Genomic DNA, 190,959 nt, shown 5'->3' with positions numbered 1-190,959 from the left:
GCAATCTGAGTAGGCAGGATAAGGTGTTGGATGGGCATTTATGGGTGATGTCTGCACAGGCCCCCAGCACCATGGATGCTCACAGTCATGATGATAGTCCTGATCAGATACTACAGTAGGAGAAGCATATTCTGCTAAGGAGGTATTTATAGGTGCATTCCCCAAAGGTTGAGGAGACCCAATCCCCGGATACCACGAGTTCGGCATTGCATTTATTTGTGGGCTATAATCAAATGTCGGCTGTTGTATCGACCACTCGGAATTCACCATCGGCTCCGATTTTGTGCAGCCGCAAAATTTTTCAGCTACAGGTTGCTTCACAACAGTTGTAGGAAGCTGTGGCTTAGATGCAATCGGTTGGGTAACTATAGGTTGCATTTGAGGTGGAGCAGGTGGAGTAACTATGGGCTGCATTTGAGGTGGAGCAGGTGGAGTAACTATGGGCTGCATTTGAGGTGGAGCAGGATTTACGGGTGCCATAGGAACTTCAGGCAGTTTTAATTCAGGAAGCTTAGGAGGATTCACTGTTTCTTTTGGTTGTGTCATCTCTTCTTTAGGGCTAGGCATATTCTCCTGCTTAGGCTGCGTCAACTCCGCCTTGGGCTGGGTAAGTTCTTGCTTGGTTGGGGATTCAGGTTTAGGCTGTGTCATCTCTTCTTTGACTGCGGTATTTTTTTTATTCTCAGTAAAATCAGACGCCTCTTCTTTGTAGTGTGGAATATTAACTGTTTCTCCAACCAGAAGTGCGTTCGGGTTTTTAAGCTGGGAATTGGCATCAATAATTAGCTTAAGCGGTACATTCCACGCCTTGGACAACTTCCACAATGAATCTCCTTGCTTAACCTTGTGTTGATATACCGTTGACGGCTGTGTTTCCATCGTAACAGGGTCTGTTGGAATTTTAATTTTCTCGCCGATGCTCAACTGATTAGGGTCTGCCAATTGGGGATTGGCGGCAATAACTTTCTCCAGCGTCACATTATACTTCTGTGCCAGCAAGTACAGAGTGTCACCTTTTTTGACGATGTGTATTTTCACAGGTCACAAACCTCCTAGACTTTCGTTCGGGCGGGATAAACGCCCGGCTTCTGTTATTACATCCTATGCACCTCCCGGGCGAATGACCCCATACAAACAAAAAAATCCTCTCAACCGAATACTCTCACGAGCATTCAGCTAAAAGGATTCGGTTTTATTTTAGTCCTGCCACACTTTGTAGCCATCCTTATCCACGATCTTCCGGAACTCAGCCAGGAGCTCCAAAGTCACTGGGCCAGCAACACCGGAGCCGATCGTACGACCATCCACTTCATAAGCTGCAATAACTTCTGCCGCAGTTCCTGTAAAAAACACCTCGTCCGCAACATATACATCATGCAGTGTAAAAGGTTGTTCCTTAAGGGGGTATCCAAGCTTAGTACACAAATCGATAATAGCATTACGAGTAATCCCTTCAAGCGCTCCCAAATAGCAAGGAGGTGTATATAACACTCCATTTTTGACAATGAAAATGTTGTCCGCAGAGCCTTCTGTCACATACCCTTGGGAATTGAGCATAATAGCCTCACCTACACCAGCATAGTTAGACTGGATCTTCACGAGGATATTGTTGAGATAGTTCAATGATTTAATCTTCGGATTCAAAGCATCTGGGATGTTGCGACGCTGAGAGACAGAAATTGTCTTCAGGCCAGTCAAGTAAGCTTCTTCCGGGTAAATGGCGAGCTGTTCCACGATAATGATGACACTCGCCTTCGCACAACGAAGAGGATCTAAACCTAGATTTCCTGCACCTCGGGATACAATCAGACGGATATATCCGTTACGCATTTCGTTAAGACGAATCGTTTCAGCCATTGCTTCCAACATCTCATCAGGAGACAACGGAATGTTTAACTGAATGGATTTCGCAGAATCATACAGACGCTCCAAGTGCTCCTTACATTTAAAAATATTCCCGTTATAGATACGAATGCCCTCAAATATACCGTCTCCGTACAAGAATCCATGATCATATACGGAAACCTTTGCGTTTTCCTTAGTCACATGCTGCCCATCCAGATAGATCCATTGTTCTGCCATTAAAACCACACCTCCGATTAATGTTCCTTTAAAATAGGTTCGATCGCTGCTTCAACATACTTGTAACTTGGATAAGAGCCAAGAATACGTACATGGCATCCCAAAGCCTCAATCTCTGCAAAGGCTGCCGGAAGCAGAACGGAATGCAGAGATTCCAAAACTTCAATGTAAAAATAATAATTCCCCAATTGCTTTTTGGTCGGACGCGATTCAATACGGGACAGATTTAACCTGCGCCATGCAAATGCGGATAAAACCTGATGCAGCGCTCCCGGGAAATCCTGCGGTGGCGTGACCAAAATACTGGTTCGCTGACCTTCAGGTGTACCCGGGAGACTTATAGGTTGATGGCCGATCAAGACAAAGCGGGTAAAGTTGTTATCGTGATCCGTTACTTTGCTGGCCAAAATATCCAATCCGTGTTTGGCAGCCGCGAGCTTGGTTCCGAGAGCGGTCCAGCCTTTACCGGGGTTATGTTTAACAATTTCGACGGCTTCTGCCGTACTTCCTGCACCCTCCAGCTCGGCCTGAGGAGCGGAAGCCTGTATGAATTCTTTACACTGGGGAAGCGCTACAGGATGAGACATAATTTTGACCACTTTGCTCAAATCCAGCTTGTCCAAATCCTTCGTAAACTCACTACGATGTCCAATAAGATTTTGAATTGAAGGATATACCCATTCCGCCTGCATTTGAATGTCTACTTCATGTACAAGCCAGTCCATATGCAAACTTACAGAGCCATCAATCGTATTTTCAATGGGAATTACACTATAGTCTGCCTGTCCCTTGTCTACTGCCTGAAATACGTCCGCAATATGCTTGTAAAACAGTAATTCATGGGGCGTATCTCCTAACAAATACTTAATCGCTTCATGAGAAACGGTCCCCTCAGGAAGAAGTGCAATTCGTTTCATATCGTAAGTTCCCCTTTAATCATATCCATAAAAGGGAGTGTATTCCCTTCTGTATATACTTTAACTCCTTCACTCTCAGGGCGCAATTTTAAAACAGAAGCAGTGATCCCCTCTTTGTTCATGGTATCCGTTAAATACTGCTCCAGCTCCGCTTTCCGATTCACCCGTTGATCCGTCAATGCCAGCAGCGTCGGTCCAGCCCCACTGAGAGCCACACCCAAGGCACCATAATGGTGCGCATCCTGCAGGATCTCTGTCATACCCGGCACAAGCGCCGCACGGTAAGGCTGATGAAGCTGATCACGCATCGCTTCGGCAATTAAATCGGTTCTTCCCGACGCCAATGCTGCTACTAGCATGGAAGCATGACTTATATTATATACGGCATCCTTCAATGATACATGCGCGGGTAGAACCTCTCTGGCTTTCGACGTGGATAGCTGAAAATCTGGAATAACTACCATAACCTCCAGATTAGCATCCGGTTCAAGTCGTAAATGCCTAGCATTCTCGCCATCCCACATCGCTGTAATAATACCACCAAACAGGGAAGCTCCAACATTATCCGGATGTTTTTCAATGGCGCTTGCCATATCGAACAGTTTGGAATCCGGCAGAGGTGAGCCAATCAACGTATTGGCAGCGACCAAGGCGCCCACAATGGCAGAAGCACTACTGCCCAAACCACGAGTAAGTGGAATATCCGAGTACATCGAAATATCGAGCTCAGGAACAGATACACCTGCTTCCCGAAAAACCATTTGTGCTACCTTGAAAATCAGATTAGTTTTATCTTGGGGAACACCATTCATTTCATTTCCGTATAAATGAAAAGCCGTCTGTTCGGCCTCCTTCATTTCAATCCATGCATATAAGGACAATGCCATGCCCAATGTATCAAAGCCGGGACCCAAGTTGGCCGTACTCGCAGGCACACGCACTCTTGCTGTTTTTAAAACGGTCATACAGACAATTCCTCCTGCTTTTATTGACTATCCCTCTACTCGATATACGCTCTTGATGCGACGGATGACGTCCAAAGTTTCAAAATGCTCCAAAACCTTTTTCATACTCGCTTTACTGGCTAAATGAGTCACGATAATAATTTCAGCATCGGGGTTAACCTCATTCGGTTGCTGCACAACAGATGCCAGACTGACATCAAATTCAGCAAATACTTGCGTAATCCGTGCCAACACCCCTGCTTTATCATCCACATGCAGAAGCACGAAGTTTTTGAAATACACATCTTCATCGTTACTAATTTTTTTGGGATTGTAAGGAACGATGGCTTTAAGCCCATTGACACCAAGTTTGAGATTTTTCACTACAGCTACTAAATCGGCTACAACCGATGTTGCCGTCGGCATTTCACCTGCACCCGCACCATAAAACATGGTTTCACCCACTGCTTCACCATGCACATACACCGCATTGAATACCCCGTTCACCGAAGCCAATGGATGCTGCTTGCGTACCATAGTCGGCTGAACGTTAATCGTAAATTCATCACCTTGGCGCTCTGCAATCCCGAGCAATTTCATTTCATATCCTAGTTTTTTAGCAAAAGCAATATCTTCACTGGTTACCTTTGAAATGCCGCTGACACTTACATCCTTGAGCTCTACATTAGAGCGGAAACCAAGCGTGCCGAGAATTGCCATTTTACGAGCTGCATCCAGTCCTTCCACGTCTGAGGTCGGATCCGATTCAGCATACCCAAGCTCCTGCGCTTCCTTGAGAACTTCCTCGTACGAGGCCCCTTCCTGACTCATTTTTGTTAAAATAAAGTTTGTCGTACCGTTCACAATCCCCATAATGCGGGTAATGCGATCGGAGGAGAAGCCTTCAATTAATGTACGAATGATCGGGATACCACCTGCTACACTAGCTTCATAAAAAATATCACACTGCTTTTCCTGCGCCTTTGCTAATACTTCAGAACCGTGCAAAGCCATTAAGTCCTTATTTGCTGTTACGATGTGTTTCCCCCGCTCCAGCGCTTCAAGAATGTACTCCTTCGTCTGATCAACGCCGCCCATGACTTCAATAATTACATCAATTTCAGGGTCCCGAATAACTTCCCATGGGTCCTCAGTAAGCTTGGCTGTCTCCACTTCAATGGAACGATATTTTTCTATGTTTTTTACAGCTATTTTTTCAATGATGATCGGTGAACCGACTTGTCTGCTCAAGTCTTCCTGATTGCCTTCTACGATTCGAACGACTCCCGTTCCAACCGTCCCCAAACCTAACAATCCTACTTTGACCGGTTTCATCCATTCCCCTCCCGCGAACTTATGTCTAATGAACTGAATTGCCTTAACCTTGCCCAATCAGGCGAACACGTTTAACTCCAGAAATATCTTCCAAGCCCTCCAGTAGAACACCCAACTCTTCACTGAGTCTGGACATTTCTACGGAGATGACTACGTTGGCTCTGCCTTGCAGTGGAATACTTTGCTGGATCGTCAGCACATTGCCTCCGAAATCAGCCACTCTGCCAAGCACCCTGGACAACATTCCGGATTGATGCTCTAAATCAATAGAGATATTGACAATTCGCTCACGCTCCAGCTGGTTAACCAAATGTATGCCATCCTTATATTTATAAAAGGCGCTTCGGCTTAGCCCAACTTGCTCCACGGCATCATGCACGGTTTTAACATCTCCTGAAGCCAGCAGCAGTTTTACCTGTATGGTCTTAACAATTGCTTCAGGCAAAATATCTTCCCGTACCAAGTAATAGCGCTCTTTCAAGAACGTCCTCTCCTCAAAGACTTATGTTTTTGTATAGAGGACATTATAACGAAACTCTTGAAAATCAGCAAGCAAACAATGCAAAAAACGGCTACTGCCTTCTATAGAGTTTCCTATAGTACAGTAACCGTTCAGGTTTTAGAACTTTATTTGAAATTTAGTAGTAGCTGCTGCCTTCAACAAATTCGAACTCGAAATCAGCAATGCGTACAGATGTACCATCTTTGGCGCCACGCTTGCGTAACTCAGCATCCACACCCATATGGCGTAACGTTCTTGCTAATTTCAAAATGGCATCATGCGAGTTCAACTGCATGCGCTTCATCATGCGCTCAATTTTAGGACTCTGCACCACGAATGTATCGTTTTCACGTACAATTGTAAAGCCATCGTCTTCTGCTGTATCCAGCTTAAATACCTTACGTTCATTGACTTCTGCTACTTCCTCAACAACCGGCTCATCCGGTATTTGATCCAGCAAATCAGCAGCCCGGTAGAGCAGTTCCTTCACACCTTGACGTGTCAGTGAGGAAATAGGCATGATTTCAAGATCAGGACGTATAGAAGCAATCTGCTCTTTGAAGTGAGTCAGGTTTTCTTCCGCCTCCGGCATATCCATTTTATTGGCCGCCACAATTTGTGGACGCTCAGCCAATGTTGCATTATATTGCTTCAATTCGTCGTTAATTTTAGTCCAATCTTCAAACGGATCACGTCCTTCGGAGCCCGCCATATCCACGACATGGATAATAATACGCGTCCGCTCAATGTGCCGCAGAAATTCATGTCCCAGCCCAATACCTTCATGAGCTCCTTCAATCAAACCAGGCAAATCCGCCATCACAAAGTTACGATGATCACCCACATCCACAACGCCCAAATTCGGAGTAATCGTTGTAAAGTGGTATGCCCCAATTTTCGGTTTTGCGGAAGATACAACCGACAACAAGGTAGACTTCCCTACACTAGGGAACCCGACCAAACCTACGTCAGCCATTACTTTTAACTCAAGCGTGATATAACGTTCTTGTCCCTCTGCGCCGTTCTCAGCCAACTCAGGCGCTGGATTATTCGGTGTAGCAAAACGGATGTTCCCGCGTCCTCCGCGTCCTCCTTTAGCTACGACGACTTGTTGACCATGACGTGTCATATCTGCTACTACTTCACCAGTATCATCATCTATGATGACCGTTCCCGGTGGTATACGTACGATCATGTGCTCCGCATTGGCTCCGTGTTGGCTTTTGTTACGACCTTTCACTCCACGTTGGGCTTTAAAATGACGTTGGTACCGAAAATCCATCAAGGTACGCAAACCCTCATCTACACGGAAAATTACGTCTCCACCGTTCCCTCCGTCACCACCACCTGGGCCACCTTCAGGAACGTATTTCTCACGGCGAAACGCAATTAATCCGTCCCCACCGTCACCGCCTTTAACAAAAATCTTCGCTTTATCTACAAACATGGTTACACCTTCCTTATGTCTGGCACTGCATCCGAATTTGAAACATTTCGCCCGTAGGGAGCTTCTCTGTTCGAATGCGTTCACTTCCGAGTACGGATCTGACCCGCTTTAGGATATTCAAATCCGCAGGTATGTCACTTCCTTCAAAACGGACGATAACATCATTCTGATCCATACCGAAAAAAAGTGTCAATCTGCGCACTTCTCCCCAGGACGACCGGCCCCCGCCATATTGATACGCACGCACCGTTTCTATGACGGCCGAGGCAAGCGACTCGCCGTCTTCGGGAGACATGACAGCGTCTAACTTTAACTGTTCCTCAACCTGTACCGACAACTGTAAATTACCGGCGTTCACGCGAAAAGACTGCAAATAAAACACCAGTGAGGGAATACCCAACTTAGATATTTTACTGTCTTCCGCCACGCGCCCTTTTATTGTTTCCACATAAGCAACAGATTTATCATGCTTATTCATACGAATATATCCATAAAGCACCTGCAAGTCATTCATCCAGTCATGCCGATGATGGTTAAGCATTGAAATCGCTGTACGCTCAAAAGAACGCAAAGCAGCTTTCCGCTCATACTCAACCTGTCTTTGCGTATACCACATACCAAAGCATGCAGCAACTACAGACCATACTGCTAATAAGATAATCGTTAATACTTCAGGATAGAGCAGTGAAAAAACCAAAGGAATCAGAATGGAACCCAACGCCAGATAAGGCGCTCTTATCCGCTGGAACATGGCTTCTCTCCGTTCTGCGAAATTAAATGGATTATTAAAGAACCTTAATCCAGTATAGCACAGACTAACTTTCCAGTTCATTACCATCATGCAAAAAAGCCTCCGACAAAAGTGCCGGAGGCTTTTCAGCGTGTCTAAGCCGCTATTAAGCTTCTACAGTAGCTGCTACTGGAGCAACGTCGATCGGGTAGATGCTCACCTTTTTGCGATCACGGCCCCAACGTTCGAACTTCACAACGCCGTCCACTTTCGCGAACAGAGTGTCGTCCTTACCGATGCCCACGTTCGTGCCCGGGTGAATTTTCGTTCCGCGTTGACGAACCAGGATGCTACCGCCGGTAACTGCTTGACCGTCAGCACGTTTCACTCCAAGACGTTTCGATCTACTGTCACGTCCGTTTTTTGTGGAACCTACACCTTTTTTCGATGCGAATAATTGAAGATCCAATGTCAATTTCAACATGATGTCTACCTCCTTCTTTGATTATTTTCTATTTGAATATACTTACCGTATGATTCAGCAATACTTGTCAGCATAATCACCATGGACTCCAGCAACAGTTGAACCTGTGCGTTCGCATCATGATAACTTTCAGGAGAAAGATACGCGCTTAAAAAGCCGTTTTCCATTTCCGTTTCCATCTCAACGTCCGTAAGAGCTCCAATCGAATTGACAGTTCCTACCGTTACTGCTGAAACGCCAGCACATACGATATCCTCGCCAGATTTAGCGAAATTCGCATGCCCTTTAACGGAAAACCCCTGTATGCTGCCATCCTCCAGTCGTGTAATACGCACGATAATCACTTATCGCACCCTCTTACGCTTGGATTTTTTCAATCGTCACTTTCGTGTACGGTTGACGATGACCTTGCTTCACATGGTAGTTCTTTTTAGGTTTGTATTTGTATACGATGACCTTTTGACCTTGACCATGCTTCTCAACTTTAGCTGTTACAGAAGCTCCAGAAAGAAGCGGTGTACCTGCTGTCAAGCCATTGTCGCCGGACACTGCCAGAACACGATCGAACGTTACAGTTTCACCATCATTAGCTTCCAACTTCTCGATGAACAATACGTCGCCCTCTTGAACTTTGTATTGCTTACCACCTGTTTCGATAATTGCGTACATTTGCTTGCACCTCCTTATGTCTCAGACTCGCCTAATAGCAGGTGACAGATTCCCTTAGGATACTGTACTTCAGTACCTGATTGGAGCGGTTACAGCATGTGCAGCCAATCTTACGCATCACACATACTAAATGATTGTAGCACAAGCTTTGTACACATTCAACCTTTAGTTTTAAAATGATTTTTGGTTTCGCACCGCTCTACACGAGCGTCTTTTCCTCACGCACTTTTTTACGGGTCATTTCCAGCAAACCTAACCGCGTCCAACCGACAACATAAGATTTGGTCCGATCCTTCTTCAATCTTGCTTCCAGCACAGAGGATACTTCCCGACGATTCTCCTCTTGTTCCATGTCAATAAAATCAATGATGATGATACCACCAATATCACGCACACGTACCAGGCGGGCAATCTCTTCGGCTGCTTCAATGTTAGTCTGGGTCACCGTCTCTTCCAGATTACTGCCTCCCGTAAACTTCCCCGTATTCACATCAATGACGGTTAATGCCTCCGTATGATCAATGACAATATAACCGCCGCCCTGCAACCATACCTTTCGCGCAAAATCGCGTTCCAGCTGCTCATGAATGCCATAAGCTTTAAAAATTGTTTCTTCTGCACCACGAAATATACTTACATGAGCTTTCGCAGGACCAATCTGTTGCAGCATTATTTCTGCGTCCTTTGCTTGCTCTTCACTGTCAATAACCAGTTCATCCTGTTCAGGTGTAAACACATCCCTAATCAATCGCTGAACGATACTTAAATCCCGATGTAATTCGCACGGAGCCGAGTGTTCACCAGCTTTACGCTGAATAGCCGCCCACTGCTTACGCAGTTGATTTAAATCATTTTCAATCGCCTCTATACTCATGTCTTCCGAAACGGTACGGATTATGAGTCCTTCCTCACTTGTGCGTAGCTGCTCTCCCATTGCTTTCAAACGGGTACGTTCGCCCTCACGTTCGATCTTCTTGGATACGGCCACATAATCAGCACGGGGCATATATACGATCCAGCGACCCGGAAGTGAAAAATGAGTGGTGACCCTGGCTCCCTTGCTACCAACAGCCTCTTTTAATACCTGCACTACAATTTCCTGCCCCACCTTTAACACTTCTGAAATGGATGGCTTTACCTCCGGCTGCTTGTCCAAATGAGCATGAAGTACGTCATCTACATACAAAAAGGCATTCTTTCGCTGTCCAATGTCAACAAAGGCGGCTTGCATACCTGGTAGCACATTGACCACCCTCGCTTTGAAAAAAGAACCTAGAATTCCCCGTTTTCGCGGTAGTTCAGCCGCATATTCAACCAATCGTCCCTCTTCCAACAGCGCCATTTGGGTCATCTGCTGCTGGCATTGTACAATCATTTGCTTCATGGTTTTTCAACCTCTCTGGATACAGCCTCTTCCTTAACTCATAAAACATTATTTGGGCTTGGGTTCTCCACCATCTGGCGGGCGTGTCGCAAAATAAGAGCGAATAAGACGTTGCTCCGGCAGTACGGCTACAATCCGTCCCTGTTCATTCATAACATAAACCATATGATACCGATCTCTTCTGAAAAGACGCAAAATAGGCTCCAAATGTTTCACTGGCAGGGATACAATAGGTAAGGCAATACTCCCCTTAGCTACTTCGCGGTAAAAAAGCTCGTCCCTCCCCAGCAAAAACCGTATAAAACGGTAAGGGATATTCCGATAATCCACAATATTAGAATAAAGCAAAAAAATCCCTACCGCCAGCAGATTTAAATGCATAGGTCCATTTTGCCTTAACAATGGTGAAATACCATACATACAAAATAGCAGACTCGTTACGATACTGGCTCTAAAAGTCCACACTAATGTGCGGTGATAAGAACAAGATAAGCTAATCAATGACTGTAATATTTTTCCACCATCCAGTGGTAAAATGGGCAGCAAATTAAACAGTGCAATAACTGCATTCCCCTGAATTATATAATTTACATAATCATACTCCAGCCCACTCACATTTCTGAACCACAAAAGGATGATGATCATGATTCCGTTTTGCAGGGGCCCCGCTAGCGCAATGACAATCTCCTTCCACGCATTGAGCTTCCCCTGATCCTCAATGACCGCCACTCCTCCAAAGGGTAACATCTGTATGGAAAGCACCCGCGCGCCCAACAACGAAGCAGCTGTCGCATGACCTAGCTCATGAATAAACACCAATGTAAATAAAGTTATGATCTCGATAAAATGTCCAGTTAATATAGAGGTCAGCATAACCAATACAAACAGTGGATGTAATGATAAGGTCACCCCTCGGACATTAATCAAGGGCTACCACTTCCGACGGGTCAATGTATTGATCCCCTCTCTGAACTGCCAAAAACAAAGTTGCCGCCTCGCTGCCACTGTGACTTGCTGGCAGTACACCGATCTCATCTCCCTCCTGAACCCAGTCGTTCACTTTTAAGGTAGAGCGGGAAAGCCTTCCGTAAGTTGCTGTGATACCGCCAGTGTGTCGAACTGTAACCGAAATCCCGCTTTTGGGATGATTTAATATGTCTAATACTCGTCCTGCATCTATACTTTTAACAGCGATTGCCCCGTTGTCGGTAACATTCGGCGTAATTTCTACTCCTTTAAGGCTCAGTACAAAAGGCTGTGTTATGTTGCCTTCGATCGGTGGAGATCCCTTTCGACTTGCATCAACCTTGTGCGTTTCATGCTCCTCGCCAAAAATCGGCAAAAAGGAAGGAGCTCCGTCAAAATAAGTTTCATACCATTGTCCGACGGCTGCAAAATCCATATCCTTATTCAAGGCATCCGCAATAAACATTCTCAAATTCACTGCATAGGGAATATCCCAACGAAACATTCCCCATACCATTCCAAATAACACCGTTGCTATGACTGATCTTCGCCAAAAGGAAGTCCAAAAAGACGGACCACGATTCGTCCCAAAAGATTGCTGCCAGCGTTGCCGCTCATTTTTCCACTCAGTTTCTGGGTCTCTGGGCGAGTTGGCACTGACTATAGGCATCGACTTCATATCTTTATCCCCGTGCCTGTTCTGATATATGCCAGAGGGATACGTCTCCGCTTTGCTTCCCGCGATTAGCTGCTGTATACGTTCTTCTCTGCGCTGCTTGATTCCGGAATTTTTATTCATCCTGTTCAGCCCCCTCAGCGAGGTATGTTTGATACATCTTATGAGGACGGGCTTCAACTTATGTTGTCTGGTTCGGGAATACGCACCTAAAAATCAAAAAAAACCGGCGCTAGCGCACCGGTTATGTTTTGTATTTATGATATTTATGTAGTGACCCTAAATTTTGAGAAACTGTATTATGGAAATTTAAAAAACAAACCAAAAACACTTAAATAAGATTACTACTTATTTAAGTGTCTAGTATTACAAATGAATACTACTACAGCTCCTACCTTAGAACCAATGGAAAATCACGTAGGAAGTGTGGAAGCAATTTACCAGCCATAACTTCCTGTTTTCCTCATCCACCCATACCAAAAAACTTCTTAAAGCGTGTCATCACGCTTTTCTTCTGGTCTAGTTGCATGAGGGGCACTGTATCGCCCAAAATCCGTCTCGCAATGTTACGGTAAGCAATCGCGGCCTGTGAATCTGGATTCATAACGGTAGGCTCCCCTGTATTAGCTGCTTTAATTACCATTTCATCATCCGGCACAATCCCAATAAGGTCTATGCTAAGCACTTGTAAAATCCCGTCAATATCCAGCATATCTCCGGATTTAACCATGCTATTGCGAATGCGGTTAACCACCAACTTGGGTGATATCACATGTGAGCTTTCCAGTAAACCAATTACCCGGTCTGCATCGCGTACGGCTGCATTTTCCGGAGTGGTCACAACAATGGCCTGATCCGCTCCGGCAATGGCATTTTTAAAGCCTTGTTCAATACCCGCAGGGCAGTCGATCAATATATATTCAAAATCCTTTTTAAGCTCCAAAATAATATCCTTAACCTGCTCCGGCGTAACAGCACTCTTGTCCTTGGTTTGAGCGGCTGGCAGCATATACAGCTCCTCAAAACGCTTGTCCTTAACCAGTGCCTGATTTAAACGGCAACGACCTTCCGCTACATCAACAAGGTCGTAAATAATCCGGTTTTCCAGACCCATCACAACGTCTAGATTACGCAAACCGATATCCGTATCCACCAAACATACCTTTTTGCCGAGCAGTGCAAGCGCTGTTCCTATATTGGCTGACGTCGTCGTTTTGCCGACGCCGCCTTTTCCTGAAGTGACGACGATAGCCTCTCCCATGTGCTACACCCCTTTGAACACGTTAAAATCGCGGCCCAGACGCACAATATTGCTCATTTTATCTATTTGCATAGCGCCATCCTTGAGATACGCAAATTCCATACCGGATTCACGTGTCTCCCATTCGTCTGGTGGACGGCTGATCATTTCGGAAATTCGCAGCTGTGTCGGTGCAAAATAGGAAGCCGCAATAATCGCTTCACTATTTCCCTCCATCCCTGCATGCGCCATGCCTCGCAAAGCGCCGAGGACATAAATATCACCAGTACATGTTATAATTCCACCCGGGTTTACATCTCCCAAAAAGAGTAGGTTCCCATTGTGATGAAGCACTTGACCAGAACGGATAATCCCTGTCACCGTGTGAATAGGGGGCTTTCCCTGCACTTCCACAGGCAGTCCAGGTGATTCTACAGACCTGATGAGCAGATTCCCCTTCTGCTTCAAAATCTCCAGAATACTTTCCTTCTGTTCCTCTGTCACTTCTCGGCTTCCCAGCTTAATATCCACATGAATGATCGGGCCTGTTAAAATATTTTGATGACTGTGCTCCAGCTTAAAACGCAGCTCACCCAGCAAATCTTCAAACTCGCATTGATCGTCCAGCAGGAATACCAGGCCATCTTTGATGCCTTTAATCGTGACATGATTCGATTTCACCGCCATTAGCCTGTCCCTCCTATCTCAATCATTTCGTCCCCGGGACGTCAAATCCCTGCTAACCCGGACAAAATGTGTGTAAAAAGACCTAGACAGCCTCTTCCTTTTTCACACGGGTACCCAAACGCTGCAATTGCTTGCGAACTGGGACATAAATGATGAGGGCGAACAGAAAATGGATAAATAAATCAGGAATCATATACTGAGCAAGTGCCCAATTGAAAGTCTGATGATTCAGCTGGAACAGCTGATCAATAGCAAATAGCATAGAATCCAGCAGGAAACTACCAATCAACACGGCTGCCATCATAATGGGCATCTGCGCACGTCGAGCTGTAAAAACAAGCCCCAATAAGTATGCAGACAACCCCATTGCAAAAGAATAAGGTCCAATGATAAACCCGTAGAACACTACATCATGAATAAGTCCAAAAACAATACCTAGCACCAATGCTGTATGACGGCTGTAATACACAGACACAAACAAGATCACGACATACACAAAATTCGGAACCATTCTTGAATGCCAACTATCCGGAAGAAGCCATGGAAGAATCGTCCCTTCAGCTATAAACAGTACAAACAGCAGCAGTATTAGAACCTGACCGCGCATCTTCATTATTCCGGTACCTCAGGAGTGTAGAGGATGAGCAATTCTTTCCAATCCACAAAGCTGGCTGCCGGTTTAATAATCGCTGTCCGTGTTTTGCCAAACTCTCCAACCTGAATCTTCTCTACCGTTCCAATCATTAGGTTTTTGCGGAATTTCCCGCCTGCGCCAGACGTAATAATCTGATCACCCTTTGCGATTGGATCTTTTTCCTCAATGCGAGTCATTTGAAATCTGTTCGTACCCGGATCATAGCTTTCAATCATACCAAACGATTGATTTTCCTTGCCCAAGACTGTCGCTGCAATGGCATAAGAATTCGGATTTTTAGGATCCAATGTAGTCAACAGTGTAACGGTGGACGTAAAATTCCCCGTTTGACTAATGACTCCTACAAATCCTTCAAGCGAACTGACTTCCTGACCAACCTTCGCTCCGTCCTTCTCACCAATATCGATCACAAGCGTTTTGGAATCATTGCTGACACTGTTCACTTGAGCAACACGATAATCATAATTATTCTTCGCCTTTTGCGTTTGGGTGAACTTCAGTTCATTCTGCAGTCTGGCATTTGTTTCAACATAATTATGGGTCTGAATCTGGTCACGAGTCAGCTTTGCTACAGCAATTTTTAACCGTTCATTTTCTTCGTAGATGCTGCGCATATTTCCGATATCTTCAAAGAAGCCCGCTATTGCTGAAGCGGGCCTGTAAAAGATACCTTGCACAAAGCCAATTGAATCTCTGGCGAACTTCTCGGGCCAGGTTAAGGAATTTCTCTGTCCAAGTGTAATCCCCATAAGGGCAATAAACAGAACGATTCCGATCAATAGAACAAATAGTCTTTTATTGCCAAACAGCTTAAACAGTTCCTACACCCCCGATTCAACGTTTGGAACGGACGGCAGAACTGCTGCGCGATTTGAACAAATGAATATTTTCCAGCGCTCTGCCTGTACCGATTGCCACACAATCCAGAGGATTTTCCGCTACGATCACCGGCATTCCGGTTTCACCTGCCAACAGCTTGTCCAGATTACGCAGAAGTGCTCCACCACCAGTAAGTACGATTCCTCTATCCATGATGTCCGCTGCCAACTCGGGAGGGCATTTTTCCAGTGTTACTTTGACCGCATCCACGATTGCATTGACTGTATCCGATAACGCTTCGCTAATTTCATCAGAAGTAATCGTAATCGTCTTCGGCAAACCTGTTACCAGATCACGTCCGCGGATTTCTGAGGTTTCCACTTGCTCTAATGGCATAGCTGAACCAACTTCCATTTTCAGTTGCTCTGAAGTCCGTTCACCAATCATCAGATTGTATTGGCGCTTCACGTATTGGATGATGGACTCGTCCATTTCATCGCCAGCCACACGCACGGAGCGGCTTGTTACAATCCCGCCCAGGGAAATGACTGCCACTTCGGTTGTACCTCCACCGATATCGACAACCATACTGCCTGTAGGCTCCCATACAGGAAGATCAGCGCCAATTGCTGCTGCAAACGGCTCCTCTATCGTATATGCCTCTCTTGCGCCTGCTTGCTTCGTCGCATCTTCAACAGCACGCTGCTCCACCGCAGTAATGCCTGAAGGCACACAAACCATCACGTTCGGATGGCGCGGAAACAAAGAGCGTTGTGCTTGCGCCTGACGGATAAAATATTTGATCATCGTTGCTGTCGTATCAAAATCAGCAATGACACCGTCCTTCATCGGACGAATCGCACGGATATTTCCCGGTGTGCGACCGATCATTTTTTTCGCAGATTCACCAACAGCCTCAATGGTTTTTGTATCTGTACGCAAAGCGACTACAGATGGTTCACGAACCACAATTCCTTTACCTCTTACGTATACAAGCGTGTTTGCCGTCCCCAAGTCTATTCCCAAATCTTTTGTAAAGCCACCCAGCATGATGTAATCTCCTTTTCTCTTCCCTGAAATCTGTTATCCATGTATAAACGGTTTATTCAGGCCGGATTATCCGGTCGTGTTTAAATGTTTGATTTAAATATTATATTATATTAGACCTTGTTCCTTCAAACTTACAAAGGTCCCGTCCCCGATCACAATATGATCAAGCACGTCGATACCCACGATGTTGCCCGCTTCCATCAGGCGGCGAGTCAACTGGACATCCTCCGGGCTTGGCTTCGGATCACCGCTCGGATGGTTATGAGCGCAAATGATTGAAGCACTGCTGCATTTGATTGCTGCCCGAAATACTTCACGAGGATGCACGATGGCAGAATTCAGGCTACCCATAGATAGTGTTTCCTGAGCAATGACATGATTTTTAGTGTTAAGGAACAAGCATACAAAATGCTCTTTCTGCAAATAACGAAGCTGCTCAAACAGCAGATCTGCCACATCCCGCGGGCAACTAATCACCGGGGTCTCCAAATGGCGAGACAATGCTAATCGACGCCCCAGTTCGATACCCGCTTTTAGCTGTATCGCTTTAGCATCCCCAATGCCCTTAATCTGGGTCAACTCGCTCAAGCTCATATCCACCAGTTGACGCAAATTTCCTGCCTGCTGCAAAATACGCTGCGCTAAATGCACCGAAGACTCATTTTGCGTTCCTGTACGCAGCAATATTGCCAGCAACTCCGCGTTGCTTAAGGCATCCGCCCCATATGTCATCATGCGCTCTCTTGGTCGTTCTTCATGGGGGAGGTCGCGAAGCATCAGTATTGGCGACTCCAGCATATGTTTATCCCCTTTATGGACGCAACACATTCACTCCAAAATCGGACAGCATGTCCGACAGCAAGGAAAGCGGCAATCCTACGACGTTAAAATAACAACCCTGAATAGATTCCACCAGCGTAGCACCCATGCCTTGAATGCCATACGCTCCTGCTTTATCAGACGGTTCACCAGTATTCACGTATGCCACAATTTGCTCTTGACTCAGAGGCTTCATTGTAACCTTCGTTTGGCGATGTCTGACAAGCATTTCGCCGGTTCCGGTATGTATGCAGGCTACCCCGGTGTACACACGGTGTGTCCTTCCCTGCAATGCAGTCAGCATGCGAACCGCGTCCGCATGGTCGGCAGGCTTGCCCAATACCGAACCATCCAGCACGACAATGGTATCACTGCCAATCACCAGTCCGGCTTCCTTCGACTGAGCGGCAGTGTTCACGACCGCTTCGGCTTTGCGTGCCGCAAGGGTCTCCACGATTTGCTGAGGCGTCCAGCTCTCAGGCGTGCTCTCATCCGCATGACTTGGCACCACCTCAAAGGGGAATCTCAAAAATGCGAGCAATTCCTTCCTTCTTGGTGAAGTCGATGCCAGAATAATGCGGGGCGTAATTTTCCCGTCCATAAGGGAAGCTCCTTTTCATCAGTTAGAGCCTGCGGTACAGCCAGAACGCGGCAATGATGCCGATCAGACTAAGCAGGCTCAATTCAAAATTTATCGTTATGTTGTAGCTGATAATATCCAGGTCCGCTCTCGGCGACCAAGATATCCTAGTGGGGTGGGTCAGAAAGGAAAGGAACTTGATCGATTGAAGGGCTTTGGCAATCCATGCACCCAAGAGCCAACCGAGCAACAAAAACAGTATAAGCATTCCTACATTTTTTTTCATCCTGATCTTCCCTCGCCATTTTTTGACACCTTCATTATTATACGGTGATTTGTACTGCAATACAAACAGAAATCCGGCATGGGGAACTATTTCCAGTTCCTTGCCGGAAAATATGGTTAGCTTATTGTTTTATGAATTGGATAAATTCCCTCTCACGCAAAACATATTCCATCATGGAGGATTGAATCTCCCAAATGTGTTCCTTGGCTGTGTTCTTGTTATATTCCCCAATTGCAGAGATCGCACTGTTCATCGCCTTTTCAAGTGAGGTTGCGGAGACAGCCGCTTCCTTCGAAAGCCCAGTGGGAAGTGCAGTGATATTTTGTGTCCACTGCTGATGCAGGTCGTTCAGCTCCTTCATGTCGGAGGCTGGCACCGTATTCGGACCTCCTTCTCCGAGCAAGGTTGAGGAAAGTCCGCTCAACTTACCCACCAATGAACTGCTTAACTGAAAAAAGCTAGTGAGTTTATCACCTTCGCCTCCGTAAGCTGCTTTTTCGAATCCAGGCAATTCAAGCTCACGAACATACAAATCGACTCCTTGTGTTTTCAACTGATTGCTGAGCAACTTGGCTTGCTCCCTATCCGGCGATATTCCTGCATATACCCGGTTTTGGTCCTCGGTATCCCCTCCTGCTGCAATGCCTGCCTTCAACAGTTCTTCTTTTGCTTGTAAGGCCCGTTCTGGAGTGCTGAAAACCCCATATTGCAGCAAATAGTAGGTTTGTGGAGGTACCTGAGCCTCTATGACAGTGACAGGGACAGAATTCTCTTTTGCAGATATTGCATCCACACCAACAGATTCTTTAAAGACCGGTACAGCCTCCTCTACTGAAGGATCTGATCCCGGGACCATGCCTCCTCCGTTAAACAGTAACAACATAATATATCCAAACATGCCTCCAGTCACCAGCGCGCTGGCTACAGAGCCAACCAGTTTCCATCTTGAAGGGTGGGGCGGACGCTTTCTGTACTCTTGGACAGAATGATAAGCTTCCTCATCCTCTTCCAGGCTATCTGGTAGAACTTCCGCATCTGACCAGGAAGCCGCCGAACGACCAAAGGGGTCCTCCCATCCCTCTTGTACTCTTAATGTTGGAGCAAAACGCCGACTTGAAATGCGTTTGTTCAGATCCTCAGGCTCGTTGATCTCTGATTCTTGCGTAGCTACAGTATTTTTCTTCATTCCTCTGTTCCGTTCCGTTCCTTTATGCGAGTTATCAGTTTCACGCTGTTCGTTCGTAATCGACTCGTTTTTGTACGGAAGCACCTGTAGCTTATCCTCCCGGCTTGTCTCCGGCAACTGTTGGTCGAACCGGAATGTCATCTTGGTCTTGTTCATGGATGCACTCCCTCCTTGTCCCATACTTCCTCATAGTCTGTTGTATGAGTCAAGCTAAGAATATATACCCCAGCATTACAAAAAAAGGGTATCCCGAAACACAGTCGTGTTCGGAATACCCTCGAATAAATGTAATTCATTGGCGTAACGGCTCATTTTTATACGTATTACACTTGTTGTCCGCGAAGATGGCGCGCTAACGCGTCACCTGCTTTCCAGATATCTCCCGCTCCCATCGTCAGCACAAGATCACCCGGCTGTAAGCGATCTTTCAACTCCTCGATCACAGCTTCTTTGGTCGGCAAATAGATTGCATTCGCATTGCTGTTTTGGACGATTAAATCCACGAGCTTGGAAGAATGCACGCCTTCAATCTGTTTTTCTCCCGCTGGTGAATAAATATCGGTAATGATGACTTCACTAGCCTCGCTAAACGCGCGGCTAAACGCATCGAGCAGGAAAAAGGTGCGGCTATAGCGTTGCGGCTGGAATACAGCAATAATACGCTTGCCAGTCGCTCTCGCTGCGCTAATCGTAGCCTCAATCTCTGTTGGGTGATGCGCATAGTCATCAATAATCAGTATGTCATTGCTTTCACCTAGTACTTGAAAACGACGCTTCGCTCCGTGAAATTCTACAATAGTAGCAGCGATTTGATCGAATGGAATCCCTGCTTCCAAACAGGATATCACAGTAGCCATCGCATTATACATGTTATGTTTACCCGGCACTGATAGTTCGATCGTTCCGAGTGCTATTCCTTTACGGCTCATAGTGAAGCTTAATCGACGGTCACCTAATTGGATATCTGTCGCCATATAATCCGCTTCATGCTCCACTCCATAAGTAATGACCCGAGTCTGGAGCTGAGGCAACATTTCCCGGATGTTCTGATCATCTGCGCATACAATAGCCGCCCCATCCGGTCGAATTTGACTCAAAAACTGTACATAGGCACTTTTCAGACGATTAAAGTCGCCATCGTAATTTTCCAAATGATCCGCTTCAATATTGGTTACAATGCCTTGCCAAGGATGATATTGCAGGAAAGAACCATCACTCTCATCCGCCTCAGCAACGACAAACTCGCTTTTACCTGCTTTGGCATTCGTCCCCAAATTCGTGATTTCGCCGCCAATAATATACGTTGGATCAACGTTACATCTTTCCATAACCAGAGCGATCATGGAAGAGGTTGTCGTTTTACCGTGCGCACCCGCAACAGCTATTCCCTTACGTTCGTTAAGCAAGCGAGCCAGCATTTGCGAACGATGCAGAGTTGGAATATTCAATTCCTCCGCTGCCACCCGCTCCACATTGTCACGTGACAATGCTGTTGAATAGACGACGATATCCGCGCCTGCAATATGCTCAGGTGTGTGTCCAATATATATTTTTGCGCCTTTTGCCGCCAGTTTTTCTGTCAGCTCCTGTGATGCCACATCTGAGCCAGTCACGGTATAACCCATCTCCAGCATGACCCGAGCAATCGCGCTCATCCCGTAGCCGCCGATACCGATAAAATGAACATGTTCCGAAGTAATCAACAAATTTCACCAACCTTTTTCCGAATCGGTTTGATACATAAGGGTAGCCCGTACATCCGCAATAAGGTACAGCGTGCCGGACACCACCCCCAGATCTTCCGCTTCCGTATGTGACTGAAGCAGGCCAAGAGCCTTTTTCCAGTCACCTTCTACAATTATTTTTAAATCCGTTTTGGCATAAGACGGCCGCAGCTTCTCCACGAGATGAGCCAATTCAGCGGCATTCATTTTGCGGCGAAAATCGGGCTCGGTCAGGATAAGCGTATCCACTAGTGGCAGTATATGCTGCAAGTATGCTTCATGATGCTTGTTTGACAGCATCCCCATCATTAAAACCAATTTTTTGTACGAATACACTTGAGGAAGACTCTTGGCCAGCGTCTGTGCTCCTTCTGGATTATGAGCTCCATCAAGGACAATCCTCGGCGAGGCACTGACTTGTTCGAGACGCCCTGCCCAGGCAGTTTGCCTAAAGCCCTCCAGCAGTTCTGCATCATCCAACACAAAAGCCATATACTGACGTAGGACCTCAAGTGCCATCATAGCTCCTGCCGCATTAGAACATTGATGCTCGCCTAACAACGTGATGTCAATTTCCATATGTCGGAAGGGCCCCGCGAATGAAAAGGTCTGAGCTGTTTCATCCCCATTTAGCCGTTCATACGTAAACTGTTCTCCTGCCAGGTACAAGGTAGCTCCTTGCTTTGCCGCCGTTTCACGTATGACCTGAATAGCCTCGGGTTGGGAAACACAGCTGACGACAGGTACACCCGGTTTGATGATACCAGCCTTTTCCCTTGCAATCTGTTCGAGCGTATCTCCCAAAATATCCGTATGATCATAGCCGACATTCGTAATAACCGAGACGATTGGACTCACGATATTAGTTACATCCATCCTTCCCCCGAGACCTGTCTCCCATACCACAACATCTGGGAAAGATACCGTAGCATAGTATAAAATAGCCAACGCTGTCGATACCTCAAACATCGTAGGTGATCCCAATTCACTATCTGCGATTTCTTTCACCAACGGATACAAGCGATTGGCAAGCAAAATCAGCGTTTCATCAGGAATATCGGTCCCATTGAATTGAAAACGGTTCGTAAATCGGGTGATGTACGGAGATGTAAAAGTTCCGACATCGTACCCACATTTCAGTAGCACAGAGGTCAGAAAGGCACAAGTCGAGCCTTTACCGTTGGTTCCCGCAACATGCACAAACTTCAGATGTCGTTGCGGATCACCCAACTTACTCATTAGCTGTTCAATTCGTTCCAATCCGGGTCTGATGCCAAACGGAATCAAGCCGTTAATCCATTCCACTGCTTCATCATAGCTTTGTAAAGGAGCCGTATCTCCGCCCCTGATCGTATCTGACATCCTCTTCACCTTCAGGTCATTTTATTGTGAGTGAAATTATCCCTTGAGTTCTTCAATACGTGCGATAACTTTAGCGCGCTTATCTGAGTAATCGGCTTGCTTGGCCTTTTCTTCCTCGATGACTTTAGCTGGTGCTTTCGCCACAAAGCCTTGGTTAGATAACTTTTTCTCCACGCGCTCCACTTCACTGTTCAAATGCTGAAGTTCTTTTTCCAGTCTGCTAATTTCCTGGGCAATATCAAGCAGTCCGGCCAGCGGCAGGTATAGCTCTGCGCCGCTAACTATAGATGTCATCGCTTTATCTGGAACGGTGAATTCTAATCCTGCGTCGAATTCAGACGTATTACAGAATCTACGTACATATTCCCCATTGCGGTTAATGATATCGAGAACGGCTTGATCGCCGGGTTTTATGAGTAATTCAATTTTCTTACTCATCGGCACGTTGACTTCAGCGCGGATATTGCGTACAGCGCGAATTACGTCGATCAGCAAATTCATTTCAGCGACTGCATCCTTATCCTCAAAAGCCGGATCATAAACAGGCCAAGCGGCCAGTGTAATCGTTTCTCCCTCATGCGGGAGATGCTGCCATATTTCCTCAGAGATAAACGGCATGAACGGATGAATCATGCGCAGCGTCCGATCCAATACATATGCAAGTACGGATTGCGTTTTCTTTTTCGCCTCTGCATTGTCGCCATATAGGGAAAGCTTCGCAAACTCAATGTACCAGTCGCACAAATCATCCCAAATAAAGTTATACAGAAGGCGGCCTGTCTCGCCAAATTCATAAGCATCTATTAGACGCGTGATGTCGCGTGAAGTTTCGTTTAGACGATGCAGGATCCAACGATCAGCGGTGCTCAAGTCACCAGTAATGTCTATATCTGCCGAAGTGACGCCTTCCAGATTCATCAGCGCAAAGCGTGACGCATTCCAGATTTTATTGGCAAAGTTACGGGCCTGCTCTACCCGCTCCCAGCGGAAACGAAGGTCTTGCCCAGGCGTGCTACTGGTGGAAATCATATAACGCATGGCATCGGTACCATATTGGTCAATCACGTCGAGCGGATCAACACCGTTGCCGAGGGATTTGGACATTTTTCTACCGTCCGCATCACGAACCAACCCGTGCATAAGTACGTCCTTGAACGGAATCTCTTCCGTAAACTCCAGCGCGGTAAAAATCATACGCGATACCCAGAAATAAATAATGTCATAGCCTGTAACCAAGACATTAGTCGGATAGTAGCGTTTGAGGTCCTCTGTCTGCTCAGGCCAGCCCAGTGTCGAAAACGGCCACAAAGCCGAGCTGAACCAAGTATCCAGCACATCCTCATCCTGTTTTAGCTTTCTGCCAGCGTACTCAGGCAAAGTTGTAGGGTCCTCCGCCGATACAATAACTTCTCCGGTTTCCTCATCGTACCAAGCCGGAATACGGTGTCCCCACCATAATTGACGGGAAATACACCAGTCACGCACATTTTCAATCCAATGCAGATAAGTACGTTCAAAGCGATCCGGTACAAAGTTTACCCCGTTGCCAGCCTTCTGCACTTCAATCGCTTTAGCTGCCAGAGGTTTCATTTCCACAAACCATTGTGTGGACAGATAAGGTTCTACAACTACACCTGTACGCTCACTGTGGCCTACTTGGTGTACGTGCTCTTCAATACGAATCAGTACGCCCTGCTCTTTCAGATCAGCGACGATTTGCTTACGGCAATCGCTACGATCAAGGCCCTGATATTTGCCTGCTTCGGCATTCATCGTTCCCGTTTCATCCATCACCGTAATTTGTGGCAGCTGGTGACGTTGTCCCATTTCAAAGTCATTCGGGTCGTGAGCCGGTGTAATTTTAACCGCGCCGCTACCGAAATCTTTATCAACGTAGTCATCCGCAATGACCGGAATTTCCCGTCCGATGATTGGGAGCACAAGCGTTTTGCCAATCATTTGCTTGTAGCGTTCATCTTCCGGGTGTACAGCTACTGCTGTATCGCCCAGCATCGTTTCAGGACGTGTAGTAGCTACCGTAATAAATCCGCTACCGTCTTTCAGTGGATATTGCAGGTGATACAGATTTCCGTTCACCTCTTTGTATTCCACCTCAATGTCCGATAATGCAGTACGTGCAGCGGGGTCCCAGTTAATGATGCGTTTACCGCGATAAATCAGACCCTTCTTGTACAGTGTAACGAATACCTCGCGTACCGCTTGGGACAGTCCCTCATCCAACGTAAAACGCTCACGAGAATAATCGAGAGAGAAACCCATTTTTTCCCATTGATTGTGGATGTTATCCAGATAAAGTTCCTTCCACTCCCACACTTTCTCCAAAAACTTCTCGCGGCCCAAATCATAACGTGTCAGGCCTTCTTCACGCAGCTTTTGTTCTACCTTTGTTTGGGTAGCAATACCCGCATGGTCTGCCCCTGGCAGCCACAAGGCATCATAACCCTGCATCCGCTTGGCGCGAATAATAATATCCTGCAAAGTAAAGTCAAGAGCATGTCCAATATGCAACATACCTGTAACATTCGGTGGTGGAATAACGATTGTAAAAGGCTCTGCCTCTGGATGTTGCCCGGCGCGGAAATAGCCCTTTTCCATCCACGTTTTGTACCATTTTTGTTCTGCTGATTTTGGATCGTACGTTGTTGGCATTTCCAAGGTTGTCTTGTTGTCTTGTTCTGACATATCAGGATACCTCCATGATTTTTCAATTGGCAAATAAAAAAAGCCCTTCATCCTCAAAGGACGAAAGGCTGTTCTCTCGCGGTACCACCTTTGTTTCACCCCTAGTGTATGTATCCACTGATCCATTACACATGGTGTGACACTTTATGCAGATAACGGTTGCGGACCGGCCTTATTCTACCGTGAACCTCTTATCTTCCGTAGGAATTAAATGAGGAACCGTTCAAACAGGCGACTCCCGGGTGACTTCGGCCAGTAGCTTCCTGCGGAACCTCACAGCGCTGCAATTCCACTCTCTGAAGGGCTTGCTGCCTACTCTTCCCGATCTCAGTCTTTCAATAACTATACCACATCATACATTTCCCATTGACTATAGTCAACACCCGCTGTGCATTTTTCAGCAACCGGATCAAGGGATGTACAATACCTGTCCTTCTTCCACATGATGCTCCGCCAATCTGTTATACAGTTGAAGCTCACGTGTGCTGAGCTGATAACGGTCAGCTATGGTTTCCAGTGTATCCTCGCGCTGTACAATGCATAAGCGCACCTTGCGAAAAGGTGTTTCATCTTGTGTATGAAAAAAAAGGTTCTTCCACTTGGCATTCTCCCGCTCTTCTTCGGCTTTCTGGTCCTGATCCTGCGGCTCCTGCTCCAATTGCTGCTGGTATTCGGCTTCCTTCACCGAACGGCTGGATTGGAGCAATGATGAGTAGACAACCGGGTCTGGCTCGTCTGCCCCTTCATCCTTTTTACTGTTAAGCGCCACACGCATCTCTGGCTTATCCTCAGTAAAGGTGTCATGGGCCTCGTGGTTCACCTGTTCTGACGCTTCAGGCCTGAAGTCGAAGTTATCTACTTGACTCTCCTCCAACTGTGGCTCCAAATAGACCTCGGACTCCGTGGCAGGATGCGGTTCATTCAACAAAGGGTCATATACTATATTGGGAGATGCGGAAGATACTTTAGGTTCATTCCCCCCTGTCCATGCTTCCTCTTGCTGAAATCCCCACACTTCCGGAGACCCATGCTCATGCTTGACCTCTGGAGAGCTGTCTTCAACTGCTTTACCCGTCCAAGGCTCATAGAATCGGTTAGGATCTACTGCCGACTCATAAGCTTGCTGTTCCGACGATGCCTTCTGTTCTCCTTGGCCCTCAGACAGCTGTTCCCATGAAACGGACTCCTGTTGTGCTGGCACTCTGTAGGAGGTTTCAGGGTCTGTAACGTAATCGGAGGTCGAGTCATTGGTAGAATAGGCCTCTGCATGGCGATGCTCCCCATCGGCGGTATGGGATTGAACCGGATGCTCAGGTGCATGCACTACGGTGAATTCCTCATCCAGCCAGACCGCCGTCTCCTCCGCGTGCGAGCTTTCCACGCCATGCAAAGAAAGAACACCTGTAATGTTTAGACTACGTAAAGAGAGCAGGTCCACATCAAAATTTTCAATCTCGACAGAGATATCTTCCAATCTCCCTACGCGGTTTAGCGGAATGGTAATTTCCACAGGGATCAAATGATGAAGCTCGCTCGTAATCTGTTCAGGTGTGCGGTACACGCCCTCCAGCAGCAAATGCCCTCGCAAAGCGGCATGGTCGCCGTGGGTTACAACCTGAATGCGTGGCAGAAGCTCAATTTCCTCCAACTCAGCAATCCCGGCAGCTTCCTCCGTCAAATGAATGCGTTCATAAATATCAAAACGCAAGCCTTGCGGCTGATCATTCTGTTGTTTGTTCAAGGATGGCATCCTCCTTTGGGCAGTCTCCGCACATCCTCTGACTTCTGGTCAGGCGCACGGAAACTCCATATTGCAAACCGTTTCTAGGTTCAAGTATATGCGCCAAAATAGAAGGCATGCCATCTTTTATAGCTGTTTGTGCAGCTTTTGAAAATCATCCGGCCAAGCATCCTCCACCGTAATTGTTTCGCCACTCAGCGGATGACAGAAGGTAAGACGCTCTCCGTGCAGCGCCTGCCTGCCAAAATCAGTAGCCCGACCCCCGTATAATACATCCCCAAGCAACGGGTAGCCAGCATGACTAAGATGTACGCGAATCTGGTGCGTCCGGCCTGTCTCCAGCGTCAGATATACGAGACTCACTGCACTTGAACCGCTTCCCCATACTTCCCCAAGTTCAATATGGGTAACCGCCTTCTGCCCAGTCGGAGATACACGGCGGCGCTGCTTATGATGCCTGTCCTTGCCAATCGGCCAATCCAACGTTCGCAGCGATGGAGGTACTTTCCCTCGTACCAAAGCTACATACCTGCGGCCGATATCCTTAGCTCTCATTTGCTTGTCCAGCTTAAGCAACGCAAATTCATTTTTGGCATATAGCACTGGGCCCGTCGTATCCACATCCAGGCGATGTACATGCCGTACCGCCGCATGTATGCCATTCATCTCATAGTAGGATGCGACAGCATGATCCAACGTCAGCGGACCATCCTGCACAGCGCCGTCCGGATGTACTGCCATACCTGCTGGTTTATGCACTACCAGGCAAAAATCATCTTCATACAGTACCTTCAAATCATACCAACGAGGGGTGATGCCAAGGTTCATTACAGGAAAAAGGGCCAGCCGCAGCCGGTCCCCTGTAAGTTCAATCTCTTTTTCATGACGCAGTCTGCGCCACAGCTTTTCCGGTAATTCCAAACGATTCAGCAACCACTGATCTACAGCATCAGCGCTGTTTTTTTCCCCGTCTGTGACTTCCCGTCCTGGCGTGACTTCCAGCCACGGTCCTCTTCTTTTCCAGCCACCTTGCCAGCTCATAGACGTTTGAGCGCGCGATAGTTCGCCTCAATGGTAGCATCAATATCCTCTACCGTATGCACGCCCGACACAAACATACCCTCAAATTGAGATGGTGCCACACTAACTCCCTCATCCACCATTTCAGTAAAGTAACGGCGGAAGTGGTCCTGATTACTCGTTTTAGCTGTGTCAAAATTGACAACCTTTTCTTCTGTAAAAAATGGACAAACCATAGAACCCACGCGATTGATCGTGACAGGGATACCCAGCTCGCTCGCATTACGTTCGAATCCGGCTTGAAGCCTTGCTGCCCGCTCTTCCAGACGATCGTATACTTCTGGCGTCAGCAATTTAAGTGTCGAATAACCTGCTGCCATAGCCAGCGGATTTCCGCTAAGCGTACCCGCTTGATATATTGGTCCCGATGGAGCAATCTGCTCCAGAATATCGCGACGTCCGCCGTAAGCACCTACAGGGAGTCCACCACCAATCACTTTACCCAGACAGGTAAGATCCGGCGTCACACCAAAGCGACCTTGAGCCGAATGAAGTCCAACCCGGAATCCAGTCATTACTTCATCAAAAATCAGCAGACTTCCGTACTGCTGGGTTACCTCACGCAAACCTTCCAAAAATCCAGGCTGTGGCGGTACAACGCCCATATTGCCTGCTACTGGCTCGACAATAATTGCGGCAATCTCTTCGCCAAATTTCTCAAAAGCTAGCTTCACCGAAGCCAAATCATTATAAGGGACGGTGATTGTATGGGTAGCCACGACTTCAGGTACACCCGGACTATCGGGCAAGCCTAAGGTCGCAACACCAGAGCCTGCTTTAATCAGCAAGCTGTCCGCATGACCGTGATATGATCCCTCAAATTTAAGAATTTTACTACGGCTCGTAAATCCGCGTGCGAGTCGAATCGCACTCATAGTCGCCTCAGTTCCGGAGTTAACCATACGTACAATATCCATGGAAGGAACACGTTCACAAACGAGCTTGGCCATTTCAGTTTCTGCCAACGTTGGTGCGCCGAAGCTGGTTCCTTTTACAACAGCAGCCTGTAAAGCTTTAACCACTTCGGGATGTGCATGCCCCATAATAAGCGGTCCCCATGAACATACATAGTCTAAATAGGATTGACCATCAATATCATATACGCGCGATCCTTCGCCATGGTCGATATATACAGGTGTAATCCCAACAGATTTAAAAGCCCGTACCGGGCTGTTTACGCCACCCGGAATGTATTGTTTTGCCTCATCGAAGGCTACTTTGGAGTTCGTATCCTTGCGCACTGTTCGTTGTTCATCGATCAATCTGACCACTCCTATCTTCTGAAAATAGACTTATTGCTTCAACCATCTTGCCGCATCCTTGGCCGAATAGGTAATAATCATATCTGCACCCGCACGCTTCATGCTTGTCAAAATCTCTAGCACCATTGCTTTTTCATCAATCCAGCCTTGAAGAGCTGCTGCCTTGACCATGGCATATTCACCACTAACGTTGTAAGCCACCATAGGCAGATCAAATTGATCCTTAATCGTGCGCATCACGTCCAGGTAAGAAAGAGAAGGCTTCACCATCAGCATATCCGCACCCTCCAGCACATCAGATTCCGCTTCTCGCAATGCTTCACGTGCATTAGCAGGATCCATCTGATAGGATTTACGGTCACCAAACTGCGGTGCAGAATCAGCAGCTTCCCGGAAAGGACCATAAAAAGCAGACGCATATTTGACGGAATACGACATAATCGGAATATGTGAAAAGCCTTCTAGATCCAGCCCCTGCCGAATCGCCTGTACAAAACCGTCCATCATATTAGATGGCGCGATAATATCCGCACCAGCTCTGGCCTGAGAAACGGCTGTACGTACCAGCACCTCCAGAGATTCATCATTCAATACTTCACCGCATACCTCACCATCATGCTCATGCATGTGTACCATACCGCAGTGTCCATGGTCCGTAAACTCACACAAACAAGTATCAGCCACAACCAGCAGTTCGGGATAACGAGACTTGATCAAACGAGTTGCTTCCTGAACAATACCATCGTCCACAAAAGCCGAAGTCCCTACACTGTCTTTTGTTTCCGGTATGCCAAACAGGAGCACGGCGGGAATGCCAAGCTCACTAATCTCTTTCAGTTCTTCCTCCAGCCGATCCAGAGAAAAACGGTATACACCTGGCATAGAGCTAATTTCCTGTTTCACTCCAGTGCCAAATGTTACGTAAATCGGTTGGATAAAATCAGCGGGATTCAATACCGTCTCACGCACCATACTGCGGATTGCAGCTGACTGGCGCAAACGACGATGTCTAGTAAAAGGAACACTCATGAATACAAACCTCCATTTTTTATACATTCATTAGCAAAAACAAAAAATTATAATGTCATAAGAGTACTTGATCGTTTCCAGTCACATAACGATTGAATCAGACTTTCAATGGTTGCCTTCTCTGACATAAAACTCACAGTCAAACCGGCTTGGGTAGCTGTCTCACCGGTCAAAGGACCGATCACAGCAATCGTAACTCCCTCCAGCAGCGACAACGGATCATGGATCCCCATTTGTCTGAGCGCTTCCAGAAAAAAGGTGACGGTTGAGGAACTCGTAAACGTAATCGCGTGAATGGCACGTTCCTCAAGCAGCTTGAGGAGCTCGTCATCCTGTGTGTTGGCTGCCAGCACCGTTTGATACAAATCAGCCTCGGTCACATGAAGGCCCATCTCCCTCAGCTTTTCTGGCAGCCACGACCGAGCTAGATCACCCCTTGGGAGAAATACATTCTGCCCTGCCTGCAAATCCTGCTCAAACCCTTCGAGCAAGCCCTCTGCCTGAAAAGGGCCTTCGATCTGTTCTGCTGCAATTCCGTGCGTCCGAAGCGCGGCTGCTGTAGCCGGTCCGACTGCGGCAATACGCGCTTTGAACAACGCGCGTACGTCTTTGCCCTGTTCCTTTAAGTGCGTGAAAAAGTATTCCACTCCATTAACGCTGGTAAAAAACACCCAATCATATTCAGGCAGTCGTGCAAATGCCTCTTTAATTTCCTGTTTGGTTGGCTCGTCCGAAGGGGCGACAGTCTGAATAACTGGAAATTCATAAGGCTCGCCACCAAGCTCTTCAATCCGGTGAACCAGACTGCTGGCCTGCGCACGCGCGCGAGTAACTAAAATCCGCTTGCCAAACAAAGGCATGTCCTCAGCCCATTTTAACTGTTCACGTTGATTGACCACTTCTCCGACAACGATGACGGCGGGAGGCTGAAAATTCGCGGCCTTCACCTTAGCTTCAATATCCGCCAGCGTACCCACCAGCGTATCCTGCTCGGCACGGGTCCCCCAACGGATCAAGGCAACAGGAGTATCTGACGGCTTGCCGTGTTTTATGAGCTGTTCACTGATATAGCCGATCTTTGCTACACCCATCATAAAGATCAGTGTGCCCGTTGCGTTCGTCACTTTATCCCAATGAATACTTTTGTCGAGTTTATCCGGACTTTCATGACCTGTAATGATAGAAAGCGATGAGGCCATATCTCGGTGTGTGACTGGAATGCCCGCATAGGCGGGCACACTGATCGCTGATGTGATGCCGGGTATAATTTCATAGGAAATACCGTGTTTACGCAATAGCCCGGCTTCCTCGCCGACTCGTCCAAATATAGTGGGGTCTCCCCCTTTAAGACGAACAACTGTTTTGCCCTCCAAGGCCAAATCCACCAGCAGCTGATTAATTTCCTCTTGCTTCATGGTGTGACGATCTGGCAACTTGCCGACATATATTTTTTGGGCACCTGGCTTCATCAGTCCCAAGAGGCGTGGGCTTGCCAGTCTGTCGTACACAATGACATCGCCCAATTGAATGCATTCCCAACCCTTGACCGTAATTAATCTTGCGTCTCCGGGTCCTGCACCTACCAAATATACTTTTCCTGCCATGCTATCATCCCCTCACCTGCGCCAGAATCTGTTCCGCTCCTTTGGCTATCAAACTGGCCGCCACCGCTTCTCCCAGCTTTTGCGGATCATTTCCCTGGAGCGTTTCCTTCAAAATAACCTCGCCATCTGGCGATCCTACCATGCCCGTGAGGCTGATTTCTTGACCAGCCCAGACCGCATGAGCCCCGATCGGCACTTGACATCCCCCATTTAACACGCCCAGAAAGGTTCGTTCTGCCGCAACGGTAGCTGAGGTATCCCGGTCGTTGTAAAGGCGCAGCAAGGCCAATAGCTCTTCGTCGCTCGCACGACATTCAATACCCAGCGCTCCCTGCCCAACAGCCGGCAAACAGTCTTCTTCCGGTATATAGGACGTAATTCGCTCTTTCCAGCCCATCCGATGCAAGCCTGCTGCCGCCAAAATGATAGCGTCAAAACCTTCCGTCTCCAGCTTTTTCAGACGGGAATCAATATTACCACGCACAGGCTCCAATTGTAGATCAGGTCGCATGGACTTGATTTGACTGGCTCTGCGCAGGCTGCTCGTGCCCACCTTTGCCCCTTGAGGCAAATCCTCCAGGCTCTTGGCGCCCAATGTGATCAGGCAATCACGTGGATCCTCACGGCGCGGCACAGCGCCGTTGACAAGCCCTTCCGGTAATTCGGAAGGCATATCCTTCATACTATGTACTGCCATATCAATCTCACCAGCCAGCATGGCCTGTTCAATTTCTTTGACAAAAAGCCCTTTGCCACCCACTTTGGACAAGGTTACATCCAATATTCGATCACCCTTGGTCAGGATTTTCTTCACGACAAATTGCAAATCCATTCCATGCTCCGCGCACAGCGCGTTCAAATCTTCAATGACATGCCCGGTCTGAGTTAACGCCAGCGCACTCTGTCTGCTGCCTACCACAATTGTTCGCATGTTATTCCTCCTGATTTTGCGCAATCCATAGGTCTATTTCTTTTTCGGTCCAAGCCATAAATTCATGACGGCGTATTTGATCCAAAATACCGCTACTCGCCAAGCGCCTCAGTAGTTTGGTCCTTTGCTGTGGGGAACTTATCTTACGTTTGATGATCTGTCGCATATCGTGCATGAAATCCAGATATGGCTCGTATTCGCTACCAAACAACGTATCCAAAGCTGATGTAATATCAGCGGTCACAGCAGGGCCAGCCCCTTCTGTGGAAATACTAATCGTCAATCTTCCTCGTCGAATGATACCCGGCGTTATAAAGTCTCCATCTTCCGATCGATCCGCCACATTTACCAGTATACCCCTTTGTCTGGCCTCATGCGCAACCTCATAATTCACTTCTCTCTGGTTCGTCGCCGCATATACAAGAAAGGCTCCCTGGAGGTCACCCTCGCGATATACGCGATTTACCCAGTGGAGCTGCTTGTGATCCGCCAGAACCTGTAAATCCGGCGTTATATTCGGGCTAATGACGGTAATGAATGCCCCACTTTCCATCATCCCCTTTACCTTTCGTTCCGCAATCCTACCGCCACCTACAACACAACAGATCCTATTCTTACAATTCAACGAAATCGGGACAAAATGCTGCAAAAGGCTTTTCACTCTCCCGTCCACTGATGAAATACAGACCAGGAATTCAGCAAAAAATTAAGAATCAATAGCGTGTAGCCCACCAATGCCCACTTTGCCATCACAAGCCCTGAACGCTGATTCAATCTTTTGCTCACTAAAAATACAATATACACGCACAAGGCAATCGCTGTCATCAGCACCTTGGTATCAAGCAAGAGACGCCAGCGTTCCTCAGCAATAATAGAAATAACGGCAACTACAATAGAGACTCCCAGCAAAGGAGTACCAATCAACAGCGCCATATGCGTATACCGATCCATCATTTCCAGACTCGGCAGGCGTCTGATCGTGTCATTCCATTTCTTTACTTTCAATTTACGATGCAAAAACAGATATAACCCCGAAAATACAGCCGCTACCGTCATTGCTACAAAACCAAGATTAGCCAGCGCAATATGAATCAGGAGCAGCCCATGCACTGTATGCCAATTTCCAAGCGGGTTGTCGAGAGGCTTCATCCATATATTGTTGAGCACTAGCACTGCAAAACTAATAATATTAAGCAGCAATACCGCAAATTCGGATCGCTGATAACGTGTCAGAATCAAAGAAATCAGTACCAAAATAACTGAGAACAGAAATAGAAAATCATAGGTCACGAAAATAGGAAGATGCCCTTCATTCCAGGTTCTTATCCCCATATAAGCAAGCTGGAGCACCAGAACGACAACAAGAAGCCCTGTACCTGTCCGTTTAGCATTCGCATTGCGACGAATCCCATCCGAGAATACAAACAGAAGGCTCAGGGCAAAAACATAAATCATTGAATCATATATAAGCATGCCTGAAGCCACGTCTGTTCACCCACCTTTACAGGCTGGCCGGCGCAAACGACGCTGGCAAAGCCTGAGCCTGAACGGTCTTTTCATGAACACCGGCTTCCGGTTTCATTAACGCAGATGCATCGCTTTTATCTACTTTCTGAGCGGCGTCATCCAAACGATCCTCCAGAGCAAAAATGTGGCTAAACATGTCTAGGGCCTCATTTCCCTGCTTTTGGACAGCCAGTTCCTTTACCCGATTGATCGGATCATGCATCATCTGATTCAGCATACTCTTCGTCAAGCGGCTAATCACTTTGCGTTGCCGTTCATCCAGCTCGGGAAGCTTATTGAACAAGCTTTCCAACGTATCCTGATGTACAGACTCCGCTTTTTCCTGTAATGCACGAATCACCGGACGCACTCCCATCGTTTTCAACCATTGATAAAACTCGCTAAGCTCATCTTCGATCATATGCTCGATTTTTGTAGCTTCGGTACGGCGCATTTCCAAATTGCTCTCCACGATCCCTTCCAGATCATCAATATCGTACAGGAAAACATTCTGTAATTCACCAATAGCCGGGTCGAGATCACGCGGAACCGCAATATCAATCATAAACAAAGGACGGGACTGTCGACGTTTCATACTTGCTTCAACCCGAGTCCGATCCAGAATATAACCCTGGGCACCTGTCGAGCTAATAACAATATCCACATCCGCCAACCGATTCATGCCTTCCTCCATCGTAACCGGCGTTCCATGAAACTTGGAGGCAAGGTCTTCCGCACGGGACAAGGTTCGGTTTGCTACAATAACCTCGGCTGCTCCGCCGCTGTACAAATGCTTAACAGTAAGCTCGCTCATTTTACCAGCACCGAGAATCAGTACCTTTTTATCGGTAAACATCCCGAAAATCCGTTTGCCCAGCTCAACTGCTGCATAGCTGACAGATACGGCACTTTCTCCAATAGACGTCTCCGAATGGGCACGCTTGCCCAATGTGACGGCCTGCTTAAACAACATATTAAACCACGTTGCCGTAATTTTCTGGGATTGAGCCTGAAGAAAAGCGTTCTTTACCTGTCCCAAAATTTGTGTTTCTCCGATTACCATAGAATCAAGACCACAAGTCACACGGAACAAATGCCGAATCGCCTGCTCGTCCTCATATATATATAAATGTTGTGTAAATTGGTCACGCGGAATGCCAAACCATTGCTCCATAAAACTGCGTATAAAATAACCGCACATGTGAAGGCGGTCCACCACAACATATATTTCAGTCCGATTGCAGGTTGCGACAACTACGCCTTCCAACACACTTTTGGTAAGTTTGAGTTGTTCCAGCGCTTTTGGCAAATCTTGTTCTGCAAATGTAAAACGCTCTCTGACTTCCACAGGCGCCGTACGATAATTCAACCCAACAACGACGATGTGCATTGCAAATTCACCTGCCTAAACTGTAATAAGAATAACCACTGTTATCATAAACTATGTTAATTATATCACAGAAGTCCGAATCTCCTCCGGCTGTTTTATGAATTGTTTATGAAAATTGGATGGCTTTCATGAACATCTAGCACGTTCTGTATGATTTGATTTAGTGTAAACCACTTTTAAAACAAATAACCATGGAAATGTTCCATGGTTATAATATAGGACGCACAAATGGCTCCATAAAGAACGATTTACACTAACTCGGCCAGCTTGCACTCCGGTGATTCCACCTGAAGTTCTCCCAAGCCGCGAATCAGCTTCTTCGCATATGTTTTTTTCGGTTTTAGAACGGATACCAGGTAATCAATAGCCAGCTGCGGATCGACAGTCTCACCACAAGTATAACAATCAATAGCGGCAAATCCTCTCTCAGGATACGTATGAATAGAGAGATGACTCTCCGACAACAGTACAAGCACGGTAGCTCCCTGTGGTTCGAATTGCTTGGATTGAACGGACATCACCGTTGCTCCGCAAGCTTCAGCTGCTTCAACTAATTGAGCCTCCAAAAACTGCGCATCATTCAGCAATTCAAACTCAACACCCCAAGTATCTACGGCAACGTGTCTTCCGAAAGTTGAGTACTCCAATTCCATCTTTCGGTTCCCCCTTCCTAGGAATAAAATGTTTGAAAAAATTTCATCCGCTAGGACCTACGTCATTCACTTCCCGAGGGAATAACCTCTCGCAACATTCAATGTCCTGAGTGAATCCTGGTTCCTATATTCATTTTCAACGAGATTAAAAATAACATCTATGTGCAGCAAATGCAATCATTTTTTTGGAATAAAAAAGCCCCTTTCGGTAAAGAAAGGGACTACACTGCATAACGATTCATTCCATATATTCATGCCTTATTAAGCTTCCAGTGCAAATAATTTCGAGCAACTCATTCGAAGCTTGTGGTCAATCTGTTCCAACTCCGAGAAAGTGCGCGCCAAATTCCGCTGGTCAAGCAACGAATTAATGAGATGATATACGTCTGATATTTCATTTTCGACGTTCTGATGCTGAAAAAGCTGTTGCAGTTCCTGTACCGTATTTTTATATTCAAATACCAGCTTAGAGCCTGCGGCATTCTTCTCCATAATTTTACGAACCGTACCTTCATTATAAAAATACACCATAGTGAATCCTTGATACATTCGGTAAACGATGCCTTCACCCTTAAAACGAACAAAAAGTTTGCGTATAAATAGGGTTAGTTGCGGATGAATTAAGCGGCAAGTCAATTCACACACTAATGCTCCCTCTTTGGCTTCAAAAAACAAATGAACTTCCTCACCCGCACTATGCTCCAGAACGATTTCCTGACTTCCGTTATCCAGAACTTTAATGTGGTAATGCACCTGCGGATCATCCACTGCCCGCAAAAATTCGTCCATTTGAGTTTCCGACAAGGTCAATGTGGTTTTAACATACTCTGTGGCTAACCGCTGAGCCATACCAATCTCCTCAATTCTTTCCTGAACCTATAAGTTTAAGCTTTATGCTTTATTATACATCAGACCTACAGTGCTTTTCTTGCACATCAATCATAAATTTCCGCCATACATCGAAAAAAACAGAAAATAATGAGGTTGAGACTGCATTATCCTCCATATACACTCACTTTTCTGCTTAAAGTCCACGAGTTCCTTTAGTTATTATATATTATTCCTACCGTTTTAGTAAGTTTATTTTCCCGAAGCCCGAATCATGAAAAAAGGACGCCCTTAAGGACGTCCCTAGCCTTACAATTCCGCCTGCTCTTCGTCGTCATTCTCTATATAGCTGGAGATGACAGACCACAGCTCTTCCTTGCCCATACCTTCTTCGGATGAAAAGGGGATAAACAATCCCCCGGGAAGTATTCCGAGTTCCTGCTTGATTACTTTATAATGCTTTTCTCGTCGCGTTTTAGGGATCTTATCTGCCTTCGTGCCTACAACACATACGGGAAGCCCATTATGACGCAGCCAATCATACATCATGATATCATCCTTGGAGGGCGGATGGCGTAAATCTACCATTTGAAGCACCAGTTTGAGTGGCTCACGCTCCAGCAAATAAGACTCAATCATCTGCCCCCAAGCCTTGCGGGACGTTTTGGATACTTTGGCGTAACCGTAACCGGGAAAATCGACAAAATAGAGATCATCATTAATCCGGTAATAATTGAGTTGCTGGGTTTTACCTGGCGTAGAACTGGTACGCGCCAAATTTTTACGGTTAATCAACCGATTAATCAGTGAAGACTTTCCTACATTGGAGCGCCCCGCCAGAGCAATCTCTGGCAAAGCGTCCACAGGAAACTGATCGGGACCAACCGCACTTATTATAAATTCTGCTTTTGTTACTTTCATTGTGTCCTTAATTCCTCTCTAATGTACCCTTGCCTGCTCAACCAAAGCATGCTTTAGCACCTGATCCATATGGGCAACGGGGACAAATTCAACATCCTGCCGGATACTGTCGGGAATATCCTTCAAATCCCGTTCATTATCTTTGGGAAGCAGAATTTTTTTGTAGCCTGCCCGGTGGGCAGCCAGCGACTTCTCTTTCAAACCACCAATTGGCAATACACGACCGCGCAGAGTAATTTCGCCCGTCATAGCCACATCTTTGGATACATGACGGTTGGTCAAAGCTGAAATTAATGCGGTAGCAATAGTAATTCCCGCAGATGGGCCATCCTTCGGAATCGCACCCTCAGGAATATGAATGTGGATATCATTTTTCTCATAAAAGTCCAGTTCAATGCCCAGATCAACTGCTTTCGAACGAGTGTAGCTGAATGCCGCCTGTGCAGATTCCTTCATAACGTCTCCCAGTTTACCCGTAAGAATCAGTTTACCGCTACCAGGTACGACCGTCACTTCAATCATCAGTGTTTCACCACCGACCTCTGTCCATGCCAAGCCTGTAACCGTACCGATCTGATCCTCCAGTTCTGCAACACCGTAACGGAATTTAGCGATACCCAGATAATCCTTCAGATTATCCGGTGTGATTTGGATCGGGCCTTCGCCACCAGATACAACTGACTTCGCCGCCTTGCGGCACAGAGAAGCCATTTGCTGCTCAAGATTCCGTACACCGGATTCACGGGTATATTCACGAATGACACGCAGTAGCGTATCCTCCCCGATAACCAGTTGTTCCTCGTTCAAGCCATGCTCTCTCTTCTGCTTGGGCAACAAATACCGATTGGCGATTTCCAGCTTCTCCAGTTCGGTGTAGCCAGGAATATATAATGTCTCCATGCGGTCCATTAGCGGACGCGGGATGTTGTGTGCAGCATTGGCTGTCGTTACAAACATCACATTGGACAGATCAAACGGTAGCTCGACAAAATGGTCACTGAACGTATTGTTTTGTTCAGGATCAAGCACTTCGAGCAATGCTGCCGATGGATCCCCTCGAAAATCGGAAGCCATTTTATCAATCTCATCCAGCAAAAATACCGGATTAGACGTTCCTGCGGTCTTCATCCCTTGAATGATTCGCCCCGGCATCGCGCCAACATAAGTCCGGCGGTGACCACGGATTTCCGCTTCATCCCGCACACCTCCGAGAGAGATGCGGACAAATTCCCGACCCATGGATTTGGCAATCGAACGAGCCAACGAGGTCTTGCCGACCCCTGGCGGACCTACAAGACACAGAATCGGTCCCTTAATGGTCTTCACCAGCTTACGTACAGCCAAATACTCCAATACACGCTCCTTGGGTTTATCCAGTCCGTAGTGGTCGTTATTGAGTACCTCTTCAGCTTTGACGATATCCAGATCATCATCGGTAAACTTGTTCCATGGCAAGCTTAACAACCAATCAACATAATTACGGATGACGCCACCCTCGGCAGAGCTTGCTGGCATTTTTTCCAGACGGTCGATTTCCTTTTCAACCTTCTCCTTCACCGGAACAGGCAACTCCAGTTCACTTAGCTGGTTGCGTAGTTCTTCAACTTCTCCTGCGCGACCTTCCTTCTCACCAAGTTCCTTCTGAATTGCCTTCATTTGTTCACGCAGATAATACTCCTTCTGCGTCTTTTCCATCTGCTTCTTCACACGCTGGTTGATTTTACGTTCCAGCTCCAGTACTTCACGCTCATTGTTCAAAATATCCAGAAGCTTCTCCAGACGCTGAGTAACGTCGATCGTCTCCAGTATATCCTGCTTTTCCTTAATTTTGAGCGTCAGGTGACTTGTGATCACGTCTGCAAGCCGTCCTGGCTCCTCAATATCGGATACCGCAGCGAGAGTCTCTGGTGTTACCTTTTTGGACAAGTTGATATAATGCTCGAACTGAGTTAATACAGTGCGCATAAGCGCATCCGTCTCAGGCTGTACGTTTTCTGCCTCGTGCAGCTCCTTCGCCATTACCTCGTAATATTCTTCATTGTCCGTATATTGAATAATCTCGGCGCGTTCCAGCCCTTCCACCAATACTCGAATGGTTCCATTAGGAAGCTTGAGCATCTGACGTACCTTGGCTACCGTGCCGACTCGAAAGATGTCCTCTTGTGTGGGTTCTTCAATATTTACTTCTGATTGAGAACACAGGAGAATCAAATTGTCTTCAACCATCGCTTTTTCCAAAGCCTTGACCGATTTTTCCCGGCCCACATCGAGATGCAGAACCATGCTCGGGTAGACCAGAAGCCCTCTTAAAGGCAGCAAAGGAAAACGACGACCTTTTGTCTTGGTGGGTCCCATCGCTTTCGCACCTCCAGTGATTCTCAGGTTCCGGATTTTACAATCCTCACGTTGCTATCTTTCATATTTTATCAAATGTTTTATGAAAAAACCAATGAAAGGGTGGTTTATCAGCAAGATCCTGTATCTGATATCGTCCCGTTATGCGTTCCATCAGCCTGTAACAAGGAAGATTGGGATGGGCGAAAAGTCTCAATTGGCGCATGTACAGGCAAATCCGACGTCATCTCTTCCCCAAACACATGTCGGAACACTTCTGTAACCGACTGTACGGGGATGACTTTTAGACCCTCAATGCTGTCAAAAAGAGCTTGCCAGTTATCCTGCGGAATGATCACTTTTTTGGCTCCCGCCTGAAAAGCGGCTTCAACTTTGGCTAATACACCACCAATCGGTTTGACACGACCATGGATGCTAACTTCGCCGGTCATAGCAATTTCATGATCCACCGGAATTCCCCGCATCGCGGAAGCAATAGCTGTTGCCATCGCAATTCCTGCGGACGGGCCATCTACCGGCGTACCCCCGGGGAAATTGATATGCAGGTCGTAATTCGACGGAGCCAATCCGAGCGTACGCAAAACGGTCAGAACATTTTCCACAGAACCTTTAGCCATGCTCTTACGGCGCAGTGTGCGGGACCCACCTCCGATTTCTTCCTCATCCACGACTCCTGTAATATTATAGTTTCCCTTTCCCTCAGGAACCGGAACCGCGGTAACTTCAATTTCCAGCAGCATTCCCATGTTCGGACCGTATACAGCTAAACCATTAACAAATCCGATTTGCGGCAAGCCCGGTATTTTTCGGTCAGGACGAGGCTGAATTTGACTGCTGCCCGCTACCCATTCCACGTCGGAAGCATTGAGACGTTCCCTTTTCTCGGTAAGTGCCAAACCAGCAGCAAGCTGGATCATATTGACCGCCTCCCGACCGTTCGTTGCGTAACGCTGTACAACTTCTACCGCCTCAGGACAAGGACCAAAGCCTAGCTTGTGGACAGCGTCCTCAGCAATACGGGCAATCTCCTGTGGCTGCAAGGCACGGAAATAAATTTCCATGCACCGGGAGCGAATCGCAGGTGGCAGTTCATGCGGCGAACGGGTAGTTGCACCTACCAAACGAAAATCCGCTGGCAAACCGTTTTGGAATATATCGTGGATATAAGCAGGAGTATGCGAATCTTCCGAGTTGTAATATGCACTTTCCAAAAATACCTTGCGATCCTCCAGCACTTTCAACAGTTTATTCATCTGCGTTGGATGCAGCTCACCAATCTCATCAATGAACAGCATACCCCCATGTGCCTTCGTTACAGCTCCAGGCTTAGGCTGCGGTATACCCGCCACCCCCATCGCTCCTGCCCCTTGATAGATTGGATCATGTACTGAACCTATCAGCGGGTCCGCAATACCGCGCTCGTCAAAGCGGGCCGTCGTAGCATCGATCTCCGTGAATTTGGCATCTCCCTTGAACGGGGAGGACAGATTCTTCTTAGCCTCTTCAAGCACTACGCGTGCAGCAGCCGTCTTCCCTACACCCGGCGGGCCATAAATAATGACATGCTGCGGATTCGCACTACATAACGCAGCCTTGAGCGCGCGCAATCCATCCTTCTGACCCACGATATCCTGTAATGTGGCAGGACGTGTGCGTTCAGCCAATGGTTTAGTAAGTGAAATTGAACGCAATTTGCGTAGCTTATCTAATTCCTTCCGGGATTCTCGATCCACCGCACTACGGTTCGTTTTCTGGCTCCGCAGGAGGTTCCAGAAATACAGACCAATAACAATCCCGAAAAACATTTGCACCAATAACAAAATCATAGTCAAGTCCATCGTATTTCCTCCGTTTCTCATCTCAGCAATTTGAAAAATGCCGCTCTATGAAAAACAGTATTTCCTTTTCCGCGATAGCTAAACGGCGGTCTTTCAAAAGATCAGAGAGAAATACAAAAACACCGCGAAGAACAGTTCTGTAGCAGAGCTGCTCTCCACGGCGTATAAATGATGACAATAGATTATGACTATGCCTCTTTATAATAACTGCTTTTGCCTACACCTTCTCGGCGGTATGACGTTCTTCACGTCCAGGGATTTTCCCTGTTTCCTCATATGCCTTGACGATGATATCAATTTCTTTTTTCAATTCCTCGACCATATCAGCCTCAGGTACTTTGCGAATCATTTTTCCATAACGGAACAAAAGGCCTTCCCCGCGCGCTCCGGCAATTCCGATATCAGCTTCCTTCGCTTCACCCGGGCCATTCACTGCACAACCCAGTACTGATACTTTAATCGGTACCTTGAGTTTTGCAATGTAGTCTTCTACCTCGTTAGCAATAGAGAACAGATCAATATCCAGACGTCCGCAAGTCGGACAAGAAATCAGTGTAGCTGCGTTTGTGATCAATCCAAACGTCTTGAGCAACTCACGTGCTACCTTCACTTCTTCCACCGGATCGGCGCTGAGCGAAATACGCATTGTGGAGCCGATGCCTGATGCCAGCAAAGCGCCCATACCTGCCGCGCTTTTAACCGTACCCGTAAAGAGCGTCCCAGCTTCGGTAATACCCAGATGGAGCGGATATTTAATAATTTCAGCTGCCTTCGTGTAAGCGGCAATCGCCATAGGAACATCAGACGCCTTCAATGACACGATAATGTCATGGAAATCAAGCTCTTCCAGTATCCCGATATGATACAGTGCGCTTTCTACCATCGCTTCTGGCGTAGGGTAGCCATACTTATCAAGTAAATGCTGTTCCAACGACCCGGCGTTCACACCAATCCGAATTGGAATCCCTTTTTCCTTACATGCCTTAACGACAGCTTCCACTTTTTCACGTCGTCCAATGTTACCTGGATTAATGCGAACCTTATCAATTCCATTTTCAATTGCCAGTAGAGCCAGCTTGTGATTAAAGTGAATATCTGCAACCAGCGGAATATGAATCCGTTTTTTTATTTCCTTAATGGCTGCGGCAGCTTCCTCATTGTTGACGGTAACCCGCACCAGTTGACATCCGGCTTCTTCCAAACGAAGAATCTCGGCTACAGTTGCTTCCACATCTGCTGTTTTGGTTGTACACATGCTTTGGATGATGACTTCATTGCTGCCGCCAATCGTCAGATTCCCGACTTTTACGGGACGTGTGTCTTGTCTTAAGAACATGTACTTTTCTCTCCCATTAACGCCAAACCTCCACCCCTTAAAACCTCATACAGGTTTAGTGAAGTGGAGATCCGGCTTCTCATGTTTTAGAGATCGCGAAGTATCAATCCTTAGGCGCTCTCTTCTTGTTTTTTATCCTTATCTGTACCACCGAGTTCCGGTGCGATTTTATCTTTTACAACCTGCTCATTGATGACGCAAGTAGTGATATCATCACGGGAAGGAACCTCATACATCACATCCAGCATAATGCCTTCAATGATCGCACGAAGACCACGGGCACCCGTGTTACGCTTGATGGCTTCACGGGCAATGGCTTCCAGAGCATCTTGCTTAAACTCCAAAGTAACATTATCCAGTTCAAGCATCTTCTGATACTGCTTGACTAACGCATTTTTCGGCTCAGACAAAATACGAACCAATGTGTTCTCATCAAGCGGCTCCAGCGTAGAAATAACCGGCAAACGTCCTACAAACTCCGGAATCAGACCGAATTTCAAAAGATCCTCAGGCAATACCATTGAAGTATATTCGCCTGGTTTCAGATCTTTTTGTTCGCTAGTAGCGTTAAAGCCGATGACCTTTTTACCGATACGGCGTTTAATCATTTGCTCCAGACCATCAAAGGCACCACCGCAAATGAACAGGATATTCGTGGTGTCAATTTGAATGAACTCTTGATGTGGATGCTTGCGACCGCCTTGCGGAGGTACAGAAGCAACCGTGCCTTCCAAAATTTTAAGCAACGCCTGCTGTACACCTTCACCCGATACGTCACGCGTAATGGACGGGTTTTCGGATTTGCGGGCTACTTTATCAATTTCGTCAATGTAGATAATGCCGCGTTCGGCTTTTTCCACATCATAATCGGCAGCTTGAATCAGTTTCAGCAAAATATTTTCAACGTCTTCACCCACATAACCTGCTTCCGTAAGGGAAGTGGCATCTGCGATAGCAAAAGGAACGTTCAAAATTTTAGCCATGGTTTGCGCAAGCAACGTTTTACCCGAACCTGTAGGTCCAAGCATCAAAATGTTACTTTTTTGCAGTTCCACATCATCAATTTTGTTTTGAGTATTAATACGTTTGTAGTGATTATATACCGCTACAGACAACGATTTTTTCGCTTGATCCTGACCAATGACATATTGGTCCAGAATGTCACGGATTTGCATTGGTTTCGGAATGTCTTTCAGATCTACTTCTTCTTCATGACCCAATTCCTCTTCTACAATCTCCGTGCATAACTCAATGCATTCGTCACATATATATACGCCCGGTCCAGCAACAAGCTTGCGAACCTGATCCTGAGATTTACCGCAGAAAGAACATTTCAATTGTCCTTTTTCATCATTAAATTTAAACATAGAGCCACCCCTTTACAGATTAATCGGTTTAGACAGCACCTGGTCAATGATACCGTATGCTTTTGCCTCTTCCGCTTCCATGAAGAAATCCCGGTCAGTATCACGTTCGATTTTTTCGAGGGGCTGACCCGTACGCTCTACATAGATTTGATTCAGCTTAGCACGTGTTTTGATAATCCAGTCCGCATGAATCAGCATATCGGAGGCTTGCCCCTGAATGCCACCGAGCGGCTGATGGATCATGACTTCACTGTTGGTAAGTGCGTATCTCTTGCCTGGTGCACCCGCTGTTAGCAGCAACGAACCCATACTTGCAGCCATGCCTACACAGATCGTCGATACGTCCGGCTTAATGAATTGCATTGTATCATATATACCCATGCCCGCAGTTACAGAACCGCCTGGCGAGTTAATGTACAAATTAATATCCTTCTCTGGATCTTCCGCAGAAAGGAACAATAGCTGTGCAATGACGAGATTGGCGACATCGTCATCAATCGGGCCACTTAGGAAAATAATACGATCCTTAAGCAACCGCGAGTAAATATCGTAAGATCGTTCTCCTCGATTCGTTTGTTCCACAACCATAGGGACGAGACTCATCACGACCAACCTCTTTTCTTTATTAAAATGAACACCTGTATTCATCCGCTTCCTTATGCCCCATTAAAACGGAAGCAGCAAGCATGAAACGTGAACACCTTACAAAATATTTTAACATGTTCAGAGTCTCGTGTCATATTTGCATGCGCTCATATATGCAGTGCGGGCTGTTTAAAGTACACTCTGCCGAGACCTTCTCATATTTAACCATGTTTCGTATGTATGTGCAAATATACGGTAGTGACTTATGTAAAACAAGAAAACACGACTCACAGCACTTTCCATAAACGACTAAAATTTGGGTTACCAAAGGTAAAAATAAGGCACGTAACTTTCACTACGTGCCTTATCCCTATCTAATTGCTACGTTGCAGCTTGTTACAGCATACTCCGTATATTTATCGTCTGAATTATTCAGCAGCTTCAACTGGCGCTTCTACTTCTTTGCTGTTTTCCACCAACAAAGCAATTGTTTTGCGCAGTGAAATTTCTTCTTTCAGGTTAGCGAACGAGCCGTTACCTTCCAGAATGCTGCGGATTTCCTCAACTGAACGTTTGTAAGCTTCAGCCATGTTTTTCAGTTCTTCATCAATTTCCGCTTCGGAAACTTCGATGTTTTCTGCTTTAGCCACTTGCTCCAGCACGAGGTTGTTACGTACGCGCTTCTCAGCATCAGCTTTCATTTGCTCTTCCAGGTCTTCCTTGCTTTGACCAGAGAATCCGAGGAACATTTCAAGGTTCATACCTTGGCTACGCAAACGGTTGTCGAAATCGCGAACCATGTTTTGCACTTCGCTCTTCACCATTGCTTCAGGAATGTCGATTGTTGCATTCTCAGCAACTTTCTCCACTACAGCACCCTCACGGGCTGCTTTAGCTTCGTTTTCCTTACGATCCAACAATTGCTTTTTCAAGTCTTCCTTGAATTCAGCCAGTGTGTCAAATTCGCTTACATCTTTAGCAAATTCATCGTCCAGTTCAGGAAGAACTTTGCGTTTCAGTTCGTGAACTTTCACTTTGAATACCGCTTGTTTGCCAGCGAGGTCAGCAGAATGGTAGTTCTCAGGGAACGTTACTTCAACGTCCTTGGAATCGCCAGTGTGCAAACCAACCACTTGCTCTTCAAAACCAGGGATAAATGTGTTAGAGCCCAGTTCCAAAGAATACTTCTCAGCTTGTCCACCTTCAAACGGTACACCGTCCACGGAACCGTCGAAGTCAATAATAGCTGTATCACCGGATTGAGCAGCGTCTTCATCAACGACAACCAATTCAGCATGACGTTGTTGCAGGCGCTCCAGTTCTTGAGCCAATTCTTCGTCGCTTACTTCGAGTTTGCTTACAGGCACTTCTACGCCTTTGTAATCGCCCAAAGTTACTTCAGGTTTAACAGTAACCTTCGCTTTGAACTTGAAAGATTCGCCTTTAGCAAATTGATCAATTTCAACGTCAGGGCTGTCAACCGGGAAGATGTCCGTTTGCTCTACAGCTTGGCTGTAAGCTTCTGGCAACAGGATGTCAATTGCATCCTGGTACAGACTTTCAATACCATAGCGTTTTTCAAAAATAGGACGTGGTACTTTACCTTTACGGAATCCTGGTACACTTACTTGTTTTGCCACTTTATTAAAAGCTTTGTCGAGTGCAGCGGCTACACGATCCGCGTCAACCTCAACTTCAAGAACCCCAAGGTTCTTCTCTATTTTCTCCCAAGTTGCTTTCATTTTATGCTTTCCCCTCCAACAAAATCTTCACTTAGTTTTCATTACAATCAACGCACACAAAATAACCACTATAGTATATCTAACATTACTGTCTTTTTCAAGAGCAGCCCTTTGAATGCTTCACAGGTAAACGTTTCCGGTCATTAAGGAGTGTTCATTCCCGCCGCTACAAATAGTCGCATCGACCGATACGCCTGCTCAAAACGGAAGCGCAACGCATCTGTAATGCCATATATAGCACGGGTTTCTTCCTCATTATTATTTCCGTTCAAACTTTCCGAAACTGTCTGATGGAGTGCTGCAGCCCAAATATCTGGCATTCCGTCCTCTTCCACCAACATTGATCTATAATCTTTCGTACCGTATACCGCCATCACAAACTGTGACCACAGCTCCTGTGCAAAATAGAATAGTGTAGGCTCGTGCACCTCAGTCTGATCGGCCACCCGTTCCAAAATACGCATAATCGACTCTGGAAAATCACCTGGCTGTAACGGAACCGTTTCAATGTCGATTTCCGCTTGTTCATCACCCCGTTTGATTTCTATCGTCCCTTCCGTTCCGCGTCTTCGCATGGTCTGTAGAACACGGAATTGAAGTAAAGGATGGATTTCCCGTTCCGTAATCCAGCGAAGCAAGGCATCATCGATTTCTGGCAGTTCCAGATAGGACAACTGCTCCAATGCTAAAATCGTCTGTTCGGATAAGGGTTCATCCATAGCCATCCGCAACAGCTTGTTGCCGTAGCCTGCATCCTGCTCCTGCTTAAAGCGTGCATGACGGCGAGCTAACTCTACTTCACTGACTTCTTCTTCCACAGCGTCCGTTACCGCCCCGCTGTCAGCGTACTGTGGAAATGCAGCTTCCAGCCATTGTAATAGAGCGTTCCATTCATCGTATTGCTTCTGCTCCTGTCCCTGACACTGCATTAAAAAACGCAGCATCGCCATCGCCTCTCCGTAACGTTCGTTTTCAAGCATCACAGTAAGTTGAATTTGATAATAGTCCAGTGTCTTCGGAAACAATACAATATTATTTTCTTTTGTCGTCACCTTGGAGTCCTTTATTCAAGGCACCCCCTCTCCTTCGCAAGCTCAAGTATTTGTAGATTATATGAGAAACAGTAGCCGAAGTCCAACCACTCGTCTTACACATATTCACCTGTATTCTAACATACCCTTTTATAAGGCAAAAAAAACTACGTCTACTCAGAATTTATGCAGTATAAAGCTTAAATAAGCGATATATGCAAAATAAGACTTGAATTTCTTTTATCCATATGATATATTAATATTCGCTTGAATTTTATGTCCCAGTAGCTCAGCTGGATAGAGCAACGGCCTTCTAAGCCGTCGGTCGGGGGTTCGAATCCCTCCTGGGACGTCATAACAAGAAGCTTCCATAATGGAGGCTTTTTTTGTTCTCATGAGATAAACCACGGGGGAACGTCGGACCATCGGCATCGTTAGCCTATACTTCGCAGTCGACCCCATAGGGAGAGTATCTCTCTTGATAAATTACACCAAAAAAAAGCTTCCGCAAGGGAGCTTTTTTTCATTATAAATAATGTAGAAAGATTATTCTGCCCAACGCTACTTTAGGCGCTGGTTTTAAGTCTCTACTCTTTCAAAAAAACGCAGAAATTGCTATCATCTATCATGTTGCACCATTTTTAAGTGAAGGAGGTAGACTGACTCCCTTGACTACGAATAAACTGCAAAAGTCGCGGGAAATTCATCGTTTTCTTGCCACTTTGCTTTCCATATTAGGTACTGGATTGGGTATGTTTTATCTCGCCATTCCTTCCTATATGATTGGAGGAGCGGCTCTTATCATCACACAGGGAATTCTGATCTATTTTACAATGTTCTCTCTCGGATACCTGCTTATTATCTCGGGACCGTTGGCCATTCTTTTTCACATTTTAGGCATTGTTTTTACAGTACGATCTTTTCAAATTCCACACCATGCGGAGAGAGCGCCGACGGTTGCATCCTTGCCTTCCAAATGGCGCACTTTACTCAGTCTCGCTTTGGGAGCTACACTTCTACTTCTTGCAGTCACAATGAAATACGTAGATATTATCGAGCCTTTTACAAAAACAGGTGAAAATAAACGCAACGTAGCCGCAGAATCAGAGCAATATCTGGAGCAGAAATACGGAGAGGACTTTCAAATTCAAAATATTAGCTATCATAGTATTCCCTTCACTGAATATACCATGGAGGCGATCTCTAATCGTCATCCTTCCGTCCTCTTTAACATGACTAAGCGTCCTTATGAGGATGTCCCATTTAGAGAAAATTATCTTAACGCCCTTTGGGAGAGTCAACTGGACATGAAGCTCAAACCCGTTATACAAAAGCTATACGATGATTCAGCCGCTGTTCATTCTGGAGTGCAAGAAGGGAACACGGATAAAATGATCAAAGAATACAACGATTTTAAACTGAATCCCAAAGCGGTCGGCGATCAGTATATTCGTATAATTGTATTCGAGGATCTAACTGACTCAGGATTGCCATTGGAAAAAGAACGAGTATTACAAACCGCGAAAGTTCTCAAGACAGTGTTGGCCGGAAATAAAGCCTCATTAGATATCGAATACTTCCCTTCGACTATGAATACCAAACAAAACCTTAAGGCAATAGAAATAAACGATTATATGTTTGGTCAGGACCATTTTGATGAAAAGACCTATGAAGTCCAGATAGAAGACATTTATAAACTTATGTCAACAAAGGATATACAAATCACATCGCTTGACCGCGTGAATTAGCAAGGAGATTAATCAAATGAAATTAATATCTTGGAATGTAAATGGCTTAAGAGCCTGTGTGACCAAAGGGTTTTATACTTATCTAAAAGAAACAAATGCCGATATTTTTTGCGTACAGGAAACGAAGCTTCAAGAAGGTCAAATCCTCATGGAGAACATGGAGGAATACACACAATACTGGAATTATGCTGAGAAAAAAGGATATTCCGGCACGGCTATTTTCACCAAAATCAAGCCGCTCTCTGTGCATTATGGACTTGAAGAAAATGAAGAACCGGAGGGCCGAACCATTACTTTGGAATTCGAAAAATTTTATCTCGTCAATGTGTACACACCAAATACCAAACGGGACTTATCCCGACTGCCCTACAGACTGGAATGGGAAGACCGTTTTCGCAGCTACCTGCAACAACTGGATGCTTTGAAGCCTGTCATCGTTTGTGGAGACTTGAACGTAGCTCATCAGGAGATCGACCTCAAAAATGCCAAAGCTAACTACGGAAATGCCGGATTTACGCCTGAGGAACGGGAACGCATGTCACAGCTACTAGACGCCGGATTTATAGATACCTTTAGATACTTTTATCCTGACCGGACGGATGTTTATTCCTGGTGGTCCTACATGCCAAAGGTGAGAGAAAGGAATATCGGCTGGCGGATTGATTACTTCCTCGTCTCGGAGAGACTTCGTCCGCTATTGATGGATGCGAGCATTGATTGTCATATTACAGGCAGTGACCACTGCCCTGTGATATTGGAATTGCAAGATATTTCAGCATAGGCCCCCCCTGCCTGGCACAAGGATTTATGAAGTCTTAAAAAGCCGTCATGCTCTGTTATTGCAGCATGACGGCTTTAATTAATGGAGCTATTTCCCCAAATATACCTCGATACGGGAAATCAACCGCTCTCTCACATCTTGCGCCTCTTTTTGATCTAATACAGCCTGGCTTATCGTCTTCTTTTCGCCACTGGCGTAATGCAGTACATACTGGGTCACTATGCATTCCGGTGCATAAGTATCCTTGCGATCCTTATTTAAATAAGTCACCTGGCAGCTTCCGAGAAAACAGAAAGATAGCTCACCTGTAGCTGTGAACAGCCAGCCTGGCAGCTTGGGCTCCAGTCTCAAGGATAGGCCCCTATGATCATAGCCAAACGGTTGCCCGCCGGTCATCATCCATATCCACATATGAATAAATTCTGCCGTAGATCCGCTCAGCCTCGCAATATATCCCGTTCCATGCAAACTTGCATCAGGATTAGCCATACTAGCAATAAAGGAGCTGTTCTCCAGCGTGCTTCTTCCGTAGACCTCTGGGTCCATAAAAGGCGGTAACGCTTTTTTAATGTCTGAAAAAAATTCAGTGTATAGACCCGCCCTTAAGCATTCAAGTAAATATTTGTATTCCATATGCATAAATATAGATTCATTTTCCAGCCAACCCGGTGTAAAAGCTCTGGAACGACCAAGTTCGAACGGCTGCCCCGCCAGACTTTCATTCACCTTATACATGCCCAGCTTCCTGTCGTAAAGTCCACTCTGCCTGATTTGCCGATACAGCTTCTGCCCATTTACAATGTCACCAACCACTTTCATAGCCCGGGTCGGTCCCTCCAGAAAATATGGTGTATCCTTACGTTCGAAGGAATGTATGTTTACGAGCTTGTCTTCGCAGTCATCCTCCTGTACCTCGAATTCTCTGGCTTCATAATAAAAGAAGGTTGGGTATATCCCCTCACCGATAAGCAGAGCCTTATCCATCCCCTGTTGGAGCTTACGTTCAGCCTGGCGCAAAAACACCAGCACATCATCAAACGCTAGTGGTGTTTCTACCCCTTCAAATCCAAAACGAACTGTTTCTCGATACGCTTCTCTAGCATCCGAAATTCGTGACCAGAAGCTGTAATCCTTGCTTTCATTCCTGTAATCAGCCTCATCAGAAGCGTGGTAGTATTCCTCCATTGTGAGCCTCAGCTGTTGGATTAACTTAGCAACTTCTCGCGGCAACCGTAGCACAGAATCGCCCGAAAGCTTCACCTGTGCATGTATTAAAAATCTTAGGAGTCGCTGTAATTCACACAGTTCACTGAATCCAGAAGCAAACAGCCCCGGAAGTCCGTTCATGGAATCATTCCATCCCGGCTTGCCCGCCTCCATCTCAATTCCCAAGCCCTCCGGGTCCAGCGTGGACAGCTTGATGGCTGCCAATGACAGCAGCTTTTCATATAAATTGGACTTATAAATCTCTCCGCTTCCATGTTCGGTTCGAACCCAATGAACATCGCGATCCCGGGCGTGCAGCTGAGCTTCTTTCTCCTTGCTCTCTACGACCGCCCCGTACTGACGGATACGTCCGTCCTTCATCTGCACGTATTTGTTTCGACGTGGCTGTACCCATGCCGGACTGTCGTAATACATGTACTCTCGGGTCGCGAGCAAGAGTTCCTCTTGTTTGTCCGGATAAATACTTAGATAACTTTCGATTAGATCCATGTTATAAGTCCAATGGTCGATCCAAAAACCTTCACCAAAATCAGCCTCATAGCATTGTTCGGAATGCTTGAGAGCTTCGGTTACAAACGTCTCAACCGTTTGCTTTAGCGCGATGTTGTCATGAATGATATGTTGAATCAACTCACCCGGGGTGAACGACGATTGGAAAAAAGCACGCAAAGACGAATGATCTGCCACCTCCACCTGTCCTAACAACGGTTCCAGCTCTCGTATTTGAAAGCTACACCCCTTTACAACAAGCGGATTATAGCCGTCTGGCTGAATCAGGCTCATAAACAAACGGATATTGAAATCTCCTATGCTGGGGTTAAACCACACATCATTTCTCCGGTTCTGGTTCGCATCTCGAAAATTACCATTTCCTTGAGAATAATATCCCGCCTGGAGCTTAAAGAAATTATAGTCCCGTTCCAGATCCCCATGCTTGCGCGAAAATACATGATATACAAATGGTTGCTCGGTGCCGTTGTCCAGCAGCAATGGATAACCACCGCGTAACAGGTTATCCAGATAGTTCTGACGGCAGTATTCGTCAAATAACGGAATGGATGTCCGCGTTGCCATTTCATCCGTCAACTCTTCGATCAACGCTTTGGCTTCCTCCGCCTTCCGCTCAATATAAGACATGGTTGCAATTTCCGTAATCCGTTCATTGATAGAGTGAATATCATTCACATGCCCAATGATCGTACAGTGATTGACGGCAGTACCTGCCGCTAGTCGTGCTGTGTAGCCGCTAAACCCACAAGGCACTTTATTCGTCGTCACAGGCTGCTGTGAAACCAAGTCTTCGACGCGTGAATGGATAAAGCGATCCGGGAAGGTCAGTGCCGTATTTTCACCAAATATTACGGACGGATCGACAATTGGACTCAATAGCCTGGTCTTGCCCTCCTCCTCCACAAAGCTGTACATAAAATGTCCCGCTTCAATTTGATGAATCTCACTTGTATCCGCTGTACTTCCACGTACCTTATAGTAAGGAATGCTATTGTTGAGATTATACACATCCATCCAGCTTTTCAGTGTATGTCCTAGCTCCTTGTATGCCGTATTATCAATACCGAAGGGCAGCACGGCAGGCATGCCGTCCAGCACCTCCAGTTCAAGCTCTTGAGCGGAATGATTGACAATCTCCACCTTGCGCACCAAAGCAGCGTAACTTTCATGAGGAAGCGTGAAATATTGCACACGTACCTCAAGCCCTGTGTCTGGATTAGAGCTGTGTATTTCGAGCATATGGCGGGATATCAGCATTTTTTGCTGTTCACGCTCCACAGGATGCACAGCCGAAAATGGCTCCACATAGCTCCACTCCCCCTGCATCTTCACCTTTAAAAACGTTCGAAAGCCATGTATCGGCACAAGACTATAGCTGCGGTTGGCCGGAAAAAACTCCATGATTGCTCCATTCTTATCCTCTACACCAAAGCTTGCGATTCCTTGCCCACGATTAATATAATACGCCCACAGAGGAATCCCCTGAACCCCAGCAATACCGGGTAGAAAACTGGAAAAGGGCTTGGCCTGCGCATAATTCTCAATCACAAAACGTCCTTGATCGTCAAAATAATACTGCTGCATCGTATCCCCCTTTTCTATTTAAAACCCGTTATTCGCCATCACTTGTTTGAACCACAGCGCACTTTGTTTGGGTGTCCGTTCCTGTGTGTCGTAATTGATGTGTATAATACCGAAACGTTTGCTGTATCCCCAGGCCCATTCAAAGTTATCGAGGAATGACCAGACAAAATAGCCCTTAAGCTGACCTCCCTCCCCAATAAAGCGATGGCATGCCTTTAAATGTTCCTCAATGTAATGCTGACGCCCAATGTCCTCAATCTTTCCATTCACCAGTTCGTCCTTCATCGCTGCTCCGTTTTCCGTAATCAGGATAGGTAATCCCTTGGTAAAATCCTTCTCAATCCGCGTCAGCAGCTTATAAAAGGATTCGGGGTGAATCTCCCATCCCATATCCGTTACCGGTTCCTCTATGGAAACCTGCTCGACCTGAAGCAACGAAGCGTCTGTAGTCGCTCGAATGATGCTGCGGGCGTAGTAGTTGATGCCCAAAAAATCCCCTGGCTGCTGAATCAGCTCCATATCACCAGGCTGTACAAAATCCAATCCGTTCAAGTGCGCCCCGTACCATTCCACCATATCCTCAGGGTATTTCCCGTTAAACAATGGCTCGGCAAACCAACGATTAATAAAGCCATCCCGCCGGACAGCAGCGGCTACATCTTCAGGGTGTTCAGTGGCTGCATCGACATGCTCCATGTTCAGCGTAATACCGATGTTGCCCGCCAGGCCCTTTTCCTTGTGTAAATTCATGGCTATCCCGTGACACATCAGAATATGATGAGCGGCAGTAAAGGCTTCCCTCCAGTTCTCGTGGCCGGGGGCATGCTCGCCTGTGCCATAGCCCAAAATAGAGGCGCAGTAGGGCTCATTTATCGTATTCCACCAGCTTATACGCTGTCCAAATCGATCCATGATTACAGAGGCATACGTTTTAAAATGTTGGATAATCTCTCGCTGCGTCCAACCGCCCTCCTCCTCAATCCACTGCGGTAGATCCCAATGATACAGCGTCAGCATTGGAATTAGCCCGGCCGACTCAATCTCATCCAGCAGACGCTCATAGAAAAGTAGCCCCTGTTCGTTAACCACGCCGGGTGCGGGAATAATGCGCGGCCAGGCCACGGAAAAACGGTAATGTAAAAAGCCAAGTTGCTTCATTAATTGCACGTCTTCCTTAAAGCGGTGAAAATGGTCACAAGCCACATCTCCGCAGTCCCCTCCTATCACCTTCCCGGGTGCTCGACAGAAAGTATCCCAAATAGAAGGCGTTCTCCCTTCCTCATCCACGCCACCTTCAATTTGATAAGAAGAGGTCGAAGTTCCCCACATAAACGTGGTGGGGAATGTATAGGTATTCTCACTCATACTCGGTATCATCCTTTCAGGGATCAAGACTTCACAGCTCCGGCCATTGCACCGCCGACAATAAAGCGCTGGAGGAAAATATACAAAATCACGAGCGGTAGTGTAACAATCAGAATGCCGCAAGCAAGCAGCGGCCAGTTGTTCATGTATTGTCCGTAGAAGGAGAACAATCCCTTGGTCACTGGCTGATAAGCAGGATCAGACAAATAAATAGTAGGACCTATAATGTCGTTCCACGCCCCAATAGCTGTCAAAATAATGCCTGTCGCCAACACCGGCTTCATCAGCGGGACAAGAATTGTAAACAAATATCGTGAATATCCGCACCCGTCCATTGCAGCCGCTTCATCCAGCTCTCGGGAGACAGACTTGATATATCCCACAAACATCAGGAAAGCGATGCCAGTACCTGTTGTTTTCAGCAAAATGAAACCAAGCTGGGTATTGTAAAGTCCCAGGCTATTAATGAGAGCAAATTGCGGAATCAGCGGATTCGGGAGATACATGGATATCAGAAAAAACACATAAAAGAAGGTGCTGAACTTAACATATCCCCGCGCCAGCGGAAAAGCCGCAAACACGGATATAATCAGCGTTAATAACGTAGATACGCCTGTATACAAAATGCTGTTCCACATGTATTGAGAGAAATTCCCTTTTTCCCAAGCATCCATAAAATTCTCCAAGCGCAGACTTTTGGCTAGAGCTACAGGGTCCATCAGATACTCACTTTGAGTCTTCATCGATACATTAAAAAGGTAGAAAAGCGGGAATACATACAACGAAAGCATGAGCAGTACGATGATGTAGCTCAGTATTTTGGCTCCTTTGGTACTGCTCATTACATTTCCACCTCTCTTCTACGTAAGTAATACAGGGCAATCATCGATACCGTAAACACGAACACGAACTGGATCATAGCAACTGCGGAAGCAAGGCCGTAATCTGATGTCCCAGAGCCAAAGGCTGTGGCATATACATCAAACGCAAGTGTCGTCGTGTTGAATTTACCACCTGTCAGCACATAAATAATGTCAAAGGTCTGCAATGCGCCGATAATGGACAGCAGCATATTGACGGTAAAGGACGGTGCAATCATCGGAAAGGTAATATTTTTGAACGCTTTCCATCCAGAGGCACCGTCCATATACCCTGCTTCATATAAGTCACTGGGGATAGATTGGAGTCCGGCTAAGAAAATAGTCATCGAGTAACCCATGTACATCCAAATTTGCACAAAAATAATCAACTCAAATGCAATATCGTAATCCCCGAAGAAGTTGGAGCTGGTTCCAAAAAAGTTCATCAAGGCTTGCGCAGGGCCCCCAAGCGGATTGGCAAGCAGCTGCCAGATCAGGCCGGATACCGTTACCCCGAGCACAACGGGTAGGAAAAATACAGAGCGATATAACACATCCCCTTTGAGCTTCTTATTAATAAGGATGGCCATGAACAGCCCCACTGCATTTTGAATCACAACCACCGCTACGGCAAAATATAGGGAACGGCCAATGGAAGCGATGCGATCTCCAGAATCGGAGGAGGTGAAAAAGGTCGTGTAATTCTCGAATCCGATAAAATGCCACGTCTGCCCCGGAACCCCGGTAGCATCTGTAAAGGAAAAAAGCACGGTTACCATAGAGGGTCCAAAACCAAGAAGCAAATAGAGCAGCACCGGAATACTCAGCAAAAGATAGGGCATTATCCGGGCCGCACCCTTTCCGAAGGGATACATGGGTCTCACACCTTTTTACATTATTATGGGAGCTTTGCAGTTGCCCATTTGTTTTCCTGTAAAATCTATAGATTTATTTAGGGGCTGCCGCATCCCAGTCTGTCTGAGATTTCTGGGCAAGCTCCAAAGGCGTCTTTAACGGACCGGCAGGCGCCAAAAATTCCGCATGTACGCTGGCTTCCTTAATGTACTGTCCAACATTCTTACGATTGATAAACAGCTGATCCCAAGAGAGCTTGAAGTTTTCCAGTGAAGGTTGAATTTCATTAACAAAGTCGCTGCTTATCTTCACATCAGACTGTGTTGGCAAAAATCCAGCAGCGTTCACGAAATCGGTATAGTTCTGCTTCTCGGAGAGCATTTCAAGCCATTTGATCGCATAATCCTTGTTTGGCGATTTTTCTAATACCATCCAGGTCATATCGTACTTGCCTGCAAGGTTTTTATTTTTGGCTGGATCGTTACTGCCCGGAATCGGGAAATAACCAAATTTCAGCTCTGGATTGGCTGTCTGGATCGTAGTTGCATCCCACGTACCATCCGCAATCATAGCTACACGCCCTGAAGCAAACAAGCTTGGCAAGGTTCCATAGTCAATCCCCATAAATCCACCAATGGCGTTGTTCATTAAAACTTGTGATTTTTCCAAAACTTCGAGCTGGGCGGGGTCTGTCAGCTTCGTCTTACCTGTCCACAGCCCTTTGATATATTCCAGCTGATCATCATGGATAGAGGCTTGAAGCCCTTGGACAGCAAGGTTAATAGGCCATACATCCTTACCGCCAAAACCAAGCGGTTCTACGCCATTATCCTTGAGCACCTTCATCACATTCACCAGTTCGTCCCATGTCGTTGGCACAGTAAGATTATATTTTTCAAAAATCTCTTTGTTGTAAAACAGACCTGTCAGGGCCACCTTTCCCATGTTTACACCGTATACTTTGTCGTTGTAGGTCATGGCATTTTTGACATCTGTAGGATTATAGTTTTTGATAAAAGCTTGATCCGACAGATCTGCAATGAGTCCTCCCTCAATCCACTGCTTCCACATCGGATCAGCTGCTCCCTTAGACCATTCCTGCGGTGCGCCTACGAAGCTGAATTTCAAAGGAATAATGTCTGCATCACCGGTTGAACCAGCATTCATACGCGTTTGCATCAGTTGATCATAAGTTGAATCAGCAGGAACCGTCGTATACTCCACCTGAACATCGGGATACTTCTCTTCAAACTTTTTATTAAATTCCTTTATATAGTTATTAATATTTTCTTGCTGCCAATGAATAATCTTTAACGTGACCTTTTTATTCCCGTTCTGTCCAGCTTCACCACCTTTGCCGCAAGCAGCCAATACCACTATTAAAGCGGTTACAATAAGTAAAGAAAAACACTTTTTCAGCATTGCAAAATTCCCCCTGTACTCTTAGAATAAATGCATTCACTTTTACGAAAGCGGTTTAGTTAATTACAGCTACTATTATGTATCGGATAGCCTGTATTTGTAAATAGAGAATTGTAAATTATCAAATAAAACATAAATCACCGTTATTACTCCTTGAAATATTAGGCAACATCCTTTATTCACACTGTTGACTCACTTCTATGAGGTAGCATAGAATACGAGTAATCATTAAGTTTGAAAAGCAAAGTCAATTTAACTAAATCAGTTTAGTTACGGAGGATTCCATGAATATAAAAACAATAGCTAGCATGGCAGGCGTTTCAGTGGCAACGGTTTCGAAAATCATTAACAATTATACGGACATCAGTGAGGAAACCCGGCAGCGGGTACTTAAAATCATGGAGGAAACAGGCTATAGACCCTCCTCCTCGGCTAAAACGCTTGCTACCAAAAAATCTAATCTGGTAGGCGTTATATTTGCCGGCAAGCTGAATGTTGATTTTAGTCATCCTTTTTTTGTAGATATCATAAATGTCTTCAAAAAACAGATTGGCTTGCTCGGTTACGATCTGCTGTTTTTTTCAAATGAGAAATTTCTGGATAATGGAGAGGACTATTTGGCTCGCTCGAAATATTTTTCAGTGGACGGGTGCATTATTATTGCTGGAGATGAGGTGGAGAAGAGTGTTTTTGATCTCGACGCCAGCCCTATCCCCTGCATCGGTGTCGATATTGAACTAACCGGAGCTAGTTCCTGCTATATCATGTCCGACAATCAGAAGATTTCAATGAAGGTGGTTGAGCACTTTTACATGAATGGATACCGCGAAATGGGTTTTATAGGCATTGAACGCCCCTCCTTGGTTATTAAAGAGAGAGAGGAGGCCTTTATCGCTTCACTAAAACGGTTTAGTCTTGATGTCAGACCTGAATGGATCGTGTATGGTAAGGACTACGCGGCAGAAGATGGATACCAGATCGCGAAGACGTGGATACAACAAGGAAATTTGCCAAAAGCTATTTTTGCGGCGACCGACTTACTTGCTTTTGGTGCCATACGTGCTTTCAAGGAAAGCGGCTTGAGGGTACCCGAGGATATTGCTGTAGTGGGATGTGATGATATAGAAGCCTGTCGTTATACCGAACCTCCACTGACGACGGTAAAACAAGACAAGCAAAAAATAGGCCGTCTAGCCGCTATGGTGCTGTTTGACCTGATGAATAAACAAATGGATACGAAATGTATTAAAGTAGAGCCGGAACTAGTCATTCGTAGCTCCTGCGGAGCCCGGCAACATTGGAACCATACGAAGGTCAAGAGTTAGCATATGCCTTAAAAAAGATGACTCCTGATAAATTCAGAAGTCATCTTTTTGCAGTTTAATATTCAGAGACCCATCGCTTAATCTATTACTTGTAGGCCATCGTCGCATTCACAGCCTTTTTCCAGCCTTCATACAAGCTTTCACGTGTTGCTTCATCCATATTCGGGGCAAAAGAGGTTTCCACCCTCACCCGCTTGCGAAGTTCATCCGTACTCTTCCAATATCCAATAGCCAAACCTGCCAGACATGCAGCCCCCAGTGCCGTCGTCTCATGGATAACTGGCCGCTCCACTGTTGCATCCAGAATATCGCTCTGGAATTGCATCAGAAAATTGTTCAATACAGCTCCTCCATCCACCCGCAGCAATTTCACTGCAATACCTGAATCAATCTCCATGGCTGTAAGCACATCCTTGGTCTGATAAGCGAGTGACTCCAATGTGGCGCGGATAAAATGCTCCTTCGTGGTCCCGCGTGTCAGGCCGAACATCGCTCCGCGCACCTCACTATCCCAGTAGGGGCTGCCCAGTCCGACAAAAGCGGGTACAAGATACACTCCTTCTGTAGACGAAACACGGGCGGCATAAGGCTCACTGTCCTTCGCTTCACGGAACATGCGCAGCCCGTCTCGCAGCCACTGGATCGCCGCCCCCGCTACAAACACACTCCCCTCGAGTGCATATTGTACTTTACCTTCCTCCAGTCCCCAAGCGATGGTCGTAATCAGGCCGTGCTTGGATTCAACAGGCTGATCCCCCGTATTCATCAGCATGAAGCAGCCTGTGCCGTAAGTATTTTTGATCATCCCCTTTTCGTAACATGCCTGACCAAACAAGGCTGCCTGCTGGTCACCTGCTGCACCGGCAATAGGTACATTCTGACCAAAGAAATGATAATCCACGGTGTGCGCATATACCTCGGAAGAAGGTCTTACCTCAGGTAGCATGATTTTCGGAACACCCAGAATGTCCAGCAGCTCTTCGTCCCACTTTAGTTCATAAATGTTGTACATCAGCGTCCTAGCTGCATTGGAGTAGTCTGTTACATGTGCCGTTCCGCCGGATAATTTCCAGATCAGCCACGAGTCAATCGTACCGAATAATAGGTCACCTCGTTCTGCCTTTTCCCGAGCGCCCTCCACATGGTCCAGTATCCACTTTACTTTAGTGCCTGAAAAATACGGGTCGATCAACAGCCCTGTTTTGCTGTGAAACAGCTCCTCGTGCCCTTGCCGCTTTAATTCTTCACAGATGTCCGAGGTTTGGCGTGATTGCCATACGAGTACGTTATACACGGGCACTCCTGTATTTTTGTCCCACACAGCCACCGATTCTCGCTGATTGGTAATGCCAATGGCAGCCACTTGATTTGCTTTTACACCGGATTCGGAAAGACAGGAGGCAATGACTCCGAGAATAGAGCTCCAGATTTCATTCGCATTCTGCTCCACCCAGCCGGGATGAGGAAAATATTGTGGAAATTCTCGCTGAGCCGAGTACACTACATCTCCTTCGCTATTGAACAAAATCGCTCTTGAGCTTGTCGTTCCCTGATCTAGTGACAAAATATATTTTCCCATTGTTCATCTCTCCCCGTGTAAATCCATCGTTTTTAAGCTGTAAGTTTGTGATCCGTTTTATGATTTTTATAAGTACGACTCATACGGAAGGTAATCAAAAGTACAATCACGATGATCCCTAGTAAAATCCAGAAAGCCGGAGTCACACTCCCCTTAAAAACAGCCTGATAAAATAGCCCTGCGAAAGATCCACCCAACAGCGGCCCTACAATGGGCACCCAGGCATATTTCCAATTGGATGCTCCCTTACCGGGAATCGGTAGTAAATAATGCATCAGACGCGGCCCAAAATCTCTCGCTGGATTGATGGCATAGCCCGTTGTGCCTCCAAAGGATAAACCGATACTGACAACCAAAAAACCCACAATCAGCGGTTTCAAGCCCCCTGTAAATGAATTGGCACCAAATGACTGCAGAGCAAGAACAAAGATGAAAGTACCTATCATTTCACTAAGCACGTTGGCAAACGGATGATCAATAGCCGGTCCTGTCGCAAATACACTGAGTTTGGTTGCTGTGTCCTCCGTCTCTTTCCAGTGAGGCCAATAATGCAAAACGACGATTATCGCACCCGCCATGGCCCCGAGAAGCTGAGCCACAATATAGCCGGGAACGTCCTGCCATGGAAAAATGCCCTGAAATGCCAACGCCAGTGTCACTGCCGGATTCAAATGCGCTCCGCTGATTTCACCCACTGCATACACCCCAATAGCAACCGCGAGCCCCCATCCCATTCCAATTACAATCCAGCCGGAAGCGTGAGCAAATGACTTTTTCAGAGACACCCCTGCGCACACTCCGCCACCTAGGGCAATAAGAATCATTGTCCCTATGAATTCGGCTGCGTATGGCGACATACAACCTACCTCCTCAATAGATCATCCGATTTCGATCGCTTTCATCGCGCAAAAAAAGAAAAGCCATCACAAACCAACCCTGTGCTGTACCATGGGTGTCTGCGTGGCTCTCTTGTCTCCGTCACGATTATTAACTTAAATTTGATACTATATAAGCATGTAAGCGATGTCAACTACGGATTTACGTCTTTTCATAGCTTAAAATAATCGTTGACCATGTTAGTTTCTCCGATTTATGATGTAAAAAAATGGTTTAATGTAAGGGTTTCAGGATGAATACGACACTCCCAAACTCGATGAAGAAGGGAAGAATGTTATGCTGAAATTTCTGCAAAAAATCGGCAAGTCGTTAATGCTTCCAGTAGCCACTCTACCCGCCGCAGGGATTTTACAAGGATTAGCACTGATTAATTATGAAACGGATATACCACTTGGTCCCGGAGTTGGCGGATTTCTGAATCATTATGTCACTCCTTTTCTGAACGAGGGGGCGGGGGCTATCTTCGGTAACCTTGCGCTCATTTTCTCCATCGGTGTTGCCATTGGTCTGGCAGGCGACGCAGTAGCCGCATTATCGGCAGTCATTGCCTATATGGTGCTGACCCGTATTTTGGCGGCAGTGCCGGGTATATTTGCATATATTCCAGACGACGTCAAGCTGGACATGGGCGTATTGGGTGGTATTTTTATCGGTGGATGGTCTGCTTTTCTGTTTAAAAAATATCACAATATTCAACTTCCAGATTGGCTTGGCTTCTTCTCAGGCAAACGCTTTGTCCCCATGATCACCGCCTTCACGACCATGATTCTGGCCATTCTGCTCGGTATGATCTGGAGTCCGATACAAGATGGGATTGCAGTCTTCGGCAACTGGATTGTCGGCTTTGGCGGAATCGGATCAATGATATTCATGATTGCCAATCGGCTGCTGATCCCACTCGGTTTGCATCATGTGTTGAACTCGATCGCATGGTTTCAAATTGGTGACTACACCAATGCTGCCGGTGAGGTCGTTCATGGTGACCTGACGCGTTTTTTCGCAGGCGATACATCGGCGGGTATATTCATGTCCGGCTTCTTCCCCATTATGATGTTCGCTCTGCCGGCAGCGGCCCTCGCATTCATTCATACAGCCAAACCGGAAAAACGTAAAGCAATCGCTTCCATCTTCATCGGTTCTGCGGTGGCATCATTCCTGACTGGAATTACCGAACCCCTCGAATTTTCATTTATGTTCATTGCACCATTGCTTTACGGCGTTCATGCTCTGCTGACAGGTCTGAGTGGCCTAGTCGTGTATCTCCTGGATGTCAAACTCGGTTTTTCTTTTTCAGCAGGACTCATTGACTATCTGGTCAATATGAAGCTCTCCACCCACCCATTGCGAATGATCCCAGTCGGGCTTGCCTTTGCCGGCGTGTATTACTTCCTGTTCCGATTTATCATTCTCAAATTCAACCTAAAAACTCCTGGGCGTGAAGATGATGTAGAAGACAGTCTCCTGTCTGAGGTTAACGAAACTATACCCGATGGAAAGGCAAGCACCACATCCGATACTCAGTCCAGTCAGGCAGGCAAGGTACTAACCTACCTCGGCGGTTCAGACAATATCCAAAGCATTGATGCCTGCATCACGCGGCTGCGTCTTGTCGTCAAAGACGACAAAGCGGTTAACGATCAAGCTCTCAAGCAGCTCGGAGCGTCGGGAATCATCAGGCTTGGTAATGGTACCCTGCAGGTTATTTTCGGGACTCGGTCCGAAATTCTGAAAGATGAAATACAGCGGCTGATGTAAGTAAAAGGGTATCTCTTCAATCATCGAGATACCCTTTTGGGTTGCCGTCAATCTGCCAATAACTTAGGTACACCTAAATTATAGTATAATATATACGTTGTTACATGTACTATTTTCTTTTAGGTACTTATCTTAGATTGGTGCTGTGCGCTCTTTTTTTGTTTCAACAATAACCATTCACGACATACCTTTACCTTTATCTGCGCAAAGGCATAGACGACGCCGAAGGAGCAGGCCACAGTCGTCAGATAAACCAAAAGCAACGCTACAAATAAAGGAAGCTGACTTACCAAGTCACCGACCAAGCGCAGCACGATGACCAGAATGAATACGTTCGCTGTAAAGGCCCTGTACGCATAAGTAGAGAACCATTTGTAATAGGGAAGTGAACGGGAATTTACGCTGATCAAATGTCTTGCCAGCATGTAAATCAGGAAAATCACTACCAAACTGTACAAGGTCATGGACGGCTTCAGATAAATCAGATTGCCAAATGACATATGCTTGAATCCAAAGCTGAAAAATTCGCGATTTATCCAAATGAGAATAAGTAGCATCACCGGAATGAGTATGAACTGAATCCGTCGAAGCACCCCGTCAAATTTTCCCTTGAACACCCAAGCGATTCCGCCTAGTAGAGCATATATAAAATAGCTGACGAAAAAGCGGTCAAGGTATAGCAAACTGGACGCATAAGCTCCATGGAATACATAGGTATAATACATCCATACCCAGGCGCCGAAGATTATAAAGCTCACAATAAGCAACGGAATGACCCGTAAAGGCTTAGCCAGGTACTTATAGCAGACGAAAATAATGACTGGCATCAGTAATTGAAATTGCAGCATCATCACTGTGTACCAATATTGCGGTGATGAATTACCGAGCACATAAGACTCAATGAGCGTCCAAAACGAAGTAACGTGTTGATTAACCTGTATGTGCGGGAAGAAGAGCAAGCTGGCTGACGCCCACAGAAAATAAGGAATCACGAGCTCGCTGAATTTTTCCTTGTAAAAATGTGATACCCTGGTATGCTGATTATTCATCACCATTCCATACACGATGGCAAAAATAAAGACTGGCGCGGTATATTTCACTAAATTATAAATAACGCCTAGTAAGGCCAGATCCGCGTTATTATGGGCATACTTCAGTAACATGCCCAGAACGCTTTGCAGGATCGCTCCGCTGACGGCAAACACCTTTAAAATGTCGCTTTCATTAATATTAACTTTTGGGCCGGTAGTGTTTTCCATAATACGCACTTCCCCTTTGAGAGCTTATGTTGGCTTACGTCAAATGGTCGTGCATTCCTCCCTTTTGCCGTTGGTATAGTACATCCATCATTGCCAAGGATTGCAGACGAGCTTCGGACCTGAAGAAGTTCGCAGCACCACGGTGCTGGTCCGTCTCTCAAGGATTTCGCGCAGGACGTAGGCGCCGCCCTTCACCTCCAATTGAATATCGATTCGAACATCCAACTGCTCCAGCTTGCGCAAGAGGCCTTCAGCTGTAGAATAATCAATAGTCTCAGAACCATCTATTACGAGATCAAGATCACTGGTTGCCTTCACAGCGGGGTATCCTGTCGCTATTTCGAATCCCGCACTTCCCGCTGGCCCCCAGCGCCAATCCGCCATCATTTCTGCTAACAAGTCCATCAACTGAAGAACAGGCTGCTGCCGTCTCTCTGTAGGCAAGGAGTTCCACATCTGACGTTTCACTATCGCATAGGGAGACACGAGCTGGGACACCCCCTTCGGGTCCAGGAATGCAGCTTCCCGTTGATTTCGCTCCTGTCCACGTACTCCGACGGGAATACAACCATCCGCCGACGGATCGGCTCGACGAACGACCACAAAGGGGGTCCGCCTCAGCGAGGCGGTTACCCACTCCTTGTCTTCATATAAGGAGAGATATTTCAAATTGGACACTTCAATCAGATCATGTGGATGGATTACCATTGCTCCAAAAGCGCATCTCGAACGCCACGGGTTGCAGTCCGCCCGCCCGCCATAGCTTCCTTGGTCTGCAATCGGAAGCTAAGGTCGCGGGGCGCTCCTTTTGTACTCTCGATTGCCTCGGAAACGGTCTTTTCCACGATGGCTACATCACTACTCTGTGGATCGTCTGCATGGATACCGCTCAGCATCTGATATAATGCCCCCAGAGTACTGTAGCTACGAACATCGTAGGCCATAGCTGGAACTTTCTTGGTAGCTTCTTCAAGCTCGGCAATCGTCCGCTTGGTAATCCGAGCAGCAGAAGCCTTGGACATGGCCTGAATATTGACCTTGCTGTCATCCAGTGCGATCAAACGATTCGATTGCAGCCCATGCGCGAGGAAGCCCCCGGAAATCGCGTTACCGACAATCACACCGATAACTGGATGGCCTTCTAATCTAGCGGTTGCGTAAGCATCTGCACTTGCAGCCAGGGCAAGACTGATACCGACCATTTCTTCCTTATAGCCATAGGCTTGACTGGGTACATCAATGATGGCAATGATCGGACGTTTGGTTTCTTTTTTCTCATCTTGACGGATTGCGTCCCTGATGATTTGAGCCACCGTCCAGCCTTCAAGCATACCAACCTCACCGTTTCTGACACGCGGGAATCGGTTGGAGGCATTCGGAACAATGGCGATATATCTGCACAGTTGTCCGTTCTTATCCACGTCTGCCGCAAGCACTGAAGGAACATCGCTGATTGGGTGAGCAATGCCCGTCAAGCGGGAGAACCAGCGATAACCTCTACTATCCGACATGTCGGCCGCACCCTCTTTTGCCAGCGGGACAGGCTGCTGCACAGGCTGTATCTGCGTGTAAAATTCGCGATAGCGCTCAGGTGTCCAAGCTTCTGTAGGATCAAGAGTGTTTAACAGGGTCAGATAGAAATCGATTTGCTCTGTTTTAGCAGGCTTCGCCGGTGCCTTGAGCGCAGTATCAATCGCTTCGACAACTGCATCCGTCGTATCTTCCACCATTTCGTCAATCAATCCGGTTTGGAAGCGCTGGTTAGCTCCGATTGTGTTCCAAATCAAGGCTTTGTCGCTTGCATCGAACTCCATGACCCCTGCTTCCTGCTCAATGACCTCCGGCCCGTTCAGACCGAGGCGCGCTTTCTTCGTAGCAATCAGAGTGGTAAACAATTCTGCAGTAATGGACATTCCCCCAAATGCCCCTACGCGGCCCGGGATCAGTCCGATAACAGGAACGTATTTACGCAGGGCAACGATCTGGGTAGCAATCTCCGAAATCGACAACAATCCATAGTTCGCTTCCTGTAGCCGAACACCCCCTGTATCGAAGATCATGACGGGATATAGTTTGTTCCCTCTCTTATTCTCTTCCAGTGCCAGTTCGAGCGCTCCGGAAATTTTGGCCCCGCTGACTTCTCCAATCCCCCCTCCTTGAAAAGCGCCTTCCATCGAAATGATCAAGACCTTCTGTTTGTGTATTTCGCCAAGAGCCAGAATAATCCCGTCGTCGCTCTGAGGAACAATGCCTTGCGGCTCTAGGTGGGGGGATTGGATTTTGTCTAACGGCCCAAGTATCTCACGGAAAGTCCCTTCGTCCAGCAGCGCTTTAGCTCTCTCGCGTCCATTCAGCTCCACAAAACTATTCTGCATAATCCAGCACCTCCAGCACTTGCGTAAATCTAAGCATTACTACACCCGGAGTAGCTCCGAAGTCATGAACTGTAATATTGGCAGTAATCGGATAACGGTTAAAAAAACGGGTCAGAACATTCTCCCATACTTGTTCAAATCCTTCACTGCCTGTTAAAATGCTGACGTTGGTGGTCTGGCCTTTTACAGGCTCTACAATAATCTCCAAATCTCCCGAACCGACAACACCTATATGTGCCGGCTTACAGATGGGCTTCGTAGTCTGGTATTGAAACTGTAATTTTTCCATCCTTCAGAAACACCTCCAATTAAAAGTATCAATCGATAAGAAATAATGTGGCAGCTAGCAGGTCGGCACTGCCTCCGGGCGAGAGTTGTCTAACATTGCAATACTCGGACAAGCGGTAGAGCAGCTTTCTGCCAGACTGGGTTCTTAATCCATCTGCTGCAAGGAAGGCTGCGGCCATACTCTGAATCGCCATCAGATCCGTCAACTGACCGCGGTGTAGGATGCAGGTATCATCCACACATGCCACCAAGGCCAATAAAGCTTCTAAGCGTGCTTCGACCTCTGTCTTCCCACAAGCCCTAGCGCGCAGCAAAGCAGGTAAAGCTTCGTCCCGGATGTGCGGAAAGCCTAGCTTCGCTTCTTCCTCTGCCCCCACTACCGCGTATTTCTTCTTAACCGTTCGTCCATTCGTCTGCTGCATCGGACGGTACCGGTCATGGAACGATGCAATTCTTCCTGCAATGCTCATAATCTGATGTGGGTCCCGCTCCCTTGGAAAGGCTGCCCGTGCACTTGTTAAAAGCCCAAGGGCCCAAATGGCACCCTTATGTGTATTGACACCGTTCGTTGCACTGAGCATCACCTTCTCGCCCTCCCGCCCGATTAGAGCGATCTGCTCACGCAAAGTCTGGTCCACCGGGTGAAGGTATGACACAATGGCTATTTCCCGAAACGTATCCTCCAATGCTCTTGCGGATGCAAGCATAAGATCGATGGACATATCAGTATGAGAGCCATTGTCTCTGGCATCGACAAGTCCAGGCTTGGGCGTAAGAAGAGCCTCTTCCATCAGTGCCTTTACAGCTTTGGCAGCCAGAGAAGCCGCGAAAGCTGAATGATTCATCGTGAGCATGGCTTTAAGACCAGCTCCGGAATTTAGCCGGTGGATCATACAATCCGTCTGACCAATCTACGAGATCGTTAATCGTCTGTGCTGCCAGCATCGAGCGCTTGGCTTGTCTGCGCATGATCCCAAGATCCTCCGGATAGGCCACGATCCCTCTGTCACGCAACAGGCTTGCATCGCTTTCATTACTTTCCATTCCTAAAGGTGTTACGCCTCCGATTGCCGCGAGAGCCTTCTTTCTCTCCTCTATGCTGTCCGTCTTGTAGAGGTATGCAATGCCTTCCTCGGTAAGGACGTGGGTGACATCATCCCCGTAAATCATGATTGGCGTAATGGCGAGACCAGATTCATCCTTCACCTTGATGGCATCTAGCGAATCTACAAATACTGGCTTTTTGTTGGCACCGTATGTTTCAACCATCTGCACGACCAATTTCCGGCCTTTGGAGAGTTCCGTCGGGCGCTCGATCATGTCAAGCCAGGCAGGAGTCGCATGTCGCCGCCCCCGAGGATCATGCCCCATATTCGGCGCTCCTCCAAAACCGGACAATCTGCCGGAAGTAACGGTAGACGAATTACCTGCACAGTCCATTTGTAGCGTTGATCCGATAAACATATCTACAGCGAACTGGCCTGCAACCTGACACATCGCGCGGTTGGAGCGCATAGATCCGTCCTTGCCGACGAAGAACACATCTGAACGAGCCGCAATGTATTTCTCCATACCGACCTCGCCTCCAAAGCTGTGAATGCTTTCGACCCAACCCGATTCAATCGCCGGAATCAAAGTTGGATGCGGATTCAGGGCCCAGTGCTTGGCAATCTTCCCTTTCAGGCCAAGCTGTTCACCATAGGTCGGCAGCAAAAGCTCAATCGCTGCAGTATTAAAGCCAATGCCGTGATTAAGCGACTGCACCTGATGTTTTCCATAAATACCCTTGATCGCCATCATGCCCATCAGGATTTGCAGTTCAGTAATATTCTGCGGATCACGGGTAAACAGTGCTTCCAGTGCGTACGGTTTTTCGGCCTGTACAATGACGTCGACCCAGGACGCTGGAATATCGGTTCGCGGCAGCTCATCCACGATTTCGTTAACCTGCACGATTACGATCCCATCCTTGAAAGCCGCTGCTTCCACGATCGTCGGAGTTTCTTCCGTATTGTTTCCGGTATACAGATTGCCCTCGCGATCTGATTTGTCTGCCGCTACCAGCACCACATCTGGAATAAGGTCAATGAAGAGACGTCCGAACAATTCCAAATACGTATGGATGTCACCGAGCTTAAGTATCCCGTCATCAATCATTTGCGCAACACGCAGGCTTTGGGAGCCACTGTAGGAGAAGTCCAGCTTCCCGGCGATGCCCTTCTCGAAAATATCCAAATGTTCGGGTCTTGAAATGCTGGACATAATCATATGCAAATCATGCACTTTGCCAGGATCGACTTCCAGCAGCTTCTGGGAAAGGAAAGACGCTTGCTTCTGGTTATCTCCTTCCAGGACGACCTTCGCGCCTGGATCAATTAGCGCCTCCATCAGGTCGACAATTCGGGAGGAGTCGATGTATTTTCCGTCGAGCCACTTTTCCACCTTTCCTAACTTTTCCTGCTTTTTATCACGTTTTTGTGACCAGGATCGCAGTACTTTATTCATTCTTCTTGCTCCTTCCATTTTCTAATCAGATACTGAGTCGCTTCCAGACCGATCTCGTCCACGGCCATTTGCCGGGTATCCTTGTGGGCTTGCTTGACAAGTCTGGAAAGAGTATGACCCGGCGGCATCTCGATGAAACAGTCAGCTCCCGATTCGACGCAGACAGCCGCCATATCCATCCACCGAACGGGATATGCTACGTTTAGTGCAAGGTCCTCCGCGATTTTTTCCTTGGCTTTCGTCTTTCTGCCCGTATGATTCACCAAATATGGTATTTGAGCGTCCCGCAAAGAAAAAGTGTGTATTTTCAGCAATAGCTTATTGGCTACCTCTGACATCAGCAGGGAGTGTGAAGGAATCGGAACCTTCAGAAACGCCGTTTTAGCGGTCCCAAGCTCTTTCACATGCATAAATGCTTTATTTAACCCTACCAATGATCCGGATACGACGATTTGCTGCTCTGCGTTTATATTCGAGAGGTAGACTGGCGTCGCCTCACTATGGGAGAGAAGCACGGCTTGTTGAACCTCGGCCTGCGTAAGCCCAATAATCACACCCATTCCATAGCCTTCAGGAAAGGTTTCTTCCATCAACCGGGCACGGAGCCATACGATCCGAAGCGCATCCTCGAACGAGAGAACTCCCGCGATGACCGCCGCAGGAAATGCACCAATGGAATGCCCTGCCACGAATTGGGGCCGGATACCCTGCTCGATCAACCGGTAGGCTATTGCCGTCTCCTTAACGAAGAGTGCCATCTGAATCCAGACCGTTGAGCCCATAGCCTCCTCATCATCACGCAGTTCAGTTCCGATGATACTTGTTGCCTTTTTCACATACTCGGGTACATCTTGGAGCATTCCAGGAACCTGTGACCCCTGGCCGGGAAATGTAAAAACGATGTTCAGAATCTCACCACCTTTAGCGGATTCATTTTCTTTACATTGTTAATTGTAAGAAGTGAGTAAATACCTGTAAAATATATATATTCACATATGATCGATAACCTAGTGGTTATAAAGGAGATTTTTCACTATGGATTATTTGCAGCTTAAGTATTTTCAAGTGACCTCGAAGTATGAGCATGTCACACGTGCCGCGAACGAGTTGTTTATCTCACAGCCTGCCTTAAGTAAAATGATTAGAAACCTGGAGACGGAATTGGGTGTGCAGCTATTTGACCGCGAAGGAAAACATATCGTGCTGAATGAATATGGCAAGAAGTTCCTGAAAAGAGTGAACCAGTCGCTATCAGCACTAGAGCAAGGCGTATCCGAAGTCAAAGAAATGAAGAACGAAAAGGTAGAGGTCATCACGTTATACGTCGCTGTCGGCTCTATGCTATTGCCCAACCTTGTCGGCAAGTTTCGCGATCTCTATCCTCAAATTAGATTCAACCTGACCCAGCACCCTGCGAAGATGAAGAAAGGACCGGCGTACGATTTTGCGATTACGTCCGAAGAGTTGGCGGACAACGAGCATGCGATCCTGCTGGAGGAGGAAATTTTGCTTGGCGTACCAAAATCTCACCCTCTGAGCGTTCAGGACACCGTATTCCTGAAAGATCTAGAGCATGAGAAGTTTATCAGCCTTACACCTGGTAATTCGCTTAGGAAAACAACGGACCTCTTTTTTACTCATATCCCTTTTGAACCCAACATCGTCTTTGAAAGTGATGATCCGGCTACGGTAAGAGGGTTGATTCAAACAGGACTTGGCATCTCCTTTATTCCTTCTATCCTGTGGAGGAACGTCGTAACCGAAGACATTAAGCTGCTTCAAATCAGGGAGCCTCGATGTACGCGAACAATCTATCTGTCCTTTCCTACTGGGGAACTGCACACCGATATAGAGAAATCGTTCTTCGAATTCATCATTAGATTTTTCCAAGATATTGCTCAGCATTGACGATTTAGATACCTTTTGACATAATATCTGCCTTATTGTTTTATCATCCTTCGAATTAGTAGGATCAATATCTTTAGAGTATTTAATTTCTATACATGCTTTGTTTCAATTTTTTTGTTTTTGGTTAAGTCAATGCACATAAATGGGTAACAGCTTCATATGATGGAGCTAAACCATTTACAACTTGTTTAGCAGGCAGATTATCTCAGACAGCAAGGAGGGAAATGATGTGAAGACAGTACAATGGCTGGTATTATGTCTTGCTTTTCTCACGATGTTCAGTGCTTGTAGTGAACCCTCGTCCTCTGAAAGTCAATCATCTGAAACTAATTTGTCAAATGGAAAAAAGATAACGCTTACATTATGGTACTGGAACCGTTCCATTGACGATGAACTACTCGCCCAAGCGGAAAAACAATTTCCCAACATTGAATTAAAAACTCAAAAAATAGGCGGTGACTTCAAAGCCAAACTGAAGACAACGCTCGCAGCTCGTTCCGGTGAACCAGACATCGTAGCTCTGAACGATTGGATGGTGGAGCTGTTCCCCAGTGCGGATCGTTTTTATGACTTAAGGGAACTCGGAGCAGACCGCTTGAAGGATCAATATTTGGAATGGAAATGGAATCAAGGGATCACTCCTGATGGTAAAATGATTGCATTTCCCATGGATACTGGGCCTACCGCCCTCTTCTACCGAAGTGATCTGTTTGAACAAGCAGGCTTGCCTAGTGATCCTGAAAAGGTTAGTGCCTCCATTCGCACATGGGATGATTACATGGCGGCCGGAGAACAACTTCGCCAGAAATTCGGAAGCCGTTCATTTTTGGCTGACAATATTGTAAACGTTTACAATCAGGTACTCGCTCAGCATACAAACCTTTACTTCAAGCCAGATGGCAGCTATATCGGCAATCAATCTCCTGACATCCGTCTGGGCTGGAAAACCGCTGTCGATTTCCACAAGAAGCATCTGCTCGCCAATGCGGATGGCTGGACTCCCGAATGGAACGCTTCAGTCAATAACGGCAAAATCGCCTCTTTTGTAGGGGCTATCTGGATGAAGCAAGTTCTCACAGAGGCCGCGCCGGATACAGCGGGTAAATGGAGAGTCGCCCGTGCTCCTGGAGGAGACGGCAACCTGGGTGGTTCTTTCATTTCTATCCTCAAATCCAGCAAACATCCCAAAGAAGCCTTTGAAGTGCTGACCTGGCTGCAAAACCCGGAACACCAACTGGAAGCCTACCACAAAATCGGACTGTTTCCGTCCACTCCCGGCGTCTATAACGATCCTATCATGGGGACACCCGAGCCTTTCTTTGGTGGTCAGGCCACCGGACTCATCTTTGCCACCTCCGCACGTAATGTGAAAAGCAGCTATTTCGGCGAGCGCTATCCTGTCATCCACGGCATTGTGACCCGTCGTCTTGCTAATGTCGCCAAGCAGGATGCCAATTCCGATGCATTATGGACGGAAACAATGGATCGAATCGAACGGGAATTACAGCGGTAAAAACAAAATCCAAAAAAGGCGTGTGGACAATATGCTGAGAGAAATCTGGAAGCACCGTGCCGTTTATGCTGCGATCTCGCCGTTTTATCTACTGTTTGGCATCTTTGGACTGTTTCCGATTGGTTTTTCATTATATCTAGCGTTTCACAAATGGGACGGGATCGGAGACATGACCTACAACGGCTGGGGCAACTTTCGCTACCTTGTAACAGATCATGAATTTTGGCAGGCTGTAGGCAACACCTTTGTGATCTGGGTGTATGCAACGATTCCGATGCTATTCTTCGCACTGATTATTGCCTTTCTGCTTTATGCCCCTTTTGTGAAAATGCGTACCTTATGGCGAGTCGGATTCTTCCTGCCAAATGTGACGTCTATTGTAGCTGTTGCCATCATATTCGGTGCCTTATTTGCCAACAATTTTGGATTTCTCAACTACCTTCTGCAACTCATGGGGCTACCCATGGTTCAATGGCTGAATGTGCCATGGGGTATCCAAATCGCCATTTCTTCTATGGTCGTATGGAGATGGATGGGCTATAACTCAATCATCTATCTGGCTGGACTCCAGAGTATTCCGCATGTGCTGTATGAGGCCGCCAAAATAGACGGGGCAACCGGAGCGCAAGCTTTTTTCCGCATCACTATCCCCATGCTACGCCCAGTCATTCTGTTTACGGTGATTACGTCCACCATCGGCGGTATGCAGCTCTTCACCGAGCCACAGGTCCTGGTCGGTAATGACGGCGGTTCCGGGGCAAGTGGCATGACCATCGTTTTATACCTGTATCGCGAGTCGTTCATTAACAACTATTTTGGATATGGTGCAGCCGTCGGATGGGGCATGTTCCTCATCATTGCTCTATTCTCCATCATAAACTGGAAACTCGTTCAAGGTAAAAAATAACGATGGGAAGGAGCTTCACAACATGATGCAGACACGCGCAAAATCCTTTGTTTTATATGCTGGATTGTTGGTGGGAATCATCCTGTCGATGTTTCCATTTTACTGGCTGATCGTCATGGCAACCCGTACAACCTCAGACATCTATCGTTTTCCACCACAATTGTGGTTTGGCAGCCACTTCTTGGATAACATAACGAGAGTATTACAACAGATTAATTTTGCCGGAGCCTTTTTTAATACCCTTTTTGTAGCCGGTTCTGTTACCCTATTGGTTCTGTTTTTCGATTCACTAGCAGGTTTTGCATTCGCCAAGTTTGATTTTCCGGGCAAAAAAGTGCTATTTATCGTTCTGCTAGCTACGATGATGGTCCCTTCACAACTTTCGCTTGTCCCCTCCTTTGTCATGATGGCCTCCTTTGGATGGGTAGGTACGTTCAAAGCGCTTATCATCCCGGGGATGGTAAATGCCTTCGGCATTTTCTGGATTCGTCAATATGCGGAAGAATCCATTCCAAAGGAACTGCTGGATGCGGGCCGGATGGACGGATGCAGCTTTTTTCGACTGTACTTGAATGTAGCACTGCCTATTCTACGTCCTGCGTTCGCTTTTCTCGGCGCGTTTACCTTTATAGGAGCCTGGAATGATTATTTATGGCCGCTAATCGTCTTAACGGATGAGCGTAAATTCACGCTCCAGATTGCACTGTCACAATTGAACGGGATTTACAATACGGATTATGCGATGGTCATTGCGGGCACCCTGCTGGCTGTACTGCCACTTATTATTTTATTTCTTTTCATTAGCCGCCAGTTTATTTCCGATCTTGCCGCCGGAGCGGTCAAAGATTAGATTTACTTGAATTCCCTTATTCATTTCATGTATAATGGTTAATCGTCATTTCAAATAGCTTACATGATGAAGTTAGGTATCCAACAGGCAATCAGGTTAAGCGATTTACGATTTGAACATGAACAATGAAGAACTGAGGGAAACTTACCAGATGAACAAATTCACATATTATAACCCCACCAAATTAATTTTTGGAGACAATCAAATTGAAGAACTCCAGCAGGAACTGCTGAATTACGGCAAAAACATTTTGCTGGTATATGGAGGCGGAAGTGTCAAACGAAATGGTCTATATGACCAGGTATTAAACGCGTTAGAACCGCTACATCTGAACATTCATGAATTGTCCGGCGTAGAACCGAATCCGCGCTTGTCCACCGTTAAGAAGGGTATCGACATTTGCCGAAATGAAAAAATCGACTTCTTACTTGCTGTAGGCGGTGGAAGCGTTATTGATTGCACCAAAGCCATCGCAGCAGGGGCTGAATATGACGGCGATGTGTGGGATATTATCAACAAAAAGCACATGCCGACCCAGGCTCTGCCATTCGGCACCATCCTCACACTCGCCGCCACCGGTTCAGAAATGAATCCGGATTCTGTTATCACCAACTGGGAAACGAACGAAAAATACGTATGGGGCAGCGCGGTAACGCATCCGAAATTCTCGATTCTGGACCCAAAAAACACCTTCTCTGTGCCACGTGATCAGACGGTATATGGCATGGTGGATATGATGAGCCATGTGTTTGAACAATATTTTCACAATGTTAAAAATACACCGTTGCAAGATCGTATGTGCTTTTCCGTGTTGCAAACCGTGATCGAAACTGCACCTAAGCTGCTGGAGGATTTGCACAACTACGAGCATCGTGAAACGATTTTATATGCCGGAACGATTGCCCTTAACGGAACACTACAAATGGGCTACTTCGGGGACTGGGCTTCGCATACGATTGAACATGCATTATCCGCTGTATATGATATTCCTCATGCTGGCGGTCTGGCGATCCTGTTCCCCAACTGGATGAGACATACGGTGGATCAGGATGCTGCACGCATGAAGCGGCTGATGCTCAGCATGTTTGATTTAGATACCACTGGTAAAACGGATAAGGAAATTGCTTTGGAGGGGATTGATCGCCTGAGTGCATTCTGGACAAGTCTCGGTGCCCCTTCCACCCTGGCCGATTACAATATTAATGATGAGCAATTGGAAAAAGTCGCAAACATTGCAGCCCGTGAAATGGAATACGGAGGCTTCGGTAATTATAAAAAGCTGAACCAAGAAGATATTTCAGCTATTTTGCACGCATCGTTATAACATTCAAAAGGGAGTGTCCTCAAGCCTGTGATGACTGAGGGCACTCCCTTTTGGAATTTATGAATTAACCGTTTGTCCTTTTTCTTCTACTTGGATAGCTGCCCCTACACTGGCACCTGCAAGAATGCCCTTTTTCTTACTAGAATTCAGAGAATCCATATAGGTTCGGGTTTCTGCGACTACAATTCCTGATAAGCCGAGCAGGGCAATCAGGTTCGGGAAAGCCATCATTGCGTTAAAGATATCTGCCAGCAGCCAAATCGCATCCAGTTTAATGAACGCGCCCCCGGCAACCAGTAGGATGAACAGATAGCGGTATGGCTTAATCCACTTGACCCCAAGCAAATATTCAACACAGCGTTCCCCGTAATAGTTCCAGCCGAGCATGGTGGTGAACGCAAACATAATCAGAATGATTGTGAGCAGTTCTGCCCCCAGCGGGAATGCGCTGGAAAATGCTTGCTGAGTCATCAGGCCCGCATCGGTAGGCCCGCTCCACACACCACTAACCAGTAGCGTCAACCCGGTCATCACACAAATAACCATCGTATCAATAAACACGCCTGTCATGGAAATTAGCCCTTGCTCCGCAGGCCATTTGGTTTTGGCAGCTGCGGCTGCAATCGGTGCGCTTCCCAATCCGGCCTCATTGGCAAAAATACCTCTGGCTACCCCACTTCGCATCGCCAGCATAATCGTAGCTCCGGCAAATCCGCCCGTTGCAGATGTAGTTGAAAATGCCGAATGGAGCACCAGCGCAATTGCGGCAGGTAGTTGGTCAGCAAACCGAATCAGTACGATGAGACAGATCAGTACGTACAAGCCTGTTTTAAAAGGAACGACCTTCGTCGATACCTTGGCAATGCTTTTGAGTCCTCCAATAGTAACAAGTCCTGTAAGGATAGCAATAATCAGTGCCGTTACAATGGGCGGAACGCCAAAACTGTTTTCGGTCGAAGATACAATCGCTTTGACCTGCGGAAACGTTCCAATCCCGAACAACGCTACCAGCATGCCCGAAAAAGCAAACAGCATCGCCAGCGGTTTAAAACGGCGTCCCAGACCTTTCTCAATATAATACATCGGGCCGCCGGAAAATTGCCCATTCCGATCCTTCACCCGGTATTTTACCGCAAGTACACCTTCCGCATATTTCGTCGCCATCCCAAAAAAGGCTGCAACGACCATCCAGAACAAGGCACCCGGCCCGCCCAGCTTAATGGCTGTCGCTACGCCGACAATACTTCCTGTGCCAACTGTAGCCGCCAACGCTGTACTCAAAGCCGCAAAACTACTTACATCCCCGCTGCCTTCATTCGGGGCCTTACCGATCAGCTTGATCGCCAGGGGCAGGCGGAATACCTGCAGCATCTTCAAACGTATGGTCAGCCACAACCCCGTTCCCATGACAAGAATGATGAGAGGCGCCCCCCATATCCAACTGCTAATCGCTTCTAACACATGTACCAAATTCATTTCAACCCGCTCCTCCAGCATATTAGAAAACAAAAAAGAGTCAAATCCGCTGATTCGACTCCTGGAGAGGTTAAAGGCACGAAAAAATACAACCATCTTGCGCAGGTTTCTGCCTCTAATAGCTTATAAAAAAGCCTAGGGCATTCCCTGTCACAGGTTATTCGCGTCTCTGTCCTTTTGCCTGAGAGTTTAAGCAGATGTTCTCTGCGGTGCACCTTCGGCGCCCAATTAAGGGTCTCTCCAGAGTTCTGTCCGTTTACGGTCCCCGCTTGTTGCTGTAATCAGCCTAAGCACCTGAGAGTTTTGCCCCTTCGGTCGGAACTTTCGTTCCATCTCCCGCAAACATCAACCAGACATATGAAATTTTTATTTATTATACAGAAAACTTTCAGCTTATTACAAGTGAAAAGTTTGTGAAGCCCTCTGAAACATTATTATTATGTCTATCAAAAAAAGCGGGTACAGCAGATTGCATCCTTAGGATGTCCTCTGCTATACCCGCCCGAGAAAATTTGGAATTACAATTCTTCACCATTGGTTGCTATCACATTTTTATACCAGTTAAATGAGTCCTTTTTGGAGCGTTTGAGCGTTCCGTTACCGTCATCATCCAGATCAACGTAAATAAATCCGTAGCGCTTGGACATTTCGGAAGTAGACATGCTCACAAGGTCGATAGGACCCCAGCTGGTGTAACCAATCAGATCAACACCGTCGGCAATCGCTTCCTTCATTTGGGCAATATGCTGACGCAAGTAATCAATGCGATACGTATCATGCACAGAGCCGTCTTCTTCCACCTTATCATACGCACCCAAACCATTTTCCACGATGAACAGCGGCTTTTGGTAGCGGTCATAAAACGTGTTCAGCGTAACACGCAGGCCGATCGGATCAATTTGCCATCCCCAGTCAGAGGACTGTAAATATGGATTTTTCACGCCGCCAATCAGGTTTCCTGCTGCTTTCTCGCCTTCTGGACCTGCAGATACGGTCAAGGTCATGTAGTAGCTGAATGAGATATAATCGACCGTGTTATTTTTTAAAATTTCGGCATCGCCTGGTTCTGTGTGTATAACAACATTATTTTCTTCAAAATAACGATCCATGTAGTTGGAATATTCCCCACGGGCATGCACATCCGTAAAGAACAGGTTCATCTGATTTTCATGCTGGGCTTTCAGTATATCCTGTGGGTTACACGTATGTGGGTAGCTTTCCAAACGAGCCAGCATACAGCCGATTTGAGAGCCCGGGATGATCTCATGTCCTCGTTTTGTCGCCAGTGCACTAGCTACAAATTGATGATGCAGTGCTTGGTATATCGCTTGCTGCTTGTTTTCTACGCGGTCAATGACCACCCCGCCACCAGTAAACGGACTCATGGTCATTACATTGATTTCATTAAAAGTCAGCCAGTATTTTACTTTATCCTTATAACGCGTGAACACAGTTTCGGCATAATTTACGTAGTGCTGTATAACTTCACGACCCAGCCAGCCATTATACTTCTGAGTCAAACCCAGCGGTGTCTCATAATGTGACAATGTTACCAGCGGTTCAATACCATATTTGCGCAGCTCATCAAATACATTATCGTAGAATTGCAGTCCCGCTTCATTCGGCTCGGCATCATAGCCATTCGGGAAAATCCGCGACCAGTTGATGGACATACGAAATACCTTAAAGCCCATTTCCGCGAACAATGCAATATCTTCTTTGTAGTGGTGGAAGAAGTCCACACCTTCACGTTTTGGAAAACGGGCATTGACTTTGCCTGCCAAAATGTCTTCGAGTCGCTCGGACGAAATCTCCATAGCATGATCGTTCTTGCGCTCTGCTTTGGGTACATAGGCAACCATGTCCGCACTGGACAATCCTTTTCCATCTACGTCAAAAGCACCTTCCAATTGGTTGGCTGCGGTTGCCCCGCCCCACAAGAAGTTTTTCGGAAATCCTTTTAGCGTCTTCGTCATGGTATAAAAACCTCTTTCCGTATTTAAGATTTTTACTTTGGTCAAGTAATCCCATCAAGTGCTGCAAATGTGAATCAATACCTAACGGTAACCGTTCTTCCTTTGAAAAGGATTGACAGATGCTTTAAAATAGACGTAATGCCTTCATAAGCATCCTAATCGTTGTAACGCGTTTCATGTCAAGTATTTTTTTCTTATGTGAGGAGAAGCATCATGTCGAATCTTGATCAAATTGCAAAACTGGCGGGCTTTTCCAAAGCTACGGTATCCAGAGTATTAAATCAGTCACCCCATGTCAGTCACGAAACAAGAACTAAGATTTTAAAAATCATGCAGGAATTGGATTATGTTCCTAATCGGAATGCCATTTCTCTATCCAAGGGTCAGACGCTTCAGATCGGTATCATTACTTCAACTATTAATGAAATTGTTCTGGCTTTTCTGGACAGCTTTGTGGAAGTAGCCGGCCAGTATGAATTCCAAACCATTATTTATACTTCGGGAGAAGACAAAAAGAAAGAGCTTCAAGCCTTTGAGGATTTAAAAAGAAAAAGAGTCGATGCGCTGGTCATCATTTCCTGCGTGAATGACACTGATTTTTTGAGTACCTATTGCAAATATGGCCCGATCGTTTCGTGGCAACGAATGGAGCATACCGATATTCGCTCCGTCGCTATGGATCAGTATGAAGGATATATGTTAGCGCTAAAACATTTGATACAAAAAGGCTATACTCGTATAGCCAATGCTTTTGGTCGTCCGAGCAGCATCAATACCCATAGCAGACAACGAGCCTACGAACAGATCATGAGTGAGCACAATCTTCCAGTGTTGCAACACTGGAATCACTCTTCTATTTATAATATCCGTGATGGCGAACAGGTCGTACGGGATTTGTTACAGCGTCGGGAAGAATTCCCAGAGGCTATTTTATGTGCTAACGATTATGTAGCAGTGGGCATTCTCTGCGAAGCACGCAGACAACGGCTGAACGTACCGGAAGATCTGGCGATTGTCGGATTCGATAACACGGAGCTGGCGCATACGATGGGGATTACAACGATTCAAAATCCCATCATGGCTCAAGCACAAAATGCTTTTTTCATGCTTTCCCCTCAGCTGATTGGACGCCAAATGGAGCTTCATTCGCTAGAGTACTGCCTCATTGAACGTACGACCACGTAAGGTAACGATTTACTTGCAAATTAGGCAAAAGGGCCTTGATATGAAATATTTTTTGTCGAATCAGAATAAAATATGTTGAAATCGCTTTTTTTTGTGCTACAATAGCACTATATCGAAGGATTGTGACCGGTGATGCGGGCAATGCCTGAGTTCAATTGAGTGCTATTGCTAACAATAGTGTTGAATTGTGCTTAGGCATTTTTTATTGGTAAAGGATGGGAGGGGGAACTTCAATGATTATTGAGAAGGTGCTCAATAACAACGTCCTATTGACTAAAAACGATAAAGGCAAAGAGGTCATCGTGATGGGAAGAGGTATTTCCTTCAAAAAGGTGGCTGGCGATCAAGTCGATGATGATAAAATAGATAAGATTTTCATGTTAAATGAAAACGAGTTCACGGCTAAACTAACTGAACTGCTGAACGATATTCCAGTGTCTCATCTGGAGGTCGTGAATGAAATCGTAACCCATGCAACGGAAGTGCTGGATACGGAGTTAAGCGATAATATTTATTTAACATTGACCGACCATATTCATTTTGCCATACAACGGCAAGAAAAAGGACTGGCACTCCAAAACGCGATGCTGTATGAAATTAAACGCTTTTACAAAAAAGAATTTGCAGTTGGACTGGATGCTCTCCAAAAAATTGAAAATACGCTCGGAGTAAAATTGGGCGAAGATGAAGCGGGATTTATTGCATTGCATATGGTGAATGCACGGATCGACGGTAACGAAATGAAATCTACACTGAAAATGACCGAGATTGTCCAACATATATTGAACATTATTACGTATCATTACGGAATTGTGCTGGATGAGTCTTCTTTTAGCTATTCGAGATTTTTGACACATTTGCAATATTTTGCGATGCGAGTGATTCGCAAAGAAGTCATTCACAGTGGTGAAGAATTTTTGTACAACCAGGTGAAGCAGACGTATACCGAAGCTTTTGCTTGTGCCCAAAAGATCAATGAGTATCTGGAAAAAACATACGATCAATATTTAAGCAAGGATGAATACGTATATCTAACTATCCATATTCATCGGGTAACTGAGCGTAATAACATATAAGATTAACAACTTCATATCCTCATCGTTCATGGATTGTGACTGGTAAGGCAGGCAAAACCTAAACTGATGGTGAAATCGACGTTCCTCTATAGGAGAGTGCGTAGTTTTCACCACGAGTTTAGGTTTTTCTTGTTTACAAGTTTAAAAAGGTGCACGCCGGCGCATCTTAGCAACAGATGTAAACAGTAAATCCTATCAGTAGCAAGAATAACCCATAAGGAGTTCTGAACATGAGTGATAAAGAACTATCTAAAAAAATAGTGACCCTCGTTGGTGGCGAAGAGAATGTCAATTCGGTATTCCATTGCGCTACACGCTTGAGATTTAAATTAAATGATCGTACAAAAGCAGACAAAGCCGCACTGGAAGCAACCCCTGGTGTCATTACAGTAGTGGAAAGCAGCGGCCAGTTTCAAGTGGTCATCGGTAACAATGTAGGTCAAGTGTTTGAGCATATGATGGCAGAAACGAATTTGCAGGATGCAGACAATCCTAATGCCAAAAAAGAAGAATCTTCTGAAAAAACGAATTTTCTTGGCAAAGCGGTCGATATCATTTCCAGCATTTTTTCTCCCATTCTCGGTGCTCTTGCCGGGGCAGGTTTGCTTAAAGGGCTACTGGCGTTAATTTTATCTTTTCAATGGATTAATGATAAAAGCGGTACGTACCTGATCCTAAGTGCAGCTTCCGACAGTGTTTTCTATTTTCTACCTGTGTTTTTGGCTATTACATCGTCCCGTAAATTTAAGACAAACACCTTTGTATCGGTGGCAATCGCTGGAGCTCTGGTCTATCCAGCAGTTATAACGGCGGTAAGCAACCCAGAAAGATTGGCGTTTTTAGGTATTCCGATCATTCTGATTAATTACAGTTCCAGTGTCATTCCAATTATTCTCGCGGTCTGGGTTCAGTCCTATGTGGAGCGCTGGTTCAATTCCTTTATCCATCAATCGGTTAAAAACATTATCGTGCCGATGCTTTCGCTCCTAGTCGTTATTCCGTTAACATTTCTGGCCTTTGGTCCAGTAGGTAACCTGATCAGTCAGGGCTTGGCAAACGGTTTTACATGGGTATACAATTTAAGCCCACTAATTGCCGGGGCTGTTGCCGGGGCATTCTGGCAAGTGTTTGTTATTTTCGGCGTACACTGGGGCTTCGTTCCGGTCATGCTGTCGAATATTGCAACATTGGGCTATGACACGATGCTTCCGATGCTTACAGCAGCCGTACTTTCTCAGGCTGGTGCAACATTGGGGGTATTCCTGAAATCCCGGAACACTCAGATGAAGGCTTTGGCAGGTTCCTCTACGCTGGCCGCTATTTTCGGGATTACAGAACCAACAATTTATGGCATAACTTTGAAATTGAAAAAGCCGTTCATTTATGCTTGTATTTCCGGGGCAATCGGCGGGGCGATTATCGCTTCTGGCGGAGCGCACGCACAATCCTTTGCATTACCGGGTCTACTGGCGTTGCCGACTTATTTCGGACCTGGATTCTTGTGGGTAGTCATCGGTTTGCTCGTTGCCTTTGTACTTGCAGTTGTATTGGTTATGATTTTGGGCTTTGATGATCCAAAAGAAGAAACTGCAAAAACAGAAGCTGCACCCGTAAAGAAAGAAATGGCAATCGAGAAAGAAATTCTCGTAAGCCCACTGCAAGGTAAAGTATTGCCTTTGGAACAATCTTCTGATGTTGCTTTTGCTTCAGGTGCTATGGGGAAAGGAATCCTCATTGATCCTACAGAGGGTGTGCTGACATCTCCTGTCAATGGAACGATTACGACAGTATTCCCGACCGGACATGCCATCGGTATTACTTCCAATGACGGAGCAGAAATTCTGATTCACGTGGGTGTTAATACAGTGAAGCTGAAAGGACAATTCTTTGACAAGCGCGTCAAGGAAGGCGATATAGTTAAGCAAGGACAACTGTTGCTTGAATTTGATATCGAGCAAATTAAGGCAGCAGGCTATACTACGGCTACGCCGATTATCGTAACAAATTCCGCTCAATACCTGGATGTGTTGAACACAATGGAAACTGAAGTGAAGCGTGAGGATTACTTGTTGACTGTTGTGGTCTAACGTTTAACTTTCAGACTAGAGCATTTTGCATAAATCCCAGGAGCGTTTTCAAATCAGCAGTATATAGATCGAAACGCTTTAGTTCGTCTATATACTGTACTTACAAGCGTTGGGAATCGAATTATGCAAAATGCTGATTAAAGAAGCTTTCCCCATGGAAAGCTTCTTTTTTTATACATAATGAGACAAGTGTTACAGCGAAAAATGGAAATATCATTTATTGTAAGTGTAAGAATGTAAAAAAAGGAGGATTTCTGTGAAAAAAGGATATATCGCCGGGTTAAGTGTCATTGTGTTGCTTATCATTGGTATCGCTATTTCAGCTGTAGTTAAATTTCAAGACCTAGAGCAGGTTGTTCTACAAAAAGACAAAGAAATCCAAGCGAGCAAAAGCAATTACCCAGAAATATATGACCACTTGAATGCGGTTACATTTGATGGTTTTAAGAGTTTGATTCAACAGGATCAAAGTGTATTTGTCTATGTCGGCAGACCGAGTTGTGGCGACTGCAATCGGTTTGAGCCTAACTTTAACAAGATGATCGAACAGTATAATCTAGGCTCTAAAATTACTTTTTTGAACGTTCACAAAATCCATAAGGACAAGCCCCAATGGAATAAATTCAAAGAGGATTACAACGTTAAATACACCCCCACCATTGCAGAATTCAGAAACGGCAAGCTGGTTGATAAAATAGAATGGACGCCTAAAAGAGATCTCAGTACAGACGCTGTAAAAGAGTGGCTGACCTCCAAGAAACTTATTTTATAAGTCTCTTTTCTATCCATTTCATTACGCACACAAAGAACTGTTTATGCAAAAAAAGGTATTCATTCGTGTAGCGCATGAATACCTTTTTTAGGAATGTACAGGTCATCTAAGCTCTAATAAAAAATAGTTCCTACTACTCTTCACTGCCTTCTGATAAACCTCGTTCGTATCTATCAGTCCCTATATTGTAGACACTTCATAGAGTATGATCGTCAATCGAATCAGGAAATTCATATCGGATAATATCCGTTTCGGATACGATATGTCCGATTTGTGACTCAATGAATTCTAAATCTCCCCCTACTGCCCCTATAAAATGCTTTGTACCGGGTTCTATGACGATGACCTCACCAGGGCTGACTGTCTGTGTCACGCCATTGATAGAGACACTCCCGGTTCCAGAAACTATAGTCCAAACTTCTTTACGAAACTGATGCTCATGATAGCTGATAAATCTCCCATTTGAAATGACCACGCGTTTGGTCACTGTCTGCAATCCACTTGCCGCCTGTTGATGGGATAATACGGTTTGCTTTCCCCAGAAGCGCTCCTCAAAACGCGGGCCGATTTCAATTTCTGCCACCATATCCTTAATTCCTGTTGACGACTGTCGATCCGTAACCAGCACGCCATCTGGACCAGCAACGACAATAATGTCTGGAACATTCCAGATGCTAACCGGAATCTCCAGTTCATTGATGATATGCGAGTCATGTGAAGCTTCTGAAATATATCCCGGGCCACTCAGCTTCGAACTTACTTCCCGTACCAAAGAATCCCATGTGCCCAAGTCTCTCCACTCTCCATGATAGGGAAGCACGGAGAGCTTATGAGTATGCTCTACTACCGCAATATCGAAGCTAGTTTTAGGTAAGTCTGCGTAATTTGTCGAAAGAGATTCATAGTCGGCTGGTAAACCCATTTGCTCCAGAATATCCAACAAAAAGCCCAGTCTAAAAGCAAACACCCCGCAATTCCATAAGGCCCCTTCACGGATCAACGCTTCTGAACGGATCAGATCCGGCTTTTCAACAAATGAACTAACCCTGTAATATGGCTGGTCAAGTGAAGGAGAGGCTGAAGGCACAATATATCCGTATTTATCTGAGGGCTCCGTTGGGGCAGCCCCCATTAATGCGATATGGCTTCCTGATTGCTCTAATATCGAAGGAAGCCTACGCAGATGCTCGAAAAATTCATCCCCCGCATACCCGTCCACAGGCATGACCCCTACGATCTCATCGCGTGATGCACCTGCAACGTCATGCAAGTAGGCCGTAGCCAGGGAAATGGCCGGGAAGGTATCCCGTTGAGTCGGCTCCTCAATAACTACAGCATCTCCGCCAATTTGCCCCCGAATCAGCTCGGCCTGAGTTCCACTCGTTGAAAAATAGGCCTCATCTGCCAAATTCGCCTCATCTAATTGCCTCCATATTCGTTGCAGCATGCTTTCTGGACGTTCATCATGACGTAAAATAGAAAGAAACTGCTTGGGGCGGTTCACATTGGATAAGGGCCATAGACGTTTACCCGAACCTCCAGATAATAAAATCATTCGCAAAGATGCAACCTTCTTCCTCTAAATTAATATTTTTCTTTCATTATAGGACTGTTCGATTTTCGCATTTCTGCCGAATACATAAGTATGTATTATCGTGGAAAATACATACTTATGCAATGTAATTGTATCTTTATCCGTACAGGAGATGTCAGTCATGCCCATAAAAATACTCATCATTGAAGATCAAAAAAGTTTGGCAGATATGATTGCTCTTCATCTGCAGGAGGAAGGCTATCATACCGAACTTATCTATGACTCTAAACTTGCAATTCCTACACTTATGCGTTTTAAGCCCGATATTATTGTGACCGCTCTAATGTTTTCCGGTAAAGTCGAATGTGCGCTGATCAGCCAAATCCGTCAATTTACTACGGTCCCTATGCTGGTTATCTCTAATAACACCCTGCTGAATATAAGAATAAAGGCTCTGGACGACGGAGCAGATGACTTCTTATGCAAACCATTCAGCCTGATAGAGTTAAATGCCCGCATCAAAGCCCTGCTGCGCCGCTGCGGCCCCAACATGCCCATTGAATCGCAAACGGTAACTCAAAAGCTTAAAAAGGTAAGAGTGTGGGTGAATGATTACCGTCATAGCCTGTTAGTCGATGACCAAGAAATAGAAGTCACTCAAATTGAATTTTCCATTATAAAAGAGATGTCCTGCAATCCAGGTAAAGTCTTTACCCGCAGCGAGCTGATGGATCGGATCAAAGGCGGAGATGGCGCTTATCTGGATCGTACCATCGACGTACATATTTCCAGCCTTCGCAAAAAAATAGAACGTGACCCTAAAAATCCTCAGCATATCCGTACCGTCTGGGGCAGAGGCTACAAATATGAGATGTAGCCGTATCATGGCTACCCATTTCCCCACTGAGCAGCTTGCTTTTTATGAAAGATTTCGCTTCTTCCATCGCCGATAAGGAAGAAAACAAGCTGCTCCACCCAGTATCCCTATGAGGAACAGTACCCAGCCGAAACGGTAGGCGGAAGCCAGAATAACGACGACTTTCCCGTTCCCGTTACCATTGGTAATGAATCCGGTAGTCACTCCATTGACGGACAGACGGGCTCGCTGATTTTCGCTACCTAGCCTGAACTCCCACAGTGGATTGGGTGATTCGGTCTCCCGGATCAGCACCTGTTCATGCGTTGGATTATATAGCGTAAAACTGCGTTCCATGGAATTTTCACGAGTTGCCTGAATGCTCTCCGATGCATGTGGAGCCATAAAAAAGGTATCCATATCCGATCCCTCAAACAACGTAAACTGATCCACTGTAATCATGGCTTGATAAGGGATGATGGAATATTGCTTCATTTGAAATAAGCCTGACTGCTTCTTGTGCGCATGCGCCAAAATCTGAAACTGCATCAAGGCAGTTCCTGCCGGAGCCTTCACAATTTGATCATAATGATTCCATTGTTCCTTATCTCTCTCCTCCACCTCATCAATATAGGAGGTTTGGAGAACCTGGGACGCTTTATTCAAAAAAATGACCTTCATATGCCGACTTCCAATTTGTTCTGATCGCGCATCCAACTGAACGGCATACTCTTGCAGCGGCTCTGCCTTCATTTTCTTGGACGCATAAATATTCCAGTCACAGGAATAGCTAGGTGCGTAACGGATAGAGAGTCCTTCGTCCTTGATTGACAGATTCGTCTGCCCAGGTCGAATATCCGCCACACATCCGACATCCGTCGTGCTCAATGATTCCTTCGTATCCTCCCCCGGCATCACCGTCACTTCCTGCGCAGCCATTCGATGAATATCTCCAAAACGGCTCAATGACGGCACCTGACTATCCAGCACAAGGGTTAAGCGATACTTCCCCTTGGTTAGGAACAGATTTTTAAATTCGACTCGGCCGTAGTCATTCAGCAGACCGGGAATTTGTATGATTTTCTTGGCAAAACCATCCTGATCGGGCACCGTTTCAATAACCTGCTTTTCGGATAAAGAGGTCGCGGGTAGCCGCTTATACGACTCCTTCGTACGAATCGTTCTGGTCAGCACCTTTCCCGTCTCTTCATTCGTCCACTTCATCGTTAATGACCCCTGGTACCCAGCGGGGAGATTAGCCAAAATAGCTGTGGCATAGGTTCCCGTTTTGGCGACTTCCACATCCCTGCTTAACGTCCCCTTCTGATAGCTGATCCCCCGCCCCATACTAAGTCTTGGTAAAGCACGTTCCGTCTGTACATTCCCTTGTGCGTTAAAATCGCTCTCTGCCTCCAAGGTGAAAAAAAGCTTGCCCCGCTTCAATGCCTGCTCCACTGGAAAAGATAGCTGATCTAGCTGATCCACAGGGACAATCGCAAATTGATTGATCGCATTAAAGCCTTGCAGGTTATTAACCGTGACTGGAGTATCTCCTTTTGGAAAAACATGTTCTCCCAGATCCACCCATTGAAATTGGTTTAAACCATCATCCTGAGTCTTGATACTAACCACTTTGTCCGGCAGTGTGACTTGTAATTTTCCGCCTGCCTTATTCATAAACACTCTAGCATATACATGCGAGGTTTGAGGTTGATCCAGTTTTTTGTGCATCGTAAACGTATTAGGCTTGCTATATTGCCCCAAATCACGCAGCTGGATATCATGAATCCACCAGTAATTTTTTTGCTGTGGACGCTGTAGGGTTAACAAATCCATTCGCATCCAATAGCTACCGGGCGGCGACACGTATTCCCCGTAAAATTTCACACTGTCAAAATTATATCCCTCCGAAGGCGCCACGACATAGCTAACCCCCAGTTCACGCATTTGCTTATCGTAAAATCTCATTTTCACATGCATTTTGTTCGTTCCGCGACCGGAAACAGTAATTTGGAACTGATACGGATTATTTTCCTTGGCTTCCAGCAAACCCGATCTAGCGACCTGCCATATATTACTCGGGTCTCCCTTCATAATTTCGCCGTGCAGAGTTGGCACATCATTCAATTCCTCACGGGGATTAGCCTGCACACTGAACAACTGCGGATTATCCGGCTTGAAGAAGGTTTCGGTCCGCAACATGGAATCAAAGTCCACGACCGTCTTCCCTTCGATACTGCTCATCTGATACGGGGCCACATCCAGCTTCTTACTGGCAAAGGTGACCGCAATCCCTGCATCCATTTCCATATCGAACGGAAAGTTCCGTATATTTTGGGAGGATAAATACCATAACCAATCGTTAGTCGAGGCAAAGGTTTTGGACCATTTTAAAAAGGCATTACCATCCTCAATGGCATCAAAAGGGCGTAAGTAATCCTCGGCTGGAAGCTGTGACAACAACAAGTCATTAAAGGACGCCGCTTCCACATAATCCCCTTTGTTAATCGTCTGGATGGTTTTTAGCTCAGGCTTTAACGCACTGAACAGCACCCCAAAGCGGCTAAAATCAAAACCAGGCAGATGACTGTAGCTCTCCAATCGGCTAAAACCGTAAGGTGTTACAATTTTACTCGCAAGGATGTTCATATAGGGCGGTGTCTGATCGAGATTGAATATGGAAAATAGCCCGTTCTGGTACGTACGTTTCAGCCCGGTCTGACCTTCCAGCTGAGACAGGTGGAAATCCTGCCGCTTCTCCTGCCCCACATATTCATCATGGTAGACCAACTGATTGACCCCAAAGGTAGAGAACAGCCAGCCTAATCGGGAGCTTAATCCATTGTCCATGACATACTGCAGAAAATTCATATAGTATGTAATGCCGGGATCATTCCCCTCATGATGAAAGATCGTATTTTTAGGAGAAGAGTATACCTGAAAATCTCCGGTTGCCTTTTCGTTTGCGGTCTTCCCTTTATTCCATTTGGGCGTGGCTACTCCGTTATAGCTCTGAATCATATTGTCAGCAATCGGAAAGTATAATGCCTTGCTATCGAAACGATCCGGGTCAGTCAGCTTTTCAGCCATTTGACTATAAGCCTCCGGCACTTGTACCGGCTTGTAGTACCCCTCAATGAACTGAGTACGCAAGGGAGCAAAATATATCCCCAGGCATAAAACGACAATAACTACCGCCAGCTTTTTATATACACGCTGCAACGGGGATGATCCGAACCATTCCATAAATTGAATAACACCGAAGGTCAGCAACACCCCGAAATTAAGGGCAATCAGTCCAATAAATTTGTTAGGATCACGGAAAACCGAACCAATCACAGGGGTTTTCGTAACCAAAATGACAAACCACTTGGCAATGGATGGGAACGTCGTCCCGGTAGCTGCAACCAGAAACAGCAACGTAAGTAGCGAGAAGATCAGAATGATCGGATTTTTATGTGAACGTGTCACCATCGCATACCCAATCAATAGCAACAAAAATCCCCCTCCTACATAAAACATGCCAGGCAGTGAGGACAAGGAAAACATGGGCCACCAATAGCTCAGTAAATAACCCACATTATCTAAGCTGCTGTTACGGCTGAACAAAGACAACGTATCCACGACGTTGATATTATGCTGAGACGCTTGAGCGTCCATCAACATGCTACCGACATATAGAGACAACCAATAAAAACTGAGCAGACCGAAAAACACGCCAAAAATGATCCCTTTACGCAAAAAATTGCCGTATAACGGCTGCAAATAGGTGCGACCGGCCTTACGGTGGGTCCAGGTCAACTTGATTAATAGCAACATGGTGAACAATCCCAAATAAATCATGCCGAAGAAAAAATAATGAATTGCTGCAGCACTAACGGTGAATACCGCAGCCAACAGGAACAGGTCGATCCAGTTTCGCTGATACAACTTGTGGGGATGATAGTTTTTAATTTGTTGAATTTGAAACTTGGGGTCCACCGCACTGAAAAAGAATCGCAGCATTAACGGAAACAAACTATATCCACAGAGCAAATAAATATGCTGAATGCGGAAAATAACCCACGGATTCAGCGCATAAAACAACGAGCCGACCATGATGGCAAAAATACGGGTCTTCGTAAAGCTTGGTGAATAATACACGCTAACCAGACGCTTGGCAAAGGCATACATCGAAAATGCCGAAACAAATAACAAGCCTGTAATAAACGACTTGAGCAAGACCGGGCCGCTTTCGTCAAATAAGAGTGACAGTCCATAGAAGGGCAAGATGTACAGGATACGTGGAGCATTGAACAAGGTCGAGGTAGACCATCGCTCGTTCCATACTCCGGTTATTTCCTCCAGATACCGATGAGAGGTGGCTCCAAAAGCAATGTCGCTAAACACAATTTGCCCTGGTCCATAGATGGGTGCAAGATATGCAACAATCGCAATCAGCATCAACATCATTGCCGCCATATCGTAGCGGTAGCGAAATATCCATTTTTTCATGCTTGTCCCCCTCTCTTGAACTTCTCGTATATCTGTCGGTTATCTTGGGCCTATCTCCTCAAACGAACGATTGCCTGCAAGCCCTGATCGGTATTACGCAGCTTTAAACGACCGCCTATGGTCTTCAGGTATGCATCCATATGATACAGGCTGAACGCATGCTCCTGGGAGTTTTGGGAATAGTCTGGCTGGAAATAGCTCCAACGCATTTTATCATCAATCCCGCCGCCCGTGTCTTCAATGTTAATAATAATTTCTCCTTCTTCCAGCCGTGAACTAACCTTAAGCACTTGAGATTGCCGCTTGGACCGCAGACCTGTTCGGCCCTTTTCCTGATTCTCAGGCTGCTCTTCACCTTGGCCCATGGCCTGAACTGCATTTTCCAGCAGCCCCTGAATCGTTTTGTACAGCATGGGTGCTTGTGCTGCAATCGATGGAACAGGCTCTTGCCGCAAGATCACTTGAATGTTCTTCATGTTCAATGAACGGTTCGCCCATTTCAGCGACTCAGACAATACTTCATTCATATCTGTAAAGCTAATTCCACTATTATCATGCATCTTCTCTTCCAGCTCATCGCGCAAGCTACGGACTCCCGTCAGTAACTCTCCCAGTGAGGATTCCTGTCTGAGACGACCCTGGATGAAATTTTCATTCAACTCGCGAAAATACTCCAGTTCCTCATGAGAGGCTCCTTTTCCCTGACTGGAAGCCGCTTCAAAACGGTTTGCTAGATCATGATAAAATCCCAGCAGCTTCAAATCATCACCGCCTGTGAGACGGCTAGTCTGCTCTTGCAGCTCTTGTAGCTGCTGCTCAATCGTCTGCATTAACGGCAAATAATATGTGTCCTGCTGCTGTCGCATATCTTCATCGCGCCGTTGGTCACGCACCTGATTGTTCACGATGGCATCCTTTACAATCCTTTTGCGGAACTGTACGAGCATGGCCCACAGAATGAACAATATCAGAACCATGACCATCCACAATTGTTTGCGAAAGGAGCTGATTCGCTGTGCTGTATCCTCGCTGACATCCTTAATCGATATGTAAAGGGCCTCTTCCCCAATGCGGCTGAATCCTATTCCGTGTTTCTCACCGTCATCTTCAATGACACCTGTATTGCCCTCCAGCAGCCTACGGGTTACGCCCGTGATGTCCGTTCGGTTAATATCCGGAGTACTTCGGGAAGCTACGACCTTAAATTGACCGTTATAAAATAAAGTCTCATGCTGGTTAACTGGTTTACTTTTAATAATCCCGCTGAGCATATCAGCGTCAACCGTGCGCACCATAAAACCGCCCATCTGCGCTCCTTGAATCCTGCATGCTATATACTGGGCAGGCTGATGATCCTCTGTCACAAAAGAGCTTACTGCACAACCATTTTGCAGCCATTTAATCTGCTGGACCGCACTTTTCATCTCACGATTGTCTCGTCCGACCATCACACGATACTGCTCATCCAGCACATAAAAGGCCCCGCCGCTTTCACGCTTAAACCCTTCAGGATACTGGCGTGTTCCCTGATTCAGCATATCTCTGCCCAGACTGGACGACAGCTCCTTCAGTTCAGTCTGCCATGCAGCATAACGCTCGGTTATGCTGCTGGAAAGTTCCTGTACCTCATACTGGAGCTGCTCGTTCTGAATCTCCGCCAAGTGACCACTGAATTGCCGCACAACAAACCATTGAAGCACAGCGGCCAAGAACAATGTCACACCCAGAACGATCAGGTACAGGATCAGCTTTTGCCAACCTGGTTTCAACAAAGCCCATTGCTTCATGCTCCCCTGTCCCCCCCATTCTGTTCAAGACGGCTCAAAATAGCCTGCATCAGGCATTCCAGCTCGTAGCTGACCAGCGGTAGCCGTGCGCACAGCAACCGGGGAGTACGGCGCTGGAGTGCAGCAAACCTCGCAGCGGTTTCCGTTGCCCCGTCCGTCAGTAGGATCAACTCGCATGTTTTTGCGATATATAAGCGATCCAGCTCTTCCTCACCGTATTCTCGCAGATCAACAACGTAAATATCATGACGATCGTCCATATGCTGAAGTGCGCTGGAGACAGCCAGGGTCACTCCTGTATGCCGTGCAGCATGATACTGATGAAGGAGACGCATACCTTTTTCCCAGAGGGCATGTTCAGCCGAATCAAATCGTTCACAAAAAAGACGCAACGCCCGTTCTGTATTGACATCTTTCAAAAATGCCAAAACGCTGATATTATACATGTAGTTCCTCATTTCTTACTTCCTGATTGGAGTTGCGCAGTTCTTATGACACCCCAAAACATTCTATTTGTTGACGACAGCCCTATGGTTCTGTCCCTGCTTGAACGGACCTTGACGCAAGAAGCATTCACCTTACATACCGCTCACACGCCCAAAGAAGCCTTACAAGTGCTGGAACAGCACCCGATTGATGTGGTAGTTTCCGATCTGCTCATGCCTGGTCTGGATGGGATTACCTTCCTTCGCATGATTAAGAAGGATTATCCACATATCGTACGAATTATTTTGTCTGGTCACCTGCATACGCAGTCCATTTTATCGGCGATTAACCAAGTCGGTGTGTTCCGTTTTTTGACGAAACCGCTGGAGCTGGATGATGATACGCTAAAAAAAATACTGTATGAGGCGCTTGATCAGGCCAAACTCAACCGAAACAGCCTACATGCAGACCAGAACGTAGCTTCCAACCTGTCAGTTTTTATAGACAGCATTTTGAATGCACCGTACCGACCCTATGTGCTGCTGAATGAACAAGATATCGTAACCGCTGTACACATTGCACTCGCTGAGCTGTATCCTGTCGGCTGCTCACTACGTCATCCTGACGGGGAAGGTATTCAGTTAACCACGCATTCATTATATATACCGTATGAGGAGTCGGAATCTTCCGATCCCGACTTATACACGCTGGATACACTGACCCTCGGCCATTCATCCTTACGCCTTATCCGCCTTAGCGAGATCGCCTGAGTGACGGGTGCCGCCCTTTAACACGGCGGCTACCCCAATCACAGTCAGGCATACATACATCCACAACATCCCCATCGTCAGCAAGGGGTGACGGATATAGTTTTTCAAATTCCCCCATGTATACAGCACCGGACGGAAGAAGTACCAACGTTCCAGCGCTTTTCGCAATCCGCCCTCTTCAGATGACATCGTACGATCCATCACCGAAAAGTAGTAGGCTTTTTTACGTAATACATCGTGCAGATACACCTGTTTTTCATCATGGTATACCCGTGTAAATACCGCCCGGCGAATGACTCCGCCAGACTCTATATAACGCAAGGTCGGCTGTATTTCTTCAAAAGCAATTTGCTCCGCATTAAACCCGCCCGTCGATTCGTAAGCGCTCATTCGCCAGAAGCGTGCCGCTTCAATGGAGCGTTTTCCCAAGGTCTCACCCGCATTGTTAATCACATTTCGCTCAAAAACTTTCACTTTGGAAAAAAAATTATTTGCTTCCGAATACGCCTCTTCCGGAACGACCAAGGCGCCAATATCCTGATGATCGTCAAAAAAGTCAATGCTCTGCTGAATCAGATGTTCGGCTAAAATCATATCGGAATCCAATACAAATATGTATTCGGCACCCAAGCGTTTCGCTTCCTCAACTGCCCTGACCCTAGCGACTCCCCGCTCCCCATGGGGAAGCTCCAATACCGTTACGGGTACTGAACTCCCTGCCGACAGCATACGAATCGTCTCAACGGTCCGGTCATTGGAGCCATCATCAGCAATTACAATATGCAGATCCTTGTAATTTTGCCCCATACAGCTTCGCAAACAAGGCTCTATCGTCCGTTCATTGTTGTACGTGGAGAAGAGAATGACCACTTTGTCCACTCTGTTCCGCCTCCTCTACCCAATCTTCCATCAACTGCTCAAACGCAGCAGCCGTATGATCAAAATGGAATCTTAACGCATATTGATACGCCCGCTCACGGATGGCCATGTAATCTTCGCCGCCCTTTGCTGCTCTTTCCATTTGTTCAGATAATCCTCGGATGTCGCCGTGAAAGCATAGATACCCGCTCTTCCCAAAATCCGTTGCATCCACCAGACCCGGTGAATTGCTGACAATGCTAGGGGTTCCAACGGCTGCCGCTTCGGTAATCGTCAAACCCCAGCCTTCACGTAAGGAAGGAAATACGAGCGCGTGGGCACGACTCATCAGCTCCAGCTTATGCTCTGCTGAAACAAATCCGTAAAAGGTAATATCGGCTTGCGATTGCCCCTGTTCATCCGGTTCTCCGTATGTCAAACCATACTGTTTCATAATCGGCACTAATTGTTCTGCCACATAGGTTTTATCGGTTTTTCCGGCAATCCATAACATAGCCTGAGGGAACTTTTCCTTGAGCTGCCCAAAGGCCTCAACGACCAGATCAATACCTTTATATTTGACGAAGCGCCCAGCATACATGAAGGTCGGATTAGGCTCCTTCGTTAAAAATTGTTCGCGCGGCCAATGATCAAACTCAATGCCTTCCGGTAAAAGATGAACACGATCCGGGTGAAAGCCCAGCTTAAGCAGATCATATCGGGTAGACGGAGATACCGTAAGCGTCCGATCCTTACGAGCCAGCTTAAGCATCAAGGGCTCCATATGAAACCCAATAACATTTAGCGGGAATTTGGCGTTCTCAAACCATATTTCCCTTGTTAGCTGATGTATGAAAAAAATCCGCTTGGATGCCTCCACCCAAAATCGGGTAAAGAATTGATGCGTATTTGCCTGGTTAATCACATAATCGATCTTCCCTCGATGACGACGGTAATAGCGCATCGCATAATAAATAACACTGTATATGTTCCCTTTTCGAATATACGTAATACCGTCAATAATTTCATGCTCAGGCATCCCCTCAAATTGGGGTGAAAAATGAATGAACTGGAAACGTCCTTGCTGTGAGCGTTTAAGCATTTCATGGGTAAAAATTTCTGCTCCCCCGCTTTTAGGTGAACGAATGTCACGCCAGGAAAGCAATAGAACTACGGTTTTACCGTCCTGTTCATGTATGGTATTCATGGGGTAAATCCCCCTTTATCTTTATTTTGAACAAATGCACATAGGCGTCTATCACAAAGTAGAGAGCCATAGCCCCGTAAACTATGAACTCAGATAGCAAAAAATCTACCGGATCTGTGTGGGCAATATGAAAGGCTACTAATAAAGCCGCGGCTCCTGCCATCAGACTGAACATAAATTTTCGTCTGCCCACCAATACGTGCACATGCACAAAAAACAGCACGATGGAAAATAGCCAGTACACCCATCCTCCCCATGGAATATAGGCCTCGGCCGATTGGTAAGAGGCTCCGAATAATATGGGAATAGAGGATGGGAACACAAAGGTCGTGCCCACATATACACAGATCGCAGCTACAGCCATTAAACCGGCATAGACGGCAATCAACTTGCCCAAAGCTTGGCGGTCATGCCCCTGCGCACCGATCTTTGGAATAAAAGCAGCAATTAGGCTATACGAAACGTAATAGACCAACTGGCTGTACTTCAGCGCAATGGCATAGCTGCTGGCCTGCTCAGGAAAGTAATGCTGTACATACAACATGTCGATGGAGATACAAAACAAAATGAATAAATTCGTCATAAGGCTATCGGTGAAATCCTGACCCAATGATTTCCATAACCCAGAAGGGATATGTTCTCCACTGTATGTGAATAAGGACAAGCCACGAGCCGAAACGATCCAGCCGTGGAGCAGCGACAGCAACATTCCTCCACAGCTTGCTAACAGTAGGGCTTCCAGCTTTAACCCCAGTGCAGCCAGAACAAAAAACAGGCTCAGCTTCCCTAATACCTCAATGTAATAGTTCACATTGAGCGCCAACATGCGTTCCCTGCCCTGTAAATCTCCGCGGCACGAACTCACAAGAATATGCAGTCCAATCAAGCCATACAGCATGAACAGCGGACCGGATTCGACACCTAATAGCGAACGCAGTAACGGATGAAAGATGAGTAAAATGACCATGGCAAGCACGGTTAGCACCAAAGGTGCTTTGAGTAATAGAGAACCGAGCGGTAAGCTTCGTAGCGCAAGCTTTTGGTCTCCCTTAGAGACCAGTTTGGCGGTTAATAGCTGGATGGATAAACCCAAAACGGATAAAAGTGCAAAAAGTGCCAGCAGCGCATTCGCCTGGCCATAAGCTTGTCCCGTAAGATACCAACTCGCTGCAATGTGGAAGAAAAAATTAAATCCGTTAAGCAGCACATTAAAGAGAGGGAACATCAACGATCGCAATCGGTTGTTCACGTTGTTATCTCACCCGCCGATCCAGTCGCCAAATATCAATGATAGAGCGTAAAAAACGAATAGAATCCTTCCAGACATGGATGTGCGAGCCATCGCGGTCAATACATTTGACGGGTAATTGCAGCACACGAAGCTGGAGTCGCTTGGCAATAAACATCATTTCTAGATCCAGCGCCAGTCCGAGCTGTTCCTTTAAATGCGGAAACATCCGTTTCACTGCAACCGAACTCATCACTTTAAGCCCAGTCTGCGAATCTACCACACCTGTTGGTAAAAAAGGACGGGAAATGACCCGCTTACCAAAGCTGACAACAGATCGCAATAAAGATCGATTCTCGGCGGTCATATCCTTGGTTCCGATCACGACATCATAATAGCCCTGCTGAACAACATTAATCATTCTGGCAATATCCTCAATAAAAAAGGAGTCGTCCGCATCCACAAATACGTAGTAATCCGCACCTATGGTCCGCATCCCTTCCAGATACGTCCCTGCCTTACGTGTATTGCGTCCCAATTCCCTTGTTTGAAGCAGCGGGCTAAGATTCTGATTAATCCTGTTTACGGACAAGTCCGTTGCTGCCTCCAGCGCTTTAATCAAGGCATTGGTACCATCGTGGCTGCCATCATCAATGAGATAAATCGAACCTTCAATAATATGGCTGCGGATAAAGGCTTGCAGTCGTTCAGCAAAGGTTTTGACATGAACAAAACGTTGCTCTTCGTTATATACAGACAAGATAAATGCAATATGTTGGCTTTTGGTCGAATACTCGGGATAGAGCAAGCTTTGTATTTCCGAAAGCATTTCTTCGGTGTCATTGGCTTGCCAAAATAGCAGCCGCAAACGGCCTACTCCGGTGATTTGCACCATATGCTGATCACTGAACGGAATTGTTACATCCGTCACCAGTAACAATGGCATTTGCGGAAATTGGCTACGGATCTGATTGGCTTTCCGCACCGCCTGCCCCGGCTCCCTATAATCAATCAGGCAACAACATGCGTTCTCGTAGACTGAAGCTGCCTCCGTGTCCTCGCACTGTATATATTGGTAAAAACAAATCACATTGGGATAATCAATAGCCCTGTCGTTATCGCTAAAAATGGCTATAGGTCCCTGCACACAAACCTCTCCTTTTCCTCCGAATAGTTCTATTTTGTTGAAAAAGAATTAAGAATGTTTGCTTATAGGAGTTAAATTAATGTCCAAATACTTCATATTTCCTTAACAAAATAGCTGACACTCCATGATATATAAGGATATAAGAGAAGAAAAACTGATTTTCATATTTGATAAAAACAGAGTATTTAGACCTGATTCATTAGAACCAAAACCATCAGAATAAGTTAGTGCATCCATATCGAAAATTAGTTCTTTTAGATCAACAGAAGGAAGAATATATGGTTATTTTGTCATAGATAAATAGAAGAATAAAACAGATTTGCACGTCCATACTATGGACAACATGTCATCTTGAGGATTTTGCAAAAATCCGATAAGCGACTTTCAATGAACAAGATATAGATCTAAATGGTTTAGTTCGTCTATATCTTGCACTTCGGAGCAACTGAAATCGAATTTTGTGAAATCCTTACCATATGTAAATGAAGAGAAGGAAGGTCTTTCTATGGAAGCATTTTATGTCAATCGCGATGGGTCATTATCTACTCCTTTACGGGGAAAGGATGTGTTGGCAAATCCCCTTTTGAACAAAGGTGTCGCTTTTACAGAAGAAGAACGCAAGGAGCTGGGTTTGGAAGGAATCCTTCCTCCAACCGTCCTTTCATTGGAGAAACAGAGCGTACGGGCATATCAGCAGTTTCTGGCACAACCCACCATGCTGCGAAAAAATGCTTCTCTCAACGACCTTCACAACCGAAATGTCGTACTCTACTACCGGCTGCTAACCGATCATTTGAGTGAAATGCTGCCCGTAGTCTACACGCCGACCGTAGGAACCGCGATTCAAGAATATAGTCACGAGTACAACCGTCCTGGAGGCATATATTTGTCGATAGATAACCCGAACGGTATTGGACAAGCATTCCATAATTCTGGTTTGAGCGGCCATGATGTGGATCTGATCGTCGTGACAGATTCCGAAAGTATTTTAGGGATTGGTGACTGGGGCGTCGGGGGGATTAACATTGCTATCGGCAAGCTTGCAGTGTATACGGCTGCGGCAGGCATTCATCCCGGGCGGGTGCTGCCAATTGTACTAGATGTAGGTACAAATAATGAAAAGCTGCTGAATGATCCACTGTACATCGGAAACCGCCATAAACGGGTTCGCGGAGAAGCCTATAACCAGTTTATTGATACTTTTATCAGCAAAACGTTAGCGCAATTCCCAAAGACGCTTTTACATTGGGAAGACGTGGGCAGCGTAAATGCACGCCATATTATAGGAAAATACGGTCAAAGCATACTCACCTTCAACGATGATATACAAGGTACAGGAGCGGTGACCTTGGCTGCGATTCTTTCGGCGGTGGGTGTCACCAAGACTCCGCTGCGTGAACAAAAAATACTTGTTTTCGGCCCAGGGGCAGCAGGAATCGGTAATGCTGATCAAATTCGGGGTGCTATGATCGAGGACGGCCTTTCCGCAGAAGATTCCTTCAAGTCCTTTTGGGCCTTTGATTATCGCGGGCTGTTAATGGAAGATATGGAAGACGTATTGGAATATCAGAAACCGTATGTGCGCAAAAAGGATGAAGTCAGCTCATGGACCCGGTCGGGTGACGGCAAAATACCACTGCTAGAGGTCATCCGTCAGGTGAAGCCTACGATATTGATTGGAACTTCCGGTGTAGCAGGTGCCTTTTCTGAAGAGATCATCAAGGAGATGGCGAAACATGTAGAACGCCCGATCATTATGCCCATGTCCAATCCTACAAACCTTGCAGAAGCAGTACCCGAGGATTTGATCCGGTGGACAGATGGCAGAGCACTGATCGCAACCGGAAGTCCTTTTGAGCCCGTCACCTATAACGGTACGAAATTTGAGATTGGGCAGGCGAACAATGCCTTTGTTTTTCCGGGACTGGGTCTGGGTGCGATTGTGGTTAAAGCCAAAAGGATTACCCCTGCGATGTTTACAGCGGCAGCAGTTGCTGTTGCCAATGGTGTAGATTCGAATACGCCTGGCGGTGCGCTACTCCCTCATATCCGAAAATTACGCGAAGTTTCGTACGCTGTTGCGATTGCGGTTGCAAAAGCCGCGATACAGGATCAGGTAGCTCAGGCGCACATTTCAGATGTGGAACAAGCTATACAAGATGCAATGTGGAAACCGGAATATGCCAAGGTCAAAGCAGTGGAAAGTGTAATTCATCATCCTCACTAAGCCCAAAACACCTAACTAGAGGAAATTTAATATTTTGCACACTATGTTTGACATAGCGTATGAACGTATGTACAGTAATAGTCAAAAGAATAGAAGTCCACTAGGGGAGCCAATATGGCTGAGACAAGAATGTATCTTGGACCCTTTGAACCTGATCTAGTTCGTACTAGCGTAGGAAAGTGGAGCCTTCGTATATAAGGTTTCAAGCGTTTTTTGCGTATTGGGCCTATTGTTGAAGCCGCTCCATTTTTCCGGGGCGGCTTTTTAGCGTTGTTCCGGAATTATATTCTTACAGGACTTCTTGCTCTTCAATTTAATGGAGGTGGGGAAATTGAGTTTTACACAAGAACTCCGTCGGCAGGCGGACGGCATTTTTCAAGCGATTTTTGAGCATCCCTTTGTGAGAGGTATTGCTGAAGGAAGTTTGACAAGGGGACAGCTGATTCACTATGTAAAACAGGACTTTGAATATTTGAACGCCTACATGCGGATATACGGCATCGCAATCTCCAAATGCACGAATCGGGAGGACATGGCTGTATTTAATGAACAAATCTCTTTTATTCTCCACAGCGAGGTTCATCCGCATCAAAATTTCTGTGCTGTCGCAGGGGTGAGCTATGAAGAGTTGCAGGGATATCCGCTCGCTCCGTCGGCTCATCACTATATCCGTCACATGCTGACGGTTGCGCATGAGGGCAGCCTGGGCGAGATCTTGGCTGTGCTGCTGCCATGTATGTGGACGTATGCCGAGATTGGTCGCAGGCTGCTGGATGAAGTAAAGCCGGATGAGTCTCATCCGTTCTATGAATGGATGGGCTTCTATGGAGACCAGCTTGATGATACAACACTCAAGTTCCGAGAACGTGTAGATGCTTGGGCGGAAGGCGCAACGGCTGCTGAGCGAGAGCGGATGATTGAGCATTTTATACTGAGCTGCCAGCTGGAATATAAGTTCTGGGACATGGCCTATAAGCAGGAAGAATGGCCGGTCCAGATACAGGCAGCGGTCTTGGAATAGTCAGCTTGGCAATTCGATGCGTGAAGTACAGTTAATGCCCTGTTGAACCACCAACTATAGAGAGGATAATCATTATGAGTACATGGGAAAAAAGTTATTCGGATCTCCTGACGAAGGTACAAAACAGCAAACCCCTCGTTCACAATATGACCAATGTGGTAGTCACTAACTTTACGGCCAACGGCCTGTATGCATTGGGCGCCTCCCCGGTGATGGCCTATGCACCCGAGGAAGTAGCAGACATGGCAAAAATAGCGGGAGCCGTCGTGTTAAACATCGGTACGCTGAACCGCGAACTGGTGGATGCCATGATCATTGCTGGACAATCGGCGAATGCACACGGTGTTCCGGTCCTGCTAGATCCGGTCGGTGCGGGAGCAACGAGCTTTAGAACTGAGTCGGCACTGCGAATCCTGAGAAAAGTCAAAATCTCATTGGTGCGGGGCAATGCAGCCGAAGTCGCGCATCTTGTTGGAGAAGCGCGTGAGATTAAAGGCGTAGATGCTGGTGACAGTGCTGACAGCGGAAATGTCGATCTGGCAATTCGGGCTGCTCGAACGCTCAATACAATGGTTGTCATTACTGGAAAAGAGGACGTCATCACCGATGGGGCCGAAGTACGAATGATTAGCGGTGGAGACGCGCTGCTCACGAAGGTAACCGGAGCAGGCTGCCTGCTGACCTCTGTGTTAGGTGCCTTTGCAGCTGTTGAACCCAACCTGCTGCTCGCAGGTACAGCAGGCTTGGCATTTTACGGTGCAGCAGCTTCCCGAGCCGCAGCACGTACCGCAGAGCTGGGGCCCGGCAGCTTCCAGATTGCCTTTCTCGACGAGCTCGCCAAACTACATACAGGTTCGCTAGAGGGGCATGTCACTGTCCGTGAAGCCGGAACAACCACAGCAGGTGGTGCGCGATGACAGACGTTCGTGTACCCAGAGCACTGACGATTGCCGGTTCGGACAGTGGCGGCGGGGCCGGGATTCAAGCCGATCTCAAAACCTTTCAGGAGCTTGGCGTTTACGGCATGTCGGCTATTACGGCCATTACCGTACAGAATACTTTAGGGGTCCACGGCGTATATCCGCTGCCACAGGAAGCAACAGCGGAACAGATCGAAGCTGTAGGATTAGACCTTGGAGTGGATGCCCTGAAGACTGGCATGCTGTTTAATGCGGGCATCATCCGTCTTGTGAGCAAGCAGATTCGAAAGTTCGGCTGGAAAAAGGTCGTCGTCGATCCCGTGATGATTGCCAAGGGAGGCGCTGAACTGCTGCAACTGGAAGCGGTGCAGGCTTTGAAGGACGACCTGCTACCCTTGGCCCTGGTCGTTACACCGAATATCCCGGAGGCAGAAGCCCTGACAGGGATCAGTATCCATACGATGGAGGATCGCCGCGAGGCTGCGAGACATATTAGCAGTATGGGATCAAAATTCGTTGTGATCAAGGGTGGCCACGCTGACGAGAGCGAGAGCAGCGAACAGATTGTGGACCTACTCTTTGACGGAACCGCCTTTACAGAGCTGAGCGGCAAGCGAGTACGGACTGTTCATACACACGGAACAGGATGCACCTTCTCAGCAGCGATTACCGCGGAATTAGGGAAAGGGATGTCTGTACCGGAGGCTATCTCGAATGGCAAAGCCTTCATCCAGGCAGCGATTGAGGAACCTTTGCAGCTTGGACAAGGACATGGACCCACCAATCATTGGGCCTTCCGCCGTCGTCAGGAGATGCTGCTATGAACGGCAGAATGTTGTCAGAGGTGGTGCGCCGCCAGCTACAGATGTACCTGGTGCTTGGAAGCGTGAATTGCCTCGCGGAACCAGGCTGGGTCGTGCAAGAGGCTCTGGCTGGCGGCGCAACCATGGTCCAGTTCCGAGAAAAGGGTCTTGGCGCGTTAACGGGCGTTCCTATGTTCGAACTTGCGTGCCAGCTACAGGAACTGTGCCGTCACGCTGGTGTCCCCTTCATCATCAATGACGATGTGGAGCTGGCTCTTGAACTCGACGCCGACGGTGTTCACATCGGTCAGGACGATGAATCCGCCGAATCCGTCCGCGAGCGAATCGGAAATCGAATTCTAGGCGTCTCTGCCCATACCATTGAGGAAGCACGTCGAGCCATCCTGCAAGGTGCTGATTATCTCGGCGTCGGACCCATCTATCCCACCATCTCGAAAGATGATGCCCATGCCGTACAGGGACCGGCAATTTTATATGAGATGCGTAAAGCGGGAATTGATGTGCCGATTGTTGGGATCGGAGGTATTACAGTGGACCGTGTTGAGGAAGTCGCACGTGCAGGTGCAGATGGTGTGGCGGTGATTTCAGCCGTGACACAGTCAGAACAGGTTAGAGGTGCGGTCAAGGAATTAAAGAAAAATATGGTATCATTTCTCAATGATCCGATCTACATGTTTGATAATGATTCAACAGATCATCCAGCTTTTTAGATTGTTCTATTACTTTGGGATGTGTTAAAAATCCATACTTTTTCTGGACCTGGTACAGTTTCTTCCTAGCTCGTTCGACACAAAGTAAAGTCACACCTTGGTTCATCAGCATGATCCCTCCTATATGTCATATTTTATGACAAAAAGACGTTTTTTGGATTTTCGAATGATGCGCCTAACAAAAAAAGAACATCCCAAAAGTTTGCATAAACAAAGATGCCCCTAAATCCACGTTAAAAGAGCCTCCGTTTCCACTAATTAAGTGGAACAGAGGCCCTTTTCATAAAGAAATCCAATGAATATAGAGCATACATGCCAATTCTGACCTAGAGATTAACCTTATTTGGTTTGATCTCTAATAGTCGCTGAACTCCCCAAACTTGAACTAGTCGGTGAGAATTGTCTTTGTTTCTAGCCGTTTAAGCACCTCCAATTTGTACGTGAGGCGTTATTCTTTGATTTTGGTTATGCGACTGAACAGGCATTGCTAAAATAAACAAGAAGCTAGCTGCGATGACCAGCAGAATCATTTTTTTCAACATTGTCTAACCACACCTTTTCTAATAGTTTGAAATACTCTTCCCTTGTTTCGGGAAGCGCATGTGCTTGGAAATGTGCAAAAAGTCCTGTACAGTTTATGAAATAAGTCTCATTATTTAGTATATGGGCTTTTACCAATGCATATATTAAGTGTTTAAAGCCATCATTGTACATTCCCCGTCTTAAATAGTAATAAGCCAGTTCGTAACCAAACCATGCAAAATAATCCGGCATCACTTGTTGGGTGTACATATCAGTAGATTGTGATAGCAGAGCAAAAGAATTAATCTCCACTTCAAAACGTGAAAGGATATCATTGATATCTATTGCATATCGGTTAGCAGCAATCATAACGTTCAGCAACTTGGATAGCTTTTCATTCTCGGTAGTGATTGATGTGGATGCAATATATTCAACATAATGAGGAAGCACATTGGTATCTCCAGATAGGAGTCTATTTACAAAAGTATTACCTTCTGCCCAATGCTTGAACAAGTTGACCCAGTGTTGGGTTTCCTGGTCTGTCTCGATCACCCAATCTAAATCAGTGTAGGCGTACGTAAATTGTAATGCTTGCTGATAATCGCCTTGCGCTTCACAGACACTCGCACACAGTAAATCAGCATAGGTAATGTACACAAACATCGGGCGACTCAGCCTCTGTTCAGACTCCTCCCACTCTCGCTTTTTCTGTTGATGTTTCAAAGAATATTGGATCTCCGCTTTGGCTCTCATTTTTCGAGCAGTTGCATCGAGCTTGTCCCATTCACGCAGAGAACGATACACATTCGCCAAATCTTTTAACGCATCAAGTTGATCTATTTCATTCAGACGTTCGACAAAGGGTTCAAATCGTGTAGCCGCCTTGAGATTTCGGATCTGATTGTTCCCCACCTGAATGGTAAACAGACGATACTGACAGATAGCCAAGCGTTCAGAGTGCTGGTACTTCTCGCCTTCCGCAATCCCTTCGTAGAGCAACAATGCAGCATTGTGTTGACCTTGTGCGAATAATTTTTCTGCTGCATCAAATAACTTTGGGGAATATAGAAGATTGTCCATAATATGTCCCACTACAAGCTGGATAGCATCCAACTTGTCCAGTTCCGCACAGCGAAACAACAACGGCTCAATTCGCCTCCAATCCGGGGAGCGCTCAATGATGTAGTTATCTATGTATAGTTCGTAAAAAAAACCCTCTGGTAGTCCCATAGCCCAAGTGATTCGATCTAGCTGATGTATCGCAACAGGACGATGCTTGGCAATCCAATTATTAAGTGTTCTTTGATGAACACCTGAATGTTCGGCAAATTGTGCCAGCGTCAAATTATTTTCCCCTAAATAATCCTCTAACTTCGCCAAAATCGTAGGTGTATGTCCCAAGTCACAACCACCCTTCATACAAAAAATCCAAATTTTATACTTTCACCTCAAATTATTCACCAATTATTAACATGTGTCAACATTTTTCTTCCATTATTCCTACTATATAAACTTGAATATGGTAATTAATAACCACTAACAAGAAGTCCCTTTTGGAATCAGGTGGTCGCTCGCTCTACTAATTTGAATTCCAGATGATGTATCGTTTCATCCAGCCCTTCAAGGGCATTGCAAATCATAATAAACGCATTCTCCGCTTGCTTGTCTATCGGGTAATGAATCGTTGTTAAATCAAGCAAATGCGATATTTCGGTGTTATCAAAGCCTACTACTGCAAAATCCCTTGGTACAGAAACACCGAGTCTCCGTGCTTCAGTCAAAAGACCTGCTGCCAAATAATCAGTAGAACAGGCAAAGGCATCTGGTCTATCTGTTTGTTCTCGTTCTGCCCACCAATGAGCTATTTGTTCACCAGCTTCTATTGAATTTAAATCATAAAAATGCGGGAAGGCCTCAGCATCCAAATCATATTTTTCGCAAAAGTCATGATAAGCTCGAATGCGTTCTTTTGTGTTCAACCCCCGCATGTTGCCGTACACATTCACAATTTTCCGATATCCTCGGGCGTACAAATGTTCCAACGCCAGCGTATAGCCCTGATACTGATCCATAAATACAGACGGGATTGCCTCAATGTTTACACGCTGCCAGGTCACAATCGGACCATATTTTGTATAATGCTCAATCACACTCCACTCATTAACACGAATCATACAGACCAAGGCGTCCAGTTGCTTTCTCCGCAACATTTCCAGCGCTTCAAGTTCTCGCCCCTTCTCCCCATTCGTAATAAACAGCGCTATATTAAAGCCATGCTCCTGAGCATACATTGTAAATCCACGCACAAATAAACCCAATGAATCATTAAAAGAAAGTGAAATAATCCCTATGAGCTTGGTCATGCCTTTTTTTAAAGATACCGCATTTAGATTAGGAACATAATCCAGTCGGTCTATGACCTCCTGCACACGCTGTCTTGTCGGTTCACTTACATACGGATGGTTGTTAATGACACGGGACACCGTAGCCGAGGATACACCTGCCAGCTTTGCAATTTCATGAATATTCGCCATTTTTCTCACCTCGTTCTTCCTATTTTAGCATGTTCGTGTTTAGCATGTTCGTAGTGCCCGCCCTATAATTGTCACCTTCCCAAAATAAGTTTTTTAAAAGCGCTTGACCTGTAATGCATTACAGGGATTACAGTGAATTTGTGCTTAAGAAAGCGGTTAAAAAAACATACTTAGGAGGCACTAACCATGAAAAAAGGCATAAAGATTGCAACCATTGGCGGAGGTTCCAGTTATACACCAGAATTAGTAGAAGGCTTCATCAAACGTTATGCAGAGCTTCCCATTCGGGAATTGTGGCTGGTAGACATTGAGGCAGGACGTGAAAAACTGGAGATTGTAGGTGCCATGGCCAAACGGATGGTGAAGGCCGCAGGCATTGATTGTGAGGTACATTTGACACTGGATCGTCGGGAAGCGTTGAAGGACGCCGATTTTGTAACGACCCAATTTCGGGTAGGCTTGCTGGAAGCCCGGATTAAGGATGAAAGTATTCCGTTAAAACATGGCATGATCGGTCAGGAGACCAATGGTGCCGGCGGAATGTTCAAAGCGTTTCGCACCATACCCGTTATCCTCAATATCGTCGAAGATATGAAAGAACTGTGTCCGAATGCATGGTTGATTAATTTTACCAACCCTGCGGGTATGGTCACCGAAGCTGTGCTTCGTTATGGTCAGTGGGATAAAGTCATCGGATTATGTAATGTTCCAATCGGCGCGATCAAGAGTGCATCAGCTGTGCTGGACAAACCGGAAGAAGAGCTGTTCTTTAAATTTGCAGGGATTAACCACCTTCATTGGCACAAAGTTTATGACAAAACAGGGGCCGAATTAACAGAGCAAGTCATTGAAGGACTGTACGCTCCTGGCGCAAAACCGGAGAAGGTCGTTGAAAATATTAGAAACATGCGCTTCCTGTATGATCAAGTTCGTCAATTGAAAATGCTGCCTTGTCCTTACCATCGGTATTACTATATGACGGATAACATGCTCAAGGAAGAATTAGAGGAAGCCAAAAACGAAGGAACTCGGGGTCAAGTGGTCAAACGTCTGGAAGAAAGTCTGTTTGAATTGTATAAAGATCCGAATCTGGATTACAAACCAGAGGAACTATCCAAACGCGGCGGTGCGCATTACAGCGATGCAGCCTGTGAGATCATTAATTCCATTTATAACAACAAAGGCACATTGATGGTGGTTAGTACACGTAACAATGGTGCGATTGATGATGTTCCTTATGATAGCGCCATCGAAGTGACCAGTGTCATTCGCGCCCATGGCGCCGAACCTGTCAACTTTGGCAAATTCCCACCTGCACAGCGGGGCTTGCTGCAAGTAATGAAGGCAATGGAAGAGCTGACGATTGAAGCGGCGGTCACCGGTGACTATGCAACCGCACTGCAAGCCTTCACCCTGAATCCGCTCGTACCAAGCGGGGACATTGCTCAAACCGTACTGGATGAATTGCTAGAAGCACACAAAGAGCATCTACCTCAATTCTTTGCTCATAAGGAGAAGGCGACGGTATAAAGCTAGCAGCAATCATCCTGCTGGAACACAAAAAAGCTTCCTACATGTAGGAAGCTTTTTGCTAAACGTCCCAGGAGTACTTGCTGGGACGTTGGTGTTATTGGGTTTGTACTTGGCTTGACAATCCGTCATTAAGCTTATTGATAAATTTGTTAGACTTTTTAAAGTATGATCTCCGTTGAAAAAGCAATAACCGCTTTCCCCGTAATTTGAACTAATACGGGTTTTCCCTGTTCCTTTTTCACATGAACATGCATTGTTCCCTCTCTTTTGATTGCCTCACCTTGTAAAATATCAAAATCAAAAGACTGCTCATTCTCATTTTGCAAAATGTTATAGTGTACCAAATAGGCTCCAAGCGGTCCGTTTGCATTTCCTGTCACCGGGTCTTCAGCTATTCCAATTGCAGGAGCAAACATTCTTCCGTGAACCAATATATCCTCTTGTGGATTTAATGTAAAAACATAATATCCATTACATCCAATATGCTTGCTAATTTCTGTAAGCTTCTGCAAATCAGGTTTCAAACTATGTAGTATTTCATTGGAGTAAATCGGAACCATTACCTTAGAATGACCTGTTGAAGATATTGCAACTGGATATTCCATGCAAATATCTTTACAAGAAATACCTAACGCATTTGCAATCTGACTTCTTATTTCATCATTTAAAGGCTCTGATACAGAAGGTTCTCCCTGTGTCATTACAATAGAATAGTCATCTTCATACTTTATAACATCAACAGGCAATATACCTGCTTTTGTTTTTTGAATAATTCTTCCAGTTTCAGCTTTTCTCTCAATTGAATAAATATAATGCGCTGCTACTGTTGCATGACCACAAATTGGAACCTCTGTTGTTGGAGTAAAAAATCTTACTTCAACATCATAATTTGAAGAATCTGTTTCAAAAATAAATGCAGTTTCCGAATTATTTAATTCTCTTGCAATTCTCTGCATCTGCTCATCTGTAAGTCCATTTGCATTTGGAACAACCCCAGCAGGGTTACCATGAAATCTATTTTTTGTAAATGAGTCTACTTGATATATTCTATATTTTTTCATAATTTCGCCTCTATAAATACTAGTTTGTCTGTCTGTTAAATCTGATATTAACATACTTTTTAGGCAGTTTCACTTAAATTAAAAGATATAATATGGCCCTTTAATAAAAACGAACTGATCCTTATTATAGAATCGCGCTCTTTTATGGAAGATTGTGATTAAACTAAAGCCGCAGTTAGCTGAAATGGTCTTCTCAATCCTTATCTAAAAGTGAAATAAATCTTTTATGATTATAGATACTTTTAGATTCTGCCACGCCTGTTGAATAACCAAAATAAGTAACTCAATTCATGAAACAAGAGGTGCACTGAAGAAGAACGCGCTGAATCTGAATCAGCCATTCAACAGGTAGTTTTGAAGAAGAAATAGACGAGAAAATCGCGCAAAGGAAAGAACGGCATGTTGGGGCCATGAAGTCTGAGCAGCAACAAATAGCCAATTGAGCAGGACATAGACGATTAGAGCACAGAATAATTGCCCATAGACCGCATTTTCAGTCGTACCAAACAGCGTTGGAATATTCAAATGTTGCTTGATCCAACGAAAGAAGACTTCAATCTGCCATCGAGCCTTATAGATCTGTGCGATTTGTTCTGCGGTCACCTGCATTAAATCGGTAACCACCCGAATTTCCCGACCTTCAAAATCCCGAAACATCACCACACGATGACGTTGTCTGGAACGACACTGAGGGGTTCCCAACTGGCAAGTGATATCCCGAATGACGGATGAATCTGGCTTCATAAGGCGACGTAGCGCATGAGGCTTTTCCAAATGGACGTTGTCGCGAAGCCGAATGACAAACGATTGTCCATGGGTTTTGAAGTGATCCAGACGCTCCAGTTTCCCATAAGCACGGTCCATCACCAAAATGTAGTCCGGTTGAGCCAACGCTTCACTCATGGGGCCATCATGCTTGGAGCCCAGCGTTTCGACCACCTGAAGGGGTTGCCCATTTTCTGCTCGTAAAGCGACTTGAAGTTTAATACCTGCACGCTCCCCGTGATAAGGAGCCCAAGGCAAACGCGTTTTTCCCACCGTCATCGTGGTTGAATCTATGAGTAATAATTCTTTTGGGAAAGTCAGTTTCCGACGTGCTTCCCGGTTACATTTGTAAACAAGTAGATGGAAAAGTTCCTTAAATACGGAAAACGAGACTTCGGCGGCTTTGGTTGAAAAGCGTGAGTAGTGGACGACGGGCAAGCCACAGAGAGCCGCATAATCTACGCTGGATCGATAGCTACCCCATTGTTCCAACGCAGCCATGCACCAGTATTGGAGTAAATGGTACACCGTAAACTTGCGGGCTTTGTCTTCATAACCTATTAACTTCACAACCCCTTGAACTTCTTCAGGAGTCAGCATGGATTGAAGGATAGATGTAATCGTGATAGAATTTTTCATGAGATCGTCTTCTTTCGGATTCGTTTGGATGGTACCAACGATTCTATAGAAAAGACGATCTTTTTTCTACCATTTTGTGGTTATTCAACAGGCGTGCTACTATATAAAGGTATTAGTTTACTGTATGTTTCGGAGCGGCTTGGTCACGCCTCATTAGATATCACTACCTCTACATATGCCCACCTTATGAAAGAGCTACGTGAACAGGATTCAAAACAAACAACAGACATTTTTGAACGTTTATATAGCGTGTAAAAATCGTGTGTATAATTTGAGTAAACAGGTGTATTAATCACACCTTTTTCTAACGTTTTCTATCGTAACCCCAATAAAAGAAAAAACGCCCCAAACCCTTATATATCAAGGATTTGAAGCATTTTTAATTTCGTTCAAACTTTACATATCTGAACGCTTCGACGTCCCAGGAGGGATTCGAACCCCCGACCGACGGCTTAGAAGGCCGTTGCTCTATCCAGCTGAGCTACTGGGACAAGATGGTGATCAATAAAACCTTATGTATTCAGCGCATTGATTATTATATCACAATTCGGCCAACTGTCAAAAGCATTTTTTTATGATACAGGGAAGCTGGCTGCAAAAGGAATCATTTGGACGCTAACGGGGTATTATGTACAAAGAACCATGCATAAAGGAGGGGTTAATCCGTGAGAGGTCTTTTGTCGTCACTTTGTTATTTCAGCATTTTCTTCGCACCTTTTCTAGTGCCTGTCATTGTGTGGATTGCAGTACGGGACGAATATGTTCAGGGACATGCAAAAAAGGCTATTTTATCGCATATTTTTCCCATTATTGCGGCAATTCCGCTAGTGTATTTTATTATTACGGCGAATCATGCAGGTTCAGTGATCGGGTTTGTACTTCTATTCGTAGTGGTCTATCTCGGGGTTTTTGTTTATAACATCTACAAAGGGATTATGACGCTGCGTGAAGCGGCTTAGTTCAAAAAGAAGCCTCCTGCATACCGCAAATTTGGCGGGATACGGAGGCTTCTTTAGGGTCATTTTTGATGAGTTGCTGTTGCTATTTAGTTCAATGGCTGCTTATTTATTCCCAAAGCGTTTAGGACTTTTCCGTACTTCATGTCTTACGTTTTTCTCCAATACTTCTTCCGCGAACTCATTGTTATGAATATAACTGCTGCCTTTGTTTTTCTTATACTTCGCTTTGCCGTCTATGATTTCCCCCTCCTTTCACGCTGATCCGGCGATGGCGCCGGGGCCCAAATCAACAAAAGCCGAGGCATAGCACACCATATCCTCATGCCCCGAACTCCTTGGCGAACTCTGTGCTGAGCTGCCCATAGGAGAGCAATTCTTTTTTAAACTTCTCTCGCTCCTCACCAGCAGTAATGTGTGTAGAGTCGGTAAAAGCCTTGTCTGTCACTTCCTCAAATGCCGAATGCAGATTATTGTCGTACCAATCCAGCTCCAGATCGGCGTCATTGCGGATGATCCGTACCATGTCATAGTCATGCTGACCATCCGTCTGATCCTTGGCCGTGATATAGACCAGCAATTCCGGGTCATCTGCGGCACCGGGCCGCACCTCTACCTCAGCACAGCGCACTCCGTCAAGTTCAGTGAAGCGGCGTATTTTGGCATCCTTGATGTAGTACATGGTCTCCCCTCCTTCCTTGCGAGTAGACGGGTTTCCCCATCTGTAGTTTTCGGAACGGACAGACATTTTATGCTTCTTTTCGGCATATATACTGATGAACTGGGGATTTAGTTTTTGATTCATTCCAACACTGGATGAACACGACAAAGAGAGGATGAACAGACATGTGCGGAATTACAGGTTTCATACAGTGGAACGGAGACTTAATGCATCAATCTGAGCTGCTGCTGAATATGACACAAACGCTCTCCGATCGCGGACCGGATGCTGCGGGTACCTGGATATCCAACCCGTGTGCCTTCGGACACCGAAGACTGAGCGTAATGGACCCGGAAAATGGCGCTCAGCCCATGATCCGGCAGCTGGAGGATATCACTTATACGATTGTATATAACGGGGAAATATATAACGCGCCTGAGCTGAAAAAAGAGCTGCAACAGCGCGGGCATTTTTTCCGTACACAATGCGACACGGAGGTGCTGCTCGAATCCTATATCGAATGGGGCCCCGAATGTGTAGATCGGTTAAACGGCATTTTTGCGTTTGCGGTCTGGGATAGTGAGCGGGAGCAGGTATTTCTGGCACGGGATCGGCTGGGAGTGAAGCCGTTATTTTATAGCCAAACCGAAGAAGTATTCGTATTTGGCTCAGAACCCAAAGCACTGCTTCAGCATCCAGCAGTAGAAGCAGCAGTGGACGCCGAGGGATTGGCCGAAATTTTTATCATTGGGCCTGCACGTACCCCCGGACACGGCGTCTATTCGTCCATGAAGGAGCTACGTCCCGGGCATACGCTAACCTACACCCGCGACGGCGTGCGCATTCAAGCCTACTGGAAGTTGGAAAGCATTGCGCATGAGGATAACACCGAAGAAACGGCGCTCAAGGTACGAGAACTGTTGCTGGATACGGTGGAGCGGCAGCTCATTTCGGATGTTCCAGTGTGCACCTTATTGTCTGGCGGGCTGGATTCAAGCGCTCTATCCGCATTAGCTGTCGATTATTACAACCGTACCGGGCAAGGACAAGTTCATACGTATTCGGTGGATTATGTGGATAACGACAAGCATTTTAAAGCCCATGCGTTTCAACCCGGAGCCGATGCCCCCTGGATTCAGCGGATGGTGGATGAATTAGGGACAAATCATCACTGGATTGAATTCGATACGCCAGAAGTCGTAGCAGCTCTGAACAACTCCACACTAACGCGGGATTTACCCGGCATGGCGGACGTGGATTCGTCGCTGTATCTCTTTTGCCGGGAGATTAAAAAAGGAGCTACGGTCGCTATTTCCGGCGAGGCTGCGGATGAAGTTTTTGGCGGATATCCATGGTTCCACCGGGAGGATATGCTGAATTCGGGCACATTTCCGTGGGCAGTTGCACCCGATATGAGAGCCAGTCTGTTGTCTCCCGAGGTACGGGACTGGATCAAGCCGCTGGAGTATTTGAACGATCGCTACTCAGAAGCGGTAGGAGAAGTGCCGAAGCTACCGGGGGAAACAGGTAAAGCTGCGCAAATGCGCGTCATGTCCTATTTGAACATCACCCGCTTTATGCCTACTCTACTGGATCGTAAGGATCGGATGAGTATGGGAGCGGGACTCGAAGTGCGGGTGCCATATTGCGATCATCGACTGGTACAATATGTATGGAACATTCCGTGGAGTATCAAGATGACAGGCGGACGTGAAAAAGGTATTTTGCGCAAGGCGCTAGAGGGCGTATTGCCGGATGATGTGCTGTATCGCAAAAAAAGCCCATATCCCAAAACGCATAACCCTTCCTATCTTGAGGCTGTGAAAAAGCAGGCGTTGCAGCTGCTGGATGATTCCTCTTCCCCACTGCTCAAGCTGATCGATGCGCAAAAGGTACGCGATATTGCCGCCTCACCGGAGGCATCCACCAATCTGCCTTGGTTTGGTCAGCTGATGTCGGGTCCCCAGTTGTTTGCCTACTTGGCTCAAGTGGATAACTGGTTGCGCACTTACAAGGTAGCTATTCGATAAGCTACACTGAATGCTGGAGCAATAGAGCTTCTAAGCGGCAGCGGCAATTTTTCGCTGTGTACTATATGGGGAACAGAAAGTACCAAAAAGGCTATCCGCAGCTCATGACTGACGGATAGCCTTTTTTTTTCGTTATGTGAATGGGGGGATGATTTCTCCCCTGTTACCAAGCTATGCCTGTGGATTACCCAGCTTTGTTGCCAAATCACGCAGAGCTATCCCTCGGTGACTGATAGCCTGCTTTTGTTCCAACGTCAGCTCGGCCATTGTCTTTTCAAACTCTGGCAAATAAAACAGCGGATCATACCCAAACCCGCCGCTGCCGGCGGTTTCAGTAGTAATCCAGCCTTCCACGGAGCCTGTCGATTCCAACGTCTCGCCAGTCTGCGGATTATATAGAATCAAGGTACAGACGAATTGAGCCGGGCTTAGCAAAGGCTGTCCCGTATCATCACCCAGCTGCTTCGATTCCAGAACGTCGAGCAGCTTAATATTGTTTTCGTGATCGCTGGCACCTTCTCCAGCATAACGGGCAGAGTATACCCCCGGCGCACCGTCCAGCAAGTCCACGCAGAGGCCGGAATCATCGGCCAGCACGGGCAATCCGAGCACATCTCCAACCGCTTTAGCTTTTTTCAGTGCATTTTCGGCAAAGGTTTTGCCATCTTCAACGACATCAGGAATGTCGGGATAATCGTACATGCTTCTGACTTCCTTGCCAAACGGCGCAAAGGCATGCGCAAATTCCCGCACCTTTCCTTTATTTTTCGTAGCGACAATGACGACCGGGCCATCCAGCCGCATTAGGCGCCAGCTCCTGTACGTCCAGCACCGATCTTATCAGCAATCGGTCCAAGCACTTCTTTTTGGCGCTCAATCATTTGCAGAATCCCTTGTTCGCCCAAGCTAAGCAGTTGATCCAATTCGTTACGGTCAAATGGGCTTTCTTCACCTGTACCTTGCAGCTCAACATATTTTCCGCTGCCAGTCATGACAAGATTCATGTCCACTTTGGCCTTGGAATCCTCTTCATAGTTCAGATCCAGCAATGCTTTTTCACCAACAACCCCTACGCTGACGGAAGCCAGGAAATCGGTAATTGGAAAAACAGGCAGCTTGTGCTGGGTGGCAATTTTATTGACCGCAATCGCCAACGCTACGAAAGAACCGGTAATTGAGGTTGTGCGTGTTCCGCCGTCCGCCTGAATGACGTCACAATCCAACGTAATCGTCCGTTCACCAAGCGCCTGCAAATTGACCACCGAACGCAACGCTCTTCCAATCAGACGCTGAATTTCCATGGTACGGCCTGTCAGCTTGCCACGCGCAGCTTCACGCTGATTACGGCTATGAGTCGCACGCGGAAGCATGGAATACTCTGCGGTTACCCAGCCTTTTCCTTGTCCCTTCATAAAGGGTGGTACGCGTTCTTCTACAGTAGCCGTGCAAATGACTTTCGTCTCGCCAACCTCTATAAAAACAGAGCCCTCCGCGTATTTATTTACTCCTGCTGTCAATTTCATCGGGCGCAGCTCGTCACCGTTTCGTCCGTTAGATCTACTCATGCTTTTTCCTCCTACGTCGTATGCAACCTGTTCTTATATGTTTATTTTACCAAAGTGTGCAGGCAAAAGCACCCCAAGGACGATTCCCGCCCTTAAAGAGGGATTTCGTTAATATGTTGCGGCTTGGCTACAGGCTCTCCATAATTTTGATTATTTTGTCCAATCACGCTTTTTTCACCATTTAGTTCAATCCGAATTTTTGTTTTGACCGCATCATCTGAATTGTCTGCCGCTGTCAGCACAACCGATTCCAAAAATTCAGCAGGCACGGCTTCTCCCTTAGCAAACATATCATCCGAAAGAGATACCGTAATTACGTTGTCTTTGGAGCGTTCTACCGATTTCAGCGCCGTCTCCCCTGTCATCACTTCTTGTAACCCATCCTTGGTCTGCGGTCCTTGAATCAATTGATGCAGCGCTGACTGGACACGATCTTTTTCAGGGCTGACCAACCGTGTTACAGGTACGTAGTATTGAACTCCAGCAGGAGAAGATGAAGAGAAATACACGGTGACTGGACTGGAATCCAGGGGTGTTACGCCATGACCAATCTCCAAATTAATACCTACTGCACGCGTCAACGGATGATCCAGCGGTGTGCCGCCAACAGGCATTTCGTTCAGTTTTTTGCCATCCACCCAGATCTGTACGCTCTCAATATCGGGACGGTCGGTCAGGGTCCAGGTCAAACTCTCCATTAATTTTCGTTCTTCCTGTGGCTTATAGTTCGCGAAAGATTTATTGAACTCGACAACAGCCAGCTTGTTGTTCTTGTCCACCGTCACACTTTTCACTTCTGTACCCTGGGGTATTACCCCTTTAAATCCCTCTGGTAATAATCCAGCATACGGCCCGCCCTCAACCAATGTTTCCAGCGCTGACTTGGCATCTGCCTGCACATCACCTGTAGCAATCGGTAAAGATACCGGGGCCAGCAAACCGTTATGATCTTGCAAAAAAACAGCTCTCAGTTGACCTGTACTGGCAGGTGCTTTTCCGGTTACAGCCTTAATCATGGACTGCTCTGTCGTGGACGGCGGGGGGTCAATGGATGCCGATTCGTTGCCGAAAAGGCTGCAGCCCGACAACAACAGGGGTAGGGATAGCAGTCCAGCTACAGAGGTCATACGCCATGGGTGTTTTATATTCATAAGTGAAGTTCCTCCCTAACAATTTTGTACAGATTGTACTAATATGTATACGAGCCTCGCGTAAAAAATAACTACTTTTTCAGCAGACTGGACACACTGGTCATAATTGCAGTAGAAATCAGGATCTATACGAGGAGGGGAACTTCAACTTTATGGACAAGAAAAAAGCACCTTACAGCCTGAATAGTAAAAAGGTAGCCGATGCCACCCGCGAGTTGCTGCACAAGCGTGGTGTGAACCTGACTGAAATTGCAGAACTGGTCATGCTTTTACAAAAAAAATATTACCCGACCCTAACGATGGAAGAATGTATGGAGAATGTGGACAAGGTACTGATGAAGCGCGAGGTTCAAAATGCCGTGCTCACGGGCATCCAACTGGATATCCTTGCTGAACAAGGCGCTCTTCTTCCCCCATTGCAGGACATGATTGAGAATGATGAGGGATTATACGGTGTGGATGAAATTCTGGCCTTTTCCATCGTAAATGTGTACGGCAGCATTGGATTTACCAATTACGGTTATGTCGATAAGCTCAAACCGGGTGTGCTGGAACGCCTGAATGATAAAAGCCTCGGGCCGATCCATACGTTCCTGGACGACATTGTGGGCGCTATCGCAGCTTCGGCCAGCAGCCGCATCGCCCATCGCAAACAGGCAGAGCGCGAGCAGGAGCTTGGGGAAGAAAGTGCACCGAATACAACCCGTTAAACAACAAACAACGCTTGGAATACAACAGATATATATAGGGTTAGAGGAGAACTAGACATGGCAAACGTAACTGAAGGGTATACATTCCGTACGATGCAGGCTGACGATTATGATTAGGCCATTGACCTTTGGAATGGCTTAGACGGATTGGGATTAAGCGAGGCCGACTCACCGGAGCGGATTGCACGCTTTTTACAACGGAACGAAGGACTTAGCTTTGTCTGTGAGCATGATGGAAGCATCATAGGCACGATTTTGGCGGGTCACGATAGTCGCAGGGGGTTTCTGTATCATCTGGGTGTAGCCACAGCACATCGTGGTCAAGGGATCGCGCCCAGACTGGTGGATAAAGCGTTATCTGCTTTGCTGAGAGAAGGCATTGATAAATGTCATCTGTTTGTGATGGAGCATAACGCAGGGGGTCAACGCTTCTGGTCAGCTAACGGCTGGGAGAAACGGGATGGAATTTTACTATATTCCCGAGGACTAGAACTAGGATCTAACGCTTGATCTATACAAATAGGAGCACCGGGTCTGATTCAAGTCGAGCTATAAACGTCAGACACGGTGCATAAAACTCACAGCTTATTCATTGGCAATTCTAACATTTCAAGCTCAGACTACCTTCATTCATAAATTACAATCCATTTTGTGGACGCAGTGCACGTTCTACAATTCCCAGCGTGGATTGACGAGAGAAGAACCGGGACACCTGAGCTACCCAATAGTTTTGGCGACCGGAAATGATGTGACTACGCCCCTTTTCAAATGCTCTCAACGCGTTCTTCACAACGGTTTGGGGAGTTTCCCTAATTCCAATTGACGCTTCACTTGCGCCAACAATATCAAAAAACGGCGTTTCCGTTGAGCCTGGACAAAGGGCCAGAACTCTAAGCCCCCGTTTCCGATTTTCGGCCCATAGCGCTTCAGTAAAAGAAAGCACAAATGCTTTGGTTGCTCCATACACCGCCATATAAGGATCGGGCTGAAATGCAGCTGTGGAAGAAACATTGATTAATCCACCATCCCGCTTACGCAATAAATCAGGCATAAATGCATGTGTGATGTCGACTAAAGCAGCCACATTGAGCATCACTTCCTCATGCTGTCGTTCTCCTGAAACCTGCTCAAAGTATCCATAGGTGGCAAAACCCGCGTTGTTAATCAAGAGATCTACCTTTAGCTGTTGCTTTTGAACCTCCTGATGCAATGCTTGGGGTGCTCCTGATGTAGAAAGATCTAACGCAATCACCGTTGCTTTTACGTTATATTTAGCTGAGAGTTCTTTAGCCAGTGTCTTTAATTTGGTTTCATTGCGTGCTACCAAAATGAGATTACATTTCTTAGCTGCGAGCGAATAGGCAAAGGCCTCGCCAATACCGGATGAAGCCCCTGTGATCAGAGCTATTTTATTTGCGTACATAAACATGATGACAACCTCCATAGTATTGTTGTTTTATTTAAGAAACATTGTTACCACTACTCTATAATGAACTGAAGTCATCTACTATGACGACCTCAGTACACTTCATATTTACGATGGAGATGAGGATGTTTTAAATGCTACGAGCGCATTCTTCAGTGTAAATGCATACACTCCTTGAGCCATATCTACATCTGAAAAATGACCTGCAAACTGAAGATGTATGACTCCATGTAAAGCAGACCAAAACATCCGGACAACCAGCAGCGGATCATGTTCTTTCAATGCTCCCTGCTCCATAGCGTGTATGACGGTTTGCAGGATTTGAGACAGGGCCGTTGTGGTACCCTCCAAGCTCTGTTCATCCGGCTTGAAATCAGATAATGCCCCGCCAAACATCATTTTGTAATAGGCTGAATGAAGCTGCGCAAATTCCCAGTACGCCCAGCATAGAGCTTCAAGATCAGCGAGTACGCTTTCGGTAACGGGTACTTGCTGAAAGGATTCAGCCAATAGCCGACATCCATCCAGGTACATCTCATTGGCAAGACCATCCTTACTGCCGAAAATACTGTAAATAATTTTGGTGGAACAGCTTAATTTCTGCGCAACTCGCCGCACGGTCACGGCCTCTGGCCCTTCTTCCGCAAGAAGGATACATGCGGCGTCAATGACATTTTTACGGAGCAATTGCTGCTGCTGTAGCTTCACTTCCGAATAGGTTTTATAGGGATGCGATGGCTCGGTCATGATTGAATGCACTTCCTTTTGCTTATTAAAAACTGTTGCTTGATGCTACTATAATAAATTAAAGATCTACACAAGATCTCAGGAAACATTGTTTCTGTTAAGAACCATAGTATTCTAAGCCTGAGTGTTTGTCAAATAAAAAAGAACGCAATGAGTAGGTACACTTACCGCGCTCTGGTTGAATGCTTAAAAATGAAGCTATGTTTGGCGTTCCACGATCAGTAGGCAATGCCTACCCGTGTACGGATAAATTCGTAACTCTTGCATTGACGATAGGTAAAATCAGCCGTATCCGCGGTGGTAATTTGTGAGCCACCTTCAGGCAAAAAATCTTTTTCCACGCGATAAATACCTGTCCGCGCTCCATCCGGCAGATAGGTTGGACATACGATTGTCCAGTCTAGTGGCGATTCATGCAGCAATTCGTACACTCGCCGATGTTCCTCGGCTGCACGAGTGCTGCGTCGCCGGGTCTCGGAGGACTCGTACCGATACAGGTCCGGTTCGGTCCGGCTTTGCAAAATCCCTGCCGTTCCTACTGTAATGAGCCGGGAAATGGACTGCTCCTGCATGAGCCGGACCAGCAGGGCTATATTAACGGATAAGGTAGTCGTTCCATCCGTATTCAGCGCACTGATTACAGCCGTCGCCCCACCCTTCAGCGCTTGTGCTACGTCCTCTGCATTAGTGGCATCGCCTTGTACGATTTGCAGCTGATTCCCGTACCCGGGTGCGAAATCCTCCAGCTTATCCGGTGAACGAACAAGGACAGTAACGACATGACCGTCCTCTAATGCATAATCTAATATGTACCGTCCTACGCGTCCGGTAGCTCCCAGCAGCAGCAAATTCATAAAATCCTCTTTTCCGGCATGCATGCCGCTTGTCATGTTGCTTCGTCATGTCACTTGTTGGGTAGTTTTCCGCGACTATTGACGGCAAAGGGGATAGAAGCGCGTGATTGAGTCCGTCTCGCTCATAGAGGCCCGTTCACGGCGCACCAGCTCCACCAGATGAGCCAGCGTCTCGGACATGGCAAACCTTAGCTGGTGAATACCCAGCTTGCCACCAAACATGGCAATGCACAGCTCATAGGCTGTGCTGCCCTCCGGTTGGATCAGCTGCTGGAATTTATCCAGCCGTTCTTCATGATGCGCCAGCAACGCTTGCGTCCGCTCCCGAAAATAACCAAACGGATTGCGGTGCCCCGGATATGCCCACGCTACCTCCAGCTCGCCTAGACGCTGCAAGCCGTCTACATAAGACCTCAACGGCTGGGCATCGCTGCCCGGCAGCAGACTGATATTAGGAGAAATCTGCGGCAAAACTGCGTCACCGCAGAGGATAACGCCGCTATTCGGGTCATATAAGGACACATGTCCAGGCGCATGCCCTCCTGTCTCGACGGGCAGCCAACTGCGTCCACCCCATTCCAGACGAGCGTCCATTCCGGTAGGAATAACGGTAATCTCAGGCTGTGGATTCACTTGCAAATAAGCCTGCCGTATATGTAATTCCAATGCCGACACTTGCTCCAAAGGAAAGCCATGCTGGACAAAAAAGCTAGGAAGCCTGTTCTCCATTGCGACCGTCGATTCTGGAGCGTCCCACATCATCATCGCTTCCTTATGGCTTCGAGCTGACATATGTACACGAGCCTGACTTTGCTGCTGCATCCAGCCCGCCAATCCGTAATGATCGGGGTGATGATGAGTTACCACAATGTCAGAGATATCCTCAAAGGACATCCCCAGCTGTTGGAAGACATGCGCCCATTCTGCCTCGGTATCCATATTGCGCGGCCCCGGGTCTACAATCGTAAAACCGTGCTGTCCCTTGAGCACATAGCTATTCACCCAGCGCAGCGGAAAGGACATGGATATTTTGACCTGAAAGCCTCCGTCTATTCGCTCACACGGTGTAAGCTCTGGCATTTTCATGGCTTCCCATCCGCCTTTCTGTTTTAAGCCCGCACGCCGACAAAAATCATTCGAGGCGAAGCATCTTCGATATATTGATCTTCATTATAGCTTCCGTGCACCTGCTCTACGGATAGTCCGGCTTGCTCTAGCAATCCACGGAACTTTTCATACGGATATAGCTTCACTCGTTCATGATACACGCGCGCGGGTTCTCCCTCAGTAGGAGTCGTACCCAGAGCAGAGGCTGCCTCAGTGGCCGTAACAGATGCGGCTGACCGAATCGCAATTTGCTTTTTCACAAAGCCATCTTCAATGACCCGATGCTCCTCAATCCAATTTCCTTCATCCTCCCGTGACGAATGCGGTACCAAATGAGCGGTTACGTAAGCAGGGTTCAAATAATCTATGATAAAGCGTCCTCCCGGCTTCAACAACCGATATATTTCCCTTAGTACTTTAAGCTGCTCCTCATCCTTTTCAAAATAACCGAAGGAGGTGAACAAATTCATCACCGCGTCATAGCTTTCATCCAGCGGCACCTCTCTCATATCCCCTTGATGCCAACTTACCCGCCCTTCGGAATCAGCTGCACGAGCCTCTCTCAGCAGCACATTGGAAAGGTCCACACCTGTCACCTTATAACCTGCATCTGCGAGCGCAAGCGAATGACGTCCCATCCCACAGCATAAATCCAATACGCTGGAGCCTTGCGGTAATTTGAGCCAGGAGATCATTTTTTGCACTTCCTGATAGGCCCCCTGAAAGTCGCGATGCTTGTATACCAATAAATAATCTTCCCCAAAGCTTTGCTCGTACCATTCTGCCATATCGTTTCTCCTCCATGAACTCATTTCGCTCTATTACATACTATATTAGCTTTTTCAAACTGGAAACTCAAAAGCATTACGAATAAGGGTTTTACAAAATCCTGAACAACAAACATGTTACAATAATCGTTATTTGAATCCATTTCATAATACCTTCAGTAGCTTTAATAAAGAGTACATGATCCACCCCATTTTATCATTAAAATGATTCATGGGAACGCTTTTAGAAGTATTCATAAGAGAAAGGAGCGGGGAAGTTATGATTCAAATTGGACTTACGGGTTGGGGCGATCACGATGACTTGTATCCAACGGGCACCAAAGCTAACCAAAAACTAAGCGTCTATGGAAGCCATTTTCCGGTAGTAGAGATGGATAGTTCTTTCTATGCGGTGCAGCCCACAGATCGTATGGCACGCTGGGCGGCGGAAACCCCAGACTCTTTTTCATTTCTCGTCAAAGCCTATCAAGGCATGACTGGACATACCCGCGGCAAGCAGCCTTACTTCAAAACAATAGATGCCATGTACGAAGCACTGCATGCATCCATACAGCCTCTACGCGAAGCGGGCAAGCTTAAAGCCGTACTGTTTCAGTACCCACCCTGGTTCGACTGTACACGTGAGAATGTCGCTGTACTGCGAGACACGAAAAAAAGGATGGGAGAGGTCCCATCCGTACTTGAATTCAGACATCAAAGCTGGTTCACACCCGATTTTCGGAAACAAACGCTGGCATTCATGCGCGAAGAAGGTTGGATACACAGCGTATGCGACGAGCCGCAGGCGGGACCGGGGTCAGTTCCCATTGTGCCGTTGGCTACAGATGGTAATCTGACAGTCGTACGTCTCCACGGACGGAACATATCGGGCTGGAATCAAAGCTCCGCGCCTAATTGGCGGGAGGTTCGTTATCTGTATCGGTACAATGAACAAGAGTTGACCGAATGGAGAGACAGATTGCTGGAGCTGGAGCAGCAAAGCCGTGAGGTGTGCGTTATTTTCAACAACAACTCAGGTGGAGACGCAGCTGCTAACGCCAAGCAGCTCATGACCATGCTTGGCATGGACCCTAAACCTTTTCCACCTCGCAAGCCACCCGAAGAGGATAACGGGCCGGAACAGCTTGAACTATTTTGAGGAACGGGCTGAGGGTGAGGAGTTGGAAATAGCCTTTTTGAGCTTGCGTGCATTATCCAGTAAATACGGGTCGTCAGGTAAATAGCGTAAAGCGGTTTGGTTATGCTCATACGAAGCGTCCAGCTTACCTACATGGGCATAGCAATGGCTGAGCCGCACATGAGGTAACCAGGAGTAGCATGGCAGCGGAACAGGTCGCATACCCGGAAGGTGATGCTGTTGCTCCAATGCCTTTTCATACCAGTATGCGGCAGTGCTCCATTCGTTTCGTGTGAAAAACCAGTCACCGATCATGCAACACAAGTCTGATTGCGGTACACCGTATCGAAAGGAGCTTAACAGACTATCCAGCTGTTGCTCCGGCTTCCCGAGGTGAAAATAGCATTCCGCCGAGCGCGCACAAGCGGTAATCCGCTCCTCCCGGTAGCCGCTCGGCTCCTCCAACAGATGATTGAACGCCTCTGCCGCCTCGGCATATTCTTTACGGTCAAAACATTCATTGGCATGCAAATACAGCAGACGCCCCTCCAGCTTACCGCTTTCACTGATCCACCGGGCGAGAATACGTTGGTTACGGAGCGTGTGGTCTTGCATTCGGCGGTGAGTTACTGCCACATCCGAATGCACGATTTGCCCCTGAGGTATCACCAGATCCTCATGCAGACGCCCTTTCCAGCGGTATTGTCGCTCACGCTTCACGAGACGGATACGGCGTGAGGTGAACAACAGTTCACCCTGCTCCCCCTCTGCCAAATGAAGTGGCATTACCACTGCGTCGATATCCATAGACAAACGCTGCTTCAAGGCATGCAGGCGCTCACGCTCCGGCTCCAGCAACATATCGTCCGCATCCAGCCACATGATGTAGGAACACGTCGCCTTGTCAAACGATTCATTACGGGCGGCTGCAAAATCATCCTTCCATTCAAACGTATAAAGCCGATCCGTATAGCGGGCTGCTATCGTCTTCGTCTGATCCGTCGATCCCGTGTCCACAATGATGATTTCATCCATCAGGTCTGCGACCGAATCCAGACAGCGTGCAAGTGTCTGCTCCTCGTTCTTTACGATCATGCACAAGCTGATGGTCATTGGATGCTCAGTCATGACTTCACGTCATCCCCCCTTTACCTTTAGCTGAATCTGCCGTCGTTTTTCCGGTAGACTCGCCATCAGTATATGCACCTCTCCTTTCAGCCTGCGTCTTGTCTAGCTGTTCGGCACGTGCATACCTTTCCATCGGCAAAAGTTGTTCCTCCATATGCCGGATTCGCTGTACCGCCTTGTCGAGTGCGGCCTTTCGCTGATTCATTTTGCGAACATGCTGCTGCTCCACCAGTCGAAATTGTTCCTCGTCCAGTTTCATCCACTCATTCAGATGCGCTACCTCTGGTTTGACCTCACGCAGTTCTTTCGACTTCTTGCGGCCTGCAAAGCACAGATATTTGTGATGTACCTCCAGCGCTTTTTCATCAAAATAAGGATACAACACACGGGAGAGGCTCCCAGCATAGTAAGTCCGCTTGTGATCATGGAAAGGATGGTATCCATAAGGTACAGACAAGACGAGCGTTCCCTTTTTATTCAACAAGCGGTAAGCATGAGCCAGCAGGGTGTCGGGATGCGCAAAATGTTCCAAAATCTCCCCTAAAATAATGGTGTCAAATCCACCAGGAGGACGCTCAAATTGTGAAATGTCCTTCAACTGAAAGTGGACTCTTCCCCGGACGGGTGCGGATTCCTGACGAAGTTCTTTTTTTGCATAAGAAATGCTGCCCTCTTCCAAATCAATAGCCGTTACCTCAAAGCCTTCCCGTCCAAGCAAAATGGACGTTATCCCCTGACTGCACCCAACATCCAGCACGGTACGCCCCTGTACATGGCGGCAAATCCAGTGAATTCTATTGCGGGTGGCTTCATGAGATTCCTCCGAATTGATCTGCCCGTAATAACGTTCGTTTACCTGATCACGGTTAGCCAACAGCGGCGCCCCCTCCATCACCGGGATGCCCCAAGATCACGACATGTCCACCTGTGCAATGTGCGGTCGCATTACGTGTATCGAAGACCAGCGGGGCATGGTCGACCAGCTGTTGGTAATCCACCACAGAATGGTCTGTCGTGATGACTACGATATCTGCACTTTCCCATAGCTGAGCATTTGTCGTTCGAGATGGGATTGCTTCACCGTTCAGCTTAAAGCTCGATACATATGGGTCGGTGAAGCTCACCGAAGCTCCCATTTTTATTAGATGTTCAAACAGGACAAGAGCTGGGGATTCCCGAACATCATCAATGTCCTTTTTGTAGGCCACACCTGCCAGAATGATTTTGGCTTTGTTTATGGCTTTACCTTTCTGAGCGAGCATGGCTTCAATTCGCTCCGCAATATACAGCGGCATACGCCGATTCATGCGATCTGCCAAGTCCACGAATTCCAGTGGAAAACCATGCTGCTCGGATTTCCATGACAAGTATAGCGGATCAACCGGGATACAGTGCCCCCCGATGCCAGGTCCCGGATAGAAAGGCATATAGCCGAATGGCTTGGTTGCCGCTGCATCCAGTACCTCCCATATATTGATGCCAATTTTCTCACAGGCGGCTGTCAGCTCATTGACCATTCCAATGTTGACGCTACGGAACGTATTCTCGAACAGCTTGGCGGCTTCCGCCACGGTTGTCGAGCTGACTGGAACAATCTGGTCCAAAAAGGAGCCATAAAAACCCACTCCCGCTGCCAGACAATCCGGCGTGCAACCGCCGATCACCTTGGGTGTGTTGCGAATATTAAAATGAATGCTGCCCGGATCAACACGTTCCGGTGAAAAGCACACATAGAAATCCTTACCTACCGTCCAGCCCCTGCGCTGCTCTATCACCGGCCGAATCAGTTCCTCGGTCGTTCCCGGATAGGTGGTGCTTTCCAGAATCAACAGTGTTTGTCTACGCAAATGAGGTATGGCCTGATCAATAGCCGTTTCAATATAGGACGTATCCGGCTGATGTCCGTCTGTCAGCGGCGTAGGCACACAAATCACGACGATGTCCGCATGCTCCAGCACCTTGATATCCGTAACTGGATGCAATTGCTGCCCGATCAGACCTTCCAATGCATCATCGCCAATGTCTATGATGTAAGACTTTCCTTGAAGCAGCTTGGCTACTTTGACAGGATCGGAATCTACACCATATACATCATAACCAGCCTGTGCCATTTCCACTGCCATGGGCAGCCCTACATAACCGAGGCCGATTACCGCAACCTTTACAGTTCCTTTAGTTATTTTTTCCATAAGCTGCAAAATACCCACCTCTTTCATTGTTACTCCATGCCTCGCAGTAGCTCAGCAATTCCAGCGCGATCCATTAACTCATCGTCCGAGCGATATTGATCGAAGCTCACTCGTTCCAATCCACCATATTGGCTCAGTAAGCGCTCGTCTGCTTGCTGGGGAAGAATAACAAAATAACGGTCATCATAGCGATACGTATGCGGCACCTCATAGGGCGAAATCAGCACCTCATGCAGCTTTTCCCCACCACGTATACCAATTTCCTTCACTTTCAACGCAGGCTGTCCCGCCTGTTCTTTCATCACTTCTGCCAGATCTGCAATATTGCAGCCCTTCATTTTCATCACAAGGGTCTCTCCCCCAATTGCCGTGACAGAAGCCTTCAGCAGTAAGCCAATCGCCTCTCCGAGCGTGAGGAAGAAGCGTGTCATATCTGGGCTCGTCAGCGTTAAATCCTGCCCTTCCGCGATCTGGTGCTTGAACAGGGGCACGACACTTCCACTCGTCCCCAACACGTTGCCGCCGCGAATACACACAAAGCGAGTACGCTCACTTAAAGTGTTGGCGCGGATCATCAGTCTTTCACCGATCGCCTTCGTCATGCCATATACATTCACCGGGTCTACCGCCTTGTCTGTAGAGACATCAATTACCTTGGCGACTCCATGCTCAATGCTGGCCCGGATCACATTTTCCGTACCGTGTACGTTCGTCTTGAAGGCCTCTTCCGGCTGTTTCTCACACACAGGGACATGCTTTAATGCCGCCAAATGGAACACATAGTCCACTCCGCGACATGCCTCCTGCAATGCCTGAAGGTCGCGAATATCTCCAATCATGAAATTCAGGCGAGGATCAGATTGAAATTGCCGCTGCATGGCAATCTGTGCAAATTCACCGCGTGAGAATATCCGGATTTCCGCCGGTCCCTCCTTCAGCAATTCAGCCGTTAGGCGTTGCCCCCAAGATCCCGTGCCTCCGGTCACTAGCAGTTTTTTTCCTTTAAACAATATAATCTCCTCCTGACCGTTACGAATTGGCAATGTCTGTTCCCAGAAATTCAGCCAGCACAGCATTCATTTCATTCTCTGACAGCCGATCCTTCGCCGGCACTTTTTTTACCGAAGTATTTGCGGCATGAATGACGTTCACATAGTTGCGAAGTGGAATGACCTCATGCGGCAGCTCCGTTACATATCCGTGCGTACCCTTCCCAGGAATGACGACACGGTAATCATTTAGAAAATCCTCCACTTGATAGCGAAACACATAAAAAGAAGGCGAACGGTGAAACACCGGTGCCATCTGCCCCTCAACCGCATCCCACAGGTAACCCATCTGGTTCACCAGCGCAACCGTCTCCGGTTGAAACTTGTAATCATGTAACTGTTGTACAAATGACTGGTGGTATAAATCGTCGGAATCTATTCGAGCAATGAGCAGTTCGTCCGCGCCTTCGATGTACGCATGAATTCGACGTTTACTTTCGATGCTCGTACCAAAACGGATGTGGTCGGGAATGGGCTCATGTCGGGCTAGTTCCTCTTCCACAATGTCACTGCATCCGCCCGCCAGCTTGACGACAGATAAGAAATCCGTATTTGTCTGACTGAGTAAACTACGCAGCGTAAAGGTTCTGAATATATCCAGTCGCTCGCTGATCCACTCACGTGTCAGGCGGTTGGGATTCATCCCATAGTTATTAAAATTAATTTCAATTACAATCTTGCGATTCATTGATCTTCCTCCCTTTCAACCGTCTTCTCTCAAGTTATGAAGACGCCTCTGAAACGGCACGTACAGATGCAACGAATCTTGTAAAAATAGGTAGAATCCAAAAAGAATAGTCGTTCATACAAAAACCTTTTCGCTTTCGACATATGATAGAATACAAAGTTTTTTGCTCCATCTGAAAAGTTGAACAAGCAGGAACGACAGGGAGGTAACATGTTATGACGAATCCAAGGTATCTGGAGATTGACGAGGTACTGAAACGATTGAAGCTGGCACTCGATCAGCACCAGTCCTTTTCTCTCATTCGTATTGGGGATGGTGAAAATTTGGTGTTGTCGCAGGACACCGTCTGGCCGATGGAAAAGGTATTACAGGAACGTTGGGCGGTCAAAGCCAATCTCGGTCAAAAGGGACTGTTTCTACCGAATACGGAACTACGGGACGCGGTGGCTGAGGCAGTGAGCAAAGCTAGCATTGCTGGCATTTTGCCATATGATGACGAATCTATTAAAGCACCATCCTATATGAAGCGGGAGCTGACCGATCAGGTCTTTGCTCACTATGCTCTTTCCCCCGCGCTGACCTGCCACGCCTGCCTGAATCGGTATTTGGCTGAGACACCCGCTTTCTGGGACATGCTGAAAAATCGACGCATTCTGCTGGTCACCCGGACGGCCGCTGAAGTAAAGCCTGTTCTTGAGGCCGATCCGTACAGGCTGAATATCGCGCACACGCTGGCATTTCATCAATATGAACAAATGCCTGAAACACTCCAATGGATCGCAGCACACAAAGATGACTTTGATATTGCGCTATTCTCTTGTGGTGTCAATGCAGTCGTGTTAGCACAAAAAACAGCAGAGCTAACTGGCAAAGTAGGTATAGACTTCGGCAAGGCGATTAATATCGTCATGTTCGGCAAAGCTAATTAATGAATAAAGATAATTTGTGAAAAAATCCACTTAACAAGTAATCTTTGCTCCGTATATCAAAAAAGCACTAGCAAATTTCAGTTTGCTGGTGCTTTTTGCTATCATACATTTTCCTAAAGTCCGTGATCGAAAAGAATAATCCATATAAAGCCTTGGGCCCTTGCTTGTTTAGAAATAGAATTTGAGATTTCCTGTCACTTCTTTTACAATATTACAGAAACTAGCATTCATTTAGAAATTATGAGGAGGATGTTGAAATGTCACATAACAAGAGATTGAAGACATATCCACTTACAAAAGCAAAGCATGTAAAGGTTCATGGTCGAACTACGCAAACACGTACACCTCTTACTCTGTTTTGGACAGGCAGTGGCATTGAATTGAATATCAAAGGCTCAGAGCTGTGGATTGAAATTGAGGCCGATTACCAGGTGTTTGAACCCTGGATCAGTATTGTCATCAATGGGGTTCCGATGAGTCGCCTGATGGTGACCGCAGGACGACATTGGATCTGTCTTTTGAGAGGGTTGAACCCTGACACGGTCAAAAATGTCCGTGTGGTCAAGGATGTCCAGCCTATGAGTTCGGACTCGCGCTGCTTGTTGCAAATTCATGCCCTGAAGGTTGATGGGGAATTGCTGCCAGTCACTGATAAGCCCCTCAAGGTGGAATTTATCGGTGACAGCATTACCTCGGGAGAAGGAACGATTGGAGCGAAGGAGGAGACAGACTGGGTTCCCATGCTGTTCACAGCACTACGCAATTATACAGCCATAACAGCCGAAGCACTAAATGCGGACTACCGAGTGCTATCACAAAGCGGATGGGGTGTCCTAACAAGCTGGGATAATAATCCGCATGCGAACATACCGGCATATTATGAGCAGATATGTGGTGTGCTGACCGGTGAGAGAAATGAAGCATTAGGGGCATTTTCAGATCATGATTTTACCTCATGGCAGCCGGACGTGGTCGTAGTGAATTTGGGGACTAATGACGGGGGAGCCTTTTATTCTCCTGCATGGACGGACCCAGTAAGCGGGAAAGTGTACAAGCAACGCTTGAACGAGGACGGCACATTCAATGAAGAAGATTTACAATCTTTTGAAAGCGCTATCGTACGTTTTCTTGTCAAGCTTCGGACCTGCAATCCTGCTGCCCATATTGTGTGGGCCTATGGGATGCTGGGTACTCCGATGATGCCCTCAATCTACCGAGCGGTAGACGCGTACAAGAAAAAAACGAGGGATCGGAATGTGTCTGTATTCCAACTGCCTAACACGACGGAAGAAACGATAGGATCTCGCAGCCATCCCGGGCTCTCCGCCCATGCCAAAGCAGCAGATGAGTTGACAGTGTATTTGCGAGAGATTCTAAAGAAATAGAATCCGAGAAGCACAATCAACTCTGTAGAACACGCTCATAAAGGAATTTACAACAACTAGGTCATTTGTGCTCTGGGTGTTGTTGAGAATTATAGCCACGAGTCTGCAGCAGATGTCTGTCTATGCTCGTGGCTAGTTAGCGCAGCGGACTATCCTAGGAGAACCACGAACAGGCAGCGAGCATTTACTATAGAAATAATCACCTGATATATTTACAAAAACGGAGTCGAAGCAATGCCCGTGAATACCTCTGGACCATTACGAACAGTGGTCGATACACCAGAAATATAAGAAGAATATACTGTTTGTATTGCCCAGGGAGCAGACAGATCCTGTGCATTAAAAGCTTGCGTTTCATTAGAACCAGTCACGCCCAGTACCCCCTCGGCGCGGTAGACTACCTCACTCGGATCATAGTCGGCTCCACGCACGATTTCAACCGCATACGTATCGCCAAGCTCACCGAGCAGACCAATGGAACCACTAAAAGTTACAATCGGACCCGGCACAAGAAAGGTCCGCAGGGTGATCAAACCGAACCGCTCCGGTATAGGACCCAGCTGTATATCGGGACCCTCACCTGTTTTTGATGAATTGGTGGAGCTTCTCATATCCAGAAAAAAACCCATACCTTATCCCTCCAAATTGCAAGATACTCCATGCTATGCAAGAAATTCTTTAGCGTATTGGACAAATTAGTAATAAATCTATCAATTCAGCTCAAAATAACCGATAGTAAATACATATGGTATAAATATTAGAAATGAATATGTAGATAGAAAGCAGGGGTTTGATGAAACAACTGAGACGACTCAAAACATTAACACTACGCAAGAAATTGACAGCAGCATTTCTACTGGTCATGCTTGTTCCAAGCATTATTGTAAGTTCTTTTTCTTATCAAGCAGCATATAAACAGACGGACCGCCAATTACTCGATAGTGCGACAACTAGCGTTACCGCATCCGATCGTGCAGTTACTCAAACGATTCAAGCCAAAATCGCTGATCTCGAATATTACTCTACGACGATGACGGCTAGTGATAACAGTGCCGAAGCAGATGAAGACATCCTGAAAAGGTTACAAGTGTATTTAAAAATGCATGCGGAAGCTGTTGATATGTTTGTAGGAACTCCCGAAGGAAAACTCATTATTGGCAAAGCCGTAGGCTCCACAAACGACCCTCGTGAACGTCCGTGGTACAAACAGGCCATGGAGAAACCCGGACAAACCGTAATCAGCCCTGTCGGACTCAATACGGCTAAGGTCCCCGTTGTATATATTTCACGTACACTTCCTGACAACAGTGGTGTTCTCGGTCTTTCGCTGAACCTAAATAATTTAAAAGAAATCACAAATTTAAAAATCGGACAAAATGGCTATATTATGATATTAGATGGTACCAAACGTATCGTTACCCACCCGACAGAAGTCAGCGGAAGTACCAAAATGGGGGAAACGATACCTGAATTATTTGCCTCCAAAGAAGGTAGCTTTAGTTACGATATTAATGGCGTAGATAAACACCTGATTTTCAAAACCAATACGCTGACAGGCTGGAGAATTGCTGGAACGATGGACAAAGCAGAAACCAGTGCCTCCGCCCAACCGATTCTTATCACGACGATCATCGTGTTGGTGATTGCAGCCATCATCATTGGTGTGCTCGCAATGTGGCTAATCAGCAGTATACTTAAGCCCATCCAAAGATTACGTAATTCTATGGATGCCATCAGCCAAGGTAATCTTTCGATAAACGTGGCTACGACCAGTACAGATGAAATTGGTGAATTATCAAGATATTTTCAACAAATGGTAGATAACCTGCGTAACATGATTAAAGAAATTCAAGCGATGACAGGCAATTTGTCGGCATCCTCGCAAGAGCTAGCAGCAGGTGCAGAACAAACGACCCGTGCCATTGAGCATGTGACCATAGCCATTCAAGATGTGGCTGCAGGCAGCGAACGCCAAGTGGGCAGCGCTAAAGCTAATCAGACACGGGTTAGCGGCATGGCAACAGACATTACCGCTATGACCGAAACCATGGCTGAAATGACCACTTACTCCGCACAGGCCATTCAGGCGTCGGATGCAGGCAGCGAGCATATCGGCAACAGCGTCGTTTCCATTGATGGCATTCGCACTACCGTGGAAGAACTGGATACCATCATCAGTGCTTTGAGTGACCGCTCTGGACGAATCGGAACGATTGTCACCGTCATTACAGAAATCGCCAGCCAGACTAATCTGCTCGCATTGAACGCTTCTATTGAAGCAGCACGTGCAGGCGAGCATGGCAAAGGTTTTGCTGTCGTGGCGACAGAGGTCCGCAAGCTGGCTGAAAACTCAGCTTATTCCGCACAACAAATTCGTGAACAGATTCAAGGGATACAGAGCGGTGTATCTGAAGCCCTGATCGCTATGGAATCCGCCAAGGAACGCGTAAGTGATGGTATTAATTCCATTGACCTATCCGGTCGCTCCTTCTCTCGCATCCGTAGAGCGGTAGCCAAATCAGCGAAGCAGCTCGATAACGTCGCAGCTTCTACCGCTGGAGTCGCAGATGGAACGAGTTCAGTCGTCAGCAGCATGGAGGAAATTACACGCATCGCTGAAGAAGCGGCATCCCATACGGAGACCGTGTCCGCAGCCGCAGAGGAGCAGCTCGCCTCCATGGAAGAGATCGGTTCGTCTGCCGCAGATTTGACCCGTCTGGCAGAGCAGCTTCAAGATTTACTGACACAATTCCAATTAGATGAAACAAAATAACCGTTCCAACCGATAAATACAGAGAAAGAGTCTTCACAATGAAGGAGGGTTGGAACATGGATATCGCAGCATTATCAACAGGTATGAGTCAGGCCAGCTTGGCTCAAGCTGTAAGTGTGAAGGTATTAAGTATGGCTAAGGATCAGGCCAGTGAACAAGGACAGGCTTTAGTGCAGATGATGGAAAAAAGCGTACAGCCTCATCTTGGCGGTCAACTGGACATTCGCGCATAAGTGCATCCATATGCTTGGTTAAGGGCGATTCTGCTCAGGTCTGGACAGACCCGGGTAGAATCGTTTTTTATCTCCCTATTTTTCGTTCAGCACAAAACGTAGTAAACTAGACATATCGTCCACGACCTCGTTCGGAGGATAGCGCAACATTCACACGATTTACATTGAAAAAGGAGGATACATAGTCTATGAGTTATTCTGATTATTTTGAAAAAGCCAGAGAGCAACAACTGGGCGAGTTACAGGAGTGGTTGTCCATTCCGAGTATCTCAGCATTATCGGAGCACAAAAAGGACATTAACCAAGCAGCTGATTGGCTCGCTGCCAAACTGACTGCTGCCGGTCTGGAAAACGTTGAAATCATTCCAACCAAAGGGCACCCGCTGGTATATGCGGATCATTTGCACGCACCTGGTAAACCAACGATCCTCGTGTATGGACACTATGATGTACAACCCGTAGATCCGCTTCACCTGTGGGAAACGCCACCGTTTGAGCCATCCATCCGTGATGGAAAATTGTATGCGCGCGGAGCGACAGATGATAAAGGGCAGGTTTTCTTGCACATTAAGGCAGTTGAGGCCATTTTGAAGCAGGAAGGCACATTGCCGCTGAACATCAAATTCTGCGTTGAAGGTGAGGAAGAAGTGTCCAGTCCGAACTTGCTTGAGTTTTTGCAAACTGGAGCTGAACGTCTGGCCGCGGATGCTGTACTGGTGTCCGACACTTCCTTGATCGAAAAAGGGAAGCCTGCCATTTGCACAGGTTTGCGTGGACTATGTTCACTGGAAGTCGCCATTCACACGGCGAACACAGATCTACATTCCGGCTCTTTCGGTGGCGGCGTGCCGAATGCCCTGCATGCTCTGGTTTCCTTGCTGGCAACCCTGCATGACGACAAAGGCGGCGTAAGCGTCGAAGGATTCTACGACGATGTTGCTCCATTATCGGCAGAGATGAGAGAAGAATTCGTGAAGCAAGGCTTCAATGAGAGCAAGCTGCAACAAGATCTTGCACTTGATTCTCTCTATGGCGAAGAAGGATTCAGCTTCGTTGAGCGTGTTGGGGCACGTCCGACACTGGAGCTGAACGGCGTATACGGTGGCTTCCAAGGGGAAGGCACGAAAACGGTCATTCCAAAAGAAGCTCATGCTAAAATCACGTGCCGCTTGGTGGCTAACCAGAATCCGCAAGACATTCTGGACAAAATCGAGCGCCATTTGCGCGCCCATGTTCAGGCAGGAGCTACCCTGGATATTCAACAGGGTGAAAAAGCGAACGCCTTTAACATCGACCCGTCACACGCGTTTCTGCAAGCGGCGGCCGATGCTTTTGAGAAGGTATACGGTGTGCGTGCCCTCTTTACCAAGGATGGAGGCTCTATCCCAATCGTGGAGACCTTCTCCCGTGTGCTGACTGCCCCAGTCGTGCTGATGGGCTTCGGCTTGCCAGATGAGAACCTGCATGCGCCAAACGAGCATTTTAACTTGGACAATTTTGACAAGGGTCTGCTGACGATTGTAGAGTTTTTGAAATCGGTGTAAGCACATGACAACTTCTTATGACTAAGTTACAATAGAGAGGGCGAAAGCCCTTTCTATTTTTTTTTGAGGAGCGCTACATAATATGATTATTCAGTTTATTCGTTTACGGTAATGTGAGGTACAGTTCATGAAAACTCAACCATTTTTCCGAAAATGGGTTGGGTCTATTTGGCTGTGCCTTTTTTCATTCACCAAATACGAATGAACGGGGTGCTTTTCTGTGTCCAAATGGAATAAACACGAGATGAAGGCTGACCTAATTGGAAAGCATCAACATCTCTTTAGGTGTCCTCTATGCTCTCAACCGATGCGTATGGTGGAAGGTAAAAGCCTCCTATGTACGAATCAGCATTGCTATGATCTCTCAAAATACGGGTATTTACATTTAGCCGCCCGGTCCTATAAGACTAAATATGATAAACAACTATTTTCCTCCAGAAGAATGATGTGCAATAACGGATTTTTCGATCCCTTAAATGTAGCGATAAGCAGCACTATAATGAAATTTATGAAGCCACTGTTTGATCAAAAATCACACCTTTACTTGCTCGATGCAGGTTGCGGGGAAGGCACTCATTTGAGCCACATTCAGGATAAGCTGACCTGGAAGGGAATCACTGAGCTTACAAGCGTAGGTATGGATCTGTCTAAAGAAGGTATTGTGGCCGCAGCCAAAGAATATCCTTATACCCTCTGGTGTGTTGCGGATCTGGCTCATTGTCCGTTTTCAAATCAACAATTTGACGGTGTATTCAATATTTTATCCCCTTCTAATTATGCTGAATTTACAAGAATCCTTTCGGAGGACGGCTGCGTCCTGAAGGTCATTCCCGAACAATATTATCTTCGGGAATTGAGATGCTTGTATGAACAGAAAAAGAATAAGCCTGCTTATTCGAATGACAATATATTAAGCCGATTTAAAGATCATTTTAAACTTCTATCCGCCGAACGGTTAACCTATCGTTTTATGTTAAATGCCGACCTCATGAAACCTTTGCTCCATATGACTCCCTTATCGTGGGGAGCTACGGAAGCAGACTGGCAGCAAGTGCAGGAAATAAATTTACCGTATGTCACAGTAGATTTGCTCATCTTATGCGGTAAAAAATAGAATACTAAAAAGCATTCACAGCATGGAACCATCCATGCTTCGTGAATGCTTTTTTTTACGTTAGTCCCGTCGCTTAAGAAAAACGGGTGTAGCGCAACAGGTGAGCTAGCCGATTGAGCCGTTCTATCTCCCGATCCAACTCATGCAGCGGCTGTCCAGCCAAAGCAGCGTTTGCTCTCAGATCCCGTAGCGGGTTCAATTTCCGACCAATGAGTTTGAGCACCGTTGCCTTCCCCATGTTATTCACCACCACATATTGCGTTAGCGGATCAAGCTCAATCCACAATACATGATGCTGTTGAAAAAACGATAATAGTTGCTTTTTTAACGCCTCCAGCTCATCAATCTCACCTGTGATTTGCGGATGATGATGAAAAGCCACATAGCCCATCACCCGCAGGTCACTTATGATTTGTTCCAAATGAAGCGTTTCGTTTATGTACACATGGTTCGTGCTCATGCGGTTTCTTGCACCATTCGTATGATCTTCCCGGATGACGTTCACCACCTGACTATCGTTATATTAAGATTTATCTTTCCCCTTTTTCACTATAGCGCAATCGGCTTTGAAAAGTCAGGACATGTACAAACCTTACGAACAAAAAAACAACCGGCTTATACGCCAGTTGTTTCCCGTTCCACAAAATACTTATTGGTCATATAATGGGCCTTGCCTCTGGAAGTATCCACCATTCCCTTTTTGTTGTCGAGAAAAACAATCTCCCGGCATTTGGTGCAGTACCACTTGGTCCGCTTAAAGGGAGATTCTGTTACATACGATGTACCACATTTGCAATCTACTTTAATTAAGGTTTCTGTTGATTTGTAAGCCTGGGACAACTCTTTTAGGCCAGTGTCCGGCTGTTGAATCGGGATAATAACCTCCTGATAGCTTGAATACTGATTATGAACTTTAAAATCAGCCACCAGTTCCGCATGCAGTCCAAAGTACTCTTTGCCGATCTCGGTTACGAATTTTTTGCCAATTCTGTAACACTCAAGCCATTCCTGTATCTGTTGATTAGACAAAGGCACTGTGCCCTTGATACCACTATTTAATGTGTAAGTCATGATGTATAAAGTATCATCTTGTCTATGTCCGTACATGAGAAGCCTCCTTATAATACACTTGATAATGTACTACAAAGCGCAAAAAACATCAATTTTATTATTTGGCAAAAGACTTAATATATCTCGGTAAGCACATAAGAGGTGTGAGTGTATGGTTAGAAAGCAACTGACAATCTGTCAGTTGCTTTGTCTTTCCACATAGTATTTGTTGGTCATGTACCACGCCTTGCCTTTATCCGTATCCACCATGCCCTTTTTACGATCTAGGAACACAATGTTATTACACTCCTTGCATGACCACTTGGTTCTTTTATGCGGTGACTCTTCTATATAGGAAGCACCACATTTACATTCTACCTGAATTAATGTTTTATACTGGCTGTACGCCTCTACCAGTGGGTCCAGCTCTACAGCTTTGCGTTCCATTACAGGCTGTATTATGGATATGTGTTCTCTCTGCTCCGAGTATTCATTATGTACCTTGAAATCTGCTACCAACTCAGGGTTTAAACCAAAATACTGTTTCCCCACAACCGTTACAAACTTGCTGCCAATTCGATATGCTTTGATCCATTCCTGCACCTGCTTACTGGTTAGGTCGACAGTTCCCTTTATACCGCTGTTCAGCGTATAAGTCATCAAGTGTTGGTTGGGTGTCATATGTCTTAACGTTCACCTCCGATCAAGAATATACCACAGGTAGCTCTAGGCAAAAGCTACTTCCTACTACCTGAAGCAATGAGCTTTTTCTGCCTTGTGATTCTTCTTCAACACCTATATATAAAAGTATAGCTCAAAACCTGATCCATCTTCCATCCTGTCGTCATGCTGAATACTGCTTTGTAGGGATTTATATTCTTAGACTATCACCAGATGCATTTCTATCTTAGTATAACTTTGTGGTACAGTCTTATGTTTTGATCACTCCTGTTAGTTGCACTATGATCTCTAATGGTAGTTTCTTCCTTCTATATATAGTACATCATTTACACGCAAATTCCCACATATTTCAGTGGCTTAATCGTTTTTTACATTCCTTAAGACGTAAATATATTTTATCTAAATCTATAATCATTTGTTTAAACCATAAAGCATCTTTCGACCCACAGAGTGTGAAATTTTCCAAGGTATTCTCCAAAAAGAAAATACCTTGAACTTATACAATGTTCAGTAAAAAAACAGCGACGATTGCTTTCAATCGTCGCCTTATGCTCACTGTTAGATTAATTCAAAAAAATTCACTATAGCATCTCCAAACAACAAAATTATTAATCTCCCAATAGAAAAACGCTTTTTATCCAAAATGATGGTGAACGATTGAATAGCTCCAAACCATTCACAAAACCAATTCTATGGACTATCTAAATAAAAGAAATCACCTACATACTCTCCGTCTATATTATAGACTGCTTTCGTTTGTGTTGCTTGGAGAATTCATTATATTGAGAATGTACTCAGATTTTTAGCCATTCCAACTCCTCGGAACCTCATCCAAATCTTTACTATCCTACTAGTAAGAAATCAACAGGGAGGCCTTGAGACAACAATTAAAAGCTAAGGAATAGAGTTGGAGTTGTAACTCATCTAATTTCTACATTTTTTTCGATTAAATTTAATATATTGAAATAATTAAAAAGTTCTGAATCATTCTCATTATATGCTATTAGTCTTTCTAAATAATCTGATTTTCTAATAATAAACTTCCATAAAGAAAACAATGTATACACTAAAACTATATCAATTGAGTCTTTGTTAATATTTAAATGGGTCACCATTTCTAAGAGATCAAATAAATTTAAAAACTCAGTATCAGTGAACTTATTATTTTTCTTAATTATTTCTTGATAATTATTTAGTTGTATAAGAATTTTATTTAATTTTGCTTTGTCATAACCTTGGCCTATATTACTCTTAACTACTAGACTTTTAAGGAATGACTCAATAATTTCTTCAAACTTTTCTAGGAATTTTTTTAGTCTAGTTCTCCTTTCGCTATCTGAATATGAAATCTCAGATATAATATAAGAATGGGTCCCTAAAAGATAATATATTATTTTCTTCTTTAAGTGATAATCTTCTGAGAGTTTAATTAATTCATCTAAAGATGAAGTTACTTCAAAGAGGATTTGGAAATCTATTCTTATTTTGCTTCGTAGTGTCACCTCAATATCAACCAGTAAGGTATATAATTTATCTTCTACATTTTTCATTCGAATTTTGGAATCCATCCCACTATCGCACTCCTATTTACATATTGAAACACTGAATATTCTTGATCAGTTCGTGCAAAAGCAACGGCTTTTTGATAATCTGAATGTTTTGGATCCAAATGATCCATAGCCCACACATATTTTGAATTAACTTTTCCCAAATCAATTACAACAGTACCATTTCCTTTATCATATCTAGTTCTTGCAATAGCTAAAAATCTAGATGTAGATATCCAAGGATCGCTAGTTTCAGGCCTACGGCTTTTTACGGACCCCCATGCTATATGTGAAGTTAGATTCCAAAGGCCATATGGGTTTTTAGCTGATAAATCTTTTCCAGCTACTAGATTTTTAACGTCTTTATCATTTATAGCTCTGTATACATATTTTTGTCTTTTTTTATCATTTTTGAATTTTTCAGCTTGGGCCGAACTAATCAATGGTAAATTAAAATTAGATGCGATATTAGCATTTATGTTAGCTTGAGTATCGCCATCATGGTCTGCTATCAGAATAGAGCCCATGATGACACCTATTGCGATACCAAACCACCCACCTTTTTTACCTCCTTGGATTGCTCCCTTTTTTCCACCTTCTATTACTTTTAGTCCTTCTCGTTTCATCTCGTAAAAATCAAAATTAGGTAAAGCTTCATGACCAGTAGGATCAGAAAATATTAGTGGATTATTCTGTACATACGTGTACAAATTTAAACTTAACGGATCACTAATATCTCCTTCATACGTATCCTCATTGATAAACCTTCCGTTAGAAGGATCGTACCATCTCGCACGTAGATATTGCAGCTCGGCCGCATCATCCCACAGCTCACCTGAATATCGGAATGGATTGTGGACTTTTTCCTGAGATGAGGTCATATTTCCCCAAATATCATAAGCGTACGTGTTAAGAACATTTCCAATCTGATCGCGTAGCTCTATGACATCACCATGTCCATTGTATGACGGATAGGCCTTAGTACCATCTGTATATTGGATGGCTTCCAATTTTTGACCACGGATATAACGAGCTTTGAGCTGAGGCGTGCCGTTTACTACACTTGCTTCGGCAATGATTTGATCCCCGTCATAGTAATAGCGGGTCTGGTTTGGTCCCTCAGTCCGACCTACCAGTAATCCATCCCCATTATAGGCATACTGTATCGTCTTCCCGTTCTTCACCACCCGGGTTAAACGATCCTGTGCATCAAACGTATGCTCAGAGGGAACCATTTTAGGAAGTTTCTCTGTCATGAGAATTTGACGATTACCACGTACATTGTACTCATAAGATGTATTAAATTCGCTTGATTCTTTAATTCTGTTTAACGCATCGTATTGGAAGCTATCTTCTTTTCCCTGTTGTTGCCGTTTAATAATATTTTTGTTTCCGTCTCTTGTATATTTAAAAGTATCTTTAAATTGTTCCCCTTGCTTCACACTCAACCCAATCATATCTAGCCCAGTGTACTGGAATTGGTGTTTTAAGCCGTTTAATGAAATTGTCTGTTCTAAGAGACCATTTTTATAGTACGTATACTTGGCGTCTGGAGAAGAAGCATCTGTTCCTGCTGATGTTAAACGATTAAGTGCATCATAGGTGTAAAATACATCACCATCGAAGGGGTCCTTCATCTTGGTTCGATTACCATTTGCATCGTATTGGTTCTTTAATTGCAAACCATCTGGGAATGTAACCGTTGTTAGCTGTTCAGTGGATGGATCGTATTGATACGACGTCTTGCCTGTTGTATCTGTCATGCTGGTACGCTTGCCTGTCGCATCATACGTGTAGCTAACCGTTTCATCTTTGCTCTCACGCTGCTGCAGACGGTCACGCACATCATAATCATAACGAGTGGCCTGACCATTACGATCCACACGTCGAATCAGATTCCCATTTTCATCATAGTATTGTTTGCTAACCTGATTTTTTTCATCAGTTACTTTAATAACCTGACCCAGTTCATTGAACTCTTTACTTTTTTGATTACCGTCCGCATAGGTTACGGAGACGGGGTGACCCATCATATCATAACTGTATTGAGTAGTCTCTCCTTTAGCGTTGGTTACCAAATTCAATTGACCAAGCACATCATACGTGTAAGAAGTCTTATTGTTATTTCCATCCCAAGCGTTCAAGATGTTACCGCTAATCTTGTCGTAGCTTTGCTTGCTTAACAGTTTGAGAGAGGTCTCACCAGGAACCTTTTCCTCTGTTTTGCTTTTACGTCCCCAAGTATCATAACTTTCAATGATCTGGTAGTTTTCTGCATCAATTCTGGTAACGGTACGACTAGCATCATTGTACACTACTCTGGAAATAGAGCCGTCCGCATAACCAGTTTGAGTGGGTCTGCTCCAGTTATCATAAAAATAACGTGTTGCATTGCCTAGAGCATCGGAGTTGGAATCCAAACGCCCAAAGCTGTCATAGCTGGATTTCGACTGCAATTGATACCCTTGTCCGCTCCAGTAACCTTCCCGTGTTTTCCATCCCAATGCGTTCCAACGAGTTTGTGTTTGAATACCCAATTCATTTTTTACTGTTACGGTGTTATTTTGATCGTCATAGCTCACTTCCAGGGTCTTTCCATCTGGATAAATGACTTTCATGACTCTGCCCAACACGTCATATTGATATGTCGTTCGCTGGTTTTTACCGTCTGTGGATGCTGTTAATCTACCTGTTGAGAGGTCGTATTCAGAATTCATACGAATAACAGACTTTTTACCATCCACATCAGTCGTTCCAACAGACTGACTTGTCGGATAAGCACCACCATACTGTCCGCCATATTCCGTTCGGGTCGTAATTTGCTGATTACCGTTGAGTATCGTCTGACTCGTTACATTACCGTAGTCATCTATTCCGTCATATTTGACACGCTGCAGCAACTCACCCGATGCGTTATCCCGACGAATCGTCATTTCCGTGACATCTCCAAGCCCGTTACGTGCTAGCTCTGTATAATGATAGGAACTGGTGTCAGCGGATTCACGAGTCGTTCGTAACCGTTGCTTATCATCATAAGTATTAGTTACCATAGCCCCTGTGTCATCTGTACTTTGAATAACGCTACCATAGTCATCATATTGAGTGTTTGAGAATTGTGTATCGCCATTAACATTGGTGGTCATTCTTATAGAAGTAGGTTCCGGTGCTGCATAGCTACGTCCTGAAACATACTTTTCATAGCTGTAATTCGTCGTTTTCTCAATCTGGTCCGCCTTGACTGTCGAGGACTCCAGATAATATTGCTCACTTGTGTTCGTGTCAACAAATGCCTTCTTATAATTATAGGTAGATACCGTTAACCCATCATCCAGTGCTGCTGAGAATTGAAGATTCTTTTGATAAGAAGAACCCATGTCACCATTGTAAAATACCGTTTGACGATTATATTCTTCATTCGTTCCTTGTTCGGTAACCATCTGGTCTCTACGCGACTTCATTCGATAAGCTTCATTAAAAGAGCTTACACCCATGTATCTTTTAACAGGTGTGTTCTCATAAGTGTATACAGTAGACGCGCCTGTCGGATGCTGAATCTGTGTCATTAACGCATATGGATTAGATACCCCTCGCGACGCATCAAAGGACAACAGGTTAAAACTCGCATTTGCCAGCAGGTATGAATAGGAGGTATTACGTCCCTTTGCATCTGTAACACTGTCCAGCAACTCTACGTTTTGCTCCTGACGTTTGTGATACACGACACGTTCATTTCCCTTGCTAATCGTAACATCAGTTGGTGAATAGCTGATCTGAATCGTGTTCCCCACAGCATCCCGGACGGCTGTCAGCAGCGGTACACCTGATTCATTCTTACTATACATAAATTGAACCTGGTTGTTATGATTGTCCGAAATCTGCAACAATCGACCATCAGCACTAAAATACTGCTTCCATGCTCCAGTGATCGTCGCTAGCACATGACTGGACACTTCTCCATTCACGGATATAGATGTATCAGGCGAATAACTAAGACCGTTCCACGGGTATCCCTTCAAAGTGGTTCCCTGAATCTCGTAACTTCCACCTTCCATGAGATGGACATATGTTTTCTGATCCTTAGTCTCTACATAGGGAAGCTTCCATGACCAGCCTTTACCAAGTGGATATTGAGTATCTCTTGCAGGTTTAATGACTTTGTTACGATAAATATGTACCCGATATTGACCTATCGTTTCAATGTAGACATAGGCGCCCGGGTTGCTTAAATAGAAGTTATATCCGTTTTGGCGACCAATAGGCGCACCGTTGGGTTGTCCATTTATATAGGCGGCAAAAGATTCGGCTTCTTCCATATCATCGAAGGTCTCAGATAATCTTACGCTTTCCACAGGTCCTTCATTGTAATAGGTTAGAACCTCCGCTGTTCCCTCCAGGGTGAAAGCGTCTCTGGTAACATTTCCATTTCCGTCATGCTGCCAAGCGCTGTATGCTACGTTGCTTGTATAACCCGGCTTGACAATAGTCCCGCTGTATTCCTGCTTCCATGTCCGAGTATCTATAGTAGGCTTGGTTACAGTGCCAGAATAATTAGCTCTAAATTGTTTGGTACATACATAACCAGCTACACTTTTATTTGGCGAAGAACATTCTTTTACAGTATCAGTTACACCTGAGCGGTTTAAAGTACCTGTATATCCATCGCTGTTATAAGATTTAGAGGCTGGACAAGAGCTACCACTTCCTGTACTTTGCCAAATCCCTTTTGAATCATATTTACCAGGAATACTATTAGTACAAGAATCTGTGATCGTCTTTGATCCACCTTGTGAATAAGAACCAGAGATTACGTATGGAGAACCACTGGTGTACAGTGTGCCTGAGTAGCCATTCTTACTGTAAAAAATAGAGCCTGTGAAGTTAGATGAGCGTGACTGAGTTCGATAATCGTTGACACGCTTCTGATCATCTGGAATCTGGTAAGTCCTCAGTTCAGCAGCAGTGTTTCTAGCCGTAGCCTCGTTGCTATATGGTCCTTTCGTTTGATTGACGTATTGATAATCTGTCTCTTGATCGACCGATCCATCATTACCATAATCATATTGCTTCCAACGTTTTTGAGTAAACTTCACTTCATATTGCGGTATAATCAATCTTTTCACCGCATTATAATTGACCCAGTATTTGTACAAGCTCTGATCATAGGAATTATCCAGCACGTCCATCTCATAAAATTGAGCATCAGAGGTGTTGTATTGTCTCCTCAATGAAAAACCTAGGCCGTTTCTACCTGGTAGCGTCATATCTGTGCTTTCCAGCGAAAGATTACCCGTAAGTGTAGATATGGATTCACCATTATTTCCTACACTATATGGAGCTTCGTTAAATTTTGTTTTATCATAAACAGGTGCCTGCTCCGAAACTACAGGAGGTTTAACTGCCGCCATCTTCATAGAAAGAAGGCTTAGTATGAAGGGGGGTGTTTTTTTTGAATCATCCCAATATACATCATTTGTCACACTATTAGTTTGCATTTCATTCGTATTGCCATATACCTGATCGGTGACACTGCTATCATAATTTTCTGTGCTATATACACTTCCAATAACGGTTTTGGGCATTTCATCGCCCTTAAGTTCAATGAAGGTACCTTGTCTCACCTGCCAACCATACACTTCATCATATACCGATGCTTTGACAGGGAGTGGCCTGTCTAATTCAGAACCAGCAGAATACACTTCTGATGTTACGCTAGCAACTGGATTGCTTGATTCTTCGGTAGCGAATATAGTAGACGGAACCACTTCTCCAACCCACCCGAAGATAAATGCTGTAATGATAATAATGGATGTGATTTTTTTCAGTCTTGCTGTCAAGTTCATTACTCCTGTCTGCTATTAAATAAGTTACATTGCTTTATTTAAGGATTCATTTTTATAGAGCGAAGCAGATTACCGTTGTTATCGTATTCATATCGTAGAATTTGTTTGCCACCTTTTTCGATATATTCTAATCGCCCGGCTGCATCGTAAATATATTTCAAACTACTATAAGGGCGTATTGTTATACCTTTAGTAGGCTCTGATCGCTCTCCTGCAGTATTTCTTGAGCTTACCGTAATTGTGTATCCTGACACTTTATCGATGTTTAATTCTTTAGTGAATGTTGTATTATTCTCGGTATCTATAAAAAAATCATCGACAAATATATCATATCCACTGATAAGCTCGGCGTTCTGTGGAGCATCCCATTTAACCCTAATCTTGTGCTCATCAATTCTTTCTAACCTAAAGTTCTGTGGTGGTAACGGAATTTCTTTTGCTGAGAATATTTCAATAGGATTAATTAATTGTGGTGTTTTAAGCTCAGAACTATATATTCCTAAACGTAAATTTTTATTGGAACCCCATGAATATAATTCTCCTTGCTTATTAAACGCCATAGCTGTTGACTCTTGAGAATAAATAGATTGGATATTGTCTAATTCTTTAATCTGTGTAATTGCTGCCATTTGATCTTCTGTTCTATTCTTTTCTTTGGCTAACTCTCCAAACGCACTTGCTCCCCATCCCCAAACAGTACCTTCTTCTTTCAAGGCCAGTGTGGATAATCCAGTTAAGGCAAGCTGTTTAACATGGCCTATATCATCTACTTTGTTAGGTAATAGAAAATTTTTATTGTGGCCAAGAGCCCCAGTAAAACCCGCTCCCCATGTCCATACCGATCCATCAGAAGTTATAACTGCTGTATGATACATCCCCTGATAAATTTTTGAAATTTGATTCACACCCTTTACTTGTACGGGGCTATATCTTGTACTTTGAGTCCCATCTCCCAACTGACCAAACCCATTACTTCCCCATGAAAACAATTTATCATCGTCCCGTAAAGCTAGCGAATTATCTCCATTTGCCGCAATTTTTTTAATTAGTATGAGGTTATCATTCTTAAGGGGAGTAGGTGTCTCATCCAATTCTGCGGGAAGACCAAGCTGTCCACTGACGTTACTCCCCCACACCCACACTGATCCATCGGATTTCAAAGCCATACTATGTTCATTTCCAGCAGCAATTTCAACCACATTCTTTAAACCTGGTATTTTTACAGGTACCGTTCGATTTGCATAAGTGCTCATTCCCAACTGTCCAGTAGCATTGTCTCCCCAGCTCCACACCTCACCATTTTGATCCAGTGCCAAACTGAACTCTTTACCAGCCACCACTGAGTTAATATTGGATAAAGTAGGAATCAACGTAGGCCCATACGCGTCAGACGTATTTCCCAATCCCAACTGTCCCTTGGTACTTTTCCCCCACGCCCACACTTTTCCTTTATGATCCACTAATAGAACATGTGTTCCACCTATTGATACATTCGTTGGAAGTCTCTCGAAATCTGCTTCAGCAGAAATATAATGGCTAGAACACATTGAAAAAAACAGTAAAAAAAATAAAAACAGCTTGACCATGAAAATCTTTGTGTTAAATGCTTTCTTCATTTTCGTACTCCATTCTGTAACTGTGATAATAAATGCCGCTCGGAGGCATATAAACCTTCCACTTACATAAAATTCTTTTTCATTTACTGACAGCCCCTTGTTTTAAGCATTATTAAAAGTGAGAATGAAAACTATTATCATTTAAATAACAAAAAAAAGATATAGCATTTTTTGTCGAAATTTGTCTTTTTATATCGAAATAAGAAATGAGATCATATATTCAAATTTTTTCACTTAAAATAAAACCTTTTTTATTCAATCTAAAATGCATTTTTTCAAAATTCTCACAAAACAAAAGCCTTCCCGACCACCCTTCACTGTCGAAGGATCATCGAGAAGACTTTGTACCCCGCAAGGAACGAGAGGTCAGATTTTTAATTCGCCAAGCCTGATTAATTCCACGACCGCCTGTGAACGACCTTTTACGTTCAATTTTTGCATCACATTGGAAATATGGTTTCGGACCGTTTTTTCGCTAATAAATAGCTGTCCGGCGATGTCACGTGTTGTTTTGTCCTGCACTAGCAGTTCAAATACTTCACGTTCACGGTGAGTTAACAAAAACTTGTTTTTGTGGTCGTTACCCTTCGTCAATTTCACCCCTCCTTGCTCGGGTTTTGTGTGGTGTAACAAGGTTAAGGGATACAGTCAACACATTTTATGTCATGTGCTCAGGTATGGTTCAATATACGGATAAAAATGGGCATAGGCACCTTACTTGCTGTTTTAATGATGGGTTGGACTTTGTGTCTAAATTATGTATTGACAGGCATATGGGCCAGCCTTATGATAAGAAAAACCGCGACTGATAATCATTATCAAAATAAAAATTCGATATAGATATCGCGCAACAGACTATGGTTCAGGGCCAGTTTGGCCAGAAAGGGTGTTCATTGATTATGAAACTACGTTATGCCGTACCGGCCGGAGTGCTGGTCTCTTCTATTCTGTTCGCAGGTTGCGGACAAACCGGAACTGCTACTCAGCAGCCTGCCGCAACGACCAAAGATGCAGGAGCCACAACACAGACAACGACTCCTGCCGCTTCTGCCCCCAATTTTGATCAAGCGGTAACAGCTTACCGCACCTATGCCATCGAGCAATGCGATACATTTGTGAAGAAGACAGAAGAATTCACGAACGCGGTCAAAGCTGGCGAACTGGATAAAGCCAAGGCGCTATATGCCCCTGCACGTATGTACTATGAACGGATTGAACCGATTGCAGAAGCGCTGGGTGATCTTGACCCGAATATTGATGCACGTGACGGTGATGTGGATGCAGCGGATTGGCGCGGCTTTCACCGTATTGAAAAAACATTATGGGAAGAAAACACAACCAAAGGAATGGACGAGTTTTCCGACCGACTGCTGAGTGATGCCAAGCTGCTGCGTGCCAAAGTAGAAACAGTTAATATTGACGCCAGCCTGATGGTAACGGGTGCAGTCGAGTTGTTGAATGAAGTATCTACCTCGAAGGTGACGGGTGAAGAGGAGCGATATTCTCATACGGATTTGTACGATTTTGCTGCCAATGTAGAAGGCGCGCAAAAGATATATGACATTTTGAAAACAGATCTGAACCAAAAAGATGCGGCATTGGAAAAACAAATCGGTGAGCGCTTTGCGGCCTTACAGCAGGAGTTGGCTCCTTTTAAAGACGGAGAAGGCTATGTATCGTATACAAAACTGAAACCGGAAGAAGTTAAAAAGCTGAGCCAAAACCTCGATGCCTTGGCAGAACCGTTGTCCCAAATGGGGAAATTGTTAGGAGTGTAATGATATGAAAGGCTTTAAGCGGCAAAAAGGGCAAGAAAAGCCGCAGTATGCGGAATCCCATAATGAACAGGCTGATCTGGTAAAAAAGGATGCGAAGCTAGTGGAAGATGAGTCGTCAGGAAAAAGCAAATCCGTATCACGCCGAGACCTATTGAAGCTGGCCGGGGTAGGTGGACTAGGCCTCCTGCTTGGCGGCGGGGGCGTGGGAGCCGTGCTGTCAGCCGGTCAACGCCTCGAAAGCATGATGACGGATGCGGATACCAAAGATGTAATCCCTTTTTACGGTAAGCATCAGGCAGGTATTGTGACTCCGGCGCAGGATTTCATCTGCTTCGCCGCTTTCGATCTAACAACCAGCGACAAGAAACAGATGCGTAGCCTCTTCAAAGCCTGGACGGAAGCAAGCGCTACAATGACTTCTGGCGTGCTCCTTGGCAACGATAATGAAAATCTCAACCTCCCTCCTTCCGATACGGGCGAGGCGGCAGGATTGTCGCCATCCCGCACGACGATCACCTTTGGTGTGGGCCCATCCTTTTTTGATGGACGATACGGCCTGGCAGGGCTTAAACCTGCCGAGTTCCGTGAGCTGCCCCGTTTTCAAGGGGATGCCCTGGAGGAGCAATGGTGCGGCGGCGATATCGGAGTGCAGGTATGTGCCAATGACTTGCAGGTAGCTTTCCATGCCCTGCGTAATTTGGCGCGTATCGCCAGAGGAACGGCGGTGCTTCGCTGGACGCAGGAAGGCTTCCAGCGAACAGCACAGGCCGATCCTGCGGGAAGCACACCACGCAATTTGCTGGGCTTCAAGGACGGTACGGGGAACCCGGACACCTCCAAGGCAGACGAGATGAATCGGCTGGTGTGGACTCAGACCAGTGACGGACCAGCATGGATGGGTAACGGCAGTTATATGGCTGTACGCCGTGTACGCATGCGGGTAGAGGTGTGGGATCGCTCAACATTGGGCGACCAGGAGGATACTTTTGGACGTCATCGCAGCAGCGGGGCCCCACTCGGCAAGGTCAAGGAGTTCGACAAGCTTGATCTGGCGGCCAAAAATCCGGAAGGCAAGCCAGTTACACCTCCCACCTCTCATGTGGCTTTGGCTCATGGGGACGGGAGCATTAATATTTTGCGGAGGTCTTATTCGTATTCAAGCGGATTGGACAAGCAAACAGGGCAGCTGGATGCCGGGCTGCTGTTCATCAGCTACCAGCGTGATCTGTTCAAGCAGTTCGTTCATATTCAGGAGAAGCTTGCACGCAATGACAAGCTGAACGAATACATTGTACACAAAGGCAGTGCGGTGTTCGCCTGCTTCCCGGGTGTATCGCAAGGCGGCTACATCGGGGATACGTTATTTTAGCAGCAGGCAAGGAAGGGGATTTATATGAATCGGCGCAATAAAAGCTTGGGATGGGTGTTTGTGCTGGTGACAGCTCTGCTGCTGACCGTCACTCCGTTCATGTCCGGCTCCGGGTCGGTCGCTTTTGCACAAACGGATGCCAAAGCTGTCACCAATGATCAGCTAATGCCTGTGGTGGGCGGAGCGCTGGTGGAGGCGGGACAAGCTCAATGGACGGAAGCCTCCAAGGATCTGAAAGAATTCCGCACGCTGTGGGAGGCCGCCAAAACGAATGGCGGAGATTCAGCTCACATCGCGGCTGTAGATCAAGCACTCACCGATGCGGAGCAGACACTCGCCAGTGGCGGCGGGGAACCAGCGAAAGCTGCCTTATCCGTGCTGGCGCGCTCGGTCAATGAGTACGTCACTGCTGCCGAAGGGGACAAACCAGCCCCGGCTGGAGCCAAAGCAGCGGAAAAATTGCTTCCCATGGCGAAGGGCAGTCTGGCCGCCATGCAAAAAGGTGATTGGGCTGCTGCCCGGGTGGATTACGATCGAATCGTCAAAGCCTGGTATCAGGTAGAAACACCGATTCGTTTGGACAATTTTCCGGTATACAGTTCGCTCGAAACTAAAATCAGTCTCATCCGCATCTCTATGCAAGCTGAGCCTATTCGCCAAGAACAGGCTCTTAAGGAAATGCAGGAATTAACGACTCTGCTGTCTGATTATAGTCAGGGCAAGTCTGCGAACACAGGCCAAGGAACAGATACAGGCAATACGGCTACGGGAACGGCGAATGGTTCGGCAGCTTCTCTGACCGATGCAGTCACCTTGCTCGAATCCGCACGCCAAGATGCTGTAGCTAATCAATCAGAGCAAGCGGCTGATAAGGTAGTGCAGTTTATCGCTCTGTGGCCTTCCGTCGAAGGACATGTACAAATTTCCGATCCGACGTCTTACACTGCGATTGAAAATGAAATGACCGAAACTTCCGGATATCTGCTGTCTTCTCCACCGAATACGGACAAAGCCATTCAGACTCTTGATCAGATGCTGAACAGGCTCCGTCCGTTGACGGAAGAACGTTCTTACACTGCGTGGGATGCCGCGCTGATTTTGCTGCGTGAGGGCCTGGAGGCCATCCTCGTGCTCGCAGCTCTGCTGGCGTATGCCAAAAAAAGCGGCGAAGCCGTGGCTGGACGTTGGATATGGGCAGGAGCCGGAACGGGGCTGGTGCTGAGCGGAATTCTGGCAGTGCTGTTCACCACACTGGTGGCAGCTGCCGCATCAGGCAGCATGCGTGAGCTGCTGGAAGGTGTCACCGGGCTGGTGGCGGTCGTGCTGATGCTGACCGTGGGTAGCTGGTTGCATAGCAAATCCAACGCTGCCGCATGGAACCGCTTTGTGGAAAACAGCGTGGGCAACGCGCTGGCACGAGGAAGCCTGTGGTCGCTATTTGCGATTTCTGCGCTCGCAATTCTGCGTGAAGGAGCCGAGACAGCTATCTTTTATGTCGGTATGGCTCCAGCCATCGAAACTTCACAATTGCTGATCGGCATTGGCTCAGCGACGATTATTCTGGTCATTCTGGCGTTTGCGATCATTAAATTCAGTGTACGATTGCCAATTCGCGCCTTTTTCCTGACTGCCACTGTACTGATTTACTATCTCGTATTCCGATTCCTGGGCGAAAGTATTCATTCGCTTCAGGTGGCCGGTAAGCTTCCGGGGCACACTGCCTCCTCGCTTCCGTCCATTAGCTGGCTGGGAATGTATCCAACTTGGGAAACATTTGTCCCACAAATCGCTGTACTGATCTTTATGGTATGGCAGCTTGTGCGTCAGGAAATGCGCAGCTCCAAGCAACAATAAGTCGATGCTACCCTACTCATCATGTAAAAAACGCCAAATCACAGGTCCGATTTGTATCGGTTCCCATGAGTTTGGCGTTTTTTTACATACTTACTGCACATCCTCAGGCAACGGAATCATGCGCTGATGATGCAGCAGGTCTGTGCGGTCACCGTGTTCACGAATGACATGCACCTCCCCACGAAAATCGAGCAGTTCCGTCGGGGTAGCATGTCCCAAAAATTGTAGTGGGCTATAGCTTAATCCATAGGCACCTGCATTCGGAAAGGCAATGTAATCGCCCTCGTGAATCGGAGGAAGCTGCGCTTTTTTCACAATACAATCCTCGGGTGTACAAAGCGGACCGACAATGCTTACCGTCTCAAGCTCCATGGATGCCTCTTCCAGAGGCCCTCCTATTCGGTTTGCAACCTCTTCTAATGATTGTTCGACAGCCACAGCCGTTTGAGCAGAAGCGTCTCTCTGCCCCATCCATAGGGTTGCTTCCACTTCTCGTTCTTTGGGCTCTTTCAATTCTCCCGCTTGCCTGCGCATAATTCGCACCGGGTAGTTGTCCCTAATTCGGCGTCCTCGAAAAGTAGCTGCGGCGTAGTGATTCATGCCACCATCAGCCACGACAAACTTCTCCCCCTTGGATTCCTTTGTATACAATGCTCGGCAGACATACATGCCCGATTGAGCAACCAGATACCTGCCGCTTTCGATGATTAGCTTAACCCCGGGCATGCGGGTTCGGGTCTGCTCCGCGAGTGCGTTCAGTCCGTCAATGACGTGATCCATATCGAGCGGTTGCTCATGAGCAAAATAAGGTACACCAAACCCGCCGCCCAAATTGACCGTATGCATTGCCACACCATACTGAGCCTGTACCCGTTCTGCCAACTGCAGCGTATTCGCAAATGAAGCTAAAATCTGATCCGATTTCAACATTTGCGTACCTGTATATACCTGAATACCTTGAAAATTGACGTGCGGGCAATCTTCCAGCACCTTAAAAAAGTGATCCAGCTGCCCTTCATCCACTCCAAAGGGGCGCGGAACACCGCCCATTTTAATCGTTGCTCCAGACAAGTCGTTATCGGGATTGATGCGAACCGCTGCCCTGACAAGCTGGCCCGCTTGGGCAGCAATGTCCTCCAGCAGACGCAGCTCCCTCACCGATTCGACATGAATACAGCCGATTCCACAGGCTACCGCCTCGTTCAGCTCGGCTACTGTTTTTCCTGGTCCGGCGTACAGCACGTCTTCCGCAGCATACCCGGCCTCCATAGCGACGAACATTTCTCCAGCCGAAGCAATCTCAACACCACAACCTAACGAGCGCAGCAACCCAGCCAAGGCTACGTTACCATTAGCCTTGAGCGCGTAATGTACACGCACGGCCGGGTGCAATCGGGATAGTAACGAGCTGACGTGAGCATGCAGCGCGTCCCCATCATAATAGTAAAATGGCGTCGGATGCTCGCCGAAACGCTCCAGTAGGGCTTCGTCCTTTTTATCCATCTACTGAATTCCCCTCCTCTCTTTGCCTTGATACTCAGTATTTTGCATCATTCGCTCCCCACCGCTCGAAAACACAATCATACTCATACTGCATAGATCGTCTCGCCCGAGCGTGCTGCTTCATGAATGGCTGCCAGCAGTCTGACGCGTTCAGCAGCCTCGCGAAATGGAATGGGCTCCGCTTCTCCCCGGATGATGCTGCAAAAGGTATTCAACTGATTGACATAATAGTTCATAGGCTCGAAAACCGTTTTGGTATGCGAGGATGTCTGTGATAACACAGGCAGTGCGTCCGCATCCGTTATATTCGGCATGATATCCTTCTTTATTTCCGTCTTGAGTGTCATTTTATAAAAACCTAAATTTGCCCGAAAGCAGTCCTTTAAAGTGACTACTGCCGAATCAAAGGTCAGTACATGAGCACAGTGATAAGGGCGCTCAAATGAAAAGAGGGCAGATGCCTTCAATCCGCTCGGATAACGGGCTTGCGCACGAAATGTCCAGTCACAGCCATGAGGACCATCAAAATCCGATTGACTGTGGAATTCAGCCTGCTCCAATCCAACGACGGCTTGAAGCAGCTGTAGCCAGTACACGCCCAGATCCCAAAAGCATCCCCCACCCTGCTCCGGACGAGATCTGTAATTGTCCGCATGTCCTTCTTTTGCCGGAATGCATAGACTCGTCTCTATGGAGCATAAGCGACCATAACGCCCCGATTCTACGATCCTCCGTAGCTCATGCTGCCAAGGATGGTGCTGCACCATGACTCCCTCCAGCAGGTAAGCGCTACTCTGTTCGACTGTCGCTGCCAAGGGAGCAAGATCAGCCGTATTCAGGCATAACGGTTTTTCCACCAGCACATGCTTATGAGCCCGTAGTGCTTTGCCAATCCACTCGGCATGCAAGTCGTTGCTGAGCGCAATATATACAGCGTCGATCTCCGGGTCCTTTAGCATATCCTCAGCATGACGATAAACGACACTGACGCCAAAACGATCTGCCATTTCTCCTGCCTTGGCAACCGTGCGGTTCGCAAGCGCGGTCACGCGTGCCCCTGCTACATGTCGGATCGGTTCCAGCAAGGCACGCGGAGCAATAGCAGAACAGCCAATGATCCCAAAGCGAATATCTCGCATCGCAGGTTCTTGCGCAGCCGCGGCAGCGTTCATGACCCCTGCTCCATTCCCAGTGAGCTTGCTGACATTTGGATGCTATTCACATAGGACTCTATATAACGCGGCGTTCGACTGCGCAGCTCTACGATCCTGCGATGCATATCCTCCAGTATCTGAGCACTGCCGTCATAGGTTTGTATCCACGTATCGTACCGCATACCCAGTCCAAGCCGTTCCCATAGATCCGCATTATGCTTCTCATGCACACCAAATGGCTCCAGCATAATGAGTGGAGTGGCTGTAGCGAACGAATCGGTTAGGCTGCCACCACCTGGCTTGCTGACAATGGCCTGGACACGACATGCTTGGTCCAGCATGCTATGGTAATCCGGTCCAACCTGATACACTGTCTTCTCGCCTCTTTTCACCTCTCCGAAAGGTGGAAATGTATGCTCTCCGGCTTCATTTCGCTGCCATGTCCTCCACTGCGGGTCCATCTGAAAATAGCGTATACTGTCCCGCTGTTCATCCGGTTGATCCTGATCATACAACAGCAGATCCAGCTCCCAGCCCGCTTCTTCCAACCGTCCAACCTTGTCACGGTAGGTGCCCATGCCCCAGCCGCCGCCATGTACGAATAAGCGGGATTGCCGTGCTTCAAACGGTACATACTCCACGGCCGGTACATCAATATAGTGGCTGACTCTATTGTTATCATTTTCAAAAAAGGTCGTTTCTCCACAGCCATCCGCAAAACGTGGGTTATGCTTGGCTAGATTTTTCCAGGAAGGAGAAGGTGTCGAATCCATATACACAATGTCCACATGCACCGACTCCGGTTCTCTGCGCTTGCGATACTCCTCCAGTACATACATCCAATGACCGGATAAGCATATAAAATACCGCCGATCCTCCTCCATCCATTGGTTCAGCAGCACTTCCATCGCAGCGAGATCCAGTGAATTACGCATATCCTGCGGAACCTTCTGCGACATTAAGGCCACCGCAAAATTGTCATGGTAAGCTTTGCGGCTTTTGTCGACCTTGAGACGGGCCGATTCTGGCAGCACATTTTCAAATACATGAATCGCCGTATCCACGCCCAGCCTGCGAAGACCCGCTTGCAACAACAAGCCAGGGGTATAAAAGCCCAATCCGAAACCGGAACACAAAATCGTTACCTTCATAAGCTTATCCGTATTCTTACGCATGCTCATACGCCTCCCGTTTAATTCAGCACTGTAAAATGATGCTCTGCCAAAAAACGCTCCAGCTTTGTAGTCAATCGCATTTTTTCCTCATCGCTCGCAGCAACCAGTTCCAAATAAAGACGACCCTTGCCTCGTACACGTTCGCTTCCAGCGGTTTCTTTTTCACCATTCAAGTCTGGCTTACCCAAGCCGTTCCCTTCTGATCCGCCATCGCTGGCCCCAATCCCGCTCACACGAACCTGCTTGGCAGATGATCTGCCTCCGCGCCCAGTTGCATTTCTGCTTGGCGTGCTTGTTTGGCCCACAATCTTGTTCTCGCCATCTCGTCCACCTGTGTTCACATATAACGTATTGGCACCCAGAGGCATGACGCCTTCTTCACGTTCACCTGTGAACAACAATCCTTCACCTTTCAGCCCTTCCAGCAGTTCTTCATAGGATAGACTGCCATCATGGGACAGCGAATAATTCGTCAGCGTGCCACGCATATTTTTCCTGGCCAGAAAGGTATCGAGCTGATGCTTGATCAAACTCATCGACTTTCTAGCATTAATTTCGATAATTGGCTCCAGCTTCCCACCACGAAGTGTCATGGAATCAATGCAAACATCGCCATAATAACCATCTTGATACAATTGCCGTCCCACATCCTGCATCAAGCTAAAATAGCCCTCGCGCTCCAGCCGCTCCAAAAATGCCCCGTCCGGCGACAAGGATTCCCGATAGGAGAATTGAGTGTTAGCCAGCCATTGTACAGATAAGATATCGACACTTCCATCATCACCAATCGTAAATTGGCATGAAAAATCCTGCTCTTTCTCCAGAAAAGGCTCCAAAAGGAAAAGCACCTGTTTGCCTTTACGCTCCTGTCCACGCAAATACGATACGATCCGGTCCAGCATTTGTGTCGAGGTAATGTGCAGGTTTCCTTTGCCCGATACGCCAAAATCATCCTTGATTAAAAAGCTTCCATCCCGTAGCAGCTTACGCCCCGCCTCAGCAACATCTGCAAACGAAGTCACAATATAGCCCGGGTTGCGCAGACCAAGACTGCGTTTCAGATCAGAGGAATACGTTTTGGCATTTACCTTGCGAATCGTTTCCAGCGGCGGCTGATGCAGTGTTATTCCCCAAGCACGTGCAGCCTCCTCCACATGCGGTAAACCCGCAAACGGGCTAAGCACACAGCCTTCCAGTTGAGGAAACCCCTCTCCGGCATCGGCCTTGCGACTGCCCAGCAGTTCAAATACTGATGCGGTCGACACATTGCCTGCACGCTCCATGCCATCGGTCAAGTCCCGTTCGTTGACAGCCGGATGAAAGCCCAACTGCGCGATATACTGACGCTGTACGGGCGAAATGGCATAACGGGTCAATAACGCATCTCCCGGCTGGCAAAAGCTGAACAGCAGTTCATCCATGGCTGCTACAATCGCAGAAGAAGCCCGGTCTGGCAGGGCTGGCAAGGAAGCTAACTGGGCATCCCGCCAGTAAACCTCCGCTTCGAACGTTCCCATATACAAATGACGCTGATTCGGTATCGCATTCATATGATTCGCTTCCTTTCCTGCTTCATTATTGGCCTACTACACGGTAGCGCTACTGGCTCGCGCTCGTATAATCACGTAGAGCAAACTGCCATATCAGGCGGATGATCGCCAGCAGCCAGAGAGGTGCGAGAAATGCCCATACCACTAACCCGGTTTCCATTTTGCCGAGAATGAACATGGGCGGAAAATTACAAATGACAAACACCGGAAGCACGAACAAACCGATACGCTGAATCAGATTACTGTACACGGCCATCGGCACATAGTTTGTCTCGAAAATGCTGTTGGACAGCTCCGTAACGCCGTTCGTGCGGATGATCCAGAAGGCTAGCAGTTGAGGGAGCAAAAATACGGAGTATGCCGTAAGCACCCCGCATCCAAGCAGCACAGAGAACCCTCCTACAGTTTCAAAATTAAACGGCAATCCGAGTCGTTGCCAGCCGACCCCTGTCATAATTCCGCCGCCAATTACATTCGGCACGGTATAGCCCAATTCAAATTGACGCAGTGTTACCATAAATTGCAGCGATACGGGTTTAGTCATGAGCACGTCCAGTGAGCCGGTACGAATTTTGTCAGGCAGGCTTGTAAAATTACTGTAGAACAATCCACTATAAAATCCGCTCATCATCGTAAACACGCCGATATATAACAATATGGCGTCAGGAGACCAGCCATTAATATCCGTCCCAGCGCGGTATGGAACCGATGCGTACAGCAGCTTGATGAGCAAATAAGCCGTTTCAACCAGAAATGCAGTTATAAAATTAATGCGGTATTCCATCTGCGACATGACAGAAAACTGGACAAACTTCCAGTACAGTCTGATGTAGCGCCTAACGTTTCGGAAAACATTTTTCATGTTAACCCCCCACCGAGACAAAGCGTTTGACCCCGGCTTGCCACACCCAGCGTGATAGGGCCGCCAGCACTACAATCCAGAGCCATTGCACGCCAATGCCTTTAGCGGCTTCCAGCACAGTCAGCTTGCCCGTCAACGCATTCACCGGAAAAAATACGGTGTAGCTGAACGGTAGCAGACTGAACAGACGGGCCAAAACATCTCCAAAAATCGTCAGCGGAAACACGGTACCGCTAGCTACGTAAATGACAAGCGACAGCGTATAAAATAGTCCCGCCGATTCCGTCACCCAAAAGGCTATGCCGCTCAGCGCATAATAGACCACAAAATTAAGCACAAGCGCTCCCGGCAACGCCAATATGTAAAGCAGGATGTACGATAGCCCGAAGCTGATTTGTCCTTCCAGGCTAAGACATAACAGCAAAATAGCAGCCGCCAGCAGCACGACCGCAGACTGTATGACTTTGCCTCCGATAAACCGGCAAAAACGGTAAGCAAAATAATGCACAGGCTGTACCATGAATTTTGCCAGTCCACCTTCCTTGATATCTGTAGCAATTTCGTATTCAAAGCCCGTAGCAATCAGTTTTCCAGTTACTCCCGCCATGACCACATACACCAGCATTTCTGGCAGAGAATAGCCCAGCACTCTTGCTTGTCCCGAAGAACCGAATACAGCTAGCCAGAGAAAAATTTGCGTCATGATCGGCAACATAAATCCCGCCATTTGGAGCCAATAATTAGCCCGATACTCCATTTCGTTTTGCATACCAAGCTGGAGTACCTTCACATATTTGTTATTTCGCATCGGCCAGCCTGCCCCCATCGTACAAATTGGCTATCCCCTCTTCCAGCGGGACGTCCTCAATCGTAAAATCAACGACAGGCAGTGCGTCCAAAATCTTTTTGGACCAAGCCAAGGTATCTTCTGCATCCAGCTCAAATACCGCCTCCAGCTCCGAGTTGGAGCGAAGTTTGCCGAGGCTCGCCAACGTTAGGCTGGATACGGGGGTCTCCAGTCGAACCTTGAGTAATTTACGGGCACCGATGACCTCATTCACCTTGTGTAAGTCTCCGTCATAGACCAATCTGCCCCCGCTGATAATGATGGATCTACTGCACAAATCCTCAATATCCTTCATGTAGTGGCTTGTCAGCAGGATGGTTGTCCGGTGCGTGCGGTTATAGGCTTTGAAAAACTCTCGAATCCGCCGCTGAGAAACAAGGTCCAGTCCGATGGTCGGCTCATCCAGCAAAATGACCCGTGGACGATGCAGCAGCGCGGCGATCAGTTCCATTTTCATACGCTCGCCGAGAGACAGCCGCCGAACCTGCACATGAAGCTGCTCCTCCACCCCAAGCAGGGTGACCAGTTCTTCTAGTGCCTCTTTATAACGGTTTTCATCGATTTCATAGATAAGCTTGTTCAGCTCGAATGACTCGCTTGCAGGCAAATCCCACCAGAGCTGGTTTTTCTGTCCCATTACAATGGAAAACTGACGTTTAAACTCTTTTTGTCGTTTCCACGGGGTAAAGCCAAGTACCGATGCCTCCCCGTCCGTGGGATGGAGAATGCCAGACAGCATTTTGAGCGTCGTTGTTTTGCCCGCCCCGTTTGGACCGAGAAATCCGACAATTTCGCCTTCCTCAATGCTAAAGCTGACATTTTGCACAGCCTCTTTGGTCAGCTGCTCACGCCTGAACAAGTTTTGTAACGATTTGCGCACGCCCGGCTCCTTTTTGTAGTACGTAAATGTTTTCGACAATTGGTTTAATGTAATGGACGGCAATCAATTCCCCTCCTCTTTCCTCTGTGCAGGACACCTGATGAACGTTTCTTATACGGCCGAATGCTTGGACTACTCGGCTGCTTGCTCTGCTAAAATCATCAGTTCCTCCAGCATATGCCGCTGTCTTTCAATTAAATGCAAAGCTCGTTCCGTAATTTCAGGCATCCGATGCTTGCGCAATTGAAGCCCTGTTTTGTAAATATGCAGATTAAGCTTGTGCCAATCCGCGTACAGCGCCTGTGCCAATTCAATTACATGCTGTGTTTGTGGTCCCAGCGTAGCTTGATGCAGCAGGCAATAATCAGCTGTATAATCCGTCAAATGAAGGGCACTGCCCAATCGCAGATTGTAATAGATTTCATGACAGTACGTCCGAAAATCCTGATCCTCCATGTCTGCCAACAGATGGAAGTCACCGACAAATGCCCGGTACCCCTCATCTCCCCGCTTGACCTGCTTGCCTGTCACAGCTTTCCCCGTTTGACTTTCCGACTCATTAGACGTAGGTACGCCTCTCCAGATGGCTTCGTGTCCAGTCAAATACTGTCGAATATGATGAGCACACGCAGCATGCATCTCACTTGGCGAAAGCGGGGCAGGCTGCTCCACCAGCCATGCATACTCAATAATGCCCTGCATCAGATCGTCGAGCCGGGCTGAGCCCACATAAGTCATGGCATGTCCCGAGGAATCGAGCAGGAAGCTGTCATTCACCTGTGCTGTCCGTTCTTGCAAGTCCAACCCGCACAACTCAATCACGTGGCCCCTTGGGTAATTTTTCACATATACATCGTGATAGGTTAAAGCGGTGCTCGACGTATGCAGCATGGTACCGTAGCCCGATGTGAGCACCTGCAACAGGTTGGTTTCATCGCTGACACCAGCGACCCACGGTTCCACCCGAATAACAGGTCCACCACTGGCTGCCATTTCTTGAAGCTGCTCCGGATATTTCTCAGGTCCGAAGCGCTTCAAATCTCCACCGTACTCTGCGCACATACTTCCACACAGCATGAATAGCTCGGATTCGGCCATGTTCACCCCGTACCTCCGCAATGAGGTACGCAGGGAAGAATATACACAATGTTTCCCTGGAAGAGCGTTTGCGACTTCTTCTGCACCATAGTCCACAACGGAATCATGACGAGTCTCCATATCGGATTCCTGCATCAACCTTGTCTTTTCAGCGCCCTTATGCATATTTGCCCAGCAGACGCTCGATGCCTTGCAGTGTAGATAGATGCTCCAGCACTAGATCGTCGTCCTCCATCGTAATATCAAGCTCATTTTCCAACTCTACAATTAATTCCACAGCGGATAAGGAATTCAGCCCCAAGGTTCGCAGATCCTGATCCGGAGTCAACTGTTCCAGTTCTCCCGGAGCCAGTTTCAAAATCTTTTCCAGCAAGGGTACTACATGGTATACATCTGTTTTCATTTTTGATTCCCTCCAATTTATGAGCATCCTAATCCAGCAATAATACCTTCCAATTTGTGCGCATAAGCATCAGCTTCCTGCCAGCTGTCTGCCAAAATAAGTGTGAAAATCCGGTTCACATAGCCCCGCTTCACAGGAATACCAGACAATGTACCCGCCGTATACACAAACACCCCTTCTGGACGTTCGGGCGTATAGAGCAAGCCCTCCTCCGCGAGCAACCCGCACAAGCGGCTGTAGGTGAGAGGTGTAGCGGTAACGTTGCGGTAATAACGGGATAATGTTTTATGCTGTTCTCCCAGGACGGATGACAGGAACGAAATATAGGTAGACAACGTAAATCTACCATTTATCTCAATGACTGGAACCAGCAAACCTTCTTCGTCAACAAAACCGTCAATAGAGGCCATTCCCGTATACCCAATGGAATAGAGATGCGTACCCAGCTGATAGGCGCAGCGTCTCACTTCTTCCTCCAGCGCATCGCCAATCTCAGCCGGCACTTGAGATCCGATATATACGGTGCCATCCACGTTTTGCCTTTTTAGCGAAAACATCGTCACACCACCGCCCTCGTCAATGCAGAGCTGGTAGTTCAGATCCATCTGCTTATTGTGCCAGCGCTCCACCAGCCAACCGCCGGAAGATGGCGACGAGCCGCCAAAACGCTTCATCACACTCAGCAGTGTGTCCAGCTTGGACAGCTCGTCCAGCATATACATGCCTTGTCCTGAGGCACCGTGCGGTTGCTTGATAATCAGCTTCACAGGTCCATCCGATAAGTCAGCCAGTCTGGCACACTCCCTGCGGATCGCCGATTCGTCTGCACATACAGCGCCTTCGCTGACGGCAAAACCAAGCTTTTGCGCGGTCAGGCGGCTGAATATTTTATCATTCACCTGAGCACTGACCGCGGATGGAGCACCGATCAGCTCTAGCCCGCAAAGCTCCGCAATCGCTTCCTCCTGCGGTGTGACCGCATAGGGGACGAGCCACGCTTTGGCTCCGCCGCTGCTGTGGCCTGCATCTGCAACCGTGCGCAGTCGTGCCAAAAGCGCCTCATCCGCCAGCACCAGCTCTGAAATCGGCGTTAGCGGATCAGAAGGCTCCGGCACCTCAATACGCGGCAGGCTAAAGCCCAACCGTTGGAGCATGTCCAGAAACGCCTCATCCGGCTGTTCCCGAAGTACAATGACATCCTGACTTCGACATAGCAGGAGATTCATTTCCTCCATCCGGTTTACGACTTGCTGTTCATCCCGGTCTACCATGCCCCCCTTGCGGGGGGATGGATGCCACACTTGCTCTGCGCCGATATTAAACAGCCAAATCAGGACTCCATGGTCCCGTTCATGCGCAAGCGCTTCCACAAGGTTAATAGTTTTAGTCGTCACGTCTTGTCATCATCCCTCTCTCTTCCATCCAGTAACAAACAACATCCATAGAAAACTAAATGTATTTCAGAGAGCCTGCCCCGTGCAGATACAATACGCTGCATTTGGAGCACACCGGAGTCAATCCTTCATGATTAATCTTTTGACGAGTTTTCTCATACGCATCTGAGTTCCATATCTCCTTCAGACTGTGCTCACGCATGCTTCCAATCGTGAATTCACTGAAAAATTTGCAAGGCATGACCTTCCCGTCTGGTAAAATATCTGTTCTGGAGGTGAGCGCCAAACAATGATTGGAACAACGGCTGACCATTTCCTCGCCATGTATAAATTTATCAATTTCCTCATAATCCAAACCGGGCTGATAGCGCACGCGAATGTTCCATACTCGCTCATTGATCCGCTGTAGTTCCTGCATCAGAGGATCGATGTTATCCGGGTTGATTTTATATTTGAAAGCATGCCAGCTACTAATATTTTTTTCTTCAAGTTGTCGGAGCCAGGAGAAATTATGTGTGAAATATTCATCCATTTTGAGGGAGGTCTCTTTGGAAATGTACCAGGGGAACGTCAGCAGCACCAGATCCAGCCTTTTGTCCTCCAGCATTTGCAGAAATTCGTACATCCGTCCGATCATGTTATCGTTAATGACCGCATGGACAGTTACCCGTCCCTTGTACAATCCCTGGTCGCGCAGTTCAATCAGCTTATCCATCTGCCGCATTGTTTTTTGAAAGGTGCCTTTACCGCGAATTAGATCGTGTTCTCTTTCAAAACCTTCAATCGCTATTAATAACTCCAGATTTTCGGACAAATCCAAAATCCGGTCCAAATATTTATCAATAAGTAATCCATTTGTACAAAAGGTCATTTCGCGCCGATCTTCCGCCAGCACGTCCAAAATTTCATCAAAACGCCGGTGAAACATCGGTTCGCCGCCCCACATGTACAGTCTGGACTTGGCTTCCTTGGTTTCGCTCAAAATCTGCCGGAGCATGTCCGGAGCAAGATCCATGTTTTGTTCTTCTTTATCCATTTGGTGATGGTAGCCTTCCTCGTTCCATTCAAAACAGTGTGTACATCTCAGGTTGCAGCGGTTGGTCAGCTTAATGCCAATCGTCTGGGGCATGTCCGTTTTGAAAGTAGGGTCCTGTGTGGCGTTACGGTAAGATACAGAAGCGTTTTTCAGGTTACGCTTGATGAGCTTGAACGCTTTCTCATCAATCAGCACATTGCTTTTGGGCTGCATGCTAACACCTCGTTTAATGGATTTTCAGGCACATGTACCAAGCTGTACGTCAGACCGTCTCCATTCCCTCCAGGTGCGGCGCTTGTTCCGCATCGCTGATCCCCTGAATGTAGCTGCAAAACGCATCTACCGAGCTCAAATGCTCTAGCTCAAAGGAATCAAAATCAATCTCCACATCAAACGCATCCTCCACTTGCAGCATGAAATGAACCAACTGCAACGAATCCAGTCCGGCATCATGAATAATGTCCGAATGTCCATCCAGCTTAGCGACCAGTTCAGGATCTTCCTTAACCGCGCTGATCATTTCAATCACTTGGCTTTGCATAGCAAACTCCTCCTTGTGAATGAGATTCTGTTCGTTCCACCCAACGATGCCCTCTGCAAAGAAAGCTCCTAGAAAAATTCCTTCACTGGAACTTTATTCAATTATACTCCTCCAATGAAGAGACAAGTCAATAGGTTGTTTTGTAAGTAAAACTCGCAATATGTAAATTAATGTATGATAACTTCTACAATTTTCGCCGGCTATTTTTTCGCAAAATCTAATAAAAATTCTCCTCACATCTCTTGCATGAGCGGCAGAATTATTTTACAATACACATGAAAATGTTTTTCCTTATATTCTTCTTGTATACGATACTTTTTTTCACACAAACATTCTACAGCCAAAGGAGCACAGCTCATGTCCCCCATTCTTCATACATTAGCCCATAGACTGGAGCAGCTTCCCGTACAGGAGCGCAAGCTGGCGGAATCCATCCTGCAATCCCCGGAAGATGTGCTGCATTTGGGTATTCGGGAGCTGTCAGAGCGTTGTGGTGTGAGCGCGGCGACCGTTACGCGGTTTTGCAAATCACTACATTTTAAAGGCTATCCCGATTTCAAAATGAAGCTGGCCGCCGAGTTGTCCCACTCCAACCGTAATGGTGAAGAATCCTATCAGGATATTGTCGCCGGAAATTCACTTTCCCGAATCGTGCAGGCTATTCAGGCGAACCATACCGCATCCATTGCGGACACGACCCGACTGCTGGATTACGACAAGCTGGAGCAGGCCATTGCATGGCTGTCAGCCACGAGCCGCATTGATCTCTATGGGATGGCGACATCGTCGATTGTGGCACAGGATTTTTACCAGAAGCTCATCCGTATTGGCAAGAACAGCACTGCCTTTGCAGATTCGCATATGCAGATTACCTCTGCCTCCTCGCTCGGAGCGGGAGATGTCGCCTTCGCCGTCTCTTATTCAGGGGAAACCCAGGAGACCATTGCGGCTCTACGTTGTGCAAAGGAACAGGGGGCCAAGACATTATCCCTGACCTCCTTCGGAAACAATACGCTGGCAGGCCTTGCGGATATTGCGCTATTTTCCTCCTCATTGGAGGAAGGAATGCGACGTGGGGATATGGCCTCCCGCATCGCCCAGCTTCATATCATAGATATTCTGTTTACAGGTATGGTGAGCGCAGATTTTGACAAATATATTCCGAGGTTGGAAGGTTCGTATCAACAAGTGAGCAAGCTCAAAAAACAACCAGGGGGTCACTAAGATGAACATACGCATTTTGAACAGCCGTGAGGACCTGAACGCTACTGCCGCCGCTGTGATCGCCAGCTTGCTGCTATCCAAACCACAGGCCATGCTTGGCCTGGCCACCGGTAGTACGCCGATTGGCATTTACCAACATCTTGCAGATATGTACCGCAAGGGACAGGTCAGTTTTGCACGAGCCTATTCCGTGAATCTTGATGAGTATGTTGGTCTTCCCCCAGAACATCCGCAGAGCTATCGAAGCTTTATGAATGAGCACTTGTTCCAGCATATCGATATTCCGATATCCCATACACGTGTCCCTGACGGGAATGCACTGGATCTGGCAGCAGAATGTGCAGCGCACGAGCAGGCCATTCTGGACCATGGACCCGTGGATCTGCAATTGCTTGGCATTGGTCATAATGGTCATATCGGCTTTAACGAACCTGGTCACCGCTTGACTGGAGCCACACATGTTGTAGATTTGAAAGAAAGTACGCGCTCGGCGAATGCCCGATTTTTTGGCGATATAGATGCTGTACCCAGGCAAGCAGTTACGATGGGAGTAGGCACGATTCTTAAGGCGAAGCAAATTATACTGGTGGCTTTTGGTGCGGATAAGGCTGATATTATAAAGCAGGCTTTAACTGGACCCGTCACGACTGAGTGTCCGGCTTCTCTGCTGCAATGTCACCCCAACGTACTTATTTTACTAGATCAGAAAGCGGGAGGATGGTTCAATTGAAGTCAGATGAAATGAGTGGTAACGTACCCCAGCTACTGTATGGGCAAGTCGTCGTTGGGAATGACATCATTGAAAAAGGGGTTGTCGTCATTGAGGGGCAATCCATTGTATTCGCTGGTTCAGAAGAGCATTTACCCGCCGATTGGACAGCGGTAGTCTTGGCAAATCAGGAAGAAAGCGCAGCGAAAACCGCAAACATTGTGCGTTTGGAAGGAGGATATCTGCTACCAGGCTTTATTGATATTCATGTTCACGGCGGTAACGGTGAGGACTTTATGGACTCCAGTTCAAGGGTGCTGGATACGATCACCTCCTTTCACGGTTCACAAGGAACGACGGCTATGCTGGCTACCACCATGACCGCGCCCAAGGAACAGATTGACCGGGTATTGAGTGAAGTTCACGCATACATGGCACTACCTATGCCCTATGCTCAGTTGGAGGGCGTACATCTGGAAGGGCCGTTCATCAGTCCGAACTGGCCTGGAGCGCAAAACCCAGAACATATCGTGCCACCGAATCTCTCATGGGTGGCAGAATGGGAGCAGCGCTATCCAGGCCTTGTTCGCCAGCTCACGCTTGCGCCCGAACGGGAAGGAGCGCTGGAACTGATTGCATGGCTGCGTAGCCATGGCATTACCGCGGCTCTCGGTCATACGGATGCTACGTATGAAGAGGTTGAACAGGCAGCGACGGCGGGGCTGAATCATGCGGTGCATGCATTTAATGCTATGACTCCGCTGCATCATCGCAAGCCGGGAGCCGCCGGAGCCGTACTCGCTGATCCGCGCATTGAAGCAGAAATCATCGCGGACGGCATTCATGTGCATCCCGCCGCCATTTCCCTGCTCGCTAGATTAAAGCAGGATCATAATCTCATTCTCATCACAGATGCCATGTCTGCTACTGGTCTGGAAGACGGTCATTATACGCTCGGCGATTTGCCGGTGATCGTGCAGGGCGGTGTAGCACGACTGGAGGATGGCGTCACTTTGGCAGGAAGCACACTAACGATGATTGAAGGCTTCCGCTACTTGGTTCAACATGTGGGTATAAGTATTCCCGCGGCATCACAAATGGCCAGCCTGAATCCGGCTCGATCCTTGCACATTGCTGATCGTACAGGTTCGCTTGAAGCAGGTAAACAAGCAGACATCCTGTTACTGGATGGAGACTTAAAGCTGCAAGGCGTATGGATTAAAGGATTGCGCAAATAATTCAGTTATAGTTATCATTCCCCAAAACTAAAGAGCTATCCACCAGCGTATTCGCTGAGATGGATAGCTCTTTCTTTGGCATTGCACACACTTATAGGGTTTGAATTAGCGATGATTCATTGGCGCGGGCGTATGATTTTGTGGGCGTGTGGGTGCTGTATTTTCCATTGGACGGTTTGTACCAGCCGCCGGAGTTGGGAATACACGTTCAATCACATCTACCATTTCATTGCTCAAGCCTCTAATCGGATGACCATTTTGCACACTGTGTGTAAAGTCAGTGGCTTGTTTAACAAAGTCCGGGTTAGCGGATACATACACCTGTTCAATCGAAGGCGCAAATTGCTTCACTTTATTCGCGATACGGCTCTTGACTGCATCACTTGGTTCATATGCAGTTCTTGCTCCCTCGATGGTGGTGTTTCCGGTATTTGCGCGATTGTTGTCCGTCAAGCCACGCAACATACCGTACGAGCCTGTACCCATCGTACCGAATAAACCGTCATCACGACGCGCAGGTGTTCCATTCCTGGTTACTCCATTGTCTGTCATTCCAGGCGTTGTAGTATCCGTAGTACGGTTTCCTCTAGTACCATTAACGCCATTCACACTCGGTACATTCCCGTTACGTCCAATACTATTTGCACTTGGAGTACCGTCAACACTTGGAACACCAACACCTGTTCCGTTAGCTTGGTCTTTCAAGGAAACGGCTACATAGGCATGCCGTTCACCGACCAGCACTGTCGCAGACTTTACATCCGGCATCTCGGATATACGTTTGGACAAATTGCGATCGACTTGCAGATTACGGACTGGATGTCCGGTTCGGTTGGCATTTTCATTCAATGCCATCCCGTCCATACCATTGGACTTAACCCCATAACGATTGACACCATCCATACCATAACGGTTCACACCATCCATATGATGTGTGCTTTGCGCGTTATAGCGTGTACTGTTCGTACGAACGTTATGATCGGCATTTCCGCACCCGGTCAAAGCAGCCATACTGGCGAGTAAAGCAGCAGAAATCGTAAAACTGATGACCTTCTTAGTTCCTGGCATGAACTCATCCTCCATACATTATAAAATGTGTGACGAGATTATCATGCGCTATGAATCATAGGGATATCCTGACTAAAAAATGACTAAAAAAATAAAATTTTAATGTAAATATGAAATACAATTGATGATTTACCACAAGATGGCATGTATAATAAGCTTGAAAAATACTTTATTTTACAAAGGAGGATTTTCAGTTTGAAAAAGATCACCGTTTTGATGCTCATTTTTTTGTTATCAGTTACTCTTGTTCCCGTTGGTGCTTTTGCAGGCTCCACTACACCCCAACCCCCAAAAGATCCCGCCGGAAGCTGGGCAGAAGGTCCACCACCTAATCGCGTTGATCCAGCCAAGCCCGCACTATTGTTCGTACATGGTTTGAACAGTAGCGCTGAAGTCTGGACCAAGAATGATAACGATATGCTTCAGCGCGCACGTGACGCCGGATACCAGACAGCCACCATTAATCTGTACGATACAACTGGCACATCCCAAGATATGTGGGACAATGGTAAGCTTCTGGCCGACAAAATTAAGGTCATCAGCAATCACTTTGGAAAAAAGCTTATCGTCATCGCCCACAGCAAAGGTGGAGTGGATACTCAAACCGCTCTCGTATATAACGGAGCCGCTCCTTATGTACAACGTGTCATCACCCTCAGCAGTCCTCATCATGGTTCACAACTTGCAGATCTCGCCTACAGTAGCTGGGCCGGATGGCTGGCAGATATCGTCGGGTCACAAAATCCCGGTACCTCCACTTTACAAACATCTTATATGAAGTATTTCCGAACCAAGACCGATTCACTTAGTAATGCGACTACAGTTCCATTCTTCACGTTTGCTGGTGATAACTGGTCTGGCGGCACTGCTTCCTACATACTGGGCGGACTTTACCTCTCCTCCTTTGGTAAGAATGATGGAGTGGTCACAGTCGACAACGCTAAGCTTCCCGGCGGACGTGTAGTTAAAGTCGGATCTTGGGATCATGCCAAGGTTCGCACTGGTTCTTACGTCTTCTCCCTGATCCAACCCTACCTCCAAGCGAACACTCCAGCATTGAATCAGGAAACTGAGGCACTTTCAGCATCTTCCCTGACTGCTTCTGCTTCACAATCCACCTATAGCGAGATCGATAATTCATATTTTATCCGAGGCGGCGATTATAATGGAAAAGCCTCACAAACCCTCACTGTTGAAAATGGTGTAAAATCCATTGATCTGGACTGGATCAGCGATAAACGTGTGAGTAAACTGGAACTAACCAAGCCTGACGGTACTAGTGAAATTATTAATCTGAAAGCAGGCTATGATGACGATATTTTTGCTGGTGCCTGGCATCATAACGCCGTCATTCAAAATCCAAAACCGGGCACCTATAAACTGAACGTCACGGTTCCTGATAATGGAGCGTATCTCCTGATTGCACGTTACCAGGCTGTTCAAGTTCCTGAGCTGAAATACAATTTAAATGCAGTGGGCCCGAAGCTAAATTTGAAACCACAGGATTCCCCGAACAGTGTTACACAAGTCACCTACCAAGTTCAATATTATGGTGATCCGCAGCAAGGAGTCACTTCTACATCCAAAGGTTTGACGGTACAGCAAAAAAACGTTAACCCTACCGGACAAATTGAGCTATCCAAAGCGGACAAGCCCGGCATCTATTCTGTAACCTATGAAATTAGCGGCACCACAGAGGCTGGATATCCGTACCGCCGCACAGCTGTTCAATCCATTTATATTGATGCTGACGGCAACAAGTATGTTGACTAAATAAATCTACAACCTAAAAAGCCTGCAAACCCCCATTATAGTTGGGGCGTTTGCAGGCTTTTTTTCATTACAAAACATCTTGATAGAAATAATACTTTGTAAGGCATTCGTTGTGTTCAATCCGTTGTCTGATTCCTCAGCTTATGAAGCCAATAGTAGTGGTGTATATCCATAATAAAATGAAAAAGAACACATGCCAGCATCGAGTATACACTTATCAATACTGTGGCAACTAATTGTTGTGTAGCGAATCCGAGGGAAACATTAGCTATCAGATAACCAGCCCCAGTAAATGTGGTGATAGTTACTACAGGCGCTCTTTTGTTTTTTTCCTTAAACTTTGGTTTCTTCTTATGATTTGAAGGATCTTTGAATTTCGTTAAATTATATTTTATAAAGTAATACAAGGCCACTCCATAAAGGGCAAAAGAACCTACAAAATACCATGGAGTATCCAGATCCAACATGCCATAAGCAAACTTTTGTGTCATGATCATGAAGCCAATAGAACAAACCAAACCAAATACACCACGGAATAAAATGTAATTCAACTGCAATTTGCGTGGCATGATGACCAGTACAAGGGCCCAAATGTTTATCATAACAATCGGTGGCAACAGTACATAAACGTAAACTGCAATGTATGGATTTCCCACTAAGGGGATAACTAGAAACAGATCTAACAGTAATGAAACAAGAATGATGACATTGGAACGAATACTGTTGACTGGGTACATCTTCATACTTTTTTCAAAAGAAGCCCTGTTATCACTCATAAACTTATAAGCCCTCCGTTAAATAAGTAAATCTACGGATAAGGATAGCCAAGGCTATATCCATTGTCCACTTTTTACTGTCTTTAACTCTTGTTGCAGTTCTTCTATAAAATCAGTCACAATGCTTTGGACAGCATCTTCACGGGACATACGAATATACCGACTGGTCTTTTGAATGTCTTCCTCGAACAATTGAAGTATCCTACACATGGCCTCCTGATCTCCACTTCGTACTAATTTTAGCAATTGGACGAACTCAGCATCCGAAATAACTCTTTGAGCATTTTCTTTTTCCATTTATTCACCGCCTGTTGGGATAGCTTTAACTCTTTTGCAATCTGTGCTTCGGTTTTGTCTAGTATGTAAAGGTCAAAGATGATCATTTTTCCGATCTCAGAAGATAGAGAGTTGATAAGCTGTAGTGTGTACATATTAGAGTTTGAAGATTCTGTAAAAGATGGGGCGCTGACGGCTTCGTTCTTTTCCATTACAAATTCATGATTGGTTTGTACCCGAGCACGATACTGGATTCTCCAGGCAATGCGGTACAGCTTCTTTCGATATTGTTCCACCAATGTTAGCTGAGACTTATCCATTGTAAATCACCCTTTCTCTTTGGATTTGACTTTTTCTAAATCCTCATACTATAGGGTAATTTGCAAACCTATTTTACAACCAAAACAGAACATTTGTTCTTATTTATTATACTATTTTTACATGCAGTTGTATATGGTTCTTTTAATTTACCTTCCTTTATATATGGCTAAAAAGGAGGGAATACATTGCAAATGGATGATGCTCTTTCTCTGGTTACCAACGTAGGCTTTCCGGCTGGACTTTGTTTTATTTTGTTGCGGCACATCCTGCACACGATGGAAGAAAAGCTGGATAAGCTGGATCTCTCACTTCATGAGCTGATTCAGGTTATCCAAGATTTAAACGACAATAACAGCTCTTCTTCCAAAAGCAGCAAACCTGACGAATAACGAACACAAAGAAGCTCCAGACGACGATCATCCGCCGTTGGAGCCTCTTTGTGCGCTAATTTAATTTCTAATGATTATTTTCCAGTCTGAGCTTGGTCGTGGCCATTCTGTTCAGTACGGTTCACGTCAGATACTGACAGACCATAAGCCCAGTTACTTTGTGGCGGCACAACCCATACGGTATCTGGATCATCGTTAAGCGTCCAGCCCTGATAGACCAGCTGGGAATCATCCTTACCCAGCGATATACTCAGCGTAAAGCGGTGAACAGGCTTGCTCAGCTCGGAGGCTTTGCGCAAGGCCTGACTGCTAGCCAGGTTTTTGATTTGCTGCGAGAGGGAAGTCGCCGTGTCATTGGCTACTGACTTTCCGTTCAGCGTCCAAGATGTGGAAGCACTGTCTCCGGTTCCGCTGTTACCGGAGGATTTGAGCATCCATGAAGAATTTTGGCCTTCCCACTCTATTCCGCTCAGCTTGGTATCGTCCCAATCGAACGGCGTTGTATCTATAAAATCATCAGCACCCAGCAACAACCCTGAAAGTGTATCTATAGGTACAGAAGCTATCTCTTTTTTGTCTGATAATACATAAACAGCATCTCCGGAAGGCAACGTTTCACCGAAGGCAAAGGTACGAACGTCGCCCTTCTTGGTCTTAATCTCAATCTGATCATGGGTAGCGCTGATCCCATATTTGGCTACGTCTGTAGGGGAAGATTCCACCACTTCACCCAACTTTACATTTTGAATCGCTGCTAGCCAATTGTCTATTGTATATTGGTTTAGCGGGTAAGTCCGTGGCTTGCTCATACTCCATTGACCATCATGTTGTTCAAGTTCCAACGACTTGCCGTCCTTTCCTGTGATCGCGAAAGACGTAATATTCTCATGCGTAAGCTGAACCAGCTGGCGAGCCGCCGGCGCTTGTTCACGAAAGAAGTTTTGGCTCTTTGCATAGATTATACCCGCTCCCAATACAACTAACAGTAGCACTGTGGGTATCCATTTTCTCATGCTCTTCTTCGCCTCCACCATAATAAGATTCCGATGACCGCGAATAGCAACGGCAATCCGATGACAGATATGGTCAATATCGTTTTTGCTTGTGCAGGAGTCAAGTAAGCTACCTTATAATCCTGCTCCTGACGAGGACGAATGGTAAGCCCATCAGAATGTTCCTGCACATAATTCAGACTGTTCAGCACAAAGTCTCGATTGCCTCCTGTGTTGATCTCAGTGTCGCTTAAAAGGGCAGACGTTCCGAGAATAACGGCTTTGGGCTTGCCGTCTTTCCCTTCTACCGCATAACCGAGATTCAGCGGCCCCTGCGGGTCCTTGTCATCCTTCTGCGTTTCGTTGTTCAGCAGCCCTTGGATATTCGTTTCGCCATAGCTGGCTGCAGAAGATTTCATCAAAAGCGTCGTCTTCCAATCCTTCTGCTCTCCTGCCTGCAAAGCAATAGACAGTGAAAGAACCGGGTACAGATTGGAAGCCGCCAACTTGTCGGTGATCGCATGACTGCCGAAGGTAGGAACCGTCCATAGAGGTCCAAGTGTATTCGTCTGTTCCTGATCCACCACGATGGCATGAGTGTCCTTCACTCCATAATCAGCCGCTAATGCATCAAGGTTTTTCCAATCGGACCCCATGTTCGGGTGAAAGCCTAGTGCCATAAAAAGCTTTCCGCCATCATTCAGATACGTACGAATACTCTTCAGTTCCGTTGCACTGATATCACGTTCTGGTCCGACAATAGCCAATACAGACGCATCTTTGGGCACGCTCCCCGCCTGATTGAGCTGAACTTCCTCTGTTTTCACATTATCTTGTGACAGTGAGCTACTTAATTCAGTCATTTGGGACAACGGGATTTCCTCATGTCCAGTTAGAAAGGCTACTTTCCCTTGACGGGTAGATGATAATCCCAACAGTCCACTAGTCAGCTTTTCTTCCCCGGTAAATTGGTATGCCCCTTCGCCACTCCCCTGAGCTTGCGTAAATAGACTCCCAATATCTATAACCCGCTTCTTCTCCCCCTGCACCAACACAATAGACGCTGCAGTAACACCATATTGCTTGGCCAGTATCGGTTCCTGATTCAGATCGTATTGCTCGACCTTGAGCTTGTTGTTACGCTTGGCGTATTCATTCAGCATATCCGTAACATCCCGGTTCAGCTTCTGATTTTGTGAAGTGGATACGGTAAAAGCAATGAGCCGTACGTCTTCCTTTACACCCTGGATGGTCGTCAACGTTTGGTCAGACAGCGTATACTGCTTGCCTGCCGTCAGATCCAGTTGAAAGCCACCTAACGACCGCAGAAATAACGTCAATAAAATAAAAATCCCTACAGCAGCAATCGATAGTACCACACTATTGGTATGACCCAGCCATTTTTTCATATTCATTACCTCCACCGTTTCCGTTCAACCACTTGGATACTGAATAGCAAAAAGAGCACCGCCACCGTCACGTAGTACATCACATCGGCCCCATTCAGCAATCCTTTGGTGAAACTGTCAAACCGTGCGGTTAGTGAAAAAGGTTCCAGCCATTGCTGTACCGCCGCAGATGCACCCGTCTGTCCACCAAACGAATCCAGCATCCAGAACACAAGTAAAATAATAAAACTGACGACCGCCGACATCATCTGATGCTGTGAAAGCGTCGAAGCGAATAAGCCGATCGCCATCATGGCTGCGCCAAGCATGAACAGACCGATCACAGATGTTAATACCAGCGTCCAATCCAGCTTCCCATAAAAGGACATCACGACCGGATACGCTAGACTGCACAGCACTAATATGAGCAACATGCCCAGCGACGCCAAAAATTTACCTACGATCATTTCCGTCACACTCACAGGTGAGGTAAGCAGCAGTTCATCCGTACCTTGCCTGAATTCCTCCGCAACCAGCCTCATCGTGAGCAATGGGACGACGAACACCAGCATGGACAAGGTGTCACCGAGTACCAGCCGATAGTCCAGAATGCTAGGCTGATACATAACAAAATTTGTGTAAAAAAGTAACCCCGTCAGCAGCATGTACACTGCAAGCGCAAAATACGTCGTTGGTGTCCACAGATAGGCTTGCAGCTCTTTTTGACAGACCGCGAACAAACGCCTCATGACCGATTACCTCCTGTATCCTTATCTTCTTCAGCCTTATCGTCGCCGGACGCAGCATCTCCATGCTCCACCGTGATAGCCGTAGGGGCTGCATTCTCCGAGGAATGTAGGTCTTGTACTGCTGGATCGCTGACCTGACCTTCTTCCGTCTCGCGGGTCGTTAACTGCTGGAAGATATTTTCCAAGCTAAGGTTTTCTTTTTTCATCTCCAAAATTGGAAGCTTCGCATCAGACAGCACATAAAATAGTTCTTCGCGAAAATCCTCACCTGAGTCTCCTGTGAGTAGCAATCCGGTCATATCTGGCTCTGCGGCAGTCAGCTCCGTGTTCGCTGGAGGCAGCGTGGTCGCCATAGATTCAACCTCTACTTTCCCCCAAGTACGCAGGACATCCAGCACCTGCTCACGCTTCCCTCTGACCTCCACCTTCACCTTGAATCCATCTTCCATCGAACCGCCGAGCGCATCAGGGCGCCCATCCATGACCAGTTTCCCTTCATGGATGATGAGAACACGATTGCACAAAGCATCCACCTCAGGCAATATATGCGTACTTAGCAATACCGTATGATTTTCGCCAATCTCCTGAATGAGCTGACGAATCTCCAAAATCTGATTGGGGTCCAAACCTGAGGTTGGTTCATCCAATACCAATAAATCCGGGTTATGAATAATCGCACCTGCCAGTCCCAAGCGCTGTTTATACCCTTTGGACAAACTGCGGACTAATTGTTTTTCCCGCCCATTCAGTCCTAGCCTGGAAATCATCTCCGAAATACGCAGCTTCTGCTCTCTCGCAGGCACGTCCCGAATACTAGCTACAAACTTTAAATAGGATCTTACGGACATATCCTCATACAAAGGGGGAGTCTCCGGCAGATAACCGATTTTGGAACGGGCCTGTCTGCCCTTATCCTGAATCGGGATACCGTCAATCGTAATCACTCCCTCGTTGGGTTGAAGATACCCTGTAATCATGCGCATCGTCGTCGTTTTACCCGCACCATTCGGCCCCAGGAAACCAACAATTTCACCGCGCTGCATTTCAAAATCCAGCTTATGTACCCCCCGGTTGCCCTCATACCACTTGCTCACCTGCTGCACTTTGAGCACATGTTCCACCCTTTCTTTTATCGTAATCTTCTCCCTGCTGCTCCCCTACTTCCCTCCCACCTAAAATGTTGCATGAGTAGCGGGTAGCAGCGAAGCGGAGGATTTGAAGCTGGAGAAGCGCCAGCATTCGCCTTTGCTGTAGGATTCTTACCTTTATATGTCTTATCTAATCAAAGAAGAATCCTACAGCAACAGCGATCGGAAGCTCAAAGCCTTCGCGGAGCGGTCTCCCCGCACCTTATGCTACACTTTTAAATTCTAATGATAATCCCCCACATATAACTCCAGCTTAACGTCACTTAAATAGAAGCTTAAAATAATGTGTCTGAAATGTGAACACAAAAATACACATCTGCCCTCGGAAACTTGTACGGTTCGCTAGGATATGGATTCGCATCTACTATCATTACAACGTGTGAAGGGAGTGTATAAAAGCGATGAGTGTATTGTTTACCAATCTAGTTTCTAACGGCGACTTCGAGATCGGATCAACCCTTTTTTGGAGCTCTGTCAATGTGACTGTCACTAACTTATCTGTAAAAAAGACAAACTTTTATAGTGCGATCCTGGCAGGAGGCGCAGTAGATGCATCTCTTTCCCAGGTCGTTTTTGCTGCACCAGGCGAAAGCTATACATTAAGCCTTTCAGCTGCAAAAGTAGGAAGCCTGTCCAGTCCTCAAGTTAACATATTTCTGTATTACTATGACGCAGCCTTTAGCTTCCTTGGCACGGGGCTAACTACCTATTTGAGCTCAGGCACATTGCCAGACGCTGTGAATGGAACATGGCAAAGCCTATATGAAGTAACAGCTCCTGTTCCAGCCAACGCAGCCTATGCCTTTTTGGTTATTAGTAAAAATGCCTTGGCTAACACTGCTGATGTAGCCATTGATTCTATTGCTCTTGTTAAAGCAAGTGCAGCTGGAGCTGTAGGACCAGCCGGACCTGTCGGGCCTACGGGCGCTACAGGCGCTAGTGGCAATACAGGTGCTACGGGGCCTGCGGGTGCCACAGGCGCCACGGGCATTGGCGGACCTGTCGGGCCTACGGGAGCCACGGGGGACACAGGTGCTACCGGACCTTTCGGACCTACTGGTGCCACGGGGGACACTGGTGTTACTGGACCTATTGGGCCTACGGGCGATACCGGACCTGCGGGGCCGACTGGACCTACCGGACCATTTGGCCTTGGATTTACTGGCCCTGTCGGACCTACTGGTGCCACGGGTGACACAGGTGCTACCGGACCTGTCGGGCCTACGGGCGCTACGGGTGACACTGGTGTTACTGGACCTGTCGGACCTACAGGCGCTACGGGCGACACTGGTGTTACTGGACCTGTCGGACCTACAGGCGCTACGGGTGACACTGGTGCTACCGGACCTGTCGGACCTACGGGAGCCACGGGGGACACTGGCGTTACCGGATCTATCGGGCCTACTGGCGCTACAGGCGACACTGGCGTTACCGGACCTGTCGGGCCTACGGGAGCCACGGGGGACACAGGTGCTACCGGACCTGTCGGACCTACAGGCGCCACGGGGGACACTGGTGTTACCGGACCTGCTGGACCAATCGGACCGATCGGGCCTATTGGCGACACAGGCGCTACTGGGCCTGTCGGACCTACGGGCGACACGGGACCTACAGGGCCGACTGGACCTACCGGACCATTCGGCCTTGGATTTACCGGACCTGCTGGGCCTACTGGCGCTAAGGGTGACACTGGTGTTACTGGACCTGTCGGACCTACAGGCGCTACGGGCGACACTGGTGTTACTGGACCTGTCGGACCTACTGGCGCTACGGGTGACACTGGTGCTACCGGACCTGTCGGACCTACTGGCGCCACGGGGGACACTGGCGTTACCGGATCTATCGGGCCTACTGGCGCTACAGGCGACACTGGCGTTACCGGACCTGTCGGGCCTACTGGCGCCACGGGGGACACTGGTGTTACTGGACCTACAGGGCCGACTGGACCGATTGGACCAACAGGAGACACAGGCCCAGAAGGACCGATTGGACCTACCGGACCTACAGGGCCGACTGGACCTACGGGGCCTACCGGACTCTAACCTCCTTTTTCTGTCACATCATTTTTAAGCGATGTACCATACCTTATCGACAAAGCCGCACAGCATGTTAAGGCTTTGTCATCCATGCCCTGCCGCGATTGCGGCAGGGCTTCTATAAATCAGACCTCTTTTAAATCCAACTTTATGTTTGATCGGAATCCTTAAATGGTTCCCAAAGGAGTGATGCTCAATTGATCAGTATCAGCCTGTGCATGATCGTCAAAAATGATCAACATACCATTGGCCGTTGCCTGGAATCGGTCCATCATATTGTGGATGAGATCAATATCGTGGACACAGGTTCACAGGATCGGACCATTGACATATGTCGCAACTTTACAGATCGAATTTTTCCATTTGAATGGGTAGATCATTTTGCCCTTGCACGTAACTATTCGTTTGAGCAAGCTACGCAGGAGTACATTCTCTGGCTTGATGCCGATGATATTTTGAAGGAGCAGGATGCCGTCAAGCTGCTTGAGCTGAAGCAAACCCTTGATTCCTCAGCCGTACCAACCGTCGATTCCGTGTCTATGAATTATCATTATGGCTTTGATGATCATGGCAATGTCACCCTACATTTTCGCCGAAACCGCTTGATCCGAAGGTCAGCCGGGTTCCGTTGGCATGGAGCCGTGCATGAGTACCTCGCCGTTGACGGGAATATTCAACATGCCGATATCGCCATAACTCACACTAGAACACACACGGCCTCTCCAGGGCGAAACCTGCGAATTTATGAGAAATTGCTCTCCCAAGGTCATGTCTTCTCTCCTCGTGACCTTTACTATTACGCTAACGAGTTAAGAGACAATAAAAGATATGAGCAGGCCGTGCAGACTTACCGGGATTTTCTGGATACCGGACAATGCTGGGTAGAGGACGCGATTAGTGCATGTAGCAAAATGGCTGACTGCCTGCAACAACTGGGCAAGCTGGAGCAAAGTATTACCGCGGCTCTCCATAGTTTGACCTTCGATACACCCAGGGCAGATCTATGCTGTCGGATAGGTCATTATTTTTTGCATAAAAATGAGATCACCAAAGCTATTTATTGGTACGACATGGCTACCACTCTCAATCCTCCCGACACGATGGGCCCAGTACAGGACGCGTACCAAACGTGGTTTCCTCATATCCAGCTATGCATTTGCCATTTTCGGCTGAAGGATTACACACGTGCGAATTGGCACAACGAGCAAGCTGCCACGTATATTCCCAACGACCCGCATATCCTGCATAATCGACAATTTTTCAGCTCAATCCTGAATCCTCCCCAATAAAGTGTCCCCCATACCCCCCTCAATCTTTTAGTAAGTCAAAGGAGGAGCAAGCGGAATGCATCAATCGAATCGGTACAAGATAGCTGTCTATGCCATTAGCAAAAATGAAGCCCGATTCGCCAAACGATGGATGCACAGCATGCGTGAAGCCGATGTTGTCATTGTAGCGGACACCGGCTCTACAGACGATACCGTTTCTCTGCTACGCGAAGCGGGTGCAGAGGTGCATCGTATCCAGGTAACTCCTTGGCGTTTTGACAAGGCTCGCAATGAGTCCCTACGGCTGGTCCCTGACGATATAGATATTTGTGTCTGTACGGATCTGGACGAAGTCTGGGAGGAAGGTTGGCGGTCGCGGCTGGAACGCAACTGGAGGGAAGGAACTACCCGGATGCTATATGCCTTTACACATGGACAGCCTGGGCAAGATACCGTTTATACATGGTTCTGGAAAGAAAAAATACACACTCGTCACGGTTACCGCTGGGTACGCCCGGTTCACGAGGTGCTTGAATATATCGGGAAGGGTGAAGAACGCAGCATCCGATCCGACCAGCTACGCTTGTATCATGATCCCGATCCGCACAAGTCCCGCAACCAATACCTTCCACTGCTGGAGCAGTCTGTGCGCGAGTTTCCTGAGGATGACCGCAACATGCATTACTTGGGGCGGGAATATATGTATCATGGCCGTTGGGACGAGTGCATTGCTACACTGCAACAACATCTTGCCATGCCGCAGGCACGCTGGGCAGATGAACGCAGCGCTTCGATGCGCTTTATTTCTAGAGCCTATAAAGCAAGTGAACAATGGCAGGAGGCAACACGTTGGTTATACCGGGCTATTGCGGAAGCACCGTATTTACGTGAACCTTACACGGAAATGGCTCAGCTGGCCTATCATACACGGAACTGGTCCGCTGTCTATCATATGGTTGAAGAAGCGTTACGTATTTCAACACGACCGGATACGTACATGCAAGAGGATTTTTGCTGGGACGCCACACTGTATGATCTTGGTGCCCTCGCTTGCTACGAGTTAGGTCTTTTACACAAAGCTTGTGAATTTGCGAGAGAAGCAACAGAGCACTCCCCGGAAGACCCTCGCCTTAGCCATAATTATGCGCTGATTCAATCCAGGCTTCCATAGAAACCCACACCCCGTCCTGTGGGTTGAATAACTTGGTATAGGAGCTTGCGTTTGGCAAAGGAGGTTATTGAGATCAAAGTTCTATTTACTTTTTATATACCCAGCGGCGGTGTGGAAACCTTGAACCGCCAACGCTGTAAAGTGCTCATGCAGGACGGGATTGAGTGTCACCTTCTCTATTATCAGCAGGGGACGGGGATGCAAAACCTACACGGCGATATTCCAGTGTTCATGACCTCTTCTGAAGAAGAAATTCGAAAACTGGTGGAGGCTCATCGCTATGATGCAATTATCGTCTCTTCGGACTATCCCATGCTCCCCAGACTGCGAATGTTGGGCTATCAGGGGGTATTAATCTATGAATCGCAAGGCTTTGGCCCACACGAGGAAGCGGCATGGGTAGTCGCGGATGCGGCTCCATATCTTCAAAAGTACGCCGATGCGGTGCTCCTGCCAGATACGACTCATTTAGTGAATTTATTCTCCAGCATGTGTCCATGGCTTAATCGCTACGTGTTTCCAAACGTACTGGATACCAGCGTATTTAATTATGTATCTAACACTCCTCCAACCAATCCGATTATTGCCTGGGTTGGGCGATTGGAGCCCAACAAGAACTGGAGGCATTTTGTCGACATTTCTTACTGGATGCTGCAAAACCGTGCGGATCTTCGAATCTGGATGTTTTATGATGACACCTTGTCTCAGCCGGAGGATAAAATACAATTCGAGAACATGCTTGCTCAGCTTGGCATGTCCTCAATTATCGAGCGCTTTAAAAGCGTGCCTCATGCCAAAATGCCCCTGTATTACTCCATGATTGGCGACTCAGGCGGCTACCTGCTATCGACCTCGCTGGTGGAGGGCTTCGGCTATGCGGTTGCTGAGGCGATGGCCTGTCGTTGCCCGGTATTAAGCTCTGATTCAGACGGAGTACGAGCATTCATTGACCACAACGAAACCGGTAAATTTTATCAGCAGGGAGACATCTTGCAGGCGATACTGCAAGGACTAGACCTGATGAACAACGTACCTCAACGCGAATCTATCCGCAGAAAAGGGCTGGAGCGAATCGTTAACCTGTTGGCACCAGACAAATATGTGCGCTCCTTCCGGCAGATGATGAACACGCTGGGTGTGAGGTAACTAAAAAACAGCTGACGACAACCCTTTTTATATACGGGCCATCGTCAGCTTTAATTTGCCTTTTATTCTTGAATATTGGAATCTATCTAATCTTTAGTAAGCGGTCTCCTACATGAATATCCTTGGAATCTTCAACTAAGATATCCGTGTACACAGCTGTATTGATTACAATGACGGATGTGGTAATATCATATCCTTCATCCTCTATAGCTTTGGGATCGAATTCAACCAGCTTGTCCCCTTTTTGAATCGTATCCCCTTCAGACACAAAGGAAGTGAAATGTTTTCCTTTCAAGCTGACCGTATTAATTCCAATGTGAATGAGCAGTTCAACTCCATCCTCAGAAATAAGCCCGATGGCATGCTTTGTTTTGAAAACGGTAACAACAGTTCCGTTAAACGGCGCATAGGCTACTCCTTCTTTCGGAATAATTGCGGCCCCCTGGCCCATCGCACCACTGGAAAAAGCTTCATCTTTTACTTCGGTTAAACGAATTAATTCACCGTGTAGAGGACTGAATACCGTCTTTTCTTCCTCTTTGTTTTCATCTGCAACCTTAATTTCAGACGCAGGTTTTGCATTTTTATAACCGAAAAGATAGGTCAGAATAAATGCAACTACAAAAGCTACAACCAAAGATATGATAAAGCCGATGAAGCCTGCATCCATGCCTTTTGGATTAATGAATAGAGGGATACCAAAAATGCCGCCCGAAGCAAATCCATATGCCGTTGAGCCGAGTAAGCCTGCTGCAGCTCCTCCTATACCTCCAGCGATCGAGGCTAAAATAAACGGTTTTTTGGCGGGTAGCGTAACCCCGTAAATAGCTGGTTCAGTAACCCCCATCAAACCCGCAATTGTGGCAGAAGTGGCAATGGGTTTTAATTTAGGGTCCCGTGATTTCAAAGCGATGGCAAATGCCGCACCTGTTTGCGCAAAAGTCGTACAGAAGAGCATACCGTTAATCGGATCAAACCCATTCGTAACTACATTATTCAGGAGAATTGGAATGAATGCCCAATGCAGACCGAAGATAATGATGCCCTGCCAGAACCCGGCCAGAACGAGGCCAGCTACAGCCGGACTTAACTGATAAATCCACATAGAGCCTTTGGCTAACCCATCGCTGATTATAGTTGCTATCGGACCGACAACCAGAAAAACAAGCGGTGATATGATGACCAAAGTCAGAAAAGGCACTATGAACATTTTAATGGAGGCAGGTGCATACTTACTTATCATTTTTTCGACCTTAGCTGCCAAGAACGCTCCAATAATGATCGGTATAACAGAAGAAGTATAATTAATCAGAACGACAGGTATGGTCAAAAAGGACAGCGCCGTTTTATCCGTAAAGGCGGAAGTAATGGTCGGGTACACCATCGCTGCTCCCAAAACTGCAGACAGATACGGGTTTCCTCCAAATTTTTTACCTGCTGAAAACCCTAGAATAACCGGAAAGAAATAAAACATAGCATCTGCTGTCGCATATAAAATTTTATACGTGCCCATCTGATCAGTCATCCAGCCCAGGGATGTGCATAAAGCCAATAGTCCTTTTAGAATCCCTACAGCAGCGAGCACACCCACAACGGGCATGAACACACCTGAAATTACATCGACAAAGCGGCTAAATAGGCTCGCTTTTTCATTTTTTTGATCGTCTTCAACCATTTGATCTCCATGCTTTACTCCCATTGTATCCAAAAGAGCTTCGTATACTTTGGGAACCTCATTTCCGATGACCACCTGAAATTGGCCACCACTTTCCACAACGGTAATGACACCGTCAATCTGCTTGATCTTTTCTTTATCTGGCAATAGATTATCCTTCAGTTTAAATCTCAATCGAGTGACACAGTGAATGACACTGTTCACATTTTCATTTCCGCCCACGGCACTTAATACTTCTTTGGCTGTTTTTTTATGATCCATCATGTTCACTCCTTCTTGGATGCGCTTTCTATTTTTCTATCCGTAGTAGCTGGATGTGCTATAACTGCGACAATTACGGCACTTCTCCCAATTCAGTAGGTATATGGAATTGAGCTGCTTTTTGAAAAAGTAAATCTTAATTTCGATCACAAAATCCTTTGATTTCTGCATCCGAGATAAACTGCCATGCTTTTATATGTTTTTCCGACCAATATCCCGTTCCAATAACGCCGATTTTCCACATGTTGCTTCACTCCATCCACATTCTTCTCTGTTTTTATTTCGTTCCGATGATGACAACATCACTTTCAAAGCTGTGCATGTCTAGCACCGATTGATCCTTTTGGACGGACACGTCAGTTTGGGCAAACCGCTTCCCGGCTAAATCAATCGTTGTAAACTTGTAATCCTGCACGTTGATACTTAGTCGCACCTTCGTGTTAACCGGGACATACAAGATAAGGGTATTCTCGTTCCCCGCAGCTCTAATTTCCTCTGTCTTGTTTAAAACAATATCTAGCGGCTTTATGCCGATAAGGTTATACATTTCAAACAAATATTTAATAAAGGAATAATCCCACGCACCTTCAAATCGCAATGCGGTTCTCCAATCGTAGGGACTATCGAATCCTTCCCCTTCTACAATGCCGAATTTCTTTCCTTTCTTGTGCCAGCTCCAAATGCCATGCGCCCCGTAGGTAATTCCCGCTCCCCCGCCTGCAAGGAGACTTTGCCATGCTGCTTTTCTGGCATCCAGTGCAGTGTATCTGCCATACACATTGCGGCTGTAACTAATTTGTTCATAACATGGCTCCCCATTAATGACAGGCCGTATATCTGACTTATGATAGAAATGTTGAGCAATCTCATGGGCTACATGTTGAAACTGGGAGTTATGTCCTGATTGATACATATAGAATCCAAGACCCTTGTGTTTCTCAAAGGCTGGAGGAATTTCTCTCAATCTCCCTTGAATATGCAGCGTAGTTAAGCTTGCAGGGCTTAATTGTTGTACAATGTCCAGTGCTTTTAAATAATAGGAATTGGCACGTTCAGTCGGAAAATCACTATCCCCGCTAACCAGAAAAATAGGATCAAATGGAGAAAAACGGTTTACGACGTACGTTACATAGGGTTCAACGCATTCAAATGGCATTTTGTTGCCCTTTTGGAACATTTCGGCCCATGTATCCGGTACATAGTTACACCACAACAGAACCAGTGCCGGAACAAATCCACGCTCTACAGCCATTTTCAACATGATTTCTGCCCGGTCAAAATAAGCTTCGTTTAATGTATGGTAGTCGAAATCCCCATTTTCCAGTAATGCAAACGGCTGTAGATTCAGATCCGATTCACTTGCGTCCCATTGTCGGAGCATGTTGATTTGCAACACATTGAAACCTTGCATCTTCCGATAGTCAAGATAATCGCTCCACTCCTCTATCGTCGCGTTGGTAAATACACTCCAAACCGTATCTGCCAAATAAAAAAAAGGTTTGTCCTCTTTTGTAAAACTTCTTTGATTTTCAGCAATGTTTAAACTCAAATGAATCACCTTTCCTTTCTTGCTACATTCACAAATTCCCCTAAACAAAAAACTAAAATAAACAACTAAATTTATATGTTTTTTCGCAAATAAACTAAATTAAAGCGCTTTACACTTGCATATTAACACTACAAATAATAAAAGGTCAACATTTTTTTCTTTTCATTTATTTAGTTTAGTTTAGTTTATAATCTAAACTTTCTTGTAGAGTAATGATATAATTTATGTAGTTTAGTTCAATAGGGGGTTCCACATTGAAAATTGATGATATTGCAAGGCTTGCAGGTGTTTCGAAATCTGCTGTCTCTCTTGCTTTTAATAACAAACCCGGAGTCAGTGAAGAAACCAAGGAGCAAATTCTAAAAATAGCCCAAGAGCATGGATATAAACCACGCACCATGAAGACAAGCAAGGAAGTCATTAAAAATCATCATGTGATACGCTTTGTGGCCTGTAAAAATACAGACATCGTAACAGAGCATTATGATTCACTTCCATTTTTCAATGAATTAATTCATCATATTACCAATCAGGTGAGAGAACATGGAAACACCTTGATTTTTTCGTCTTTTGATAGCCATAGCCTCGAAGAAGAATTATCTGCTTTGGAAAAAGATCAGCCTTCTTCAGGCATACTTCTGCTTGGCACCAATTTAACTTCCGAGATTATTCATTCTATACAATCCATTCATTCCAATATCGTGATTTTAGATACCTACTTTGAACACGTCGACGCCAGTTTCGTATCTATTAACAACTATCTTGGTGGGTATCAGGCAGGCCAATATTTAATTCAGTCAGGACACAGAAAGATAGGATACGTACAATCCAGTACCAGAATTCTTAACTTTAAAAAACGAAAGGAAGGGTTTATGGCGGCTTTAGAGGAGCACAATCTTTCCATAGAAAATGGGCTTATATTTGATATGCATCCCATGCTTGTGATGTCACAGGACGCATTTAAAACAGCTATTCATGAATTGAATGAGCTACCTTCGGCCCTATTTTGCGAAAATGATTATATGGCGATCAGTGCCATTAAAACGTTTCAGGAAATGAACATTCGAGTGCCTGAACAAATTTCCGTCATGGGATTTGATAATATTCATGAGGCCAAGGTCATTAGCCCGGAACTCACAACCATTCATGTGAAAAAGGATATTTTGGCCCGAACTGCTGTAAATTTGCTTATGGAGAGGCATAACAATCATCAGAGGCATCATACTCAGGTTCTTGTGAATACAGAGGTTATTGAAAGAAGATCTTGTTTAGCCTTGAAATGACCTATGATCATTGGTTTATTATTGCTTGCTCTCTCTATGATTTTAGAATAAAGCCGCCATGTTGGCGGCCTTTTCTATCATCAGATTCCATATAGAATATTCCAATTTCTCGTCATTCGTTGAAATCTTCCTCTGTCAAATCCATATTTACGCTCGCAGCGGTTCGACTGCCGTCGGCCGCGGCAAAAATCAACTGAGAAGGCATGAAGTACGATGAATCCCCGGCAGCATATACACCGGGTATGGAGGTTCTCCCCGCTTCATCCGTCTTGATCCCGCCCGACTCCGTTCTTTCACAGCCCAAACGTTCTCCAAACGGTGTACTTTGTACAAACTGGGGAGACACAAAACCGCCGACCCTCGGGACTTGAGTGCCATCCGTAAAGCGCACATGCTCCAGCTGCCCATTGTGACCGATGAACGCTGAAACAGGTTGCTCCATTACCACAATTCCCTTGGATTGAAGCCGTTCTTTTTGTTCTTCCGACAGGGATGCATGACCGTTCGTACATACGATCAAATCCTTACTCCAGTTAAGGAGTAGTTTGGCTGTATGAAATATAGCCGCCGATTCAGAGACAAGGACAAGCGGTTGATCCCGCAACTCCCAGCCGTCGCAATAAGGGCAATTAAACAGACTTTTCCCGTATAACGGATAAAAACCTTCGATCTCGGGGAATATCTCCTTTACGCCCGTCGCTAATATCAATTTTCGCGCTTGAACGCGAAGGCCTGACGAATCAAGCACCTCAAATCCGGATTCGTTTTTCGTAATCGAAACAACCTCGGTTTGCAGATGATGGACAGACGGATAACGCAGCACTTCCTCATAAGCTACACGGCGGAACTCGGCTGGCGTTACGCCGTCTCTCGTAATAAAACCATGCGACGCATGCGTAACCGCATTTCTGGGCCGATTATTATCAATCAAAGCCACATTTCTTCTTGCCCTGCCCAGCACGAGGGCTGCATTCAATCCGGCGGGCCCTCCACCAATAATAGCGCAATCGTACAGCATAACACCCAACTCCTTTTCAAAGATATTAAAGACTCTTTATATCTGTAATAAAACCAAAAAAACGCTTTACATAACTGGCAACCACCCTCTTTCTATATAAAGTCGCTTACTTTTAAACTTGCGTTTGCTTTTGCGCCAAATCGACCAATTTCGTATTTTTAAGATGTCGTTCCATTTTCTCCTCTGCTTCCCTCATTACAGCTTGAATCAGGCACTCAGATCCGTGGACAAAATCACATTCAAACAAAGAATTCGTACCTT

At 46.5% G+C, this 190,959-nt stretch carries 165 protein-coding genes, 2 tRNA genes, 1 pseudogene, 3 riboswitches and 1 other annotated feature (2 of these 172 only partly in view); of the genes and pseudogenes, 47 read left to right on the top strand and 121 right to left on the bottom strand.

Annotation, left to right across the window (positions count from 1 at the left end):
- The 45 genes from MKX59_RS07220 to MKX59_RS07000 form a co-directional block, all read right to left on the bottom strand.
- On the bottom strand, positions 1-1,038 hold the 5' portion of the coding sequence (locus MKX59_RS07220; RefSeq protein WP_340857926.1) for a LysM peptidoglycan-binding domain-containing protein. Its footprint begins 609 nt before the window's first position; only the first 1,038 of its 1,647 coding nucleotides appear in the window; it begins with the start codon at positions 1,036-1,038; the stop codon falls past the left edge of the window.
- 159 nt (positions 1,039-1,197) lie between these two features.
- Complete coding sequence (gene ilvE, locus MKX59_RS07215; protein WP_023989941.1) at positions 1,198-2,082, bottom strand: branched-chain-amino-acid transaminase; 885 nt, start codon at positions 2,080-2,082, stop codon at positions 1,198-1,200.
- A 17-nt stretch (positions 2,083-2,099) separates the two neighbouring features.
- A complete protein-coding gene (gene pheA / locus MKX59_RS07210) occupies positions 2,100-2,999 on the bottom strand; it encodes a prephenate dehydratase (RefSeq protein WP_023989942.1) in 900 nt (299 codons plus the stop codon).
- A complete protein-coding gene (gene thrB, locus MKX59_RS07205) occupies positions 2,996-3,964 on the bottom strand; it encodes a homoserine kinase (RefSeq protein WP_028541579.1) in 969 nt (322 codons plus the stop codon). Before thrB ends, pheA begins: the two co-directional genes overlap by 4 nt.
- Positions 3,965-3,991: 27 nt before the next feature.
- Positions 3,992-5,278: a homoserine dehydrogenase gene (locus MKX59_RS07200; protein WP_023989944.1), complete on the bottom strand. Its 1,287-nt coding sequence runs from the start codon at positions 5,276-5,278 to the stop codon at positions 3,992-3,994.
- Positions 5,279-5,321: 43 nt separating this feature from the next.
- Positions 5,322-5,759 carry an ACT domain-containing protein gene (locus MKX59_RS07195; RefSeq protein WP_013311587.1) on the bottom strand — a complete coding sequence of 146 codons (438 nt, stop codon included), beginning with the start codon at positions 5,757-5,759 and terminating at the stop codon, positions 5,322-5,324.
- A gap of 157 nt (positions 5,760-5,916) precedes the next feature.
- A complete protein-coding gene (obgE, locus tag MKX59_RS07190; RefSeq protein WP_023989945.1) occupies positions 5,917-7,227 on the bottom strand; it encodes a GTPase ObgE in 1,311 nt (436 codons plus the stop codon).
- Between the two features lie 13 nt (positions 7,228-7,240).
- Complete coding sequence (locus MKX59_RS07185; RefSeq protein WP_053326604.1) at positions 7,241-7,978, bottom strand: Spo0B domain-containing protein; 738 nt, start codon at positions 7,976-7,978, stop codon at positions 7,241-7,243.
- A gap of 145 nt (positions 7,979-8,123) precedes the next feature.
- Positions 8,124-8,441: a 50S ribosomal protein L27 gene (rpmA, locus tag MKX59_RS07180; protein WP_013311590.1), complete on the bottom strand. Its 318-nt coding sequence runs from the start codon at positions 8,439-8,441 to the stop codon at positions 8,124-8,126.
- 5 nt (positions 8,442-8,446) lie between these two features.
- A complete protein-coding gene (locus tag MKX59_RS07175; protein WP_013311591.1) occupies positions 8,447-8,785 on the bottom strand; it encodes a ribosomal-processing cysteine protease Prp in 339 nt (112 codons plus the stop codon).
- 13 nt (positions 8,786-8,798) lie between these two features.
- Positions 8,799-9,110: a 50S ribosomal protein L21 gene (gene rplU, locus MKX59_RS07170; RefSeq protein ID WP_013311592.1), complete on the bottom strand. Its 312-nt coding sequence runs from the start codon at positions 9,108-9,110 to the stop codon at positions 8,799-8,801.
- Between the two features lie 13 nt (positions 9,111-9,123).
- Positions 9,124-9,211, bottom strand: a sequence feature (ribosomal protein L21 leader region).
- A 98-nt stretch (positions 9,212-9,309) separates the two neighbouring features.
- Positions 9,310-10,494, bottom strand: coding sequence for an Rne/Rng family ribonuclease (locus tag MKX59_RS07165; RefSeq protein WP_023989948.1), 1,185 nt, complete (start codon positions 10,492-10,494; stop codon positions 9,310-9,312).
- A gap of 48 nt (positions 10,495-10,542) precedes the next feature.
- Positions 10,543-11,421: a M50 family metallopeptidase gene (locus tag MKX59_RS07160; protein WP_023989949.1), complete on the bottom strand. Its 879-nt coding sequence runs from the start codon at positions 11,419-11,421 to the stop codon at positions 10,543-10,545.
- Positions 11,414-12,259 (bottom strand): peptidoglycan DD-metalloendopeptidase family protein, encoded by an 846-nt coding sequence (locus MKX59_RS07155; RefSeq protein ID WP_023989950.1) that lies wholly within the window; start codon positions 12,257-12,259, stop codon positions 11,414-11,416. Before MKX59_RS07155 ends, MKX59_RS07160 begins: the two co-directional genes overlap by 8 nt.
- A 340-nt stretch (positions 12,260-12,599) precedes the next feature.
- A complete protein-coding gene (gene minD, locus MKX59_RS07150; RefSeq protein WP_013311596.1) occupies positions 12,600-13,397 on the bottom strand; it encodes a septum site-determining protein MinD in 798 nt (265 codons plus the stop codon).
- 3 nt (positions 13,398-13,400) lie between these two features.
- Positions 13,401-14,063, bottom strand: a complete 663-nt coding sequence (gene minC, locus MKX59_RS07145) for a septum site-determining protein MinC (protein ID WP_013311597.1) — start codon at positions 14,061-14,063, stop codon at positions 13,401-13,403.
- 82 nt (positions 14,064-14,145) lie between these two features.
- Positions 14,146-14,676 (bottom strand): rod shape-determining protein MreD, encoded by a 531-nt coding sequence (gene mreD, locus MKX59_RS07140; protein WP_023989951.1) that lies wholly within the window; start codon positions 14,674-14,676, stop codon positions 14,146-14,148.
- Positions 14,676-15,497 (bottom strand): rod shape-determining protein MreC, encoded by an 822-nt coding sequence (mreC, locus tag MKX59_RS07135; protein WP_023989952.1) that lies wholly within the window; start codon positions 15,495-15,497, stop codon positions 14,676-14,678. Before mreC ends, mreD begins: the two co-directional genes overlap by 1 nt.
- 55 nt (positions 15,498-15,552) lie before the next feature.
- Positions 15,553-16,587, bottom strand: a complete 1,035-nt coding sequence (locus tag MKX59_RS07130; RefSeq protein ID WP_013311600.1) for a rod shape-determining protein — start codon at positions 16,585-16,587, stop codon at positions 15,553-15,555.
- 105 nt (positions 16,588-16,692) lie between these two features.
- Complete coding sequence (gene radC, locus MKX59_RS07125) at positions 16,693-17,385, bottom strand: RadC family protein (RefSeq protein ID WP_025722728.1); 693 nt, start codon at positions 17,383-17,385, stop codon at positions 16,693-16,695.
- A 13-nt stretch (positions 17,386-17,398) separates the two neighbouring features.
- Positions 17,399-18,007: a Maf family protein gene (locus tag MKX59_RS07120; RefSeq protein WP_340857912.1), complete on the bottom strand. Its 609-nt coding sequence runs from the start codon at positions 18,005-18,007 to the stop codon at positions 17,399-17,401.
- Positions 18,008-18,029: 22 nt separating this feature from the next.
- The gene (locus tag MKX59_RS07115; RefSeq protein WP_023989955.1) at positions 18,030-18,272 is read right to left on the bottom strand and encodes a DUF4321 domain-containing protein; all 243 of its coding nucleotides are present in this window, start codon (positions 18,270-18,272) and stop codon (positions 18,030-18,032) included.
- A gap of 121 nt (positions 18,273-18,393) precedes the next feature.
- Positions 18,394-19,614, bottom strand: a complete 1,221-nt coding sequence (locus MKX59_RS07110; protein ID WP_340857909.1) for an SPOR domain-containing protein — start codon at positions 19,612-19,614, stop codon at positions 18,394-18,396.
- A 167-nt stretch (positions 19,615-19,781) separates the two neighbouring features.
- Entirely contained in the window at positions 19,782-21,161 is a 1,380-nt protein-coding gene (gene murC / locus MKX59_RS07105; protein WP_160789981.1) for a UDP-N-acetylmuramate--L-alanine ligase, read from the bottom strand.
- A gap of 6 nt (positions 21,162-21,167) precedes the next feature.
- Entirely contained in the window at positions 21,168-22,544 is a 1,377-nt protein-coding gene (locus MKX59_RS07100; protein ID WP_340857907.1) for a bifunctional folylpolyglutamate synthase/dihydrofolate synthase, read from the bottom strand.
- Between the two features lie 36 nt (positions 22,545-22,580).
- A complete protein-coding gene (locus MKX59_RS07095; RefSeq protein ID WP_023989958.1) occupies positions 22,581-25,247 on the bottom strand; it encodes a valine--tRNA ligase in 2,667 nt (888 codons plus the stop codon).
- A gap of 409 nt (positions 25,248-25,656) precedes the next feature.
- Positions 25,657-26,988, bottom strand: coding sequence for a LysM peptidoglycan-binding domain-containing protein (locus MKX59_RS07090; RefSeq protein WP_068941683.1), 1,332 nt, complete (start codon positions 26,986-26,988; stop codon positions 25,657-25,659).
- A 126-nt stretch (positions 26,989-27,114) separates the two neighbouring features.
- Positions 27,115-28,029, bottom strand: coding sequence for an RluA family pseudouridine synthase (locus MKX59_RS07085; RefSeq protein WP_340857904.1), 915 nt, complete (start codon positions 28,027-28,029; stop codon positions 27,115-27,117).
- On the bottom strand, positions 28,026-29,330 hold the full coding sequence (hemL, locus tag MKX59_RS07080; RefSeq protein ID WP_340857903.1) for a glutamate-1-semialdehyde 2,1-aminomutase: 1,305 nt from the start codon (positions 29,328-29,330) through the stop codon (positions 28,026-28,028). The genes MKX59_RS07085 and hemL overlap by 4 nt, the downstream gene beginning before the upstream one ends.
- A gap of 30 nt (positions 29,331-29,360) precedes the next feature.
- Positions 29,361-30,359, bottom strand: coding sequence for a porphobilinogen synthase (hemB, locus tag MKX59_RS07075; protein ID WP_028541574.1), 999 nt, complete (start codon positions 30,357-30,359; stop codon positions 29,361-29,363).
- A gap of 47 nt (positions 30,360-30,406) precedes the next feature.
- Positions 30,407-31,963 carry a uroporphyrinogen-III C-methyltransferase gene (cobA, locus tag MKX59_RS07070; protein WP_023989963.1) on the bottom strand — a complete coding sequence of 519 codons (1,557 nt, stop codon included), beginning with the start codon at positions 31,961-31,963 and terminating at the stop codon, positions 30,407-30,409.
- A gap of 4 nt (positions 31,964-31,967) precedes the next feature.
- Entirely contained in the window at positions 31,968-32,894 is a 927-nt protein-coding gene (gene hemC, locus MKX59_RS07065; protein WP_025722717.1) for a hydroxymethylbilane synthase, read from the bottom strand.
- Between the two features lies 1 nt (position 32,895).
- Complete coding sequence (locus MKX59_RS07060) at positions 32,896-33,543, bottom strand: precorrin-2 dehydrogenase/sirohydrochlorin ferrochelatase family protein (RefSeq protein ID WP_053325972.1); 648 nt, start codon at positions 33,541-33,543, stop codon at positions 32,896-32,898.
- 8 nt (positions 33,544-33,551) lie between these two features.
- Complete coding sequence (gene ccsA / locus MKX59_RS07055) at positions 33,552-34,379, bottom strand: cytochrome c biogenesis protein CcsA (protein ID WP_023989966.1); 828 nt, start codon at positions 34,377-34,379, stop codon at positions 33,552-33,554.
- 16 nt (positions 34,380-34,395) lie between these two features.
- The gene (gene hemA, locus MKX59_RS07050) at positions 34,396-35,790 is read right to left on the bottom strand and encodes a glutamyl-tRNA reductase (RefSeq protein WP_013311616.1); all 1,395 of its coding nucleotides are present in this window, start codon (positions 35,788-35,790) and stop codon (positions 34,396-34,398) included.
- Positions 35,791-36,038: 248 nt separating this feature from the next.
- On the bottom strand, positions 36,039-36,437 hold the full coding sequence (gene speD, locus MKX59_RS07045; RefSeq protein ID WP_025365654.1) for an adenosylmethionine decarboxylase: 399 nt from the start codon (positions 36,435-36,437) through the stop codon (positions 36,039-36,041).
- Between the two features lie 267 nt (positions 36,438-36,704).
- Positions 36,705-37,292, bottom strand: a complete 588-nt coding sequence (locus tag MKX59_RS07040; protein WP_023989968.1) for a hypothetical protein — start codon at positions 37,290-37,292, stop codon at positions 36,705-36,707.
- Positions 37,293-37,580: 288 nt separating this feature from the next.
- The gene (gene yihA / locus MKX59_RS07035) at positions 37,581-38,192 is read right to left on the bottom strand and encodes a ribosome biogenesis GTP-binding protein YihA/YsxC (RefSeq protein ID WP_053325975.1); all 612 of its coding nucleotides are present in this window, start codon (positions 38,190-38,192) and stop codon (positions 37,581-37,583) included.
- 18 nt (positions 38,193-38,210) lie between these two features.
- Positions 38,211-40,547: an endopeptidase La gene (gene lon, locus MKX59_RS07030; RefSeq protein WP_134903684.1), complete on the bottom strand. Its 2,337-nt coding sequence runs from the start codon at positions 40,545-40,547 to the stop codon at positions 38,211-38,213.
- 110 nt (positions 40,548-40,657) lie between these two features.
- A complete protein-coding gene (gene lonB / locus MKX59_RS07025; protein ID WP_076160836.1) occupies positions 40,658-42,385 on the bottom strand; it encodes an ATP-dependent protease LonB in 1,728 nt (575 codons plus the stop codon).
- A gap of 217 nt (positions 42,386-42,602) precedes the next feature.
- A complete protein-coding gene (gene ispG / locus MKX59_RS07020; protein ID WP_023989971.1) occupies positions 42,603-43,721 on the bottom strand; it encodes a flavodoxin-dependent (E)-4-hydroxy-3-methylbut-2-enyl-diphosphate synthase in 1,119 nt (372 codons plus the stop codon).
- 110 nt (positions 43,722-43,831) lie between these two features.
- The gene (gene clpX / locus MKX59_RS07015; protein WP_023989972.1) at positions 43,832-45,088 is read right to left on the bottom strand and encodes an ATP-dependent protease ATP-binding subunit ClpX; all 1,257 of its coding nucleotides are present in this window, start codon (positions 45,086-45,088) and stop codon (positions 43,832-43,834) included.
- A 12-nt stretch (positions 45,089-45,100) separates the two neighbouring features.
- Positions 45,101-45,691 carry an ATP-dependent Clp endopeptidase proteolytic subunit ClpP gene (gene clpP, locus MKX59_RS07010; protein WP_016324659.1) on the bottom strand — a complete coding sequence of 197 codons (591 nt, stop codon included), beginning with the start codon at positions 45,689-45,691 and terminating at the stop codon, positions 45,101-45,103.
- 410 nt (positions 45,692-46,101) lie between these two features.
- Positions 46,102-47,415: a trigger factor gene (gene tig, locus MKX59_RS07005; protein WP_028541569.1), complete on the bottom strand. Its 1,314-nt coding sequence runs from the start codon at positions 47,413-47,415 to the stop codon at positions 46,102-46,104.
- Positions 47,416-47,558: 143 nt separating this feature from the next.
- The gene (locus MKX59_RS07000) at positions 47,559-48,467 is read right to left on the bottom strand and encodes a hypothetical protein (protein ID WP_209943413.1); all 909 of its coding nucleotides are present in this window, start codon (positions 48,465-48,467) and stop codon (positions 47,559-47,561) included.
- A 257-nt stretch (positions 48,468-48,724) separates the two neighbouring features.
- Here MKX59_RS07000 and MKX59_RS06995 point away from each other — a divergent pair.
- The 3 genes from MKX59_RS06995 (at position 48,725) to MKX59_RS06985 (ending at position 50,975) form a co-directional block, all read left to right on the top strand.
- Positions 48,725-48,798 (top strand) — tRNA-Arg (locus MKX59_RS06995).
- 316 nt (positions 48,799-49,114) lie between these two features.
- Positions 49,115-50,194: a hypothetical protein gene (locus tag MKX59_RS06990; RefSeq protein ID WP_340857888.1), complete on the top strand. Its 1,080-nt coding sequence runs from the start codon at positions 49,115-49,117 to the stop codon at positions 50,192-50,194.
- 16 nt (positions 50,195-50,210) lie between these two features.
- On the top strand, positions 50,211-50,975 hold the full coding sequence (locus tag MKX59_RS06985; protein WP_075154650.1) for an exodeoxyribonuclease III: 765 nt from the start codon (positions 50,211-50,213) through the stop codon (positions 50,973-50,975).
- An 87-nt stretch (positions 50,976-51,062) separates the two neighbouring features.
- Here the strand turns inward: MKX59_RS06985 and MKX59_RS06980 are convergent, their stop codons facing one another.
- The 5 genes from MKX59_RS06980 to MKX59_RS06960 form a co-directional block, all read right to left on the bottom strand.
- Positions 51,063-54,296, bottom strand: a complete 3,234-nt coding sequence (locus MKX59_RS06980; protein ID WP_340857886.1) for a cellobiose phosphorylase — start codon at positions 54,294-54,296, stop codon at positions 51,063-51,065.
- A gap of 18 nt (positions 54,297-54,314) precedes the next feature.
- Complete coding sequence (locus MKX59_RS06975) at positions 54,315-55,661, bottom strand: GH1 family beta-glucosidase (RefSeq protein ID WP_340857885.1); 1,347 nt, start codon at positions 55,659-55,661, stop codon at positions 54,315-54,317.
- 23 nt (positions 55,662-55,684) lie between these two features.
- Positions 55,685-56,503: a carbohydrate ABC transporter permease gene (locus MKX59_RS06970; protein WP_076295612.1), complete on the bottom strand. Its 819-nt coding sequence runs from the start codon at positions 56,501-56,503 to the stop codon at positions 55,685-55,687.
- Positions 56,503-57,396 (bottom strand): carbohydrate ABC transporter permease, encoded by an 894-nt coding sequence (locus MKX59_RS06965; protein WP_034095085.1) that lies wholly within the window; start codon positions 57,394-57,396, stop codon positions 56,503-56,505. Before MKX59_RS06965 ends, MKX59_RS06970 begins: the two co-directional genes overlap by 1 nt.
- A gap of 73 nt (positions 57,397-57,469) precedes the next feature.
- Positions 57,470-58,798: an ABC transporter substrate-binding protein gene (locus MKX59_RS06960; protein WP_340857881.1), complete on the bottom strand. Its 1,329-nt coding sequence runs from the start codon at positions 58,796-58,798 to the stop codon at positions 57,470-57,472.
- A gap of 284 nt (positions 58,799-59,082) precedes the next feature.
- Between MKX59_RS06960 and MKX59_RS06955 the strand changes: the two genes are divergently transcribed.
- On the top strand, positions 59,083-60,123 hold the full coding sequence (locus tag MKX59_RS06955; protein WP_071558346.1) for a LacI family DNA-binding transcriptional regulator: 1,041 nt from the start codon (positions 59,083-59,085) through the stop codon (positions 60,121-60,123).
- A gap of 85 nt (positions 60,124-60,208) precedes the next feature.
- Here MKX59_RS06955 and glpK read toward each other — a convergent pair whose 3' ends face one another.
- Positions 60,209-61,702: a glycerol kinase GlpK gene (gene glpK / locus MKX59_RS06950; RefSeq protein WP_340857878.1), complete on the bottom strand. Its 1,494-nt coding sequence runs from the start codon at positions 61,700-61,702 to the stop codon at positions 60,209-60,211.
- Between the two features lie 32 nt (positions 61,703-61,734).
- Positions 61,735-62,559, bottom strand: coding sequence for an MIP/aquaporin family protein (locus MKX59_RS06945; protein ID WP_028541560.1), 825 nt, complete (start codon positions 62,557-62,559; stop codon positions 61,735-61,737).
- A 316-nt stretch (positions 62,560-62,875) separates the two neighbouring features.
- On the opposite strand from MKX59_RS06945, the gene MKX59_RS06940 reads away from it, so the two are divergent.
- Positions 62,876-64,354: a PTS transporter subunit EIIC gene (locus tag MKX59_RS06940; protein ID WP_209943424.1), complete on the top strand. Its 1,479-nt coding sequence runs from the start codon at positions 62,876-62,878 to the stop codon at positions 64,352-64,354.
- A gap of 119 nt (positions 64,355-64,473) precedes the next feature.
- Here MKX59_RS06940 and MKX59_RS06935 read toward each other — a convergent pair whose 3' ends face one another.
- The 7 genes from MKX59_RS06935 to MKX59_RS06905 all read right to left on the bottom strand — a co-directional run bounded on the left by MKX59_RS06935 (position 64,474) and on the right by MKX59_RS06905 (position 71,617).
- On the bottom strand, positions 64,474-65,613 hold the full coding sequence (locus MKX59_RS06935; protein ID WP_209943426.1) for an acyltransferase family protein: 1,140 nt from the start codon (positions 65,611-65,613) through the stop codon (positions 64,474-64,476).
- An 87-nt stretch (positions 65,614-65,700) separates the two neighbouring features.
- Positions 65,701-66,321, bottom strand: a complete 621-nt coding sequence (locus tag MKX59_RS06930) for a malonate decarboxylase holo-ACP synthase (RefSeq protein ID WP_209943428.1) — start codon at positions 66,319-66,321, stop codon at positions 65,701-65,703.
- Entirely contained in the window at positions 66,315-67,988 is a 1,674-nt protein-coding gene (mdcD, locus tag MKX59_RS06925; RefSeq protein ID WP_068941704.1) for a biotin-independent malonate decarboxylase subunit beta, read from the bottom strand. The genes MKX59_RS06930 and mdcD overlap by 7 nt, the downstream gene beginning before the upstream one ends.
- A complete protein-coding gene (locus MKX59_RS06920) occupies positions 67,978-68,277 on the bottom strand; it encodes a malonate decarboxylase subunit delta (RefSeq protein WP_023989989.1) in 300 nt (99 codons plus the stop codon). The genes mdcD and MKX59_RS06920 overlap by 11 nt, the downstream gene beginning before the upstream one ends.
- 28 nt (positions 68,278-68,305) lie before the next feature.
- Entirely contained in the window at positions 68,306-69,130 is an 825-nt protein-coding gene (locus tag MKX59_RS06915) for a triphosphoribosyl-dephospho-CoA synthase (protein WP_023989990.1), read from the bottom strand.
- 4 nt (positions 69,131-69,134) lie between these two features.
- Positions 69,135-70,781: a malonate decarboxylase subunit alpha gene (gene mdcA, locus MKX59_RS06910; RefSeq protein ID WP_023989991.1), complete on the bottom strand. Its 1,647-nt coding sequence runs from the start codon at positions 70,779-70,781 to the stop codon at positions 69,135-69,137.
- Positions 70,778-71,617, bottom strand: a complete 840-nt coding sequence (locus tag MKX59_RS06905) for an ACP S-malonyltransferase (RefSeq protein WP_226887830.1) — start codon at positions 71,615-71,617, stop codon at positions 70,778-70,780. Before MKX59_RS06905 ends, mdcA begins: the two co-directional genes overlap by 4 nt.
- Before the next feature lie 199 nt (positions 71,618-71,816).
- Between MKX59_RS06905 and MKX59_RS06900 the strand changes: the two genes are divergently transcribed.
- From MKX59_RS06900 to MKX59_RS06880, 5 genes are all read left to right on the top strand, one after another.
- The gene (locus MKX59_RS06900; protein ID WP_023989993.1) at positions 71,817-72,689 is read left to right on the top strand and encodes a LysR family transcriptional regulator; all 873 of its coding nucleotides are present in this window, start codon (positions 71,817-71,819) and stop codon (positions 72,687-72,689) included.
- 229 nt (positions 72,690-72,918) lie between these two features.
- Positions 72,919-74,202 carry an ABC transporter substrate-binding protein gene (locus tag MKX59_RS06895; protein ID WP_340857864.1) on the top strand — a complete coding sequence of 428 codons (1,284 nt, stop codon included), beginning with the start codon at positions 72,919-72,921 and terminating at the stop codon, positions 74,200-74,202.
- A gap of 31 nt (positions 74,203-74,233) precedes the next feature.
- The gene (locus MKX59_RS06890) at positions 74,234-75,109 is read left to right on the top strand and encodes a carbohydrate ABC transporter permease (protein WP_034095207.1); all 876 of its coding nucleotides are present in this window, start codon (positions 74,234-74,236) and stop codon (positions 75,107-75,109) included.
- 22 nt (positions 75,110-75,131) lie between these two features.
- A complete protein-coding gene (locus MKX59_RS06885; RefSeq protein WP_023989996.1) occupies positions 75,132-75,959 on the top strand; it encodes a carbohydrate ABC transporter permease in 828 nt (275 codons plus the stop codon).
- A gap of 151 nt (positions 75,960-76,110) precedes the next feature.
- Complete coding sequence (locus MKX59_RS06880; RefSeq protein ID WP_053325982.1) at positions 76,111-77,283, top strand: iron-containing alcohol dehydrogenase; 1,173 nt, start codon at positions 76,111-76,113, stop codon at positions 77,281-77,283.
- Between the two features lie 57 nt (positions 77,284-77,340).
- On the opposite strand, the gene MKX59_RS06875 is transcribed toward MKX59_RS06880, so the two are convergent.
- On the bottom strand, positions 77,341-78,759 hold the full coding sequence (locus tag MKX59_RS06875) for an alanine/glycine:cation symporter family protein (protein ID WP_023989998.1): 1,419 nt from the start codon (positions 78,757-78,759) through the stop codon (positions 77,341-77,343).
- A gap of 159 nt (positions 78,760-78,918) precedes the next feature.
- A riboswitch (glycine riboswitch) is annotated at positions 78,919-79,013 on the bottom strand.
- Between the two features lie 18 nt (positions 79,014-79,031).
- Positions 79,032-79,108, bottom strand: a riboswitch (glycine riboswitch).
- A gap of 169 nt (positions 79,109-79,277) precedes the next feature.
- Positions 79,278-80,735, bottom strand: coding sequence for a glycoside hydrolase family 1 protein (locus MKX59_RS06870; protein WP_068941708.1), 1,458 nt, complete (start codon positions 80,733-80,735; stop codon positions 79,278-79,280).
- 213 nt (positions 80,736-80,948) lie between these two features.
- On the opposite strand from MKX59_RS06870, the gene MKX59_RS06865 reads away from it, so the two are divergent.
- The 4 genes from MKX59_RS06865 (at position 80,949) to MKX59_RS06850 (ending at position 85,855) form a co-directional block, all read left to right on the top strand.
- A complete protein-coding gene (locus MKX59_RS06865; protein WP_023990000.1) occupies positions 80,949-81,920 on the top strand; it encodes a LacI family DNA-binding transcriptional regulator in 972 nt (323 codons plus the stop codon).
- A gap of 233 nt (positions 81,921-82,153) precedes the next feature.
- A complete protein-coding gene (gene licT / locus MKX59_RS06860) occupies positions 82,154-82,996 on the top strand; it encodes a BglG family transcription antiterminator LicT (RefSeq protein WP_023990001.1) in 843 nt (280 codons plus the stop codon).
- A gap of 230 nt (positions 82,997-83,226) precedes the next feature.
- Positions 83,227-85,083 carry a beta-glucoside-specific PTS transporter subunit IIABC gene (locus MKX59_RS06855; RefSeq protein WP_068941709.1) on the top strand — a complete coding sequence of 619 codons (1,857 nt, stop codon included), beginning with the start codon at positions 83,227-83,229 and terminating at the stop codon, positions 85,081-85,083.
- A gap of 256 nt (positions 85,084-85,339) precedes the next feature.
- Positions 85,340-85,855, top strand: a complete 516-nt coding sequence (locus tag MKX59_RS06850; protein ID WP_023990003.1) for a thioredoxin family protein — start codon at positions 85,340-85,342, stop codon at positions 85,853-85,855.
- A gap of 196 nt (positions 85,856-86,051) precedes the next feature.
- Here the strand turns inward: MKX59_RS06850 and MKX59_RS06845 are convergent, their stop codons facing one another.
- Positions 86,052-87,410 (bottom strand): sugar phosphate nucleotidyltransferase, encoded by a 1,359-nt coding sequence (locus tag MKX59_RS06845; RefSeq protein WP_340858994.1) that lies wholly within the window; start codon positions 87,408-87,410, stop codon positions 86,052-86,054.
- Between the two features lie 160 nt (positions 87,411-87,570).
- Here MKX59_RS06845 and MKX59_RS06840 point away from each other — a divergent pair, with 160 nt between their 5' ends.
- Entirely contained in the window at positions 87,571-88,266 is a 696-nt protein-coding gene (locus MKX59_RS06840) for a response regulator transcription factor (protein WP_023990005.1), read from the top strand.
- 42 nt (positions 88,267-88,308) lie between these two features.
- On the opposite strand, the gene MKX59_RS06835 is transcribed toward MKX59_RS06840, so the two are convergent.
- Genes MKX59_RS06835 through MKX59_RS06825 form a run of 3 tightly spaced genes read right to left on the bottom strand, consistent with a single transcriptional unit; the run spans position 88,309 to position 94,972 of the window.
- Positions 88,309-92,739, bottom strand: a complete 4,431-nt coding sequence (locus MKX59_RS06835; protein ID WP_075154657.1) for a hypothetical protein — start codon at positions 92,737-92,739, stop codon at positions 88,309-88,311.
- A 50-nt stretch (positions 92,740-92,789) separates the two neighbouring features.
- Positions 92,790-94,526 (bottom strand): ATP-binding protein, encoded by a 1,737-nt coding sequence (locus MKX59_RS06830; protein ID WP_076160814.1) that lies wholly within the window; start codon positions 94,524-94,526, stop codon positions 92,790-92,792.
- Positions 94,523-94,972 (bottom strand): hypothetical protein, encoded by a 450-nt coding sequence (locus MKX59_RS06825; RefSeq protein ID WP_028541546.1) that lies wholly within the window; start codon positions 94,970-94,972, stop codon positions 94,523-94,525. The genes MKX59_RS06830 and MKX59_RS06825 overlap by 4 nt, the downstream gene beginning before the upstream one ends.
- Before the next feature lie 45 nt (positions 94,973-95,017).
- Here MKX59_RS06825 and MKX59_RS06820 point away from each other — a divergent pair, with 45 nt between their 5' ends.
- Complete coding sequence (locus tag MKX59_RS06820; protein ID WP_023990009.1) at positions 95,018-95,722, top strand: response regulator; 705 nt, start codon at positions 95,018-95,020, stop codon at positions 95,720-95,722.
- On the opposite strand, the gene MKX59_RS06815 is transcribed toward MKX59_RS06820, so the two are convergent.
- Genes MKX59_RS06815 through MKX59_RS06800 form a run of 4 tightly spaced genes read right to left on the bottom strand, consistent with a single transcriptional unit; the run spans position 95,690 to position 100,162 of the window.
- On the bottom strand, positions 95,690-96,601 hold the full coding sequence (locus tag MKX59_RS06815) for a glycosyltransferase family 2 protein (RefSeq protein ID WP_023990010.1): 912 nt from the start codon (positions 96,599-96,601) through the stop codon (positions 95,690-95,692). The two genes, MKX59_RS06820 and MKX59_RS06815, sit on opposite strands and share 33 nt — an antisense overlap.
- Positions 96,561-97,787, bottom strand: a complete 1,227-nt coding sequence (locus MKX59_RS06810; protein WP_023990011.1) for a glycosyltransferase family 4 protein — start codon at positions 97,785-97,787, stop codon at positions 96,561-96,563. The genes MKX59_RS06815 and MKX59_RS06810 overlap by 41 nt, the downstream gene beginning before the upstream one ends.
- Positions 97,771-99,036, bottom strand: a complete 1,266-nt coding sequence (locus MKX59_RS06805; RefSeq protein ID WP_076160808.1) for a transporter — start codon at positions 99,034-99,036, stop codon at positions 97,771-97,773. Before MKX59_RS06805 ends, MKX59_RS06810 begins: the two co-directional genes overlap by 17 nt.
- A 4-nt stretch (positions 99,037-99,040) precedes the next feature.
- Positions 99,041-100,162 carry a glycosyltransferase gene (locus MKX59_RS06800; protein WP_028541542.1) on the bottom strand — a complete coding sequence of 374 codons (1,122 nt, stop codon included), beginning with the start codon at positions 100,160-100,162 and terminating at the stop codon, positions 99,041-99,043.
- Between the two features lie 505 nt (positions 100,163-100,667).
- Between MKX59_RS06800 and MKX59_RS06795 the strand changes: the two genes are divergently transcribed.
- From MKX59_RS06795 to thiE, 5 genes are all read left to right on the top strand, one after another.
- On the top strand, positions 100,668-102,389 hold the full coding sequence (locus MKX59_RS06795; protein ID WP_340857849.1) for an NAD-dependent malic enzyme: 1,722 nt from the start codon (positions 100,668-100,670) through the stop codon (positions 102,387-102,389).
- A 92-nt stretch (positions 102,390-102,481) separates the two neighbouring features.
- Positions 102,482-102,584: riboswitch (TPP riboswitch) on the top strand.
- 136 nt (positions 102,585-102,720) lie between these two features.
- Positions 102,721-103,410, top strand: a complete 690-nt coding sequence (gene tenA / locus MKX59_RS06790; RefSeq protein ID WP_071558338.1) for a thiaminase II — start codon at positions 102,721-102,723, stop codon at positions 103,408-103,410.
- A gap of 74 nt (positions 103,411-103,484) precedes the next feature.
- Positions 103,485-104,327: a hydroxyethylthiazole kinase gene (thiM, locus tag MKX59_RS06785; RefSeq protein ID WP_179085460.1), complete on the top strand. Its 843-nt coding sequence runs from the start codon at positions 103,485-103,487 to the stop codon at positions 104,325-104,327.
- Complete coding sequence (gene thiD, locus MKX59_RS06780) at positions 104,324-105,154, top strand: bifunctional hydroxymethylpyrimidine kinase/phosphomethylpyrimidine kinase (protein ID WP_076264934.1); 831 nt, start codon at positions 104,324-104,326, stop codon at positions 105,152-105,154. Before thiM ends, thiD begins: the two co-directional genes overlap by 4 nt.
- Complete coding sequence (gene thiE / locus MKX59_RS06775) at positions 105,151-105,864, top strand: thiamine phosphate synthase (RefSeq protein ID WP_340858992.1); 714 nt, start codon at positions 105,151-105,153, stop codon at positions 105,862-105,864. The genes thiD and thiE overlap by 4 nt, the downstream gene beginning before the upstream one ends.
- On the opposite strand, the gene MKX59_RS06770 is transcribed toward thiE, so the two are convergent.
- The 3 genes from MKX59_RS06770 to MKX59_RS06760 form a co-directional block, all read right to left on the bottom strand.
- Positions 105,809-105,976, bottom strand: coding sequence for an aspartyl-phosphate phosphatase Spo0E family protein (locus MKX59_RS06770; RefSeq protein ID WP_071558335.1), 168 nt, complete (start codon positions 105,974-105,976; stop codon positions 105,809-105,811). The two genes, thiE and MKX59_RS06770, sit on opposite strands and share 56 nt — an antisense overlap.
- 392 nt (positions 105,977-106,368) lie before the next feature.
- Positions 106,369-107,787 carry a helix-turn-helix domain-containing protein gene (locus tag MKX59_RS06765; RefSeq protein WP_076160801.1) on the bottom strand — a complete coding sequence of 473 codons (1,419 nt, stop codon included), beginning with the start codon at positions 107,785-107,787 and terminating at the stop codon, positions 106,369-106,371.
- Positions 107,788-107,945: 158 nt separating this feature from the next.
- On the bottom strand, positions 107,946-108,920 hold the full coding sequence (locus MKX59_RS06760) for a LacI family DNA-binding transcriptional regulator (RefSeq protein ID WP_075154663.1): 975 nt from the start codon (positions 108,918-108,920) through the stop codon (positions 107,946-107,948).
- 186 nt (positions 108,921-109,106) lie between these two features.
- Here MKX59_RS06760 and MKX59_RS06755 point away from each other — a divergent pair, with 186 nt between their 5' ends.
- Positions 109,107-110,450, top strand: a complete 1,344-nt coding sequence (locus tag MKX59_RS06755; protein WP_076160797.1) for a 6-phospho-beta-glucosidase — start codon at positions 109,107-109,109, stop codon at positions 110,448-110,450.
- A 161-nt stretch (positions 110,451-110,611) separates the two neighbouring features.
- Here the strand turns inward: MKX59_RS06755 and MKX59_RS06750 are convergent, their stop codons facing one another.
- The 3 genes from MKX59_RS06750 to MKX59_RS06740 all read right to left on the bottom strand — a co-directional run bounded on the left by MKX59_RS06750 (position 110,612) and on the right by MKX59_RS06740 (position 113,409).
- Positions 110,612-111,514: a PhzF family isomerase gene (locus MKX59_RS06750; RefSeq protein WP_068941727.1), complete on the bottom strand. Its 903-nt coding sequence runs from the start codon at positions 111,512-111,514 to the stop codon at positions 110,612-110,614.
- Positions 111,515-111,847: 333 nt separating this feature from the next.
- A complete protein-coding gene (locus tag MKX59_RS06745) occupies positions 111,848-112,918 on the bottom strand; it encodes an IS4 family transposase (protein WP_264454633.1) in 1,071 nt (356 codons plus the stop codon).
- 417 nt (positions 112,919-113,335) lie between these two features.
- Positions 113,336-113,409: transfer RNA gene (locus MKX59_RS06740), tRNA-Arg, on the bottom strand.
- 174 nt (positions 113,410-113,583) lie between these two features.
- Here MKX59_RS06740 and MKX59_RS06735 point away from each other — a divergent pair.
- The gene (locus MKX59_RS06735; RefSeq protein ID WP_016324668.1) at positions 113,584-113,877 is read left to right on the top strand and encodes a DUF4870 domain-containing protein; all 294 of its coding nucleotides are present in this window, start codon (positions 113,584-113,586) and stop codon (positions 113,875-113,877) included.
- A 319-nt stretch (positions 113,878-114,196) separates the two neighbouring features.
- On the opposite strand, the gene MKX59_RS06730 is transcribed toward MKX59_RS06735, so the two are convergent.
- Positions 114,197-114,556, bottom strand: a complete 360-nt coding sequence (locus MKX59_RS06730) for a hypothetical protein (protein WP_013311672.1) — start codon at positions 114,554-114,556, stop codon at positions 114,197-114,199.
- A gap of 164 nt (positions 114,557-114,720) precedes the next feature.
- Here MKX59_RS06730 and asnB point away from each other — a divergent pair, with 164 nt between their 5' ends.
- Complete coding sequence (asnB, locus tag MKX59_RS06725) at positions 114,721-116,565, top strand: asparagine synthase (glutamine-hydrolyzing) (RefSeq protein WP_076264932.1); 1,845 nt, start codon at positions 114,721-114,723, stop codon at positions 116,563-116,565.
- 171 nt (positions 116,566-116,736) lie between these two features.
- On the opposite strand, the gene MKX59_RS06720 is transcribed toward asnB, so the two are convergent.
- The 3 genes from MKX59_RS06720 to MKX59_RS06710 form a co-directional block, all read right to left on the bottom strand.
- Positions 116,737-117,369 (bottom strand): XTP/dITP diphosphatase, encoded by a 633-nt coding sequence (locus MKX59_RS06720; protein WP_013311674.1) that lies wholly within the window; start codon positions 117,367-117,369, stop codon positions 116,737-116,739.
- On the bottom strand, positions 117,369-118,130 hold the full coding sequence (gene rph, locus MKX59_RS06715; RefSeq protein WP_013311675.1) for a ribonuclease PH: 762 nt from the start codon (positions 118,128-118,130) through the stop codon (positions 117,369-117,371). Before rph ends, MKX59_RS06720 begins: the two co-directional genes overlap by 1 nt.
- Before the next feature lie 92 nt (positions 118,131-118,222).
- Positions 118,223-119,281, bottom strand: coding sequence for a GerMN domain-containing protein (locus tag MKX59_RS06710; RefSeq protein WP_023990027.1), 1,059 nt, complete (start codon positions 119,279-119,281; stop codon positions 118,223-118,225).
- A 152-nt stretch (positions 119,282-119,433) separates the two neighbouring features.
- Between MKX59_RS06710 and MKX59_RS06705 the strand changes: the two genes are divergently transcribed.
- Entirely contained in the window at positions 119,434-119,991 is a 558-nt protein-coding gene (locus MKX59_RS06705; protein ID WP_023990028.1) for a phosphatidylglycerophosphatase A family protein, read from the top strand.
- 120 nt (positions 119,992-120,111) lie between these two features.
- Positions 120,112-120,501, top strand: coding sequence for a GNAT family N-acetyltransferase (locus MKX59_RS06700; RefSeq protein WP_340858991.1), 390 nt, complete (start codon positions 120,112-120,114; stop codon positions 120,499-120,501).
- Positions 120,502-120,628: 127 nt separating this feature from the next.
- Here MKX59_RS06700 and MKX59_RS06695 read toward each other — a convergent pair whose 3' ends face one another.
- The 5 genes from MKX59_RS06695 to MKX59_RS06675 all read right to left on the bottom strand — a co-directional run bounded on the left by MKX59_RS06695 (position 120,629) and on the right by MKX59_RS06675 (position 124,913).
- Entirely contained in the window at positions 120,629-121,420 is a 792-nt protein-coding gene (locus MKX59_RS06695) for an SDR family NAD(P)-dependent oxidoreductase (RefSeq protein ID WP_075154666.1), read from the bottom strand.
- A 105-nt stretch (positions 121,421-121,525) separates the two neighbouring features.
- Entirely contained in the window at positions 121,526-122,164 is a 639-nt protein-coding gene (locus MKX59_RS06690) for a TetR/AcrR family transcriptional regulator (RefSeq protein WP_023990031.1), read from the bottom strand.
- 218 nt (positions 122,165-122,382) lie between these two features.
- Positions 122,383-123,018: an NAD(P)-dependent oxidoreductase gene (locus MKX59_RS06685; protein WP_023990032.1), complete on the bottom strand. Its 636-nt coding sequence runs from the start codon at positions 123,016-123,018 to the stop codon at positions 122,383-122,385.
- A gap of 75 nt (positions 123,019-123,093) precedes the next feature.
- Positions 123,094-124,104 carry an MBL fold metallo-hydrolase gene (locus tag MKX59_RS06680; protein ID WP_068941731.1) on the bottom strand — a complete coding sequence of 337 codons (1,011 nt, stop codon included), beginning with the start codon at positions 124,102-124,104 and terminating at the stop codon, positions 123,094-123,096.
- A 23-nt stretch (positions 124,105-124,127) separates the two neighbouring features.
- Complete coding sequence (locus tag MKX59_RS06675; protein WP_068941733.1) at positions 124,128-124,913, bottom strand: class I SAM-dependent methyltransferase; 786 nt, start codon at positions 124,911-124,913, stop codon at positions 124,128-124,130.
- A 259-nt stretch (positions 124,914-125,172) separates the two neighbouring features.
- On the opposite strand from MKX59_RS06675, the gene MKX59_RS06670 reads away from it, so the two are divergent.
- Positions 125,173-126,051: a DUF72 domain-containing protein gene (locus MKX59_RS06670; RefSeq protein WP_068941735.1), complete on the top strand. Its 879-nt coding sequence runs from the start codon at positions 125,173-125,175 to the stop codon at positions 126,049-126,051.
- On the opposite strand, the gene MKX59_RS06665 is transcribed toward MKX59_RS06670, so the two are convergent.
- The 5 genes from MKX59_RS06665 to MKX59_RS06645 are packed head-to-tail and all read right to left on the bottom strand — an operon-like array spanning position 126,043 to position 131,084.
- Positions 126,043-127,158, bottom strand: a complete 1,116-nt coding sequence (locus MKX59_RS06665) for a glycosyltransferase family 2 protein (protein WP_340857840.1) — start codon at positions 127,156-127,158, stop codon at positions 126,043-126,045. The genes MKX59_RS06670 and MKX59_RS06665 overlap by 9 nt on opposite strands.
- A gap of 4 nt (positions 127,159-127,162) precedes the next feature.
- Positions 127,163-128,032 carry a class I SAM-dependent methyltransferase gene (locus MKX59_RS06660; protein ID WP_075154668.1) on the bottom strand — a complete coding sequence of 290 codons (870 nt, stop codon included), beginning with the start codon at positions 128,030-128,032 and terminating at the stop codon, positions 127,163-127,165.
- Positions 128,025-129,374, bottom strand: a complete 1,350-nt coding sequence (locus MKX59_RS06655; protein ID WP_264454627.1) for a nucleotide sugar dehydrogenase — start codon at positions 129,372-129,374, stop codon at positions 128,025-128,027. Before MKX59_RS06655 ends, MKX59_RS06660 begins: the two co-directional genes overlap by 8 nt.
- Positions 129,375-129,376: 2 nt before the next feature.
- Entirely contained in the window at positions 129,377-130,357 is a 981-nt protein-coding gene (locus tag MKX59_RS06650; RefSeq protein ID WP_076264926.1) for a polysaccharide biosynthesis protein, read from the bottom strand.
- Between the two features lie 19 nt (positions 130,358-130,376).
- Entirely contained in the window at positions 130,377-131,084 is a 708-nt protein-coding gene (locus MKX59_RS06645) for a glycosyltransferase family A protein (RefSeq protein ID WP_068941740.1), read from the bottom strand.
- A 215-nt stretch (positions 131,085-131,299) separates the two neighbouring features.
- Here MKX59_RS06645 and MKX59_RS06640 point away from each other — a divergent pair, with 215 nt between their 5' ends.
- Together MKX59_RS06640 and MKX59_RS06635 are read left to right on the top strand one after the other, a co-directional pair.
- Positions 131,300-132,013, top strand: coding sequence for a GT-D fold domain-containing glycosyltransferase (locus MKX59_RS06640; RefSeq protein ID WP_023990040.1), 714 nt, complete (start codon positions 131,300-131,302; stop codon positions 132,011-132,013).
- A gap of 257 nt (positions 132,014-132,270) precedes the next feature.
- On the top strand, positions 132,271-133,398 hold the full coding sequence (locus tag MKX59_RS06635) for an SGNH/GDSL hydrolase family protein (RefSeq protein ID WP_053326003.1): 1,128 nt from the start codon (positions 132,271-132,273) through the stop codon (positions 133,396-133,398).
- 212 nt (positions 133,399-133,610) lie between these two features.
- Here the strand turns inward: MKX59_RS06635 and MKX59_RS06630 are convergent, their stop codons facing one another.
- On the bottom strand, positions 133,611-134,027 hold the full coding sequence (locus tag MKX59_RS06630; protein ID WP_028541519.1) for a hypothetical protein: 417 nt from the start codon (positions 134,025-134,027) through the stop codon (positions 133,611-133,613).
- Between the two features lie 164 nt (positions 134,028-134,191).
- Here MKX59_RS06630 and MKX59_RS06625 point away from each other — a divergent pair, with 164 nt between their 5' ends.
- The 5 genes and pseudogenes from MKX59_RS06625 (at position 134,192) to MKX59_RS06605 (ending at position 139,062) form a co-directional block, all read left to right on the top strand.
- On the top strand, positions 134,192-136,171 hold the full coding sequence (locus MKX59_RS06625) for a methyl-accepting chemotaxis protein (RefSeq protein WP_028541518.1): 1,980 nt from the start codon (positions 134,192-134,194) through the stop codon (positions 136,169-136,171).
- 56 nt (positions 136,172-136,227) lie between these two features.
- Positions 136,228-136,404, top strand: a complete 177-nt coding sequence (locus MKX59_RS06620; RefSeq protein WP_023990044.1) for a YjfB family protein — start codon at positions 136,228-136,230, stop codon at positions 136,402-136,404.
- A 188-nt stretch (positions 136,405-136,592) separates the two neighbouring features.
- Entirely contained in the window at positions 136,593-137,948 is a 1,356-nt protein-coding gene (locus MKX59_RS06615; RefSeq protein WP_053326004.1) for a dipeptidase, read from the top strand.
- A gap of 244 nt (positions 137,949-138,192) precedes the next feature.
- Positions 138,193-138,324, top strand: a pseudogene (locus MKX59_RS06610) (putative RNA methyltransferase); the annotation flags it as partial.
- Positions 138,325-138,447: 123 nt separating this feature from the next.
- The gene (locus MKX59_RS06605; protein ID WP_233903765.1) at positions 138,448-139,062 is read left to right on the top strand and encodes a methyltransferase domain-containing protein; all 615 of its coding nucleotides are present in this window, start codon (positions 138,448-138,450) and stop codon (positions 139,060-139,062) included.
- Between the two features lie 73 nt (positions 139,063-139,135).
- Here the strand turns inward: MKX59_RS06605 and MKX59_RS06600 are convergent, their stop codons facing one another.
- From MKX59_RS06600 to MKX59_RS06570, 7 genes are all read right to left on the bottom strand, one after another.
- Positions 139,136-139,522 (bottom strand): hypothetical protein, encoded by a 387-nt coding sequence (locus tag MKX59_RS06600; RefSeq protein ID WP_179085461.1) that lies wholly within the window; start codon positions 139,520-139,522, stop codon positions 139,136-139,138.
- Positions 139,523-139,677: 155 nt separating this feature from the next.
- Complete coding sequence (locus MKX59_RS06595; RefSeq protein ID WP_013311697.1) at positions 139,678-140,169, bottom strand: hypothetical protein; 492 nt, start codon at positions 140,167-140,169, stop codon at positions 139,678-139,680.
- A gap of 141 nt (positions 140,170-140,310) precedes the next feature.
- Positions 140,311-140,793 carry a hypothetical protein gene (locus MKX59_RS06590; RefSeq protein WP_023990049.1) on the bottom strand — a complete coding sequence of 161 codons (483 nt, stop codon included), beginning with the start codon at positions 140,791-140,793 and terminating at the stop codon, positions 140,311-140,313.
- Between the two features lie 920 nt (positions 140,794-141,713).
- Complete coding sequence (locus MKX59_RS06585; protein WP_028541514.1) at positions 141,714-142,361, bottom strand: hypothetical protein; 648 nt, start codon at positions 142,359-142,361, stop codon at positions 141,714-141,716.
- On the bottom strand, positions 142,340-148,174 hold the full coding sequence (locus MKX59_RS06580; RefSeq protein WP_071558334.1) for an RHS repeat-associated core domain-containing protein: 5,835 nt from the start codon (positions 148,172-148,174) through the stop codon (positions 142,340-142,342). Before MKX59_RS06580 ends, MKX59_RS06585 begins: the two co-directional genes overlap by 22 nt.
- A 44-nt stretch (positions 148,175-148,218) precedes the next feature.
- Complete coding sequence (locus MKX59_RS06575; RefSeq protein WP_028541513.1) at positions 148,219-149,796, bottom strand: RCC1 domain-containing protein; 1,578 nt, start codon at positions 149,794-149,796, stop codon at positions 148,219-148,221.
- A gap of 366 nt (positions 149,797-150,162) precedes the next feature.
- On the bottom strand, positions 150,163-150,390 hold the full coding sequence (locus MKX59_RS06570) for a helix-turn-helix domain-containing protein (protein ID WP_007431813.1): 228 nt from the start codon (positions 150,388-150,390) through the stop codon (positions 150,163-150,165).
- Between the two features lie 305 nt (positions 150,391-150,695).
- On the opposite strand from MKX59_RS06570, the gene efeO reads away from it, so the two are divergent.
- The 3 genes from efeO to MKX59_RS06555 are packed head-to-tail and all read left to right on the top strand — an operon-like array spanning position 150,696 to position 154,797.
- The gene (gene efeO / locus MKX59_RS06565; protein ID WP_023990051.1) at positions 150,696-151,574 is read left to right on the top strand and encodes an iron uptake system protein EfeO; all 879 of its coding nucleotides are present in this window, start codon (positions 150,696-150,698) and stop codon (positions 151,572-151,574) included.
- 4 nt (positions 151,575-151,578) lie between these two features.
- The gene (gene efeB / locus MKX59_RS06560; protein ID WP_340857835.1) at positions 151,579-152,943 is read left to right on the top strand and encodes an iron uptake transporter deferrochelatase/peroxidase subunit; all 1,365 of its coding nucleotides are present in this window, start codon (positions 151,579-151,581) and stop codon (positions 152,941-152,943) included.
- A gap of 24 nt (positions 152,944-152,967) precedes the next feature.
- Complete coding sequence (locus tag MKX59_RS06555; RefSeq protein WP_340857834.1) at positions 152,968-154,797, top strand: FTR1 family iron permease; 1,830 nt, start codon at positions 152,968-152,970, stop codon at positions 154,795-154,797.
- A 90-nt stretch (positions 154,798-154,887) separates the two neighbouring features.
- Here MKX59_RS06555 and MKX59_RS06550 read toward each other — a convergent pair whose 3' ends face one another.
- The 12 genes from MKX59_RS06550 to MKX59_RS06495 form a co-directional block, all read right to left on the bottom strand.
- On the bottom strand, positions 154,888-156,300 hold the full coding sequence (locus tag MKX59_RS06550; protein ID WP_053326007.1) for an alanine racemase: 1,413 nt from the start codon (positions 156,298-156,300) through the stop codon (positions 154,888-154,890).
- A gap of 83 nt (positions 156,301-156,383) precedes the next feature.
- Complete coding sequence (locus MKX59_RS06545; RefSeq protein WP_340857832.1) at positions 156,384-157,472, bottom strand: Gfo/Idh/MocA family protein; 1,089 nt, start codon at positions 157,470-157,472, stop codon at positions 156,384-156,386.
- Positions 157,469-158,629 (bottom strand): hypothetical protein, encoded by a 1,161-nt coding sequence (locus MKX59_RS06540; RefSeq protein ID WP_023990056.1) that lies wholly within the window; start codon positions 158,627-158,629, stop codon positions 157,469-157,471. The genes MKX59_RS06545 and MKX59_RS06540 overlap by 4 nt, the downstream gene beginning before the upstream one ends.
- 17 nt (positions 158,630-158,646) lie before the next feature.
- The gene (locus tag MKX59_RS06535) at positions 158,647-160,179 is read right to left on the bottom strand and encodes a hypothetical protein (protein WP_076295582.1); all 1,533 of its coding nucleotides are present in this window, start codon (positions 160,177-160,179) and stop codon (positions 158,647-158,649) included.
- 49 nt (positions 160,180-160,228) lie between these two features.
- Complete coding sequence (locus tag MKX59_RS06530; protein WP_023990058.1) at positions 160,229-161,041, bottom strand: ABC transporter permease; 813 nt, start codon at positions 161,039-161,041, stop codon at positions 160,229-160,231.
- A 1-nt stretch (position 161,042) separates the two neighbouring features.
- Entirely contained in the window at positions 161,043-161,849 is an 807-nt protein-coding gene (locus MKX59_RS06525; RefSeq protein ID WP_028541504.1) for an ABC transporter permease, read from the bottom strand.
- Complete coding sequence (locus MKX59_RS06520; protein WP_023990059.1) at positions 161,839-162,831, bottom strand: ABC transporter ATP-binding protein; 993 nt, start codon at positions 162,829-162,831, stop codon at positions 161,839-161,841. Before MKX59_RS06520 ends, MKX59_RS06525 begins: the two co-directional genes overlap by 11 nt.
- Before the next feature lie 69 nt (positions 162,832-162,900).
- On the bottom strand, positions 162,901-163,986 hold the full coding sequence (locus MKX59_RS06515; RefSeq protein ID WP_256704510.1) for a hypothetical protein: 1,086 nt from the start codon (positions 163,984-163,986) through the stop codon (positions 162,901-162,903).
- A gap of 37 nt (positions 163,987-164,023) precedes the next feature.
- Positions 164,024-164,269 (bottom strand): acyl carrier protein, encoded by a 246-nt coding sequence (locus MKX59_RS06510; protein ID WP_023990061.1) that lies wholly within the window; start codon positions 164,267-164,269, stop codon positions 164,024-164,026.
- A 17-nt stretch (positions 164,270-164,286) separates the two neighbouring features.
- On the bottom strand, positions 164,287-165,663 hold the full coding sequence (locus tag MKX59_RS06505; RefSeq protein ID WP_023990062.1) for a peptide ligase PGM1-related protein: 1,377 nt from the start codon (positions 165,661-165,663) through the stop codon (positions 164,287-164,289).
- Between the two features lie 55 nt (positions 165,664-165,718).
- The gene (locus MKX59_RS06500; RefSeq protein ID WP_023990063.1) at positions 165,719-166,912 is read right to left on the bottom strand and encodes a radical SAM/SPASM domain-containing protein; all 1,194 of its coding nucleotides are present in this window, start codon (positions 166,910-166,912) and stop codon (positions 165,719-165,721) included.
- Positions 166,913-166,961: 49 nt separating this feature from the next.
- Positions 166,962-167,240: an acyl carrier protein gene (locus MKX59_RS06495; RefSeq protein ID WP_013311713.1), complete on the bottom strand. Its 279-nt coding sequence runs from the start codon at positions 167,238-167,240 to the stop codon at positions 166,962-166,964.
- Between the two features lie 357 nt (positions 167,241-167,597).
- Here MKX59_RS06495 and MKX59_RS06490 point away from each other — a divergent pair, with 357 nt between their 5' ends.
- From MKX59_RS06490 to nagA, 3 genes are read left to right on the top strand one after another with little or no spacing between them, the layout of a single operon-like run.
- The gene (locus MKX59_RS06490) at positions 167,598-168,464 is read left to right on the top strand and encodes a MurR/RpiR family transcriptional regulator (RefSeq protein ID WP_023990065.1); all 867 of its coding nucleotides are present in this window, start codon (positions 167,598-167,600) and stop codon (positions 168,462-168,464) included.
- A 1-nt stretch (position 168,465) separates the two neighbouring features.
- Positions 168,466-169,194, top strand: coding sequence for a glucosamine-6-phosphate deaminase (nagB, locus tag MKX59_RS06485; RefSeq protein WP_340857827.1), 729 nt, complete (start codon positions 168,466-168,468; stop codon positions 169,192-169,194).
- Positions 169,191-170,411: an N-acetylglucosamine-6-phosphate deacetylase gene (gene nagA / locus MKX59_RS06480; RefSeq protein WP_340857826.1), complete on the top strand. Its 1,221-nt coding sequence runs from the start codon at positions 169,191-169,193 to the stop codon at positions 170,409-170,411. The genes nagB and nagA overlap by 4 nt, the downstream gene beginning before the upstream one ends.
- 105 nt (positions 170,412-170,516) lie before the next feature.
- Here the strand turns inward: nagA and MKX59_RS06475 are convergent, their stop codons facing one another.
- A complete protein-coding gene (locus MKX59_RS06475; protein WP_340857825.1) occupies positions 170,517-171,479 on the bottom strand; it encodes a YhcN/YlaJ family sporulation lipoprotein in 963 nt (320 codons plus the stop codon).
- Between the two features lie 195 nt (positions 171,480-171,674).
- Here MKX59_RS06475 and MKX59_RS06470 point away from each other — a divergent pair, with 195 nt between their 5' ends.
- Entirely contained in the window at positions 171,675-173,252 is a 1,578-nt protein-coding gene (locus MKX59_RS06470; RefSeq protein ID WP_023990069.1) for an esterase/lipase family protein, read from the top strand.
- 116 nt (positions 173,253-173,368) lie between these two features.
- Here MKX59_RS06470 and MKX59_RS06465 read toward each other — a convergent pair whose 3' ends face one another.
- Genes MKX59_RS06465 through MKX59_RS06455 form a run of 3 tightly spaced genes read right to left on the bottom strand, consistent with a single transcriptional unit; the run spans position 173,369 to position 174,624 of the window.
- Entirely contained in the window at positions 173,369-174,028 is a 660-nt protein-coding gene (locus tag MKX59_RS06465; protein WP_023990070.1) for a hypothetical protein, read from the bottom strand.
- A 54-nt stretch (positions 174,029-174,082) separates the two neighbouring features.
- On the bottom strand, positions 174,083-174,325 hold the full coding sequence (locus MKX59_RS06460; RefSeq protein ID WP_071642683.1) for a helix-turn-helix domain-containing protein: 243 nt from the start codon (positions 174,323-174,325) through the stop codon (positions 174,083-174,085).
- Complete coding sequence (locus tag MKX59_RS06455) at positions 174,268-174,624, bottom strand: hypothetical protein (RefSeq protein WP_025719486.1); 357 nt, start codon at positions 174,622-174,624, stop codon at positions 174,268-174,270. Before MKX59_RS06455 ends, MKX59_RS06460 begins: the two co-directional genes overlap by 58 nt.
- A gap of 186 nt (positions 174,625-174,810) precedes the next feature.
- Between MKX59_RS06455 and MKX59_RS06450 the strand changes: the two genes are divergently transcribed.
- Entirely contained in the window at positions 174,811-175,014 is a 204-nt protein-coding gene (locus MKX59_RS06450) for a hypothetical protein (RefSeq protein ID WP_023990072.1), read from the top strand.
- A gap of 74 nt (positions 175,015-175,088) precedes the next feature.
- Here the strand turns inward: MKX59_RS06450 and MKX59_RS06445 are convergent, their stop codons facing one another.
- From MKX59_RS06445 to MKX59_RS06430, 4 genes are read right to left on the bottom strand one after another with little or no spacing between them, the layout of a single operon-like run.
- Positions 175,089-176,027 carry a DUF4340 domain-containing protein gene (locus tag MKX59_RS06445; protein ID WP_340857821.1) on the bottom strand — a complete coding sequence of 313 codons (939 nt, stop codon included), beginning with the start codon at positions 176,025-176,027 and terminating at the stop codon, positions 175,089-175,091.
- Positions 176,024-177,415, bottom strand: coding sequence for a GldG family protein (locus MKX59_RS06440; protein WP_023990074.1), 1,392 nt, complete (start codon positions 177,413-177,415; stop codon positions 176,024-176,026). The genes MKX59_RS06445 and MKX59_RS06440 overlap by 4 nt, the downstream gene beginning before the upstream one ends.
- A gap of 5 nt (positions 177,416-177,420) precedes the next feature.
- Entirely contained in the window at positions 177,421-178,143 is a 723-nt protein-coding gene (locus tag MKX59_RS06435) for an ABC transporter permease (protein ID WP_028541495.1), read from the bottom strand.
- Complete coding sequence (locus tag MKX59_RS06430) at positions 178,140-179,255, bottom strand: ABC transporter ATP-binding protein (protein ID WP_340857819.1); 1,116 nt, start codon at positions 179,253-179,255, stop codon at positions 178,140-178,142. The genes MKX59_RS06435 and MKX59_RS06430 overlap by 4 nt, the downstream gene beginning before the upstream one ends.
- A 437-nt stretch (positions 179,256-179,692) precedes the next feature.
- On the opposite strand from MKX59_RS06430, the gene MKX59_RS06425 reads away from it, so the two are divergent.
- The 4 genes from MKX59_RS06425 (at position 179,693) to MKX59_RS06410 (ending at position 184,912) form a co-directional block, all read left to right on the top strand.
- The gene (locus MKX59_RS06425; protein ID WP_340857818.1) at positions 179,693-181,333 is read left to right on the top strand and encodes an NTTRR-F1 domain; all 1,641 of its coding nucleotides are present in this window, start codon (positions 179,693-179,695) and stop codon (positions 181,331-181,333) included.
- A gap of 191 nt (positions 181,334-181,524) precedes the next feature.
- On the top strand, positions 181,525-182,616 hold the full coding sequence (locus MKX59_RS06420; protein ID WP_053326014.1) for a glycosyltransferase: 1,092 nt from the start codon (positions 181,525-181,527) through the stop codon (positions 182,614-182,616).
- Between the two features lie 55 nt (positions 182,617-182,671).
- On the top strand, positions 182,672-183,766 hold the full coding sequence (locus tag MKX59_RS06415; RefSeq protein WP_340857817.1) for a tetratricopeptide repeat-containing glycosyltransferase: 1,095 nt from the start codon (positions 182,672-182,674) through the stop codon (positions 183,764-183,766).
- Between the two features lie 51 nt (positions 183,767-183,817).
- Positions 183,818-184,912: a glycosyltransferase family 4 protein gene (locus MKX59_RS06410; RefSeq protein ID WP_076159726.1), complete on the top strand. Its 1,095-nt coding sequence runs from the start codon at positions 183,818-183,820 to the stop codon at positions 184,910-184,912.
- An 82-nt stretch (positions 184,913-184,994) separates the two neighbouring features.
- On the opposite strand, the gene MKX59_RS06405 is transcribed toward MKX59_RS06410, so the two are convergent.
- Together MKX59_RS06405 and MKX59_RS06400 are read right to left on the bottom strand one after the other, a co-directional pair.
- A complete protein-coding gene (locus MKX59_RS06405; protein ID WP_340858990.1) occupies positions 184,995-186,848 on the bottom strand; it encodes a beta-glucoside-specific PTS transporter subunit IIABC in 1,854 nt (617 codons plus the stop codon).
- 277 nt (positions 186,849-187,125) lie between these two features.
- Positions 187,126-188,406: an apiosidase-like domain-containing protein gene (locus MKX59_RS06400; protein WP_053326018.1), complete on the bottom strand. Its 1,281-nt coding sequence runs from the start codon at positions 188,404-188,406 to the stop codon at positions 187,126-187,128.
- A gap of 245 nt (positions 188,407-188,651) precedes the next feature.
- Here MKX59_RS06400 and MKX59_RS06395 point away from each other — a divergent pair, with 245 nt between their 5' ends.
- Positions 188,652-189,680 carry a LacI family DNA-binding transcriptional regulator gene (locus tag MKX59_RS06395; protein WP_071558315.1) on the top strand — a complete coding sequence of 343 codons (1,029 nt, stop codon included), beginning with the start codon at positions 188,652-188,654 and terminating at the stop codon, positions 189,678-189,680.
- A 112-nt stretch (positions 189,681-189,792) separates the two neighbouring features.
- Here MKX59_RS06395 and MKX59_RS06390 read toward each other — a convergent pair whose 3' ends face one another.
- Together MKX59_RS06390 and MKX59_RS06385 are read right to left on the bottom strand one after the other, a co-directional pair.
- Positions 189,793-190,698 (bottom strand): NAD(P)/FAD-dependent oxidoreductase, encoded by a 906-nt coding sequence (locus tag MKX59_RS06390; RefSeq protein ID WP_071558314.1) that lies wholly within the window; start codon positions 190,696-190,698, stop codon positions 189,793-189,795.
- A gap of 112 nt (positions 190,699-190,810) precedes the next feature.
- Positions 190,811-190,959: the 3' end of an Rrf2 family transcriptional regulator gene (locus MKX59_RS06385; RefSeq protein WP_075154691.1), read on the bottom strand. 250 nt of this gene lie beyond the right edge of the window; 149 of the gene's 399 nt are visible here — the last part of the coding sequence; its start codon lies off the right edge, out of view; it ends in the stop codon at positions 190,811-190,813.

Source organism: Paenibacillus sp. FSL R7-0340 (assembly GCF_038002205.1).
In the GTDB taxonomy this organism is placed as follows: Bacteria; Bacillota; Bacilli; order Paenibacillales; family Paenibacillaceae; genus Paenibacillus; species Paenibacillus polymyxa_B.
Note: the sequence above shows the minus strand (reverse complement) of the source record. Positions and strands in the feature narration are given on the sequence as shown.

What these genes read in the sequence shown, in the direction of transcription:
- ilvE (WP_023989941.1), bottom strand. Translation starts at nt 2,082, where the DNA reads ATGGCAGAACAATGGATCTATCTGGATGGGCAGCATGTGACTAAGGAA.
- pheA (WP_023989942.1), bottom strand. Translation starts at nt 2,999, where the DNA reads ATGAAACGAATTGCACTTCTTCCTGAGGGGACCGTTTCTCATGAAGCG.
- thrB (WP_028541579.1), bottom strand. Translation starts at nt 3,964, where the DNA reads ATGACCGTTTTAAAAACAGCAAGAGTGCGTGTGCCTGCGAGTACGGCC.
- MKX59_RS07200 (WP_023989944.1), bottom strand. Translation starts at nt 5,278, where the DNA reads ATGAAACCGGTCAAAGTAGGATTGTTAGGTTTGGGGACGGTTGGAACG.
- obgE (WP_023989945.1), bottom strand. Translation starts at nt 7,227, where the DNA reads ATGTTTGTAGATAAAGCGAAGATTTTTGTTAAAGGCGGTGACGGTGGG.
- MKX59_RS07185 (WP_053326604.1), bottom strand. Translation starts at nt 7,978, where the DNA reads ATGTTCCAGCGGATAAGAGCGCCTTATCTGGCGTTGGGTTCCATTCTG.
- rpmA (WP_013311590.1), bottom strand. Translation starts at nt 8,441, where the DNA reads ATGTTGAAATTGACATTGGATCTTCAATTATTCGCATCGAAAAAAGGT.
- rplU (WP_013311592.1), bottom strand. Translation starts at nt 9,110, where the DNA reads ATGTACGCAATTATCGAAACAGGTGGTAAGCAATACAAAGTTCAAGAG.
- MKX59_RS07165 (WP_023989948.1), bottom strand. Translation starts at nt 10,494, where the DNA reads ATGAAGCAAATGATTGTACAATGCCAGCAGCAGATGACCCAAATGGCG.
- MKX59_RS07155 (WP_023989950.1), bottom strand. Translation starts at nt 12,259, where the DNA reads ATGAATAAAAATTCCGGAATCAAGCAGCGCAGAGAAGAACGTATACAG.
- minD (WP_013311596.1), bottom strand. Translation starts at nt 13,397, where the DNA reads ATGGGAGAGGCTATCGTCGTCACTTCAGGAAAAGGCGGCGTCGGCAAA.
- minC (WP_013311597.1), bottom strand. Translation starts at nt 14,063, where the DNA reads ATGGCGGTGAAATCGAATCATGTCACGATTAAAGGCATCAAAGATGGC.
- mreD (WP_023989951.1), bottom strand. Translation starts at nt 14,676, where the DNA reads ATGAAGATGCGCGGTCAGGTTCTAATACTGCTGCTGTTTGTACTGTTT.
- MKX59_RS07130 (WP_013311600.1), bottom strand. Translation starts at nt 16,587, where the DNA reads ATGCTGGGTGGCTTTACAAAAGATTTGGGAATAGACTTGGGGACGGCA.
- radC (WP_025722728.1), bottom strand. Translation starts at nt 17,385, where the DNA reads ATGCTGGAGTCGCCAATACTGATGCTTCGCGACCTCCCCCATGAAGAA.
- MKX59_RS07120 (WP_340857912.1), bottom strand. Translation starts at nt 18,007, where the DNA reads ATGGACGGGAAAATTACGCCCCGCATTATTCTGGCATCGACTTCACCA.
- MKX59_RS07115 (WP_023989955.1), bottom strand. Translation starts at nt 18,272, where the DNA reads ATGAAAAAAAATGTAGGAATGCTTATACTGTTTTTGTTGCTCGGTTGG.
- MKX59_RS07110 (WP_340857909.1), bottom strand. Translation starts at nt 19,614, where the DNA reads ATGAACAAGACCAAGATGACATTCCGGTTCGACCAACAGTTGCCGGAG.
- MKX59_RS07100 (WP_340857907.1), bottom strand. Translation starts at nt 22,544, where the DNA reads ATGTCAGATACGATCAGGGGCGGAGATACGGCTCCTTTACAAAGCTAT.
- MKX59_RS07095 (WP_023989958.1), bottom strand. Translation starts at nt 25,247, where the DNA reads ATGTCAGAACAAGACAACAAGACAACCTTGGAAATGCCAACAACGTAC.
- MKX59_RS07085 (WP_340857904.1), bottom strand. Translation starts at nt 28,029, where the DNA reads ATGAGCTGGCAAGGTGGCTGGAAAAGAAGAGGACCGTGGCTGGAAGTC.
- hemB (WP_028541574.1), bottom strand. Translation starts at nt 30,359, where the DNA reads ATGAGTGTTCCTTTTACTAGACATCGTCGTTTGCGCCAGTCAGCTGCA.
- cobA (WP_023989963.1), bottom strand. Translation starts at nt 31,963, where the DNA reads ATGGCAGGAAAAGTATATTTGGTAGGTGCAGGACCCGGAGACGCAAGA.
- hemC (WP_025722717.1), bottom strand. Translation starts at nt 32,894, where the DNA reads ATGCGAACAATTGTGGTAGGCAGCAGACAGAGTGCGCTGGCGTTAACT.
- hemA (WP_013311616.1), bottom strand. Translation starts at nt 35,790, where the DNA reads ATGCACATCGTCGTTGTTGGGTTGAATTATCGTACGGCGCCTGTGGAA.
- MKX59_RS07040 (WP_023989968.1), bottom strand. Translation starts at nt 37,292, where the DNA reads ATGGCTCAGCGGTTAGCCACAGAGTATGTTAAAACCACATTGACCTTG.
- yihA (WP_053325975.1), bottom strand. Translation starts at nt 38,192, where the DNA reads ATGAAAGTAACAAAAGCAGAATTTATAATAAGTGCGGTTGGTCCCGAT.
- lon (WP_134903684.1), bottom strand. Translation starts at nt 40,547, where the DNA reads ATGGGACCCACCAAGACAAAAGGTCGTCGTTTTCCTTTGCTGCCTTTA.
- lonB (WP_076160836.1), bottom strand. Translation starts at nt 42,385, where the DNA reads ATGGACTTGACTATGATTTTGTTATTGGTGCAAATGTTTTTCGGGATT.
- ispG (WP_023989971.1), bottom strand. Translation starts at nt 43,721, where the DNA reads ATGTTCTTAAGACAAGACACACGTCCCGTAAAAGTCGGGAATCTGACG.
- clpX (WP_023989972.1), bottom strand. Translation starts at nt 45,088, where the DNA reads ATGTTTAAATTTAATGATGAAAAAGGACAATTGAAATGTTCTTTCTGC.
- clpP (WP_016324659.1), bottom strand. Translation starts at nt 45,691, where the DNA reads ATGAGTCTCGTCCCTATGGTTGTGGAACAAACGAATCGAGGAGAACGA.
- tig (WP_028541569.1), bottom strand. Translation starts at nt 47,415, where the DNA reads ATGAAAGCAACTTGGGAGAAAATAGAGAAGAACCTTGGGGTTCTTGAA.
- MKX59_RS06985 (WP_075154650.1), top strand. Translation starts at nt 50,211, where the DNA reads ATGAAATTAATATCTTGGAATGTAAATGGCTTAAGAGCCTGTGTGACC.
- MKX59_RS06980 (WP_340857886.1), bottom strand. Translation starts at nt 54,296, where the DNA reads ATGCAGCAGTATTATTTTGACGATCAAGGACGTTTTGTGATTGAGAAT.
- MKX59_RS06975 (WP_340857885.1), bottom strand. Translation starts at nt 55,661, where the DNA reads ATGAGTGAGAATACCTATACATTCCCCACCACGTTTATGTGGGGAACT.
- MKX59_RS06970 (WP_076295612.1), bottom strand. Translation starts at nt 56,503, where the DNA reads ATGAGCAGTACCAAAGGAGCCAAAATACTGAGCTACATCATCGTACTG.
- MKX59_RS06965 (WP_034095085.1), bottom strand. Translation starts at nt 57,396, where the DNA reads ATGTATCCCTTCGGAAAGGGTGCGGCCCGGATAATGCCCTATCTTTTG.
- MKX59_RS06960 (WP_340857881.1), bottom strand. Translation starts at nt 58,798, where the DNA reads ATGCTGAAAAAGTGTTTTTCTTTACTTATTGTAACCGCTTTAATAGTG.
- MKX59_RS06955 (WP_071558346.1), top strand. Translation starts at nt 59,083, where the DNA reads ATGAATATAAAAACAATAGCTAGCATGGCAGGCGTTTCAGTGGCAACG.
- glpK (WP_340857878.1), bottom strand. Translation starts at nt 61,702, where the DNA reads ATGGGAAAATATATTTTGTCACTAGATCAGGGAACGACAAGCTCAAGA.
- MKX59_RS06945 (WP_028541560.1), bottom strand. Translation starts at nt 62,559, where the DNA reads ATGTCGCCATACGCAGCCGAATTCATAGGGACAATGATTCTTATTGCC.
- MKX59_RS06940 (WP_209943424.1), top strand. Translation starts at nt 62,876, where the DNA reads ATGCTGAAATTTCTGCAAAAAATCGGCAAGTCGTTAATGCTTCCAGTA.
- MKX59_RS06935 (WP_209943426.1), bottom strand. Translation starts at nt 65,613, where the DNA reads ATGGAAAACACTACCGGCCCAAAAGTTAATATTAATGAAAGCGACATT.
- MKX59_RS06930 (WP_209943428.1), bottom strand. Translation starts at nt 66,321, where the DNA reads ATGGTAATCCATCCACATGATCTGATTGAAGTGTCCAATTTGAAATAT.
- mdcD (WP_068941704.1), bottom strand. Translation starts at nt 67,988, where the DNA reads ATGCAGAATAGTTTTGTGGAGCTGAATGGACGCGAGAGAGCTAAAGCG.
- MKX59_RS06920 (WP_023989989.1), bottom strand. Translation starts at nt 68,277, where the DNA reads ATGGAAAAATTACAGTTTCAATACCAGACTACGAAGCCCATCTGTAAG.
- MKX59_RS06915 (WP_023989990.1), bottom strand. Translation starts at nt 69,130, where the DNA reads ATGCTCACGATGAATCATTCAGCTTTCGCGGCTTCTCTGGCTGCCAAA.
- mdcA (WP_023989991.1), bottom strand. Translation starts at nt 70,781, where the DNA reads ATGAATAAAGTACTGCGATCCTGGTCACAAAAACGTGATAAAAAGCAG.
- MKX59_RS06900 (WP_023989993.1), top strand. Translation starts at nt 71,817, where the DNA reads ATGGATTATTTGCAGCTTAAGTATTTTCAAGTGACCTCGAAGTATGAG.
- MKX59_RS06890 (WP_034095207.1), top strand. Translation starts at nt 74,234, where the DNA reads ATGCTGAGAGAAATCTGGAAGCACCGTGCCGTTTATGCTGCGATCTCG.
- MKX59_RS06885 (WP_023989996.1), top strand. Translation starts at nt 75,132, where the DNA reads ATGATGCAGACACGCGCAAAATCCTTTGTTTTATATGCTGGATTGTTG.
- MKX59_RS06880 (WP_053325982.1), top strand. Translation starts at nt 76,111, where the DNA reads ATGAACAAATTCACATATTATAACCCCACCAAATTAATTTTTGGAGAC.
- MKX59_RS06875 (WP_023989998.1), bottom strand. Translation starts at nt 78,759, where the DNA reads ATGAATTTGGTACATGTGTTAGAAGCGATTAGCAGTTGGATATGGGGG.
- MKX59_RS06870 (WP_068941708.1), bottom strand. Translation starts at nt 80,735, where the DNA reads ATGACGAAGACGCTAAAAGGATTTCCGAAAAACTTCTTGTGGGGCGGG.
- MKX59_RS06865 (WP_023990000.1), top strand. Translation starts at nt 80,949, where the DNA reads ATGTCGAATCTTGATCAAATTGCAAAACTGGCGGGCTTTTCCAAAGCT.
- licT (WP_023990001.1), top strand. Translation starts at nt 82,154, where the DNA reads ATGATTATTGAGAAGGTGCTCAATAACAACGTCCTATTGACTAAAAAC.
- MKX59_RS06855 (WP_068941709.1), top strand. Translation starts at nt 83,227, where the DNA reads ATGAGTGATAAAGAACTATCTAAAAAAATAGTGACCCTCGTTGGTGGC.
- MKX59_RS06845 (WP_340858994.1), bottom strand. Translation starts at nt 87,410, where the DNA reads ATGATTTTATTATCTGGAGGTTCGGGTAAACGTCTATGGCCCTTATCC.
- MKX59_RS06840 (WP_023990005.1), top strand. Translation starts at nt 87,571, where the DNA reads ATGCCCATAAAAATACTCATCATTGAAGATCAAAAAAGTTTGGCAGAT.
- MKX59_RS06835 (WP_075154657.1), bottom strand. Translation starts at nt 92,739, where the DNA reads ATGAAAAAATGGATATTTCGCTACCGCTACGATATGGCGGCAATGATG.
- MKX59_RS06830 (WP_076160814.1), bottom strand. Translation starts at nt 94,526, where the DNA reads ATGAAGCAATGGGCTTTGTTGAAACCAGGTTGGCAAAAGCTGATCCTG.
- MKX59_RS06825 (WP_028541546.1), bottom strand. Translation starts at nt 94,972, where the DNA reads ATGTATAATATCAGCGTTTTGGCATTTTTGAAAGATGTCAATACAGAA.
- MKX59_RS06820 (WP_023990009.1), top strand. Translation starts at nt 95,018, where the DNA reads ATGACACCCCAAAACATTCTATTTGTTGACGACAGCCCTATGGTTCTG.
- MKX59_RS06810 (WP_023990011.1), bottom strand. Translation starts at nt 97,787, where the DNA reads ATGAATACCATACATGAACAGGACGGTAAAACCGTAGTTCTATTGCTT.
- MKX59_RS06795 (WP_340857849.1), top strand. Translation starts at nt 100,668, where the DNA reads ATGGAAGCATTTTATGTCAATCGCGATGGGTCATTATCTACTCCTTTA.
- thiM (WP_179085460.1), top strand. Translation starts at nt 103,485, where the DNA reads ATGAGTACATGGGAAAAAAGTTATTCGGATCTCCTGACGAAGGTACAA.
- thiD (WP_076264934.1), top strand. Translation starts at nt 104,324, where the DNA reads ATGACAGACGTTCGTGTACCCAGAGCACTGACGATTGCCGGTTCGGAC.
- thiE (WP_340858992.1), top strand. Translation starts at nt 105,151, where the DNA reads ATGAACGGCAGAATGTTGTCAGAGGTGGTGCGCCGCCAGCTACAGATG.
- MKX59_RS06770 (WP_071558335.1), bottom strand. Translation starts at nt 105,976, where the DNA reads ATGCTGATGAACCAAGGTGTGACTTTACTTTGTGTCGAACGAGCTAGG.
- MKX59_RS06760 (WP_075154663.1), bottom strand. Translation starts at nt 108,920, where the DNA reads ATGGCGAATATTCATGAAATTGCAAAGCTGGCAGGTGTATCCTCGGCT.
- MKX59_RS06755 (WP_076160797.1), top strand. Translation starts at nt 109,107, where the DNA reads ATGAAAAAAGGCATAAAGATTGCAACCATTGGCGGAGGTTCCAGTTAT.
- MKX59_RS06750 (WP_068941727.1), bottom strand. Translation starts at nt 111,514, where the DNA reads ATGAAAAAATATAGAATATATCAAGTAGACTCATTTACAAAAAATAGA.
- MKX59_RS06745 (WP_264454633.1), bottom strand. Translation starts at nt 112,918, where the DNA reads ATGAAAAATTCTATCACGATTACATCTATCCTTCAATCCATGCTGACT.
- MKX59_RS06730 (WP_013311672.1), bottom strand. Translation starts at nt 114,556, where the DNA reads ATGTACTACATCAAGGATGCCAAAATACGCCGCTTCACTGAACTTGAC.
- asnB (WP_076264932.1), top strand. Translation starts at nt 114,721, where the DNA reads ATGTGCGGAATTACAGGTTTCATACAGTGGAACGGAGACTTAATGCAT.
- MKX59_RS06720 (WP_013311674.1), bottom strand. Translation starts at nt 117,369, where the DNA reads ATGCGGCTGGATGGCCCGGTCGTCATTGTCGCTACGAAAAATAAAGGA.
- rph (WP_013311675.1), bottom strand. Translation starts at nt 118,130, where the DNA reads ATGAGTAGATCTAACGGACGAAACGGTGACGAGCTGCGCCCGATGAAA.
- MKX59_RS06710 (WP_023990027.1), bottom strand. Translation starts at nt 119,281, where the DNA reads ATGAATATAAAACACCCATGGCGTATGACCTCTGTAGCTGGACTGCTA.
- MKX59_RS06705 (WP_023990028.1), top strand. Translation starts at nt 119,434, where the DNA reads ATGGACAAGAAAAAAGCACCTTACAGCCTGAATAGTAAAAAGGTAGCC.
- MKX59_RS06695 (WP_075154666.1), bottom strand. Translation starts at nt 121,420, where the DNA reads ATGTTTATGTACGCAAATAAAATAGCTCTGATCACAGGGGCTTCATCC.
- MKX59_RS06690 (WP_023990031.1), bottom strand. Translation starts at nt 122,164, where the DNA reads ATGACCGAGCCATCGCATCCCTATAAAACCTATTCGGAAGTGAAGCTA.
- MKX59_RS06685 (WP_023990032.1), bottom strand. Translation starts at nt 123,018, where the DNA reads ATGAATTTGCTGCTGCTGGGAGCTACCGGACGCGTAGGACGGTACATA.
- MKX59_RS06680 (WP_068941731.1), bottom strand. Translation starts at nt 124,104, where the DNA reads ATGAAAATGCCAGAGCTTACACCGTGTGAGCGAATAGACGGAGGCTTT.
- MKX59_RS06675 (WP_068941733.1), bottom strand. Translation starts at nt 124,913, where the DNA reads ATGGCAGAATGGTACGAGCAAAGCTTTGGGGAAGATTATTTATTGGTA.
- MKX59_RS06670 (WP_068941735.1), top strand. Translation starts at nt 125,173, where the DNA reads ATGATTCAAATTGGACTTACGGGTTGGGGCGATCACGATGACTTGTAT.
- MKX59_RS06665 (WP_340857840.1), bottom strand. Translation starts at nt 127,158, where the DNA reads ATGACTGAGCATCCAATGACCATCAGCTTGTGCATGATCGTAAAGAAC.
- MKX59_RS06655 (WP_264454627.1), bottom strand. Translation starts at nt 129,374, where the DNA reads ATGAAAGAGGTGGGTATTTTGCAGCTTATGGAAAAAATAACTAAAGGA.
- MKX59_RS06645 (WP_068941740.1), bottom strand. Translation starts at nt 131,084, where the DNA reads ATGAATCGCAAGATTGTAATTGAAATTAATTTTAATAACTATGGGATG.
- MKX59_RS06640 (WP_023990040.1), top strand. Translation starts at nt 131,300, where the DNA reads ATGACGAATCCAAGGTATCTGGAGATTGACGAGGTACTGAAACGATTG.
- MKX59_RS06635 (WP_053326003.1), top strand. Translation starts at nt 132,271, where the DNA reads ATGTCACATAACAAGAGATTGAAGACATATCCACTTACAAAAGCAAAG.
- MKX59_RS06630 (WP_028541519.1), bottom strand. Translation starts at nt 134,027, where the DNA reads ATGGGTTTTTTTCTGGATATGAGAAGCTCCACCAATTCATCAAAAACA.
- MKX59_RS06625 (WP_028541518.1), top strand. Translation starts at nt 134,192, where the DNA reads ATGAAACAACTGAGACGACTCAAAACATTAACACTACGCAAGAAATTG.
- MKX59_RS06620 (WP_023990044.1), top strand. Translation starts at nt 136,228, where the DNA reads ATGGATATCGCAGCATTATCAACAGGTATGAGTCAGGCCAGCTTGGCT.
- MKX59_RS06615 (WP_053326004.1), top strand. Translation starts at nt 136,593, where the DNA reads ATGAGTTATTCTGATTATTTTGAAAAAGCCAGAGAGCAACAACTGGGC.
- MKX59_RS06605 (WP_233903765.1), top strand. Translation starts at nt 138,448, where the DNA reads ATGAAATTTATGAAGCCACTGTTTGATCAAAAATCACACCTTTACTTG.
- MKX59_RS06600 (WP_179085461.1), bottom strand. Translation starts at nt 139,522, where the DNA reads ATGAGCACGAACCATGTGTACATAAACGAAACGCTTCATTTGGAACAA.
- MKX59_RS06595 (WP_013311697.1), bottom strand. Translation starts at nt 140,169, where the DNA reads ATGTACGGACATAGACAAGATGATACTTTATACATCATGACTTACACA.
- MKX59_RS06590 (WP_023990049.1), bottom strand. Translation starts at nt 140,793, where the DNA reads ATGACACCCAACCAACACTTGATGACTTATACGCTGAACAGCGGTATA.
- MKX59_RS06585 (WP_028541514.1), bottom strand. Translation starts at nt 142,361, where the DNA reads ATGGATTCCAAAATTCGAATGAAAAATGTAGAAGATAAATTATATACC.
- MKX59_RS06575 (WP_028541513.1), bottom strand. Translation starts at nt 149,796, where the DNA reads ATGAAGAAAGCATTTAACACAAAGATTTTCATGGTCAAGCTGTTTTTA.
- efeO (WP_023990051.1), top strand. Translation starts at nt 150,696, where the DNA reads ATGAAACTACGTTATGCCGTACCGGCCGGAGTGCTGGTCTCTTCTATT.
- efeB (WP_340857835.1), top strand. Translation starts at nt 151,579, where the DNA reads ATGAAAGGCTTTAAGCGGCAAAAAGGGCAAGAAAAGCCGCAGTATGCG.
- MKX59_RS06555 (WP_340857834.1), top strand. Translation starts at nt 152,968, where the DNA reads ATGAATCGGCGCAATAAAAGCTTGGGATGGGTGTTTGTGCTGGTGACA.
- MKX59_RS06550 (WP_053326007.1), bottom strand. Translation starts at nt 156,300, where the DNA reads ATGGATAAAAAGGACGAAGCCCTACTGGAGCGTTTCGGCGAGCATCCG.
- MKX59_RS06545 (WP_340857832.1), bottom strand. Translation starts at nt 157,472, where the DNA reads ATGAACGCTGCCGCGGCTGCGCAAGAACCTGCGATGCGAGATATTCGC.
- MKX59_RS06540 (WP_023990056.1), bottom strand. Translation starts at nt 158,629, where the DNA reads ATGCGTAAGAATACGGATAAGCTTATGAAGGTAACGATTTTGTGTTCC.
- MKX59_RS06535 (WP_076295582.1), bottom strand. Translation starts at nt 160,179, where the DNA reads ATGAATGCGATACCGAATCAGCGTCATTTGTATATGGGAACGTTCGAA.
- MKX59_RS06530 (WP_023990058.1), bottom strand. Translation starts at nt 161,041, where the DNA reads ATGAAAAATGTTTTCCGAAACGTTAGGCGCTACATCAGACTGTACTGG.
- MKX59_RS06525 (WP_028541504.1), bottom strand. Translation starts at nt 161,849, where the DNA reads ATGCGAAATAACAAATATGTGAAGGTACTCCAGCTTGGTATGCAAAAC.
- MKX59_RS06515 (WP_256704510.1), bottom strand. Translation starts at nt 163,986, where the DNA reads ATGGAGACTCGTCATGATTCCGTTGTGGACTATGGTGCAGAAGAAGTC.
- MKX59_RS06510 (WP_023990061.1), bottom strand. Translation starts at nt 164,269, where the DNA reads ATGAAAACAGATGTATACCATGTAGTACCCTTGCTGGAAAAGATTTTG.
- MKX59_RS06500 (WP_023990063.1), bottom strand. Translation starts at nt 166,912, where the DNA reads ATGCAGCCCAAAAGCAATGTGCTGATTGATGAGAAAGCGTTCAAGCTC.
- MKX59_RS06495 (WP_013311713.1), bottom strand. Translation starts at nt 167,240, where the DNA reads ATGCAAAGCCAAGTGATTGAAATGATCAGCGCGGTTAAGGAAGATCCT.
- MKX59_RS06490 (WP_023990065.1), top strand. Translation starts at nt 167,598, where the DNA reads ATGTCCCCCATTCTTCATACATTAGCCCATAGACTGGAGCAGCTTCCC.
- nagB (WP_340857827.1), top strand. Translation starts at nt 168,466, where the DNA reads ATGAACATACGCATTTTGAACAGCCGTGAGGACCTGAACGCTACTGCC.
- MKX59_RS06475 (WP_340857825.1), bottom strand. Translation starts at nt 171,479, where the DNA reads ATGCCAGGAACTAAGAAGGTCATCAGTTTTACGATTTCTGCTGCTTTA.
- MKX59_RS06465 (WP_023990070.1), bottom strand. Translation starts at nt 174,028, where the DNA reads ATGAGTGATAACAGGGCTTCTTTTGAAAAAAGTATGAAGATGTACCCA.
- MKX59_RS06460 (WP_071642683.1), bottom strand. Translation starts at nt 174,325, where the DNA reads ATGGAAAAAGAAAATGCTCAAAGAGTTATTTCGGATGCTGAGTTCGTC.
- MKX59_RS06455 (WP_025719486.1), bottom strand. Translation starts at nt 174,624, where the DNA reads ATGGATAAGTCTCAGCTAACATTGGTGGAACAATATCGAAAGAAGCTG.
- MKX59_RS06445 (WP_340857821.1), bottom strand. Translation starts at nt 176,027, where the DNA reads ATGAGAAAATGGATACCCACAGTGCTACTGTTAGTTGTATTGGGAGCG.
- MKX59_RS06440 (WP_023990074.1), bottom strand. Translation starts at nt 177,415, where the DNA reads ATGAAAAAATGGCTGGGTCATACCAATAGTGTGGTACTATCGATTGCT.
- MKX59_RS06435 (WP_028541495.1), bottom strand. Translation starts at nt 178,143, where the DNA reads ATGAGGCGTTTGTTCGCGGTCTGTCAAAAAGAGCTGCAAGCCTATCTG.
- MKX59_RS06425 (WP_340857818.1), top strand. Translation starts at nt 179,693, where the DNA reads ATGAGTGTATTGTTTACCAATCTAGTTTCTAACGGCGACTTCGAGATC.
- MKX59_RS06415 (WP_340857817.1), top strand. Translation starts at nt 182,672, where the DNA reads ATGCATCAATCGAATCGGTACAAGATAGCTGTCTATGCCATTAGCAAA.
- MKX59_RS06405 (WP_340858990.1), bottom strand. Translation starts at nt 186,848, where the DNA reads ATGGATCATAAAAAAACAGCCAAAGAAGTATTAAGTGCCGTGGGCGGA.
- MKX59_RS06390 (WP_071558314.1), bottom strand. Translation starts at nt 190,698, where the DNA reads ATGCTGTACGATTGCGCTATTATTGGTGGAGGGCCCGCCGGATTGAAT.